197 protein-coding genes, 2 tRNA genes and 1 riboswitch (1 of these 200 only partly in view) are annotated in these 202155 nt (G+C 66.4%); of the genes, 67 read left to right on the forward strand and 132 right to left on the reverse strand.

Annotated features, from left to right (window positions below; translation table 11 throughout):
* The 4 genes from V3596_RS13410 to V3596_RS13425 all read left to right on the forward strand — a co-directional run.
* Nucleotides 1-711, forward strand: partial view of a PfkB family carbohydrate kinase gene (locus V3596_RS13410; protein WP_334278268.1) — the 3' portion only. Its footprint begins 273 nt before the window's first position; the window shows 711 of its 984 coding nt (coding positions 274-984); its start codon lies beyond the left edge, outside the window; it ends in the stop codon at nt 709-711.
* The gene (locus V3596_RS13415; RefSeq protein ID WP_334278269.1) at nt 708-2024 is read left to right on the forward strand and encodes an MFS transporter; all 1317 of its coding nucleotides are present in this window, start codon (nt 708-710) and stop codon (nt 2022-2024) included. The genes V3596_RS13410 and V3596_RS13415 overlap by 4 nt, the downstream gene beginning before the upstream one ends.
* Nucleotides 2021-3502, forward strand: a complete 1482-nt coding sequence (gtfA, locus tag V3596_RS13420; RefSeq protein ID WP_334278270.1) for a sucrose phosphorylase — start codon at nt 2021-2023, stop codon at nt 3500-3502. The genes V3596_RS13415 and gtfA overlap by 4 nt, the downstream gene beginning before the upstream one ends.
* A 77-nt stretch (nt 3503-3579) precedes the next feature.
* Nucleotides 3580-4572 carry an SAM domain-containing protein gene (locus tag V3596_RS13425; RefSeq protein WP_334278271.1) on the forward strand — a complete coding sequence of 331 codons (993 nt, stop codon included), beginning with the start codon at nt 3580-3582 and terminating at the stop codon, nt 4570-4572.
* 18 nt (nt 4573-4590) lie between these two features.
* Here V3596_RS13425 and V3596_RS13430 read toward each other — a convergent pair whose 3' ends face one another.
* Together V3596_RS13430 and V3596_RS13435 are read right to left on the reverse strand one after the other, a co-directional pair.
* Nucleotides 4591-5565 carry an AraC family transcriptional regulator gene (locus V3596_RS13430; RefSeq protein ID WP_334278272.1) on the reverse strand — a complete coding sequence of 325 codons (975 nt, stop codon included), beginning with the start codon at nt 5563-5565 and terminating at the stop codon, nt 4591-4593.
* A gap of 6 nt (nt 5566-5571) precedes the next feature.
* Nucleotides 5572-6102, reverse strand: a complete 531-nt coding sequence (locus tag V3596_RS13435) for an OsmC family protein (protein ID WP_334278273.1) — start codon at nt 6100-6102, stop codon at nt 5572-5574.
* A gap of 177 nt (nt 6103-6279) precedes the next feature.
* On the opposite strand from V3596_RS13435, the gene V3596_RS13440 reads away from it, so the two are divergent.
* Nucleotides 6280-7095: a class I SAM-dependent methyltransferase gene (locus V3596_RS13440; RefSeq protein ID WP_334278274.1), complete on the forward strand. Its 816-nt coding sequence runs from the start codon at nt 6280-6282 to the stop codon at nt 7093-7095.
* A gap of 8 nt (nt 7096-7103) precedes the next feature.
* On the forward strand, nt 7104-7949 hold the full coding sequence (locus V3596_RS13445; RefSeq protein WP_334278275.1) for a class I SAM-dependent methyltransferase: 846 nt from the start codon (nt 7104-7106) through the stop codon (nt 7947-7949).
* Here V3596_RS13445 and V3596_RS13450 read toward each other — a convergent pair.
* The 6 genes from V3596_RS13450 to V3596_RS13475 all read right to left on the reverse strand — a co-directional run bounded on the left by V3596_RS13450 (nt 7928) and on the right by V3596_RS13475 (nt 17901).
* Complete coding sequence (locus tag V3596_RS13450) at nt 7928-10885, reverse strand: adenosylcobalamin-dependent ribonucleoside-diphosphate reductase (RefSeq protein WP_334278276.1); 2958 nt, start codon at nt 10883-10885, stop codon at nt 7928-7930. The genes V3596_RS13445 and V3596_RS13450 overlap by 22 nt on opposite strands.
* Before the next feature lie 230 nt (nt 10886-11115).
* Nucleotides 11116-11967: an alpha/beta fold hydrolase gene (locus V3596_RS13455; protein WP_334278277.1), complete on the reverse strand. Its 852-nt coding sequence runs from the start codon at nt 11965-11967 to the stop codon at nt 11116-11118.
* Between the two features lie 9 nt (nt 11968-11976).
* Nucleotides 11977-14187 carry a TonB-dependent receptor gene (locus V3596_RS13460; protein ID WP_334278278.1) on the reverse strand — a complete coding sequence of 737 codons (2211 nt, stop codon included), beginning with the start codon at nt 14185-14187 and terminating at the stop codon, nt 11977-11979.
* A gap of 240 nt (nt 14188-14427) precedes the next feature.
* Nucleotides 14428-15213 carry a 3-hydroxybutyrate dehydrogenase gene (locus V3596_RS13465; protein WP_334278279.1) on the reverse strand — a complete coding sequence of 262 codons (786 nt, stop codon included), beginning with the start codon at nt 15211-15213 and terminating at the stop codon, nt 14428-14430.
* Nucleotide 15214: 1 nt separating this feature from the next.
* Nucleotides 15215-16738, reverse strand: a complete 1524-nt coding sequence (locus tag V3596_RS13470; protein ID WP_334278280.1) for an AMP-binding protein — start codon at nt 16736-16738, stop codon at nt 15215-15217.
* Nucleotides 16735-17901 carry an acetyl-CoA acetyltransferase gene (locus tag V3596_RS13475; protein WP_334278281.1) on the reverse strand — a complete coding sequence of 389 codons (1167 nt, stop codon included), beginning with the start codon at nt 17899-17901 and terminating at the stop codon, nt 16735-16737. The genes V3596_RS13470 and V3596_RS13475 overlap by 4 nt, the downstream gene beginning before the upstream one ends.
* 98 nt (nt 17902-17999) lie before the next feature.
* Between V3596_RS13475 and V3596_RS13480 the strand changes: the two genes are divergently transcribed.
* A complete protein-coding gene (locus tag V3596_RS13480) occupies nt 18000-18581 on the forward strand; it encodes a LuxR C-terminal-related transcriptional regulator (RefSeq protein ID WP_334278282.1) in 582 nt (193 codons plus the stop codon).
* Between the two features lie 49 nt (nt 18582-18630).
* Here the strand turns inward: V3596_RS13480 and V3596_RS13485 are convergent, their stop codons facing one another.
* The 3 genes from V3596_RS13485 to V3596_RS13495 form a co-directional block, all read right to left on the reverse strand.
* On the reverse strand, nt 18631-19845 hold the full coding sequence (locus tag V3596_RS13485; protein ID WP_334278283.1) for a sensor histidine kinase: 1215 nt from the start codon (nt 19843-19845) through the stop codon (nt 18631-18633).
* On the reverse strand, nt 19836-20546 hold the full coding sequence (locus tag V3596_RS13490) for a response regulator transcription factor (protein WP_334278284.1): 711 nt from the start codon (nt 20544-20546) through the stop codon (nt 19836-19838). Before V3596_RS13490 ends, V3596_RS13485 begins: the two co-directional genes overlap by 10 nt.
* Before the next feature lie 62 nt (nt 20547-20608).
* Nucleotides 20609-21481 (reverse strand): dioxygenase family protein, encoded by an 873-nt coding sequence (locus V3596_RS13495; RefSeq protein ID WP_334278285.1) that lies wholly within the window; start codon nt 21479-21481, stop codon nt 20609-20611.
* A 144-nt stretch (nt 21482-21625) separates the two neighbouring features.
* Here V3596_RS13495 and V3596_RS13500 point away from each other — a divergent pair, with 144 nt between their 5' ends.
* Nucleotides 21626-23044 (forward strand): hypothetical protein, encoded by a 1419-nt coding sequence (locus V3596_RS13500; protein WP_334278286.1) that lies wholly within the window; start codon nt 21626-21628, stop codon nt 23042-23044.
* Nucleotides 23045-23115: 71 nt separating this feature from the next.
* The gene (locus V3596_RS13505; protein ID WP_334278287.1) at nt 23116-25158 is read left to right on the forward strand and encodes an acetyl-CoA hydrolase/transferase C-terminal domain-containing protein; all 2043 of its coding nucleotides are present in this window, start codon (nt 23116-23118) and stop codon (nt 25156-25158) included.
* Here the strand turns inward: V3596_RS13505 and V3596_RS13510 are convergent.
* Together V3596_RS13510 and V3596_RS13515 are read right to left on the reverse strand one after the other, a co-directional pair.
* Nucleotides 25148-26086, reverse strand: coding sequence for a transglutaminase family protein (locus V3596_RS13510; RefSeq protein ID WP_334278288.1), 939 nt, complete (start codon nt 26084-26086; stop codon nt 25148-25150). The genes V3596_RS13505 and V3596_RS13510 overlap by 11 nt on opposite strands.
* The gene (locus tag V3596_RS13515) at nt 26086-28644 is read right to left on the reverse strand and encodes a circularly permuted type 2 ATP-grasp protein (protein ID WP_334278289.1); all 2559 of its coding nucleotides are present in this window, start codon (nt 28642-28644) and stop codon (nt 26086-26088) included. Before V3596_RS13515 ends, V3596_RS13510 begins: the two co-directional genes overlap by 1 nt.
* A 52-nt stretch (nt 28645-28696) precedes the next feature.
* Between V3596_RS13515 and V3596_RS13520 the strand changes: the two genes are divergently transcribed.
* Together V3596_RS13520 and V3596_RS13525 are read left to right on the forward strand one after the other, a co-directional pair.
* On the forward strand, nt 28697-29545 hold the full coding sequence (locus V3596_RS13520; RefSeq protein ID WP_334278290.1) for a hypothetical protein: 849 nt from the start codon (nt 28697-28699) through the stop codon (nt 29543-29545).
* Nucleotides 29546-29799: 254 nt separating this feature from the next.
* Nucleotides 29800-30147 carry a hypothetical protein gene (locus V3596_RS13525; RefSeq protein ID WP_334278291.1) on the forward strand — a complete coding sequence of 116 codons (348 nt, stop codon included), beginning with the start codon at nt 29800-29802 and terminating at the stop codon, nt 30145-30147.
* A 12-nt stretch (nt 30148-30159) separates the two neighbouring features.
* On the opposite strand, the gene chrA is transcribed toward V3596_RS13525, so the two are convergent.
* The 6 genes from chrA to V3596_RS13555 form a co-directional block, all read right to left on the reverse strand.
* On the reverse strand, nt 30160-31488 hold the full coding sequence (gene chrA, locus V3596_RS13530; RefSeq protein ID WP_334278292.1) for a chromate efflux transporter: 1329 nt from the start codon (nt 31486-31488) through the stop codon (nt 30160-30162).
* Between the two features lie 81 nt (nt 31489-31569).
* The gene (locus V3596_RS13535) at nt 31570-31794 is read right to left on the reverse strand and encodes a hypothetical protein (RefSeq protein WP_334278293.1); all 225 of its coding nucleotides are present in this window, start codon (nt 31792-31794) and stop codon (nt 31570-31572) included.
* A gap of 266 nt (nt 31795-32060) precedes the next feature.
* The gene (locus tag V3596_RS13540) at nt 32061-32294 is read right to left on the reverse strand and encodes a DUF2789 family protein (protein ID WP_334278294.1); all 234 of its coding nucleotides are present in this window, start codon (nt 32292-32294) and stop codon (nt 32061-32063) included.
* 29 nt (nt 32295-32323) lie between these two features.
* The gene (gene fumC / locus V3596_RS13545; protein WP_334278295.1) at nt 32324-33712 is read right to left on the reverse strand and encodes a class II fumarate hydratase; all 1389 of its coding nucleotides are present in this window, start codon (nt 33710-33712) and stop codon (nt 32324-32326) included.
* 42 nt (nt 33713-33754) lie between these two features.
* Complete coding sequence (locus tag V3596_RS13550) at nt 33755-34336, reverse strand: DUF1003 domain-containing protein (RefSeq protein WP_334278296.1); 582 nt, start codon at nt 34334-34336, stop codon at nt 33755-33757.
* Between the two features lie 9 nt (nt 34337-34345).
* The gene (locus V3596_RS13555; RefSeq protein WP_334278297.1) at nt 34346-34783 is read right to left on the reverse strand and encodes a hypothetical protein; all 438 of its coding nucleotides are present in this window, start codon (nt 34781-34783) and stop codon (nt 34346-34348) included.
* A gap of 385 nt (nt 34784-35168) precedes the next feature.
* Between V3596_RS13555 and V3596_RS13560 the strand changes: the two genes are divergently transcribed.
* From V3596_RS13560 to V3596_RS13570, 3 genes are all read left to right on the forward strand, one after another.
* The gene (locus V3596_RS13560; protein WP_334278298.1) at nt 35169-35378 is read left to right on the forward strand and encodes a hypothetical protein; all 210 of its coding nucleotides are present in this window, start codon (nt 35169-35171) and stop codon (nt 35376-35378) included.
* Complete coding sequence (locus V3596_RS13565; RefSeq protein ID WP_334278300.1) at nt 35375-35836, forward strand: PRC-barrel domain-containing protein; 462 nt, start codon at nt 35375-35377, stop codon at nt 35834-35836. Before V3596_RS13560 ends, V3596_RS13565 begins: the two co-directional genes overlap by 4 nt.
* A 151-nt stretch (nt 35837-35987) precedes the next feature.
* On the forward strand, nt 35988-37610 hold the full coding sequence (locus V3596_RS13570; RefSeq protein WP_334278301.1) for an amidase: 1623 nt from the start codon (nt 35988-35990) through the stop codon (nt 37608-37610).
* Nucleotides 37611-37675: 65 nt separating this feature from the next.
* Here the strand turns inward: V3596_RS13570 and V3596_RS13575 are convergent, their stop codons facing one another.
* Nucleotides 37676-37930, reverse strand: coding sequence for a helix-turn-helix transcriptional regulator (locus V3596_RS13575; protein ID WP_334278302.1), 255 nt, complete (start codon nt 37928-37930; stop codon nt 37676-37678).
* A gap of 29 nt (nt 37931-37959) precedes the next feature.
* Nucleotides 37960-38397 (reverse strand): helix-turn-helix domain-containing protein, encoded by a 438-nt coding sequence (locus tag V3596_RS13580; protein ID WP_334278303.1) that lies wholly within the window; start codon nt 38395-38397, stop codon nt 37960-37962.
* Nucleotides 38398-38479: 82 nt separating this feature from the next.
* On the opposite strand from V3596_RS13580, the gene V3596_RS13585 reads away from it, so the two are divergent.
* The 5 genes from V3596_RS13585 (at nt 38480) to V3596_RS13605 (ending at nt 41661) form a co-directional block, all read left to right on the forward strand.
* Nucleotides 38480-38974 carry a DUF2938 domain-containing protein gene (locus V3596_RS13585; protein WP_334278304.1) on the forward strand — a complete coding sequence of 165 codons (495 nt, stop codon included), beginning with the start codon at nt 38480-38482 and terminating at the stop codon, nt 38972-38974.
* A gap of 26 nt (nt 38975-39000) precedes the next feature.
* Nucleotides 39001-39594, forward strand: coding sequence for a flavodoxin family protein (locus tag V3596_RS13590; RefSeq protein WP_334278305.1), 594 nt, complete (start codon nt 39001-39003; stop codon nt 39592-39594).
* The gene (locus V3596_RS13595) at nt 39591-39818 is read left to right on the forward strand and encodes a DUF2798 domain-containing protein (protein ID WP_334278306.1); all 228 of its coding nucleotides are present in this window, start codon (nt 39591-39593) and stop codon (nt 39816-39818) included. Before V3596_RS13590 ends, V3596_RS13595 begins: the two co-directional genes overlap by 4 nt.
* 94 nt (nt 39819-39912) lie before the next feature.
* Nucleotides 39913-41145: a M28 family peptidase gene (locus tag V3596_RS13600; protein ID WP_334278307.1), complete on the forward strand. Its 1233-nt coding sequence runs from the start codon at nt 39913-39915 to the stop codon at nt 41143-41145.
* Nucleotides 41146-41148: 3 nt separating this feature from the next.
* Entirely contained in the window at nt 41149-41661 is a 513-nt protein-coding gene (locus V3596_RS13605) for a GAF domain-containing protein (RefSeq protein ID WP_416383983.1), read from the forward strand.
* Nucleotides 41662-41680: 19 nt separating this feature from the next.
* Here the strand turns inward: V3596_RS13605 and V3596_RS13610 are convergent, their stop codons facing one another.
* From V3596_RS13610 to V3596_RS13620, 3 genes are read right to left on the reverse strand one after another with little or no spacing between them, the layout of a single operon-like run.
* On the reverse strand, nt 41681-43132 hold the full coding sequence (locus V3596_RS13610) for a M81 family metallopeptidase (RefSeq protein ID WP_334278308.1): 1452 nt from the start codon (nt 43130-43132) through the stop codon (nt 41681-41683).
* Between the two features lie 12 nt (nt 43133-43144).
* A complete protein-coding gene (locus tag V3596_RS13615) occupies nt 43145-45079 on the reverse strand; it encodes a serine hydrolase domain-containing protein (RefSeq protein ID WP_334278309.1) in 1935 nt (644 codons plus the stop codon).
* A gap of 18 nt (nt 45080-45097) precedes the next feature.
* Nucleotides 45098-47365: a TonB-dependent receptor gene (locus tag V3596_RS13620; protein ID WP_334278310.1), complete on the reverse strand. Its 2268-nt coding sequence runs from the start codon at nt 47363-47365 to the stop codon at nt 45098-45100.
* 175 nt (nt 47366-47540) lie between these two features.
* On the opposite strand from V3596_RS13620, the gene V3596_RS13625 reads away from it, so the two are divergent.
* Entirely contained in the window at nt 47541-48266 is a 726-nt protein-coding gene (locus V3596_RS13625; protein ID WP_334278311.1) for a helix-turn-helix domain-containing protein, read from the forward strand.
* Here V3596_RS13625 and V3596_RS13630 read toward each other — a convergent pair whose 3' ends face one another.
* Nucleotides 48267-49571 (reverse strand): peptide MFS transporter, encoded by a 1305-nt coding sequence (locus V3596_RS13630; protein WP_334278312.1) that lies wholly within the window; start codon nt 49569-49571, stop codon nt 48267-48269.
* Nucleotides 49572-49647: 76 nt separating this feature from the next.
* Between V3596_RS13630 and V3596_RS13635 the strand changes: the two genes are divergently transcribed.
* Entirely contained in the window at nt 49648-50829 is a 1182-nt protein-coding gene (locus V3596_RS13635; protein WP_334278313.1) for an NAD(P)/FAD-dependent oxidoreductase, read from the forward strand.
* On the forward strand, nt 50810-51811 hold the full coding sequence (locus V3596_RS13640; RefSeq protein ID WP_334278314.1) for a dipeptide epimerase: 1002 nt from the start codon (nt 50810-50812) through the stop codon (nt 51809-51811). Before V3596_RS13635 ends, V3596_RS13640 begins: the two co-directional genes overlap by 20 nt.
* A gap of 28 nt (nt 51812-51839) precedes the next feature.
* Here the strand turns inward: V3596_RS13640 and V3596_RS13645 are convergent, their stop codons facing one another.
* The 7 genes from V3596_RS13645 to V3596_RS13675 form a co-directional block, all read right to left on the reverse strand.
* Complete coding sequence (locus V3596_RS13645) at nt 51840-53156, reverse strand: ABC transporter permease (protein WP_334278315.1); 1317 nt, start codon at nt 53154-53156, stop codon at nt 51840-51842.
* Between the two features lie 2 nt (nt 53157-53158).
* Nucleotides 53159-54328, reverse strand: a complete 1170-nt coding sequence (locus V3596_RS13650; RefSeq protein ID WP_334278316.1) for an ABC transporter permease — start codon at nt 54326-54328, stop codon at nt 53159-53161.
* 11 nt (nt 54329-54339) lie between these two features.
* Entirely contained in the window at nt 54340-55035 is a 696-nt protein-coding gene (locus V3596_RS13655) for an ABC transporter ATP-binding protein (protein WP_334278317.1), read from the reverse strand.
* A 2-nt stretch (nt 55036-55037) separates the two neighbouring features.
* Entirely contained in the window at nt 55038-56303 is a 1266-nt protein-coding gene (locus V3596_RS13660; protein WP_334278318.1) for an efflux RND transporter periplasmic adaptor subunit, read from the reverse strand.
* A gap of 192 nt (nt 56304-56495) precedes the next feature.
* The gene (locus tag V3596_RS13665; protein WP_334278319.1) at nt 56496-58103 is read right to left on the reverse strand and encodes a cryptochrome/photolyase family protein; all 1608 of its coding nucleotides are present in this window, start codon (nt 58101-58103) and stop codon (nt 56496-56498) included.
* The gene (locus tag V3596_RS13670; RefSeq protein ID WP_334278320.1) at nt 58096-58275 is read right to left on the reverse strand and encodes a DUF2256 domain-containing protein; all 180 of its coding nucleotides are present in this window, start codon (nt 58273-58275) and stop codon (nt 58096-58098) included. Before V3596_RS13670 ends, V3596_RS13665 begins: the two co-directional genes overlap by 8 nt.
* Before the next feature lie 9 nt (nt 58276-58284).
* A complete protein-coding gene (locus V3596_RS13675; protein ID WP_334278321.1) occupies nt 58285-58905 on the reverse strand; it encodes a lipocalin family protein in 621 nt (206 codons plus the stop codon).
* A 49-nt stretch (nt 58906-58954) separates the two neighbouring features.
* Here V3596_RS13675 and V3596_RS13680 point away from each other — a divergent pair, with 49 nt between their 5' ends.
* Nucleotides 58955-59509, forward strand: coding sequence for a DUF2878 domain-containing protein (locus V3596_RS13680; RefSeq protein WP_334278322.1), 555 nt, complete (start codon nt 58955-58957; stop codon nt 59507-59509).
* On the opposite strand, the gene V3596_RS13685 is transcribed toward V3596_RS13680, so the two are convergent.
* The 10 genes from V3596_RS13685 to V3596_RS13730 form a co-directional block, all read right to left on the reverse strand.
* Nucleotides 59506-60756 (reverse strand): sugar MFS transporter, encoded by a 1251-nt coding sequence (locus tag V3596_RS13685; protein WP_334278323.1) that lies wholly within the window; start codon nt 60754-60756, stop codon nt 59506-59508. The two genes, V3596_RS13680 and V3596_RS13685, sit on opposite strands and share 4 nt — an antisense overlap.
* A 38-nt stretch (nt 60757-60794) precedes the next feature.
* Nucleotides 60795-63215, reverse strand: coding sequence for a GH92 family glycosyl hydrolase (locus V3596_RS13690; protein WP_334278324.1), 2421 nt, complete (start codon nt 63213-63215; stop codon nt 60795-60797).
* Between the two features lie 18 nt (nt 63216-63233).
* A complete protein-coding gene (locus V3596_RS13695; protein WP_334278325.1) occupies nt 63234-64640 on the reverse strand; it encodes a glycoside hydrolase family 47 protein in 1407 nt (468 codons plus the stop codon).
* Nucleotides 64640-65569, reverse strand: a complete 930-nt coding sequence (locus tag V3596_RS13700) for a carbohydrate kinase family protein (protein WP_334278326.1) — start codon at nt 65567-65569, stop codon at nt 64640-64642. Before V3596_RS13700 ends, V3596_RS13695 begins: the two co-directional genes overlap by 1 nt.
* Nucleotides 65562-66788: an AGE family epimerase/isomerase gene (locus V3596_RS13705; RefSeq protein WP_334278327.1), complete on the reverse strand. Its 1227-nt coding sequence runs from the start codon at nt 66786-66788 to the stop codon at nt 65562-65564. Before V3596_RS13705 ends, V3596_RS13700 begins: the two co-directional genes overlap by 8 nt.
* 28 nt (nt 66789-66816) lie before the next feature.
* Nucleotides 66817-67806 (reverse strand): LacI family DNA-binding transcriptional regulator, encoded by a 990-nt coding sequence (locus tag V3596_RS13710; protein ID WP_334278328.1) that lies wholly within the window; start codon nt 67804-67806, stop codon nt 66817-66819.
* 303 nt (nt 67807-68109) lie between these two features.
* Complete coding sequence (locus V3596_RS13715; protein WP_334278329.1) at nt 68110-68889, reverse strand: LytR/AlgR family response regulator transcription factor; 780 nt, start codon at nt 68887-68889, stop codon at nt 68110-68112.
* Entirely contained in the window at nt 68886-69968 is a 1083-nt protein-coding gene (locus V3596_RS13720; RefSeq protein ID WP_334278462.1) for a sensor histidine kinase, read from the reverse strand. Before V3596_RS13720 ends, V3596_RS13715 begins: the two co-directional genes overlap by 4 nt.
* Before the next feature lie 57 nt (nt 69969-70025).
* Entirely contained in the window at nt 70026-70436 is a 411-nt protein-coding gene (locus V3596_RS13725) for a hypothetical protein (RefSeq protein WP_334278330.1), read from the reverse strand.
* A gap of 57 nt (nt 70437-70493) precedes the next feature.
* A complete protein-coding gene (locus V3596_RS13730; protein ID WP_334278331.1) occupies nt 70494-71528 on the reverse strand; it encodes a tetratricopeptide repeat protein in 1035 nt (344 codons plus the stop codon).
* A 305-nt stretch (nt 71529-71833) separates the two neighbouring features.
* Between V3596_RS13730 and V3596_RS13735 the strand changes: the two genes are divergently transcribed.
* Entirely contained in the window at nt 71834-72814 is a 981-nt protein-coding gene (locus V3596_RS13735; RefSeq protein ID WP_334278332.1) for an extracellular catalytic domain type 1 short-chain-length polyhydroxyalkanoate depolymerase, read from the forward strand.
* A gap of 51 nt (nt 72815-72865) precedes the next feature.
* Complete coding sequence (locus V3596_RS13740; protein ID WP_334278333.1) at nt 72866-73591, forward strand: hypothetical protein; 726 nt, start codon at nt 72866-72868, stop codon at nt 73589-73591.
* Between the two features lie 20 nt (nt 73592-73611).
* Here V3596_RS13740 and V3596_RS13745 read toward each other — a convergent pair whose 3' ends face one another.
* From V3596_RS13745 to V3596_RS13755, 3 genes are all read right to left on the reverse strand, one after another.
* Nucleotides 73612-76254, reverse strand: a complete 2643-nt coding sequence (locus V3596_RS13745; RefSeq protein ID WP_334278334.1) for a beta-mannosidase — start codon at nt 76252-76254, stop codon at nt 73612-73614.
* Nucleotides 76251-77777, reverse strand: a complete 1527-nt coding sequence (locus V3596_RS13750; RefSeq protein ID WP_334278335.1) for a tryptophan halogenase family protein — start codon at nt 77775-77777, stop codon at nt 76251-76253. The genes V3596_RS13745 and V3596_RS13750 overlap by 4 nt, the downstream gene beginning before the upstream one ends.
* Before the next feature lie 119 nt (nt 77778-77896).
* Complete coding sequence (locus V3596_RS13755) at nt 77897-81031, reverse strand: TonB-dependent receptor (RefSeq protein ID WP_334278336.1); 3135 nt, start codon at nt 81029-81031, stop codon at nt 77897-77899.
* Between the two features lie 349 nt (nt 81032-81380).
* Between V3596_RS13755 and V3596_RS13760 the strand changes: the two genes are divergently transcribed.
* Together V3596_RS13760 and V3596_RS13765 are read left to right on the forward strand one after the other, a co-directional pair.
* Complete coding sequence (locus V3596_RS13760) at nt 81381-82361, forward strand: ROK family protein (protein ID WP_334278463.1); 981 nt, start codon at nt 81381-81383, stop codon at nt 82359-82361.
* Nucleotides 82362-82369: 8 nt separating this feature from the next.
* Nucleotides 82370-83101 carry a copper homeostasis protein CutC gene (locus tag V3596_RS13765; RefSeq protein ID WP_334278337.1) on the forward strand — a complete coding sequence of 244 codons (732 nt, stop codon included), beginning with the start codon at nt 82370-82372 and terminating at the stop codon, nt 83099-83101.
* Here the strand turns inward: V3596_RS13765 and V3596_RS13770 are convergent.
* Both V3596_RS13770 and V3596_RS13775 read right to left on the reverse strand, forming a co-directional pair.
* The gene (locus V3596_RS13770) at nt 83063-85453 is read right to left on the reverse strand and encodes an EAL domain-containing protein (protein WP_334278338.1); all 2391 of its coding nucleotides are present in this window, start codon (nt 85451-85453) and stop codon (nt 83063-83065) included. The genes V3596_RS13765 and V3596_RS13770 overlap by 39 nt on opposite strands.
* A 126-nt stretch (nt 85454-85579) precedes the next feature.
* Nucleotides 85580-85957, reverse strand: a complete 378-nt coding sequence (locus tag V3596_RS13775) for a TraR/DksA family transcriptional regulator (RefSeq protein ID WP_334278339.1) — start codon at nt 85955-85957, stop codon at nt 85580-85582.
* A gap of 114 nt (nt 85958-86071) precedes the next feature.
* On the opposite strand from V3596_RS13775, the gene V3596_RS13780 reads away from it, so the two are divergent.
* Together V3596_RS13780 and V3596_RS13785 are read left to right on the forward strand one after the other, a co-directional pair.
* Nucleotides 86072-87037 (forward strand): CBASS cGAMP-activated phospholipase, encoded by a 966-nt coding sequence (locus V3596_RS13780; protein WP_334278340.1) that lies wholly within the window; start codon nt 86072-86074, stop codon nt 87035-87037.
* 101 nt (nt 87038-87138) lie between these two features.
* Nucleotides 87139-89799 (forward strand): bifunctional acetate--CoA ligase family protein/GNAT family N-acetyltransferase, encoded by a 2661-nt coding sequence (locus tag V3596_RS13785; RefSeq protein ID WP_334278341.1) that lies wholly within the window; start codon nt 87139-87141, stop codon nt 89797-89799.
* Nucleotides 89800-90334: 535 nt separating this feature from the next.
* Here V3596_RS13785 and V3596_RS13790 read toward each other — a convergent pair.
* Nucleotides 90335-90793, reverse strand: a complete 459-nt coding sequence (locus tag V3596_RS13790) for a universal stress protein (protein ID WP_334278342.1) — start codon at nt 90791-90793, stop codon at nt 90335-90337.
* Between the two features lie 268 nt (nt 90794-91061).
* Between V3596_RS13790 and V3596_RS13795 the strand changes: the two genes are divergently transcribed.
* Complete coding sequence (locus tag V3596_RS13795; RefSeq protein ID WP_334278343.1) at nt 91062-92183, forward strand: 6-phosphofructokinase; 1122 nt, start codon at nt 91062-91064, stop codon at nt 92181-92183.
* 92 nt (nt 92184-92275) lie between these two features.
* Here the strand turns inward: V3596_RS13795 and glmS are convergent, their stop codons facing one another.
* Nucleotides 92276-94147, reverse strand: coding sequence for a glutamine--fructose-6-phosphate transaminase (isomerizing) (gene glmS, locus V3596_RS13800; RefSeq protein WP_334278344.1), 1872 nt, complete (start codon nt 94145-94147; stop codon nt 92276-92278).
* 169 nt (nt 94148-94316) lie between these two features.
* Between glmS and V3596_RS13805 the strand changes: the two genes are divergently transcribed.
* On the forward strand, nt 94317-94790 hold the full coding sequence (locus V3596_RS13805; RefSeq protein WP_334278345.1) for an Lrp/AsnC family transcriptional regulator: 474 nt from the start codon (nt 94317-94319) through the stop codon (nt 94788-94790).
* Here V3596_RS13805 and V3596_RS13810 read toward each other — a convergent pair whose 3' ends face one another.
* From V3596_RS13810 to V3596_RS13840, 7 genes are read right to left on the reverse strand one after another with little or no spacing between them, the layout of a single operon-like run.
* A complete protein-coding gene (locus V3596_RS13810) occupies nt 94791-95972 on the reverse strand; it encodes a class I SAM-dependent rRNA methyltransferase (protein WP_334278346.1) in 1182 nt (393 codons plus the stop codon). It lies immediately after the preceding gene.
* A gap of 26 nt (nt 95973-95998) precedes the next feature.
* Nucleotides 95999-97525, reverse strand: coding sequence for a hypothetical protein (locus V3596_RS13815; protein WP_334278347.1), 1527 nt, complete (start codon nt 97523-97525; stop codon nt 95999-96001).
* A 41-nt stretch (nt 97526-97566) separates the two neighbouring features.
* A complete protein-coding gene (locus V3596_RS13820) occupies nt 97567-98514 on the reverse strand; it encodes a tyrosine recombinase XerC (RefSeq protein ID WP_395385301.1) in 948 nt (315 codons plus the stop codon).
* Nucleotides 98474-99196, reverse strand: coding sequence for a DUF484 family protein (locus tag V3596_RS13825; RefSeq protein WP_334278349.1), 723 nt, complete (start codon nt 99194-99196; stop codon nt 98474-98476). The genes V3596_RS13820 and V3596_RS13825 overlap by 41 nt, the downstream gene beginning before the upstream one ends.
* On the reverse strand, nt 99193-100053 hold the full coding sequence (dapF, locus tag V3596_RS13830) for a diaminopimelate epimerase (protein ID WP_334278350.1): 861 nt from the start codon (nt 100051-100053) through the stop codon (nt 99193-99195). Before dapF ends, V3596_RS13825 begins: the two co-directional genes overlap by 4 nt.
* A gap of 16 nt (nt 100054-100069) precedes the next feature.
* Nucleotides 100070-100957, reverse strand: a complete 888-nt coding sequence (locus tag V3596_RS13835; protein WP_334278351.1) for an LpxL/LpxP family acyltransferase — start codon at nt 100955-100957, stop codon at nt 100070-100072.
* Complete coding sequence (locus V3596_RS13840) at nt 100957-101856, reverse strand: lysophospholipid acyltransferase family protein (protein ID WP_334278352.1); 900 nt, start codon at nt 101854-101856, stop codon at nt 100957-100959. The genes V3596_RS13835 and V3596_RS13840 overlap by 1 nt, the downstream gene beginning before the upstream one ends.
* 164 nt (nt 101857-102020) lie before the next feature.
* Between V3596_RS13840 and metK the strand changes: the two genes are divergently transcribed.
* From metK to V3596_RS13855, 3 genes are all read left to right on the forward strand, one after another.
* Nucleotides 102021-103202: a methionine adenosyltransferase gene (metK, locus tag V3596_RS13845; protein ID WP_334278353.1), complete on the forward strand. Its 1182-nt coding sequence runs from the start codon at nt 102021-102023 to the stop codon at nt 103200-103202.
* 147 nt (nt 103203-103349) lie between these two features.
* Nucleotides 103350-103961, forward strand: a complete 612-nt coding sequence (locus tag V3596_RS13850; RefSeq protein WP_334278354.1) for a DUF2238 domain-containing protein — start codon at nt 103350-103352, stop codon at nt 103959-103961.
* Nucleotides 103958-105052, forward strand: a complete 1095-nt coding sequence (locus V3596_RS13855) for a DNA glycosylase AlkZ-like family protein (RefSeq protein ID WP_334278355.1) — start codon at nt 103958-103960, stop codon at nt 105050-105052. The genes V3596_RS13850 and V3596_RS13855 overlap by 4 nt, the downstream gene beginning before the upstream one ends.
* Here the strand turns inward: V3596_RS13855 and V3596_RS13860 are convergent.
* Entirely contained in the window at nt 105038-107077 is a 2040-nt protein-coding gene (locus V3596_RS13860; protein ID WP_334278356.1) for a hypothetical protein, read from the reverse strand. The two genes, V3596_RS13855 and V3596_RS13860, sit on opposite strands and share 15 nt — an antisense overlap.
* 171 nt (nt 107078-107248) lie before the next feature.
* Nucleotides 107249-107354: riboswitch (S-adenosyl-L-homocysteine riboswitch) on the forward strand.
* Between the two features lie 95 nt (nt 107355-107449).
* Here V3596_RS13860 and ahcY point away from each other — a divergent pair.
* The 4 genes from ahcY to V3596_RS13880 all read left to right on the forward strand — a co-directional run bounded on the left by ahcY (nt 107450) and on the right by V3596_RS13880 (nt 111247).
* Nucleotides 107450-108877 (forward strand): adenosylhomocysteinase, encoded by a 1428-nt coding sequence (ahcY, locus tag V3596_RS13865; protein WP_334278357.1) that lies wholly within the window; start codon nt 107450-107452, stop codon nt 108875-108877.
* Between the two features lie 19 nt (nt 108878-108896).
* Nucleotides 108897-109667, forward strand: a complete 771-nt coding sequence (locus V3596_RS13870; RefSeq protein ID WP_334278358.1) for a TlyA family RNA methyltransferase — start codon at nt 108897-108899, stop codon at nt 109665-109667.
* 5 nt (nt 109668-109672) lie between these two features.
* Nucleotides 109673-110515 (forward strand): methylenetetrahydrofolate reductase [NAD(P)H], encoded by an 843-nt coding sequence (metF, locus tag V3596_RS13875; RefSeq protein ID WP_334278359.1) that lies wholly within the window; start codon nt 109673-109675, stop codon nt 110513-110515.
* 129 nt (nt 110516-110644) lie between these two features.
* Nucleotides 110645-111247 carry an OmpW/AlkL family protein gene (locus V3596_RS13880; protein ID WP_334278360.1) on the forward strand — a complete coding sequence of 201 codons (603 nt, stop codon included), beginning with the start codon at nt 110645-110647 and terminating at the stop codon, nt 111245-111247.
* A 9-nt stretch (nt 111248-111256) separates the two neighbouring features.
* Here V3596_RS13880 and V3596_RS13885 read toward each other — a convergent pair whose 3' ends face one another.
* Genes V3596_RS13885 through V3596_RS13895 form a run of 3 tightly spaced genes read right to left on the reverse strand, consistent with a single transcriptional unit; the run spans nt 111257 to nt 114434 of the window.
* The gene (locus V3596_RS13885) at nt 111257-112522 is read right to left on the reverse strand and encodes a hypothetical protein (protein WP_334278361.1); all 1266 of its coding nucleotides are present in this window, start codon (nt 112520-112522) and stop codon (nt 111257-111259) included.
* On the reverse strand, nt 112519-113832 hold the full coding sequence (gene pepQ / locus V3596_RS13890; protein ID WP_334278363.1) for a Xaa-Pro dipeptidase: 1314 nt from the start codon (nt 113830-113832) through the stop codon (nt 112519-112521). Before pepQ ends, V3596_RS13885 begins: the two co-directional genes overlap by 4 nt.
* 32 nt (nt 113833-113864) lie before the next feature.
* Complete coding sequence (locus V3596_RS13895) at nt 113865-114434, reverse strand: 5-formyltetrahydrofolate cyclo-ligase (protein ID WP_334278365.1); 570 nt, start codon at nt 114432-114434, stop codon at nt 113865-113867.
* Between the two features lie 57 nt (nt 114435-114491).
* Here V3596_RS13895 and V3596_RS13900 point away from each other — a divergent pair, with 57 nt between their 5' ends.
* Together V3596_RS13900 and V3596_RS13905 are read left to right on the forward strand one after the other, a co-directional pair.
* On the forward strand, nt 114492-114860 hold the full coding sequence (locus V3596_RS13900; protein ID WP_334278366.1) for a TfoX/Sxy family protein: 369 nt from the start codon (nt 114492-114494) through the stop codon (nt 114858-114860).
* A complete protein-coding gene (locus V3596_RS13905) occupies nt 114857-115810 on the forward strand; it encodes a LysR substrate-binding domain-containing protein (protein WP_334278367.1) in 954 nt (317 codons plus the stop codon). Before V3596_RS13900 ends, V3596_RS13905 begins: the two co-directional genes overlap by 4 nt.
* Here V3596_RS13905 and V3596_RS13910 read toward each other — a convergent pair.
* The gene (locus tag V3596_RS13910; RefSeq protein WP_334278368.1) at nt 115800-116375 is read right to left on the reverse strand and encodes a 5-formyltetrahydrofolate cyclo-ligase; all 576 of its coding nucleotides are present in this window, start codon (nt 116373-116375) and stop codon (nt 115800-115802) included. The genes V3596_RS13905 and V3596_RS13910 overlap by 11 nt on opposite strands.
* Before the next feature lie 22 nt (nt 116376-116397).
* Between V3596_RS13910 and V3596_RS13915 the strand changes: the two genes are divergently transcribed.
* The 3 genes from V3596_RS13915 (at nt 116398) to V3596_RS13925 (ending at nt 120430) form a co-directional block, all read left to right on the forward strand.
* A complete protein-coding gene (locus V3596_RS13915; RefSeq protein WP_334278369.1) occupies nt 116398-118416 on the forward strand; it encodes a lytic transglycosylase domain-containing protein in 2019 nt (672 codons plus the stop codon).
* Nucleotides 118417-118520: 104 nt separating this feature from the next.
* Nucleotides 118521-119210, forward strand: coding sequence for a glutathione S-transferase family protein (locus tag V3596_RS13920; protein WP_334278370.1), 690 nt, complete (start codon nt 118521-118523; stop codon nt 119208-119210).
* The gene (locus V3596_RS13925; RefSeq protein WP_334278371.1) at nt 119210-120430 is read left to right on the forward strand and encodes a multifunctional CCA addition/repair protein; all 1221 of its coding nucleotides are present in this window, start codon (nt 119210-119212) and stop codon (nt 120428-120430) included. The genes V3596_RS13920 and V3596_RS13925 overlap by 1 nt, the downstream gene beginning before the upstream one ends.
* A 16-nt stretch (nt 120431-120446) precedes the next feature.
* Here the strand turns inward: V3596_RS13925 and V3596_RS13930 are convergent, their stop codons facing one another.
* From V3596_RS13930 to purE, 15 genes are all read right to left on the reverse strand, one after another.
* A complete protein-coding gene (locus V3596_RS13930; RefSeq protein WP_334278372.1) occupies nt 120447-121280 on the reverse strand; it encodes an HDOD domain-containing protein in 834 nt (277 codons plus the stop codon).
* A gap of 111 nt (nt 121281-121391) precedes the next feature.
* A complete protein-coding gene (locus V3596_RS13935) occupies nt 121392-122117 on the reverse strand; it encodes a Crp/Fnr family transcriptional regulator (protein ID WP_334278373.1) in 726 nt (241 codons plus the stop codon).
* A gap of 99 nt (nt 122118-122216) precedes the next feature.
* A complete protein-coding gene (locus V3596_RS13940; RefSeq protein WP_334278374.1) occupies nt 122217-123497 on the reverse strand; it encodes a glycerate kinase type-2 family protein in 1281 nt (426 codons plus the stop codon).
* Nucleotides 123497-124690: a urate hydroxylase PuuD gene (locus V3596_RS13945; protein WP_334278375.1), complete on the reverse strand. Its 1194-nt coding sequence runs from the start codon at nt 124688-124690 to the stop codon at nt 123497-123499. The genes V3596_RS13940 and V3596_RS13945 overlap by 1 nt, the downstream gene beginning before the upstream one ends.
* Before the next feature lie 521 nt (nt 124691-125211).
* Nucleotides 125212-126288 (reverse strand): class I SAM-dependent methyltransferase, encoded by a 1077-nt coding sequence (locus tag V3596_RS13950; RefSeq protein WP_334278376.1) that lies wholly within the window; start codon nt 126286-126288, stop codon nt 125212-125214.
* A complete protein-coding gene (locus tag V3596_RS13955; RefSeq protein WP_334278377.1) occupies nt 126285-128339 on the reverse strand; it encodes a putative bifunctional diguanylate cyclase/phosphodiesterase in 2055 nt (684 codons plus the stop codon). The genes V3596_RS13950 and V3596_RS13955 overlap by 4 nt, the downstream gene beginning before the upstream one ends.
* Entirely contained in the window at nt 128336-129145 is an 810-nt protein-coding gene (locus V3596_RS13960) for a uracil-DNA glycosylase (RefSeq protein WP_334278378.1), read from the reverse strand. The genes V3596_RS13955 and V3596_RS13960 overlap by 4 nt, the downstream gene beginning before the upstream one ends.
* On the reverse strand, nt 129142-129633 hold the full coding sequence (rimI, locus tag V3596_RS13965; RefSeq protein WP_334278379.1) for a ribosomal protein S18-alanine N-acetyltransferase: 492 nt from the start codon (nt 129631-129633) through the stop codon (nt 129142-129144). The genes V3596_RS13960 and rimI overlap by 4 nt, the downstream gene beginning before the upstream one ends.
* Nucleotides 129630-130352, reverse strand: coding sequence for a tRNA (adenosine(37)-N6)-threonylcarbamoyltransferase complex dimerization subunit type 1 TsaB (gene tsaB, locus V3596_RS13970; protein WP_334278380.1), 723 nt, complete (start codon nt 130350-130352; stop codon nt 129630-129632). Before tsaB ends, rimI begins: the two co-directional genes overlap by 4 nt.
* 69 nt (nt 130353-130421) lie before the next feature.
* Nucleotides 130422-131105 (reverse strand): OmpW/AlkL family protein, encoded by a 684-nt coding sequence (locus V3596_RS13975; RefSeq protein WP_334278381.1) that lies wholly within the window; start codon nt 131103-131105, stop codon nt 130422-130424.
* Between the two features lie 27 nt (nt 131106-131132).
* Nucleotides 131133-132500, reverse strand: coding sequence for an alpha/beta hydrolase family protein (locus V3596_RS13980; RefSeq protein ID WP_334278382.1), 1368 nt, complete (start codon nt 132498-132500; stop codon nt 131133-131135).
* Between the two features lie 181 nt (nt 132501-132681).
* Complete coding sequence (locus V3596_RS13985; RefSeq protein ID WP_334278383.1) at nt 132682-133632, reverse strand: SGNH/GDSL hydrolase family protein; 951 nt, start codon at nt 133630-133632, stop codon at nt 132682-132684.
* 45 nt (nt 133633-133677) lie between these two features.
* A complete protein-coding gene (locus V3596_RS13990) occupies nt 133678-134655 on the reverse strand; it encodes an L-threonylcarbamoyladenylate synthase (RefSeq protein WP_334278384.1) in 978 nt (325 codons plus the stop codon).
* Nucleotides 134656-134661: 6 nt separating this feature from the next.
* A complete protein-coding gene (locus V3596_RS13995; protein WP_334278385.1) occupies nt 134662-135828 on the reverse strand; it encodes a 5-(carboxyamino)imidazole ribonucleotide synthase in 1167 nt (388 codons plus the stop codon).
* A complete protein-coding gene (gene purE, locus V3596_RS14000) occupies nt 135828-136328 on the reverse strand; it encodes a 5-(carboxyamino)imidazole ribonucleotide mutase (RefSeq protein ID WP_334278464.1) in 501 nt (166 codons plus the stop codon). Before purE ends, V3596_RS13995 begins: the two co-directional genes overlap by 1 nt.
* Nucleotides 136329-136420: 92 nt before the next feature.
* On the opposite strand from purE, the gene V3596_RS14005 reads away from it, so the two are divergent.
* Nucleotides 136421-137359 (forward strand): tetratricopeptide repeat protein, encoded by a 939-nt coding sequence (locus V3596_RS14005; RefSeq protein ID WP_334278386.1) that lies wholly within the window; start codon nt 136421-136423, stop codon nt 137357-137359.
* A 14-nt stretch (nt 137360-137373) separates the two neighbouring features.
* Here V3596_RS14005 and V3596_RS14010 read toward each other — a convergent pair whose 3' ends face one another.
* From V3596_RS14010 to fba, 3 genes are all read right to left on the reverse strand, one after another.
* A complete protein-coding gene (locus tag V3596_RS14010; RefSeq protein WP_334278387.1) occupies nt 137374-138480 on the reverse strand; it encodes a hypothetical protein in 1107 nt (368 codons plus the stop codon).
* Nucleotides 138481-138508: 28 nt separating this feature from the next.
* Complete coding sequence (locus V3596_RS14015; protein ID WP_334278388.1) at nt 138509-139405, reverse strand: phosphoribosylaminoimidazolesuccinocarboxamide synthase; 897 nt, start codon at nt 139403-139405, stop codon at nt 138509-138511.
* Nucleotides 139406-139552: 147 nt separating this feature from the next.
* Nucleotides 139553-140617: a class II fructose-bisphosphate aldolase gene (fba, locus tag V3596_RS14020; protein WP_334278389.1), complete on the reverse strand. Its 1065-nt coding sequence runs from the start codon at nt 140615-140617 to the stop codon at nt 139553-139555.
* A gap of 181 nt (nt 140618-140798) precedes the next feature.
* On the opposite strand from fba, the gene V3596_RS14025 reads away from it, so the two are divergent.
* Nucleotides 140799-141821, forward strand: a complete 1023-nt coding sequence (locus V3596_RS14025) for an ATP-binding protein (protein WP_334278390.1) — start codon at nt 140799-140801, stop codon at nt 141819-141821.
* A gap of 10 nt (nt 141822-141831) precedes the next feature.
* Here the strand turns inward: V3596_RS14025 and V3596_RS14030 are convergent, their stop codons facing one another.
* The 11 genes from V3596_RS14030 to def form a co-directional block, all read right to left on the reverse strand.
* Nucleotides 141832-142587 carry a substrate-binding periplasmic protein gene (locus V3596_RS14030; RefSeq protein WP_334278391.1) on the reverse strand — a complete coding sequence of 252 codons (756 nt, stop codon included), beginning with the start codon at nt 142585-142587 and terminating at the stop codon, nt 141832-141834.
* 47 nt (nt 142588-142634) lie between these two features.
* Entirely contained in the window at nt 142635-144065 is a 1431-nt protein-coding gene (gene pyk, locus V3596_RS14035; protein WP_334278392.1) for a pyruvate kinase, read from the reverse strand.
* Nucleotides 144066-144159: 94 nt separating this feature from the next.
* On the reverse strand, nt 144160-146475 hold the full coding sequence (locus V3596_RS14040; protein WP_334278393.1) for an NADP-dependent malic enzyme: 2316 nt from the start codon (nt 146473-146475) through the stop codon (nt 144160-144162).
* Between the two features lie 164 nt (nt 146476-146639).
* The gene (locus V3596_RS14045; protein ID WP_334278394.1) at nt 146640-147833 is read right to left on the reverse strand and encodes a phosphoglycerate kinase; all 1194 of its coding nucleotides are present in this window, start codon (nt 147831-147833) and stop codon (nt 146640-146642) included.
* A gap of 72 nt (nt 147834-147905) precedes the next feature.
* Nucleotides 147906-148235, reverse strand: a complete 330-nt coding sequence (locus V3596_RS14050) for an AzlD domain-containing protein (RefSeq protein WP_334278395.1) — start codon at nt 148233-148235, stop codon at nt 147906-147908.
* Nucleotides 148232-148957 carry an AzlC family ABC transporter permease gene (locus tag V3596_RS14055; RefSeq protein ID WP_334278396.1) on the reverse strand — a complete coding sequence of 242 codons (726 nt, stop codon included), beginning with the start codon at nt 148955-148957 and terminating at the stop codon, nt 148232-148234. The genes V3596_RS14050 and V3596_RS14055 overlap by 4 nt, the downstream gene beginning before the upstream one ends.
* A 172-nt stretch (nt 148958-149129) precedes the next feature.
* Nucleotides 149130-149891 carry a head GIN domain-containing protein gene (locus V3596_RS14060; RefSeq protein WP_334278397.1) on the reverse strand — a complete coding sequence of 254 codons (762 nt, stop codon included), beginning with the start codon at nt 149889-149891 and terminating at the stop codon, nt 149130-149132.
* A 143-nt stretch (nt 149892-150034) separates the two neighbouring features.
* Nucleotides 150035-150427: a hypothetical protein gene (locus tag V3596_RS14065; RefSeq protein ID WP_334278398.1), complete on the reverse strand. Its 393-nt coding sequence runs from the start codon at nt 150425-150427 to the stop codon at nt 150035-150037.
* 40 nt (nt 150428-150467) lie between these two features.
* Nucleotides 150468-151316, reverse strand: coding sequence for a zinc metalloprotease HtpX (gene htpX, locus V3596_RS14070; protein WP_334278399.1), 849 nt, complete (start codon nt 151314-151316; stop codon nt 150468-150470).
* A gap of 60 nt (nt 151317-151376) precedes the next feature.
* Complete coding sequence (fmt, locus tag V3596_RS14075) at nt 151377-152330, reverse strand: methionyl-tRNA formyltransferase (protein WP_334278465.1); 954 nt, start codon at nt 152328-152330, stop codon at nt 151377-151379.
* An 85-nt stretch (nt 152331-152415) separates the two neighbouring features.
* Entirely contained in the window at nt 152416-152940 is a 525-nt protein-coding gene (gene def, locus V3596_RS14080; RefSeq protein ID WP_334278400.1) for a peptide deformylase, read from the reverse strand.
* Between the two features lie 202 nt (nt 152941-153142).
* Between def and V3596_RS14085 the strand changes: the two genes are divergently transcribed.
* The 3 genes from V3596_RS14085 to V3596_RS14095 all read left to right on the forward strand — a co-directional run bounded on the left by V3596_RS14085 (nt 153143) and on the right by V3596_RS14095 (nt 156025).
* A complete protein-coding gene (locus tag V3596_RS14085) occupies nt 153143-154315 on the forward strand; it encodes a LysM peptidoglycan-binding domain-containing protein (RefSeq protein ID WP_334278401.1) in 1173 nt (390 codons plus the stop codon).
* An 89-nt stretch (nt 154316-154404) separates the two neighbouring features.
* A complete protein-coding gene (dprA, locus tag V3596_RS14090) occupies nt 154405-155511 on the forward strand; it encodes a DNA-processing protein DprA (protein ID WP_334278402.1) in 1107 nt (368 codons plus the stop codon).
* Between the two features lie 61 nt (nt 155512-155572).
* A complete protein-coding gene (locus V3596_RS14095; RefSeq protein ID WP_334278403.1) occupies nt 155573-156025 on the forward strand; it encodes a Smg family protein in 453 nt (150 codons plus the stop codon).
* A gap of 67 nt (nt 156026-156092) precedes the next feature.
* Here the strand turns inward: V3596_RS14095 and V3596_RS14100 are convergent, their stop codons facing one another.
* The 4 genes from V3596_RS14100 to yajC form a co-directional block, all read right to left on the reverse strand.
* On the reverse strand, nt 156093-158471 hold the full coding sequence (locus tag V3596_RS14100; protein WP_334278404.1) for a DUF1631 family protein: 2379 nt from the start codon (nt 158469-158471) through the stop codon (nt 156093-156095).
* A 44-nt stretch (nt 158472-158515) separates the two neighbouring features.
* Nucleotides 158516-159550: a protein translocase subunit SecF gene (secF, locus tag V3596_RS14105; RefSeq protein ID WP_334278405.1), complete on the reverse strand. Its 1035-nt coding sequence runs from the start codon at nt 159548-159550 to the stop codon at nt 158516-158518.
* Between the two features lie 11 nt (nt 159551-159561).
* Complete coding sequence (secD, locus tag V3596_RS14110; RefSeq protein WP_334278406.1) at nt 159562-161415, reverse strand: protein translocase subunit SecD; 1854 nt, start codon at nt 161413-161415, stop codon at nt 159562-159564.
* 109 nt (nt 161416-161524) lie between these two features.
* A complete protein-coding gene (gene yajC / locus V3596_RS14115) occupies nt 161525-161842 on the reverse strand; it encodes a preprotein translocase subunit YajC (RefSeq protein WP_334278407.1) in 318 nt (105 codons plus the stop codon).
* 235 nt (nt 161843-162077) lie between these two features.
* On the opposite strand from yajC, the gene V3596_RS14120 reads away from it, so the two are divergent.
* Genes V3596_RS14120 through V3596_RS14165 form a run of 10 tightly spaced genes read left to right on the forward strand, consistent with a single transcriptional unit; the run spans nt 162078 to nt 169497 of the window.
* Complete coding sequence (locus V3596_RS14120) at nt 162078-162995, forward strand: dihydrodipicolinate synthase family protein (RefSeq protein ID WP_334278409.1); 918 nt, start codon at nt 162078-162080, stop codon at nt 162993-162995.
* A gap of 9 nt (nt 162996-163004) precedes the next feature.
* Complete coding sequence (locus tag V3596_RS14125; protein ID WP_334278410.1) at nt 163005-163661, forward strand: GntR family transcriptional regulator; 657 nt, start codon at nt 163005-163007, stop codon at nt 163659-163661.
* A 6-nt stretch (nt 163662-163667) separates the two neighbouring features.
* A complete protein-coding gene (locus tag V3596_RS14130) occupies nt 163668-164603 on the forward strand; it encodes a 4-hydroxyproline epimerase (RefSeq protein WP_334278411.1) in 936 nt (311 codons plus the stop codon).
* A 23-nt stretch (nt 164604-164626) separates the two neighbouring features.
* Nucleotides 164627-165718, forward strand: a complete 1092-nt coding sequence (locus V3596_RS14135; protein ID WP_334278466.1) for an NAD(P)/FAD-dependent oxidoreductase — start codon at nt 164627-164629, stop codon at nt 165716-165718.
* On the forward strand, nt 165715-165951 hold the full coding sequence (locus V3596_RS14140; RefSeq protein ID WP_334278412.1) for a (2Fe-2S)-binding protein: 237 nt from the start codon (nt 165715-165717) through the stop codon (nt 165949-165951). The genes V3596_RS14135 and V3596_RS14140 overlap by 4 nt, the downstream gene beginning before the upstream one ends.
* A complete protein-coding gene (locus V3596_RS14145; RefSeq protein ID WP_334278413.1) occupies nt 165948-167192 on the forward strand; it encodes an FAD/NAD(P)-binding oxidoreductase in 1245 nt (414 codons plus the stop codon). The genes V3596_RS14140 and V3596_RS14145 overlap by 4 nt, the downstream gene beginning before the upstream one ends.
* Nucleotides 167189-167830 carry a PAQR family membrane homeostasis protein TrhA gene (gene trhA / locus V3596_RS14150; protein ID WP_334278414.1) on the forward strand — a complete coding sequence of 214 codons (642 nt, stop codon included), beginning with the start codon at nt 167189-167191 and terminating at the stop codon, nt 167828-167830. Before V3596_RS14145 ends, trhA begins: the two co-directional genes overlap by 4 nt.
* A 10-nt stretch (nt 167831-167840) precedes the next feature.
* Entirely contained in the window at nt 167841-168527 is a 687-nt protein-coding gene (locus V3596_RS14155) for an alpha/beta hydrolase (RefSeq protein ID WP_334278415.1), read from the forward strand.
* Between the two features lie 10 nt (nt 168528-168537).
* Nucleotides 168538-168729: a hypothetical protein gene (locus V3596_RS14160; protein ID WP_334278416.1), complete on the forward strand. Its 192-nt coding sequence runs from the start codon at nt 168538-168540 to the stop codon at nt 168727-168729.
* An 18-nt stretch (nt 168730-168747) separates the two neighbouring features.
* On the forward strand, nt 168748-169497 hold the full coding sequence (locus V3596_RS14165; RefSeq protein ID WP_334278417.1) for a hypothetical protein: 750 nt from the start codon (nt 168748-168750) through the stop codon (nt 169495-169497).
* Between the two features lie 8 nt (nt 169498-169505).
* Here V3596_RS14165 and V3596_RS14170 read toward each other — a convergent pair whose 3' ends face one another.
* Genes V3596_RS14170 through V3596_RS14180 form a run of 3 tightly spaced genes read right to left on the reverse strand, consistent with a single transcriptional unit; the run spans nt 169506 to nt 173062 of the window.
* Nucleotides 169506-170231, reverse strand: a complete 726-nt coding sequence (locus V3596_RS14170) for an ABC transporter ATP-binding protein (protein ID WP_334278418.1) — start codon at nt 170229-170231, stop codon at nt 169506-169508.
* A 1-nt stretch (nt 170232) separates the two neighbouring features.
* Nucleotides 170233-172014 carry a branched-chain amino acid ABC transporter ATP-binding protein/permease gene (locus tag V3596_RS14175; protein WP_334278419.1) on the reverse strand — a complete coding sequence of 594 codons (1782 nt, stop codon included), beginning with the start codon at nt 172012-172014 and terminating at the stop codon, nt 170233-170235.
* 10 nt (nt 172015-172024) lie between these two features.
* Nucleotides 172025-173062, reverse strand: coding sequence for a branched-chain amino acid ABC transporter permease (locus tag V3596_RS14180; RefSeq protein ID WP_334278420.1), 1038 nt, complete (start codon nt 173060-173062; stop codon nt 172025-172027).
* Nucleotides 173063-173208: 146 nt separating this feature from the next.
* On the opposite strand from V3596_RS14180, the gene V3596_RS14185 reads away from it, so the two are divergent.
* Together V3596_RS14185 and V3596_RS14190 are read left to right on the forward strand one after the other, a co-directional pair.
* Nucleotides 173209-173967, forward strand: a complete 759-nt coding sequence (locus V3596_RS14185; RefSeq protein ID WP_334278421.1) for an enoyl-CoA hydratase/isomerase family protein — start codon at nt 173209-173211, stop codon at nt 173965-173967.
* Nucleotides 173968-174079: 112 nt separating this feature from the next.
* Complete coding sequence (locus V3596_RS14190) at nt 174080-174316, forward strand: hypothetical protein (protein WP_282824626.1); 237 nt, start codon at nt 174080-174082, stop codon at nt 174314-174316.
* Nucleotides 174317-174354: 38 nt separating this feature from the next.
* Here the strand turns inward: V3596_RS14190 and V3596_RS14195 are convergent, their stop codons facing one another.
* On the reverse strand, nt 174355-174915 hold the full coding sequence (locus tag V3596_RS14195) for a thymidine kinase (protein ID WP_334278422.1): 561 nt from the start codon (nt 174913-174915) through the stop codon (nt 174355-174357).
* Nucleotides 174916-175146: 231 nt separating this feature from the next.
* Between V3596_RS14195 and V3596_RS14200 the strand changes: the two genes are divergently transcribed.
* Nucleotides 175147-175392: a hypothetical protein gene (locus V3596_RS14200; RefSeq protein WP_334278424.1), complete on the forward strand. Its 246-nt coding sequence runs from the start codon at nt 175147-175149 to the stop codon at nt 175390-175392.
* 77 nt (nt 175393-175469) lie between these two features.
* On the opposite strand, the gene V3596_RS14205 is transcribed toward V3596_RS14200, so the two are convergent.
* Complete coding sequence (locus V3596_RS14205; RefSeq protein ID WP_334278425.1) at nt 175470-176516, reverse strand: ornithine cyclodeaminase; 1047 nt, start codon at nt 176514-176516, stop codon at nt 175470-175472.
* 140 nt (nt 176517-176656) lie between these two features.
* Here V3596_RS14205 and V3596_RS14210 point away from each other — a divergent pair, with 140 nt between their 5' ends.
* The 5 genes from V3596_RS14210 to V3596_RS14230 all read left to right on the forward strand — a co-directional run bounded on the left by V3596_RS14210 (nt 176657) and on the right by V3596_RS14230 (nt 183438).
* Complete coding sequence (locus V3596_RS14210; protein WP_334278426.1) at nt 176657-177088, forward strand: Lrp/AsnC family transcriptional regulator; 432 nt, start codon at nt 176657-176659, stop codon at nt 177086-177088.
* 102 nt (nt 177089-177190) lie between these two features.
* Nucleotides 177191-179224, forward strand: a complete 2034-nt coding sequence (locus V3596_RS14215) for a glycoside hydrolase family 97 protein (protein WP_334278427.1) — start codon at nt 177191-177193, stop codon at nt 179222-179224.
* Nucleotides 179221-181596: an amylo-alpha-1,6-glucosidase gene (locus tag V3596_RS14220; protein ID WP_334278428.1), complete on the forward strand. Its 2376-nt coding sequence runs from the start codon at nt 179221-179223 to the stop codon at nt 181594-181596. Before V3596_RS14215 ends, V3596_RS14220 begins: the two co-directional genes overlap by 4 nt.
* 220 nt (nt 181597-181816) lie before the next feature.
* The gene (locus V3596_RS14225; protein WP_334278429.1) at nt 181817-183100 is read left to right on the forward strand and encodes an HD-GYP domain-containing protein; all 1284 of its coding nucleotides are present in this window, start codon (nt 181817-181819) and stop codon (nt 183098-183100) included.
* A gap of 167 nt (nt 183101-183267) precedes the next feature.
* Complete coding sequence (locus V3596_RS14230; protein ID WP_334278430.1) at nt 183268-183438, forward strand: hypothetical protein; 171 nt, start codon at nt 183268-183270, stop codon at nt 183436-183438.
* Nucleotides 183439-183797: 359 nt separating this feature from the next.
* Here V3596_RS14230 and V3596_RS14235 read toward each other — a convergent pair.
* A tRNA-Met gene (locus V3596_RS14235) sits at nt 183798-183874 on the reverse strand.
* A gap of 316 nt (nt 183875-184190) precedes the next feature.
* On the opposite strand from V3596_RS14235, the gene V3596_RS14240 reads away from it, so the two are divergent.
* The gene (locus V3596_RS14240; protein WP_334278431.1) at nt 184191-184349 is read left to right on the forward strand and encodes a hypothetical protein; all 159 of its coding nucleotides are present in this window, start codon (nt 184191-184193) and stop codon (nt 184347-184349) included.
* 28 nt (nt 184350-184377) lie between these two features.
* Here the strand turns inward: V3596_RS14240 and V3596_RS14245 are convergent.
* The 32 genes from V3596_RS14245 to V3596_RS14400 form a co-directional block, all read right to left on the reverse strand.
* Nucleotides 184378-184454: transfer RNA gene (locus V3596_RS14245), tRNA-Met, on the reverse strand.
* A gap of 34 nt (nt 184455-184488) precedes the next feature.
* On the reverse strand, nt 184489-186297 hold the full coding sequence (gene dsbD, locus V3596_RS14250) for a protein-disulfide reductase DsbD (RefSeq protein ID WP_334278432.1): 1809 nt from the start codon (nt 186295-186297) through the stop codon (nt 184489-184491).
* Nucleotides 186298-186489: 192 nt separating this feature from the next.
* The gene (gene rplQ, locus V3596_RS14255) at nt 186490-186879 is read right to left on the reverse strand and encodes a 50S ribosomal protein L17 (protein ID WP_282824684.1); all 390 of its coding nucleotides are present in this window, start codon (nt 186877-186879) and stop codon (nt 186490-186492) included.
* A gap of 192 nt (nt 186880-187071) precedes the next feature.
* Nucleotides 187072-188061 (reverse strand): DNA-directed RNA polymerase subunit alpha, encoded by a 990-nt coding sequence (locus V3596_RS14260; RefSeq protein WP_334278433.1) that lies wholly within the window; start codon nt 188059-188061, stop codon nt 187072-187074.
* A gap of 133 nt (nt 188062-188194) precedes the next feature.
* Entirely contained in the window at nt 188195-188818 is a 624-nt protein-coding gene (gene rpsD, locus V3596_RS14265) for a 30S ribosomal protein S4 (RefSeq protein ID WP_282824688.1), read from the reverse strand.
* 218 nt (nt 188819-189036) lie between these two features.
* Complete coding sequence (gene rpsK, locus V3596_RS14270; protein WP_056194196.1) at nt 189037-189441, reverse strand: 30S ribosomal protein S11; 405 nt, start codon at nt 189439-189441, stop codon at nt 189037-189039.
* 29 nt (nt 189442-189470) lie between these two features.
* The gene (rpsM, locus tag V3596_RS14275) at nt 189471-189836 is read right to left on the reverse strand and encodes a 30S ribosomal protein S13 (protein ID WP_334278434.1); all 366 of its coding nucleotides are present in this window, start codon (nt 189834-189836) and stop codon (nt 189471-189473) included.
* Between the two features lie 34 nt (nt 189837-189870).
* Nucleotides 189871-189984, reverse strand: a complete 114-nt coding sequence (gene rpmJ, locus V3596_RS14280) for a 50S ribosomal protein L36 (protein ID WP_077036445.1) — start codon at nt 189982-189984, stop codon at nt 189871-189873.
* Nucleotides 189985-190154: 170 nt separating this feature from the next.
* The gene (secY, locus tag V3596_RS14285) at nt 190155-191468 is read right to left on the reverse strand and encodes a preprotein translocase subunit SecY (RefSeq protein WP_334278435.1); all 1314 of its coding nucleotides are present in this window, start codon (nt 191466-191468) and stop codon (nt 190155-190157) included.
* 20 nt (nt 191469-191488) lie between these two features.
* Nucleotides 191489-191923, reverse strand: a complete 435-nt coding sequence (gene rplO, locus V3596_RS14290) for a 50S ribosomal protein L15 (protein ID WP_334278436.1) — start codon at nt 191921-191923, stop codon at nt 191489-191491.
* A gap of 28 nt (nt 191924-191951) precedes the next feature.
* The gene (gene rpmD / locus V3596_RS14295; RefSeq protein WP_282824699.1) at nt 191952-192134 is read right to left on the reverse strand and encodes a 50S ribosomal protein L30; all 183 of its coding nucleotides are present in this window, start codon (nt 192132-192134) and stop codon (nt 191952-191954) included.
* Between the two features lie 25 nt (nt 192135-192159).
* Entirely contained in the window at nt 192160-192678 is a 519-nt protein-coding gene (gene rpsE / locus V3596_RS14300) for a 30S ribosomal protein S5 (protein ID WP_334278437.1), read from the reverse strand.
* An 18-nt stretch (nt 192679-192696) separates the two neighbouring features.
* A complete protein-coding gene (gene rplR, locus V3596_RS14305; RefSeq protein ID WP_334278438.1) occupies nt 192697-193062 on the reverse strand; it encodes a 50S ribosomal protein L18 in 366 nt (121 codons plus the stop codon).
* A gap of 11 nt (nt 193063-193073) precedes the next feature.
* Nucleotides 193074-193607, reverse strand: coding sequence for a 50S ribosomal protein L6 (gene rplF / locus V3596_RS14310; RefSeq protein ID WP_334278439.1), 534 nt, complete (start codon nt 193605-193607; stop codon nt 193074-193076).
* A gap of 18 nt (nt 193608-193625) precedes the next feature.
* On the reverse strand, nt 193626-194021 hold the full coding sequence (gene rpsH / locus V3596_RS14315) for a 30S ribosomal protein S8 (RefSeq protein WP_282824706.1): 396 nt from the start codon (nt 194019-194021) through the stop codon (nt 193626-193628).
* A 24-nt stretch (nt 194022-194045) separates the two neighbouring features.
* Entirely contained in the window at nt 194046-194351 is a 306-nt protein-coding gene (gene rpsN / locus V3596_RS14320) for a 30S ribosomal protein S14 (protein ID WP_282824708.1), read from the reverse strand.
* A gap of 8 nt (nt 194352-194359) precedes the next feature.
* Complete coding sequence (gene rplE / locus V3596_RS14325; RefSeq protein WP_334278441.1) at nt 194360-194899, reverse strand: 50S ribosomal protein L5; 540 nt, start codon at nt 194897-194899, stop codon at nt 194360-194362.
* Between the two features lie 10 nt (nt 194900-194909).
* Nucleotides 194910-195227 (reverse strand): 50S ribosomal protein L24, encoded by a 318-nt coding sequence (gene rplX / locus V3596_RS14330; protein WP_334278442.1) that lies wholly within the window; start codon nt 195225-195227, stop codon nt 194910-194912.
* Nucleotides 195228-195253: 26 nt separating this feature from the next.
* On the reverse strand, nt 195254-195622 hold the full coding sequence (gene rplN, locus V3596_RS14335; protein WP_088286487.1) for a 50S ribosomal protein L14: 369 nt from the start codon (nt 195620-195622) through the stop codon (nt 195254-195256).
* Nucleotides 195623-195867: 245 nt separating this feature from the next.
* Nucleotides 195868-196377 carry a peroxiredoxin gene (locus tag V3596_RS14340; RefSeq protein WP_334278443.1) on the reverse strand — a complete coding sequence of 170 codons (510 nt, stop codon included), beginning with the start codon at nt 196375-196377 and terminating at the stop codon, nt 195868-195870.
* Between the two features lie 133 nt (nt 196378-196510).
* On the reverse strand, nt 196511-196780 hold the full coding sequence (gene rpsQ / locus V3596_RS14345) for a 30S ribosomal protein S17 (RefSeq protein ID WP_334278444.1): 270 nt from the start codon (nt 196778-196780) through the stop codon (nt 196511-196513).
* On the reverse strand, nt 196780-196977 hold the full coding sequence (gene rpmC, locus V3596_RS14350) for a 50S ribosomal protein L29 (protein WP_334278445.1): 198 nt from the start codon (nt 196975-196977) through the stop codon (nt 196780-196782). The genes rpsQ and rpmC overlap by 1 nt, the downstream gene beginning before the upstream one ends.
* Before the next feature lie 14 nt (nt 196978-196991).
* Nucleotides 196992-197408, reverse strand: coding sequence for a 50S ribosomal protein L16 (gene rplP, locus V3596_RS14355; protein WP_334278446.1), 417 nt, complete (start codon nt 197406-197408; stop codon nt 196992-196994).
* 2 nt (nt 197409-197410) lie between these two features.
* A complete protein-coding gene (gene rpsC / locus V3596_RS14360; RefSeq protein ID WP_282824722.1) occupies nt 197411-198271 on the reverse strand; it encodes a 30S ribosomal protein S3 in 861 nt (286 codons plus the stop codon).
* Between the two features lie 14 nt (nt 198272-198285).
* The gene (gene rplV, locus V3596_RS14365; protein ID WP_334278447.1) at nt 198286-198615 is read right to left on the reverse strand and encodes a 50S ribosomal protein L22; all 330 of its coding nucleotides are present in this window, start codon (nt 198613-198615) and stop codon (nt 198286-198288) included.
* 11 nt (nt 198616-198626) lie between these two features.
* Nucleotides 198627-198905 carry a 30S ribosomal protein S19 gene (rpsS, locus tag V3596_RS14370; RefSeq protein WP_282824726.1) on the reverse strand — a complete coding sequence of 93 codons (279 nt, stop codon included), beginning with the start codon at nt 198903-198905 and terminating at the stop codon, nt 198627-198629.
* A 10-nt stretch (nt 198906-198915) separates the two neighbouring features.
* Nucleotides 198916-199740 (reverse strand): 50S ribosomal protein L2, encoded by an 825-nt coding sequence (gene rplB / locus V3596_RS14375; protein ID WP_282824728.1) that lies wholly within the window; start codon nt 199738-199740, stop codon nt 198916-198918.
* Entirely contained in the window at nt 199740-200054 is a 315-nt protein-coding gene (gene rplW / locus V3596_RS14380) for a 50S ribosomal protein L23 (RefSeq protein ID WP_334278448.1), read from the reverse strand. Before rplW ends, rplB begins: the two co-directional genes overlap by 1 nt.
* The gene (gene rplD / locus V3596_RS14385; protein ID WP_282824732.1) at nt 200051-200671 is read right to left on the reverse strand and encodes a 50S ribosomal protein L4; all 621 of its coding nucleotides are present in this window, start codon (nt 200669-200671) and stop codon (nt 200051-200053) included. The genes rplW and rplD overlap by 4 nt, the downstream gene beginning before the upstream one ends.
* Complete coding sequence (gene rplC, locus V3596_RS14390; protein WP_334278449.1) at nt 200671-201342, reverse strand: 50S ribosomal protein L3; 672 nt, start codon at nt 201340-201342, stop codon at nt 200671-200673. The genes rplD and rplC overlap by 1 nt, the downstream gene beginning before the upstream one ends.
* A 281-nt stretch (nt 201343-201623) precedes the next feature.
* The gene (gene rpsJ, locus V3596_RS14395) at nt 201624-201935 is read right to left on the reverse strand and encodes a 30S ribosomal protein S10 (protein WP_173121442.1); all 312 of its coding nucleotides are present in this window, start codon (nt 201933-201935) and stop codon (nt 201624-201626) included.
* A 97-nt stretch (nt 201936-202032) separates the two neighbouring features.
* Nucleotides 202033-202155: EF-Tu C-terminal domain-related protein (locus V3596_RS14400; protein ID WP_465165651.1), on the reverse strand; the 123-nt coding region annotated here is incomplete at its 5' end.

Genomic DNA, 202155 nt, shown 5'->3' on the forward strand with positions numbered 1-202155 from the left:
CCGCAAGGCCATCGCTTCGAAATCGCCCGCGTCGCCGCCTGGGACCACCTGGACCCGCACCCGGTGCTGGCGCTGGCCGAGGCAGAGCAGCCCGGCGTGGTCTATTTCGGCAGCCTGCAGTTGCGGCGCTTTGCCACACGGCTGCGGCTCGGCAACATGCTGAAGGCCCTGGACCAGGGCGGCCGGCTGTTCTTCCTCGACCTGAACCTGCGTGACGACAGCCGCGACCCCGAGATCGCAGAGGCCTGCCTGCATCAGGCCGACTGGCTCAAGGTCAACGACGAGGAGCTGGCCCAGCTGATGCAGTGGTTCCTGCCCGATGCCGACCCGACCGTGACCGAACCGCTGGCACTGCGGGACGCCGTGGGCGGCCTGATGCGCCGCTTCGATCTGCGCTTGCTCGTGCTGACCCGCGGTCCCTTGGGTCATGCGGCCTTTGCGGCCGATGGCAGCCTGGTCGCTGAAGGCCCCGCCAGTCCCGTGGCCCACCTGGTCGACACCGTCGGCGCCGGCGATGCCTTCAGTGCAATGCTGCTCGCGGCCACACTCGCAGGCCGGGCACTGCCCGAGGCCCTGCGGCTGGCGAGCGGCTTTGCCGCCGCCATGTGCGGCGAGCGCGGGCCGGCACCGGCCGACCCTGCCTTCTTCCACCCCTGGCGTGAAGCGCTGGGCCTCGCCCCGCTGCAACCCAGCCTCGCGGAGATCCGATGAGCGCCTCCACCGCCAAGCCCCGGCTCAGCCTGTGGCAGATCCTGAACATGAACGTCGGCTTCTTCGGCATCCAGTTCAGCTTCGGCCTGCAGCAGAGCAACATGAGCCCGATCTACCAGTACCTCGGCGCCGACGAGGCCAGCCTGCCGCTGCTATGGCTGGCCGGCCCGATGACCGGCCTGCTGGTGCAACCGCTGATCGGCGCGATGAGCGACCGCACGGTCTCGCGCTGGGGCCGGCGCACGCCCTACTTCCTGATCGGCGCCCTGCTGTGCAGCCTCGGCCTGCTGCTGATGCCGACCAGCCCGACGCTGTGGTTCGCGGCCGCCCTGCTGTGGATCCTGGACGCCGCCAACAACGTGACCATGGAACCCTACCGGGCCTATGTGTCAGACCGGCTCGACGAGAGCCAGCATGCCCAGGGCTTCCTGACCCAGAGCGCCTTCACCGGCCTGGCACAGACCCTGGCCTACCTGGCGCCCTCGCTGATGGTCTGGGCTGGCCTGAGCCGCGACGCCGTGGGCAGCAACCACATCCCGCAGACCACGCTGCTGGCCTTCCAGCTCGGCGCCCTGCTGTCCTTCGTCACCGTGTGGTGGTCGGTGCGCCGCGTGCCTGAGCTGCCGCTGAGCCCGTCCGAGCTCTCGGCACTGCGGGCCCGGCCGCGCGGCGCGCGTGCGACGCTGGCCGAGATCGTCGCCGCTTTCCGCGAGATGCCCGACGCGATGCGGCGCCTGTGGTGGATGAAGCTGTTCCAGTGGTACGCCATGATGTGCTACTGGATCTACATCGTGCCCTGCCTGGCCCGCACCATGTTCGGCACCGACGACCCGACCTCCGCCGGCTTCCGCGAGGCCGGCCTCCTGAACGGGCAGATCGGCGGCTTCTACAACTTCGTGGCCTTCCTGGCAGCGCTCAGCATGCTGCCCTTCACCCGGCGTTTCGGCGCGCAGCGGGTGCATGCGCTGTGCCTGCTGCTGGCCGGCGGCGCGCTGTGGTGGATTCCATCCATCCACGACCGCGCGCTGCTGTTCGTGCCGATGCTGGGCGTGGGCCTGGCCTGGGCCAGCATCATGGGCAACCCCTATGTGCTGCTGGCGGGTTGCATCCCTCCCGAGCGAGCCGGGGTCTACATGGGCATCTTCAACATGTTCATCGTGATTCCCATGCTGATCCAGATGCTGACCCTGCCACTGATCTACCAATCCTGGCTGGGCGGCGACCCGGCCCAGGTGATCCGCCTCGCCGGCACCCTGCTTCTGCTGGCTGCCGTGGCCGTCCTGAGGGTGCGCCTGCCGCACCAAGAGAAATGAAGAACCAAGTCCAACTGATCACCTACGTCGACCGACTGGCGGGCACGCTCGAGGGCCTGCGCGGCCTGCTCGCTCCGCAGGGCACGAGCCCGCTGGCCGGCGCTTTCGGCGGCGTGCACCTGCTGCCCTTCTTCTACCCGATCGATGGCGCGGACGCCGGCTTCGACCCGATCGACCACACCCAGGTCGACCCGCGCCTGGGCGGCTGGCCCGAGCTGCGCGCACTGACCGGCGAGCTGGACGTGATGGCCGACGTGATCGTCAACCACGTGTCGGCCGACTCCCCGCAGTTCCAGGACTTTGCCGAGAAGGGCGAGGCCTCGCGCTATGCCGGCCTGTTCCTCACGATGGAGGCGGTGTTCCCGAACGGCGCCACCGAGCAGCAGCTGCTGAAGATCTACCGCCCACGCCCGGGCCTGCCCTTCACCTGCGCCACGCTGAAGAACGGCGAGCGCAAGATCCTCTGGACCACATTCACGTCCAAGCAGCTGGACATCGACGTGCAGCATCCCGAGGGCCGCGCCTACCTGGACGGCATCCTCGAGCGCTTCGCCGAAAACGGCATCCGTATGATCCGTCTCGACGCGGCCGGCTACGCGATCAAGAAGGCGGGCGAGTCCTGCTTCATGATGCCGGAGAGCTTCGACTTCGTCGCCGATTTCACCCGCCGCGCACAGGCGCTGGGCATTGAGGTGCTGGTCGAGATCCATGCCTACTACCGGCGCCAGATCGAGATTGCCGCCCAGGTGGACTGGGTCTACGACTTCGCGCTGCCGCCGCTGGTGCTGCATGCCTTCGAGTTCGGCACGGCCGATCCGCTGCGGCACTGGATCAGGGTCCGCCCGAACAATGCGCTCACGGTGCTCGACACGCACGACGGCATCGGCATCATCGACATCGGCGCCGATGCGGCCGACCGCGAGGGCTCGCCCGGTCTCGTGCCGCCGGCCGAGCTGGATGCCCTGGTCGAACGCATCCATGCCAACAGCGGCGGCCAGAGCCGCCAGGCCACGGGCGCCGCCGCCTCCAACCTCGATCTCTACCAGGTCAACTGCACCTTCTTTGACGCGCTCGGCGGCGACGAACGGCGCTACCTGCTGGCGCGGGCGCTTCAGTTCTTCCTGCCCGGCGTGCCGCAGGTCTACTACGTGGGCCTGCTGGCCGGCCGCAACGACATGGCGCTGCTGCAGCGCACCGGCGTGGGCCGCGACATCAACCGCCAATACTTCGATGCAGGCCAGCTGGACGACGCCGTGCAAACACCGGTGGTGCAGCGACTGCTGGAATTGATTCGCTGGCGCAACGGGCATCCGGCCTTTGGCGGCCGCTTCGAGCTGCTGCCCGGCCAGGGCGCCACGCTGGCCTTGCGCTGGACCCACGCAGACCAGTGGGCCGAGCTGACGGTGGACATGGCCACGCTGGCCAATCAACGCCGCTGGACCGACACAAGCGGCCAGGTGCAGACCGACAGCTTCTGAGGGAGGCATGCGCCCTTTGGCGCAAATTTCCTGCGTTCACGGGTGAGCCCATTGACTCACTTCACAAGGAGCCACCCGTGAACCTGCCTCACACGCGCCGCCTGACCGCGGCCTTCGCCCTCCTGTTTGTCACCCTGAGCGCCAACGGCCAGGCTGATGAAGCCGGCAGCCTCGCCTACTCGCCGCCGGTGATCGGTGACCGCGATCTGGGAGCGGCCCGAGGAGTGGGCAGGGTGGCCATCGCGTCCTTCGTCGTGCAGTACGTGCTGGGCCAGACCTCCAATGGCGGCGGCGTGACGCTGAGCTTCGAGACGGCGTTGCAATCCGACCCTGGCCGGCTGCAGGCCATGACAGAAACCATGTATGCCAACTTCCAGGCCGCCTTGAGGGCCGCAGGCTTCGAGCTGGTGCCGCACGACACGCTGATGGCCACGCCCGAATACCGCACCATGCAGGAGAAATCCAGCGCCACGCCGCTGCTGATGGAAACCGCCTCGCCGGGTTCCAAGTCGGGCGCCTACAAAAGCCTCTTTCACACGCCCAAGGGCCTGATCCTCAATCTCAAGGGCGACGAGTACGACAACCTGAAGAGCAACTACACCGGCTTCAGCAGCGTCAGCGACGACACGCTGACCTTCACCGGCCGGCTCGGCCAGTACAGCACCAACTGGCCCTACTACGACAAGGCGCTGCAGAAGGCGCTGGGCGCGGCCAGCCTGCATGTGCGCGTGTTCGTGCCCATCGCCCATGTCTGGAACAGTTCCAGCCGCGCCGGCCCCTGGATGCACTACAGCTCGGGCGCCATGGCCGCCGTGCGCCTGGGCGAGCGCTTCACCCGCCTGGCCGTGGGCCACGACGGCGACATCGCCAAGCTCTACCTGACCGAAGACATGATGAGCCGGGGCATCACCGAGGCCAAGTTCCTGCGCGAAACCACCAACCTGTTCGGCAAGGTGACCGGCCGCGAGGTGGACTATCAGATCAACACCCAGGTCTACGAGCAGCTGATACCGGTGATGGCCGACCAGGCCTTGAAGGCCATGCTGGCGCGCCTGAAGGCTGGCGGCTGAGCCGGCCCGGGCCGTGCGTCAGGCTCTGCTGGCCGGCTCCCATGCCTGCCGACGGCGCCAGGCCGCCGGCGGCATGCCGTACTCGCGCCGGAAGGCCCGGCTGAAGGCGGTGTCGGTCTGGTAGCCGACCTCCTCGGCGATCTGCGCCAGCGGCGCATTGCTGCGCGCCAGCAGATTGGAGGCCAGCAGCATGCGCCACTGGGCCAGGTACTGCATCGGCGCCTGACCCACCAGCTGTGCGAAACGCTCCGCAAGCACGGAGCGTGAGGTGCCAGCGGTGCGCGCCAGCTCCTCCAGCGTCCAGCAACGGGCCGGTTCGGCATGCAGGGCGCGCAGCGCGGCGCCGACGATGCGGTCATTCACGCCGGCCAGCCAGCCGGTGTGCTGGCTGCTCTGTTCGAGCATGTAGATGCGCAGCACCTCGATGAACAGCACCTCGGCCAGTTTGGCCAGCAGCCCCTGGCCACCGGGCCGCGGCGAGCGTGCCTCCACCAGGGCATAGCGCACCGAACTCTCCAGCCAGAGGCCGGCATCCGAGCCGCGCACGCTGACCTTCAGCAATGGTGGCAGGCCGGCCAGCAGCATGCGGGCCAGCCGCGCGTCGCAGGCCAGGTAGCCGCACACCAGCTTGGTGGTCGCCCCGCCGCCGCCATAGTCCAGCAAGCGCGGCCGGCGCGCCAGCACCTCGTCCAGCCGCGCGCCCGCTGCCGGCGGCAGGCCCGGCGCCGAGCCCATGCGGTGCGCATCACCCTGCGGGAACACCACCACGTCGCCCGCCACCAGGCGCTGTGGCGCGGCATCGCCGATCTCGACCCAGCATTCGCCTTCGGTGATCATGTGGAAGATCACCACCCGCTCTGCCGTCGGTTCCAGGTGAGGCGCAGCCGAGTCGGCATGCGGCGCCTGATAGCACCACGGTGCGGTGAAGCGGCCGTGCAGGAAGATCGCCCCCACCAGGCGGACCACGCGCAGCGTCTGCGAAAGAGCGTCCATGCCCGCTCAGCTCGCCACGTCCACGTGCAGCGCCAGCGGCATGGGCTGCTCGACGGTGCAGCCCACCGGCGAGCAGCGGGCCGTCCATTCAACCAGGGTGCGCAGCCGTTCGGCAGGCACGCCGGGCGCACCGATGCGCACATGCAGGGCGATCTCCAGCGGCTGCGCCGGCACCGCGCTGCCGTCGGCCTCGGGAATGAGCAGCATGCCGCGCGTATCGGAGCGGCTGCTTGCGCGCGCCTCCAGCGTCTCCAGCCGGATGCCCTCGGCGGCGGCGGCCATCGCGATGCGGGTCACGGCGCAGGAGGCCAGACCCGCACGCATGAACCAGCCGGGCGTCGGTGCGCCGTCTTCGCCGCCGATCTCGGCGGGCATGTCGGTCAGCAGCTCATGGCCGGCGTCGTGCAGCACGCGGGTGCGCAGGCCGCCGTCCCAGCGCGCGGTGGCGGCCGCATCGTCATGAATGCCGGCCTGAGGCTTGCGACGCAAGGCGGCGCTGACTCTGTCGAGAGCTGTGGCTATCCGTTCCATGCTCATGGCGTGCTCCCTTCAGATGCGTGCGGCGATTCTGCAGCCGAGCCCGTCGGTGCGCCAGAGCCGCCGCCGACTGATCGCAATACGGACGCTCGGTCAGGAGCCGCCGACGATCAGGCAGGACGGCGGGTCGGCCGCGCAGCGACAGTGGCGCACCCATCCTCACCTCGGGAGAACCGCATGAACACCGCAGTCATCGACCTTGCCGCCGTCAAGACCCGCCAGCAAGCTGCCTGGGGCAGCGGCGACTACGCAATCATCGGCACCACGCTGCAGATCGTCGGCGAGATGCTGGCCGAGGCCGTGGACCTGCGCACCGACGAGCGCGTGCTCGACGTGGCGGCCGGCAACGGCAATGCGACGCTCGCGGCTGCACGGCGCGGCTGCCTCGTCACATCGACCGACTATGTCGGCACCCTGCTGGAGCGCGGCGCCGAGCGTGCGCGCGCCGAGCGCCTCGCCGTGACCTTCCAGACCGCCGATGCCGAGGCCCTGCCCTTTGCCGACGCCAGCTTCGATGCGGTGCTCTCGACCTTCGGCGTGATGTTCACCCCCGACCATGCCAAGTCCGCCAGCGAGATGACCCGCGTGGTCCGCCCGGGGGGCCGCATCGGCCTGGCCAACTGGACACCTGACAGCATGGTCGGCCGCCTGTTCAAGCTGCTGGGCCGCTACGTGCCGCCACCGGCCGGCGTGCAGCCGCCTGGGCTGTGGGGCACCGAGGCCCATCTGCGCGAGCTGTTCGGCGACAAGGCCGCAAAGCTGCAGATCACGCCCCGCGACTTCGTCTTCCGCTACCGCTCGGCGGCACACTTTGTCGAGGTGTTCCGCAACTGGTACGGACCGGTGCACAAGGCCTTCGCCGCCCAGACGCCCGAGAAGGCCGAGGCCCTGGCTGCCGAGATGGCCGAGCTGCTCGAAAACCTCAACCGCGGCGGCCCGGGGTCCCTGGTCGTGCCTTCGGAATACCTGGAAGTGGTCGTCACTCGGGCGTGAACGAGGCCATGGACGAGCGCCTGCAAGGCCGCATCCAGCGCTATGGCTGGGACCGGGCGGCGCCAGCCTATGCGCGCCATTGGCACGGCCCGCTGGCCGGCTTGCAGCAGCAGTTGATGGCGCTGGCCGCACCCATGCTCGGCGAGGCGGTGCTCGACGTGGCCTGCGGCCCGGGCCTCATGGCAACAACGGCCGCGCTGACCGTCGGGCTGGCCGGTCGGGTGCTCGGTGTCGATCTGTCCGAAACGATGGTGCAGTCCGCCCGGCGGCACGCCGAGGAGTCAGGTTGCAGCCAGGCTCGCTTTGCGCGCATGGATGCCCAGCAACTCGCCCTGCCCGATTCCAGTTTCGACCTGGCGTTGTGCTCACTGGGGCTGATGTATGTGCCCAACCCGCAGGCCGCCTTGCGCGAGCTGTATCGCGTGCTGCGCCCTGGCGGCCGGGCGGTGCTCGCCGTCTGGGGGGAACGCGCCAGCTGTGGCTGGGCGCCGCTGTTCGGCATCGTCGACGCCGAGGTGCAGAGCGAGGTCTGCCCGCTGTTCTTCGGCCTCGGCCAGGGCGATGCGCTGGCCCGCGAATGCGCGTCGGCCGGTCTGCTCGTCAGCCTGCAAAGGCGGCGCCGCGACTCACTGGACTATCGTGACGGCGATGCGGCTTGCGCTGCGGCATTTGCCGGTGGGCCCGTGGCACTGGCCTGGTCGCGCTTCGACACCACGGTGCGAGAGCGCGTCCAGGCCCGCTATCTGCAGGCCCTGGCGCCATGGCAAGACGCCCAAGGCGGCTACCAGGTGCCGGCGCAATACATGATCGTCGCAGCGCAAAAACCGCTGCCTCATCCGCACTGCCCCACGTAGCCACATGCGGTGCAGAAGTCACAGCCGTCCTTGTGGATCATGGTCGAGTTGCCGCACTCCGGGCAGGGCTTGCCGGCTTGTGGCCGCACGGTGGCGGCGGCCGCCTTGTCGCTGATGATCGGTGCCTGCAAGAGGCCCATCTCCACGAGGGGCAGGCCCTGCTCATCCAGCACGCCGAGCATGGCATAGCGGTGAATGATGAGCCGTGCCACATAGGCCACGGTGGAAGGCCAGACCTGCTGGCGGCGCTCCCCTGAAAGGTTGGGCACCGGCGCCATGAAGTGGCCCAGCGGCTCGCCAACGTTCAGGAGCTTGCGCAGCTTCATGCCAATCCAGGCCGGGTCCATCACGCGCATGTCCAGGCTCAGCAAACGCGCCATGCCGTCCAGCGCCTTCGGATAGTTGCCCGAGAAACCCATGGCGCAGGGCCGCGTGACCTGGCCGCCTTCGGGCGTGGGCAGGCTCACCTCTTTCAAGGTGAGCGTGAACTGCTCGCCGGTGGCGGGGTTGTCGACGTCGACCGCCCAGGCCAGGGTGCCGGAGGTGCCGGTGCGCGGCTCCTCGCGGCTGAACATGGCATCGATCACCGGCGTCGGGCCGCCCTCCTGCAGGGCGCCGAGTTGCTCGCAACGCCAGCGGATGACGGCCGCGGTGGCGGCAACCACGCCGGGGAACAAGCGCGGTTCGCCGCCCGGCGGCATCGGCATCTCGAACGCACGCTCCTCGGCCACGGTGGTCAAGGCATCGAGCTTGAGCTTGAGCCAGGCGGCGTCGTTGGTGCGCAGGTCCATCGACAAGGTCTTGGCCACGGCCGACAAGCCACGCGGCTGCTCGGCGCCGTTCACCCACACCTCGAACGGCAGGTTCTTGCCGAACAGGCCGGCGTCCGGCCCCTCGGCCGGCAGCTCGCCAACGAAGAGCGCGAAGTCGCCGTGCGGATGGCGAATCATGTAGCTCCAGGCCGGATTGCCACCGGGCAGCTCGGGCCGGCTGGGCCAGCGCAAAGAGGCCATCACCGCCTTGGGCAGGCGCTCGACGCGCAGGCGCTGGTTGCTGCCGTCCACATCGGTGACCGGGCGCAGCGGTTCAGGCACGGCCGTAGGCTCGACGCTCAGGATGGAACCCAGCACCGAGTTCGGCCGATAGGTGGCCAGGCCCTTCAGCCCGCTCTTCCAGGCTTGCGTGTAGAGGTCCTGGAAATCGGCATAGGGATAGTCGGCCGGCACATTGACCGTCTTCGATATCGACGTGTCGATGTAGGGCGCCACGGCAGCCACCATCGATGCGTGGTCGGCCGCGCTGAGCTCCAGCGCGGTGACGAAGGCCGGCGTCAGCGGCGTGTCGGCGCCATACAGATGGCGGAACAGGCGCCAGGCGTGGTCTTCCACCGCATATTCCTTGAAGCCGCCGTCGGGCATGCGCTTCTTGCGGGTGTAGAACCAGCTGAAGGCCGGCTCGATGCCATTGCTCGCGTTGTCGGCAAACGCCAGGCTGATGGTGCCGGTGGGCGCGATGGACAAGAGGTGAGAGTTGCGCAGACCTTGCGCGCGGATCTTGTCTTTCAGGCCCTGCGGCAGGCGCGAGGCAAAGCTGCCGCCGGACAGGTAGAGGTCGGCGTTGAAGAGCGGGAACGCGCCGCGCTCGGCGGCCAAGTCGGCGCTGGCCTCATAGGCCGCGTTGCGCATCACCTCGCTGATACGGCGCGCCATGTTGCGGGCAGCCTCGGTGTCGTAGCGCAGGTTCAGCATGACGAGCGCATCGCCCAGGCCGGTGAACCCGAGGCCCACGCGGCGCTTGTTGCGCGCCTCGTTCGCCTGCGCAGGCAGGGGCCAGGGCGTCACGTCGAGCACGTTGTCGAGCATCCGCGCTGCGAGCTTGCAGACCTCGGCGAAACCGGCCTCGTCGAACACTGCCTGGTCTTCGAACGCATGCTCGACAAAGCGGGTCAGGTCGATGGAGCCGAGGCAGCAGCAGCCATAGGGGGGCAGGGGTTGTTCAGCGCACGGGTTCGTCGCCGAGATCGACTCGCAGTAATGCAGGTTGTTGTCGGCATTGATGCGGTCCAGGAAGAGCACGCCGGGTTCGGCGTGGTCGTAGGTGGAGCGCATGACCTGGTCCCACAGGGCTCGCGCAGGCACGCGGCGGTAGACCCACAAACCATCCTTGCGCTGGTAGGCGCCGCCTTCACGCTGCGCGGGGCCCGGCTCGGCCTTGTGCACCAGCTCGACCTCGCCGCCGGCCTCGACGGCCTGCATGAACACATCGGTCACGCCGACCGAGATGTTGAAGTTCTTCAGGTCGCCCTGGTCCTTGGCGTGGATGAATTCCTCGATGTCAGGATGGTCGCAGCGCAGGACGCCCATCTGCGCGCCGCGCCGCGCGCCGGCGCTCTCCACCGTTTCGCAGCTGCGGTCGAACACCCGCATATAGCTGACCGGGCCGGAGGCACTGGAGCGCGTGGCGCCGACCCAGGCGCCCTTGGGACGGATGCGCGAGAAGTCGTAGCCGACACCGCCGCCGCGGCGCATCGTCTCGGCGGCTTCGGTCAGCGCGGTGTAGATGCCGGGATGGCCTTCTTCCAGCGAGGCGATGGAGTCGCCCACCGGCTGGACGAAGCAGTTGATCAGCGTGGCCGCGAGCTCGGTGCCGGCGGCCGACATGATGCGGCCCGCAGGCACGAAACCGCGCCGCTGCGCCTCGACAAACTTCGCCTCCCACTGCGCGCGCTGCTCGGGCGCTTCCGCCTGCGCCAGGGCTCGCGCCACGCGCAGGCGCAGCGTCTCGATGTCGAGCTCCTCGCCCTTGGCGTATTTCTCGATCAGCACCTCGGCGCTGATGTCCTGCGCAGGCAGGCTGGCGGCATCGGCGCGGGGCTTGGGAAGGGTGGCGATTTCAGAGGACGGGGTGGCGGAAGCGGGGAACTGCGGACTGCTCATGGGACGGAACTCCGGCTGCGATTGGCGGGATGGATTCAGGGCGGGTGCACAGCATCATGCACCCGCCGGAACGCTCCGCCACCGAAGAAACTCTGATCCTCCTCAAGGGCTGTGAGAAGACCCGCAGTGCAAGAGAAGGACTGCAAATGGAAGTGGCGGAAAGCTTTCCGGGGAAAGTTTTCCGCCACTGTACATCCATACAGTTGCCGATGGGCAATTCCGTGCTTGCTTCAGGGATTGTTTCGATCCAGGAAGTCCTGGATCGCCTGGCGGGCCAGCGCCTCGTCCAGCGTTGGCGCGTGGCCGCGGTCGGCAATCTCCAGGGCCTGCAGCGTGGGCAGGCGCTCACTCATGGCCTGCAGCGTGGCGGGTGCCAGGATGTCGGACAGCGCACCGCGGATCGCCAGCACCGGGTGCGCGCCCAGCAGCTGGAACAGCGGCCACAGATTGGGCGCGGCACTGCCGTTGGCCACGCCCTGCGAAATGGTGGGGTCGTAGTCCAGCAGGACCTGCTCGCCCTCCATGATGCAGGTGTTCATCACCATGGCCAGCCAGTCCGCCCGCTCGTAGTCGGGGAAGGCCTCGCGGTTGATCGCGGCAATGCGGTCGATGGCCTCGTTCAGGCTGCAAGGCTCATGCTGCTTGCCCACATAGCCGGCGATGCGCGCAATGCCGCGCGGGTCCAGCTCGGGGCCCACGTCGTTCAGCACGATGGCATGGACGCGCGCCGGCTGCATGGCCGCCAGCATCACTGCCATCAACCCGCCCAGCGAGGTGCCGACGATGCTGACACGCGGCAGTTGCAAGAGGTCCAGCAGGCCCAGCATGTCGACGCAGTAGCGGTCGGGCCGGTAGCGCGTCGGGTCGGCATCGCGCTGCGAGTGGCCCCGGCCGCGCAGGTCCGGGCAGACCACGCGGTAGCGCGTGCTCAGCACTTCGGCCAGCGCGGCGAAGTCCTTGCTGTTGCGCGTGAGCCCGGGCAGGCACAGCACGACCGGTGCGTCCGGTGCCGGCCCTGGGTAGTCACGCGCATACAGCCGCAGCCCGTCGTCGCTCGAGTAATAGCGATCGAGATAGGGCATGCGGCGCCCTTAGAACTTGTAGGTCGCCGACAGCGACAGCGCGCGCGGCGGGCCGTAGTAGCCGCTCAACACGCCCAGCGAGGGGATGTTGTAGCCGTCGGTGCGGTAGGCCTGGTTCGTCAGGTTGTTGCCTTGCAGCGAGAACGTCCAGTTGCGGTCACGCTCCCACACCAGGCCGGCATTGACCAGGGTGTAGGCGCGCTGGGCGATGGCTTCGCTCAGGTCCGTCGTCGGATAGACCTTGGTGCGGTAGCTCAGCCCCACGCGCGAGCGCAGCAGGCCGCCCCAGGGCGCGGCAGCCTTCGCTTCGATGTTGAAGGCGGCGCTGAACTTGGGCGTGTTGGTGAACCACTTCGTCGAGGCCACGTTGACGCCACGGTCCAGGTACTCCTTGTACGTGGCATCGGTGGTCGCGACATTGCCGCTGAAGGTCCAGACCTGGTCGGGCCGCCATGCGAACTCGAGCTCGAGGCCCTTCACGTCGGCCTTGCCGGCGTTGGTGAAGTCGCCGAAGAAGCCCTGCGTGCCGTTGGCCATCGTGTAGGACGTGAACACCGACAGCTGCACGTTCTTGTACTTGTTCATGAACGCGGCTGCATTCAGCTCGAAGCGGCCGCCGTCCAGGCTCATCTTGGAACCGAATTCCAGCGAATCGAGCGTTTCGTCTTCGAAGGGCTTGCTGGAAGCGGGCACTGCGGCCGTGTTGGCACGCACGTTGTAGCCGCCCGACTTGAAGCCGCGTGAGAGGCTGGCGTACAGGTTCGTGGAGTCGCTGAGCTTGTAGTCGACGCCGATCTTGGGCGCGGTGTTCGTGACCTTGCGGGTCTTGTCGAAGTCGGCGCTGGTGGCCGTCACGGTCGTGAAGCTGTCGTTGCTGTAGCTGCGGTTCAGCACGATGGCATGCTTCTCTTCCTGCGTGTAGCGCACACCGGCGCTGGCGCCCAGGCGCGGCGAGAGCTTCCAGCTCCAGTCGGCATAGACCGCTTCGCTCTTGGTGTAGACGCGGCCGTTGGTGTCGCCGAACAGCAGGTTGAAGAAGTTGTTGCGCACCTGGCCGCCGGCGTTGCCGTCGAAGGTGTAGAAGCCGATCACGCCGTTGCTGCCGTTGCCGTCGTAGCTGAACTGCAGTTCGTTGCTGCGCGACTTGTCGGAGTAGTTGGCCAGCACGTCGGCGGTCTTGGCCGTCGTGCCGTCGAAGTCGATGCCGGTGGCCGTGTCAGACTGGCGCTGCGCGGTGATGAACTTGGCCGCCCAGGCGTCGCTCAGGTTCCAGGTGGCGGTCACCGAATTGCCCTTGGAGGTGGTGCGGTTCTTGTTCGCCATCGCCGTGCTGATGTCGAAGTCGCTGACCTGCGGCGGGTTCGCATTGAGGCGACGGAAGCCGCGCATATTGGACTTGTCGCGGGTTTCGTCGGCGCTGACCTGCAGCGTGAACGGCAGGCTCTTCGGGAAGTAGCCGACCGAGACACGACCGGCCTGCGTGTCCTGGTTGGAGACGTCGCTGCCGTCCGCCAGGTTCTTGCCGTAGCCATTGCGCTTCAGGCTGGCCACGGCCACGCGGCCGCGCAGCTCGCCGCTGTCGCTGCTCAGGTTGGCCGAGCCCTTCACGTTCATCTGGCCATAGCTGCCGACGGTCATGCCGATGGAGCCGCCGTTCTTGTCCTCCAGCGGCTTGGAGACGTACTTGACGGCGCCGCCGATGGTGTTCTTGCCGTACAGCGTGCCTTGCGGGCCGCGCAGCACTTCGATGCGCTGCACGTCAAACACTTCCAGCAGCGCGCCCTGCGGACGCGCGATGAACACGTCGTCGAAATAGATGCCGACGCCCGGGTCCACGCCCCACAGCGGGTCGGCCTGGCCGACGCCGCGGATGAAGGTGGTCAAGGTGGTGTTGCTGCCGCGCGCGGCATAGACGCTCAGGTTGGGCACCTGGCCTTGCAGGTCGCCGAGGTTCTTGATGTCCTTGCTTTCCAGCGCGGTGGCCGACAGCGCGGTCACGGCCACGGGCACGTCCTTCAGCGTCTCCTCGCGGCGGCGGGCGGTCACGGTCACGGTGTCCAGCGTGGTGACCTCGGCCTTGGCCTTGTCGTCGGACGGCTTCTTGTCGGCAGCCGCCTGCTGCGCATGCGCTGCGCCGCTCAGGGCCAGGGCCGCGGCCAGGCCGAGTGGCGAAAGACGCCAGAGGGAGGAAGGGGAAATCGAGGACGGACGAATGCTCATGTTGTCTCCGTTGTTGATCTGAAAGCGACTGGCGTCTGAAGCGCCATGACAGTTCTCCCTGCGCAAAAGCTGTGCCCGGATGCGCCACCCTGGTGCAAACCACTAGAGGCCTTGCCGTCTGCCCAGGCAAGCAGCCACGCCGGGGGCTGGACCCGGCACTTTCGGTGTCTGCCAGGTCGGATTTCGGTGGATCTGCACTGCCTGGAATTCAGGCAATGCCTGGGATTCAGACAGCCTCTTTCACTGGGCTGTCCAGCCTCCATCCACGGGCAAGGCCACGCCGGTGATGCCGGCGGCCGCCTCGCTGCAGAGGAATACCGCCACGTCGCCGATGCGCGACGGGGGCAGCAGGGTCAGGTTTGGTTGCTTCTCGCGCAGCAGCTCGCGGATGCCGGCCTGGCGGTCGCCGCCGAGCTGCGCCGCGCGGGCATCGATCTGCGGCTGGATGATGGCGGTGTCGGTCCAGCCAGGGCAGATGCAATTGACCGTGACGCCCTCGGCCGCCGTCTCCAGGGCCACGCCCTTGGACAAGCCCACGAGTCCATGCTTGGCGGCCAGGTAGGCACTCTTGTTGACCGAGGCCACGAGGCCATGCACCGAGGCGATGTTGACGATGCGGCCCCAGCCCCGGGCGCGCATGCCGGGCACCGCAGCCTTCATCGCATGGAAGGCCGCGGAGAGGTTGATCGCAAGGATTGCGTCCCAGCGCTCGGCCGGGAATTCGGCAATGCCGCAGGTGTGCTGGATGCCAGCGTTGTTGACGAGGATGTCGGGCGGCGCCAAGGCCTCGGTGGCCGCGGCCACGAGGCCGGCAGCGGCTTGCGCATCGGCCAGATTGGCCGGCACGTAGGCGGCGCGCACGCCGTGGGCTTGGGCCAGCGCTGCGGCAATCTGCTGGCCGGCGGCCAGCGGCTCGATGCCGTGCAGCACCACGTCGGCGCCAGCGGCGGCCAGTTGCTCCGCGATGGCGCGGCCAATGCCCTGCGTCGCCCCGGTTACCAGGGCGGTCTTGCCTTTCAGGCTCATCTCATGTCTCCAGTGCTTGTGTGAGTCGTTCGCGCAAGGTGGTCTTCAGCACCTTGCCGTAATGGTTCTTGGGCAGCGCCGCGACGAACTCGTAGCGCTTGGGCCGCTTGAAGCGGGCGATGCGGGCCAGGCACAGCGCGTCGAGCGCGGCCGCATCCACGCCGCCCTCGGCCACGACGAAGGCGACCACGATCTCGCCCCATTCGCGGTCAGGCTGGCCGACCACGGCCACCTCGTGCACGCCGGGCACGGCCAGCAGCACTTCCTCGACCTCGCGGGGGTAGATGTTGGAGCCGCCGCTGATGATCAGGTCCTTGCTGCGGTCCTTCAAGGTCAGGTAGCCGGCCTCGTCCAAGGCGCCCATGTCGCCGGTCCAGAGCCAGCCGTCGCGCAGCGCCGCGGCGCTGGCCTCGGGCCGCTGCCAGTACCGCTGCATCACGGTCTCGCCGCGCACCAGCACCTCACCGACCTGCCCGGCCGGCAGGGGCCGGCCTTCTGCGTCGGCCACACGCACCTCGACCAGCAGCTGTGCCCGCCCCACCGAGGCGACGCGGGCAAGCCACTGCGGATGCGCGGCGTCGGCCAGGTCCTCGCGGGGCAGCGCAGTGATCGTCATCGGCGATTCGCCCTGGCCATAGATCTGCACGAAGCAGGGCCCCATCACGCGCAGCGCCCGCTGGATGTCTTCCAGGTACATCGGGCCGCCGCCATAGACGATGGTCTTGAAGCCAGTACCGCCACTGCCGCAGCGCTCGGCCTCGTCTACCAGGCGCCGCACCATCGTGGGCGCGGCGAACAGGCACAGCCGGCCCACGTCGCGCGCCAGCGCCAGCAGCTCGGCCGGCTCGAAGCCCTCCGACACCGGCACCACATGGCGGGCCGCCCGGGCCACGAAGGCGAAGTTGTAGAGGCCGGCGCCATGCGACATCGGTGCGGCATAGACGATGGCATCGTCACTGCAGACGCTGGGGTCCACGTCCGAGAAGTAGCAGGCGGTCATGGCCAGCAGCATGCGGTGGCTCTGCACCACGCCCTTGGGCTTGCCGGTCGTGCCCGAGGTGTAGAAGAGCCAGGCGAGGTCGTCGGGCTCGACCGGCTGCAGCGCCAGCGGCGCTTGCCGTAGCGCCTCCGCGTAGGCGGTGCTGGCGGGCACCAGCAGGTTCAGCGACGGCAACGCCGCCCGCACCTCTTCGCGGAACGTGCTGCTGATACAGGCCAGCCGCGCACCGCTGTCCTCGACGATGTAGGCCAGTTCCTGCGCATGCAGCTTGGCATTGACCGGCACCGCCGCCAGCCCGGCCCACCAGCAGGCGTAGAGCAGCTCCAGATAGGCCGGTTCGTTGCTCATGAACAGCACGACCCGGTCGCCCGGCGCCAGCCCGTGCAACTCGCGCAGCGCGCACGCCAGCCGCGCCACCCGGTCGGCCAGCTCGGCGTAGTTGTGCAGCACCTCGGCGCCGAGCAGCAGCGCGGGCCGCGCCGGTTGCAGCGCGGCCGCGCGTTCGAGCAGGGTGGCGAGGTTCACTTCAGACGCTCCAGCACGCTCACATAGCTGGCCACGGCCGAGCCGCCCATATTGAACACGCCAGCCAGTTGCGGATCGGGCAGCTGCATCTCGCCGGCCTCGCCGCACAGCTGCATCGCCGACAGCACGTGCATGGACACCCCGGTCGCTCCGATCGGATGCCCCTTGGCCTTGAGGCCGCCACTCACATTCACCGGCAACCGGCCGTCGCGCATGACCACGCCCTCTTCGAGCAGCCGGGCGCCCTGCCCTGCCGGCGCCAGGCCCATGGCCTCGTAGCTGAGCAGCTCGGCAATCGTGAAGCAGTCATGCACCTCGGCGAAGCTCAAGTCGTCGACCGCGCAGCGTGCGGCCGAGAGCGCCTGAGTCCAGGCGCGGCGCGGGCCCTCGAAGCTCACGGCGTCGCGGCGCGACATCGGCAGGAAATCGTTCACCTGCGCACGGCTGCGCAGGCGCACTGCGCGGCGGAAGTCGGCGGCCAGCGCCTCGTGGCAAAGCACGATGGCGGCCGCGCCATCGGACACCAGCGAGCAGTCGGTCTTGCGCAGCGGCGCAGCGATCAGCGGGTTCTTGTCGGAAACCGTGTTGCAGAACTCGAAGCCCAGGTCCTTGCGCATCTGCGCGAACGGGTTGCGCACGCCATTGGCATGGTTCTTGGCCGCGATGCGTGCCAGCGTCGCGCCGTGGTCGCCATGGCGCTCGAAGTAGGCCTGCGCCATCGTCGCGAAGATGCCCGGGAACGTGAGCCCGGCCGCCGCCTCCTCGCGCACATAGGAGGCATTGCCAAGGATGCGCGTGGCCTCCGCGCCGCTGACCGCCGTCATCTTCTCGGCACCCACCACGAGCGCGATGCGGGCGCGGCCGGCCTCGATGGCATCCGCTGCGGCGTAGAGCGCCGCGGCACCGGAGGCGCAGGCGTTCTCGACCCGCGTGGCCGGCGCCCAGCGCAGGCCTGGGTCGGCCTGCATCACCAGAGAGGAGGCGAAGATCTCGGGCACGAAGCCGCCGTTGAGCTGCCCGAGCCAGACGCCGTCGACCTTCTCGCCAGCCAGGCCGGCGTCGGCCAGCGCGCCCTGCGCCACCGTGCCGATCAGTGATTCCAGGTCCAGGGCGTCCAGACGCCCGAAGGGGCTGTGCGACCAGCCGACGATGCAAATTGCCATGGTGTCAAATCCGCGCTTCGCGCCCGATCGGCGCCGACGGATTTTGAGAAATCGCAGCGCCGCGCGAAACACGTACAACTACGTCAGGACCCTTACCGATGCCACGCCACCCGACCGAGCCGCCCGACGGCATGGACCTCGACACGCTGGCCCTGGCATTCGAGTTCGCGCCGGTAGGCCTGTGCGTCTCGCAGGACCGTCGCATCCGCCGTTGCAACCAGGCCTTCGGCGAGATGTTCGGCTACGCGAGCGACGAGCTGGCCGGCCAGTCGCTGGCCCTGCTCTATCCCTCGCCCGACGAATTCGAGCAGATCGGCGCCCAGGGCCTGGCCGTGATGCAGGACACCGGCCGCTACAGCGACGAGCGCATCATGAAGCACCGCAGCGGGCGGCTGTTCTGGGTCCATGCCTCCGGCCAATCGCTGCAGCGCGACACGCCGTTCGCCTGCGCCGTGTGGATGTTCGAGGACATCTCGGCCCGCCGCGCCGTGACCAACGACCTCACGGTGCGTGAGCGCGAGATCGTGCGGCAGCTGGCGGCCGGCGCCAGCAGCAAGCAGATCGCCCGCGTGCTGGGCATCAGCCCGCGGACTGTCGAGGGGCATCGGGCCCGCATCATCCGCAAGGTCGGCGCCAGCAGCGCGAGCGAGATGCTGGCGCGCCTGATGGGCCTGGTCTAGGAACGCCCGACCTTGTGCGGCCGGCCAGCGCGCGACGGATGCGGATCGATCAGGCCAGCACGATTTCGGCTCGCAGGCCCCCAGCTTCGCGGTTGCTGAGCGTGAGCGTGCCGCCCATGCGCTGCGTCAGGTCGCGCGCAATGTAGAGGCCCAGGCCCATGCCGCCGGTGTGGCGGTTGCGCGAAGCGTCGACACGATAGAAGGGCTCGAACACCGTCTCCAGCTGGGCCGGTGCAATGCCGGGGCCGCTGTCTTCGATGCTGATGCGCATGCCGCCGCGCTCGTCGCGCACCAGCCTCACATCGGCGCGGCCGCCATAGCGCAAGGCATTGCCGATCAGGTTGCCCAGCACGCGGCGCAAGGCTTGCGGCTGGATCTCGCGGACCAGGCTTTCGCCCTGAAAGGTGACGGCCTGGCCCTGCTCGGCCAGGTCATCGCACATCGATTGCAGAAACGCGGCCACGTCGCTGGCCTGCGGCGCCTCGGCCGCGCCGCTGTCGCCGCGGAACACCTCGAGCACCGTGTCCACCAGGGCATTGATCTCGCGGATGTCGGTCACCGAGCGCTGTAGGGGTTCGGCGGCCAAGTCCATGGTTTCGAGCCGCATGCGAAGCCGGGTCAAGGGCGTGCGCAGGTCATGCGAAATGGCCGACACCATCAGCGCGCGCTGGCTGAACTGGCGGCGCAGTTGCAGGGCCATGCTGTTGAAGACTCGCGCAGCCTCCCGCACCTCGCGGGTGCCGCGCTGCTCGTCCAGTTGCGGTGGCGCCCCACCGGCATCAGGGCCGCTGCGGATGCTGGCGGCCAGGGCGTCGGAGGCCTTCACCAGCTTCTTCACCGGCACGGCGAGCCAGCGCGAGCCCCACCAGGCGGCCAGCGCAATCACCAGGAGGCGCACGCCGTAGTCCAGCAAGAGCACCTCGGTGGGCAGGCCGGGGCTGCGGCGCGGCAGCGGGCCGGTGCCGCCCATGTCGGGCCGCAGATCGGCGCCCTCGTCAGGCGGGCCGGGTTCGTCCCGCATCGGCGCAGGCGCTGGTCGGTCACCGCCAGGAGAGCGCGCGTCGGGAACGCCCGGCGTGGGCGGCAGCGAGGGGAAGGTCGGCAAGGAGCCCGGTGCCATGCGGCGCTCGTCACGCTGGTCGCGCTGGTCGAGATGCACCAGGCGCACGGCCGCATAGGCCAGCAGATGGCTGCCCACCAGCGCCGCCCACATCAGGAGGAAGAGTCGCTTGGCCAGGGTGTCGGTGAACCAGCTCAGGCGCATGGGGAAACCCGCACGTCAAATAGATAGCCCTCGCCCCGCAGCGTGCGTATCAGGCGCGGCTCCTTCGGTGAATCGCCCAGCTTCTGGCGCAGGCGCGAAACCGCCAGGTCGATGCTGCGGTCATTGACCTCGACGCCCGGCGCCCGGCTCATCTCGATCAATTGCTCGCGGCTCAGCACCCGGCCGGGCCGCTCGACAAAGGCATTCAGCAAGCGGTACTCGGCGCTCGAGAGCGCCACCACCACGCCGGCCGGCGAGACCAGCTGGCGCAAGAGCCGGTCGAAGCGCCAGCCCTGGAACTGCAGGCTGCGCTCGGACTCGGCCAGGCGCTCGCCCTTGTTCAGGCGGCGCCGCACCGCGTTGATCCGCGCCACCAGTTCGCGCGGCTCGAAGGGCTTGGCCAGGTAGTCGTCCGCACCCATCTCCAGGCCCAGCACGCGGCTGATCGGGTCGCCCTGGGCGGTCAGCATGATCACCGAACTCTCCGGATGCTGCTGTTGCAGCCATTGGCACAGCGAAAGGCCGTTCTCGTCAGGCAGCATCAGGTCGAGCACGATCACGTCGAAGCTGGCACTGTTCATCTGGCGCCGCATCTCGCGGCCGTCGGCAGCCATGCTCACCTGCATGGCAAAGCCCTGCAGGTACTGCTGCAAGGAGCCGCGGATCTCGGCATCGTCATCCACCACCAGCACGCGGGTCATCCCGTTCTCCGAAGTGCCCGGCGGGCAATCCGGAAACGATAACCCAGGCGCCATGCTGCGGCTCACACCGAGATGCCCACCGTCAGCGTGGCCGCATAGCCGGCGGCGACCGAGCCGGTCAGCGTGGCGAGCTGGGTGCTGTAGCCGTCGCTGAACACGTTGTCGCTGGCAAAGCTGATGCGGGCAAGATTGCTGACGCTGGCGCTGTAGCCACTGGCACTGCTGTAGACGGTGGAGCAGACATCGGTCGGGAAGGCCACTTGCGAGGTCTTCAGCTTGTTCGAGAACGAGGTGGCCGCCGCACTGCTGCGGTAGACCTCGAAATGCATGTGCGGCATGCGGCCGTCGTAGCAACCGGGGAAAACGGTGGTGAAGGTGACCGTGCCGTCGCTGCCGGTGACCTGCACGCCACGCAGATAGTTCTCCGCCGTCACGCCGCTGGAGTACATGGAATAGCGGCCTTCGCGGTCGCAATGCCAGAGGTAGATCGCATAGCCAGCGAGGTCTGCGCAGGCGCTGCTCGTGTTCACCAGGCGCAGGGTGATCGTCAGCGGCACGCCGCCCGCCGTGCCGCTGGCGCCAGCGATGCTGGTGCGGATGTCGGAACGCAGGATGCCGCTGAGCATCAAGGCATTGGCCACGCCCCCGACCGAGCTGTTGGAGCCGTCGCCGGGGTAAGGGCCGGCGGTTTCTTCGGGAATGAGGCTGCAGCTGCCGGTCGGTGTGGTGGTCGTACCGCCAGTCGTTCCCGTGCCCGAGCCGCTGCTGGTCGTGGTGGTGCTGCCGCCGGCGGAGTCACCGCCGCCGCCACAGCCCAGCAGGCCCAGCACACCGGTGCCGGCCAGCCAACCCAGGGCACGGCGGCGCTGGTGCATGAGCTGGTCGAGGTCGTGGGCCAGGCCCAGGTCGTGATCTTGGTGAGGTGGCTGCTGCATCGCTTGCTCCTGTTCGAATGCCTGGCCGCCATTGCAACGCCCGCCCTTGTCCACCGTTTGCCCGATTTGTGTCGGCATTGACATCCGGCACACCCGCGATGCGTGACACTAGGGCCTGATCCGCTGTCAGCCCTCCTGAAACCCGTGCTCCTGTCGCTGCGACAAGTACCGCCCATCGTTGCCTGGCCCCAGGTCGCGCGCCCGCCGACCCGGCTGGAGCAATGCCTGCTGCTGGCCTTGCTGATGCATGGCCTGCTGGTGGCATGGCTGGGCTCGGCGCCCGGCTCGGCGCGGCCGGGTGAAGGCATGTGGGGTCGCATCAATGTGACGCTGCGAGGCGAGCCCGGCCCGCAGCGCGACGGCAGCGACAGCCCGGCTGCGCCGAGCAAGCAGCTTGCCGAGGCCGCAGCGGACAAGACACCGCGCATCGGCGGCAAGGTGCGCACCGAAGCGCCTGCCACCGATGCCGCGCCCGGGGCGGCCCGCATCGGCCAGACCAATCCAAACCGCGAAGAAGAGACGCTGAGCCGAATTGCAGATACCGCGCCCGGCGGCCAGCTGCAGCCCCTGCCCAGCGAGAAGCTCGGCGCCGCCAGTCTCAGCGTCAACAGCGCAGCGCCGCCCACCCTGCCGCCCACGCCGCAGCCGCAGCTGCGGGGCCAGGTCAGCGCGGTGTCGCAAAGCAGCTTGCAGAAGCTGCCGGCCCTGCCCTCCAGCGCCGAGGTCGCGGTGACCGCACCCAGCCTGAGCCCCAGCACCCGCGCAGTGGCGCCGCCGGAAGCCTCGACCCTGAAGGCCCTGCCCAGCAGCCTGCCTTCGGCCACCAGCGTCACCAGTGCGATTCCCGAACTGGCGGCCGCGCCCAAGCCAGTCTCCCGGCTCAGCGAGGCCGCCGCCAATCCGCTGATCGCCAAGCCATTGCCGGCCTTGCCCAACCGCGTGCAAACCGCAGACACCGTGCTGCCGGCCCTGCCCCAGGCGCCGACGCCGGTGGGCACGATCAGCGCGACAGCGGCCCCGCAAACGCCGAGCAAGCCGCTGCCCAGCATGCCTGCGGCGGTGCAGGCCAGCACCGCGCCGACGCTGGCGCCCTTGCCCGACACGCCCAAGGCTGGGCCCGAGCCGGCGCAGGCAACAGCCGCAAGCCAAGCGCCGGCAGCCCCGCCTACAAGCAGCACCTCACCAAGCAGCACCTCGCCAAGCGCCAACGAAGCACCGCAGCGCACCGTCACCAGCCCCGGCGCCAGCAACGCGCCGGCGGTGGGCGCGCCGGACGCCGGCAGCCGCGTCGGTGCCGACCTGGCCCTGCCCCCGGCGCCCGGTGCCAGCGCGCCCAGGCTGGACCTGAGCCTGCCGCGCACCGGCGGCCCCCTGGCCCGCCAGGGCGTGAAGGGCATGCTGGACGTGCTGCCGGTGCCGCCCGACAAGAAGACCAAGCTGGAGCAGGAGGTCGAGGCCGCCAAGCGCGCCGACTGCCGCCGTGCCTATGAACAGGCCGGCATCCTCGCCGTGGTGCCGCTGGTGCTTGACACCGCCCGTGGCAAGGGCTGCACCTGGAAATAGGCAGGCCCTTGTCCAGCATCAAGTGCCGCGAGCCGGCACGATCTGACACTGGTCGGCAGGAGACAACACCCATGAAGCTGAACCACCTCGAAGCCGCCGTTGACGCGGTGCTGGCCCACATTCCCGGCGACATCGTCATGGCGATTCCGCTGGGCCTGGGCAAGCCCAACACCTTCGTCAATGCGCTGTACCGGCGCATCGCCGCCGAACCGAGCCGCCGGCTGACGATCTTCACCGCCCTGTCCCTGCAAAGGCCGGTGGGCCAGAGCGAGCTGGAACAGCATTTCCTCGCGCCGCTGGCCGAGCGCGTGTTCGCCGACTACCCCGACCTGGACTATGTGAAAGCGCTGCGAGGCAGCGGCCTGCCGCCCAATATCCGGGTGCATGAGTTCTTCATGAAGACCGGCGACTACCTCGGCAACGACGCAGCGCAGCAGGGCTTCGTCTGCACCAACTACAGCTTCGTGGTGCGCGACATGATGGCGCAAGGCGTCAACCTGATTGCACAGGCGGTGGCCGAGCGCGACGGTACGCTCTCGCTGTCCTGCAACCCCGACCTGACGCTGGACCTGATCGAGCAGCTGCGCGCCGCCAACCGGCCCCTGCTGTGCATCGCGGCCATCAATCGCGAGCTGCCTTTCATGCCGGGCGAAGCCGTCGCCGGGCCTGCCACTTTCGATCTCGTGATCGACTGCCCGGCCAGCAGCCATGCCTTGTTTGCACCGCCCAACGCAGCCATCGGCTGGGCCGACCATGCGATCGGCCTGCATGCCTCCAGCCTGGTGGTGGATGGTGGCACCCTGCAGATCGGCATCGGCTCGCTGGGCGACGCCATCGCCAATGCCCTGATCGTGCGCGACCGCAGCGGCGAGGCCTACCAGCGCATGCTGGCCGCCCTCTGCCCCGACGGCCTGCAGGGCCGCGAACTCGGCAGCTTCACGCAGGGTCTTTACGGCTGCTCGGAGATGTTCGTCAACGGCTTCATGCGATTGATCGACGCCGGGCTCGTGCGACGCCGTGTCTTCATGGACCCGCTCCTGCAGGCGCTCTCCAACGAGGGACGTCTGGGCGAAAAGCCCGGCCCCGGCTTGCTGGCCCTGCTGCTCGAGCGCGGCCGCATCGCCTGGCCGCTGCGCCCGACAGACCTGCACTGGCTGCGCCGCTTCGGCATCGTCAAGCCCGATGCCCTGCCGCTCGACCTGGACGACAGCCAGGCGCTGGGTGATCACTGGCTGAACGCGCCCATCATGCATGGCGGCTTCTTCCTCGGCCCGCGCGACTTCTACCAGCGCCTGCGCGAGCTGCCGGAAGGGCTGCGCGAACAGATCTCGATGACGCGCATCTCCTTCATCAACGAGCTCTACGGCGACGGCATTGCCGACGAAGCCCTGAAGCGTGCCCAGCGCCGCCAGGCCCGGCTGATGAACACGACGATGAAGGTGACGCTGCTCGGCGCGGCCTCGTCCGACGGACTGGCCTCGGGCCAGATGGTCTCCGGCGTGGGCGGCCAGTACAACTTCGTGGCCATGGGCCATGCGCTCAAGGATGCACGCTCCTGCCTGATGCTGCGCGCCACGCATGACAACGCCCACGGCCTGACAAGCAGCATCGTCTGGGACTATGCCAACTGCACGATACCGCGGCACCTGCGCGACATCGTCATCACCGAATACGGCGTCGCCGACCTGCGCGGCCAGAACGATGAAGAAGTGGTGCGACGCCTCCTGAACGTGGCCGACTCGCGCTTCCAGGACCAGCTCATGGCCGAGGCCAAGGCCCATGGCAAGCTGTCGGCCGACTACCGCATTCCGGCGCCGTACCAGAACAACCGGCCCGAGATGCTGCGCGACACATTGAGGCCCTGGCGCAACGAGGGTCTGCTCGGCGACTTCCCCTTCGGCACCGACCTGGACGAGGACGAGCTCAAGATCGTGCGGGCACTCAAGAAGCTCAAGCACGCCAGCCATCATCCGGCCGAGTTGCTGCCAATGATCTTCCAGGGCCTCACCGGCGAGCGGCCGGTGCCGCCAGCCTATCTGGAGCGCCTCGGGCTGGACCAGGCCCACAGCTTCAAGGACCTGTTCCTGCGCCGGCTGTTCGCCGTCAATCTCTAGCGGCGTCCAGCGGCTCGACCGTCACCGAGGCCTGCGGCTGCGCCTGGCCGCCGCCGCGTATCACGCCGCGCAGCGGCGCCACGTCGGCATAGTCACGGCCCCACGCCAAGGTCACGTGATCGAGCGCTGCAGCGACATTGTTGGTCGGGTCCAGCGCCAGCCAGCCCTGCTGCGGACACCAGACCTGCACCCAGGCATGCGAGGCATCCGCTCCGATCAGGCGCGGCTGCCCTGGCGGCGGCAGCGTCAGCAGATAGCCACTCACATAGCGCGCCGCCAGGCCCAGTGAGCGGCAGGCCGCGATCATCAGGTGCGCGAAGTCCTGGCAGACGCCCTGCCCCAGCGCCAGCACCTGGTCGGCTCGGGTGCCGACATCGGTGCTCATCGGCAGATAACGGAATTCGCGGTGGATCTGGCTCATCAAGGCCTGCGCAGAAGCCGCCAGGGGCTGCCCCGGCAAGAAGGCGCGGCGGGCAAATGCAGCCAGCGCGGCATCGGGCTTGGCCAGCGGCGAGGCCAGCGCGAACTCGGCCGCCTCCAGCGGTGCGCCACCACTGCGGTAGCGCAAGGTCTCGGCCACCTGCTCCCACGGCGGGCTGCTCTCGGCCCACAGCTGCGGCAGCGGCGGCGCCAGCAGCCCGGCTTCGAAAAGGCTCGTGACCTGCAGCCGCTCATGCGGGCCATCATGGCCAAACAGCAGCCGGCCATTGCCCCAGGGGTCGCGGCTCATCGCCAGCGGCGGCGGTTCGTCCGTGGCCCACAGGGCGGGTCGCGGGCTGACCTGCAAATGCCAGCCGCGCACCGCCTGCCACGGCGTTTCGCGCGGCAGCAAGCAGGCCAGGTGATGCGCCAGCTCGACCGGCGCACCGTAGTGGTAAACCGTGTCGTGTCGCACCCGCAGCCAGCGGCGCTGATCGTTGCCGCCCATCATTGCCACACCCGGTGGTCCAGCGTGCCGACGTGCGCGAAGAAGCGCCGCGAGATGGCCAGCGACAGCGCACGTGCCTCGTTGCCGCAATCTCGCAGCAAGGCAGCCAGCATGGCGGGCTGACCCAGTTGCTCGAGCAGGAACTGGTCGGGCCGCGGCAAGGCGGCCACCGCGCCCTCGGCCCAGGCCTGCTCATGGCGGGCCAGCTTCAAGAGCCGCTCGCGCAAGGTGCGCGCCACCCAGGCCAGGGAGCGCGGGTTGTCGCCGTCGAGCACCAGCAACTGCAAGAGCGGCAGGAGCTCGCGCCGCGCCTGGAAGCGCGCCCGGTAGGTGATGGTTGAATCGAACAGGCCCAGCAGCAAGGCGAAGCCTTCGTCATGCTGGGTCAAGTCATGCTCGAGGCCCAAGGCCAGTGCGCCGGCGAGGAAGTCGAGCCGCTCGATCTGGCGGCCCACGCTGAGCAGGCGCCAGCCGTCGTCGCGCGTCATGCGGTCGGTCTGCGCGCCGGTGATCGCGGCCAGGTGGGTGGCTGCCCGGCCGAGCAGGCCCAGCACATCGGCCAGCGGCTCGGCACTGCCGCTGGCGAGCACAGCGGCCAGGTGCTCGCGGAAATGCTCGCCCACTTCATGGATCAATTGCCAATGCTCGCCCGAGAGCCTTTCGCGCAGGGCCTGGCCGCTGCTCGCCAGCGACTGCAGGTTCCAGGCCACGCTGTGCGCACCGCCCAGCTCGCCCAGCGCCTGAATCAGGCGCTGCTCGAAAGCGAGCGCATCGCCGTCCTGAACAAAATCCAGGGGCAGCAGACCTTGCTGGCGGCACAGCCGCGCCAGCATTCGCAAGAGGTCTGGCGATGCCGCGTTGCGCTGCACCGCGGCCAATGTCTCCAGGCTCAGGCGGGCCAGGCGCACGCTGTTCTCGGCCCGCTCGGCGTAGCGGCCCAGCCAGAACAGGTTCTCGGCCGCACGGCTGCTGACGCGGCGCTGCATCTGCGTCAGCTCCTCGGCCGTGAGCGGCCGCGGCAGCAGGCTGCTGCGGTCCACCGGGCCCTCGGTCTGCACCCAGACATCGGCGCTGGCGCTGCCTTCGCGGATCGACAGCCAGGCATCCGCGCCACCTTCGCCACGGCTCGCCACACGCGCCAGCCCGCCAGGCAGCATCTTCCAGCCTCCCAGGCCATCGGCCATCGCATAGACGCGCAGCACCGCCGGTCGAGGCTCCAGCGCGCCATCGCGCCAGACCGGCGTCTCCGAAGGCCGCAGCCGCGTCAGCAGGGTGTGGGCGGCCGGGTCGGCTTCGACACGGCGCTGCACCTCGGCAAGAGCGGCCGCGTCCAGGCCCGCCAGCACCTGTGGCTTGAAGCTTTGCGTGCAGTCGCTGGCCGGGAAGCTCGGCGCCAGCACGAACTCTCTCAACTGTTCGCGGCAACGCTGCCAGACCGATTGCTCGCCACACCACCAGGCAGTTGCGGCCGGGAGCTTCAATTCTTCGCCCAGCAGCGCCTGGCAGACGCCGGGCCAGAAGGCCGCGAGACCGGGGCTTTCCAGCCAGCCGGCGCCGGGCGCATTGGCCATCACCAGGCCGCCGACCCGCAGCGCCTGCAAGAGGCCGGGCACGCCGAGGATGGAGTCCCCACGCAGCTCCAGCGGATCGACATACTCGTCGTCGACCCGGCGCAGCAGCACATGGATGCGTTCCAGGCCATGCAGGGTCTTCAGGAAGAGCTGGTCGGAGCGCACCGTCAGGTCGCTCGCTTCCACCAGGCTCAGGCCCAGGTGGCGGGCCAGGAAGGCCTGCTCGAAATAGGTTTCGCTCAAGGGGCCGGGCGTCAGGAGCGCCACATGCGAGCGTTCGCCGGCCGGCGACAAGCGCATCAGCCCCTGGACGAACGATTGAAAGGCCGTGCCCAGGCGCTGGACCGACAGCTCGCGGAAGGCTTCCGGGAACTGCTGCGACACGATCAGCCGGTTCTCCAGCAGGTATCCCAGGCCCGAGGGCGCCTGGCAACGCTGGCCGACGACCCACCAGCCGCCGTCCGGCCCGCGCGCCAGGTCCACCGCCAGCAGGTGCAGGAACACGCCACCCGGCGGCCGGCAGCCATGCATGGGCCGAAGGTAGTGCGGATGGGCCAGCACCAGCGAGGCGGGCAACTGACCATGGCTCAGGAGACGCTGCTCGCCATAGACATCGCTCAGCACCCCGTTGAGCAGGCGCGCGCGCTGCAGCACGCCGGCTTCGATATGCCGCCAGTCTTCGCTGCCTATCAGAAGCGGCAAAAGCTCCAGCGGCCAGTCGCGCGCGGCATCCCCTTCCGGGCTGTGGATGTTGTGGCTGGCACCGTCCTCGTGGATGCGCCGCTGCACGCGCTCCGCGCGGTGCGGCAGGTCCGCCCATTGCGAGGCACCGCCGGCGGCGAAGAAGCGCTGCCAGGCCTCACTGAAAGCCGTGCCGGCACCGGCGTTGCCGGTCAGGACCTGGCGCAGCTCGTCGAAATGCCCGAGGTCGCCGCTGCGGGCGGCGGCTTGCAGGAGCGCGTTGAGAGCGTCGGGGTGCTGGATCACCCTCGCATGATGCCTGGGGCGGACACCAGCGTCGTTGCGAGAATGCCCCACCATGCATCTTGTCGCCCTCTTGTTCGCCTGCCTGCTGACAGGCGCATGCACCTTGATGGCGCAGCCCCTGGCCGATTTCCGGCGCTCGCCGCATTTCGATGAGCAAGTGCTGGAGCAAACCCTCGAAGGTGGCGTCCGCCTGCTCTACAACGCCCCGGCCCGCATGGACCCGTCACGGCCCACCCGCTTGATCGCCTACGCTCTGCCCAACGGCAACAGCATCGAGCAGACCCTGGGCGCCAGGCTGCAGCCGGGCATGGACTGGCACTACGACATCCAGCACATAGGCGCCCAGGCGCGCCGGCTGCGCGAGCTCAATGCCCGCGAGAACCTGGTGCTGGTGCTGATGGAAGCCGAAGGCCGCTCCTGGCCGGCCTGGCGGCGCGCGCATGCGGACGCCAATGCACGCATCGCACAGCTGATGGCCCGCCTGGCCGCGCCGCTGCCAGGCCGGGTGAGCATCGATCTGATGGCGCACAGCGGTGGCGGCGGCCTGATCTTCGGGCTGATGGAGCAGGGGCAGATACCCGCGTCCGTCGAGCGCATCGCCCTGATCGACGCCAACTACAACTTCGAGGCCGCGGCCGGCCATGGCCAGCGCCTGCTCGACTGGTTGAACGGCGATGCCGAGCGTCGGCTGATCGTGTTGGCCTACGATGATCGCAAGATCGCACTGGACGGGAAGCCCGTGGTTGGGCCCACCGGCGGCACCTGGCGCGCCTCGCACCGCATGCTGGAGTTCTTCTCGCCGCGACTCGCCATGCAGCGCGAGGAAGATGCCGACTGGCTGCGCCTGAACACCGCCGACCGCCGCCTCGCCTTCTTCCTGCACAAGAACCCCGAGAACTAGATCCTTCACACCCGCCTGGTCGGCGAGATGAACGGGCTGCTGCATGCGGCCTCGCTGGGCCGGCCGGAAGAAGGCAGCTGGGGGCGCTTGGGCGGACCGCGGGCCTTCGAGACCTGGGTGCAGCCCAACCCCTGACTTGCAATTGGATACATCCCCTCCCGCACAAGCCTATAGGCTCAGGCGCATCGTCATCACGCCAGCTTGTGGGAATCAGGGAGATGAAGGCGCTAGCGAGAATCTGGGCACCTGCAGCCATGGCTCTGGCCTTGGCGGGCTGCGCGAGCACGCCGACGACAGACCCGGCAACTTCGATACAGAAGGCGACGCCAACGTCGTCACAGCAACAGGTAGACGCGTCCCGCCAGGCCGAGTTCGACAAGAGCCTGGCCGCCTGGCGCGGCGCACCGGTACAGGAACTGCGCGCCAAGCTGGGCGCGCCGTCGGCCGTGCATGCGCAGCGAGACGGCTCCAGCATCTACGTCTACACCAAGTCAGCCAAGCTGGCCGGTGCCAACGGGCCGGTCGATTTCCAGTGCGTGGTTCGCTATCTGATCGATGGCCGCAGCCAGCGGGTCAGCGGCATGGAAGTCGAGGGCTGCTGAGGACTTCCTCGATCACAGCAGTTGTTGCAGCGCCAGGCCGGCCAGGCCTGAGCCCAGCACCACCTGGATCACGCCGCGCTTGAAGCGGAACAGCGCCAGCGCAGCGGCCAGCCCGATGGCTGCCGCGCCCCATTCAAAACGCCCGCCCAGGCCCTGCGGCCACAGCACGTGGTACGCAAAGAACAGCGCCAGGTTCAGGATGACGCCGACCACGGCTGCGGTGATGGCCGTCAAGGGCGCGGTGAACTGCAGCTTCCCGTGCGTGCTCTCGATGAAGGGGCCGCCCAGCAGGATGAAGTAGAAGGACGGCAGGAAGGTGAAGAAGGTGACCACGCTGGCCGCCACCGCGCCGGCCAGCAGCAAGGACTCGGGGCCGAACAAGGCCTTGCTCCAGCCGCCGACGAAACCGACAAAGGACACGACCATGATCAGCGGCCCCGGCGTGGTTTCGCCCAAGGCCAGGCCGTCGATCATCTGCGGCGCCGTGACCCAACCGAACTGCTCGACCGCGCCCTGGTAGACATAAGGCAGCACGGCATAGGCGCCGCCAAAGGTCAGCAAGGCGGCCTTGGTAAAGAACCAGGCCATCTGCGTCAGAACCGCATCCCAGCCGCAGGCCAGGGTCAGGACGCCGAACGCTGCGCCCCAGAGCCCCGCGAAGACGATCACCACCCGGCGAACGCGCGCCCAGCTGAAGCGCGCATGGGCCGGCGTGGGCGTGTCGTCGTCGATCACCGCCGGCCCGCAGCTGGCCTTGGCAGCGCCATGCCCGCCACCGCCGCGAAAGACCTCGGGCCTCCATCGGCCGCCGAAGAAGCCGAGCAGGCCCGCGAGCAGCACGATCAAGGGGAATGGCACGTGCCAGGTAAAGATGGCCACGAAGGAAGCCGCCGCCATCGCCCACAGCCAGGCGTTCTTCAAGGCCCGTGAGCCAATGCGCCATGCCGCATGCAGGACCAGGGCCGTCACCGCCGGCTTGAGCCCAAAGAAGATGCCAGCGATCACCGGCACCTGGCCCCAGGCCATGTAGACCCAGGACAGCGCGATCAGGATGAACAGCGAGGGCAGGACGAACAGCACGCCGGCCACGATGCCGCCCCAAGTGCGGTGCATCAGCCAGCCGATGTAGGTGGCCAGCTGCTGCGCCTCCGGGCCGGGCAGGACCATGCAGTAGTTCAGGGCATGGAGAAAGCGGTTCTCCGAGATCCAGCGGCGGCGCTCGACCAGTTCCTCGTGCATCACGGCGATCTGGCCGGCCGGCCCGCCAAAGCTGATGAAGCCGAGCTTGAGCCAGAAGCGAAGCGCTTGGGCGCGGCTGGGGCCGCTGGGTCGTCCATCCATGGCGCGGCTGGGAACGGAGGAAGGGGACCGCGAATATCTCATGCCCGAGGCAGACGGCTGCACGGACCCGGCCCGTGCGGCTCAGGCAGGCACAGGCACGGGCCTCCAGCACAGGCGCGCGCCAAGCTCGCTAAGGGCGAGCACGCCACCGATCTGGGTCAGCCAAGCCAGGGCCAGGTAGTCGGCCAGATAGCCCGTGGGCAGGCGCAATACCAGACCGTCCGCGAGGCAGCGGGCGGCTTCAGGCAATTCGCGGTACAGGCCTTGGCGGCGGGTCTCGCCAGCGCGCGCGAGGCGCGGAATCACTGGCCGGCCGCCTTGCCGGACCACAGCAGACTGCGACGGTGCACGACAGACGGCATCAACCCGGCCTGCAACTCAGCACCCGGCGGGGCTGGCACGGGCCGCAGCGGGCCTATGTCTCGGGCCATCGGCCATGCGGGTATGGCATCGCCGCTCAGCAGTCGGTCCTTGAATTTTTGAGGTTTGGTCATCAGGTGGCGGTGAAAGGCCCAGCATGTCATTGCACCGGAGTCACGTATGTGCGCTGGCATACGGCGGCCGCGCTCGACTCAGGCGCTCAGCGCCCGATTCAGTTCCTCGATTGCCCCCACCCACACCGCATCACGCGCCATGCCCTCGCGCAGGAACTGGGCCTGGTGCTCATCCCAGAACGCGGCATCGCACAGCAACTGGCCCGCCGGCAAAGGCCGGTGCTCGCGGATGAAGTGGTCCATTTCGGCCGGCGAATCGGGCAAACCCAGTTGCTGAAACAACTCGGCGCCGGTGTAGAACGATGCTTCCATGGGGATTCCTTTCAAGGCACTGCAGGCATTCACTGCGGTCGCAGCATCAGCCGCGCATCGACCCAGCGATCAAACTCGTCGGCACTGACGCCGCCCACGCTGAGCGCCGCCTCGCGCAGGCTGCTGCCGTTGGCATGCGCATGCTTGGCTATCAGTGCCGCGCGGTCGTAGCCGATGTGCGGGGTCAGCGCGGTCACCAGCATCAGCGAGCTCTCTAGCAAGGCCTGAACGCGCGCAGCGTCGACTTCTATGCCTTCGACACAATGCTCGCGGAAGCTGTTCATCGCGTCGCCCAGCAGGCGCAGGCTGTCCAGCAGGTTGGCGGCAATCAAGGGCTTGTAGACATTGAGCTCGAACTGGCCCTGACTGGCCGCAAGAGACACGGCCAGGTCATGGCCCATCACCTGGATACAGACCATGGTCAGCGCCTCGACCTGGGTCGGATTGACCTTGCCCGGCATGATGGAGCTGCCCGGCTCATTGGCCGGCAGGCGCAGCTCGCCCAAGCCCGCGCGCGGGCCACTGCCCATCAGGCGGATGTCGTTGGCGATCTTGGTCAGGGCGACGGCCAGGGTCTTGAGCCCGCCATGCAGGGCCACCAGAGGCTCGTGGCCGGCCATGGCCGCGAACAGATTGTCGGCCACCTTGAAGGGATGACCCAGGCGCTGGGCCAGCTTGTGCGCCGCGCGAGCCGCGAACTCGGGATGGGTGTTGAGCCCCGTGCCCACGGCCGTGCCGCCGATGGCCAGGGAATGCACGGCCGGCAGCGCGTGGCGCAGCGATTGCTCGGCAATGCTCAGCTGGGCCGCATAGCCTCCGAACTCCTGGCCCAGGGTCACCGGCGTGGCGTCCTGCAGGTGGGTGCGGCCCATCTTGATCGTGCCGGCAAAGGCTTGCGCCTTGGCCTGCAGCGCGGCGCGCAGATCGGCCAGCGCGGCCAGCAGCGGCGTGCTCGCCAGCACGGCGGCCACATGCATGGCCGTGGGGAAGATGTCGTTGGACGACTGGCCGAGGTTGACCTCGTCGTTGGGATGCACGCTGCGCTGCGAACCGAGGCCGCCGCCCAGGGCCTGCGAGGCCAGGCTGGCGATCACCTCGTTCACGTTCATGTGGCTTTGCGTGCCCGAGCCGGTCTGCCAGACCGAGAGCGGGAACTGAGCGTCGAACTCGCCGGCCGCCACGCGCGCCGCCACCGCCGCAATCACCTCGGCCTTGACCGGATCCAGGAGGCCCAGCTCGCCGTTGGTCTCGGCGGCGGCCCGCTTGATCTCGGCCAGCGCATGGATGAGGGCCAGCGGCATGGTCTGCTCGCCGATGGCAAAGAAGCGCCGGCTGCGCTCGGTCTGCGCGGCCCACAGGGCATTTCCGGAGACCTCGATGCGGCCGAAGCTGTCGGTTTCGATACGGGTGGCTGACATGGGGCTGGTTCGGTAGTCACGGTCGGGGCTAGTTTGAACCCGCTAGCGCCAGGCCGCCAGGCCAGGCACTCGGCCGGCCTGGCCCGTCGCCTGCAATCCGGCCAGCAGCTCCAGCTGCTCCTTCTGCATGGCCAGCAGCTCAAGCCATTGCTGCTCGCGCAACTGGTCGAGCTTGTCGTGCAGCAGCATGATCTCCAGCTCGGCCTTCAGATTGACTTCGTAGTCGTGCTCGGCGCTCTGCCGGTCCTTCTCGGACTGGCGGTTCTGCGACATCAGGATGATGGGCGCCTGCACCGCCGCCAGCATCGACAGGAAGAGGTTGAGCAGGATGTAGGGATAGGGGTCGAAGCTCTTGCCCTGTCGCGCCACCAGCCACGCATTCAACCCGACCCAGGCAAGCAGGGTCGCGGCAAACAGGCCCACAAAGGTCCAGGATCCGCCGAAGGAAGCCACTGCATCGGCAGCCCTTTGGCCTCTTGTCGGCGCCGGTTCCGGCTGGCCCAGGTTGCGGGCGATCTGCTTGCGCGTGGCGATGTGCCGTGCCACCTTCTGCGCCGCCTGCGGCAGGCTCTCATAGGGTGCGCCCATCAGCGCGGCAGCAATGTCGGTGGGCTTGCGGCTCATCGCGGCTCGCTAGCCGGGACCCGGGCCGGAGGCGGGCGCCTTGGGCGGCGCTGCTGCCGGCTCTCGTGTCACCAGCTCACGATAGATGCCACCGCTGTTCACGTCTCCTGTGGTGCTGCCCTGGCCGCGCATGCGGGCCTCGCAATCGCGGCGCTCATCCTTCGGCAGCGGCAGGCAGCGGCGCAGGGCATTGCGCAGGTAGGTCTCGGCCTTGGCCTGGCTGAGCCCGCCGTGCAGAGCCTCCTGATAGGCCGCATCGGCCTCGCGCAAGCAGGTCACCCGCGGCTGCGGGCTGTTGCCGCTGGTGCAGACGGCGCGCTCGCGCCTGTGCAGGGCTTGCATCTCTGCCAGGGTGTCGGCGGACGCTGGAATCGCCGCGGCAATGCAGAGCAGCAGCGGCAAGCAGCGCAGGGCTGTGCGTGCGCCTGGTTTGGTTTGGGACGACATGCGGACCTCCGGTCTGGCACCATGCGGTGATGGGCATGGCTGCTTTTAGAACGGTGGCAAGCGGCGGTCTGTTCGCCAGCGAACCGATAGCGGCTCCGTCGACGCCTATGGTGACCCCACTCGGTGCCGGCTCCAATGCGAGCCCCACAGCCACCCGCATGGGAGCTTGGGCCCCGGCGGTGCCGAGTCCACCGGAGACGGCCATGATCCATGTGCACGATCGAGATCCCGATGCTTCGCGCCCCCATGCCGACTTGCCGGCCCGCCGGGAGCACGCTGAGCCGGCGGACAAGCATGAGACGTCACCACCTGTGTTCGTCATCGCACCGACATGCACCGGCACCGACGCTAGCGTGAGCACCGACAGGTCCAACCAAGGAATCCCATGAAACTCATGCAAACGCTAGCCCTATTGTTCGGTGGCCTGAGCCTGCTCGGCTGCGAGCGCCCAGTCCCACCCGCACCGGTCGTAGTGATGGTGCCTGGCCCGGCCGGCTCCGCAGGCGCTGATGGCCAGAAGGGCGAGACCGGCAAGCCTGGTGACAACACGACCATCGTCGTGCTGCCGCCGCCCGCATCAGGCCCGACGCAGTGAACGCGCCCAACCACACCGAAACGGAAACCACCATGAACTACGAGGACCGCGACACCTTCGGCATCTACAAGATCAACAAGCTGCAAAGCCTCGGGCCCACAACCCACCATGGCCCGGGCCCCCATCTGATGGGCGCCAACACCCTGATCGGCAACGAGGTCTACAACAAGGATGCCGAGAACCTCGGGGACATCAAGGAGATCATGCTGGACATGCGCAACGGTCGCGTCAGCTATGCGGTACTGTCTTTTGGCGGCGTGCTAGGCCTGGGCGAGAAGCTCTTCGCCGTCCCCTGGTCAGCGCTGCGCCTGGACACGGTGCGCAAGTGCTTTGTACTTCATGTCAGCAAGGACAGGCTGCGGACCGCGCCGGGCTTCGACAAGAACAAGTGGCCCGACATGGCAGACCGTGAATGGGAGATGGGCATCCACGCCTACTACGGCACCAAGTTCGAGTAGGTGAGGCGGCAGCCCGGGCCGCGTGGTGATCCGGGCATCGCAGGCCGTCATGGGCCTGCGTGGAAATTTGCTTGCTCCCTCTCGGGCTCATGGTCGGTGCGTTTGTCTCGGACACAATCCACCGCTCCATGACAGGCCTGAGAGGCGTTTTGTGAGCACCCAACTGAACCGGAGAAGTTTTGCGGCGGCAGCCGCCACCCTCGGGGCCGGTCTGGCCTCTTCCACGGCTGCGGCTGCCACGGCGGCCAACGCACCGCCACTCGGCGTGCTGGACAAGCTGGACGTGGCTGCACTGCAAGCCGCCATGAGCGCCGGCCGACTGAGCGCGGTGGAGCTGACGCGGCACTGCCTCAAGCGCATCGAGGCCTTGAACCTGCGCGGCCCCCAGCTGCGTGCCGTGATCGAGCTGAACCCCGATGCCCTCGCCCAGGCCCGCGCGCTCGACGCACACAGGCGCCACAAGAAGTCCCCGCAAGTGCGCGGCCCCTTGCACGGCATCCCGGTGCTTCTCAAGGACAACATCGCCACCGCCGACAAGATGAGCACGACGGCCGGCTCGCTCGCCCTGGCCGGCCTTCACGCGCAGCGAGACGCGCACATCGTCGAGCGGCTGCGCGCGGCGGGCGCCGTCATTCTCGGCAAGACCAATCTCAGCGAATGGGCAAACATCCGCAGCAACCGCTCCAGCAGCGGCTGGAGCAGCCGCGGTGGCCAGACCCGCAACCCGCATGTGCTGAACCGCAGCCCCAGCGGCTCTAGCTCCGGCTCGGCAGTCGCGGCGGCAGCTCATCTCGCGCCTTTGACCGTGGGCACCGAGACCGATGGCTCGATCTGCTCGCCGGCCCAGGCCTGCGGCGTGGTCGGCTTCAAGCCGACGGTGGGCCTGGTGAGCCGCTCCGGCATCATCCCGATCTCTGCCAGCCAGGACACGGCCGGCCCCATCGTCCGCCATGTGCGCGACGCCGCCCTGCTCCTGCAAGCGATGGCGGGCACTGACCCGACCGACCCGGTCACGCTCACGCAGGCAGCCACGCTGCCCGACTTCACGGCCGGCCTGCAGCCCGATGCCTTGCAAGGCAAGCGCATCGGCGTCATCCGCGCCGCCGTGCCGAACCAGCCGGCCGTTGCGGCGCTGTTCGAGAAGGCGCTGGCGACGCTGCGCGAGCAAGGGGCCGTGCTGATCGACCCGATGGTGATTCCGAACTACGCCGAGGCCCGCCGCGGCGAGTTCACCGTGCTGATCCACGAACTCAAGGATGGCGTGGCCAAGTACCTGGCCGCCTACCAGAGCGACGCGCCGGTGAAGACGCTGGCCGACGTGATCGCCTGGAACAAGGCCCATGCGGAGCAGGCCATGCCCTTCTTCGCGCAGGAAACCCTGGAGGCCGCAGTAGCAACGCAGGGCATCGAGGCGCCAGGCTACGTGGAAGCACTGGCCAACTGCCGCCGGCTGTCTCGCGCGGAGGGCATCGATGCGATGTTTGCCGAACACAAGCTCGATGCCATCGTCGGCCCGACGGGCAACATTGCCTGGCCGATCGACCACCTGCTCGGCGACCGTTTCACCGGCGGCGGCTTCGGTTCGATGTTCGCAATTGCCGGCTATCCGCACCTCACCGTGCCCATGGGCATGGTGGGCGGACTGCCCGTCGGTATCTCGTTTGCTGCGCAAGCCTGGCAGGACGCCCGCGTACTCGCCCTGGGCCATGCCTTCGAGCAAGCCAGCCCGCATCTGCAGGCGCCGCGGTATCTGCAGGAAACCGGCTTGAACTGAAGGTCGAACGAGGACGCTGCGACCGGCTCGAACCCGCGCTGCCTCCTGCGATTCGAGGCGCAGACCTAGGCTTGCGATGGCGGAAGCTGCACGGCAACGCCGTACAGCGCCAGCAGGCCCATCACATGGCCGATCGCCACGCCCGGCTCGCCCGATTCGATGCGGCCTATGGTCTGCACATGAACGCCCAGGCGCGCGGCAGCGGCAGCCTGACCCTCGCCTGCCTTCAGGCGCGCCTGCCTGGCGGCCGCCCCCAGCTCGGTGATCAAGCGGAGGGCGTCGTCGCTGATTTCCACGGAAATTCTCTTGCCTTGTGCCATGGCGCGATTCTCGCCTCAGGTGCTGGGGGTCAGGTCTTGCGGCCGGCCGGCTTCAGGGCCCGGCCCTGGCGCTGGCGGTCCAGCGCGCCCGAGGCAGCGGCCTTCAAGAGGCCCTGGAAGGTCGGGCACTGCGCATGGCTGGGCGCCGGGCAGGCGGCTGCGTGGCGCAGGCCGCGGCTCATCGCCCGCAAGTGCCTGATCGTCAGGTCGATCTCATCGGCCTTGGCGGCGAGCAGTTGCCTGTCGATAGTGGGCTGCCCCTTGGGCGAGAGCATGGCGTGCACCTCGTCCAGCGAAAGCCCGGCCGCCTGGCCCAGGGCGATCAGCGCCAACTGGTCGAGCACGGAGGGTGCGAACTGGCGGCGCACGCCCTCCGGCCCCAGCGAGGAAATCAGCCCCCGCTTCTCGTAGTAGCGCAGCGTCGATGCGGGCACGCCCGCGCGCCGGGCGACTTCGGCGATGTCCATGCAGAAACCTCTTGACTTGAAGTTGACTTCAACTTGCATAGTGGCTTCACGACCTCTCCAAGTCAAGCAGCAAAGGCCCGCCATGACATCGCTCCACGACCTCGTTCGCATCGCCCTGATCGGCATCGGCGCCACCGCCGTGCTGGACCTCTGGCTCGTCATCCTCAAGCGATTCGGCGTGCCGACGCAGAGCTTTGCCTTCATCGGCCGCTGGGCCGGGCATCTCTTGCGAGGCCGCTTCGCCCATGCAGCGATAGCGCGCGCCGATCCGATTGCCGGCGAGCTGGCCTGGGGCTGGTTGCTGCACTACGCGGTGGGCATCGCCTTCGCTGTGCTGCTGATGCTGGTTCAGGGCGTGGCATGGATCGAAGCGCCGCGCCTGTTGCCAGCCGTGCTGGTCGGCGCCGGCACGGTCGTGATGCCGCTGCTGGTGATGCAGCCCGCCATGGGCGCCGGCGTTGCTTCGTCGAAGACCGCAACGCCGATCAGGAACTGCCTGCGCAGCCTGACCAACCACACGGTGTTCGGCTTCGGCCTCTATCTCGCCGCCCTCGTCCTCACGCGCATCGCGCAGTGAGCATTCATTCCAACTGGAGTTCACTCATGAAGACCCAAAAACTCGCCGTCATCTATCACAGTGCTCACGGTCACACCGAGCACATCGCCAGCCAAGTCGCCGAAGGTGCGCGCAGCGCATCGGGTGCCGAGGTGCACCTGATCAAGGCTGAAGAGCTCGCCGCCAGGCCTGACGATCTGCTCGCCTTCGACGGTTTCATCCTCGGATCGCCAACCTATCTCGGCGGCGTCTCCGCTCCGTTCAAGAGCTTCATGGACGCCACCGGAAAACTCTGGCGCATGCAGGCCCTGAAAGACAAGCTGGCCGCCGGCTTCACCGTGTCTTCGCTGCCCTCGGGTGACAAGCAATCGACTCTGACGTCGATGTTCGTGTTCGCCATGCAGCACGGCATGCTGTGGGTGGGCAACCCCATCCTGCCGGAGCAGCACCGCGGCGTGCCCTACGAGGAGGCAGCCAATCGGCTCGGCTCCTGGTCCGGGCTGATGGCACAGGCCGGCCATGCATCACCCGCCGATTCCTTTGTGCCAGGGGATGTGAAGACGGCACGCATGTTCGGCCGGCATTTCGCCCAGACGCTGGCGCGTGTGGGCAGCCCGGCCCTGGAAGGAGCATCGCAATGATCGACAAGAAATACAGCCCGCTCCTGTTCGGCCTCATCCTCTCGGGCCTGATGTCGATGCTGGTCTCCGGCCTCTCGACCTGGCGTGCTCTGGGGCTCTCGCACCAATTCGCCGGCCAATGGGCGTCGGCCTGGCTGATTGCCTGGCTCGTGGCTTTTCCGGCCGTGCTCGTGATGGCGCCGCTGGCACGCAAGCTGGTCGAGCGGCTGACGGCAGCACGCTAGCCGCACGGGCGGATGCCCGCATCGCCTATGCTGAACGGTGCCCGAAAACTACTCATGCGGATGTATTGCAATGACCCGTCAAGCGCTTCGCCCCTTGGTCCTAGTTTCCCTGGCCTTCAGCGCAGCGGCTGCTTCGGCTCAAGCGCCGACGGCTGAGGCGCCCGATCCGATCAGCGGCCTGGTCAAGCAGCTGGAGCTGGAGAAGTACAAGGCCACGATCAAGGGCCTGACTCAGTTCGGCGATCGCCGCCAGGGCACCGAACGCAACCGCAAGGCGCTGGACTGGATCGAGGCGCAATTGAAGTCCTACGGTTGCACGAACACCGAGCGACTGCAATTCCAGTTCACCGAACCGGCCAGGCGCACCCCGGCCGCACCGCGGCAGCCGCTGGCCGGTGGCCCCGCGGGCCCGGGCGGCAGCACCCTGTTTGGCAAGCGCGCGCCCACTGGCGTGAACAACGACCCGCTGGCCCAAACCGACGAACGGCTGCGCGCACTGAACGCGGAGCCAACGCCCGAGGGCACCTCGCTGCGCGAGAACGTCTATTGCACCAAGGTCGGTACGAGCCGGCCCGATGAGATGTATATCGTCGGCGCACACATGGATGGAATCGGCTGGGGCGAGGCAGCGAACGACAACGGCTCCGGCACCGCCCTGGTGATGGAGCTCGCCCGCATCTTCAGCCAGCCTGGCGTGGAGACCGAACGCTCGATCCGGTTCGTGCTCTGGAACAACGAAGAGACCGGACTGAACGGCGCCTATGCCTATGTCGCCCAGCGCAAGGAGCTGCAAGGCATCGAGTCGCCCAAGGGCTCGGGCAAGTACCCCGAACCCAAATGGCTGGGCATGATCCAGCACGACATGATGATGTTCGACCATGGCATGCCAGTGCCCAAGCTAGATGCGGCAGGCAAGCCGGTGCTCGATGCCAAGGGTCAGCCGGTCTACGTCGCGCCCAAGGAGCAGCGCGCCGAGGCCGACGTCAACATCGAGTACCAGTCCACGGCCAAGTTCGCCGAGGGTGCGGCCAGGCTGGCCTGGCACTTCCGCGCCGCCAACGACAGGTACGCGACGAACTATCCGGCAGCCGTGGGCTTTCACATGACCAACACCGACTCCACGCCCTTCATGGACCATGTGCCGGCAATCTCGCTGCGCGAGAACGAGCGCGGCCAGCAGATCGGTGCCGGCTGGAATCCGCACTGGCACCAGCCGACCGACCTGTACTCGTCCTATTCAGACAAGGACTTCCTGCTCGGGCTCAATGCCGCGCAGACGACGCTGGCCGCGATTGCCCAGTTGACCGGCGTGAAGGTGAGAAACTGAGGCATGAGCTTCGATCCGATTTCCTCGCTGGACATGTCTACCCCTGCCACCAAGCAGGAGGCCTACAAGCTGCTGCTTGCGCAGACCGAATCCCTCTTGCACGGCGAGCGCGACTGGCTGGCCAACCTGGCGCAGTTTGCTGCCCTGGTCTACGGCGCCGTGCCCGACCTGAACTGGGCAGGCTTCTACATGACCCGCGCAGACGCTGAAGAGCTGGTGCTGGGCCCCTTCCAGGGCAAGGTGGCCTGTGTGCGCATTGCCTTCAGTCGCGGAGTCTGCGGTGCCTGCGCGCGTAGCCAACAGGTGCAACTGGTCGAAGACGTGCATGCCTTCCCGGGCCATATCGCCTGCGATGCAGCATCACGCTCGGAGCTGGTGCTGCCCGTCGTCGTGGGCGGCAAGCTGCGCGCCGTGTTCGACCTCGACAGCCCGCTGCCGGCCCGCTTCACCAGCGATGACGCCCGTGGCTTCGAAGCTGCGCTGGCGGTGCTGGTCGAGGGGACGGACTGGCCTTGAGGAGCCGGCGCTGTGCCGTTCAGGCGGCGTCCAGCGGCCACAGCGGCCGTTGCAGGCGCCGGTACGGCAGCTCGCCGAGATTCACGCGCAGGCTGCCCGGCGTGTCGGCATAGAAGGTGGCGCTGCTCAGTGCATCGAAGCCGGCGCGGAAATGCTGGGTGGACTTGACCACCACCAGGCGCTTCGCCGTCAGATCGACACCCATCTCGGTGAAGCAGTCCGGCGAAAACACCTGCTGGCGAAGGCTGTTCAGCACCACGTCCACCCCGCCGATGCGCAGCGCCACTGCGACGCCCAGCGGGTCGCGCGAGCCGGGCACCAGGCCGGCCTGCGTCGCGTCATGGCGGCAGGCCAGCACTTGTACTTCGACGTCCAGCGGGTCGCCGGACATCGGACCAACCTTGCCCCCAACTCGCATCGACAGCCGCGCGCCCACACCCGCGGACATCGCGATGGCCACGGCCTGCGGGTCCCAGATCATGCCCAGCGCGACGTCTTGCACATCGCGCTCCAGCAGGGCGCGCAAGATGAAGGTCGAATCACAGGCGGCGCCTCCGCCTGGGTTGTCTGCGCTGTCGGCGAGCACCACGAGACCCGGCCCTGAACTCAAGGCCGCATCGAGGGCTGCGTCCATGGGCATGCGCGGGCTGCTGGCGCGTTCGCGCAAGGCGTAGAACTGCCGCGCCAGCTGGTCGACCAGCCCCTCGGCATGCACTTCGGCTTGCGAATAGGCCAGCAGGGCTGCGCCGGTGAACTCGGTGTCCGACCATGGGAAGCCGTGCAGCGCCGACACGGTGCAGATACCCTCCTGCTTCTCTGCCGCATGCAGCTCCTGCACGAACTCGCGCATCGGCGACACCGTGGTGCCGAAGATGCCCACCATGGGCACGCGCTGCCATTGCGCCCGCAAACGCAGCTCGCCGCGCGCCATGCGCCTCAAGAGCCCGTGCAACTCGACGCCGCGTTCCGCGTAGTCGATGTGCGGATATTCCTTGCAGGCGATCAGCACCGCGCCCGAGTCCACCATCGCCGGGCTCAGGTTGCAGTGCAGATCGAGCAGCGCGCCGACTGGCACATCAGGGCCGACCAGCGCGCGCACGGCCTGCAAGAGGTCGCCTTCGCAATCAGGGTAGCCCTCGGCGAGCATTGCGCCATGAAGCGCCAGCAGCACCGCATCTACGGGCATCGCCGCCTTCAGGTCGGACAGAAGATCAGCTCGCAGCGCTTCGTAGTCGTGGCGCGGCAAGGGGCCCGAAGGCTCGGCCTGCGCGAACAAGCCGGGCAGCAACAGGTCCCCCTGCTCCCGCGCGGCCTGCAAGGCGCCGCCGAACACCGGCTGCTCCACGAGTCGCTCCAGCGCCCGCTCTTCGCCGCACCGTACCAGCACGCCTTCGCGGAAGGACTGCAGGCTGGTGGGCAACGGCGAAAAGCTGTTGGTTTCGTGGACGAGGCCGGCGAGGAAGAGGCGCACTGTCGGTCTGGCTCAATACCATTGGTTGAAGCTGATCATGTGATGGCTCCATCCCATGATCACGAGGATCGCGAACGATAGCAGCCACAGCACTGAAAGCGCTCGCGCCCATTTGCTTGCCGATGAACCCGCCTGGAACACCGTGCGCACGTGCCAGGCCGACGCCAGCAAGCCACCCACAAATGCCAGGAGCGTCACGAGCTGAGACAGCGGCAGCAGCACGCTGGTGTCGTCCAGGTTTTCCAGGCAGACGACGGTCGCCGTCCACAGACCCAGCGCAACGAGCACCAGCACGCTGGCGACACGAACCGCGCTCACGCTGCGAGCCGGCTTGGCCACCCCGTGCTGACGACGCAAGGTCGCGACCAGCGGCCAGAGCAGCGCGGTTGCGGCGGTCACAGACATTGCGACGCACAGCAGCAGCAAGGCGAGCGGACTGGCCAGTGCCGGCACCGGCTCGAAGACGAAGGCGAAGGCATAGGGCTCCATCGCCCAGCGCGTGATCTTGCCGTTCTCCATCAGCGCCTGGATGCGGCGCTTGCCCTTCTCTTCTTCCCACAGCAAGGGCTTCACCTCGCGGAACACGCTGCGTGCGCCAGCGAGGTCGACCGCGATGCGGCCGTCAGCCAGGGCCTCGACCTTCAAGGGGCTCAGGAGTTGCAGGAGCGAGAGAAAGGTTGAATCCTCGCGGCGCGATGTGCGGTGCGCGCCTGCAATCAGCTGCGAATGCGCCTTGGCCGTGGCTTCATCCACCTGCGGCTTGGACACTGGGCGGGTGTCTGGCAGATAACGATCCGCAAAGCCCTCGAACACGCGATCACGCAGCCACTTGCCCATGCCACGCTCGCCACTGGCATTGAACGAGACATAGAGACCGATGCCCTTGTCGACGAACAGGGCCAGGTCGGTGTGGAACAGCACCGTGTCGCCGCCGTGGCCGAACGCGCGGTGGCCGTTGATGTCCTGCTGATAGAACCCCAGGCCGATGCCCGCCACGTCGGGCAGCGGGCGCGTCACTTGCGTGAACATCTGCTTGAGCGTCTCGGCCTTGAGCACCTGCGCGTCACCCAGCTTGCCCTGGTTGAGCATGGCCATCATGAAGCGGCCCATGTCTTCGCCAGGCGAAGAAAGGCTGCCGGCCGGCGGCATGCTGATCACTTCGAAGCCGGCACCCGCCTTGTCCTGGCTGAAGTAGCCGACCGACATCTGGCTCTTCAGCGCCGCCGGCAAGGGCTGGCGGAAGGTCGAGCTCTTCATGCCCAGCGGATGCAGGACCTTCTGCTCGATGTAGTCGTCAAAGCTCAGGCCACTGAGACGCTCGACGATGTAGCCGGCCAGCGCGGTGGCGTAGTTCGAATAGCCGGGCGTGCTGCCGGGCTCATAGACATAGGGCGGCACATAGCCCTTGAGCACGGCGCCAAGATCGGGCGCCTTGTCCGAGTAGGTCAGCAGGTCGCGCGCCGTCTCTTCCAGGCCGGTCGTGTGCGTCATCACATGGCGCAGGGTCAGCGCCTTGCCACTCTTGTGGGCCGGGATCTTGAAATCGAGGTATTTGTTCAGGTCGGCATCGAGGTCGAGCTTGCCCTGCTCCACCTGCTGCATCACCGCCACCCAGGTGAACAGCTTGGAAACCGAGCCGGGACGGAACAGCGTGCGCTGCGCATCAACCGGCACGCTCTTCTCCCAGTCGGCCCAGCCATAGCCTTTTTGCACCAGCACCTGGCCGTCCTTGACCAGGACGACCACGGCGCCGGGCACGCGAGCGGTGCGCAGGGCAGCGGGCATCAAGCCATCGAGCCAGGCTTCCGCGTCGACGGCACTGAGCGGCGTCCCGGCCGCTGCGCCGGGCGCAGCAGGCGCGGCGGGCGCGGTCTGCGCCAGCACGGGCTGCAGCAGGCCGGTGCACAGCGCCAGCACGCCAAGGGTTCTCTTGAAAATCGTAGTCATGAAGATCTTCGCGTTGCTTTAGAAACTGAAGCTCAGGTTCGCACCTACGGTGCGCGGCGTTGCCACGGTGGCATTCAGCGGCAGGCCGAAAGCGGTCAGCGCGGAATTGGCGCTCAGGATGGCACGCTTGTTCGTCAGGTTGCGCACAAAGGTCGAGAGCTGCCAGCCGCCGAGGTCCAGGCCCCATTGCGCATCCACCAGCGTGTAGGCCGGCTGGCTGAACTGCGGCAGCGAGGTGCCGGGCATGTCGTAACCGGCGTTGCGCTGGCCGACGTGGCGAACATTCAGGCCGGCATAGGACTCATGCCCCGCCAGTGGGAACGCATAGCGCAGGCCCAGCGTGTAGGCGAGCTTGGCAGTATTGGCCAGGCGCGTGCCCGGCGGGCCCAGGTCGGGCGCTTCCTTGCTGAGGGTCGGGTCGGTGTAGGCCAGACCGCCGTTCAGGTTCCAATGCTCGTCCACCTTGTAGCGAACCGAGAGCTCGGCGCCTCGCACATGCGCCTCGCCGGCGTTGACGACGATGGTGCTGATGCCCAGCGCCTTGGGCTGCTGCAGGCCGCTCCAGCGGATGTCGTAAAGCGCTGCTTCGACGTTCAGACGCTTGTCCAGCAGGTCGCCCTTGTAGCCAAGTTCGTAGCTCCACAGCGTGTCAGGCCCGAAGGAGCGCGGCGTGTTGGGAATCGGTTGCAAGCTGCCATCGAGCGCCGGCGGGTTCGGGCCGCCGGGGCGATAGCCACTGGCCGCGCGGAAGTAGACATTGCTCTGCTTGTCCAGCGCATAGCGCAGGGTGCCGAGATAGGTGGTCGAGCTGTCTTCGCTGGTACCGACAAAGTCCAGCGGTGGCGAACCTTCGATGCCGTAGACCTGCTGGTTGCGCGCCACGCGGGCGCCGAGAGTCAGCGACCAGGCCGAGTTGAAGTTCCAGGTCAGGTCGCCATAGAAGGCCTGCTCGCGGTACTGCGAAGGCTGGCCATTGCTCTGCAGGTCCATATTGCCGGCGCCGGCCAGCTTGGCCCAGAGCAGCTGGCCGACGCGGCCGACTTCCTTGTCGCGGTAGTAGCCCAGCAACCATTCCACCGTGCCCCGCGGCGAGGTCAGGCGCAGCTCCTGGGTCTGCTTGCGCAGGCTGATCGCGTTGTCGAGCACCACGTAGTCGAAGGCCGGGTTGTTGCCGAGCAAGGGGGTCGCGTCCTGCCCGGTACCGCTGTTGAAGCGCTGCGTCGAAGCGATCGCATTGAAGCGGGCCCAGCCGAAGTCGTACTCGAAATCGGCCGAGGTCAGGCGCGTCTTGGTGGTGTAGGGCTCAAGCGTGGCCAGTGTGCGCGTCAGGTCGCCGTACACCGGCTGGCCGCTCGTGATGTCGTAGTCGATGCCATTGAGGCTGTTGCGCTGAATCTCTTGCGAGGCGGCCGACAGGCGCAATTTCATCTTCGTCGTCGGCTCGATCAGCACCGACACCCGTGCGCCGCGCGTGTCGCCATCGTTCACATGCTCGCCCGCGGCCTTGCCCACCGCCTTGATATAGCCGCCTTCGTGGTCGTTGAAGGCAGCCACGCGGATGGCTGCCACATCCTGGCTCAAAGGGACATTGAGCACCATATTCTCGGTATGGCCGACGCCGCCGCCCTGCGTGCTGCGAACACCCAGGCCGACCTTGCCGGAGAAACGGCTGCTGTCTGGCTCATTGGTCACGTACTTGAGCAGACCACCCATCGCGCCAGCGCCGTAGAGCGTGCCTTGCGGTCCGCGCAGCAGCTCGATGTGATGCAGGTCCAGCAGCGACATTTCCAGCGCGGTGGAACCGCCAAACACGAAGGCGCTGCTGGAACCGAAGGCGACTTCGTCGACATAGACACCCACCGTGGCGATGTGCTGCTCGCCCACGCTGACACCGCGCATCGTGACCGTGCCGCGGCCCGGGCCCGCATCTGCCTTCACATCCACGCCGGGCAGGCTGCCGATGCTGTCGGTCAGCGAGACGGCGCCCATGCGCTCCAGGTTCTCGACCGACAGTGTTTCGACGCGCAACGGCACATCGCGCACCGGCTCACGGCGGCGGGTGGCGAAGACGGTCACGGTGTCAAGCTGCTCGCGCTTCTCGGCAGCAGCCTCCTTGGTCTTGTCCTGGCCTTCGGCCGCCTTGGCGGCCTGGGCCGGTTGCGCCTGGGCATGGGACACAGGTGCATTCAGCGTTGCCAGGCCGGCTGCCACCAGGATGGCCAGGCGGCTGAGGGCCGGTGCCGCAGGAGCGGTGCTCTTGCCGGCGCGATGAGTTGACGGGCGCATAGACTCTCCAATTCCGAAGTGGAGGAATGATCGCTGTATTTTTCTATTTTGGAAAGTTTTTTCCAAACAGGGCAATCCCTAAGCAAAATTGCCGCAATTGCTTTTCCTAGGGAATAGTCGGGAGCCAGGTCTTGCCACCGCCCCCTAAGATCGGCAGCCGAACCACAGGAACATCATGGCCAGCGCGAACACCCTCCCCGGCGATCACATCCGCAGCACACGCAAGCGCCTGGGCCTGACCCTGGCCGACGTGAGCGCGCGCACCGGGCTGGCTGTTTCCACCTTGTCCAAGCTGGAGAAAGGCAATGTTTCGCTGTCGTACGACAAGCTGATGCTCCTGAGCAAGGGCCTGGGCGTGGACATGGCCGAGCTGCTGATCGATGCGCCGAGCGCGCGGGCCACGCCACCGGGCGGCGGCGGGCGGCGAGTGGTGCAGCGGGCCGGTGAGGGCCAGGTCGTGCAGACTCGCAGCTACGGCCAGATCTACCTGGCCGCCGAGCTCCTGAACAAGCGCTTCACACCGATGATTGCCGAGCCGCGGGCCCGCACGATGGAGGAGTTCAAGGCCGAGTTCGGCGACTTCATCCGCCACCCCGGCGAAGAGTTCGCCTATGTGCTCGAGGGAGAAGTCGAGTTCCATTCCGAGCTCTATGCGCCGGTGCTGCTGAAAGCCGGCGACTCGCTCTATTTCGACAGCGAGATGGGCCACGCCTACCTGAAGGCCAGCGATGGCCCTTGCCGCCTGGTGGCCTCCTGCGCGCCGCGCCATGGTGCGGGTGAGACGGAGATCACCCAACCCTTCCGCGATGCCTCGCAGCGCCTGGTCGAGCTCCCGCCGGCTGCGAGCGCGCGCCGCGCGGCGCCGGCCGCCAAGACCACCAAGACGGCAAGGAAGCGCTGATCAAGCCGCCGGGCGCAGGAGCGGCCGCACCAGCCACAGGCCCAGCGCCGCCAGGCCCGCGATACCCGCCAGCAAGGCGAAGAAGCCCGGCGGGCCGAGCGGCTCCCACAGCCGCCCCACCACGCCCGACAGCAGGTTGCCGGCAAAGGCCGCTAGGAACCATGCCGCGATGACGGTCGCGCCCATGCCGCGCGGCGCCATGCGGGCAAACAGGCCCAGGCCCACCGGCAGGATGTAGAGCTCGGCCAGCGTGTAGAGCACGAAGAACAGGACCAGCCAGGCGCCCGGCACCTTCGCGCCTCCCAGCGCCACGCCAGCCAGCAGCAGGTAGGCAAGGCCAACGCCGGCCGCACCCAAGGCCATCTTGGTCAAGGGCGCAGGCTCGCGCCCGCGTTGCGCCGAGCGACGCCAGTAGCCGATCAGGAAGGGTGTGAACATGAAGACGCACAGCGGGTTCAGCGACTGCACCCAGGTCGCCGGCAGCTGGAATCCAAGCACTTGCAGATCAACGGACTGATCCGCCCAGATCGCCACCGTGTTGCCACTCTGCGCATAGGCGCTGCGAAACAGCATCACCGCCACGCCCACCAGCAGCAAGGGCACGAAGGCCGAGGCCGTCAGCGGCTGCGAACTCTTCACCGGATTGGCCGCCTGCTTCGTTGGCCGACCCGACGGCAGATGCTTCTGCCCCAGCACATAGACGGCCAGGCCCAGGCACATGCCGATGCCCGCAGCGCCGAAGCCATAGTGCCAGCCGTAGACCTCGCCCAGCGTGCCGCAGACCAGCGGCGCCAGCAGCCCACCCAGGTTCACGCCGACGTAGTAGACGTTGTAGGCACCGCCGCGACGCGGGTCGTCTTCGCCGTAGAGGTCGCCGATCTGGCTGGGCAGGTTGGGCAGGAAGAGTCCGTTGCCCAGGCAGATCAGGCCGAGGCCGGTATAGAACTGCGACTCCCAGGCCAGGGCGAAATGGCCCAGCGCCATCAGCGTGCCGCCGATCAGGATGGCGCGGCGCTTGCCCAGCCAGCGGTCGGCAATGAAGCCGCCCAGAATGGGCGTCAGGAACACGCCACCCGAATACAGCCCATAGATCAAGGAAGCATCGGCCTGCGTGAACTGCAGCTGCTTGGTCATGTAATAGATCAGCAGCGCGCTCATGCCGTAGAAGGAGAAGCGCTCCCAGGTCTCGGTCAGGAAGAGCACGGTCAGGCCGGGCGGCTGGCCGAACCAGTTGCGAGCGTTCGTCGCCGCCGAGGAGGCCGAAGGAGCTGGCGACACGACAGACGGTGGGGCTGAATGGCTCACGGGCGCTCCGAGCTTGTGGCAAGCATGGTTGTCGAATATTTTTCCTAATGGTACATTGTTTTCCAAATTGGAAAATATGAGAAAAGACACCAACCCCACCCTGCATGCGGAATGCATCGTCATCGGCGCAGGCATCGCCGGCGCTTCGCTCGCTGCATCACTGGCTGGCCAGCGCAAGGTCGTGCTGCTGGAAGCCGAATCGATGGCCGGCTATCACTCGACCGGCCGCTCGGCCGCTCTCTTTGCGCCGATCTACGGCAATGCGGTGATACGGGCGCTGACGCGCGCCAGCCGGCCTTTCTTTGACGTGCCGCCCGACGGCTTCGCCGCCGCGCCGCTCTTGCGGCCGCGCGAGACGCTGTTCCTGGTCGGCGCCGGGCAGGAGCCGCTGGCGACCGCCTTCCTTGAGGAAGCCGATGTCCGGGCCGGCACGCGCGAGCTGGGCATCGAAGAGACGCTGGCTCGCGTGCCCGTGCTCAGCCGCGAGCGCATCGCCGGCGCCCTGATGGACCCGGGGTCGGCCGATATCGAGGTCGATTTGCTGCACCAGGGTTTTCTGCGCCAGGCGCGCGCGCAGGGTGCCGAACTCCGGCTGGATGAGCAATTGGTCGGGCTCGAGCGCCAAGGCAATGGCGACTGGCTCGCTCACACCGCGGTGGGCAGCTACAGCGCGCCTATCGTCGTCAACGCGGCGGGTGCCTGGGCGGATTCGGTGGCGCAGATCGCCGGCATCGCGCCGCTTTCTTTGCAGCCCTTGCGGCGCACGGCCGCCTTGATCGATGCACCGGGCGGCGCGGATTGCCGCAACTGGCCGGCTGTCGTGACCATTGATGAGAGCCACTATTTCAAGCCCGACGCCGGCCTGCTCTTGATCTCGCCGGCGGATGAAACACCGAGCCCGCCCTGCGACGCGCAGCCCGAGGAATGGGACGTGGCGATGGCGGTGGACCGTTTCGAGACGCTGACCGGCCAGCCCGTGCGCCGCGTGCATCACCGCTGGGCGGGGCTGCGCGTCTTCAGCCCCGACCGCTCGCCCGTGGTTGGCTACGACGCTTGCTCGCCCGGCTTCTTCTGGTGCGCCGGCCATGGCGGCTATGGCATCCAGACCGCACCCGCGCTCGCCCGCCTGGCCGCTGCCGTGCTGCTCGGCCAGGCATTGCCTGCCGAGCTGCAAGCGCTGGGCATCAGCGCCGCTGCGCTCTCGCCGCAGCGCTTCATCCGATCCATTGCCCCTTTTCATGCCGAACACATCCATTGACCTGAGCTACCAGCTCCAGGCGCTGCCGCTGCGCGAGCCCTTTCAAATCTCCGGCTACACGTTCACGGAGATGCAAGCGCTGCATCTGCAGTTGAAGAACGGCCCACACAGCGGGCGCGGCGAAGCCTCCGGCGTCTACTACCTGCAAGACCGGCCGGCTGACATGCCGGTGCAGCTCGACGCGCTGCGCGAAGCCTTGCGTGAGGGCCTGAGTCGCGAGCAACTGCGGCTCGGCATGCCGGCCAGCGGCGCGCGCAACGCGCTCGACTGCGCGCTCTGGGACCTGGAAGCGAAACGTGCCCGCCGCCCGGTCTGGCAACTGGCCGGGCTGAGCAGCATCCGCCCCTTGCGCACCACGTTCACGCTCGGCGCGGCCGCGCCTGAAGCAATGGCAGCCGCGGCCCATCGCGACCTGTGCCGACAAGCCCTGGCGCTGAAGCTGAAGCTGACCGGCGAGACCGACCTCGACATCGAGCGTGTGCGCGCGGTGCACCGTGCGCGGCCCGACGTCTGGCTGGCCGTCGATGCCAACCAGGGCTACACGCCGGCCAGCATCGAGGCCTTGCTGCCGGTGCTGGTCGACTGCGAGGTGGAGCTGCTGGAACAGCCCTTTGCACGCGGCCAGGAGCAGGACATGCGACTCGTCGACTTCCCTGTGCCCACCGCGGCAGATGAAAGTTGTCTGCACCTGGCCGAACTCGAAACCATGGCCGGCCTGTTCGACGTCATCAACATCAAGCTCGACAAATGCGGCGGCCTGACCGAAGGCCTTCTGATGGCACGCCGCGCCCACCAGCTCGGCCTCAAGGTGATGGTCGGCAATATGGGCGGCACCAGCCTGGCGATGGCGCCGGCCTTTGTGCTGGGCCAGCTCTGCGACGTCGTGGACCTCGACGGCCCGACCATCCTCGCCGAGGACTGCAAGCCGGCCGTGCACTATGAAGCCGGCTGCATCTTCAGCCCGGCAGAGTTGTGGGGCTGAGCCTACGCAGCACGAAGCCGGCTTGGGCTCACAGTTCCCGCAAGGCCGCCGTCACCGGCAAGCTCGCCGCGCGCACCGCCGGGAACAGGCCGCCGATGAAGCCGATGGCCAAGGCCCACTTGATGCCTTCCCACAAGAGGCCGGGCGAGACGCTCAGGTTGAAGCTCAGCTTGCCGACCGAGCCGGCCGCCATCGTGGACGCTTCGAAGCCGTTGAACATCGCCCAGGCGATCACGCCCCCGATGACGCCACCGATCAGCGCCAGCAGCATGGTCTCCAGCATCACCGCCACCACAACCGGCAGGCCGCGGAAGCCGATGGCGCGCAAGGTGGCGATCTCGCGGGCACGTGCAGCCACGGCCGCAAACATCGTGTTCAGCGCACCGAACACGGCGCCAACGGCCATGATGGCGCCGACGGTGATCCCGATGATGCGCAGCATCTTGGTCATCTGCTCCGACTGCTTGGCGAAGAAGTCCAGCGTCGTGTTGGCATCGACCCTCAATTGCGGGTTGGCGGCCAGCGCATCCTTGAAGCCCTTGAAGGCATCCGCGCTCGTCAGCTTCACGGTGGCCGAGTTGCGGCCACTACCGCGCTGGTAGGCATCGTTCACCACATTGGCATCGGCCCAGAGTTCCGACTCCATTGCATCGCCGGAGGCGAACACGCCGACCACGGTCCAGGGCTGGTTGCCGAGCTTGATCGTGCTGCCCACCGTCAGTCCGGTGAACTGGCGCACGGCGCCCTTGCCGACCACCAGCTCGCGCAGGCCGGGCTGGAAGCGCTTGCCTTCGACGATCTTCAGGTGCGGCCGAACGATGAAGGCCTCGTCGCTGACACCGCGCACCTGGGCGCTGCCTTCGTCGCCGGTCTTGCTGCCCTTGACCGGCAGGTTGGCCGCCACCACCGTCTCGGCCGACATCAGCGGCTCGCCCTTCTCGCCACGCGCGATGCCGGCGGCCTGGCCGATCTGCACCAGGTCTTCGCGGCTCAGGTTCGAGGCCACCTCGGCCGCCGATGCGCCGCGCAGCACGATGGCGGTGTCCAGGCTGCCCGAGTTGCGCAAGGTCTGCGCATAGCCTTCGGCCATTGCCAGCAAGGCCACCACCACGCCCACCACGCCGGCAATGCCGACGACGATGACGGCCGAGGATCCCATGCGCTGGCTCAGGGTGCTGATGCCCACCGAGGCCACCGAACGCGCCTGCGCGCCACTACGCAAAAGGAACAGCCACATCAGCAGCAGCACCAGCAGGGCGAGAACACCTTGCCAAGGCAGCATCACCCAGCCGGCAAGCACGAGGCCCGTGAGCAGGACGAGGCCAAAGTTTTTGAGGAATTTCATGCTCATGCCCTCCCGGCCAATGCGTCGGTGATGTTGAGGCGCATCGCTCGCAAGGCCGGCAGCGCACCGACGATGAGACCGAAGACCAGCATCAAGCCCACACCGATGGCCCAGCTCGCTGCACCCGCAGCCGGCAGATTGAGCGTGCCGCCGCTGGCCGCGCCCACGGCGGGTCCGATCACACTGGCCAAGCCCAGGCCGACGATGCCGCCCAGCAGCAGCAGGAGCATCGACTCGGCCAGCACCATCGCGAGCACGCTTTCGCCCGAGAAGCCCAGCGTCTTCAGCACCGCGATCTCGTTCGTGCGTTCGCGCACCGCCTGCATCATCGTGTTGCCCGACAAGAGCAGGAGCGTGAAGAACACGGCCCCCATGATGGAGGTGACGATCAGGTTGATGTCGGCCAGCTGCTTCATCCAGGCGGCCGTGGCGGCCTGCTCGGTCAGCGTACGGGTTTCATGGTCGGAGTTGGCCGAGATTGCATCGATGGCCTTGGCCACGCGGTCGGCCTGGTTCACGTCCTTCACCCGGGTCACGTACCAGCCGGCCTGGCCGCGGTTGTAGGGCGTGGTTTCATCGAAATAGTCCCAGCGCAGGAGGAACATCTGGTCGTACCAGCCGCCGCTCTTCTTGTCCGACACATGGATCAGGCCGACGATCTTGAAGCTCCAGTTCAGGCTGCCCGACTTGTCCGGAAAGATCGTCGACTGCATCGGTATCGTGTCGCCCACCTTCCAGCCGAAGCGCTTGGCCAGGCCCTCGCCGACGATGGCGCCGGTCCTGGTTTCTGCGAAGGCCTTGCGATGCTCGGCCGACACTTCCATCTCTGGATAGATGTCTAGGTAATTGGGCGCCACCGCGAAGCTGAAGACCTGGTTGTGCGGGTCTTGGTAGGCGCCGCCAAACCAGTTGGCGTAGGTGGTGTCCTTGACGCCGTCCACCTGCGTGATGCGGTTGCTGAGCGACATCGGCAGCAGCTGGATGAAGCTGAGCTTGGAGCCGGTCTGCAGCCGCGTGGCGCCATTGGCACTCTGGCCCGCCTGGTCGAAGCCGACGCGCACCGCGTCCAGGAGGCCGAACAGGAGGAAAGCCGTGATGATGGAGACGAGCGTCAGGAAGGTCCGCAGCTTGCGCCGGAACAGGGCCGCCCAGATGAGGTGGAGGTATTTCATCGCGATCCCCTTCAGGCGGTGGCCGCGTCAGCCTCGGTCACGAGCGTGCCCTTGTCGAGGTGCAGCGTGTGGCTCGCCCGCGTGGCGGCCTTGGGGTCGTGCGTGACCATCACAATGGTCTTGCCGTGCTCGCGGTTGAGCACCTGCAGCAGGGTCAGCACGTCTTCGGCGGATTGGCGGTCCAGGTCACCGGTCGGCTCGTCGCAGACCAGCAGCGTCGGGTCGGAGACGATGGCCCGCGCAATCGACACGCGCTGCTGCTGGCCGCCCGAGAGCTCGGTCGGCTTGTGGCTGGCACGGTCGGCCAGGCCCACGAGCTGCAAGGCGATGGAAGCACGCTTCTTGCGCTCTGAGGCCGAGAGCTTGGTGAGCAGGAGCGGCAGCTCCACGTTCTTCTGCGCCGACAGCGTGGGCATCAGGTTGTAGAACTGGAACACGAAGCCGACCTTGGCGGCCCGCCACTTGGCGAGCTGGGCGCCGCTGAACTTGTCGATGCGCTCGCCGGCCACGGTGATCGAGCCGCCGCTGGGCGCATCGAGCCCACCCATCAAATTCAGCAAGGTGGTCTTGCCCGAGCCCGAGGGGCCCATCAGCGCGAGGAAGTCGCCCTGAGCCACGTCGAGGTTGACGCCGTGCAGCACCTCCACCTTCTGCTTGCCGCGGGTGTAGGTCTTGGAGAGGTCGCGGATCTCGATCAGAGTGCTCATCGTCAGTCCTTGTTCATCACGACGTTGGAACCATTCTTCAGCTCAGGCTGCGGCGTGGTGACCACCACCTCGCCCGCCTTCAAGCCTTCGGTGACCAGGCGGAACTTGCCGACATCGGCACCCAGCTTGACCGTGCGCTGCTGCGCCTTGCCATCGGCCACCACGAACACCGTGTTGGCGCCTTCGCGCTGCACCAGCGCCTCGGGCGGCAGCAGTACGCCGGGCACCGGCGCGGCTTGCGCCTTTGCCTTGTCCTTGGTAGCCAGGAAGCTGACGCGCACGCCCATGTCGGGCACCACGCGCTCGTCCTTCTGGTCGAGCGCCACGCGCACCTTGACGGTCGCCTTGCCGCGGTCTGCACTCGGGATCACGGTCACCACATGGGCCGGGATCTTCCAGTCCGGATAGGCATCGAGCACGGCGTCGCAAGGCATGCCGGCCTTGACCTGCGCGATGTAGGCCTCGTTCACGTCCACGCCCACTTCGAGCGAATCCATGTCCACGATGGTGCCCACGCCGGTGCGGGTGAAACCGCCGCCGGCCGACAGCGGCGAGATGATCTCGCCGACCTGGGCGGCGCGCGCGGTGACGATGCCGTCAAACGGTGCGCGCACGGTGGCGTAATCAAAAGCCACCTTCGCCTGCACCACCTGGGCTTGCGCGGCTTCGGCCTGGCGCTGCGCGGCATCAAGCTGGGCGGCATGGGCCTTCACGGCCGTGGCCGTCTGCTCCTGGCTCTGGCGGGTCGTCATGCCTTGGGCCAGCAGTTCAGCCTGGCGGCGCGCGTCGGCTTCTGCCTGCGCCAGCTGCGCTCGCTGTTGAGCAACACCCGCCAGCGCGCTGCGTGCTTGCGCCTCGGCGGCCGCCAGCGACGCCTTCAGGCCGCTGTCGTCCAGGCGGGCCAGGACTTGCCCCTTCCTGACGCGAAAGCCTTCGTCGATCAGCACCTCGGTGAGCGTGCCGGTGATCTGGGCCGAGACGGTGGCGGAGCGCCGTGCCGTCACATAGCCCGTGGCCTGGAGCACGACGTCGGCCGAGGGGCCCTGGCCATTGGCGCGGACACTGAGGGTCTGCACCGCCACGGGCTTGTTGCCCGCCAGATACCACCAGGCTGCGGCGCCGAGCGACGCCAGCAGCACCAGCCCGACGACCAGGCCCCAGACCCATTTGGGCGGGCCGCCGTCGTGATCTTCCCGTTGCGCACCGTCGATGCGCAGTTCCTTGAGCAGTCCGGTGTCGATGTTCGGCTCCTTGCTGGTGAGGTTCACATGGCTTGATCGACCCGGCCTGGCGCTCCAACACGGGCATTGCCCATCGGCCAGCGGGGACCAAAAGCTGGCGGATCGTAGCAGGGCCTCCAGGCCCAGCAAGGCTCCGCCAGCGCTGTCTTCAAGGCCAGAAAACCAGGCCCGTCATCCCCTCGACGAACGGGAGGGGTCCATTTCGACAAGGCGGTACTTTCAGTCGAACAGCCCGGCCGTGTCGGGGCGCTCGCCCGCCGCCCCCGCGAGGTCATGGGCCTGGCGGTTGCGCGCGCGCAGCGCCTCGGCCTGGGCTTGCACGGCCGCCACGTCGGCCGGCGACATGCGGTCCAGGTGGCGGACCTGGGCGCCCAGCCGCGGATGGCGCCGAAAGCGCTCGCGGTGGTGCTGCAGGAAGTCCCAGTAGAGCGTGGTGAATGGGCAAGCCGCCGGCCCCGTGCGCTGACCTGGCGCATGGCGGCATTGCGCGCAAAAGCGACCGCTGCTCATGCGCTCGATGTATCGGCCGCTGGCCACATAGGGCTTGCTCGTGATGCCGCCGCCGTCGGCGAACTGACTCATGCACAGCGTATTGGGCAGCTCGACCCATTCGACTGCATCCACGTAGACGGCCAGGTACCAGGCATGCATCTGAGCCGGCTCCACGCCCAGCAGCAAGCCGAACAGACCGGTCACCATCAGGCGCTGGATGTGGTGGGCATAGCCGGTCCGCAGTGTTTGCCCGAGCGCATCGGCGAGGCAGGGCAGATCGGTCTTTCCGGTCCAGTAGAAGGCTGGCAGCGGCTCGTGCGCGGCCAGGGCGTTGGCCGCTGCCAGGCCCGGCATGCGCGTCCAGTAGACCCCGCGCACGAACTCCCGCCAGCCCAGCACCTGGCGGATGAAGCCCTCGGCGCTTGCCAGCGGCACGCCACCTGCGCGCCAACGGGCTTCGGCAGCGGCCACCACCTCCCTGGGTTGCAGCAGCCTCAAGTTCATCGCCGCCGAGAGCTGCGAATGCCACAGCACCGGCTCGTCCGGCCACAAGGCATCCTGCCAGCGACCAAAGTCGGGCAGCCGATGCTGCATGAAGCTGTCGAGCAGGATCAGCGCCTGTGCCCGCGTCACCGGCCAGGTGAAGCTGCCCAGTTCTCCGGGATGCTCCGGGAACTCGCGCGCCACCAGGGCGAGCACCTCCCGAGTCACTGCATCAGGCTCGAAATGCACAGGTGCCGGTACCGGGCCAGGACCGTGGGGACCAAAGGCCTCGCGGTTCTCGGCGTCCAGGTTCCAGCGACCACCGACCGGCACGGCTCCGTCCATCAGCACGCCGTGGCTCTGGCGCTGCTCGCGGTAGAAATGCTCCATGCGCAGTGTCTTGCGCCCCCGCGCATGCTGGGCAAACTCGCGCACCGTGCAGAAGAAGTGGCGGTCTTCCCGCACCTCCAGCGGCAGGCCGAGCCGAGCCGCCTCGGCGCGCAGCGCGTCCAGCACGCGCCAGTCGCCGGGTGCGGTCATGACCAGGCACTCCGGCCGCAGCCGCTGCACGGCCCGGCGCAGTTCGGCGGCCAGGCTGCCGGCGTTGCCGGGCTCGTCCAGCTTCACGTAGTGCAGCGGCCGCCCGAGTTCGCGCAGTGTCGTGGCGAAATGGCGCATGGCGGCCAGGAACAGCGCGATCCGAATGCGGCTGGACCACACATGGGTGGACTCCTCTCGCACCTCGGCCATCCACACGGCGTCGCGGCACGGATCGAAGTCGTCGAAGGCAGACGCTGTCGCGTCGAGCTGGTCCCCCAGCACGAGCACCAGACGGCGCAGCCGCTCAGCCATCGGCGGCAGGCGCTTGAGCGCTACGCCGGCCGCGGCGACAGGCGTCCGAGCAATAGCGCACCTGCTCCCAGTTGCGCGCCCAGGCCTTGCGCCAGCTCATGGGCAGGCCGCAATGCTGGCAGGGTTTGCTGGGCAACGACTGCTTGTTGCCACGGTGTTGAGCGGTCTTCATCCCAACAGCTCACTGCGAGCCGGCCGCCTCCAGCGGCTGCGGATGCGCCACACGCTTGAACTGCTGCGCCGGAAATCCCAGGGCCGCCGCCCGTTCGAGCAAGGCCTGCACGCGTGCCTCGGGCAGGTCGGGCTGGCGCGCGAGGATCCACGCGTACTTGCGCCCCGGCTCTCCGACCAGCACCTCGCTGTAGGCCTCGTCCAGCGCGAGCACCCAGTAGTCGCCATAGAAGGGCCAGAAGAAGCTCACGCGCAGCTTGGCGTTGCCGCTGCCCGGCACGATCTTGGCGCGCCCACGGGCCTCGTCGATGCGGCCGTCGGCCTTGCGGCAGCGGTTGAGCACCTGGATGGCATCGCCGTCCACGGTGTAGCGGGCCTGGGTGTCCGAGACGCACTGGCGCTCGAATCGGTTGGGCAGCAGGGCAATCTCGTACCAGGTACCGGTGTAGCGGCCCAGGTCGACGGCGGGCACCGTGTCCAGCGGCGCGCCGCTCCCGGCCTGGAGCAGTGGTGCGGCGAATGCCAGGGCGAAGGCGGCCAGCGCCTGCCGGCCGAAGTCGCGAAGGCGGCGCGGGGCCGGGGACGGGGTCGGGGCCGGGGAGGAATGGCCGGAAGAGCTGGGCTTGTGCATGGTCTTCCTACGGCATTCACAATGCGACGGATCACTCCATCGACAAACCATGCCCCTGCGTCTTCGCCCGGCCTTGCGCCTTGCCCTCGTGTTCATCGCCTTCCAGGCAGCCTGGTTCGCCTGCATCCTGGGCGTTGCCAACGGCCAGCCCTGGCTGGGCGTGGCGGCCGTCATGCTGGTGGTGGGTGTGCAGCTGGGCACCGGCGGCGCGGTGCGGCAGGACGCCCTGCTGGTCGCGCTGGCCATCCTGATGGGCCTGCTGTGGGACACGGCGATGCTGCGCCTGGGTGTCGTGGAGTACGCCGCCGCCGGGCCGATCGATGGCCTGGCGCCGGCCTGGATTCTGGCGCTCTGGGCCCTGCTGGGCGTGAACCTGCGCGAGGCCCTGCATTGGCTGCACGGCCGCTGGTGGCTGGCCGCCGCGGTGGGGGCGGTGTCGGGCGCCCTGTCCTACCTGGGCGCGATACGGCTGGGTGCAGGCCGGCTGCCCGACGTGGGCCTGGCGCTGGGTGTGCTCGCCCTGGGTTGGGCGGTCATGACGCCGCTCTTGACCGAGTCGGCCCGCTGGGCCGCCGGGCGCCTCAAGGCAGCGCCGGGCGCCTAGCGAGCCGCGTACAGATTCGCGTACTTGAATCCGAAATAGAGGATGAACGCGTAGCAGGCGGCCGGCAGCAGGAAGGACAGCTGCACGCCCAGTGAGTCGGCCAGCGCCCCCTGCGCGAAAGGCACCAGCGCGCCACCGACGATGGCCATGCACAGGATGCCCGAGCCCTGGCCGGTGTGCCGGCCCAGACCGTGGAGCGCCATGCTGAAAATGGTCGGGAACATGATGGAGTTGCACAGGCCCACGGCCAGGATGGCCCACATCGCCACCGTGCCCGTGCCGAAACAGGCTGCCAGCACCAGCGCGATCGCCACGAGCGAATTGAAGGCCAGCGTCTTGCCGGGGCTCACCGCCCGCATCACGACAAAGCCGATGAAGCGGCCCACCATGGCACCACCCCAATAGACGCTGACGTAGCCGGCTGCATCGGCGTGCGACAGACCGGCGATGTGCGACTCGCCGAGGAAGTTGACCAGGAAGCTGCCGATGCTGACCTCGGCGCCCACGTACAGAAAGATGCCGATGGCGCCCAGCAGCAGGTGGCGATGTGCAAGGGCCGAGCCTTCAGCCTTGGCAGCCATAGCCGCCGACTCGCTGCCAGCGATTTGCGGCAGCTTGGCGGCCAGGAACAAGACCGCCAGCAGTGCCAGTGCGCCGGCCAGCGCCAGGTAGGGGCCACGCACGGTGGCCGCATCAGCTGCGGTCATGGTCGAGAGGATCAGCATGCCGCCCACGGCCGGGCCTATGGTGGTGCCCAGCGAGTTGAAAGCCTGGGTCAGCGTCAGCCGGCTCGAGGCCGTGCGCGCCGGGCCCAGCACCGTCACGTAGGGGTTGGCGGCGACCTGCAACACGGTGATGCCCGAGGCCAGCACGAAGAAGGCCAGCAGGAACAGTCCATAGCCGCCCATCGACGCCGGATAGAACAGCGCGCAGCCCAGGGCCGCGATGAGCAGCCCCGCCACGGCGCCCTTCTGGTAGCCGATGCGGCGTATCAAGGCACCCGCCGGCAGCGAGACGATGAAGTAGGCACCGAAGAAGCAGAACTGCACCAGCATCGCCTGCACATAGGTCAGCGTGTAGATCGCCTTCAGATGCGGTATCAGGACGTCGTTCAGCGAGGTGATCAGGCCCCACATGAAGAACAGGATCGTGACGATGACGAGGGCGCTGCTGCTGTTGCCGGCGTGCGCTCCGCCTGCCGCGTCCTGCTCTGCGGCAGGCGCGGTCTTGATTGCCATATGGGCCATGCTGTCTCCGGGGATCTCTTGGTTTGTTGGCTTGTTCTTCAGCGCGCGATGCCGGCCGGTGGCTGTGGCAGCTCACGGGCGCGTGTGCCCCAGCCTTGCGTGTCCGGCTGGGCGCCGAGCTTGAACGTCAGCGTGCCGGCCGACTGCAACTGCTCCCAGTCCAGCCACACCCGCTGCAGCGCACGGCCACCAAAGCTGGCCGACTGCACGAAGCGGCGCTCGCCCGGCTTGGCTTCAGGCGCCTCGATGCGCAGCGTGCGGCCCTTGCCGAGGTCAATCTCGGCGCGGGCAAAGCGCGGCGAGTGCAGCAGGAATCGGCCACTGCCCGGCATGTCCGGGTACAGGCCCAGCGCGCTGAACAGGTACCAGGCCGACATCGTGCCCAGGTCGTCGTTGCCGGTCACGCCGTTGGGCGCATTGCCGAACAGGGTTTCGGCCGCGCGCAGCACGGTGGTGGTCTTCCAGGGCTGGCCGATCAGCGTGTAGACCCAGGGCGCATGCAGGTCGGGCTCGTTGTTCGGGTTGTAGCGGAACTGGCTGTAGTAGCTGTAGGGCCCGACGACCCAGGACTTGCGCACGGCGGACGCCGGGTCGGCCAGCAGCGCGTCATGGTCGAAGAACTGGTCCAGCCGCCGCGCCGCCTGGGCCTGGCCGCCCATGGCCGCGACGAGACCCGGCACATCCTGTCGCACCAGCCACTGGTACTGCCAGGCCGTGCCCTCGTGGAAGCCACGCTCGGAGCGCGGGTCGTAGCTGCCGTCCACGTCCTTGAACCAGCTGCCATCCCCCAAGCGCGGGCGCGGGAAGCCGCGCTGATCGGCGGCCTTGTCCACCACGGTCTCGTCCCACAGGCGGCGCCAGTTCAAGGCGCGCTCGCCCAGCACCTGCGCGTCCCTGGTCTTGCCCAGCGCCTGGGCCATCAATGCCAGCGCGCCATCGGACAGCGAATACTCCAGCGTGGCCGAGGCCCCATGGTGCGGATCGACGTCCATGCCCTTGGCCGGGAACGACCGGTCGTACTGAACGAATCCCTGGCTCAGATAGCTCGCGTTGCCCGACCGGCCACCGGCGCGCAGGCGATGCGCGGGCACAGCGAATGCGTTCTCGCGCAGGGCCGCGTAGGCCTCGTGCTCGCGGCCCTTGAGCGCACCGAAGCGCCATAGGTCGACGAGAAAGGGCGTGACCGGGTCGCCCGTCATGATGTTGGTCTCGAAGTTGGCATAGCCCCAGCGCGGCAGCCAGCCGCTCTGCTCGCGGATCTTCAAGACCGAGTTGGCGATGTCGCGCGAGCGCTCAGGGCGCAGCAGGGCCAGCAACTGGTTCTGCGTGCGGTAGGTGTCCCACAGCGAGAAGAACTCGTAATAGGTCCAGCCCTTGGCCTGGTGGACCCGGTCGTCATAGCCGCGATAGCGGCCGTCCGCGTCGTTGCCGGTCAGCGGCTGCAGCAGTGCGTGATAGAGCGCCGTGTAGAAGACCGTGCGGTCGTCGGTACTGCCGCCTTCGATGCGCACACTGCCCAGCTCGCGCTGCCAGACGGCCTGCGCTTGCGCACGCATCGCATCGAAGCTCAGCGCCTGCTTGCCCACCATACCCTCGGCCTGCAGGTTGATGCGGGCACCTTCGGCGTCCACATGCGAAATCGCGCTGACGGCCGTCACCGCCGCACCGTTCTTCAGATCGAACGTCAGCCACACACCATGCGGCCGCGCCTCGCCCTGCTGGCTGGGGCCTTTCGCGCCGGGCCAGCCGCCACGGTCGTCCCAGATGCCGTGGGCCGTGAAGGGCTGGTCAAAGACCATGCGGAACCAGGTCGTGTACTGCGCGCCGCCACAGAAGCTCTTGGTGGTGATGCGGCCTTCGACGCTGCGCTCATCCAGCACGCGCACTTCACTGCCGACCACCGAATGGCGCTCATTCGCCTGGCCAAGATTCAGCAGCAGATGGCCGCTGGCCGTGCCGGCGGCGAAGGTGTAGCGCTCGGCCGCGGCGCGCGTCAGCGCCGTGGCCTCGGCGGTGATGCCGCCATAGCTCGTCAGATGCACCTTGTAGTAGCCGGCCTGGCCGACCTCGCCTTCATGCTTGTATTCGGCGGCGTAGCGCTTGTGGTCGAAGCTGGCGGCCTTGCCCGTGTCGAACTCACCACCGGGCCCGATGCGGCCGGTGACCGGCAGCACCGAGAGCTGGCCGCCCTGCTCCCAGCAGCCGGCGCCGGACAGATAGGAATGGCCGAAGCCGCGGATGCGCGTGTCGTTGTAGCGCCAGCCGGCATAGTGCTCGCCGGTGGGGCTGACCTGGATCATGCCGAACGGCGCCGAGGCACCGGGAAAGGTGTTGCCGTCGTCCTGCGTGCCGATGAAGGTGTTGACCGGCATCGTGTCGGCGGCGAAGCCCGTCTGGGCCTGCAGCGCGATGGCCACGAGCAGGCTGACCCAGCGCAGGCGGCGGTTGATTGCGTTCATCTCGGAGCTCTCCGTCGTTCAGCGCTTGGGCGCCGGCAGGCGCATCGGATGGGCTTCGGTGTTGAAGGTCACCGCATCGAAGTCCAGCGTGCTCTTGGGCGCAAACAGCAGGTAGAAATACTTGAAGGTCTCGGCGAAGACGAAGCTTTCCATCGAGTCTTCCCTGACCTTGCTGCGCACGTCCTTCAGCGCCGCAAAGCCCGCTTCGGTGCGTGTGTGGCGAACGAAGTCCTCGAAGAACTCGCGGCCCATGGCGCGGTAGCGGGCGTCGCCGGTGTAGTGGTGCAGGTAGTAGGCCGACTCGATGATCTCGGGCCGCAGCGCGTACTCGGGCGACAGCAGCTTCATGGTCTTGTAGTCCATGGCTTCCGGCTCGACGCCATGCAGGCGCCACATGGCGAGGCCCGACTCCTGCAGCTTGCGCGCCCGCGGCAGGTCGCCGCCCAGCGCCAGCAGGGCCGGCATGAAGGCATCGAGTGCGCCGTACTGCGACTTCAGGCGCTTGCCGGTGTTCATGTCGGCGTGTCCATACCAGAAGCCGCTCTTCACCTCCTCGCCCAACACCTTGTTGACGCCGGCAATGCTGTGGTCCCACATGGCCTTGCAGTCCTTGTCGCCGAACAGGCGCCAGCATTTGTAGAGGTACTCGTAGTAGGAGTCGATGCCGCCGCCGATGTGGGCATCGGTGCGCTCCCATTTGCCGGTCTCGACATTGATGGCCGAGCCCACCAGGCCCTGCGGCGAGGCACGGCGGTAGGTTTGCACCAGCGCGCGCTTGGCCTTGTCGAAGTAGACGCTGTTGCCTGTCAGCTGGCTCAGCAGACCGAACTCGAGCACGAGCGTGCCGGTCTCGGCCGGGTTGCTGACCTTGCCGCTGACCTTGCCGGTGCGCAGGTTCACATGCGTGTAGGGCAGGCCTGTGGGCGACTCGAAGACCGGCAGCAATCGCTGGCCCAGGTCTTCGGCCTTGGCCAGCAGGCGAGCGTCGCCCGTGAGCTGGTAGGCCGAGAGCAGGCCGCCGAGCAGGCGGATCGTGATCTCGAAGTTCTGCACCGGCATGTCGTGGTCGAAGGACAGCTGGCTGGCGATCAGCTCGCGCGCCTCGTCGGCCTCCTCCTTCAGGCCCATCAGGATCAAGGTGTCCAGCGCATCCACCGGCGTCATCAGGAGCGACTTGGCATACCAGTCATGCGGCTTCTTGCTCAGGGGCTTCAGGGCGTCGTGGCCCCAGGCGTATTGCTTGTAGCCCTGCCAGGCATGGCGGGTTGCTTCCTTGACGCGCTGGGCCAGCACGGCGGACTCGGCCTCGGTGACCGGCTTGAGCGCCGGGGCGGCGGCCTGCGGCAGGGCGGGCAGCAGCGCGACAAGCGCGACGCACAGGCCTTTGATGAGCCTGCGGGTCGGGGCGAACGAAATCTGATTCATCACGGGGAAACCTTTCCTTCTTGCAGCATCGCGAACAGTCGGTTCATGGCTTGCGGATCTGGTGGTGCGGCGCCTGATTGCAGGCAGGCGGCCGAGCCTGCAGCCAGCGCGGCGTGCAGATGGGCCTGCAACGGGCGGTCGGGGTGGCGGCTGAGGCTGTGGAGCAGGCCGGCCGCGCTGGCGTCGCCGGCGCCGACGGTGTCCACCACCTCGACCTGGGGCGCTCTGGCATCGGCTGACTCCTCGCCGCGGAACAGGCTCGCGCCCTGCCCGCCGCGAGTCAGCAGGCACAGCGCCAGCGGATTCAGGGCACGCAGGCGGCGCAAGGCCTCATCCACTTCGACACCGGGGAAGAGCCCGCGCAAATCGTCGTCCGACACCTTGATCAGGTCAGCCAGCGCGGCCATGCGATGCAGCGTCGGCGTGTAGCTCGCGTCCATCAGCTTGCGGTAATTGGGGTCGTAGCTGATGGCCACACCCTGCGCCTTCAGCGCCTCGGCCAGAGCGACCAGCTTCGAGGCCAAAGGCTCGCGCGCCAGACTGATGCCGCCAAAGTGCGCCCAGCGCAGTGATTGCGACCAGCCTTCGGGCAAGGCCTTGGCGTCAAAGTGCAGGTCGGCGCTGTCGTCGCCGATGAAGAAGTAGTGCGGCGGCTCGCCCTGCTCGACGATGGCCAGCAGTGGCGAGCGGTCCACGCGCTGCAGCAGGCGCGTGTCCAGACCGACGGCCTGGCTCGCGGCCCACAAGTCGTCGCCGAAGCGGTCGCTGCTGATCGCACCGGCGAACGCTGTGGGCTCACCCAGAGACGCCAGCGCACGCGCCACGTTCCAGACCGAACCGCCGACACGGGCCACCCAGTGCTCCTGGCCCTGGTGGATCATGTCGGTCAGCGCCTCGCCGGCGCAAAGCATCAGCGGCGCGTCATCCATGGCTGGCTCCTGCGAGTGCGGCCACGATGTCGTAGCAGGCGCCCATGGTGTGATAGTCGACCTTGCCGGCCGGGCTCTTCTCGTCGCTGTACTTGCGGTTCTCCTGGTCCAGGATGCGGTACCAGGCGCCGTGCTGGTGATCGACGAAGTGCGTCCAGCTGTATTCCCAAAGACGCTGGTACCAGTGCCAGTAGCTCGCGTCACCGGTGCGCTCGGCCAGCATGGCGGCGGCGGCGGCGCTCTCGGCCTGCACCCAGAAGTACTTGTCTGCATCGCAGACCGTCAGGTCCGGCGCAACCGAGTAGCAAAGCCCGCCATGGGCCGCGTCCCAGCCCTTCTCGACCGCCGTCTTGAACAGGCGCTCGGCCGTGGGCAAGGCCCAGCTCAGGTCAAGGCCCAGTGCAGCGCCACGTGCCTCCAGCAGCAGGAGCAGCTTGGCCCATTCGGTGAAGTGGCCGGGCTGGTAGCCCCAGGGGCGGAAGAGATTGGCCGGATCTTGGATGTTGAACTGCCAGTCGGGCTGCCACTGGGTGTCGTAGTGCTCCCAGATCAGGCCGCCACAGCGCTCGGCCTGGCGTTGCGTGATGTTGAACGCCAGGGTGTGAGCGCGCTCCAGGTAGCGCCGCTCGCCGGTGGCCTGGTGCGCCGCCAGCATCGCCTCGCAGGCATGCATGTTGGCGTTCTGGCCTCGGTAGCTCGAGCGCACGCGCCAGTCCTGGCTGGCTTCATCGGCATAGAGGCCGGCCTCGGCATCCCAGAAGTGCCGCTCCATCATCTCGAAGGCCTCGGCCACCCAGGGTCGGGCTTCGTCAAGACCTGCCATCACCGCGTGCGAATAGGCGAGCAGCACGAATGCCTGGCCGTAGGCATGCTGCGTGCCATCGCTGATCTCGCGCTGGCCGGCGTCGCATTTCAGGAGCCAGGAGTAGCCGCCATGCCTTGTGTCGCGATGCGCCTCGCGCAGGAAGCGCAGCGCATGCCTGAGCCCCTCCAGGTAGGCCGGATCGCCAAAGTGGCGGTAGGCCATCGCATAGGTGAACACGAAGCGCGTGCTGCTGACCAGGTGGCGATGCTGCGCGTCGTAGACGCTGCCATCGTCCTTGAAGAAGTGGTACATGCCACCACTCGCGTCGATGCAGCGCGGGTGATAGAAGCTCATGCTGTGCCGCGCGTGGTCGAGCAGCACCGCCCGAGAGCGGAAATCGGGGAAGTCGGACATGGTCAAGGTGTGGTGGTTGGTGTGCGAGCTATTCGTCGCAACTGCTTTCGCGCACGATCATTTCGACCGGCAGGGTCATCTCGGCGGGCGGTTCGTCAGGCTTGTGGTTCAGGAGCAGCTGGATGCCGGCAGCACCCAGCCCTTCCTTGTCCACGCGCACCGTGCTCAGCGGCGGCACAGCCACCGCCGCGCTGCTGATGTCGTCGAAGCCGACGATCATGATGTCGTAGGGAATCTTCAGGCCTTCGCTCAGGCAGGTCTTCATGGCCACCAGCGCCGTGCTGTCGTTGTAGCAAAACACGGCGTCGGGACGCTTGGACAGGCGCAGCAGGCTGCGCATCGCCTCGACCACGCCCTCGTCCCCCTCACCCATGGTCGGCACGATGACCTCGAGGTCGGGGTCGGCATGCACCTTGGCCTCGAACAGCGCGCGGCGAAAACCGCGGTTGCGCTGCTGGATGCTGTAGTGGGCCAGCGAGCCCGACAGCATCGCGATGCGGCGCCGGCCGCTGCGCAAGAGATGGCGCGTGGCGAGGAAGCCGCCGAGGAGGTTGTCCGGGTTGATCGAGCTGAAACCGCGGCGCTGCATGTCCACAAGCACCATGGGCTTGCCGGTCAGCATCAAGGCGCCCAGCACCTCGGGCTCGAAGAAGCCGGCGCACAGGATGGCATCGGGCTGGTGCACGCGCACCTGGTCCAGCACCGGCTCTGCAGGGCCGACCACGATGAAGGACAGCGCGATGCCCTCGCGCCGGCAGGCCTCTTCGGCGCCATGCAGCACCGGCGAGAAGAAGGGGCTGGAGGCCAGCGTGTTGTGCTGGCTGTGCAGCAGGAAGGCAATGCGGCGGATGCGGGTCTTCTTCAGTTGCGAGAAGTCGTAGCCCAGGCGCTGCGCGGCCTCGCGCACCTTGTTGCGCGTCAGCTCGGTCATGCCGGCCTGGTTCTTGAGCGCGCGCGACACCGTGCCTATCGACAGGCCGGTGGCCTCCGCGATGTCGCGGATGGTGACCTGGCTCACGGCCGCGCCTCTGGGTGGCGTGGCCGCTCATGCGGCGGGCCAGGCGGCGGAATCATCAGCATCAGGAGTCTCCGGTATTCGGTTTAATAAACGCTTCTGGGAGCGCTTCCGGGCATGCGGCGGACTGGAATCACCGCCTTTGTTCATGGGTGATGTTTGTATCCGCCGCCTCCTGAGGCGTCAATCAAAGTCGCCGGATCGGCGCTCTTTTAGCGCGTTTTACTAAACACGAGTTGAGCCGGTACAGCCCGGGGCAGTGGTGCCGGGCATGGCAGCGACGGCGTGGCCCTGCGGGGTGCGCGCCTACATTTCCTTGAACAGGGGCAGGTAGCTGCGGCTCACGGGCAGGCGTTCGGTGCGGCCCTTCAGTTCGATCTCGCCCGTCTCGTTCTCGCTGCGGGTGATGCGGCGTATCGAGCGCAGATTGACCACCACCGAGCGGTGCACCTGGCTGAAGTGTGCGGGGTCCAGCTGCGCCAGCAGGTCCTTGAGCGGCGTGCGTATCAAGGCCTCGGCCGCATGCCCCTCATCGCGATAGGCCACCAGCGTGTACTTGGTGTCGCTCTTCAGATAGTCGATGTCGTCAACCGGGATCATGCGCAGGGAGCCAGCTACCGTGGCGCGTACCCAGCGCAGCGGCTCGGGCTGGTCCAGCTTGAGCCGGCTGGCCAGCTGCGCCAGCAGCGCCTCGCTGTGCACGGCCGGCTGGGCCTGCTGCAGGCGCGCCTTCAGGCGCTCCACCGTCTCGGCCAGGCGCACTGCCGTGACCGGCTTGACCAGGTAGTCGAGCACGCCGTGCGCGAAGGCCTCGAGCGCGTACTGGTCGAAAGCGGTGACGAACACCAGGTGGGCGCGCTTGCCGATAAGCCGCGCCACCTCCACACCGCTCAGGCCCGGCATGTGCACGTCCAGAAAGCAGATGGCCGGCTGATGCTGCTCGAACAGCTCGATCGCCTGGCGGCCATTGCGCGCCTGGGCGACGATCTGCAGTTCCGGCCAGGCGGCGGCCAGGCGCGCTTCGAGAATCTCCCTCAGCAGTGGCTCGTCGTCGGCAATCAGGGCGGTCGGGGCGGCAGTGTTCATGGCTGAGCTTGGGTGAATGCTATCGCCGCCTCCACGCCATGCGGCGCCACCTCGCTCAGCTCCAACGTGGCCGCGCCAGCATAGGCCCAGTGCAGGCGTTCGCGCAGCGCGGCCAGGCCGGTGCCGAGTCCGCCGCCACTGGCCTGCAGGCCGATGCCGGTGTCGACGACGCGCAACCGGCAGCGCCCGCCGTCCAGCACCTCGGCATGCACGTCGATGCGGCCGCCCTCTTCGCTCGGGTCGATGCCATGCTGCACGGCGTTCTCCACCAGGGTCAGCAGGGTCATCGGCGGGCAAGGCAGCTGAGCCACGCCGGGGCCGATGTGCAGCGCAAAGGCCAGCCTGTCGGGCATGCGCATCTGCATCAGCTCCAGGTAGGCGCGCACCAGCTCGAGCTCCTGGCCCAGCGTATTGGCCGAGCCATCCAGGCGCGGCACGGCGGCGCGCAAATAGTCGGTCAGGCTTTGCAGCAGTTGGGGGGCGCGCGGCGAGCCGGCCTCCACCAGCGCCTGCACATTGGCCAGGGTGTTGAACAGGAAATGCGGCTGAGCCTGCGCGGTCAGCAGGCGCATACGCGCATCGAGCGCCTGGCGGGCCAGCTCGCTGCGTTCCAGCTCGAAGTCGATCGCTTGCTTTTCCACTCTTGCCTCACGTTGGCGCAGCAGGGCCGTCAGGGCCACCCAGGGCGCCACCAGCATGCCGAAGAAGACCAGGTTGGTGAAGCCCGTCAGGCGCTTGGGCGACTCCCAGAACATGGGTGCACCCGGTGCCGTACTCAGCATGTAGATCACGAACAGGGTAATGGGCACGGCCAAGCCGACCGCCGCCACCTGCAGCGCCCAGCGTGCCAGCCATCTGGGCAGGCGGCGCGGCCATTGCTCGAACAAGCCGAAGACCAGCAGCAGCACCAGGCCGGTCGTGAACACGCGCAACACCACGCTCATCAAGCCGGACGCCCAGTTGAAACTGAACAGCAGCGTCAGGAGCGCACAGATGAGGCCGACGACGCGAACGCGTCGCCAGGCGAGCCAGGTCCGCCATCCGCGCGCGTGGCTTGTCTGGGGAATGAGAGGAGACATCACGGCAGGTTACTCGATGGCAGCGCTGAGTTCGCCAGCTTCCCATGCCAGCGGCGCTCAGCGCCAGCGCTGGCCAGGCTTGCGGAAATAGTGGTGCGCGATATAGCGCCATGGCAGCACCAGCGGCGTCAGCACCACCCCCATCGCGCAGGCAAAGGCGGTCTCTTCCACGGCCGGGGTCATCGCCCCGCCCCGCCACAGCGGGTAGGCGATGGCAATCAACCAGACCGACTTCCAGATCAGCTCGAAGATCAGCAGCGGCAACATCTGCAGCGGGTAGCGCAGCCCCCACAGGCACAGGATCGCCAGCCCGCTCACCAGCGAGGCCGTTTCGCCCTTGCGCTGTGCCCAGAGGTCGGTGTGTTGCAGCATCACGGGGCCGAACGAGAGGGTCAGGCCCACCGTGATCAGCAGATAGAACGCGCGCAGCAGGTGCAGGCGCCAGAGAGGGACGTCGTTGTCATTCATGGGAGGGGTCAGTGGCTTGAAGTCGATCAGGGCTGCGGCGAGGTGAGGTGGGCGCCATCAGCCGAGCTTGGCCAGGCGCTTTCGGACCTCGTCCACATTGGCCGGATTGGCGCGCTTGTTGGCGATGAAGCGCTCGTAGGCGGCCAAGGCCTGCGCCTTGTCGCCCTTGGCCAGGTAGGCGTCACCCAGGCGATGGTCGACGGGCAAGGCCTCGGCGCCGCTCAGCGTCCTGGCCCGCTCCAACAGGCGAATGCCTTCGTCGAGTTGGCCCTGGGCGACGTGGACACGACCCAGGCCGTAGTGGCCGGCGGCCTGACTCGGCTGATCGCGCTGCAGGCCCTCATAAAGACTCCGGGCCTTGGCCAGGTCCTTGCCGTCCTTCAGAAAGATCAGCGCCAGCTGCATGGTGGCGTTGCGCGCCTCGTCCCGCATGGCCGAGTCCGTACCCGGCTTGAGCGCCAGCAACTCGGTTTCCATCTCGCGCCAATTCTTGGCCTCGGCGGCGATATGGACGCGGATGAGGCGCGCGGTTTCAGGCTGGCTGCTGCGCACGGCGGCCTCCAGCTCGCGGGCCTTGGAAACGCTGCCGCCCATCATGCCGGGCACCGTCAGGTAGAGCTTGGCCAGCTCCACCCGTGCCACAAAGCTGGCCGGATCCAGGGCCAGGGTGCGGACCCAGGACGCCTTCAGGCTGTCCAGCAGGCCCATGGCCTTGAACATGCCAAGGTCGAGCATATGCATGCTGAGATTCTGGGCGGTCGCCAGATGGCAGACCGCCACCGTCGGGTGCTGTTCGGTGCAAAGCCTGGCCTGCTGCGCGCCAGCCTCGAGCCGCTTTGCATCGCGGGGATCGCTGAAGGTCAGCGCCAGGGACAAAGCCGCGCTGGCTTCGGCATCGCCGGCGTTGGCCTTCAGGCGGGCCCGGGCCTGCTGCTCCAGTTCGGCGTACTTGCCGGCATCCTGCAGCGACTCCAGCTGGGCGTCCTTGAAGATGGCGGCCTGGGCGCTGCCCAGAGCACCCAGCGAGGCCAGCAGGGCAATGGCCACTGTGATCGAGCGGGGGCTGCGTGTGGGGAAGGATTGCGTGTTCATGGGTGGTTTGGGCTGAAGGCAGGCCGTTGGAGACACGGCCTGCCGTTGAAAATTCGAAGGGACGGCGTCATTGTTTTCATCCCATCGCCCCTGGATGCCCGCGCTCAGACGAGTGACGGGCTGCGGCTACTCAGTCACGCCCGGTCGGGACGAACGGCCCGGCCCGGCGAGAAGCGCATGCCAGCGCCATTGGTCGCCGCCGAGCGTCACTCGTCATGGCAGCGCCGTCGCCGATCAGGCACGGCTGGGCCAAGGCCCGGTTGCCAAGGCACAGTAGGCGTGCTCACTCCATCGACCGCTTCGTCATGAACAACTTCCTGCGCTACTTGCTGCTTGGCTTTCTGGGCCTGCTCGCCCTGCTGGCTGTGCTGGCCGGCTTGTTCGGCTACTTCGTCTATACGCCCGATCCGGCGCAGCCGCAGCTGTCTGGCACCCTGGCCAAGGGATCGATCGACATGGCCGGCGTGACGCGGCGCTACCGCACCTATGTGCCCAAGGACCTGCCCAAGGGCGCGCCCCTGGTCGTGGTCATGCATGGCTCGGGCGAGGACGCACAGCGCATCCGCGCCGGCACCGGCTATGGCTTTGACCGGTTGGCCGACCAGCATGGCTTCGCGGTCGTCTACCCGAAGTCCTTTGGCTTCAGCTGGAACGACTGCAGCGTGATAGGCGACGTCAAGGTGAACGGTGTCAGTGCCGACGACGCCAGCTTCGTGGCCGCCATGGTCGACAAGTTGGTCGGCGAGCTCGGCATTGACTCGGCGCGGGTGTTCGCGACCGGCGTTTCATCTGGCGGCTCGATGGCGATCCGCCTGGCGCTGGAACACCCGACCCGCTACCGGGCGGTGGCCGCAGTTGCCGCCAATCTGCCGACGCCGCAGAACTTCCAATGCCAGCCGGCGGCGAATGGCACGTCGGTGATGATCATGAACGGCACGCGTGATCCGCTGGTGCCCTATGAAGGTGGCGAGATCAATCTGCTGGGGCTGTTCTACGAGGGCGGCCCGGTCATGTCCTCGCGCGCATCGGCCCAGTATTTCGCCGATTGGAACCACCTGGGTGGCGCGCCCCAGGTCAGCCACGTCGATATGGACGAGGGTGTCAGGGTCGAGCGAGCCCGCTGGCACAAGCAGGGCAAGAACGAGGTGGAACTGGTGAGCATTCACGGCGGCGGCCACGGCCTGCCGCAAGCCTACGCGCAGCGCCCCCGCCTGCTGGGACCTTCACCGATGCAGCCCGACGGGCCCGCAATGATCTGGGACTTCTTTGCACGCCAGCAACGCTGAAGCACCCGGCACCCCGCCCCATCTGAAATCAAGCCCTCGATATTCCAAGTCATGCCCATTCTTCAAGTCAACCCCGACAGTCCTGCCCTGGTTCACGCCGCCGCCGCGGCCGTGCTCTACCTGCATATTGGCTCCGGCAGCGTCGGCCTGCTCTCCGGTGCGGCCTCCATGGTGTTCCGCAAGGGCTCGCGCCTGCACCGCCTGAGCGGCAAGGTCTTCGTCATTGCCATGTTGCTCATGTCCGCCATCGGTGCTGCCGTGGCGCCCTTCCTCCCCACGCCCGAACGCGCCTCGGTGGTGGCGGGGGGGCTGACCTTCTACCTGGTCCTGAGCGCCTGGGCGGTGCTCAAGCGCAAGCCCGGTCAGATCGGGGCCTTCGACTACGGGCTGCTGCTGACTTCAACGGGCATCGTGGCAGCCGGCGCCTACTTCATGCGGCTGGCCGCACAAAGCCCGAACGGCCAGCTCGACGGGCAGCCGGCGGCAGCTTTCGTGCTGTTCATGATCGTAGGCAGCCTGGCGGCGGTGGGCGACCTGCGCCTGATCCTGCGGCGCGGCGTCAGCGGTGCCACCCGCCTGGCGCGCCATTTGTGGCGCATGTGCGTTGCGCTCTTCATTGCGGCCAACTCGCTGTTCCTGGGCCAGCAACAAGTCTTTCCGAAGTCCTTGCAAGGCTCGGCCTGGCTGTTCGTGCCGGCAATTGCGATCCTGGCGACGCTGCTGTTCTGGCTGTGCCATGTGGGCTATGGCGCCTACAGGCGCAGGCGTGCTGCCTGAATGCCAGGGAAGCTGGCTGCTCAGTCGGCCAGGGAACGCAGGCTCAGTGATTTGCGCAGCGCTTCAAGGCCGGACTGGGAAGACAGGCGCAGGCTGATGCGCTCGCCAGGCAGCAGGGTCAGGGCGTTGTCGGAGACCTCGGCGTCAAGGTCTCCGAAATCGACCCACAAGGCACGGACCAGCCTCGTCGCCTTCAGCAGAAGCTTGAAGCCTTGGCCATCGCGGCTCAGCTCGGCCTGCAGGCGAGCATCACGCCAGCTCATGTCCTTCGCCGCCCTGAAGTAGACGACGCCGCGCGACGCCGGCTCGCCCTCCACCTGTAGGTCGAACACCGCGACGGTGGATGCCGGATCGGCAACGCCCGCCAACTCGGCATCGGTGTAGTGAGCCAGCTTCGTTGCTGAAAGCGGCGCCAACTCCACCGGCCGGCGTTCGTCGCGCAGCGTCTTGCCATCGAGCGTCATCAAGCGCAGCCGCAGCTCGCCGCGCCGCGCTTGCGTGCGGTCGTTGAGCAGGCTGACCGAGGTCTTGCCTTCGGCGTCGCGCAGCGCAGCCACAGCGACCGGCGCATAGAAGCGGCGCGCATGGAACTGCAAAGCCTTCCAGCGGCCGAACCAGTCGATGCCGGACCAGGAGGCGCCCGGCCACACGTCGTTCAATTGCCAGTACAGCGAGCCCATGGTGAACGGCCGGCTGGCGCGGTGGTGCAAGGCGGCGAGCTGGATGCCCTCGGCCTGCATGACCTGGCTCAGATAGGCGAAGTCAGCAAAATCCCTGGGCTCACCGAACTCATCCTTCACGTACTTCTTCAGGCGCTCGTTGCCCTTGCCGGCCATGAACTTCTGGTGCGCCACGATCACCGGCGTGGCCAGGCCCTGCTCGCTGCGCTTGGCGAAGGCGTCGATCGTGCGCTGCACCGGCCAAGCCTGCAGGCCGTACTCGGACATGAAACGCGGCGTGATCTCCAGGTACTTGGTCACCGGATGCGCCGGGTTTCCCCAGACCTCCCAGTAATGCATGTCGCCGCTGGCCGGCGTGTTGGCCACGTCGCCCCCGTCGTCGCTGGGCGAGCTGGCCCAGTAGGCGATGCCGCCGCCTTCCTGCGCGACGAGTTGGCGCAGCTCGGTGCCGAAGAGCTGCACATAGCCCTGCCAGACCTTGTCAGCGAAAACAGGATCGGCCTCCTTCAAGGCCTTGCCCTGGCCCCAGTATTTCCAGGCGACTTCTTGCTCGTTGTTGCCGCACCAGAGCACCAGGCTCGGGTGATTGCGCAGGCGGCGCACCTGCTGGCGCGCTTCCTCGATCACATTGGCGCGGAAGGCATCGTCATAGGCCGGCTGCATGCCGCCGCCGAACATGAAGTCCTGCCAGACGAGCAGGCCCAGCTCATCCGCCAGGTCGAAGAACTCCTCGCTCTCGTAATAGCCACCGCCCCAGCTGCGCAGCATGTTCATGTTCGCGTCGCGCGCCGACTGCAGCACGCGGCGCAATTGCGCCTTGGTCACCCGCGGCTGGAACATGTCGAAGGGAATGCTGTTCGCGCCCTTGGCGAACACCGGAATGCCGTTGACGACGAAATGAAAGCTGCGGCCCTTGCCATCCGGCTCGCGGCGCAGCTCGACGCTGCGAAGGCCGGTACGCGCAGTCGTCTTGGCGACGACGTTCTTGCCGTCGCTGACTTCCAGCTCGTAGCGGTACAGCGGTTGCGCGCCGTAGCCGTTCGGAAACCAGCGCTGCGGGCGGTCGATGTGAATCGGCAGTTCGATACGCTGTTCGCCGGCGCTCATGGCCACGCGACGCTCGGCCGCAAGAGAACGCCTGCCGCCCGGTTCGGTCTGCCACAGGCGCAAGTCGAACTGGCCATCGCGCTCAACCTCGGCCGACAGGATCGCAACGACGTCGGCCCGAGCCGCTTGCACATGGTCCTGTCGAAGCTGCAGGTCAGCGATACGCACGGCATTCCAGCTCTGCAGGACGATCGGCTTCCAGAGCCCGGCCGTGACATAGCGCGGCCCCCAGTCCCAGCCGTAGTGATAGCCGGGCTTGCGCGCGAAGTTGCCGGTCATTGCATCGGCCGGCTCGTCACCATGGGGCGATGGATAGTTGCCCGCAAGCTTGTGCGGCATCGCCTGCACCTGCGGCAGCAAGCTGACGATGGGCGAGCGCAGGACGATGCGCAGCGCGTTGCCCTTGGCGCGCAGTCTGGCCTGCACCGGCACGCGCCAGCTGCGGAAGGCGTTGTCGGCTGTCAGCACTTTCTCGCCATTGAGGTAGACCTCGGCGAACGTGTCCAGCCCTTCGAACACCAGGTCGCTGCGCGCACTCGTCAGTGCGGTGCTCGGTGCGTCGAAGCGCGTCTGGTATTCCCAATCGGCCAGGCCTATCCACTGCAGCGCGGCTTCGGGTGCGCCGACATAGGGGTCGGGAATCAAGCCGTGCGCCAGCAGGTCGGTGTGCACCGTGCCGGGCACTTTCGCCGCACGTGCGATCGCTGCTTCCGCATGTTTGGCGACTTGCGCGTTGCCGGGCAAGAGGCGAAAGGTCCAGCCCATGTCGATGCTGAAACTGGCCGACTCCCTTGCCAACACTGGCAGGGCAGCGGCGAACAAGGCCAGGCCGCACACGGCTTGCTTGAGGGACGGCCACAGCGAATCTCTGCTCATGGGGCGGGCACTTTCCAATAGCGGTCTATCCATTGCTGGTGCGTCGGCATGGCCGCGACGGCGCTCGCCAGCGCCGCACGCATGCCGTCGACATAGCTGGCCAGTTTGTCCTCGGGCATGTCATCCACGACAGGGTGGTAACTCTGAGGCAGGATGCGCTGGCCGAGCATCACCTGAACCCAGCTCGGCAAGGCGAAGAAATCTTCACCGTTGCGGAAGTAGCGGCCATCGCAGCGGAACAGGTCCATCGCCTCCTGCAGGCTGTCCGGGATGGACATCGTGCGGCAGTAGTTCCAGAAAGGCGTGTCGTCGCGTTCGGTGGCGTGGTAATGCAGGATCAGGAAGTCGCGGGTGCGCTCGTACTCGAAGGCCGACTCGCGGTTGAAGCGCTCGCTCAGCAGAGGGTTGAAGTCGCGGTCCGGGAACAGGCTCAAGAGCCGGCTGATGCCCGACTGCGCCAGGTAGATGCTGGTGGACTCCAGCGGCTCCAGGAAGCCGCTGGCCAGGCCCAGGGCCACGACATTCTTGTTCCAGAACTTCCTGCGCATGCCGGTGGTGAAGCGCAAGGGGCGCGGCTCGGCCAAGGCCTTGCCATCAAGCTTGGCGAGCAGGGTGGCGGCTGCCTCGTCGTCGCTGATGTACTGGCTCGAATAAACATAGCCGTTGCCCACGCGGTGCTGCAACGGAATGCGCCACTGCCAGCCGGCCGCGCGTGCGGTGGCACGGGTGTAGGGCGTGATCGGGGCGACGCCTTCGCTGGGCACCGCCATCGCGCGGTCGCAGGGCAGCCAATGCGTCCAGTCCACGTAGCCGGTCTTCAGCGTCTGCTCGATCAGCAGGCCGCGAAAGCCCGAGCAATCAATGAACAAATCGCCTTCGACCACTCCGCCGCCTTCCAGCTTCACCGATTCGACGAAGCCGCTTTCAGCCTGCTGGTTCACGCTGACGATCTTGCCTTCGATGCGCTGCACGCCGCGGCCCTCGGACAGCTCGCACAGGAAGCGCGCATAAAGGCTGGCATCGAAGTGATAGGCGTAGGCGATGTCGGCCATCGGCGAGCTGGCCGGGGCATTGGGGTCACCGGGGATGAACCTGCCCTGCGGCGCCATCACCGTCTGCAGCGAGTAGTCGCCGATGGGCGAGGCCCGGCCCGAGAGGAACTGCTTCAGCCAGAACTGATGGAAGGGCAAGGGCCCGAGCGAACGTCCGATGACACCGAAGCCATGGATATAGCTGTCGCCGATGCGGCTCCAGTCATTGAATTGAATGCCGAGCTTGATCGTGCCCTGCGTACGCTTGACGAATTCGGCTTCGTCGATGCCCAGCATCTGCCCGTTGAAGAGGCGGATGTGCGGCACGCTCGCTTCGCCGACGCCGACGATGCCGATCTCTTCGGACTCGACCAGGCGCACCGAAGCCTGCTTGCCGAGATAGGTGGCCAGCGCAGCCGCCGCCATCCAGCCGGCGCTGCCGCCGCCGACGACGACCACGCGTCGAATTCGCTTGCTGCCCGTGTCGTCCATCGCTCGCCTCGGTCTCTGCAAAAGAAAAGATCGGCAGTCGCATTGGTTGATGCTGATGACTGCCGATGTGAAGCCCCCTCACGCCGTCAGACGCGAGGGGGATCGAGGAAAAGAATCCATCAGAACTTGTAGGTCAGCCCCACATAGGCAATGCGACCGGCGTAAGCGTTCGAATAGAAGCGGTCCTTGGTGTCGTTGCCCAGGTGTGCCCGCGTCTCCTGCTTCGTCAGGTTCAGCACCGAGGCGCTCAGGCTCAGTTCCTTGCTGATGTTGTAGGCCGCGTTCAGGTCGATCTGGTCGTAGGGCTCTTCATAGACATTCAAGCCATTGACCAGGCCACCCACCACCACACCGCGGCGGTTGTAGGAGGCGCGCACCAGGTACTGATCGTTGCCGTAGAACACCGTCACATTGGCCTGGTTCTTGGCGCTGCCGACCAGCGGCGACTTGCCGACCTCGGTGCCATCCGCCAGCTTGATGGCCGCCTGGTTGGTCTTGTTGTAGGTGTAGTTGAACTGGAAGCCGAGACCGGAATCCAGCGTGTGCTGCGCATACAGCTCGACGCCTTGCGAGACGCCGTCCCGGCCGCCAGCGCTGGTCGCATAGTTCTGCACCGTCACGGTATTGCCGCCGACGTTCATCGCCATGTCGCGCACCACCGGCACCGAGAAGTTGCTGACGTTCTTGCGGAACAGGCCGGCGCCGAGCACCGAGCCGCGATGGAAGTACCACTCCAGGCCCAGGTCGTACTGCGTGGCCTTGTAGGGCTCGAGGCTCTTGTTGCTGCCTTCTCCAAACCAGCCCACCTTGTCGGCGCCACCGATCAGGCGACGATCGTTCACGTACTCCTGGCTGAAGTACTTCAGCCCACCGGGCGAGGCAATGTCGCCATAGCTCGGCCGCGCAATCACCTTGGAGGCGGCGGCGCGCAGCAGCAGGGCCTTCGTCAGGTCATAGGCCAGGTTGAAGCTGGGCAGCAGGTCGTTATAAGTGCGGTCCAGCGAGCTGACCACGAACGACGAGGTGTGGCCGGTGGCCGGATTGGAATTGCTGTCCGGCAGCCGGGTGAAGCCGCTGACGCAACCCGAGCCGGCGGGTGCACCGACTGCAGGCAGGCCGCCCGCACGACAGGGGGCGGGGTTGCCATCCGCGCCGTCGAAGAAGTAGTCGTTGTAGTAGTCGACCTGGTCGGTCGAATCGGCATGCTGCCTGGTGCGCACCATGCGCAGGCCGACGTTGCCGCGCAGCCGCTCGGTGCGGATATTGGCCTGCAGATAGGCCGCCATGATCTTCTCGTCAACGTGGTAGACGAAGTTGTCTTCCTGGCGGGTCTGCATCGCCCCGTAGGTCTGGTTCAGGTAGGCAACATAGGCCGGATAGTTGATCGCCGGGAAGGCGCTGGCCTTGATGCCACCGGCCAGGTCACCCAGCGAGTCGGTGTAGAGGAAGGACGACTGGAACTTGTTGGCCGTGGGGTCGCAGCCGCTCTGGTAGCGCTTGTCGTAGTTGGCCGGGTCGGCGCCCTGGCAGACCCAGTAGTTGTTGCCCGTGCTGCGCCGCGTGCCGCCGTCGCGCAGCTTCATGCCGAACTGCAGGGAGTCCAGCCATTCGCCGTCCTGGTGCCAGGTGAAGTCGGCCTGCGCATAGTTCTGATGCGTGCCGTTCTTGGTCCACGAGGAGGATGTGGAACCGAGGTCGATCTCGCCAATGCCCTTCTGCAGGTTGGCCATCAGCTCGGGCGAGAAGCTCATCGTCGGCGTGCCGCTCAGGCTCCAGGCGCTCAGCGTATTGCCCAGGGTCCAGCTGCCGTTGCTGTTCTGCAGGCGCGGCTTGATGGGCATGGTGAACTGCATCTCCGGGCCGCCCTTGGCCCAGGTGCGGCCCGCCTTGAAGGTGGCGTCCAGCGATTCACCATGCCAATCGGCTTCGAAGTCGGCGGTCTGCGACAGCGAACGCTCGCGGTTGTAGCTGCCGGTGATCTGCGGCGTCGGGACGGTGCAGTCATCCGGCCCCCAGCCACCCGGTGCCTTGCCGCCGGCAGCAGCCGCGGATTCGCTGCAGTAGTAGGTCTTGCCCGGATGCACGCTGTAGTTCGCGCCGGTCACGATGGTGCCGCTGCGATCAAAGGTGAGGCTGTCGAGCAGGCGGCCCGTCGCCCAGTTTCCATCGCCGTCGTAACGAGCCAGGTTCCATTCCGGCACCTTCAGGATGTTGGTCTGCGAGTTCTGCGACAGATTGAAGCGGAAGTAGTTGGCCGTCAGCGTCAAGTTGTCCAGCGGCTTGAACTGCAGCGTGGCCTGCGCGCCCTTGCGCTCGCGCTCCTCGTTCTTGACGCTCAGATTGACCGAAGTCGGCATCATGAAGTTGGTGTAGTACTTGCCGTTCTGGTCGTAGAAGCCCGACTGGCCCCACCAGTAGCTGCTCATGCCGGACGGCTTGCCGTTCACATCGGTGGCCGGATTCGCCTTGTAGTTGTCGCCGTACCACTGCCAGCTCTCGGTGCTCGCGCCCATGGTGCGCGTCGTGCGCTTCTGCTGGGTGTAGCCGAGCAGCACGCCGAGGCGCTTGTCCTGGTCATGCCAGGAGTACTGGCCGGAGAACTGGCCATCGGCCTTCTTGGTGGTATCGGCCCAGGTGCCTTCCGCGTTGACGAAGCCGGTGTTGGACTTCACGTCCAGCGGGCGGCGCGTGCGCAGGATCACCGTGCCGCCCACGCCACCTTCATCGATGCGTGCTTCGGGCGTCTTGAACAGCTCGGCGCTGGACAGCATGTTCGACGGCATCAGCATGTAGTTGAAGGAACGCGTCGGGCTGCCGTTGGACTCGGCGGTGGCGATGTAGTTGCCGTTCAACTGCGTCAGCGTCAGTTCTGACGACAGGCCGCGAACGCTCACGTTCTTGCCCTCGCCGCCGCTGCGGTCGACGATCACGCCGGGCACGCGCTGCAGCGCATCGGCCACGTTCTTGTCGGGGAACTTGCCCACGTCCTCGGCCGTCACCACTTCAACGATGGCATTGGCATTGCGCTTCTGGTCGAGGCTCTTCTCGATCGAGGAGCGGTAGCCGGTGACGACCACCGTGTCCAGCTGCTTGGCCTCGGCCTTCGCATCATCCTTCCTGTCCGACGGCTTCTCGGCGGAAGCGGTTTGCGCCTGAGCACCACCGAAGGCCAGCAGCGCGATGCCCACCGCGGCAGCGATGGGCGTGGCGGGCCAGCGGCGCTGCCGTGCAGCGAGAGGGGTTCCGAAAGTCATATCTTGTCTCCTGGTCTTGCCCTTGGACGGGCTTTCATTGCGTCGGTTCGGCAGCCGGGGGCTGCTCGAATTCCCGGGCGCGCGGGGCGCATTTCGGGAAGAACCATCGGTATTTACTAAACGACTAAAACGCGGGCCGACTGCGGCCGCAGACAGCGCATTTCACCCAGGGCAATTTGTACAAAGGAAGCAATCCAGGTTCAACTAACTTTCAAAATTGGCGCGCAGTTTAGTTTTGTTTAGTAAACCAAAGTGCAGACGACTCGCGACACTCGTCTCGCGTGCGCCGCGAGGCCCTAGACTGCGCCTTTCACCCGGCAACGAGCCCCAAAGTTCCACTCCAATGACGATGCCTGAGCCCGCCACCTTTCGCTCCTTAGATGGCAGCGCCGCGCTCGCTGCGGCCTCGCGCCACCTGCTTGTTGCAGACATCGGCGGCTCACACATCCGCCTGGCTCGGCAGGCCAGCGATGGCGCATTCGAGTTGCTCATCGATGTGCCCACACCCGCGAACGACTGGGGGCAGTTCTGCGCGGCAATCGGTGAGGCCACAAGCCTCTTCGCAACAGGCTCATCAGCCTTGTCGATCTCCATCGCGGGTGTCGTGGATCCAGGCACCGGTGAAGTCGCCGCCGCGAACATTCCGTGCATCAATGGCCGGTCACTGGCTCGGGATCTCACTGCATTGCTTGGCATGCCCGTTGTGGTGACCAACGACGCCGATTGCGCGGCCCTGGCCGAGGCTCGCATCGGCGCCGGCATCGGCCATGGCGTCGTTTTTTGCGCGATCCTGGGTACGGGCGTCGGTGGTGGCTTGATCGTCAACGGCCGGCTCGTCCGCGGCGCGGGTGGTCTCACCGGCGAATGGGGTCACGGGCCCATCGTCAACGAAGCGGTGGTCGACGCTGGCGATGGCCGAAGCCTGCGCGTTCCGCGCTTCAAGTGCGGCTGCGGCATGACCGGCTGCCTGGATACGGTAGGCGGCGCGCGCGGCCTGGAACGCCTGCATGAGTTCCTGCATGGGAGCATGCAGAGCAGCCTGCAGATCCTGGACGCTTGGATCGCAGGCGAACCGTCGGCGGCAGCCACGGTGCGCGCCTGGATCGAACTGGTCTCGGGCCCGCTGGCCCTGGTCGTCAACGTCACCGGCGCGAGCGTGGTGCCGGTGTGCGGTGGATTGAGCCGCTGCACACCGCTCGTCACGGCGCTCGATCTGGCGGTGCGCCAGCAGATCCTGCGGCGCACCGAAGCCGCCCTGCTCATTCCCAGCCCGCTGAACGACCAGGCCGGGCTCATCGGCGCCGCGTTCGCTTTCGCCGACCTCTCATGAGCAAGGCCATGAGCGTCCTGGAAGTCTGCGTTGATGACGTCGCCGGTCTGAACGCCGCGGCTGAAGGTGGTGCCGATCGCATCGAGCTGTGCGCCAGCCTGGACCTCGGTGGCGTCACGGCGTCAGCCGGCTTGATGGCGGAGGCCAGCAAGTTGGCCATCCCCGTAATAGCGTTGATCCGCTCGCGCGTCGGTGGCTTCACGTATGACGCCGCTGAAGAGCGCGTGATGCTGCGCGATATCGAGAGGGCTGGCGAGCTGGGGCTGGCCGGCGTTGCCATCGGCGCGCTGACGCGCGACGGTCGGCTCGACCTGGCGCTGCTGCAAGGTCTGGTCAAGCGCGCGCAAGGCATGCAGCTGACGCTGCACCGTGCCTTCGACCTCGTGCGCGATCAATCGCAGGCATTGGAGGACGCCATCGCGCTGGGCTTCCATCGCATCCTCACATCCGGCGGTGCATTGACGGCGCCCGAGGGCGCCGCCCAGATCGCATCGCTGGTCCGGCAGGGGCGTGGGCGCATCGGCATCCTGGCAGGCAGCGGCATCACTGCCGCGAATGCGGCCGAGTTGCTCAGCGCGACGGGCGTGCAGGAGCTGCACGCCTCGTGCAGAGGCCCGGGCGCTGAGCCGGATCCCGAGTTGCAGGCCTTCGGCTTTGCGGGTTCATCCCAGCGCATAACTTCCGCCTCGATGGTGCGCGAACTAAAGGCGCGCGTCCTGCGTGACATTCGGCCCATCTAGCCCGGCCACCGGTCGAGAAGGTGGGGCCTCCTGTCCGTGGGTTGGCGCCGCTGCGGCTGCTTGCAGCAAGCCCTGGAACTCACCGGCAGGCATGGGAATCCCCAGCAGGAATCCCTGAATATCGTCACAGCCCAGTTCGCGCAAGCATTCCAGCTGCACAGCCGTCTCGACGCCCTCGGCCACCACCCGAAGTCCCAGGGCGTGCGCCATCGAGATCACCGCCTTGACGATGGCATTGGCATTTACGTCGTCGGGCATGTTGCGGATGAAGGAGCGATCAATCTTCAGCGCATCGATAGGCAGGTGCCTGAGCATGCCCAAGGAAGAGTAGCCAACGCCGAAATCATCAATCGCGATCCGCACGCCCAGGCTGCGCAGGCGGTTCAGTATTTCGGCGCTCGGCTCGACGGTCTGCAACACGCTTTCAGTCAACTCCAGCTCGACACAGGCAGCGATGTCCTGCAGCGAATATTGCTCTAGCGCACCGCCGACCGAAGCGACCAGGTGGTCATACATGACCTGACGGCCGGAAACATTGATGGCCATCCGGATCGGTTCCAATCCTGCATCGACCCATGCGCGCAATTGAGCACAGGCGCGTTGCAGCACCCAGGCGCCCAAGGCGTTGATCAACGACGTCTGTTCCGCGACCGGTACAAATCGATCCGGCATCAGCAGCCCCAGCTTCGGGTGCTGCCACCTGAGCAGAGCCTCCACGCCAGTGACGCTCATGGTCGACAGGTCGAACTGTGGCTGGTAGTGCAGCGTCAGTTCGTTGCGCTCCAGTGCTGCCCGCAGGTCCATCTCCATGGCCAGTTGCTCGCGCACGCTGTCGGTGATCTCTGCGGTGTAGAACTCGAACGTGTTTCGCCCCTGCTCCTTGGCCCGGTACATGGCTGCATCGGCAGCCCGGCTCAGTTCATCGACGCCTTCGGCGTCCTCGGGATACAGGGCAATGCCGAGACTGGCCGACACAACCAGCTCCCGGCCCTCGAGCAGGATCGGAAGGGCCAGTGAGGAAATGATTTTCTGGGCCAGGGTGGCCACATCGTCCACGCGAGCAACGTCCTCGATCACCACCGTGAACTCGTCACCGCCCAGCCTGCACACCACATCCTCGGCGCGCACGACCTTCTTGAGCCTGTGACCGACTTCCTTCAGCAATTCATCTCCGGCGGCATGCCCCATCGAATCGTTGACCAGTTTGAAGCGATCCAGATCGATGAAGATCAGTGCCATCCTGGTCCGATGCCGCTTCGCACGCTCTATCGACTGCTGCAGGCTGCTGACGAACAACAGCCGGTTCGGCAGCCCTGTCAGCGGGTCGTGGTTGGCCAGGTGGCGAAGCCGCTCCTCGGCCTGCTTGAGTCGGGTGATGTCAGTCAGTATGGATACGTAACCCGACACGGCTCCCGCAGCATCCCTGACGACGCTGATGCTCTCCCACACCGGAAACAGCTCGCCGCCCTTGCGTCGGTTCCAGAGCTCTCCCTGCCACTGTCCCGTGGCGGTCAGGCTTGACCAGAGCCGCCCGTAGAAGCGTGCGTCCTGGCGGCCTGATTGCTGGAAGGAAGGATTGCGGCCAAGCACCTCGTCAGCCGTGTAGCCCGTCATGCTGGTGAAGGCATTGTTAACGTTGACGATACGCGCCTCTGAATCGGTCACGATGATGGCCTCCATGGTGCTGTCGAAAACAGCAGCGGCCTGGCTGAGCTGGGCTTCGACGCGGCGTCGGTCACTGATGTCCTGCACAAAGGCCTGCCATTGGCCGTCTGCCAGGATCTTTGCACTGACCTCGACGGGCAGGTAGCTGCCGTCGTTCCTCCTCAGGTTCCAGTCGGCCACATGGGTCTCGCCATGGAGCATCCGCCGCTTTGCCTCCTCAAGCCTGGGCAGATCGGTCGAAGGGATGAAGTCTGCGATGGCCTTCCCGACGATGTCCTCGCGCCGTGCACCCAGCAACCGGCAAGCGGCCCGATTGACATCGACATAGCGGCCATCAAGATCCGCCACGAAGATGCCATGCCCCGCTTGGTCGAACAGATCCCGCAGCCTTTGCTCGCTGCGTCGCATGCGCTCGTGCGAGAACGTGAACACAACGCCCATCGCGAGGAACACCAGCACGGGAACCACCGGCGCCCCGGCATCCTTGAAGAAGCGCAGCTCCGGCGGAATGAACAGGTACCAGACGAGCAGCGCGGACAGCGCCGTCGCATGCAGTCCCGCCACCCGGCCGCCGAACCATGAGCTGACGAAGACGGCCGGGTAGAACAGAAACCAAACATAAGGCCGGATCACCGACCAGAGGCTCCACTGCAAGAGCACGGCGAGCAAAGGTGGCGCAACGCTCATGCCCAAAGTTCTTGCCGGCCGTGACAACAGCCGCCGATGGAGCGCCTGCAAGGCCCTGCGCGTACTGCTCATCCACACTCCTCGGCTGAAGTCATCGCGCTCTCCCAGCTGCATTGCACTGATGGGCTATTCAGACCTTCTGCTCCAGCGGCTCTCGTGCAGACCTTGGCAGGCCGCGCAGCGCGACGCCGCGGGCAACAGCTGCAGACGGGCGAGGCCGACAGGTTCGCCGCAATCGATGCAGTCGCCGTAGCTGCCGTCGTCAACGCGTCGCAAGGCCGCCTCGATGGCCGCCATGGCACCCAGCTCGCGATGCACCTGCGCCTCGTCAAGCTCGTCATGCTGCAGCCGGTCAGCCAGGTCCTTGGTGTCGCCCGCTTCTGGCTCGTCCTGCGCCGCGCCTCGTGCGCGTTGTGCTGCCAGCAGCTCCGCCTGCAACGCCGACAAGCGCGACTCAAGACTCTGGCGCAAGCTGGCCAACTGGGAATTGGTGGAGGTATCCATGGGGCTTCCTGTTCGTTCGTTTGGAACCAGAACGATTCACGGTAGCAAGCCCACCACTGCCGCTGCTTGAGCTGCATCAAGCTGTGTCTCGTTGCTCCGAGTCAAGCTCTCACCATGGCATATCCACCGATCAAGAATCCCGGCCCCGTGCGCGCGCTGGCACTGTCCGGTGGCGGCTTCCTGGGCCTATACACCGCGGTCGTGCTCGCCGGCCTGGAGGAGCGCATAGGCGAGCCGCTCGGCAGGCGCTTCGACCTGCTGGCGGGCACCTCCATCGGTGGGCTGCTGGCGCTGGCCCTGGCCTACGAGGTGCCGATGGCGCGCCTGGTGACCCTGTTCATGGAGCAGGGTCCGGCCGTGTTCTCCTCGCGTGAACTGCCCCAAGGCGCCCTGAGCCGGCTCGTCGACCTGAGTCGCTCGGTCATGGGGCCGAAGTACAGCGGCAAGGCACTGCGGGACGCCCTGCGCAACGAGCTTGGTGAGCAGCGCCTGGAGGATGCCAGGCACCGGGTGATCGTGCCTGCGGTCGACGTGCGAGATTGCCAGACCAAGGTCTTCAAGACGCCGCACGCAGCGGCATCGCTGGGCGATGGAGCGAGCAGTGCCGTCGATGTGGCGATGGCCGCCTGCGCTGCGCCGGCCTACTTCCCCTCGGTGCGCATCGGACGCCGGATCTATGCCGATGGAGGGCTGTTCGCCGTGGCACCCGACCAGCTCGCCCTGCACGAGCTGGAGCATTTCATCGGCGTGCCAGGCGAGCATGTGCTGATGCTTTCCATCGGCACCGCCGTGGCGCACTACCGTCCCTCAGGCGGTGTGCGCGAAGACGCCGGTGCTGTGGGCTGGTTGTCCGACGGCCGGCTGGTGTTGACCATGCTCTCGGCCCAGCAGCAGCATGTGCAGGCCATGCTGGAGGACCGCCTGGGCTCGCGCTACCTGCGCCTTGACGCAGACTGGCCCGCTTCAGCAGGCCTGGGCATCGACGTGGCCACGCCAGCTGCCATCGACCTGCTCGGCGCCCTGGCGCAGAAGACACTGAACAACACTGACACAGCCTTGCTGCAGGAGTTCATCGGCTGAGCCCCAAGTCCAGCCGACCGCAAGGAACCAGGACAAGGACATGCAGTCAGCGGGCTGTGACGGCTCCTGGCGGCACCCGACGATGAAAGAGTTCAAGCTTCATGAGCATCCGCAATCTGGACAAGCTGCTGAATCCCGCCTCCGTGGCCGTGGCCGGTGCCTCCGACCGGCCCGGCAGCGTGGGCACCACCGTCTGGCAGCAGTTGCTGGGCGCTGGCTTTGCGGGGCCGGTGTATGCCATCAACCGCCATCATGAGCAGTTGAACGGCCAGCCCGTCTATGCCCGAGCCGAGGACTTGCCATCGGCCCCGGACCTGGCGGTGATCTGCACGCCGCCCGACAGCGTGGCAGGGCTGATCACCGAGTTCGGTCGGCGGGGCACCCGCGCCGCCATCGTGATGACAGCCGGGCTGACGAGCGCCCAGCGCAGCGCCATGCTGGAGGCGGCGCGCCCCTGGCTGCTGCGCGTGCTCGGCCCCAACTGCCTGGGCCTGATGTCTCCACATCTGCGCCTCAACGCCAGTTTTGCCCACACCGATGCGCTGGCGGGCGAGATCGCCTTCATCTCGCAGTCGGGCGCACTTGTCACGGCCATGCTGGACTGGGCCAAGTCGCGCGAAATCGGCTTCTCGCACCTGGTGTCGCTGGGCGAGCATGCCGACGTTGACTTCGGCGATCTGCTCGACCATCTGGCCAGCGACGCGGGCACTCGCGCCATCCTGCTCTACATCGAATCGATCGAGGCACCGCGCAAGTTCATATCGGCGGCGCGGGCTGCGGCGCGCAACAAGCCGGTGATCGTCGTCAAGGCCGGTCGCGCCGGCCATGGCGTGCAGGCGGCGGCCTCGCACACGCGGGCCATGGCGGCATCCGACGTGGTCTTCGATGCGGCGATCCGGCGCGCTGGCATGCTGCGCGTTGACCGGCTCCAGGAGCTCTTCACGGCAGCGGCCACGCTGGCCCACCTGCGCGACAGCGCCGGCAGCGTGCTGACGATCATGACCAATGGCGGCGGGGCTGGCGTGCTGGCTGCAGATGCAGCGGCGCTGGCCAAGGTGCCCATGCATGGGCTCGACGATGCGATGCTGGCACGACTCGATGCGAAGCTGCCAGCCACCTGGTCGCGGGCCAACCCGATCGACATCATCGGCGACGCGCCGATACAGCGTTACGTCGACACGCTGCAAGCCCTGATCGATGACCCAGACAGCGGCACCATCCTGTTCATGCATGCGCCCACCGCCATCGTGCGCAGCGAAGACATTGCGACGGCATGCGCGCCGCTGGCCGGCGCAGCGCGGCACCGCATGATGGCCTGCTGGCTTGGTGGCGACTCGGTGATCCGGGCCCGCGAGACCTTCAACGCGGCCGGTCTGGCCGACTACGAAACGCCCGAGGAGGCCGTGCAGGCCTGTGCGATGCTGGCCAGCTATCGCCACAACCAGGCTCTGCTGGAGCAGGTGCCCAGCGCCAGCGAAGGACCGCCGCCCCGGCTTGCCGATGCCCGCCGCGTGATCGACCGCGCGCTGGCCGAGGGCCGCGAGATGCTCGACGAGACCGAAGCCAAGGCCGTGTTGCAGGCCTATGGCGTGCCAGTGGTCGAGACCCGCGCCGTGGGCCTGGAGGCCGCTGAAGTGCTGGCTGCAGCCGCCGCCATCGGCTATCCGCTGGCGCTCAAGCTGCGTTCGCCCGACATCGTCCACAAGAGCGACTGCGGTGCGGTGGCGCTGGATCTGGCTGACGAGGCCTCCTTGCTGCGCGCTCGCCTGGCGATGCTGGCGCAGGTGAGCGGCGCCATGCCCGCGGCGCGCCTGACGGGCTTCTCGGTCCAGTCCATGGCCAGCCGGCCGCATGCCAGCGAGCTGATCATCGGCGCCAGCGTGGACCCGATGTTCGGCCCCATCGTCCTGTTCGGTGAAGGCGGCACGGCGGTGGAGGTCCTGGCCGACCGGGCCATCGGCCTCCCACCTTTGAATCGGGTACTGGCCGGCGACATGGTGGCCCGCACCCGCGTGGCGCGAAGGCTGGCCGGCTATCGCGACCATGCGCCCGCCCGGCTCGATGCCATCAGCGATGTACTGATCGCCGTGGGGCAGATGGCGGCCGACCTGCCCGAGCTGGCCGAACTTGACATCAACCCGCTGTGGGCCGACGAAGAGGGCGTGCTGGCCCTGGATGCACGCATCCGCCTCGACGCGCGCGGCCCGGCAGGCATGGCGCACTTCGCCATCCTCCCCTATCCGGCCAAGCTGGCCGAGACCGTCGACTGGAGAGGTGAGGCCCTGCTGCTGCGCCCGATCAGGCCGGAGGACGGACCGGCGCACAAGGCCTTTGTGTGCAAGCTCGAGGTCGAGGACCTGCGGCTGCGCTTCTTCAGCTCGCGCCGCGAGCTGCCGGCGAGCCAGCAGGCGCGTCTGGTGCAGATCGACTATGCGCGCGAGATGGCGTTCATCGCCATGCGCAGCGAAGTCGATGGCTCATCGACGGTGCTGGGTGTCGTGCGCGCCGTGACCGACCCAGACAACGAGGCTGCCGAGTTCGCCATCATCGTGCGCTCCGATCTCAAGGGCCTGGGCCTGGGCCGCATCCTGATGGACAAGCTGCTGCGCTTTCTGGCGGCCCAGGGCACGCGGAAGCTGGAATGCGATGTGCTGCGCGAGAACGAGCCCATGCTGCGCCTGGCACGCCACCTTGGCATGGAGCAGGTGGCCTCGTTGTCAGGCGGTGGCGCATTGCATTTCCGTAAGCTGCTGCATCCCTAGACCGTGGACATTCGAACCATGTCGCCACAGCCACATCCGGCCGATGACGCATCCAGAAGATCGTGAAGAACGCGCACCGCATCAAGCCCTCGGAGCTGTCCTGTTGAAAGCGCTGGACCGCAAGCTGCTGCGTGACTTGCGCCTGTGTGGAGCCAGGCGCTGACGATTGCGCTGGTGGTGGTCAGCGGCATCGGCGGCTTTGTCACCAGCCTGTCTGCGGTCGATTCACTGGCGCAGGCCCGCGACGACTTCTATGCGCAGGGGCGCATTGCCGATGTGTTCGCCAGTCTCAAGCGCGCGCCCGATGCAGTGGCCGCGCAGCTGCGCGAGCTTCCCGGCGTGGCCGATGTGCAGACGACCACCGTGTTCGTGGCCGACGCCGGGCGCGCACGGCTCACCCGCGTGGTGCTGGCAGCCCGCAACGGCAGTTCGGCCTGGTTGCGCGAAGGTGTGAAAGCGGGCGCGCGGGTGATCATGTACCCGGGCGCAGCGGTCGTCGACGGCGCGCGGATACGCGAGCGCAGGGTCTGCGCGTCTAGGCGGCGTCCGGTGCCGGCACACGCACCATCAGCACGGGCACTGAACTGCCGCGCAACACCAGTTCGGCGTCACTGCCCATCAACAGGCGGCTCATGCCTCGCCGTCCGTGCGTGCCCAGCACGATCAGGTCGCATTGCTCCTTGGTGGCTTCATCAACGATCACGTTTGCAGCGCGCTCGCCGATGCCTTCGCGCAGCTGGGAAGAGACCTGCACGCCCTGCCTCTTGCATTGCTCGGCCGCCTTGCTGAGCAAGGCCAATCCTTGCTGACGAAGCACGTCCATCGATTGCAGGAAGGCCGCAGCGCTGGCATGTTCGGCATACATGGGATAGGCATCGATCACATGCAGCAGGCGCAGACCGGCGTCCAGCGGAATCGCCAGGCTGATCGCTTCCTGCAAGCCACGTTCGGCGGTAGCGCTGCCGTCCAGCGGCACGAGAATCAGCTTGTACATGGAGCCTCCTGCGAGCTGCTGCCCGTGCTTGACGCTCCCATGCTGGGCGCAGCACGGCGTGCGCAGCTTGCGCTGCGTCAAGCAAGAAGCATCCGGTTCACCGCGGGCCGAAGCAGGAGGCCACTCGCCTGCGTGGCGCTTGGCATGAAGCGTCGCGACGGCGTCAATGAAAGGCAACTCCTTGGCGGGCACTGCATCTTTCTGGGCTGTTGAATGCGCTTGGTGGAGTAGCATTCAGCGGCGCAACCTCCCAGCCGCAGTTCGACGAATGCCCGCCAAAAGCCCCTCCCCCATTCGCCGGATCGCTATCACCACAGGAGGTGGCGACGCGCCGGGCTTGAATTCGGTCATCTACGCCGTGACGCGCGCTGCCGAGCATCAAGGCTGGGACTGCCTGGGCATCCGTGACGGCTATGACGGGTTGCTGCGCCCCGAGCGCTTTCCAGGTGGCGGCTGCATGCCGCTCACGGCGGAACGCGTGGAAGGCATCGCCGGCCTGGGCGGCACCCTGCTGGGATCCACCAACAAGGGCGATCCGTTTGCCTTTCCGACACCTCAGGCCGATGGCGGCATGCTGCTTTGCGACCGTTCCCAGGACGTGCTTGACGCCCTCGCCCATGAAGGTGTGGATGCCCTTGTCGCAGTGGGCGGCGATGGATCGCTGGCCATTGCCCACCGCTTCGCCCAACGCGGCCTCAAGGTCGTGGGCTTGCCCAAGACCATAGACAACGACCTGGCCCACACGGCCACGACCTTCGGTTTCGACACGGCCGTCGATTTCGCGACGGACTGCATCGACCGCTTGCACACGACGGCCGCCAGCCACCATCGCATTCTCGTTGTCGAAGTGATGGGGCGTTACGCGGGCTGGATCGCCCTGCATGCCGGCCTCGCCGGAGGCGCTCACGTCATTCTGCTGCCCGAGCTGCCCTTCAATCTTGACATCGTGGCCGACCTGATCCGGCGGCGCGACGCGCGAGGCATGGCTTACTCCATCGTCGTCGTCGCAGAAGGCGCGCGCCAGTTGGGCGGCAAACGGATGGTGGTCGCACCGGCCGGGGCCGGCCATGCCGAGAGACTCGGCGGCGTGGGCGAGCAGGTCACCACCGAGCTCGCTCAACTGACCGGCAAGGATTCGCGCTGTGTCGTGCTTGGGCATCTCCTGCGCGGAGGCAGTCCGACCGCGTTCGATCGTGTGGCTGCGCTGCGTTTTGGCACCGCTGCCGTGCGGAGCCTGGCAGCAGGACAGAGCGACATCATGGTGGCACTTGATGGCAATGAGGTCCGTGCCGTGCCGCTGGCCGAAGTGGCCGGCCGCATGAAAGTGGTCCCCGTGGATGGGGACACCGTCGCCACGGCCCGCGCACTGGGCATCTGCCTCGGAGCTTGACGGAAGCTCCAGGTGAATGCAAAGACAGCAAGCTCAAGCCTGAAGTCGAGGTCTTTGTCCGTACGGTGAAAGACCCAATCTGAAAAGACGCGTCACTCGACGGTAACGCTCTTGGCGAGGTTTCTGGGCTTGTCCACATCCGTCCCCCGCGCGCAAGCCGTGTGATACGCCAGCAACTGCAGCGGGATCACGTGCAGGATGGGGCTCAGGGCGCCGTAGTGCTCGGGCATGCGGATCACATGGACGCCGGCATCGCTCTCAATACGCGTGTCGCCGTCGGCGAACACATAGAGCTCGCCGCCGCGTGCGCGAACTTCCTGCATGTTGCTCTTGAGCTTTTCAAGCAGCGCGTCGTTCGGAGCCACCGTCACCACGGGCATCTCGGCCGTGACCAGGGCCAGCGGGCCGTGCTTGAGCTCGCCGGCCGGGTAGGCCTCGGCGTGGATGTAGCTGATCTCCTTGAGCTTCAGCGCGCCTTCCAGGGCGATCGGGTAGTGCAGGCCGCGGCCGAGGAAGAGTGCATTTTCCTTGCGCGCAAAGTCTTCGCTCCAGGCAATGACTTGCGGCTCCAGCGCCAGCACAGCCTGCACGGCCACCGGCAGGTGGCGCAGGGCCTTCAGGTGCTCGGCTTCCTGCTCTTCGCTCAGATGGCCACGGGTCTGCGCCAGCGCCAGCGTCAATACGAACAGGCCCACGAGCTGGGTGGTGAAGGCCTTGGTCGACGCCACGCCGATCTCGGCGCCGGCACGGGTGATGAAGCTGAACTGGGTCTCGCGCACCATGGCGCTGGTCGACACGTTGCAGACCGTCAGCGTGTGCTGCATGCCCAGTGAGCGCGCATGCTTCAAGGCGGCCAGCGTGTCGGCAGTCTCGCCGCTCTGGCTGATGGTAACGACCAAGGTGCGCGGGTTTGGCACGCTGTCGCGGTAGCGGTATTCGCTGGCGATCTCGACGCTGGTCGGGATCTTGGCGATGCTCTCCAGCCAGTACTTGGCCGTGGAACCCGAGTAGTAGCTGGTGCCGCAGGCCAGGATCAGGACCGAGTCGATCTCCTTGAAGGCGCCGTAAGCGCCGTCACCAAAGATCTCGGGGCTGATGCTGGTGATCGCGTCCAGCGTGTTGGCAATTGCCACGGGCTGCTCGAAGATTTCCTTCTGCATGTAGTGGCGATAGGGGCCCAGCTCGGCCGCGCCGCTGTGGGCGTGCACGGTCTTGACCTCGCGCTGCACGGTCTCGAAGCGGCCACTGCCGGCATCGAGATGGCTGATCCAGTAGCGGCCCAGCTGCAGGTCGACCACATCGCCCTCTTCCAGGTAGACGATCTGGTCGGTCACACCGGCCAGGGCCATCGCGTCAGACGCCAGGAAGTGCTCGCCCTGCGCCGGGTCGGTGCCCACACCCAGCACCAGTGGCGAGCCTTCGCGCGCGCCGATCACGCGGTGCGGTTCGTCGCGGCTGAACACGGCGATGGCGTAGGCACCCTTCAGGCGGGTGATGGCTTGCTGCACGGCTTCAAGCAGGTCACCGTGATAGAGATGGTCGACCAGATGCGCGATCACTTCCGTGTCGGTCTGGCTGTGGAATTCATAGCCACGGGCACGCAGCTCGGCGCGCAGCTCGTCGTGGTTCTCGATGATGCCGTTGTGGACCAGCGCAATGCGGCCCGCCGTGGCGGCGCTGGCGTTGGGGCCGTGCGAGAAATGCGGATGGGCGTTGTGCACCGCCGGCACGCCGTGCGTGGCCCAGCGCGTGTGGGCGATGCCGGTGCCGGAGGCGATGCCGTCTTCAGCGGTCTGCCCATGCAGCTCGGCCACGCGGGAAGTGGAGCGCGCGCGCTTCAGTTCGCCGCCCTGGTGCACCGCCACGCCGCAGGAGTCGTAGCCGCGGTATTCAAGGCGCTTCAGGCCTTCGATCAGGATGGGAACGATGTTGCGCTGACTGACGGCGCCGACGATGCCACACATGGTTGGTCTCCCGGAGGGATGGCTGCAATGGCCGGGATACTAGGCAGTCCGACGTGGTATTTGCCGTCAAAATTCAACGACATTTGCAATAATCGTCCGTCGTGAAATATTCACGGCGAATAATTTCACAAATCAAATGCAAACGAACGATTCAATCATTCGCAAGCCAATGGAGTTGGATGCAACCGACTGGCGGCTGCTGGATCTGTTGCAGGAAGACGCCGCCCTGTCCAACCAGGCGCTGGCCGAGAAGGCCCATGTGTCGCCGGCCACCTGCCTGCGGCGGGTCAAGCGCCTGGTGGATGCCGGCATCATCGAGCGGCGCGTGGCCCTGCTCTCGCCAGACAAGCTGGGCGCCGGGCTCTCGGCCATCGTCGAGATCACGCTGGACCGGCAAGGCGCGGAGCACCTGGCCGACTTCGAGTCCAAGGTGATAGCCGACCCTGCCGTGCAGCAATGCTGGCGCGTCTCGCCAGGCCCGGACTTCGTGCTGGTGCTGCAGGTGGCCGACATGCCGGCCTATCACGCACTGGTGCAGCGCCTGTTCACGCAGCAGGCGAACGTTCGCAATGTGAAGAGCTTCTTCGCGGTGCAGCGGAGCAAGTTCGAGCCGAGGCTGAACCTGACGCGCCCCAGCGCCTGATCAACGTTTCAGGATCAGCAAGCCCTTCAAATACTCACCCTCAGGGAAGCAGATCGTCTGCGGATGGTCGGGCGTGGCGCCCACGCGGTCGAGGATGAAGCCGTCGGCCGGCGCGTCCAGGCCTGCACCGGCCACGATCTTGTGGAACAGGTCAGGCGGGATGCCGCCGGAGCAGGAAAAGGTGAACAGGATGCCGCCCGGCTGCAGCAGCTTCAGGGCCAGGCGGTTGATGTCCTTGTAGGCGCGCGCCGCACGCTCGGCGTGCGCGGCGGTGGGCGCGAACTTGGGCGGGTCCAGCACGATGGCGTCATAGCGCTCGCCGTTCTGCAAGGCCTGGCGCAGCGTGGCGTTCACATCGGCATCGAGCGCCTTGTGGTGCGCCGGGTCAAAACCGTTCAGCGCCACATGGGCCGTGGCACGCGCCAGCGAAGGCCCGGAGGAATCGACGCTCGTCACATCTGTGGCGCCGCCCGCTAGCGCGGCGACCGAGAAGCCGCCGGTGTAGCTGAAGCAGTTGAGCACGCGCTGACAGCCGTACTGGCGCACGGTGTCGGCGAACTTCTTGCGGTTGTCGCGCTGGTCCAGGTAGTAGCCGGTCTTGTGGCCCTCGGCCACGTCCAGGGTCAGCTGCCACTGGTGCTCCTGGATCGTGCGCTCGGTCGGGCCCTCGCCGCGCAACCAGGCGCGCACTTCGGGCAGGCCCTCGAGCGCGCGCACATTCGCGTCGCTGCGTTCGAAGATCTTCGTGAGGCCGGTGGCGGCCAGCAGCGCATCGGCAATCTGGGCCTTCCAGCGCTCGGTGCCGGCCGACGAGAACTGCACGCTCAAGACATCGTCGTAACGGTCCACCACAAGTCCCGGCAGGCCATCGGCCTCGCCGTGGACCAGGCGCATTGCGTTCGAGGCGATGGGTAGGCGCGCGCGGACTGCAACCGCTGCAGCGATGCGCCGCTGGAAAAAGGCGGCATCGATGCGCTCCGATTCATCGAAGCTCCAGACCCGCGCCCGTATCAGCGACTGCGGGCTGTAAGCCGCCCAGCCAAGAAACTGGCCGTCGGACGACTCGACCCGCACGGTCTCGCCGCTGTCGCCACCGCCCTTGGCGATGGAGCCCTCGAAGACCCAGGGATGGCGGCGTTGCAGCGAGCGCTCCTTGCCGGCGCGCAGACGAATGGTTTTCATGGGCGGCATTGTCGCCGCCGCCGGCCTCAGCGGCTCACCGCACCGAAGGCATAGCCCAGCGAGAGGTCGAAGGTGCTGGTCGACTGGGTGTCGCCGCGCAGGCTGCGCCATTGGCCGACCGCCATGCGCAAGCGGGTGCGCTTTTGTTCGCCGAAGCGCCATTGCGCCCAGAGCTCGCTCTGCGCCGCCGCGCCGCCCGAGACGGCAACACTGCCGCCACCCGCAGCGCCCAGCAACAGACCGCCGCCGAAATTGAGCCGGCCCTTCATCACCGGGCTGGTCTGCAGGCCGGCGCCGATCAAGCCAACTGAATAGCCGCCCACCGAGCCCCAAGCCGCGCTGCCGGCACGCACCGTGGCATAGGCATGCTCACTCAGTTCCTGCGTCAACAGCATCTGCAGGTGACCGATGTCTTCTTGCCGGCCATCGCGCATGCGCAGGCCCGGCTGGTGCTGATAGCTGAAGAACAACGCCTGCGAACGCACGGTGCCACTCGTGGGCGTGAAAACCTCGTCGCGGCGGGCCGTGCTGTCCAGCGGCAGGCCGATGGCCACCCGCGTGTACGTGCTCTTGAAGCTGCCGCTCGGCGCGCCCATCAGGCCGGCCTCCAGATGGAGCGACGGGCCCCAGGGGCTGATCCAGCGCAGCGTCGGGCCGGTCTTGACGATCCAGCCATTGCCGGTGTCCAGGTTGCCACCGCCACCCAGGCCGATACCGGCATGCCAGCCGGCGCGCAGCTTCGGCGCGCTCAAGGCCCAGTCCTGCCCCGCCGAGAACAGGAGCTCCATATAGCCGTCGTTGCCCCCGGTGCTGGCGCCGGCGCCTTCGACGCCCCACCAGCTGCCCTCGGTGATGTACTGCCGCAAGGAGGCGCCAGCCTTGCCGATGGCCGCGCGCGTGGGCAGTCCGTCGCGGCCGATGCTGCTGTGCCGCGGGCGATAGCTGCCCACCGTCGGCAAGACTTCGTCGATGCCCAGGCCCGTGCGGCGATACGGCGCCGCGCGACGGCCTTCGTCGGTGGGCGAGAAGCTGAAAAAGCCGTCGGTCACACCGACGACCAGGCTGAGTGAACTGCCGCGCACATTGCCGCTGGGGAAGCGCGTATGCGCCAGCGCCAGACCCGTGTACCAGCTGCCGAATTCGACCCGGTAAGACAACTCGGGGCGCAGCATCAGCCCCCCGCCGAAGCGCACCTGTTCGGAGCCGACACCGCCGCCGGCACCTGCAAACAGGCTGGCCGCGACATGGCCGTGCTGGCCGACCCGCCAGCGGCGCTGGCCGGTCATGCCCATCGTGAACAGGCCACCCATCTTGCCCCGCGCCGCGCCGTAGACGCTGGGGCCGACGCCCCAGTCCTCATTCATCGCCACGAGATAGCTGAAGCCGGCCAGCGCCATGCGGTCACCGGTGGGCAGCTTCACGGGCGTCCAGCTGGCTTCGAAGGCGGCCGGCTGGGCCCGCAGCGCGCCGGGCGTCGGTGGTATCGGGTCATTGGCACAGGCATTGGCAACAAGGCCCAGCGCCAGGCCCGGCAGGAGGCAGTATCGGAACATAGCCGCGCACCATACCAGGGTGCGGCGGCGCATTCGGTCGCTCACTTCTTCTTGGCCCGCGGATGAGCCGCGTCATACACCTTGGCCAGGTGCTGGAAATCGAGCTTCGTATAGACCTGGGTCGTCGCGATGTTCGCGTGGCCCAGCAGTTCCTGCACCGCACGCAAATCACCACTGGACTGCAGAAGATGCGAGGCGAATGAGTGCCGCAGCATGTGCGGATGGACGTGCGACGGCATGCCCGCCGCCAGCGCGCGGGCCTTCAGGCGCAGGCGCACCTGGCCGGCCTGGAAGCGCGAGCCGCGGGGCCCGACCAGCAAGGCGGGTTCATCGGGCTTGGCGATCTGCTGGCGCAGCGGCAGCCAGTGGTCCAGCGCCTCCAGGGCCGCACGGCCCAGCGGCACCGAGCGCCGCTTGCTGCCCTTGCCCAGCACCTGCAGTTCGGCGTTGCCAAGCTCCACCCAGCCAGCGGCGGCCGCGCTGCCATGGACGTCCAGGCCCACCAGCTCGGCCACGCGCAGGCCGCAGCCGTAGAGCAGCTCGACGATCAGGCGGTCCCGCGCTTCGTTGATCGGGTCCGCTGCCTCGCTCTTGAACTCGGCCAGCTGCACCGAGTCGTCCACCGACAAGGCCTTGGGCAGCGGCTTGCCGGCCTTGGGCGCTCGCAGCCCGTCGATCGGGTTGAAGGCCACGCGCTGCTCCGTACCGAGCCAGCGGTAGAGGCCGCGCCAGGCGGAGAGCATCAGGGCCAGGCTGCGCGGCGCCAGGCCACCGCGGTGCAGCTCGGCCACCCAGCGGCGCGCCTGCTGGGCGGTCAGGCTCAGCAGCTCGACCTTGTCGCGCACAGCCAGCGCGTTGAGGCGCTGCAGCGCCTCGCTGTAGATCGTCAGCGTGCGGCCGGCCAGCCGGCGCTGCACCTGGCAATAGGCCAGGTAGGCCGGCAGGAACTCAGGCTGTGGGTGCAGCAGAGCTTTCGCCGGCATCGGCATCCTGCAGCAGGCGCGCCAGGCCGGCGCTGGCGATCTCGCCGATGCGGGCCAGGAATTCGGTGCCCATCTCGGCCGTGTAGCGGGTGGCGTCGGGCGAACCCAGCACCAGCAGGCCGAAGCTGCGGCCCTGGATCGTCAAGGGAATCAGCGCCAGCGACAGCGCACCGGAGCCCTCGCCCAGCCAGCGTGCCGCTTCGAAACCGGAGTTGATGCCGCAATAGGGGTGGCTGAGGCTTTCGGCAAAGCTGCGCACATCGGCGCTCACGGTCTGCGCGAAGTCAGCCTCGCTGAATTCAGGAGACGTGCCCCACAGGCGCAGGCCGGCCAGCGGAATCAGGAATTGGTGGCGCAACTCGTCGAGCAGTACGGTGGGCAGCTTGGCCGCGTCACTGGTCAGCATCAGGGCACGGGTCCAGCGGTGCAGCCGGTCGGCAATGGCCACGTTCTCCTGGCCGTTGCGGATCATCTCGATCAGCTTCTGCTCCAGGCCCTTGATCTTCTCGCGCAGCATTTCGGCCTGGCGCTCCTGCAGCGACACGGCACGGGCACTGTGCGGATGGCTCAGTTGCACCGAAGCCAGCAGCTCGGCATGGCGCTCGAAGAAGGCCGGGTTGTTGGCCAGGTAGTTGGCAATGTCCTGCTCGGTGATGCCGTCGGTACCTTGGTTTTGATTGCTGCTCACAGCGTGATCTCTCCTTCAAACACTTGCACAGCGGGGCCGGTCATGAACACGGCCGCATCAAGGCCGGCACTGGCGCCGGCCCATTCAATCGTCAGCACACCCCCGTGGGTCTGCACATCCACTCGCGCGTCCAGCAGGCCCAGGCGGATGCCCGCAACCACCGCCGCGCAAGCGCCGGTGCCACAGGCCAGCGTCTCGCCGGCGCCGCGTTCGAACACGCGCAGTTTCACATGGCTGCGGTCGATCACCTGCAGGAAGCCGGCATTGACGCGACGGGGAAAACGCGGATGGTTCTCGATCAGCGGGCCCTGGCTCAGCACCGGCGCGGTGGCCACGTCCTCGACCACTTGCACCGCATGCGGATTGCCCATCGAGACGACGGCCACCTCGACACCCAGGTCCACCAGGGGCCAGAGCTCGAAGCCATTGACCTCGCGCGGCTGCAGGGCCTTGGCATCGAAGGGCACGCGCCCGGTCTCGAAGATCGGTGCCCCCATGTCCACCGTGACCCGGCCGTCGTCACGCAGATGCAGCTCCAGCTGGGCCGCCATGGTGCGCACGCGGATGCTGCGCTTGGTCGTCAGGCCATGGTCGACCACATAGCGGACGAAGCAGCGCGAGCCATTGCCGCAGTGCTCCACCTCTTCTCCAGTGCCGCCGTTGAAGATGCGATACGCGAAGTCGTCGGCCGGCTCGCGGCCCGGCTCGATGACCAGGATCTGGTCGCAGCCCACACCGAAGCGGCGGTCGCCCAGGCGGCGCATCTGCTCGGGGGTCAGCGCGAAGGGCTCCTTCGTGGCGTCGATGACCACGAAGTCATTGCCCGCGCCATGCATCTTGGTGAAGCGCAAATTCATCAGCCGATTATCAGCCTCAATAGAGCGAGGGCTCGCCAGGCGGCCGGGTCTTGAAACGCTTGTGCACCCAGAGGTATTGCGCCGGGTTGGCGCGGATGCGCTGCTCCAGCCAGGCATGGAAGGTGTGGGCGTCGGCCAGGGCATCGCCGCTGGGGTAGTTGGGAATCGGGTCGCAGGCCTCGATCCTGATGCCCTCGCCGCCCGGCAGCATCGTGATCACCAGCGGCTGGACGATCATCTTCTGGCTGTCGGCCATGCGGGCCGGCGCCAGCAAGGTGCAGGCAGGCACGCCAAAGAACGGCACGAAGGCGGAGTCCTTCTGGCCAAAATCCATATCTGGCGCATTGACGAAGCCATAGCCCTGCTTGATGAAGCGAAGCACCGGGCGGATGCCGTCATGCCGGTCCACCAGCGCGTTCTTGCCGAAGCGGCCGCGGCCGGTCAGCATCTGCTTGTCGAAGACCGGGTTGCTCTGCGCCTGGTAGACGTCCACCGCCGGCGTCTGCTGCCTGAGCATCAAGGCCGGCCCCGACCATTCGAGGCCGATGAAATGCGGCAGCAACCACATCACCGGCTGCTCGCTGCGGTCGGCCAGTCCGAAGTCGCCCTCGATGTGCATCAGCTTCTTCAGCCGCTCCGCCGAGGCGTACCAGAGCAGGCCTCGCTCCAGGAAACCGCGGCCCATCAGGGCGAAGTGCTCGCGGGCCAGGGCCTCGCGCGCCGCTGCATCAAGCTCGGGGAAGCACAGCTCCAGGTTGCGCAGGGCAATGCGCTTGCGCGACTTGGCCAGGCGCCAGAGCAAGGCGCCCAGGCCCCGGCCCAGCGCCGTCAGCATCGGCAGCGGCAGGAAATGCAGCAGCCACAGCAGCCCCAGCAACAGCCGCGCGAACAAGCGGCCCAGCATCAGGCCCCACCCCCCGGATAACTCCCCGGCTTGCCCTCAGGCTTGGCCACGCCGATGTCCAGCCCGCGCGGCTGCTTGTAGCGGTGGTAGCCCCAAAGGTACTGGCCGGGCGCTTGCAGAATGAGGTCTTCCATGGCCTTGTTGATCAAGAGGGCTGCGGATTCTGGCGTGGATTCGGCCGGAATCGCCGGGGCGGGTCGCACCCGCGCCACATAGCCGCGTGCGCCAGGCAGGCGCTCGCCCCAGATCACCAGCAGGGCCGCGCCGGTCTGCTGCACCAGGCGGCCGGCCAGGGTCATGGTGTAGGCCTCGCGGCCGAAGAAGGGCACCCAGGTGCCCAGGCCCTCCGGCGGTACCTGGTCGGGCAGGAGGCCGACGATCTGGCCCTGGCGCAAGGCACGGATCATCTGCCGCACACCGGCCAGATTGGCCGGTGCCGTGGCCAGGCCGGGGCGCCCCCGCGAGGCATCGACCACATCGCGCATCCAGGGCTTGCGGGCCGGGCGGTAGAGCACGGTGATCGGATGCGTGTCGCCCCAGCGCTCAGCAATCGCCTGCGCCGTGACCTCGAAACAGCCCATGTGCGGTGTCAGGATCAGGAGGCCCTTGCCCTGGGCCAGGGCCTGGTCGATCAGCTCCGCGCCGTCCCAGCGCAGCATGCCGCCCAGCGGCTGCGTAGGCGGCCGCAACCACAGCCAGGCGGTCTCGGCAATCATGCGGCCGGCCGAGGCGATGGCCGGCCGGCCCTGCGCCGGTGCCAGGCCCGCCTGGGCCACATTGGCAGCGAAGCGACGCCGGTAAGTGGGTGACAGAAGCCAGGTCAACCAGCCCGCCACGGCGCCCAGCGCGTGCAAAAGCCGCAGTGGCAAGCGGGAGAGCAAACGCATCAGGAGGAACATGTTTCTATAATTCGCACATCGCCGAGTTAAAAGGACAACTTGCGGGGCGACGCGGGTTCAACCCCGCCGGGCTGTTTCCACAGCTCAACAAATGCCGCTAAAGCGTTCGCCGCACCGCTCCACCAGCACGGCAACGCCGATGGACTATCTACTGGAGTGTAAAAGTGGCGAACGAATTTCTCTTTACTTCTGAATCCGTCTCGGAAGGTCACCCCGACAAGGTGGCCGACCAGATCTCCGACGCGATTCTCGACGCAATCTTTGAACAAGACCCCCGTTCGCGCGTAGCCGCCGAAACCCTGTGCAACACCGGTCTCGTGGTGCTGGCCGGTGAGATCACCACCAACGCCCATGTGGACTACATCCAGGTGGCGCGCGACACGATCAAGCGCATCGGCTACGACAACACCGAATACGGCATCGACTACAAGGGCTGCGCGGTCCTGGTGGCCTACGACAAGCAGTCCAACGACATCGCCCAGGGCGTGGACCATGCCTCCGACGACCACCTGAACATCGGCGCCGGCGACCAGGGCCTGATGTTCGGCTATGCCTGCGACGAGACGCCCGAGCTGATGCCCGCGCCGATCTATTACGCCCACCGCCTGGTGGAGCGCCAGGCCCAGCTGCGCAAGGACGGCCGCCTGCCCTTCCTGCGCCCGGACGCCAAGAGCCAGGTGACGATGCGCTATGTGGACGGCAAGCCGCACAGCATCGATACCGTGGTGCTCTCCACCCAGCACGCGCCCGAGTACTCGCTCGGCGACCGCATGACGGACGAGTTCTACGAAGCCATCCGTGAAGAGCTGATCAAGCCGGTGCTGCCCAAGGAATGGGTCAACGCCGACACCAAGTACCTGATCAACCCGACCGGCCGCTTCGTCGTGGGTGGCCCGCAGGGTGACTGCGGCCTCACGGGGCGCAAGATCATCGTCGACACCTACGGCGGCGCCTGCCCGCACGGCGGTGGCGCGTTCAGCGGCAAGGACCCGTCCAAAGTGGACCGTTCGGCCGCCTACGCCGCCCGCTACGTGGCCAAGAACATCGTTGCCGCCGGCCTGGCCCGCCAGTGCCAGATCCAGGTGGCCTACGCCATCGGCGTGGCCCGCCCGATGAACGTGACGGTCTACACCGAAGGCACCGGCGTGATCCCCGACGACCAGATCGCCAAGCTGGTCAACGAGCATTTCGACCTGCGTCCCAAGGGCATCATCCAGATGCTGGACCTGCTGCGCCCGATCTATTCGAAGACAGCGGCCTATGGCCACTTCGGTCGGGAAGAGCCGGAATTTACTTGGGAAAGAACCGACAAGGCGGCCGCGCTGCGCGCAGCGGCCGGGCTGTAAAGCCCGGCAACCGCCTTGCGGTTCGGCCATCTTGGGGCGGCGCTCATATCGCTTGCGATGTGAGCGCAGACCACAAGGCCGCAGCGATCGCCAACCCTAAGGGCCACTCCGGTGGCCCTTTCTCATTTCCTCTGCACAATCCGGCGCATGCCCAGCATCCGCCCCTTGCAGATCACCGCCGCAGCAAGCCTCGCGCTGCTGGCCTTCAGCTACTTCGGCGCCTATGACCGCGCCACCTGGTGGATGGAGGTCGCGCCGGTGATCATCGTCTGGCCGCTGCTGCTGGCCACGCACGAGCGATTCCCTGTCACCAGGCTGCTGCTGGCCCTGGTCTTCATCCATGCCGCCATCCTGATGCTGGGCGGCCATTACAGCTATGCGCGGGTGCCGCTGGGCTTCTGGATGCAGGACCTGCTGGGCCTGGCGCGCAACCCGTATGACGGCATCGGCCATCTGGCCCAGGGCTTCATCCCGGCGATAGCCGCGCGTGAGCTGCTCCTGCGCAAGACACCGCTGAAGGCCGGCGCCTGGACCTTCACGCTCGCTACCGCCGTGTGCCTGGCCATCAGCGCCATCTACGAGCTGATCGAATGGGGCGCCGCAGTGGCCATCGGTCAGGGCGCGGACGAATTCCTCGGCACGCAAGGCGACCCCTGGGACACCCAGAAGGACATGGCGCTGGCCTGGCTGGGCGCGATGCTCGCGCAATGGCTGCTGGCACGCTGGCACGACCGCCAGCTGAAGGGGCTGCAGGCATGAAGGCACCGACGCTTGACGAGCTGCGCCGCTACGCCATAGCCCGCACACTGTTCAAGCCGACCACCCTGCCCGCAGCGATCAGGAAGCTCGGCTTCGTGCAGGCCGACCCGATGCGAGCACCGGCCCGGGCGCAAGACCTGATCCTGCGGCTGCGCGTGAACGACTACAAGGCCGGCGACCTCGAACAGCGCTACACGCGGCTGCAGATCGAGGAAGACTGCTTCGTCAACTACGGCTTCGTGCCGCGCGACTGGCTGCCCCTGATGCACCCGCGCATCGAGCGCAAGCCCTGGGATGCGGAGCGCAGCAGGCATGCGCAGCAGCTGCTGGACTTCGTGCGGCAGAACGGCCCCACACATCCGAAACAGCTGCTGGAGGCATTTGCGCACCATGGCCGCATGCCGGGCTATTGGGGCGGTGAGCTCAACGTCAGCACGCAATTGCTCGACGGCCTGCATTACCGGGGGCATCTGAGGGTGAAGCGCAGAGACAGCGGCACGCGCGTCTACGAAGCGATCACGCATTCACCCGCGGACGACAGCCCGCAAGCGCGCCAGGCCCGTGCCGAGGCCTTGATGGACAAGGTGGTCGCGCTGTATGCGCCGCTGCCAGCAGCCAGCCTGGGCTACCTGACCACGCTGCTGCGCTATGGCGCGCCGCACCTGCAGGCGCAGACGCGCGCCGTCTGTAAATCTGCAAAGGATCGCTACGCGCATGCGCAGATCGACGGCGAAACCTGGTACTGGCCGATGGATGAGAAACCGCGCTCGGCGAAGTACCGCGCGCCCGAAGGCGTGACCCTGCTCGCGCCGTTCGACCCGGTGGTCTGGGACCGCCGCCGCTTCGAGCGGCTGTGGGGCTGGGAGTACCGCTTCGAGGCCTACACGCCGGCCGAGAAGCGGACCATGGGCCACTACGCGCTGCCGCTCCTCTGGGGCGAACAGATCATCGGCTGGGCCAATCTGCGCGTCGAGCGGGGCCGCCTTGAGTCTGAGTTCGGCTTCGTCGACAAGCGCCCTGCAGGCGCGGCATTCAAGGCCGCGCTGCAGGAAGAGCTGGACGCCGTGGCCCGCTTCCTAGCGCTTGCCTAGCCAGCGCTCGACGCGCTGGTGAGCCTGCTCGCGCTCGTGTGCGCGGCGGGCCTGCCGCGCCTGGCGGCCGGCTTCTTCGTACGCTTCGCGCAGGTCAGCCATCTGCGGCTTCAACTTCACGACCGAACCCTGCAGCGGCGCGCCCAGCACCAGGTTGGCACGCCAGCTTTCGCCCTCGCGCATCTGCAGCGGCGCCGGCAGCTTGTCGAAGTCGCTGGCAGGCATCCAGGGCACGATCTTGCCGGCGGCCAGCTTCAGGCGGGCCCGCAGGCGCGGGTCGCCGATGCGGCCCCGCTGGCCCCAGCGCACATCGCTGGTGACGAGCGCGTCGTTCACCCGCGGCACGAAAGCCGTGTCGCGCAAGACGTCCAGGCGCAGGCTCATCAGCGACTCCTCCACCGTCATTGCCAGGTCCTCGAAGCGCGAGCTGTAGGCGTACATGTCGGTCGCCAGGTCGGCTGCGAACATCGCGCCGATCTGCGTGCCGGTGTAGGCCTTCTGAGCTGCCGTGGCCGTGACACCCTGGAACTTGACCTGGCCCAGCGCCTGCAGCTCGCTGCTGGTCAGCGGGTAGGCCTGCTTCATCAGGTCAGACACCAGCAACTGCTGGTTGTAGCGCTCGCCAATGAAGGTGTTCAGCGTGGTGCCGGACAAGAGCTTCAGGCTGGCGTAAGTCTCGGCCGGCAGGAAGTCATTGGCATGCGAGAGCTCGTGATACAGAAGCGGGCCGAGATCGGTCAGCACATCGTCCAGGCTGCGCGTGGTGCGCTTGGCTGGGTCGTAGTAGATGCCGTAGCTGTCGTTGGCCTTGGCATAGCGCCAGACATCCTGGAAGGACAGGCCATTGCTGAAAGCACCGCGATAGTCGGGTGCTTCATCGATGGTGTCGCGTTCCTCGGGCGTGATCCAGACGTTGTCGGCATCAAGGTAGATCGCGCCGGTCACCGGTTGGTAGAACGAGGGCCGCACATGCGAGCCGATGACAATGGCCGTGGTGCTCATCAGCATGCGGCGGAAGTCGCCACGCGCGTCATGCGTCTGCAGGAAGCGCTCGAAGTTGGCGCCTTGCCAGTCATGCGACACGACCACACGGTCCATCACCTGCGCGATGGTCGGCAGCGCGCCATTGCTTTCGTGCCCCAGCAGGGGCAGGCGGCCGACGGTGCAGGCGTTGCTGGCCGTCAGCGCCGGGTCATAGACGCAAGCGACCAGCTGCGAGGCGTAGGCGCCCGCCGCTCGGTAGGCATGGACGCGCGACACATGATCGCCCGCCCACACGTGGGTGTTGCTGGCGGAAGCCGGCGCCTGGTCGAGCTTCTCGACCAGGACGAACACCTCCTGGCTGTCGCTGCCGCTGGCGGTCTGGACGGTGGCGCGGAAGCGCAGCAGCGTGTCCTGCGTGACCGTGGGCGCCACGAACTGGCGGGCCAGGGTCTGGGTGTCGACCTCCTGCAGCGCGACGGTCGGGCCTTCAAGCTGCGCCCATGTGACGCTCTGGATCGTCTCGCCAGCGCCGGCCCAGGCGCGCATCGACGCATTGCCACCCATGCGCACGGCCTGGTGGTTGCGCACCAGGGCCTTGGCGGCGGTGGTCGGCGCGGTGATGTTCAGGGACAGGTCGCGCGTCTGCGTGGCGCCTGCGGGATCGGTGTAGCTGACGCGGAAGCCATAGCTGCCGGCTGCCGTCGGCTCGAAATGGATCAACTGGGTCTGGGCGCTCAGCAGCGTGACCGTCGGGCCGCTGGTCTGGGTCCATTGCAGGTTCTTGATCGGGCCGCTGCAGCCCAGGATGCCCGCGGCGGCCTGTTTGCCCACCAGCGCACCATCGGCCTGGATCGAGGCCACCGAGCTGCTGCCGGTACAGGCATTCGTGATCGGCGTGGGCGCTGGCGTGGGCGTCGAACCACCACCACCACCGCCACCGCCTCCCCCGCCACCACCGCCACATGCGGCCAAGACCATGGCAGCGCTCAGCGCCGTCCAGCGAGCCAGCGCGTGCCAGCCCTCATGCTTGATTGTCGTCATCTGCTCCCCGCTTTGCGGGCTCCCTGGTACTGTGAATGGGCCGGGCGCTGCCCCGCAAGCGGCGCGCTCGTGCTCCAAGGGCGCGAATTTTCACACGTGGACTTTCTGTTTTCGGCCCACTGAACATGCTGGCCTACCCGCATCCGGCATCGACTGGCGCTAGAATTGCGGCCGTCCGAGGAGCGTTGCAACCTTTCACCCCCACCCGGGGCACACAAGGCCAGGCTCGGATGACGAAGTTGCCCGGCAGCTTCAATTGCAACCGCGCTCACCCGCCATGTCTCGCGTGGGTGACCGTTCGTCTCAAGACCGTTTGTCTCAAGACAAGTCCCCATCAGGCATCAGCGGCTTCATGACCGAAGGAGCTATGCAATGACGACCACGACGCTGTCCGCCGACCAATACCTGATCAAGGATCTGAGCCTTGCCGCCTGGGGCCGCAAGGAACTGAAAATCGCCGAGAGCGAGATGCCCGCCCTGATGGCGATCCGCTCGGAATACGCCGCTGCGCAGCCGCTGAAGGGCGCTCGCATTACCGGCTCGCTGCACATGACGATCCAGACCGCCGTGCTGGTCGAAACCCTGCAAGCCCTGGGTGCCGAAGTGCGCTGGGCCTCCTGCAACATCTTCTCCACGCAAGATCACGCTGCCGCCGCGCTCGTCGCCGCAGGCACGCCGGTGTTCGCCTACAAGGGCGAGACGCTGGAAGACTACTGGGACTACACGCACCGCATCTTCGACTTCGGCCCCAAGGGAACTGCCGGCGAAGGCCCGAACATGATCCTGGACGACGGCGGCGATGCCACGCTGCTGATGCATCTGGGCCAGCGCGCCGAGAAGGACCTCTCCGTGCTGGCCAATCCGGGCAGCGAAGAAGAGCGCATCCTGTTCGCGGCGATCCGCGCCAAGGTCGCGCAGGACCCGACCTGGTACACCCGCAAGAGCGCCGAGATCATCGGCGTGACCGAGGAAACGACCACCGGCGTGCACCGCCTGAAGGAAATGTCGGACAAGGGCACGCTCTTGTTCCGCGCCATCAACGTCAACGACTCGGTCACCAAGAGCAAGTTCGACAACCTCTACGGCTGCCGCGAGTCGCTGGTGGACGGCATCAAGCGCGCCACCGACGTGATGATCGCGGGCAAGATCGCCGTGATCGCCGGCTATGGCGACGTGGGCAAGGGCTCGGCCCAGGCCATGCGCGCGCTGTCGGCGCAAGTGTGGGTCACCGAGATCGACCCGATCTGCGCGCTGCAGGCCGCGATGGAAGGCTACCGCGTCGTGACGATGGAATACGCCGCCGACAAGGCCGACATCTTCGTGACCACCACCGGCAACAAGGGCGTGATCCGCCATGAGCACATGGCCGCGATGAAGCACAACGCCATCGTCTGCAACATCGGCCACTTCGACAACGAGATCGACATCGCCTCGATCGAGAAGTACGAGTGGGAAGAGATCAAGCCGCAGGTCGATCACGTCATCTTCCCCGATGGCAAGCGCATCATCCTGCTGGCCAAGGGCCGCCTGGTGAACCTGGGCTGCGGCACGGGCCACCCGAGCTACGTGATGTCGTCCTCGTTCGCCAACCAGACCATCGCCCAGATCGAGCTGTTCGCACACAAGGACGCCTATGCCGTGGGCAAGGTCTATGTGCTGCCCAAGCACCTGGACGAGCATGTGGCCCGCCTGCAGCTCAAGACGCTGAACGCCCAGCTGAGCGAGCTGACCGACGAGCAGGCCGCCTACATCGGCGTTCCCAAGGTCGGCCCCTACAAGCCGGACACCTACCGCTACTGATCGAAAGAAAGAGCCAGCGATGCGCGCCGACCAAGCGCTGCTCGGCCTCGGCATCGCGCCCACCCGGTCTGCCGCCCAGCGGCTGATCGCGGCGGGTGCTGTCGAATGGCGCTCCGGCGCCAGCTGGGTGGCGATCAAGAAAGCCGGGGCCGAAGTGCCCGAGGGCGCGGAACTGCGCGTCAACGACGACGCGGAGCTGCGCTATGTCTCGCGCGGCGGCCTGAAGCTGGAAGGCGCGCTGGCAGCGGCGGGGCTGTCGGTGCAGGGGCTCACCGTGATGGACGTGGGCCAGAGCACCGGCGGCTTCACCGATTGCCTCTTGAAGCACGGCGCGGCGCGCGTGGTCGGCATCGACGTCGGTCACAGCCAGGTGCATGAGTCGCTGCTGGCGGATGAACGTGTCGTCGCGCTGGAAAACCTGCACGTGCGCGAGCTGGTCGGCTCAAGCTTCGCCGAGCATGCGCCCAAGGGCGGCTTCGAGCTGATCGTCGGCGACCTGAGTTTCATCTCGATGCTGGGCGTGCTGCCGCACCTGAAGCCCTGGCTGGCACCCAAGGGCCAGGTCTTGCTGCTGATCAAGCCGCAGTTCGAGCTCGGAAAGAAGGCGCTCAACAAGGGCGGCCTGGTCAAGAGCCCGGCGCAATACCCGCTGCTGCAAGCGCAGGCCTGCGAGGCCGCGGCGGCGCAAGGCTGGCAGGTGCTGGGCTGGTTCGACAGCGCCATCACCGGCGGTGACGGCAACAAGGAATTCTTCCTGTGGGCAGCCGCAGGAAATGAGAACAAGGATTGAAGAGCATGACGACGACGCCGGTAAGTTTCGAGTTCTTCCCACCCAACACGCCGGTGGGCGCCGAGAAACTGAAGACCGTGGTGCAGGACCTGAGTGTCTTGAACCCCCAGTACTTCAGCGTCACCTATGGCGCCGGCGGCTCCACACGCGACAAGACCCTGGCCACAGTGATGGACATTGCGGCCGCGGGCTTCGAGGCCGCGCCGCACCTGTCGTGCGTGGGTTCCACGCGCGAGAACATCGCCGAGATCCTCGCCACCTACCGCGCGCAGAACATCCGCCGCGTCGTGGCCTTGCGCGGCGACCTGCCCAGCGGCACGGCCACGGCCGGCGAATTCCGCTACGCCGCCGAGCTGGTGCGCTTCATCCGCGAAACCCAAGGCCCGGACTGGAAGATCGAGGTTGCGGCCTACCCCGAATACCACCCGCAGCAGCGCTATGCGGCCAAGGACCTGCAGCACTTTGCAGACAAGATGGGCGCCGGCGCCAGCGCCGCCATCACGCAGTTCTTCTTCAACCCGGACGCCTACTTCAACTTCGTCGATGAAGTGCGCAGGCTCGGCGTTGACCAGCCCATCGTGCCGGGCATCATGCCCTTCCACAACTACGCGCGCATCGCCCAGTTCGCGCAGCGCGACGGCATCGACATCCCGCGCTGGGTGGCCCTGAAGATGGAAGGCTTCATGGACGACAGCGCCTCGATCCGCGCCTTCGGCCTTGACGTGATGACGCGCGTCTGCGAGCGCCTGATCGCCGGCGGCGTGCCGGGCATCCACTTCTATACGCTCAATCAGTCGGGCTTGACGCTGGAGTTGTGCAAGCGCCTCAATCTCGCGCCGAACTCTTGATCTGACACAAGTGGGGCCCGACCCCGGCTTCGGGTTTCCGGCCGGTTTGCGCCACCTCAAGGGTTTACCCGCCCAACCTCGATTCAATGGCTTCCATCGGGAATGTTCCCGCAGACAAGGAGCCCTTGAATGACCAAGAAGATCTTCGCCCTGGCCGTCCTGGCCGCTGCAAGCACCGTCGCCGCAGCCGCGGAAGGCCCGTTGCTGGTGCGCGTTCGTGCCGTCCACCTCGACTCGGCGAACAAGGACACGACCGGCCTCGGCTTGACGGTCAACAACAAGACGATCCCCGAGATCGACTTTAGCTATTTCGTCACGCCCAATATCGCGGCGGAACTGATCCTGACCGTGCCGCAGAAGCACACGCTGTCGGCCGGTGGCGCCGAGATCGGCTCGCTCAAGCACCTGCCGCCGACACTCTCGCTGCAGTACCACTTCGCGCCTGAAGCGACGTTCCGCCCCTATGTCGGCCTCGGCGTGAACTACACCAACTTCAGCGGCGTGCAGTTCGCTCCCGCCGTGGTCACGGCGCTGGGTCCCAATATCAAGCGCAGCAGCTGGGGCCTCTCGGCACAGATCGGCGCCGATATCGAGATCAGCAAGGGCACCTACCTGAACATCGACGTGAAGAAGGTCAAGATCGACACCGATGTCAGCTCCAAGGGCACCAAGGTCGGCACGTTCAAGGTCGACCCGATGCTCGTGGGCGTGGGTCTGGGCTGGCGCTTCTAAGCCCAGCGCCTAGCGGTAGCGCTGGGTCGGCGAGAGCTGGCGCAGCGCGTACTTGATCAGCTGGTCCTGCCCGTCGTAGAGCGTGACCAGCTCGACCACCTCGAGCCCGGGCTTGCCCAGGGCCGCCCCGGCCGCCACGTCCGAGGCCGCCTTTGCGGCGGACGCTGCGGCGGCCTTGTAGGCCGGCAGCTTCGCCAGCAGCGCCATCAGTTGCGCGGGCGAAAGCTTGCTGAGGTCCTGCGCAGGAAGCTGCGCCAGCACCTCGGGCGGCAAGTCCGGTGGCAGCAGGGTTTTCACGCGCAGGTGCCGCAGCAGGCGACGCCCGCTGTCGAACTTCCTCTCGTCGGCCTTGCCCAGGCGTTCGCGCAGCTGCTCAGGCCGCGTCGTGCCGGCCTGAAGCTCACGTGCAGCCTGCGCCAGCGGATGATCCGAGGCCAGCAGGGCCGCGTCCACCGGCTGCTGGGGATCGTCGGCAAACTCCATCACCACCCGGGTCTCGTCCGACCAGCGCTTGTCGCCCATGGGCAGGCGGAACATGCGCTCGCGCAGCAGAAAGCCCCAGTCGTACTGCGCGCCCGAGCCCTCGGTCAGGCCCTGCAGCATGGCATTGCTCAGGGCCATCCGGCGCTCGCCATCGACCAGGGTGACGGCAAAGAGGGCACGATCGGCAAAGCTGCTGCCGCTGGACCAGGTGTTGTCGCAGCTGTCAGGCTGCGACGTCAGGGCCCGCACCATGCGGCCCAGGAAGCCGACCTTGTCGCCGCGCGCCACGCCGCTCTCGAAACCCACCTTGCACTGCAGGCGCAGGTCACCCAGCCGCCGCTCATTGGGCGGCAGGCCCGGCGTGCGGATGTCGGCCCGCCAGGTCACGCGACCGTCCAGCAGCTTGCTCTTCAGCTCGGTGGCATCGGGATAGCGGTTCCAGGCCGGGTCGATCGTGAAGTTGTCTTCGGCATCCAGCGGCACCGGCACACGGCCCTGGCGCGTGACCAGGGCGAGGTTGATTCTCTGCTGATGCTCGGCCTGGGTGCGCGCATAGACCTTGAACTTCAGCTCGGCCAGCGGTGCCAGCGCATGCAGCTTCTCGAACAGCTCGCGCGCTTCGTAAAGCGTGGCCAGGGTCTTGAGCTCGCGCTGGGCGGTCGATTCGCCCTGCACCTCGACCTTGGCGAGCTGGGCATCTGGCTTGGGCTCGATGGAAGGCTCCGTCTGCGCAAGGCCGGGCAGCGGCAACGCAAGGCAGAGCAGCAGCAGGATCGGCTGACAAGTGTTCATCGCAGCGCCGCGAACGCATCCCGGGTCATGTTCTCCGGCGCGCCTTCGGCACGGCAGGCGACGTCGTCCTCGATGCGCACACCGCCATAGGGAAGCAAGCGGTCCACCTTGGCCCAGTCCACCGCCGCTGCATTCTTCGAAGCGCGCAACTGCTTCAACAGCGTCGGGATGAAATACAGGCCCGGCTCGATGGTCACCACCATGCCGGCCTCGAGCTTGCGCGTCAGGCGCAGGTAGCGATGACCTTCGGGCTTGGGCGAGACAGCGCCGGTGTCATCCGCCATGAAGCCGCCGATGTCGTGCACCTGCAGGCCCAGCAAATGGCCGATGCCATGCGGCATGAAGATGCTGGAGACGCCTTCGGCCACGATGGCCTCGGCGCTCATCTTCACGACGCCTTGCTCCGACAGGATCGCAGCCAGCCGGCGATGCGTGCTCAGGTGGATGTCGCGGTAATCGGTGCCGGCGCGGACCTCGTCCACGAGAGCCAGCTGAGACGATTCCATCGCCGCCAGCAGGGCCTCGAATTCCTCATGGCCGCCGCGGCTCCAGGTGCGCGTGATGTCGCTGGCATAGCCGTTGACCTGCGCACCGGCATCGATCAGGAAGCTGCGCGACTGGCTTGGCGCCATGGCGTCTTGATACTGGTAATGCAAGACCGCGCAATGCTCGTTCAGGCCGACGATATTGGTGTACGGCAGATCGCGGTCGGTGTGGCCGGTGGCAGCCAGATAGGCGCGATGGATCTCAAGCTCGGAGGCGCCGGCCATGAAGGCATCACGAGCGGCCAGGTGTCCCTTGGCCGCGCAACGCGAGGCGGCGCGCATCTGTTCCAGCTCGTACTCGCTCTTGAAGGCGCGCGGGTACTGCAGGAGGTGCAGCAGTTGTTCGGGGTTGTTGGGCGTGACACCCGCCAGCGCCGCATCGGCCTCGCCAATGATGGCCAGCCTGCCATGGCCTTGCAGATGCGCGGCGGCCTCGGCTGCGTCGCTGATGATGGCGATCTCGAAATGCCCGACCCAGTAGCCGCTCGGCGGGCTTGGGGGCACATGCCAGTAGTCGTCCGGCTGGTAGTACACCAGCAGAGGCTTGCGGCCCGGGCGGATCAGCAGCCAGCTGTTGGGATGCTGCGTCAGCGGCAGCCAATGCTTGAAATGCGGATTGGGCTGGAACAAATAGGGACGGTCATCCAGGAAGGCGAACTTCTCGATGCCGGAGGCGATGGCCAGCGCGTCAAAGCCGCTGCGGCTCAGGGCGTTCTCGGTGCGCTGCTGCAGCTGGGCAATGTGTTGGGCGTAGAGCGTATTCATGCCGGCATTGTGGCGCAGACACCGGGCCCGGCTCAGCCGTTCACATCCCAGACCACGCCCTCCTCGGTCAGCATCGCGTCCAGCGGCACATCGTGCGGCTCGGCTTTGAGCAGCGGCTGGAAACCATGCGCATAGCCGATGCCGGCCGTGGCCGGGCGCGGCTGCAGCGCGGCCAGCGTGCGGTCCATGAAGCCGCCGCCATAGCCCAAGCGCAGGCCGCAGGGCCCGTAGCCCAGGCAGGGCACGATCACCAGCTGAGGCTCGAAGACCTCGGTGTCCTTGGGCTTCGGGATGTCGTAGGCGTCTTCTTCCATCGGGCAGCCCGGGTACCAGACATGGAATCGCAGGGTGCCATGCTCGCGGTCCACCACCGGCAGGCCGATGCGGCGCTCGGGGTGGGCCTCGCTCCAGCGATAGAGCGCCGGCAGCGGGTCGAACTCGCCCTTGATCGGCCAGTAGGCGCCGATGGTCATCTCGCGCCTGCGCACCAGCCAGACGCGCAGCACGCTTTGCAGCTCCTCAGCGAGCTCAAGCCGGTGAGGCAGGTCCAGCCGATCCTGAATCAGCTTGCGGCGCAGGGCGGCACGGTCATTCAAATCCACGGCGACAACCTCCATCCATAGGCGGACCTGGGCATTGTGGCCGACTACGATAGCGCCATGGCCGCCCTGAATGAATTCGTCGCCCATTGCGTGGAACTTCTGCAGCCCCTGGGCAGCGTGCGCTGGCGGCGCATGTTCGGCGGCTACGGCATCTACCTGGACGACTTCTTCATTGCCATCGTCGCCGACGAGCAGCTCTACCTGAAGACCGACGACATCAACCGCGCGCAGTTCGTGGCGGCGGGCTGCGAGCCTTTCGTCTTTCAGCAGAAAGATGGCGCGACGATGGAGATCAAGTACTACCGGCCGCCCGAAGAGGCGCTGGAGTCACCGGCCCTGATGCAGCCCTGGGCTCGGCTGGCGCTGGATGCAGCCTTGCGTGCGGCGCAGGCCAAGACAACCCCGGCCAGGCGCAGCAAGGCATGAGCAGAACGCCGGCCCGACAGCGCCCACTGGCCATCGGTCCGCTGCGCGCGTTCGAAGCCGTGGCGCGGCTTTCCAGCTTTCGGGCCGCGGCTGATGAATTGAACCTGAGCCCCTCGGCCGTCAGCCGCCAGGTGCAGGCCCTGGAAGACGAAATCGGCACCGCCTTGCTGTTGCGTGGCAGCCGCCACGTGGAGCTGACGACCGATGGCGCTGAACTGCTCCGCGCCACCAAGGCCGCAGTGAAGAAGCTGGACGACACCGTGCGCCAGATCCGCGAGACCCAGGGTCGCCGGGTGGTCACCGTCTCGACCTTTGCCTCCTTCGCCTCGCTGTGGCTGCTGCCGCGGCTGCAAGACTTCCAGCGCCAGCATCCAGACATCGACATCCGCGTCTCGGCGCAGGATGCGATGGTCGATCTGGACGAAGGCGAGCTCGATCTCGCGCTGCGCCATCAGCGCAAGTCCGCGCCAACACCGGGTGCCGAGTGGCTGTTCGACGAGATGCTGAGCCCCGTGGCCAGCCCTGCCCTGCTCGCCCAGGGTCCGGCCCTGCGACGCGTGGCCGATCTCGCGCGGCACACGCTGGTAGAAGACGACGACGAGCGCCGCTACGACGGCTCCTTGAGCTGGCGCTCATGGCTCGCGGCGCAGGGGCAGCCGCACCTGCAGCCGCGCCGATGGCTGTATCTGAGCTATGCGCACCAGCAGGTGCAGACCGCGCTCGCCGGCCAGGCTCTGGCCTTGGGGCGATTGGCGATGTGCCAGCAGGCGCTGCTGCGCGGCGAACTGGTCGAGCCCTTCGGTGCCAGCGCGCGGGCCGAAAGCCCCTATGCCTACTGGCTCCTGCTGTCAGCCCAGGGCCGCGAACGGCCGGAGGTCTTGCAGTTTGCAGCCTGGATCCGCGAGCAGGCACAGGTCTGCCGAGGCGACATGGACAGCCTCAGGGGCTGATCACTTCGGTCTCGGTCAAGACCAGGGTCAGGGCCTGGTCATGCGGCTCGATCGCAAAATGCGTGCGCCCCAGGTTCCAGGCCAGGCCGACGCTGATCACGCCTGGATGCTCGGCCAGCCAGCGGTCGTAATAGCCGCCGCCATAGCCCAGCCGGTAGCCCTCGGCCGTGAAGCCCACGCAGGGCACCAGCACCACATCGGGCTGCACCAGCGCACCGGCGCTGCTGCCGATGCCGCATTCGTCGTTCACCGTGGGCACCTGGCCATCCCAGCGACGGTATTCCATGCGGCGGGGGCTCTTGTAGGCGAAGGGCAGGGCCAGGGGGCAATCCAGCAGTTCTGAATGAGGAAGCAGCGCGTCGGCTGCGTTAAATTCACCTTCAAGAGGCCAATAAAGCCCCAGGCATTGCGGTTCCAATTGCTCCAGCACCGCGTGCAGGGAGCGGCTCAGCGCCAGCGCCGCAGCATGAGCGGCCGGCGTGGCCAGCCATTCTTTGCGGCGCGCCAGCAACTCTTGCCGCAATTCGGCCCGCGAATGCGCTGCGGAAGGCTTGGGCTGTGGCACTGTGGCATCCATATTGAGCAAGATGAAAGCGTTGTTGTTGATGATCTCGAAGAGCCGCAGCCGGGCCCTGGCCTGGGCAGTATATGGAGCAGCCCTGCTGGCTGCGCCTGCCCTGGCTGCGCCCAATCCGGAACCGCTGAACCAGGCCAGGCAGGCGCTGGACAAGCGCGACCGCAAGCAGCTGAGCCAGTTGAGCGTCGAAGCCGAGCGCAGCCAGTACCTGCTGGCACCCTGGATCGCCTATTGGGACCTGGGCCTGCGCCTGGCCGAAGTCAGCCAAGCGGAGGTCGAAGCCTTTTACACGCGCTGGCGCGGCAGCTATGTGGAAGACCGGCTGCGCAACGACTGGCTTCTGGAGCTCGGCCGGCGCCGCGACTGGAAGAATTTTGTCCAGGACTTTCCGCGCTTCAGGATGAATGACGACCGCGAGGTCACCTGCTATGGGGTCCTGACCGAGTACCAGGCGGGCCGCGACGTGAAGGCCACGGCCCGTGCCACCTGGCTGGCCCAGAAGGACGGCGACGACGGCTGCAATCTGCTGGCCACCACGCTGTTTGAGGCCAGGAAGCTGAGCCAGGCCGACGTCTGGCTCAAGCTGAGGCTCTCCATCGAGGCCAACAAGCCGCGCGCCGTGAAGCAGGCCGGCACCCTGCTTGGCAAGCCGACACTGGCCGCGCTGGCAAGCTTGCAGGACAGCGCCGGCAAGTTCCTGAGTCGGCGCGTCGCCAGTGCCGTGCGCGGCCAGCAGGAGCTGGACACGCTGGCGCTGATCCGCGTCGCCGGCAGCGACCCGGGCCAGGCCGCTGAGCTGATGACCAGCAAATGGGAAAGGCGCCTGCCCAACGAGCTGGCCGCCTGGGTCTGGGGCCAGATCGGCCGCCAATCGGCCCTGCGCCTGCAGCCTGAGGCCATGCGCTACTACCAGCGCGCGCTCACGCTCCAAGGCGATAGCAGCATCGAATGGAGCGAAGACACCCTCGCCTGGGCCGCCCGTGCAGCGCTGCGCGTGGCGCATACCGGCCGCGATGCCGAGCTGCTGCAGGCGATCGACCGCCTCGGCCCGAACGAGCAGCGCAGCGACGCCTGGCAGTACTGGCGCGCCCATGCGCAGCTCAACAGCGCCCCGGTAGGCGCGCCGGGCGATGCGCAGCGCGCACAGGCACGGGCCGTCCTGCAGTCGCTGGCGTCGCCCCTGAATTTCTACGGAAAGCTGGCCGCCGATGAACTCGGCCTGATCCTGCGCCTGCCACCAGCGCCGATGCCGCTTACCGCCAGCGAGAAGGAACAAGCCGCCGCCCACCCGGGCCTGCGCCGCGCCTTGGCCCTGCTCGAGCTGGGCCTGCGCAGCGAGGGCGTGCGCGAATGGAACTACAGCCTGCGCGGCATGGGCGACCGGGAGCTGCTCGCAGCCGCCCAGCTCGCTTGCGACCAGCAGGTCTGGGACCGCTGCATCAACGCCAGCGAACGCACCAAGGTCGAGGTCGACATGGCGCAGCGCTTCCCCACGCCCTTGCGCCAGCAGGTGCTGGCCACGGCCGGCGAAGTGGGCGTGGATGCGGCGGCCGTCTACGGCCTGATCCGCCAGGAATCGCGCTTCGTGCACGACGCCCGCTCCAGCGTTGGCGCCTCAGGCCTGATGCAGGTGATGCCGGCGACCGCCAAATGGCTGGCCAGGAAGAACGGCCTCGAGTTCAAGGCCGGCGACCTGAACGACCGCGACCGCAACCTGCTGCTGGGCACGCACTACCTGAAGATGGTGCTCGACAACTTCGACGGCTCCCTGCCCCTTGCTGCCGCGGCCTACAACGCCGGCCCTTCGCGCTCGCGCCGCTGGCGTGACGGCCCGACGCTGGATGCAGCGATCTGGGCGGAGAGCATCCCCTTCAACGAGACGCGCGACTATGTGAAGAAGGTGCTGTCCAACACCACCATCTACGCGCAGATCCTGGGCCGCGACAAGCCCCTGCTCCGCGATCACCTGGGCCGCACCATAGGCCCGCGCGAAGCCAGTTCGGCGGGCTTGAGCAGCCAGCTGCGCTGAACCCGGTCAACGATGCGGCGCCGGCAACGCTGGCTTGCCGAAAGCTCAGCGTTGCCCGCGCGCGGCCGGTCTAGCATGCAGGCCAACATCAAAGGAGCTTCGCCATGCGTCTGATCATCGGAAACAAGAACTACTCGTCCTGGTCCATGAGGCCCTGGGTGCTGCTCAAGGAACTGGGCATCCCGTTCGAAGAGCACAAGGTGCTGTTCGACTTCGCACCCGGCTCGCCCTTCTATACCGCGCTGCAAGGCGTGGGCCCGGCCGGCCGGGTGCCGGTGGTCGTCGAGGCCGATGGCTTCTCGGTCTGGGATTCGCTGGCCATCATCGAGTACATCGCCGAGCAGCATCCCGACAAGGCGGTCTGGCCGCGCGATGCCCGCCAACGCGCCAAGGCCCGCGCGCTGTGCGCCGAGATGCACGCCGGCTTCGGCAAGCTGCGCGGCCTGTGCCCGATGAATATCGAAGCCGATCTGAAGGCCCTGGGTCCGAAGTTCCTGGCCGAGGAACCCGGTCTCGTGGCCGATCTGGCCCGCATCGATGCGATCTGGAGCGAGCAGCTCGCGGCCCACGGCGGGCCCTTCCTGTTCGGCGAGTTCGGCGCGGCGGATGCCTATTTCGCGCCGGTGGTGATGCGTGTGACGCGCTACGGGCTGCCGCTGTCTGCAGCCGCGCACGCCTATGCGCAGCGCGTGGAGCAGACCGGCGCAGTCAAGGCCTGGGTGGCGGATGCGCTGCAAGAGCATGTCTGGGTGGCCGAGGACGAGCCCTACCGGACTGCCCCGACAATGGGCTGATGCAGCTCTATCAAGTCGGTGGCGTGGTGCGGGACCGCCTGCTCGGGCGTCCCATCTCGGATGTGGATTGGGTCGTCGTCGGCGCCCGGCCGGATGAAATGCTGGCCCAAGGCTATCTGCCGGTGGGCAAGGACTTCCCGGTCTTCCTGCACCCTGAGACGCACGAGGAATATGCGCTGGCCCGCACCGAGCGCAAGACCGGCCCCGGCTATCACGGCTTCGACTTCCATGCGGCGCCCGAGGTGACGCTGGAGCAGGACCTGGCACGCCGCGACCTGACGATCAATGCCATGGCGCAGGCCAGCGACGGCCAGCTGATCGACCCCTACGGCGGCCAGCGCGATCTTGACGCGCGCATGTTCCGTCATGTGTCTGAAGCCTTTGCCGAAGACCCGGTGCGCATCCTGCGGCTGGCGCGCTTCGGCGCCCGCTTTCCTGACTTTGCTGTCGCGCCCGAAACGCAGGCGCTGATGCAGCAGATGGTGGCCGCCGGCGAGGTGGACGCCCTGGTGGCCGAGCGCGTCTGGCAGGAGCTGGCGCGCGGGCTGATGGAGGCCAGGCCCTCGCGGATGTTCGAGCTGCTTCGCTCATGCGGCGCCCTCGCACGCCTGCTGCCCGAGCTGGATGCGCTGTTCGGCGTGCCGCAGCCGGCCGAGCACCATCCCGAGATTGACTGCGGCCTCCATGCGCTGATGGTGCTGGACCAATGCGCCAGGGTCGATGCGCCGCTGACCGTGCGCTATGCCTGCCTCTGCCACGACCTCGGCAAGGGCCTGACGCCAGAGGACCTGCTGCCGCGGCACATCGCCCATGAGGGCCGCAGCGCGCGGCTGGCCCGGCAGGTCAGCGAGCGCTGGCGCGTGCCACGCGATTGCGCCGAGCTGGCCGAGCTGGTGGCGCGCGAGCACACGCATGTGCATCAGAGCGAGGGCTTCTCGCCCTCGGCGCGGCTGCGCCTGATCGAGCGCTGCGATGGCTTGCGCCGGCCGGAGCGCTTCGAGCAGATGCTGCAGGCCTGCGAGTGCGACGCACGCGGCCGCCTGGGCCTGGAAGAGCGCGACTATCCGCAGCGCGCGCTATTGCAGCGCGACCTCGGCACGCTGCAGGGGCTGGACCTGGCGGCCGTCTCGGCCGACGCGCTCGCACGCAATCTCAAGGGCGTCGACATCGGGCGCGCCATACAGGCGGCACGGCTGGCGGCCCTGGAAGCTCTGGCCTGAGCGCTGGGCTGAGGGATCAGCCCAGCATCGAATCCACGTCGCTCGCCACGTCGCCGGCCGCTGCGATCTTGGCCTCGAGGTAATCCAGGTCCAGATGCAGATGCTCGACCAGCTCGGGCACGGCCGTCTGCAGCGCATCGGAAGGCTTGATCTTCTGCTCGGCCGCGTCGGCCAGCACCTCGGCCAGGTGCAGCACGGCCGCCATCAGCGAGAACGGGCGCAGCTCCAGCGGGTTGTTGGCCAGCCGGAAGGACTCGGTCAGCGGCGCCGGGAAATGCCAGTGGCTGGCCAGCGAGGCGGTCACGTCGGCATGAGTGCAATCGAAGCGGTGCTGCTCCAGCGAATAGCGGCTGCCCGGCTCATCGGCATGCGCCTCCACATCGGCCACCAGCTCGGGCTCGGTCATCGCCATCAGAAGCTGGCCGGTGCGCAGCATCAGGCCGGCGAGGTAGGCGGTGTCGGCGTCCAGGCGCACGACGTTGGAGAGGATGCGGGCATAGGCCGCCGTGCTGACGCTGTGGCGCCAGAAGCGCGTACGGTCCAGGCCCTTGACCACCGGGAAGGCGCCGGCCAGGCAGGCGCCCAGGGCCAGGTTGCGCAGCGTGTCCATGCCGAGGGCGGCCGCCGCGTCCTGCAGGCTGGCGATCTGGTGCGAGGGGCTGTAGCGGGCCGAGTTCGCCAGACGCAGCACCTTGGCGGCCAGCGTCGAATCCTTGCCCACCAGCTCGGCGATGGCCGCCAGGCTGATGTTGTCGTCGTCGAAGCTCTTCAGCAGCCGGCTGGCCACTTCAGGCATGGCTGGCAGGGCGGCGTTCTTGTGGAAGAATTTTTCTGCGGCTTGGGCACTCATGCGCGGGCTCCGGACAGGAAAGAAAATGAAAGTGATGAGCCAGTCTAGGGAGACATGGCGCCGCTGTCCAAGAGGATCTGCCCCACGGGCGAGGGACTATTGCTCAGAAGTTCAAACTGCCGCCGCCTCGCGTTGCAAGGCGGGCAGGTCCAGCAGCTGCACGCGGTAGCCTTGCACCTCGATCAGGCCCTTGCGCTTCAACTCGCGCATCATGCGCGACAGCGTTTCGGGCGCGATGGCCAGCTGCGCGGCAATGTCGCGCTTGCGCTCGTTCAGCTGCAGGAGCGTCGAGCCGTTGGCGGCACTCTGCTTGTGATGCTGCAGTAGCCAGGCGGCGAGACGCTTCTCGGCGCCCTTGTGCATCAGCTCTTGGGTGGCGGCCGTGAGGCGATGCACCTGCTGGGCCAGCGCCCGCATCAGCGAATGCTGCAGAACCGGCTCGCGATGCAGGAGCGGACGCAGCGTCGCAATCGGGAAGTAGAGCACCGTGGCTCGCTCCAGCACCCGGGCGTCCTGGGCGTAGTTGGCGCCCAGCCAGGCGCTGCTGAGGTCCAGCCATTGCGGCGCACGCACGCTGCGTTCCAGCTGGAAGGCCTCACCGGCCTGCATGCCCAGGCCGACCACGCCTTCGATCACCGCGACCAACTCGGTGGCGGCCAGCTCACGCGACAGCACCGTTTCACCCACGTCAAGGCGACGCCGGGCACCGAGGCTCTCGAACTCCTGCAAGGCTTCGCTTGCGGCGCCCGCCTCACCGAGCAGCAAGGGGCCGACCTTCGCGTCCGACGGGCCAGGACGCGGGTGATGGGAACCGTTGACTTTGATCTGGGAGTCCATGGCGCAAAAGGGCGATCTGACGATGCGTCCACTGTCGGCCATAGCGCCGCCGCGATCCTTGTTCTTTGTCAAAGCTTGTTCATCGGACCCGGAGCGGCCTCAGAGAATCAGCAGTGCGCGGAAGTCGTTGACGTTGGTGAAAGTCGGCCCGGTCACCAGCAGGTCCCCGAGGACCTCGAAGAAGTCGTAGGCGCAGTTGGCCTGCAGGAGCTCGCGCGGCTTCAGGCCGAGGGCTTGCGCGCGTGCCAGGCTGTCGGGTGACAGCAGCGCTCCGGCGTTGTCCTGCTTGCCGTCGATGCCATCGGTGTCAGCGGCCAGCGCATGGACGCCCGCCTCGCCGGCCAGCCCCAGGGCGCAGCCGAGCAGGAACTCGCCAGCCCGGCCACCGCGGCCCTGTGGGTTGCGCACAGTCACTGTCGTTTCGCCGCCGGAGAGCAGCACGCAGGGCCGGGCAAAGGGCTGGCCCAGGCGAGCCACGGAGCGGGCCAGGGCCGCATGCATCGCGCCGATATCGCGCGACTCGCCTTCAATCTCATCGCTCAGCACATGAGCCTGCAAACCCAGCGAGCGAGCCGCTTCGGCTGCTGCGTCAAGACTCTGGCGCGGCGTGGCGAGCATGCGCAGCGCGTGGCCGGCGAAGCGAGGGTCGCCCGGCTTGGGCGTTTCGAAAGCACCGCTCTCAAGGCCGCGGCGAGCGACGTCTGGCAGTGTGATGCCGTAGCGGGCGCAGATGGCCAGGGCATCGCCGCAGCTGCTGGGGTCGGGCACCGTCGGGCCGCTGGCGATGACGGCCGCGTCGTCGCCGGGCACATCGCTGATCATCAGCGTCAGCACCTGGGCTGGCGCACAGGCAGCAGCCAGGCGCCCGCCCTTGATGCGCGAAAGATGCTTGCGCACGCAGTTCATCTGCGTGATGTCGGCACCGCTGTCGAGCAGGGCGCGGTTGAGCTGCTGCTTGTCGGCCAAGCTCAGGCCCTCGGCCGGCAGGCTCAGCAGCGCCGAGCCGCCGCCGGAAATCAGGCAGATCACCAGATCGTCCGGCGTCAGGCCTTGCGTCAGCGCCTGCATGCGCTCGGCCGCTTGCAGGCCAGCCGCATCGGGTACGGGATGCGCGGCCTCGACCAGCTCGATACGGCGCGGCAGATAGTCCGGCGGCCGGTGGCCGTAGCGGGTGATGACGAGGCCGCTCAAGGGCGCATCGGTCGGCCAGGCAGCTTCCAGCGCCTGCGCCATCGAGCCACCGGCCTTGCCGGCGCCCAGCACCAGCGTTCGGCCTTTTGGTGGCGGCGGCAGGTGGGCGGCCAGCACACGCGCAGGCAGGGCACGCGCCACGGCCACCTCGTAGAGATGGCGCAGGAGGGCGCGCGGGTCGGTCAGCATCAGCGTGCTTGTTGTTGCTGCTGCAGCGACTCGAACCAGCGGCCCAGCAATGCGCGCTCGGCCTCGGTGATGCCGGTGGCGTTGTTCAAGGGCATGGTTTTCTGCAGCACAACCTGCTGATAGATCGCGGCCGCCTGCGTCTGTATCGCCTCGGCGCTGTCCAGCCTCATGCCCTTCTGCGCCGCGATGCCGGTGTGGCAGGCGATGCAGCGGGAGTCGATCAAGGCCTTCACTTCGGCCAGTGTCGGCGCGGGTGCGGCGGCCTGCTTCTGTGGCGCCATCCAGACGATCAAGCCGGCCAGCAGCACGAGCGCGCCGCCCACCAGGCCCCAGCTGTTGACACCCTTGTGTCGCTTGACGAAGAAGGTGCGGATGAGAACGCCTGCGGCCATCAGGACGCTCAGCACGAGCCAGTTCTGCGCATGGCTGTAGAGCATGCCGTAGTGGTTGCTGAGCATGGCGATCAGCACAGGCAGGCCGAAGTAGGTGTTGTGCACGCTGCGCTGCTTGCCGCGCTGGCCGTGCACCGGGTCCACCGGCCGGCCGGCACGCATGTCGGCAATCACCTGCTTCTGACCCGGGATGATCCAGAACAGCACGTTGGCGCTCATCATCGTGGCGATCATGGCGCCGACGATCAGGAAGGCCGCGCGGCCGGCAAACAGCTGGCAGGCGGCCCAGGCGGCGATGACGACGAACACTGCAACAAGACCCAGCACGAGGCCGTCGTTGCCGATGCTCCCATCTTTGCGACGCCCAAATTGGCGGCAGATCTGGTCATAGGCGACCCAGCCTGCGGCGAGGAAGCCGAGGGCTGACGCGATGGCCGCAGGAGGCGCCCAGTCATGCACCCGCTTGTCGATCAGGAAGCTGCTGGCATTGAAGAGATAGAGCACGACGAACAGCGCGAAGCCGCTCATCCAGGTCCAGTAGCTTTCCCAGTAGAACCAGTGCAGGTGCTGCGGTAGATTGGGCGGCGCCACCATGTACTTCTGCGGGTTGTAGAAACCGCCGCCATGGACGGCCCACAGCTCGCCATCCACGCCCTTGCCCTTGAGCTCCGGCGATTCTGGCTTGACGAGGTGGTTGTCGAGCCAGACGAAGTAGAACGAAGCGCCTATCCAGGCGATCACGGTGATCAGGTGGAGCCAGCGCAGCAGCAGATTGGCCCAGTCGAACAGATAGCTTTCCATGCGGAAAAGAGATGTGCTGGAGCCGGCTCACCACAGGCGGGCGCTGTGAACCGTGACAGGTCGCGCTACGGGTTCTGATTGATGAACCAGCCCGGCGCCGCTGCGACGCAGTACGCGGCCGAGTTTACGGGAAGCACCGCCTCCAGCACGATGCCGGCAGGCGGCACGTTGCGGACTCTTGCCTTCTTCCTCGAAGGTACGTCGAAGATCAGGCCGCCAGCGGGCACCCCTCCGCTCCTGTCCCCCGTCACCGGCCTGCGGCCGGCGCCTCCTCCTTTACCTCGCTGCGGGGCACCCACTGCCGTCCTGCTCCGCACCACCGTGGCCTGCGCCGGGTGGCAGGCGCAGGTTCGGCCGAGGGCGTCGGGTGAGGGTTTGGGCGAGGTAAAGGAGGAGGATCGGGCGAAGCCCGGTCCGGGGGACAGGAGCACAAGCCCTCACCCGATGGCCTCGGCAGCGCGAAAGAAGGAAACAGCGTGTGGCTGCTATGTGCCGCATGCGGCCTTCCCGCCAGCTCCAAGCTACAGCGTATGGCAGCGATCGCCTCTGGTGAAGCCCAGGGCATCGAACTCAGCCTCGCCCGCCACAAAGCCGATCACCTTGAACAGCTCGCCCATCTCATGTTCGGTGATCAGCTTGTGGGCCATTGCACGCTCGGCAAGCGGTGCATCGCCCATCAACTCGACCAGCCCGCAGTTGATCAGGAAGTTGGCCTGGCTCGTGTAGCCCAGCACCGTCAAACCGGCGTCCTGGCCGGCCATGGCGACGCCAGTGAAGTTGACATGGGCGGTGATGTCCTTCTCGCCCACCAGGACCAGCGGATCAGGATCGGCCTTGTGCTCGTGATGGCACATCAGCGTGCCACCGATGCGTTGCGGGTGGTAGTACTCGGCTTCGGGGAAGCCGTAGTCGAGCAGGAACACGGCGCCGCGCTCGAGCGTCGCCGCGATGGTGCGGATGAAACCTTCGGCCTGCTCGTGAGTCTCGGTGATCGTTCCGGGCACGAAGGGCGCGTCGAACGGTGGCTTCGCGTCGGTGGGTCGATCTGACCAGCCAAAGCCGGCATCACTCGCCACCACGCCGCGCTCCAGCCACCGGCTGCCGTCGTAGTGCAGCAATTGCACCGGCATCGCATCAAGCACCTCGTTGCCGACGATCACGCCCTCCATGACGTCGGGCAGGCGATCCAGCCATTCGATCTTGTGCGCCCAGGGCGCCAGCCGCTCGGCCTGGCGCTGCCGCAGGCTGCCGGAGAGATCGACGATGCGATAGTGCGCCAGCTTGTCGCCGAGCGCTCTCAGCAACTGCTCGGCCAGCGCGCCGCTGCCGGCGCCAAACTCCCAGACGGTGTCCGTACCCGTGGCGTCCAAGGCCTGTGCCACTTGATGCGCGAGCGCCCTGCCGAACAGCGGCGAAAGCTCGGGCGCCGTGACGAAGTCGGAGCCGCTTTCCGGCATCAGGCCGAACTTGCGGCGCTGGTTGGTGTAATAACCAAGATCTGGCGCATACAGTGCCAGTGCCATGAATCGGTCGAAACCTATCCAGCCCTCCGCTGCGGCAATCTCGCGGCGTATCAGCGACTCCAGCGCCTGGCTCATGCCTGCCTCGGGCTCCAGGTGCGGGCCCAGGCTTCGAACTCGGCCGCCGGCATCGGGTCGGCAATCAGCTCGCCTTGCAGCTCGTCGCAGCCCCAGTCAGCCAGCAGCCGCCATTGCTCGCGCGTGCGCAAGCCTTCTGCGCTGACCTTGAGCCCCAGGCCGCGGGCCATTTCGGTGATGGCGCGCGTGATGGCCATGGCACCGGCATCGTCGGGCAGCTTGGCAACAAAGCCCTGGTCGATCTTGAGTTTGTCCAGGGGCAGCTGGGTCAGGTGGGCCAGCGAGGTGTGGCCGGTGCCGAAATCATCGACCGAGATCGTCAGCCCCTGCGCGCGCAGTTCGGCCAGTGTGGCCGGTGCGTGGTCGATGTCGTCGATCAGCATGCGCTCGGTCAGCTCGAGCTCCAGCCAGTCACCGCGCGCGCCGGACTCGCCCAGCACGCCGGCCACGGTGCAGGCAAAGCTGTCCAGGCGGAACTGCATGCTGGAGAGATTCACGGCGATGCGCAGCGGCGGCAGGCCGGCGTCATGCCAGCGGCGCGCCTGCCGCGCGGCCTCGGCCAGCACCCAGTCCGACAGCGGCAACATCAGGCGATGGCGCTCGGCCACCGCGATGAAGGCCTCGGGCGTGAGCAGGCCGCGCTGCGGATGGCGCCAGCGCAGCAGCGCCTCGGCGCCAACGAGCTTGCCGCTCGCGGCATCGATCTGCGGTTGATAGAAAAGCAGGAACTCGCCTTCATCCAGGCCCGTGCCCAGCTCACTTTCGATCACCAGATCGGCATAGGCGCTCTCTGCCAGCGATGGCACGAAGAACTCGTAGGTCGCGCGTCCCCGGGATTTCGCCTGGTACATGGCCGTGTCGGCATGCTGGATCAGCTCCTGCGCCGTCTCGCCGTGCTCGGGGAACATGGCCACGCCAATCGAGGGTGTGACCGAGAGCTCGCGCCCGTCCGCATTGACCGGCACCTCGACCACGTCGAGCAGCGCGCGCAGCACGACCAGCACATCGTCGCGGTGGTGGATGTCTTCCAGCAGCACCACGAACTCGTCGCCGCCAAAGCGACCCACCAGGTCGCTGGCGCGCAGGCAGCCGGTGATGCGGCGCGATACGGTGGTCAGGACCTGGTCGCCTTCCAGATGACCCAGTGAATCGTTGACGCGCTTGAAGTTGTCGAGGTCGATGAAGAGCAGCGCCAGCTGGCGGCCCTGCTGGCCCGCTTTCTCCAGCGCCGGCTGCAGCTTTTCCATGAAGGCGCTGCGGTTGAGCAGCTGCGTGAGCGAATCGTGATGCGCCAGGTGCTGGATGCGCGCCTGCGCAGCGATGCGGTCACGGATGTCGCGCACGATGGTCATGCGCAGCTTCTCGCCTTCCATCTCCATGGTGCGGACGATGAACTCCACCGGGATGCGCGTGCCATCCTTGTGCACCACGGCGGTCTCGTAGCGCAGCTCGCGCGAGGCGCCCATCACCTGCTGCACCTTGGCCAGTTCGTCCTCGGCCACGAAGGACAAGGCACGCCGGCCGATCATCTCTTCCAGCGAGTAGCCCACCAGCGTGCACAGCGGCGGGTTCACATCGGTCACCACGCCATCGCGGTGGAAGAGGATGCCTTCCACCGTCGCATGCATGAACTTGTCGAGGCGCTGCTGCGAGTCGCGGGCCCGCTGCTCGGCGCGGCGATGCTTGGAGATGTCGTTGATCAGCACGCAGCTGGCAATCAGCTCGCCCGCCGCATCGAAATGCGGTATCAGGTTGACTTCGATCCAGCGGCCGTCTTCCAGCTGGCGCTCGTAATTGGCTGGCTGCTGCTCCAGCTTGACCCGGTCCACAGCCCACTGGATCTGCGCTGCCGCACCCGGGCCGATGACCTCCGCAAAGCTGCGCCCAAGAATGCTCTGCTCGTCGAGACCGAACATCTGCGCATAGCGGCGATTGGCAAACAGGCAGGCGTCGGTCCTGGCGTCATACAGCGCGATCAAGGCCGGCACCGCGTCGGCGATCAGGCGCAGCCGGGCGTTGGCGATGTCCTGTTGCTCGCGGGCTTCGCTCATCGCGCCGCCTGCGCTTGCAAGGTGCTCATCGCCAGGCACAGGTCTTCCCAGGCCCGGGCCTTGTCCGAGAGATTGCGCAGCAGATAGGCCGGGTGGTAGCTGACGATCACCGGTATGCCCTGGTAGCTGTGCACCTTGCCGCGCAGCCTGCCGATGGCTTCGTTGCTGCCCAGCAGCGACTGCACGGCGAAGCGACCCAGGGCCAGGATGATGCGAGGCTTGATCAGCTGCAGCTGACGTTCCAGATAGGGCTGGCAGGCCGCCAGCTCTTCGGGCTCGGGATTGCGGTTGCGCGGCGGCCGGCACTTCAAGGTGTTGGCGATGAAGACCTGCTTCTCGGGCGGCGCTTCGCTGCGAGTCAGGCCGATCGCGCGCAGCATGCTGTCCAGCAACTGGCCGGCAGTGCCAACGAAGGGCTCGCCCTGCTGGTCTTCCTGCTCGCCCGGCGCCTCGCCGACGATCATCCAGTGCGCCTGCTCGTTGCCAACGCCGAACACCGTCTGCTTGCGGCTTGCGCACAGGCCGCAGGCGCGACAGCCGGCCACGCTTTCCTGCAGTTGCTGCCAGTCCAGGCCCGCGATTTCAGGGCGCGACGAGGGCGCCGCGGCACGCTGAGGCAAGGCCGGCGCGAGCGCCTGCATGACTGGCACGGCAGGCCGGGCCGCTTCCCGCGCGACGGCAGGCGCTGGCGCGGCTGCTGGAGCCGCTGCCACCGCTTCAGGCTCGGCAGGCGCAGCGGCTGGCATCGACCAGAGCTTGTAGCCCATCGCCTCCAACATCGCCTGCTGACGCGCATCCCAGTTCATGTGCCGGCCTCTGCCAGATTGAGACTCATCAGGATCGCATCTTCTCGCTTGCCCGGCCCCGCCGGATAGTAGGCGCGGCGCAGGCCGACCTCGGAAAATCCATAGCGCTGGTAGACCTGCCGCGCGCGTTCATTGCTCTGCCGCACCTCCAGCCAGACCTGTGTACGGCCCAGCGCCCGGCTGCGGGCACAGAGCTCGTCCAGCATCAGGCGCGCCAGGCCCTGACCTTGGCGGGCCGGCTGCACGGTGATGTTGAGCAGGTGCATTTCATCGACGCCTTGCAGCGCCAGGAAGTAGCCCAGCAAGCGCGATTGCTGGCCGCGGCCTTCCCACAGCGCCCAGGCCTCATAGCCGGCCGCCAGCGAATCGACGAAGTTGCCATGCGTCCAGGGAAAGCTGTAGGCCTGCTGCTCGATCAGCAGCACTGCGTCAAGATCGACCAGGCGCAAGGGCAGGATGGCGAACAGGCTTTGCGGCTGGGCGCTCATGGGTGGGCCCCTTGCGCCGCAGCGGCAATGGCCGCGCGCTCCGCCGTGGTCTGCGCCACCTTGTCTCGCACATAGAGCGGCATGGCATCAGCCGCATCGAGCTTTTCGCCGGCCAGCCAGGCCTGCTCGGCCAGGCTGGCGAGTGCAGCGGCACGCGAGCGCGTCGCGGGCCAGGCCGGCACATCGCCCAGCGCCAATTGCGCTGCAAAAGGCTGCAAGGCCGAGCCACAGACGGCGCTCGGCGCGTGATCTTTCCAATGGGCCTTCAAGGCCTCGGGACTGTAGAGCGCGGGCGCATCCAGCGTCTGCCAGCCGCCATCTGCCCATTGATAGCTGCCGGCATAGATCTCGTTCATGCGGGCATCCATCAGAACCCAGAGAGGCGCAGCAAGCGGAGCGCCTTGCTGGCGAGCATCTTCTGCAACCAGCATCAGGCTGTCGATGGCCAGCACCGGCTTGTTCCAGCCCAAGGCCAGGCCCTGCGCCACCGCGCAAGCGGTGCGCAAACCGGTGAACGCCCCCGGGCCGCGGCCGAAGGCAATCGCGTCAATCTGTTCGCCGCGCAGGCCGGCCCGGCTCAGGAGCGCCTGCACCTGCGGCAGGATCTCGGCCGAGGCCTTGGCACCGCCCTCGCCTTCAAAAAAAAAGCGCTCCGGCGGAGCGCTGAGCGCCAGGGTCAGTGCTTCCGTCGAGCTGTCGAGGGCCAGCAATGAAATCATGGCGCAAGTGTAGCCCCCGGCCCGGCGCCCGAGGCGCCGAGGACGGGGGGTTGCCGAGGCACAAGTCTGCTAGAACGAGTAGCCCAGCGACATCGAATAGGCGATCGGCCGGAAGTCGATCGTCGTCGTGCGGGTCACGTCGCCCGTGCGGGTGCTGGTGACCGCCTTCATGTCGCTCTTCACCTTGGCCGTCGCCACCGTGCCGACCAGGGCCCAGTTCTTGTCGATCTGGAAGTTCAGGCCCACATGCGCGGCCAGGCCCCAGGAGTCGGACACGTTGATCTTGGTCGAACCACCGCTGGCAGCATCGCCCGAGGCGGTGCTGTGGGCGCTGCTGAACTTGGTGTAGTTCACACCCAGCCCCACGAGAGGGGTGAGGCGCGGAATGATTTCGCCGAAGCGGTAGTTGACGAAGACCGTCGGCGGCAGCTGCTTGACCGAGGAGATCTGGCCAAAGGGCTCCAGGAAGCCACGGCCATAGACCTTGTGGCGCGGCGGAATGCCCAACGCCACCTCGACCGACCACTGCGGCGTGAAGTGATAGGCATAGCCGAAGCCGGTGGTGCTGGCATCACCGACGTCCAGCAGGCCGCCTGGCGCCGGCACCGCCGGACCACCTTCCAGCGCCGGCGCCTTGGCGTGCACGTCGAGGTAGACACCGCCGATGTAGACGCTGTGGGCCTGCGCCGCAGCCAGGCCGGCCGCCAGGACAAGGCCCAGGCCAAGGGCGAGTTTGAGAACAGATTTCTTCATGGTGTTGTACTCCGCTTGTCGCTCGCCTTACTGACCGGAGGCCAGCACCGTTTGGAAGAAGCCGCGCATCAGCGCCGTGCAGAACGGCGGCACCAGGCTGCCGTGGTACTGCGCTTGCGCATTGGCACCGGCCGCGGCCTTGGCCTGCTGGAAGCCACCGTACATGGTCTGGCCGACGATGCCCGCCGGCAGCGTGGACAGCGTCTCCAGGTCATAGGTAGCTGCCACCAGAGGCGCGGCACGCGTCTTCAGGTCCATGGACATCAGCGTGGTGTTGACGTCATAGAACACCGTCGGATCAAGCTTGCCGCCGCACATGGCCACCGGTCGTTTGGGCGTGAAGCCCAGCAGGGTGTTGGTCTGCAGCGCCTTGCGGTAGTTGGAGCTCTGATAGCCGGCGCGGAAGCTGTCGTTCAACAGGCCACCGGTACCGAACAGCTTGGTGAAGGTCGGGTCGGCCGGCAGCTTGCCGCCGGCGATCAGGTCGGCGATGGGCGTGTCGGTCGGGAACAGCGTCTCGATGCTCGCGGCATACGGTGCCTGATAGGCCTCGGCCGTGCTCGCGTACATGTTCCCGTAGGACTTCTGATAGCTCGTCAGCAGCAGCGGCACGAACAGCGTGGCACCGGCGTTGACCGGGCCTGCTCCAGTCACGACGTCACCGAAGCCGACCATGTTGTAGGGGCCGGACATCGAACCCGAGGCCGTGACGGTGAACTCGGACGAGTAGTCTCGCTCGATGATCTTGTGCGTCGCCATCGACACATGGCCGCCCTGCGAATAGCCGCTGATGAACAGCTTGCTGGAGGGCTTGGTGCTGCTGTCGGCCATCAGGTTGGCCTTGGCGGCACGCAGGCCGTCAACCATGTCGATCGCCTGCGCCTCGGCATTCAGGTAGGGGTGGTAGGACAGCGAGGACTTGTCGTAGCCCAGGTAGTTGGGCGCCACGACGATGAAGCCCTGGGCTGCATACATGGCCATCAGCAGCGAGGCCTCGCCGTTCTTCTGCACGTCGGCCATGTTGTAGCTCTTGGTCGTCGTCGTGCCGTGGGCGTAGAGCAGCACCGGGCGTTCGCCGGTGCAGGCCGCGGCCGTGCCCTTGGGCACCAGCACGCCGGCCGAAGCGGTGGCCGGCAGGCCCATCGGATCGCGCGTCATGTAGAGCACGTAGCGGATTTCGACATCGCAGACCGCCTTGCCGGTCAGCGCCTGGGCGCCAGAGGCCGCCGTGCCGGCATCGACCTGGGCGGCCGTGGCCGCACCGGCCACCAGGGCCGTGATGATGGTCGCGCGCGCGGGCGGCGGATCATCGGTCTTGTTGTTTGCGCCGCCGCCGCAGCCTGCCAGCGCGGCGCTGGCCAGGACCGCCAGGGCCAGATGTTTCTTGGTGCTCATGCAAACCTCGCAGTGAGTTGTCTCTCTTGTTGATCGGAATGTTGAAAATAGAACGACCGTTCGTTTTTCACAAAAAGACTATAAGTGCGCCACTCCGCGCACCCGGAAAGTAAAAACCCCGACCTTGTCGCCAAGGTCGGGGTTTCGTTGCGCTTTATGCGACAGCGATCAGGCAGCAGCGTCAGAACGGGTTGTTGACAGCCCGCGAGAGTGCTTCCTGGCCGATCACGTTCTGGCCAGCGGGGCCGAGCCAGTAGTCGTTGGCCCACAGCCAGCCGTCGGCACTGGCCTCGGCCAGCAAGGTCTTGGTGGTGCAATCGGTGATGGCCACCGTCGTCAGGCAGGCGGGGTCGGTCCCGTTGCTCAAGTTGAAGTAAGCCGGGTAGCGCGCTGCATTGAGGATGCGCTCGTCCGCCAGCACCAGGCCGATCTTGCGGCCATCGTTGCGGATGTTGAGACGGAAGTTGGTGTTGAACTCGGTCGTCAGCTCGCTCAGGAACTTGGCCCGGTCGGTGTCCTGCTTGGTCAGCTTTTCCTTCAGCGCATAAGGCGTGACACCCATGTCCGGCACGGTCGGCACGACCACCCGGCCGCCGGCATCGGCAACACGGTTCACCTGGGCGGCCCACAGCTTGCCCAGGTCGCGGGCACTGTTGATCAAGGATTCGCGGCTGACGGCCGGGAATTGTTTGTACAACTCCAGGATGTCATTCGACCCGGCCATCATCGCCACCAGATCGTGGGCATTGAAGGTGCCGGTCGAGAAGAACACGTCCAGCTGGCTGCGCACGTCAGCTACCGTGGCGCCGGCCTTGGCAAACATCTGGCCCTGCGGCGCAGCAATGTTTTCCGGGTTGCACTGCGGGAACACCAGGCCGAAGTAGCTGGAAAGCGATTGCACCCAGACCGGGTTGCCCTGGCAGACCAATTGCCCGTTGGTATCGACGGCATTGATCGTGTACTTCTTGCCCTGGGGTGTGATGGCCAGGTTTTCGTCGCCGAAAGCCATGATGCGCTTGGGTGCGAATCTCTCGATGGGCTCGGAACCGCCGCCGCATCCAACCAGGATGGCCGCCGCCACCCCCAGCATTGCCAGACCGAAGCGTCGGGCGCCATGCTTGAACCTGTTCATCAACTCTCCATCCATTGCTTGTAGACCGACTCGCTGCACGCGGGTTCAGCCTTTGAAGGCTGCCGCCGCGCGCGACAACCGATCCCTGACGCCGTCCCATGCGCGATCAGGCGGCGGTTCCTCAATCCATATCTCGCTGGCACCAGAGGCGTCCAGCTCGCGCAGCACCGCAAAAAGCTGCTGCGCCGCCGCCAAGGCGTCGTCGGGCATGCGCTGCATCAGCGCGCCCGCGCCCAGCGCGACGGTGCGTGAATATACCGCCAGCGTCGGTGACCAATGTTTCGCCACCTGTTCTGCCAGGTCATCGCCGGTAAACAGGCGCACCCGGGCCCGTGGCGCGTAATGGGCGGCCAGCGTGCCGGAAGCCCGCGGGGCCTCACCGTCCGGCAGGCGCAGAGGCTCACCGGCCGCGGCCTCGATCTGGGCCGGCGTCAGCACGCCGGGGCGCAGGAGCACCGGATGACCCCGGCTGCAATCCACGATGCTGGACTCGATGCCCACGTCGCAGTCGCCACCATCGAGCACCAGCAGGCCGGGCTCGAATTCTTCGATCACATGGCGGGCGCGCGTCGGGCTGATGCGGCCGAAGCGGTTGGCGCTGGGCGCGGCCACGCCGTGGACGCCCAGCGGACGGGCCGCTTCCAGCAGGGCCCGGGCCACCGGATGGGCCGGGCAGCGCAGGCCGATGGTGCCCTGCCCACCAGCCGCCGCAGCAGCCACGCCTTCGCGGCGCGGCACGATCAGCGTCAAGGGGCCGGGCCAGAAGGCAGCGATCAGGCGCCGGGCCACCGGTGGCAGCTCGGCGGCGAAATGCAGGGCGTCCTCGGCGTCCAGCACATGGACGATCAGCGGATGGTCGGCCGGGCGGCCCTTGGCGGCAAAGATCTTGGCCACGGCCGCGTCGACATCGGCACGTGCAGCCAGGCCGTAGACCGTCTCGGTTGGCAGGCCCACGAGCTCACCCGCCGCCAGCGCCTCGGCGGCGCGGCGCAGCTCGGCCGGGTCCTGTCCGTTCAAGAGCATCGGTGTCTACCAGTCGGTCGGCAGGCCCAGCAGCACGGCCGCCTGGCGAGCGGCAGCGGCAGCGAGCTCGGGCGTAGCCGCCGTCACGTTCAGATGGCCCATCTTGCGGCCGGGGCGCGCGCTGGTCTTGCCGTAGAGATGCAGATGCGTGCCCGGAATGGCAAGGACTTGGGCCCAGGCCGGGCTCCGTTCTTCGCCATCGGCATCGAACCAAAGGTCACCGAGCAAGTTCAGCATAACGACCGGCGAATGCAGACGTGGCGTATTCAGCGGCAGACAGGCGAGTGCGCGAACTTGCGCCTCGAACTGCGTGATGTCGCAGGCATCCAGCGTGTAGTGGCCGGAATTGTGCGGGCGCGGCGCCATCTCGTTGACCAGCAGGCGGCCGTCGGTCAGCAAGAAAAACTCGACGCAGAGCACGCCGACATAGCCCAGCTCGGTGGCGATGCGCGCAGCCGAGGCACGCGCCTTGGCTTGCACATCAGCCGGCACGCTGGGCGCCGGCACCTCGGTGACGGCCAGGATGCCGTCGCGATGCAGGTTCTGCTGCACCGGGAACTCGACCACCTGGCCATCGGCGCCGCGCGCCACGATCACCGACAGCTCGAGCTGCAAGGGCAGCAGTTGCTCCAGCACGCAGGGCACGCCCTTCATGGCGGCAAACGCGGCGGCCAGCTCGGCGCGGTCGCGCACGCGGGCCTGGCCCTTGCCGTCATAGCCCATGCGGGCGGTCTTGAGAATGCCGGGCAGGAGCGACGCATCGACAGCGGCCAGATCGGCCTCGCTGCGGATCACGGCATAGGGTGCGCATTCGACGCCGCTGGCCTTGAAATGCGCCTTCTCGTCGGCGCGGTCCTGGCACTTGGCCACGGCACTGCCGGCCGGCGCCACGGTGCGCGTGGCGGCGAGTTGGGCCAGCGCCTGTGCCGGCACATTCTCGAATTCGGTGGTGATCGCGTCGCAGGCCTCGGCCAACTGGGCCAGGCCCTGCGGGTCGAGGTAGTCGGCACGGATCTGCTGATGGGCGACTGCGCCCGCCGGGCTTTCGGCATCGGGGTCCAGCACCACCGTGCGATAGCCCAGGCTTTGCGCCGCCTGCACGAACATGCGGCCGAGCTGGCCGCCACCCATCACACCCAGCGTGGCAACGCCCGGCAGCAAGACCTTGGACATCAGACGAGGTCCTTGCTCATGCCGTTGGCGTGCTCGGTCTGACGGACCCGGTAGGCTGCCAGCTTGGCACGCAGGCCTTCGTCATGCGCCGCCAGCATGGCCACGGCAAACAGGGCCGCATTGCCTGCGCCTGCTGTGCCGATGGCAAAGGTGGCGACCGGGATGCCCTTGGGCATCTGGACGATGGAATGCAGCGAATCAACGCCCTGCAAATGGCGGCTGGCCACCGGTACGCCCAGGACCGGCACCGGTGTCTTGGCGGCCAGCATGCCCGGCAGATGGGCGGCACCGCCCGCGCCGGCAATGATGGCGCGCAGGCCGCGGCCTTCAGCGGCTTCTGCGTAGCGGAACATCTCGTCCGGCATGCGGTGCGCGGAGACGACCTTCGCCTCGAAGGCGATACCGAACTCGGAGAGAATGTCGGCGGCGTGCTTCATGGTCTCCCAGTCGCTGCTGGAGCCCATCACCACGCCAACCAAGGGGGAGGCGCTTTGCTGCATAGGCTGCACGGCTCGCTCATTGGGCTGGAAAGCCTTGAATTGTAGGCGGCCGCTGCCACCTGCCCCTTCAGACCCCATCCGACGCTGACGCCATGACCGACATCACCCTGCAAAATTTTGAAGCCGAGCTGCTGGCTGCCTCGATGCAGCAGCCCGTGCTGCTGGACATCTGGGCACCCTGGTGCGGCCCCTGCAAGGCGCTCGGCCCGATCCTGGAAAAGCTGGAAGCCGCCTACGCTGGCCGCTTCAAGCTCGCCAAGCTCAACAGCGATGAGCAGCAGGAGATTGCCAGCCAGCTGAGCCAGGCCTTCGGCGTGCGCTCGATCCCCTTCTGCGTGATGTTTGTCGGCGGCCAGCCGGTGGACGGCTTTGTCGGCGCCATTCCCGAAGGCCAGATCCGCGAATTCCTGGACAAGCATGTGCCGCCCGCGCTGGAAGGCGAAACAGCCCTGCCCGATGAGCAGGCCGTTGCGCCTGCCGAGGACGAAGGCAATGCGCTGGACCGCCTGATGGCTGCCGTCGAAGCCAACCCGGCGGACGAGACCGCCCGCTTCGACCTGGTGCGCGCGCTGCTGGAAGTCGACCAGGTGGGCGCCGCCCGAGATGTCTTCACGCCCGTCGCAGCCAAGGCCGCCGACACCATCACGCCGCACGCACGTTTCGCGGCCCTGGCCCATTGGCTGGCCGCCGCCGAAAGCCGGGCCGACGCCACGGCCGCCCAGGCTGCCATCGCCAGCAACAAGCGCGACTTCGACGCCCGCTTTGCACTGGCCCAGTCGCACTTTGCCGCGCGGCGCTTCACCGAGGCCATGGACGAGCTGCTGGAAATCATCATGCGCGACAAGGCCTGGAACGGCGAATTGGCGCGCAAGACCTATGTGGCCATCCTGGAGCTCCTGACGAAGCCGACCCCGAAGGCTCAGACCACCGAGGCCAAGGGCACGCTTGAGATTGCCGGCAAGGCCAATGTGCCGCCGGCCGACCCGCTGATCGACCAGTACCGGCGCAAGCTCAGCATGGCGCTGTTCTGATCAGCGCGAACTGATCAGGCCGGCTTGACCAGGCCGGCTGCTTCCAGCGCCTCGGCCCATTGCTTCTTCTGGGCCGCAAACTCGGCCCATTCCCGTTCCGCCGCCTCGCGGTGCCAGGCCGCCTTGCCCACTTCGTCCAGGGCCTCATAGACCTGGGCCAGGCGGCTGTGGGTGGCAGCGCGGTCGTCCACCTCGCAGCCCGGGTCGAGCTCCACCTCAGCTTCGTGCGCCTGGCGCAGGGCATGCTCGCGCTGGCCGCAGTTGAGCCGGCACCAGGCCAGGTCGGCCAGCAGGCTGCTGCCCAGGCGCGCCAGGCCATGCGACATGGCCACCGGCAGATGCTGCTCGAACAACTCGCGGGCCTTGTCGAACTCGCCTTGCAGCACCAGGGTCTGCGCCCGCAGGATGGGGGTGAGCGACTCCATCGCCGAGCCGCCAAAGGCTGCATCGAAATTCTTCACCGAGTCGGCGCCCAGCAGGAGCTCGGGCTTGCGGCCGGAGGCGTCTGCCAACGCCGCGTGGCGGGCCTGCGCTGTCTGCATCTCGGCCATGTTGTAGATCAGGGCCGACAGGGTGGCATCGTCGCCATCCAGCGTCGCGTGACGCCGCGCCGCCGCATACCAGGCTTGGGCCAGGTCGGCGCGGCCAGAGTAGTGGTGGGCCAGCGCCAGCACCATGGACAGGCGCGAGCGCGCCGCATGATGGCCCACGCCTACCACCTTCAGGCCCTCTTGCGCATGGCCGATCAGGGCCGGCAGGTCATGCCGGGCATAGGCCAGATGGGCCAGCCAGGCCAGGCTCAAGGCCTCGACTTCGGCCAGCTTGGCCGTGCGGGCGATGGCCAGGGCGCGCTGCGTCTTCTCGCGCGCCGCGCTGCTGAAGTCGGTGAAATAGCTCATCAGGCCTTCGGCCAGATGCAGCCAGGCGCCGATGGAGGAATGCGGATGCTGGAAGGCGAGCTGATGCAGCGTTGTCAGCTGGTCGCGCGCCTCGCTCAACTGGCCGTGGCGAACCAGCGCGATGGCGCGCTGCGCCATCAGGCAGGCGCCCTGTACCGGGTTCAGGGCCGCAGCGATCTGCTGGTCCAGCGACTTGATCAGTCTCGATTGGGTCTGTTGCATGAGCCCTCCCGTCGGCTCCGCCCGGACTTCAGCGTGTCAGTCGTTCAAGTGCTTCGCGGTACTTGGCCGCGGTCTTGGCGATCACTTCTTGCGGCAGCGCCGGCGCCGGGGCCACCTTGCCCCAGGGCTGGCCGTTCACTTCAGCCTGCTCGAGCCAGTCGCGCAGGAACTGCTTGTCAAAACTGGGCGGATTGCTGCCCACGGCATAGCTCTCAGCCGGCCAGTAGCGCGAGGAGTCGGGCGTCAGCACCTCGTCCATCAGGGTCAGGGTGCCATCGGCATCCAGGCCGAACTCGAACTTGGTGTCGGCAATGATGATGCCCTTGGAGCGCGCGATGTCGGCCGCGCGCTGGTAGAGCTGGATCGAAACGTCGCGCACCTTCTCGGCCAACTCGGGGCCGATGATCTCGACGCAGCGGTCGAAGTCGATGTTCTCGTCGTGATCACCCATCTCGGCCTTGGTGGCCGGTGTGAAGATGGGCTGCGGCAGCTTGGAGGCGTTCTGCAGGCCGGCTGGCAGCTCGACGCCACAAACGCGGCCGTTGCTCTTGTATTCGGCCCAGCCGCTGCCAGCCAGGTAGCCGCGCACCACCGCTTCGATCGGCAGGGGCTTCAGGCGCTTGACCAGCATCGCCCGGCCCTGGACCTGCGACTTCTCGGCCTCGCTGACCACGGAGAGCGGATCGTCACCGGTCAGGTGATTCGGCACGATGCCTTCGAGCTTGTCGAACCAGAACAGCGCCATCTCGGTCAGCAAGGCGCCCTTGCCGGGAATGGGCTCGCCCATGATCACGTCGTAGGCCGAGATGCGGTCGCTGGCGATCATCAGGATGCGGTCGCTGCCCACCGCATAGTTTTCGCGCACCTTGCCGCGGGCGATCAGGGGAAGCGAGGTCAGCGACGATTCAAGCAGGGCAGCGGTCATGAGGGGCATCCAGGACGAAGCCGGCATTTTAGTCGGGCGAGCAACGGACAAAAAAAGGCCCGCCAGCGAACTGCCGCTGGCGGGCCAATGCGTTCCTAACCTTTGATGACGGTAGACGCTTGTGGAGTGATGGTTGCAGGGCCCGGCTTACTGCACGACCTGGGCCAGTTCGCCGCGCGCATAGGCGGCGGCAATGTCGACGAGGCTGCGCGCCTGGATCTTGCCGGCCTGGCCTTCGCAGCCGAATTCCATGTAGCGCTGCTTGCAGACCAGCTTGGCCGCTTCGCGCGCGGGCTTCAGCCATTCGCGGGCATCGAATTTGTCGGGGTTCTCGAACAGGAACTTGCGCACGGCGCCGGTCATCGCCAGGCGGATGTCGGTGTCGATGTTGATCTTGCGCACGCCATGCTTGATGGCTTCCTGGATCTCTTCGACCGGCACGCCGAAGGTTTCCTTCATCTTGCCGCCGTACTGGTTGATGATGGCCAGCAGCTCCTGCGGCACGCTGGACGAGCCATGCATCACCAGGTGGGTGTTGGGGATGCGCTTGTGGATTTCCTTGACGCGGCTGATGGCCAGGATGTCGCCGGTGGGCTTGCGCGAGAACTTGTAGGCGCCATGGCTGGTGCCGATGGCAATGGCCAGCGCATCCAGCTGCGTGGCCTTGACGAAGGTGGCCGCCTCTTCCGGGTCGGTCAGCATCTGGCTGTGGTCCAGCTTGCCGACGGCGCCGATGCCGTCTTCCTCGCCGGCATCACCGGTTTCGAGGTTGCCCAGGCAGCCGAGCTCGCCCTCGACCGTCACGCCCACCTTGTGCGACATCTCCACCACGCGGCGGGTCACGTCGACGTTGTATTCAAAGGAGGCCGGCGTCTTGCCGTCGTCCATCAGCGAGCCGTCCATCATCACCGAGCCAAAGCCCAGGTTGATGGCGCCTTCGCAGACCTTGGGGCTGGTGCCGTGGTCCTGGTGCATCACCAGCGGGATGTGCGGATAGGCTTCGACGGCGGCCTGGATCAGGTGCTTGATGAAGCTCTCGCCAGCGTATTTGCGGGCGCCGGCCGAGGCCTGCAGGATCACCGGTGCGCCGACCTCGTCGGCAGCGGCCATCACGGCCTGGACCTGCTCGAGGTTGTTCACATTGAAGGCTGGAATGCCGTAGCCATGTTCGGCCGCGTGGTCCAGCAGCTGTCGCATCGAGACAAGTGCCATGATGAAAAGTCCCCAGATGGTTTGAAATTCCTGCAGGCGCAGCTTCGCATGTAACCACGCCGTAACTCGTCGCATTCTAGCTGGGCGACCTTCGCCCGAAGTCGGCCCCCACCCCCGCATCCGGACGCCCAGCAAGTTCGCCTTGCGCAAGACCCGGCCCCCCGGGTAGGCTCTCGCACTCATGACCGTGCGCCTCTCGATAGACCAGATGACCCTGTGGATCACCGCCGCCGCGCGTGAGCATTCACTGGACCTGGCTGACCATGTCGTCGAGAAGACCGGTGCCAGCCGCCGCTCGGCGCTCTCGGCCCTGCGCCGCCTGGGCGAGGCCAACTGGCTGACCCGCACGGGCTCGCGCAGCCGGCCGGTCTACGGCCCCGGTACGCTGCGCCAGGTGGCCCGCAGCTACACGCTCCACGGCCTGCAGGAAGACCTGCCCTGGCAGCGCGACTTCGCGCCCAATTTCGAATTCCCGCGCCATGTCACACGGATGATCCAGCATGCCTTCACCGAGCTGGTGAACAATGCGGCCGACCACAGCGGCGGCAGCAGCGTGACCGTGTCGCTGCGCCAGACGCCAACGCACGCGCAATTGCTGGTCTCGGACGATGGCTGCGGCGTGTTCGACAAGATCTGCACCACCTTCGACCTCGCCGACGCCCAGCATGCAATGCTGGAGCTGTCCAAGGGCCGCCTGACCAGCCAGCCCGAGCAGCACACTGGCCGCGGCCTGTTCTTCAGCTCGCAATTGGCCGATGTGTTCGACATCCACGCCAATGGCACCGCCTTCCAGCGCCGCGCCTGGGAAAGCTCGGGCTGGACCAAGGGCCGGCCGCTGCCGCGCCAGGGCAGCTCGATCTACATGGCGATATCGCTCGACACCACGCGCACACTGGACCAGGTGATGGAGGCCTGGAGCATGGCCGGCGACGGCATCGAGTTCGACCAGACCAAGGTCAGCCTGAAGCTCCTGGCTGGCGAAGGTCAGGCGCTCGATTCACGCGCACAAGCCCGGCGCGTGGCGGCGCGGCTGCCCACCTTCCGGCGCGTCGAAGTCGCGTTTGACGGCGTGCAGGATGTCGGCCACGGCTTCGTGGATGAATTGTTCCGCGTCTTCGCCCGAGCGCACCCCGAAGTCGAGCTGGTCGCCACCGGCGCCAATGCCCGCATCAAGGCACTGATCGAAAGCGCGCGCCGCGGCTGAAGGCGGCCGCTCAGAGATCGCTGTCGATCAAGGCGCGGATCGCCGCCCGCTTCACTTGCAAGGCCTTGTTGATGCGCGGCAGCACGTCCGCGAGGGCTTGCCCGTGGCCCACAGCAAAATGCACCGCCTCCAGCGCCAGCGGCGTAGGCTGCACGGCCAGCGTTGCCGAGAGGCCGGTGAGCTCGCGGGCCCGCCGCTCCAGCAGCCAGGGGTCGGGGCTGCGGTGCGAGCCCAGCGCCATGTCGCAGCGGCCAGCCATCAACATGCGCAGCCGCGCGCCGAGGTCACCGTCCACATACTCGACCTTGAACAGCTTGCCCTTCACCGCATCGAAGCTGCCGCCGTAGCTGATGCCGCGCGAGATGCAGACCGTGCGCTCGCGCAGGTCATCAAGGCTGTGGAAGTCCAGCGCCTGGTCGCGCCGCACCAGCATCCAGACATGGTTGTCGAACACCGGCGCACTGAAGGCGAACTGCTCCTCGCGCGGCTTGGTGCGCGCCATGCCGAACGCCAGCGCCTGGCCCCGCTCGGCCAGCACCAGCACCCGCGCCCAGGGGGCCTGCAGGATCTGCCATTCAATGCCTGCCGCCTCGCCGATCAACTGCAGCAAGGGCACAACGAAGGGGCGCGAACTGTTTTCGCCAATGGCCACCGGCACGCGCAGAGGCTCAGCAGCGCAGGCAGTCGGCGGCGGGAGCAGGCCCAGAGCCAGGGGGCCAAGGCCAAGCAGCCAACGACGACGTTGGAGGCTCTCGGGTCCTGACATGCCGGCGTCCATCGGGCTCATCCGGCCCCAGGATAACGCCGCCCGCTTCAGCCGACTCGGCAGACCTTCAGCATATTGGTGCCGCCGGGGTAGCCCATCGGTTCGCCGCAGGTGATGGCATACGTGTCGCCGGGCATCAGCACGCCGCGGTCCACGAGTATCTTCTCGGCCGCTGCGAGGGCGGCGTCGCGGTCGTCGAACTTGGGCATCACCAGCGGCTGCACATTGCGGTACAGCGTCATCTTGCGCTGGCTGACCACGCTGGTGGTCAGCGCAAAGATCGGCACCTGGATGCGGTGACGGCTCATCCAAAGCGCCGTCGAGCCCGACTCGGTCAGCGCCACGATGGCCTTGCAGCCCAGGTGATAGGCGGTGAACAGCGCGCCCATGGCGATGGACTGGTCGATGCGACCGAACTGGCGGCCAGCGAAGTCGGTGTCCAGGCTGACGAACTCGGCCCGCTCGGCTTCCAGGGCAATCGCGGCCATCTGTTCGATGGTCTCGACCGGGAACTTGCCGGCCGCGGTTTCGGCGCTGAGCATCACGGCATCGGTGCCGTCCAGCACGGCGTTGGCCACGTCCGAGACTTCGGCGCGGGTGGGCACCGGGTTCACGATCATCGACTCCATCATCTGGGTCGCGGTGATCGCCACCTTGTCCAGCTCGCGGGCCATCTTGATCATGCGCTTCTGCAGTGCCGGCACGGCCGCGTTGCCGACTTCAACCGCCAGATCGCCACGCGCCACCATGATCCCGTCGCTGGCCTTCAAGATGGCCTCCAGGTGCGGAATGGCTTCGTAGCGCTCGATCTTGGCGATCATGGCCGGCTTGTGGCGATAGGGCTCGCCGGCCACATTGGCCAGCTGGCGCGCCATCTCCATGTCGGTCGCGTTCTTGGGGAAGCTCACCGCAAGGTATTCGCACTGGAAGGACATCGCGGTCTTGATGTCTTCCATGTCCTTGCCTGTCAGGGCCGGAGCGGTCAGGCCACCGCCCTGCTTGTTGATGCCCTTGTTGTTGCTCAGCTCGCCACCGACCTTGACGATGGTGTGCACCGCCGCGCCGCGCACGGCCTCGACCGTCAGCACCAGCAGGCCGTCGTTCAGGAGCAGCGTGTCGCCCGGCTTCACGTCGCGCGGCAGCTCCTTGTAGTCCAGGCCCACGGCCTGCTCGTTGCCGAGCTCGGTACGGTCGGCATCCAGGATGAAGGGCGTGCCATTGACCAGCTCGATCTTGCCGTTCTCGAACTTGCCGACGCGGATCTTGGGGCCTTGCAGGTCCGCCATGATGGCCACCGACTTGCCGGCCGCTTCAGCCGCCTCACGCACCATGCGGGCGCGATCGATATGGTCCTGTGCCTTGCCATGCGAGAAGTTCAAGCGCACCACATCGACGCCGGCGCGGATCATGCGCTCCAGGATCTCGGGTGAGTTGGATGCCGGGCCCAGGGTGGCGACGATCTTGGTGGCACGGGTCATGGGGCTTGTCTCGCTGAAATTTAGTTACAGACGGCTGATTATGGGCCGCTGCGGGCCCATGATCGGTTCCATCGAGTTACCAAATCAAGCCCAATCAAGCTGTCGCTTTCCCTGCTCGCACATCGGCAACCGCCAGGGCCGTCATGTTGACGATGCGGCGCACCGTGGCCGAAGGCGTCAGGATATGCACCGGCGCTGCTGCGCCCAAGAGGATCGGGCCGACGGTCACGCCGTTGCCGGCGCTGATCTTCAGGACATTGAAGAGGATGTTGGCCGAATCCAGGGTCGGCAGCACCAGCAGGTTGGCCGAGCCCTTCAGCGTGCTGTCGGGCAGGAAGGTCTCTCGCACGCTTTCCGAGAGCGCCGCGTCCCCATGCATCTCGCCATCGCTTTCGATTTCCGGATGGGCCGCCGCGAACAGCTCATGCGCCCGGCGCATCTTCACGGCCGAGGGCCGCTTGCTGGAACCGAACATCGAGTGCGAGACAAAGGCCAGCTTCGGCGGCAGGCCGAAGCGCTGCACCTCCTCGGCCGCCATCGCGGCGATCTCGGCGAGTTGTTCGGCGTCGGGGCAGTCGTTGACGAAGGTGTCGGCGAGGAACAGCGTTTGCGACTCCAGCATCACCGCGTTCATCGTGGCGAAGCAATGCGCATCCTTGCGCAGGCCGATCAGGTCGTTGACATGCTCCAGATGCGAGTCGAAGCGTCCGACCATGCCGCAGATCATGGCGTCGGCATCGCCGAGCTTGATCGCCAGCGCGCCGATGGTGGTGTTGGAGCGGCGCACCGCAGCCTTGGCCATCTCGGGCGTGAAGCCGCGGCGGCCCATGGCCTGGTGATAGGCCTCCCAGTATTGGCGGAAGCGGCTGTCGTTCTCGGGGTCGATCACCGCCACGTCCTCGCCCAGCTTCAGGCGCAGGCCGGCGCGCTGGATGCGCATCGCTATCACCTCGGGCCGGCCGATCAGCGTGGGCTTGCACAGGCCTTCGTCCAGCGCGACTTGCACCGCACGCAGCACGCGCTCGTCTTCGCCTTCCGAATAGATCACCCGCGCCGGGTGGGCCTTGGCAGCCGCGAACACCGGGCGCATGAACATGCCGGTCTGATAGACGAAACGCTCCAGCGACTGGCGATAGGCCTCCAGGTCGGCAATCGGGCGCAGCGCGACGCCGGACTCGGCGGCCGCCTTGGCAACGGCCGGCGCAATGCGCAGGATCAGACGGGCGTCGAAGGGCTTGGGAATCAGGTAGTCCGGGCCGAAGGCAAGCTCTTGCCCGGCATATGCGGCCGCCACTTCGTCGCTCGTCTCCGCCTTGGCCAGCGCCGCGATCTCGCGCACGCAGGCCAGCTTCATCTCTTCAGTGATCTTGCTGGCGCCGCAGTCCAGTGCGCCGCGGAAGATATAGGGGAAGCAAAGGACGTTGTTGACCTGGTTCGGATAGTCCGAGCGGCCGGTGGCGATGATGCAGTCCGGCCGCACGGCCTTGGCCAGCTCAGGCCGGATCTCCGGCTCCGGGTTGGCCAGCGCAAGGATGATGGGCTGCGGTCCCATGGTCTTGACCATCTCGGCGGTCAACACACCAGCGGCCGAGCAGCCGAGGAACACATCAGCGCCGCTGATCACGTCGGCCAGCGTCTTGGCATCGGTCTTCTGGCAATAGCGCTGCTTGCTCTCATCGAGCTTGCCGTTTTGAAAGTCCTCGCGTCCCTCGCGGATCACGCCCTTGGAGTCGCAGACGAAGACGTTATCGCGCCGCACTCCGAGGCCCACCATCACGTCAAGGCAGGCAATCGCCGCCGCGCCCGCACCCGAGGCGACGAGCTTGACCTTGGCGATTTCCTTGCCCACCAGCTCCAGGCCGTTCAGCAAGGCCGCGCTGGAGATGATGGCCGTGCCATGCTGATCGTCGTGGAAGACCGGGATGTTCATCCGCTCCTTCAGCTTCTTCTCGATGTAGAAGCATTCAGGCGCCTTGATGTCCTCGAGGTTCACACCGCCGAGCGTGGGCTCCATGGCCGCGATGATGTCCACCAGCTTGTCCGGGTCGCGCTCGGCCAGTTCGATGTCGAACACATCGATGCCGGCGAACTTCTTGAACAGGCAGCCCTTGCCTTCCATCACCGGCTTGGCGGCCAGCGGGCCGATATCACCCAGGCCCAGCACGGCCGTGCCATTGGTGATCACGCCAACGAGGTTGCCACGCGAGGTGTAGTCGGCCGCGAGGGTCGGGTCTTTCTCGATGTCCAGGCAGGGATAGGCCACGCCCGGCGAATAGGCCAGCGACAGGTCGCGCTGGTTGGAGAGCGCCTTGGTCGGCGTGACCGCGATCTTGCCGCGCGTGGGACTGCGGTGATATTCGAGTGCAGCTTCACGCAGGGCGGCTTCGGCCGGCGACAAGGGCTGGGTCATGGGGCGGTCTCCTGCTGGACTTCTTTTCGAGGGTCGGACAGGTTAGCGCCGAACCTCCAACTGTCCAATGCCGGCCCCTTTGGCCCTCATGCAAGAAACGCAACAAGCCTTCATCAAAAGAAAAGGGACCCTTGCCGGGCCCCTTCAGCTGCGAGCGGGTTCGCTCAGCCCGCCGCGCGCTTGGCCAAGATCTCGAAGGCCGGCAGGGTCTTGCCCTCCAGCACTTCGAGGAAGGCACCGCCGCCGGTGGAGATGTAGCCGACCTCTTTTTCAATGCCGTACTTGGCAATGGCCGCCAGCGTATCGCCACCGCCGGCAATGCTGAATGCAGACGATGCCGCAATCGCGCGGGCGATGGTTTCGGTGCCGCCGGCAAAGGCGTCGAACTCGAACACGCCGACCGGGCCGTTCCAGACGATGGTGCCGGCGGCTTTCAATTGCTCGGCCAGCAGTGCGGCAGTCTTGGGTCCGATGTCCAGGATCAGGTCGTCTTCGGCAACCTCATGGGCTGCCTTGACCGTCGCTTCGGCATCGGCCGCAAAGCGCTTGGCACAGACCACGTCCACCGGGATCGGCACCGCGGCGCCGCGCGCCTTCATGCTGTCGATCACGGCCTTGGCCTCGCCCACCAAATCAGGCTCGGCCAGCGACTTGCCGATGGACAGGCCGGCCGCCAGCATGAAGGTGTTGGCAATGCCGCCGCCGACGATCAGGCCATCAACCTTGTCGGACAGCGCCTTCAGGATGGTCAGCTTGGTCGATACCTTGGAACCGGCCACGATGGCGACCAGCGGGCGCTTCGGTTGCGCCAGGGCCTTGGTGATGGCGTCGATCTCGGCGGCCAGCAGCGGGCCGGCGCAGGCCACCTTCGCAAACTGGGCGATGCCGTAGGTCGTGCCTTCGGCGCGGTGGGCGGTACCGAAGGCGTCGTTGACGTAGATGTCGCAGAGCGCGGCCATCTTCTTCGCCAGCTCTTCGCTGTTCTTCTTCTCGCCCTTGTTGACGCGGCAGTTCTCCAGCATCACGAGCGAGCCCGGTGCGACCTCCACGCCATCAACCCAATTGGCCACGACCGGGATCTCGCGGCCCATCAGCTCACCCATGCGCTTGGCAATCGGCGCCAGCGAGTCTTCCGGCTTGAACTCGCCCTCGGTCGGGCGGCCCAGGTGCGAGGTCACCATCACGGCCGCCCCTGCTTTCAAGGCTTGCTCGATACAGGGAATGGAGGCGCGGATGCGCGTGTCTTCGGTGATCTTGCCGTCGTCGTCTTGCGGGACGTTCAGGTCGGCACGGATGAAGACGCGCTGGCCAGCAACTTTGCCGGCAGCGACCAGGTCGGAGAAACGCAGGACGTTCATGGAAAGGTCTCGGAGGTCAGAAAGTTGGGGCGAAGCTTACCAAGTCGGCCGTCCGTACCAGGTTTCTTGCGATTACCAGCCAAGCCCGATTCGCAATGTGAGCATGACGGCGGTGCCGCAAATGATGGTGCCGAGGATGCCGCGCTTCCAGAAGAAGTAGGCGGTGCCGGCCAGGGTTGCGTAGATGCGCGCGTCCTGCCAGGTCGAGATCAACTGGCCCTGGGTCAGGACGATCTCAGGCACGATGACCGCCGCCAGCGCAGCCAGCGGCGCATAGCGCAGGCCGTTCTTGGCCCAGTCGGGCATCGGTATCTCGTTCTTGGGAAGCATGAAGAAGCTGCGCGTGATCAGGGTGATCACCGCCATGCCAAGAATGCCCAGCACTGCCCACCAGAAGCTCATGCCTTGCTCCTCACCGGCGGCACCCAGCGTTCCATCAGCAGCCCCACGGCCACCGCCGCCGCAATCGCCACCAGGATGTTGAGCCGCAGTGGCAAGGCGTAGGCAGCCACGGCAGCGCAGCCGGCCACCGCAGCCGAGACCCAGGAGTTGCGGTCCGACAGCAGCGAGTACGCCAGGCCCAGCAGCGCCAGCACGCCTGCGAAGCCCAGGCCCCATTGCGTGGGCACCTGGTCGGCCAGCAAGATGCCGATCAGCGCCGGCACCTGCCAGGAGCTCCAGTTCACCACCACGCCGCCCCAGTAGTAGGGCAGTTGCTCCGGCCCAGGCTGGCCGTCCGGGAAGCGCTTCAGGAAAGCGACGTAGTTGAGGTCGGCAGCAAAGTACCCGATGGCCATGCGCAGCCAGCGCGACTCATGGCTGAAATACTGGCGCCACTGCGCACTGAAGATCAGGAAACGCAGGTTCACGCAAAAGGACGTCGCCCACAGCACCCACAGCGGCGCGCCGCTGGCGAGCAGCGGCAAGGAGGCCAGCTGCGAACTGCCGGCAAACACGGTGAGGCTCATCAGGAGCGCCAAGGGCAGGGAGAGCCCGCTCTTGATCATCGCCACGCCCGTGACCAGACCCCAGGCCGAGATGCCCAGCGTGATGCCAGCCATGTCGCGCGCACCCTCGGCAAAGGCCGGGTGGCGCCACAGCGGCGCAGAAAGAGAAAAGCCCATTCGAATACTTTCGGATGGGCTTTCTGTAAGAGCCCATACGGCTGATTGTCGTATGGGCTTTCGTCCGATGCTGCCGTACGGGATCTCTTGCCAAGCGGCGCCCGAGGATCCGGCTTTGCCGGGCCTCCGGGCGCGCCCCCTTGAGGGGGCCGGCGAAGCCGGTACGGGGTGGTCAGTTCAGCTTGCGCACCTTGCCGCTGCCGGCCACGGAGCTGCTGATCTCGGGCGAGCCGAGGTAGCCGACGTCGCCGCTGCCAGCAATCTTGACTTCGAGCTTCTTGACGGCATTGACGCGGGCATCGCCGCTGCCACTGATGGAGATCTTGACCTCTTCGGCCACCGTGTCGGTCGCCTTGACGTCACCCGAGCCGGCGATCGAGACATTCAGCTGGCCGGTGCGCCCCTTGGCGCTGATGTCGCCGCTGCCCGCCACGCGCAGGCCCAGCTTCTCGCTGGTCAGCTCGCTGAACTGGATGTCGCCCGAGCCGGCAATGCTGGCTTCGACCGCGCCGGTCTTCATCGCATCGACCTTGACCAGTCCCGAGCCGGCCACCGAGATGGCGCGCAGCTGCGCCATGCTGATGCTCACTTCGGGCGTGGTGCTGGTCGAGAAGCTGACGCCCTTCTTGGGGCCGATCTCCAGCGTGCGGCCCTTGCCGCTCTCGACGACACGGGTTTCCAGATACGGCAGGAGGTTCTTGTCGGCCTTGATCTCGAGCTTGTGCGAGTCGGCCTGGCGGATGTAGATCTTGAAGCCACCGACGGCGGCAATGCCGTCGAAGGCGCCGACATCGCGGCTCTCGCTGGTGACTTCGCCGGAGCCCTTGATGGTTTCCTTGCTGCCCCAGCTCCAGTCGAAGGCGTGTGCTGCGCTGGAAGCGGTGAAGGCGGCGCCGGCCAGGGCAGCAATGGCAAACAGATGACGACGGTTCATGATGCGGGACTCCGGTTGTGTTGGGGTGAGCGCATCATCTCGAAGCGACCCGGGCACCGCGAGCCGCAATCGACCAAGTGCTGGAGCCGGAGGACGAAGTGCGGGAAGCCAGGCGCCGCGCAACGGCTCGCGTCCGCGTTCGCCTACTTGGACTTGCTCGCGTCCTTGCCTGCTTCCTTGGCCGCCGGCTTGCTGCTGGCCGGCTTCTCTTCCGCCGCATGGCTCTCGGCCGGCTCCGGCGGCGGCAGGGCCTTGCCGTCGGGGCCGCGCGGCACGACGGGCGCCACACCCTCGAGCTTGTTCTCGCGCATGTACTCGTCCATTTCCTTCCAGCCGGTGAAGACTGCGGCCTTCAGGGCTTTCGGATTGAGCAGGTAGCAGTCCTCGATGGCGCGCGAGGCATGGCGGCAGGCGCTGCCCACGGCCTTGCCTTCCGCCTCCTTGGCGGCGGCAATCTTGGCCGGATCTTCAATGCCCAGTTGCTCGCAGGCAGCCAGGCTGGCGAGCAGGGGCAGGGTCAGCAGCAGTCGCTTCATCCCGGAACTATCGGCGAAATTGGAGCCGGCTTTAGTGGGATCAACGGCCACGTGCCATCGCCATCAGGCGTTCGATGCGTTCCTCCGTCGACGGATGCGTGCTGAACAGGCCCGCCAGGCCGCGACCCGAGAGCGGATTCATGATCATCATCTGCGCCGTTTCCGGGTGGGCTTCGGCGGGCGCCAGCGGTATGCCCTGGGCATAGCGGTGGATCTTGTCCAGGGCCGAGGCCAGCGATGCCGGGTCGCCGGAGATCTCGGCGCCGACGCGGTCCGCCTCGAACTCGCGGGCACGGCTGATGGCCATCTGGATCACGCTGGCGGCGATGGGCGCCAGGATGGCAACCAGGATGCCCACCAGCGGGTTGGCCGGGCGGCCTTCGCTGTCGCGGCCGCCGAACAGCACGGCAAAGTTGGCCAGCATCGAGATCGCGCCGGCCATGGTGGCGCTGACGGTGCTGATCAGGATGTCACGGTGCTTCACATGCGCTAGCTCATGGGCCATCACGCCACGCAGCTCGCGGGCGGACAGCACGCGCAGGATGCCCGTGGTGGCGGCCACGGCCGCATGCTCAGGGTTGCGGCCGGTGGCAAAGGCGTTGGGCGCGTCTTCGTCGATCAGGTAGACGCGCGGCATCGGCAGCTCGGCCTTTTGCGCCAGCTCACGCACCATGGCGTAGAACTGCGGCGCCGAGGTTTCATCCACCTCGCGGGCGTTGTACATCTTCAGCACCATGGTGTCGGAGAACCAGTAGCTGAAGAAATTCATGCCCAGTGCGACGACGAGCGCCAGCATCATGCCGGCGCGACCGCCGATCATGGCGCCGATGGCCATGAACAAGGCAGTGATCGCGGCCATCAGGATGGCGGTCTTCATCAGATTGAACATTGTTGAACGCTCCGAAAACAAGGGATCAGGCTGGGCTAGATGATGGCCCTCGGCCGGAATTCAAGCCAGATCGAACTGTTCGCCGGCGCTGATGGGCCGGGCCTGCAGCAGGGCCGCTGCCGGCAAGCGCTTGCCGCCGGCGCGCTGCAGCTGGGTCAGCCTCAGCGCCTGGTTGCCGCAAGCGACCACGGGGCCTTGCGAGTCCACAGACAACACGCTGCCGGGCGTGCCGCTGGCATCCACCAGCTCGGCGCCCCAGACCTTCAAGGTCTCGCCGGCCAATTGCGCCTGGCCGCCGGGGAAGGGATCGAAGGCACGCAGGCGGCGCTCGATCTGGGCGGCGTCCTGCCGCCAGTCGATCTGGCTCTCGGCCTTCTCGATCTTGTGCGCATAGCAGACACCCTCATCCGGCTGCTTGACCGGATGAAAGCCGCCGCAGGCCGCCAGTTCGAGCGCCTCGACAATCAGCCGCCCGCCGAGCACGGCGAGCCGGTCGTGCAGGCTGGCCGTGGTGTCGGCCGCTGCAATGCCCAGCTTCTCGACCAGCAGCATGTCGCCAGTGTCCAGGCCCGCGTCCATCTGCATGATGGTGATGCCGGTCTCGGTGTCGCCCGCCTCGATGGCGCGATGGATGGGCGCTGCGCCTCGCCAGCGCGGCAAAAGGGATGCGTGGATATTGAGGCAGCCGCGCCTCGGCATATCAAGCACCCATTGGGGAAGGATCAGGCCGTAAGCTGCAACCACCAAGACATCGAGCCTGGCGTCCAGCAGCGCTTGCCGGCCCATCTCGGCCTCTTCAGGAAACTTGCCATCCAGCCGCAGACTGCGCGGCTGGGCCACGGGGATGCCATGCTGAACGGCCAGCTGCTTCACTGCCGAGGCCTGCAGCTTCATGCCGCGGCCGGCCGGGCGGTCCGGCTGGGTCAGCACCAGGGGCACCTCGAAGCCCGCCTGCAGCAGCGCTTCCAGCGCCTGCGCCGCGAACTCGGGCGTGCCGGCGAAGCCGACCCTCAAGCCTGAATTCATTGGAGCACCCTTCGGCCTGCGGCCTGCCGCCCACAGCGGGAGCGAGCTTGCTTGGGGCGGCCCGGCGCGGCGCTCATCGACGCACGCGCTCCGGCTGCTCTTCGCGCGCCTTCTTGACCAGCTTGGTCTTGATGCGGTCGCGCTTCATCGGGCTCAGGTACTCGACGAAGACCTTGCCCATCAGGTGATCCATTTCATGCTGGACGCAGACGGCCAGCAGGCCCTCGGCCTCGAATTCCCAGACCTGGCCCTCCCGGTTCAGCGAGCGCACCTTTACCTTGGAATGCCGCTTGACCTTGTCGTAGATGGTGGGCACCGAGAGGCAGCCCTCCTCACCATCAACCCAGTCTTCGCTGAACGAAACCAGCTCCGGGTTGATCAGCACACGCGGCTCGTTGCGCTCGTTGGAGGTATCGATCACGACCACCCGCTCATGCACGTCGACCTGGGTTGCGGCCAGGCCCACGCCCTCGGCCGAGTACATGGTCTCGAGCATGTCATCAACCAGGGTGCGGATGCGCTCATCAACTTCTGCCACCGGTTTGGCAACAGTATGGAGGCGGGGATCCGGGTATTTCAGGATATTCAGCAGGGCCATGGAGGAGGAGGGTTGTGGACGGCACACAACGCCTGTTTGCAAGTGTTTGCAAGGGCGCCAATGCCCTTGCCTCATTCATTGCGACCGCCATTCATTGAAGGCAGAATCGCCGCAGTCCGGCGGGATTTTCGCCGATATAAGAACAAGCCGCAGCGATACCGCTGCAATACCCGGCAATCAGCCCGTCTGGAGAGAGTTTTCGATGCACTCTTGCGTGAAACCGTTGACGCTCAGCCTGCTGGCCACCTCGCTTGCGCTGGCCGCCCTGCCAGCCAGCGCACAGGGCCAGTACCCAGTCACCGACACGCAGCGCCGCACGGCCGAGACGGTCGCGCAGTCCGGCGTGCCCCTGTCCGAGCTGGCGCCTGATGCGCCCGACTCGCACACCGTCAAGGCCGGCGACACACTGTGGGACATCTCCAAGCTCTTCCTGAAGAGCCCCTGGCGCTGGCCCGAGCTCTGGGGCATGAACCGCGAGCAGATCGCCAACCCGCACCTGATCTACCCGGGCCAGGTGCTGGTGCTGGTCAAGAAAGACGGCCGTGCGCAGCTGCTGATGGGCCAGCCGCGCGGCGCCAATGCCGACATGCAGGGCCTGCCTTCGGGCAAGCTCTCGCCGCAGGTGCGGGCCAGCAAGTTCGAGGACAACGCCATCCTCGCGATTCCGCAGCACCTGATCGAGCCCTTCCTCAATGAGGCCGTGGTGCTGGACACCGATTCGCTGGACAAGGCACCCCGGGTCGTCGCCGCCCAGGAAGGCCGTGTTCTCCTGACCAAGGGCGACCTGGCCTATGCCCGGGGCGACATGAAGCAGGCTCGCGACTGGCGCTTGTTCCGCCAGGTCAAACCCCTGCGCGACCCGACTACCAAGGAAGTGCTGGGCTATGAGGCGCCCTACCTCGGGACGGCCGAGATGACCCGGTTGGCCGAGGAGCGCAAGAACGCCGACGGCAAGAGCGAGCCCACGGTATCGACGCTGACCATCAAGTCCGTGCGCCAGGAAATCGGCGCCGGCGACCGGCTCGCACCGGTGCTGCAACGCGAGTTCATCCGCTATGTGCCGCATCCGCCGGCCGTTGCCATGAATGGCCAGATCATCTCGGTCTATGGCGACGCCCTGACCGGCGGTCAAAACCAGATCGTCTCCCTGAACCGGGGCCGCCGCGACGGCATGGAACGCGGCCATGTGCTGGCCCTGTGGCAAGACGGCCGCACCATCACCGACAGCACGGGCGAGAAGCGCGAGCAGATCAAGCTGCCGGACGAGCGGCATGGCGTGCTCTTCGTCTTCCAGGTCTACGAGCGGGTGAGCTACGCGCTGATCGTCTCGGTCAAGCAGCCGGTGCAAGGCGGCGACCGCTTCACCAAGCCCTGAGCGCCTTGAGCTGATGCCTGCGCGCTCCTGGTCTTCTCCGCCCCCCGGAGGGGCGTCGCAGTACCGACGGGCAACCGGGCGGTACTGAGATGGAGCGCGTCGAGCTGGCAGCCTGGCTGCGCCTGCTCGAAACGCCGGGCCTGGGCCTGGCCCGCGCGCGCCAGCTGCTTGCGGCCTTCGGCTCCGCTGAAGCGCTTGTCGGCGCCAGCCCGGCCGCCTGGCGGGAAGTGCTGGGCGCCAAGGCCGCGGAGGTGCTGAGCCAGCCGCCTGATTCGCTGCCCGACCAGATCGATCGCACCATCGACTGGCTGGCCGCCGATCCGCGCCATCAACTGCTGACCCTGGGCGACCCGGACTACCCGGAAGCGCTCCTGCAGACCGCCGACCCGCCTCTGCTGCTCTACATGAGTGGCCGGCGCGAGCTCCTGAACACCGAAGGCCTGGCCATCGTGGGCAGCCGCACGCCCACGCCCCAGGGCCGAGACAACGCGGCCAGCTTTGCGCGCGAGGTGAGCCGGGCCGGCTACTGCGTGGTGTCGGGCCTCGCGCTGGGCATCGACGGTGCCGCGCATGAAGCAGCCCTTTCCGGCCCGGGCTCGACACTGGCCGTACTCGGCACCGGCCTGGACCAGCTCTACCCCAGCCGGCACCAGGCCCTGGGCCGGCGTATCGAAGACGAGGGCTTGCTGGTGAGCGAGTACTCGCTGGGCACGCCGCCGCTGTCACCCAACTTCCCCCGGCGCAACCGGATCATCGCGGGCCTGAGTCGCGGCTGCCTGGTGGTGGAAGCTGCCCTGCGCTCGGGCTCGCTGATCACGGCCCGCCTGGCATCGGAAGCCGGGCGCGAGGTCTTCGCCATTCCCGGCTCCATCCATTCGCCGCTCGCACGCGGCTGCCACGAGCTGATACGACAAGGCGCGACCCTGGTGGAAAGCCCGGCCGAGCTGCTGGAAGCGCTGCGGCCCATTGTTGGCAAATCAAAGACCTTGCCCCTGGTTGCCGAAGATCCTGAACCGGGCGGCGAGCCTGGCCTCGTGCTGCAGGCACTGGGCCACGACCCAGTCACGCTGGATGCGCTGATCGCCCGCGGCGGCTGGCCCGCTGCCCAGTTGAACGCCCTGCTGCTGGAGCTCGAGCTGGAGGGTCTGGTGGCCCGGCTGCCGGGTCAGCTGTTCCAGCGCCGTCGGCGCGGCTGAAGCGGGTCTTTGCTGGCCTTTTTGCCAGAGATGGCTTGGGGGCCTGCGTTATCATCCCGCCATGTTTGACGTCCTGGTCTACCTGTACGAAACCTACTGGCGCCCTGACGCCTGCCCGGACCACGCACAACTGACGCGCAAGCTGTCCGCGGTTGGCTTCGAGACCGACGAAATCCAGGAAGCGCTGTCCTGGCTAGACGGCTTGTCGGGCGTCGCTGAGTCGCACCACGGCCAGCAAGGCGAGTTGAGCCTGCGGGTCTATTCGGTCGACGAGCTGGACCACCTGGGCGAGCCCTCGGTCGGCTTCATCAGTTTCCTTGAGTCGGCCGGCGTGCTGCCGCCGCCGATGCGCGAGATGGTGATAGACCGCGCCATGGCCATTCCCGGCGCACCCATGGACCTGGAAGACCTGAAGATCATCGTCCTGATGGTGTTCTGGAGCCTGGGCGAAGAGCCCGATGCGCTGATCCTGGACGAACTCTTCGTCGCGCCGGAAGACCGGCTGATCCATTGAGCACAAGACGCTTGCGCAAACAACAAGGCCGCTTTTCAGCGGCCTTTGTCATTGTTGCATTGCGGGCTTAGTTCAGGAGACGGCTCGGGTCGACGTCGAGCTTGGCCAGCGCATTGCGAGTGGCCTTGACGGTGAGCGCTTCATCCTGCGCCGGCAACAACAAGCCCGCCTGCAGGAAAGCCGCCAGCCGCGCCTGCTGGAACAGCACGCCGCGGCCATTGGGCGAGACGAACAGCACCATATTGCGGCGATTGCCGCGCCAGGCGAGCTGCACCGCCTCGTTGCGGCCGCGGTAGTCCAGCATGTACCAGCCGCCGACCTGCAGCTCCTTGGCCCAGGCCAGCATGGCCGGCGTCGGCGCCGAGCCGCCTTCGGCCACCACTTCCAGGCCTTCGGTTTCGTGGCCGGAGAGGTCGCGCATCAGCGTGTCGTTGATCTCCACACCCTCCGCCTCGGGCAGCATCGCTTCCAGCGTCTCGAGCTGGTCCATCAGGTCGTCCAGGCGCTCGCGCGGAATTGCCGCGGCCTTGGCCGTGAAGGCGGCGGCCAGCGAGTTGTTGAGCGAGCGGATGTGGTCATCCTGCTTCTCGGCCTGAAGGCCTGCGTGGCCCATGCCGTCGCGCAGCGTCTTGAGGAGCGGCGGCAGGCGACGGATCACCTCGGCCCGTTCCTCACGGGAGACCTTGGCGCTGGCGGACCAGATCAGGTCGGCCGCGGCGCGCTTCATTTGGCGGGTGACCTCGGCCTGCGCGCCCGAACGCACGGCGGTCACCGCCAGCACGTCGGCCCAGACCTGGAACAGGAACTGGCGCACGCCGTCCTGCACCGGCACCTCGTTGAGCATCTTGCGCAGCTCGATGGTGTACTGGATCGCCATCGTCTCGCGCTGTTCGACCTGCTGGGCCAGCGAGACGCCCTTGGCCGAGGCCTGGTTCTCTTTCTCGAAATACTGCTCGAGGAATTTCTCGAACTCGGTCAGCACGGTCTGGAAGACGCGCCGGCCGGTGTCTGGATAGGCCTCGACCACCTGCACGATGCGCTTGATCTCGCGCTCCAGGCTTTCGCTGCCCGAGGCACCGGAGAAACCCATCACGCAGGCGCCCATGCGGTCGATCAGGCGGCGGGCCGGATGATCGGCTTCGGCGAAGAATTCGGGCTCGCCGACCGCGACGCGCAGCACCGGCATCTGCAGCCGGGCGAACCAGACCCGCACGGCGGCCGGGATGCGCTCTTCGGTCAGGATGCTCTGGAACATCATGGCCACGATCTCGATCGTGGCGCGCTCGGCCGGCGAATCGGCGGCCTGCTTGAGGACCTGCTTGAAGGCCTGGTTGCGGACCTTGAGCTCGTCCAGCACCTGCGGCGCTGGCGCCTCGGCCGGTGGCAGGCCACCCGCCACTGTCTTGCCGCCGCGCTTGGGCGGTTCGGGGCGACGCACCAGGGCGTCCTGTGCCCGGTTGATTGCTGCGTTCAGGCGGGCCGAGGGTGGGGCATGCTGCACCGCGGTGCCCCCGTCTCCGCCGCCCATCACGGTCGCGGCAAAGGCGGGCACCTGCCGGCCGACGATACGCTGCAATTGCGCAAGCACCTCGGCGGCCTGGGCGCTGTAGGGGCTCAGCGCGGCCTGGTCGGTGGCGACCGGGCGGGCCATGTAGCGGGTCTGCTCACCCGCGGAGCTGCCGGTATCCAGGTTGGTCGGGCTGCCGGTGCTGGTCACCACGCCACTGCTGCTGTTGCCCGTGTTGCCGACCACCACCACGCCGCTGGCCAGTGCAGCCAGCAGGGCGCCCTGGCGGGCCTCGGGTGAGCGGCGGATGAAGGGTCGCAGGTCGACCTCGGGCATCACCTGGCGCTCGACCAGCCAGTGATTGACCTCGTGATAGGCCTCGCTGACCAGGTGCGCGAACTCCTCGTGCAGCACCGCCTGGAACAGCGACCATTCGCTCGGGCCGAGGCCGCTGCTGTGCCAGGTGTCCAGCACCATCGCGGCCAAGGCCGGCGCGCGCAGCAGGTCGTGCGGCGGGAGTTCATCGCTCTGATCGAGCACGTTGAAGCGCGTGCGCAGATCGGTGAACTCCCAGGAGGCCCGGTCCATGATGGCCAGGGCCAGGCGCGAGCTGGTGATCTCGCGCTCGATGATCTTGTCTTCAACCAGGGTCAGTCGCCCCGGCGACGTGATGGCAGTATGCACATCGCCAGCACCCGGCAGCGCGGCCTGGCGCAGGGCCTGTATCAGGGTGGCCTGCCAGAGCGGGCCCAGCTTGATCCAGGCGCCAACGCCCTCTTTGCGTGCCTGGGCCACGTTGTACTCTGCGGCCATCAGCAGCAGCTGGCGCGCGGCCTCGCTGAGCGAGTGCACCAGCGCCGGCACACCACGCAGCACGGCCTCCAGATAGACCCGCCGCGCGTGCGCTGCCAGTGCCGTGCTGCGGGCGGTGTCTGTCATGGCGTGAGTAAGGGCTGCTGCTCGAAGTTGCTACTGACCTGACTCTATACCACCGCTCCAGCGTTCGGATCGTCGGGATCTTCCTTGTTGCCACTGGTGGTCTTGATCAGATCCTCGCGCTTGACGCCCAGCCACATCGCGATGGCAGCGGCAACGAACACCGATGAATAGATGCCGAACAAGATGCCGATGGTCAGCGCGACGGCAAAATAGTGCAGGGTCTGGCCACCGAACAGCAGCATCGAAAGCACCATCAATTGGGTACTGCCGTGGGTGATGATCGTGCGGCTCATCGTGCTGGTGATCGCGTGATCGATCACCTCGTGAGTGTTCAGCTTGCGGTACTTGCGGAAGGCTTCGCGCACCCGGTCGAAAATCACCACCGATTCGTTCACCGAGTAGCCCAGCACCGCCAGCACCGCCGCCAGCACCGAGAGCGAGAACTCCCACTGGAAGAAGGCGAAAAAGCCCAGGATGATGACCACGTCGTGCAGGTTGGCGATGATGCCGGCCACTGCGAACTTCCACTCGAAGCGGAAGGCCAGGTAGATCATGATGCCGATGACGGTGAAGGCCAGGGCCTTGGCCGCATCCTGCGTCAGCTCGTCACCGACCGCCGGGCCAACCACTTCGCTGCGCGAGAGCTTGATCGGCTCAGCCGTGCCGGCCATGCAGACCTGCTTGCTGATGGGCTCGCCCTTGTCGCTGATCGTGTCGCGTTGCGAGATCGTGCCGGACTCGGCCTTGCACAGCTCGGTGAACACCTTGCCCACCAGCTCGGTCTGCTTGACGTCGCCGCGGATCGGCAGCTTGACCATCACGTCGCGCGAGGTGCCGAAGTTCTGCACCACGACTTCGCCCAGACCCATGGCCTCGACGGTCTGGCGGGTCTTCTCGACGTTGGCGCTCTGCGCGTACTCGACCTCGACCACCGTACCGCCGGTGAACTCGATCGAGACATGCAGGCCGCGCGTGGCCAGGAAGAACACCGCCAGCGCGAAGGTGAGGAAGGAGATCGCGTTGAAGATCAACGCGTGCTTCATGAACGGGATGTCCCGTTTGATGCGGAAAAGTTCCATGACTTGTTTCCTCAGGCTTCCGGCGTGGCGGCGGGGACGTTGCCGTCAGGGCGCCAGACGGTGCCGATCGAGACCGACTTGAGCTTCTTCTGGCGGCCGTACCAGAGGTTCACCAGGCCGCGCGAGAACACGACGGAGGAGAACATCGAGGTCAGGATGCCCAGGCAGTGGACGACGGCGAAGCCCTTGACCGGGCCGGAGCCGAAGGCCAGCAGGGCCACACCGGCGATCAGCGTGGTGACGTTGGAGTCCAGGATGGTGGCGAAGGCCCGCTCATAGCCGGCAAAGATGGCCACCTGCGGCGAGGCGCCCGCTCGCAATTCCTCTCGCACCCGCTCGTTGATCAGCACGTTCGAGTCAATGGCCATGCCCAGCACCAGGGCAATGGCGGCCATGCCCGGCAGGCTCAAGGTGGCCTGCAGCATCGACAGCATCGCCACCAGCAGCAGCAGGTTGAAAGCCAGCGCCAGCGAAGAGAACACGCCGAACAGCATGTAGTAGATGCACATGAAGGCGGCCACCGCCACAAAGCCCCACAGCACCGAGTTGAAGCCCTTGGCAATGTTCTCGGCACCCAGCGTCGGGCCGATGGTGCGCTCCTCGATGATGTCCATCGGCGCGGCCAGCGAGCCGGCGCGTGTCAGCAGCGCCAGGTCGGCGGTCTGCTCGGCGGTGAAGTTGCCGGTGATCTGGAAATCGGAACCCAGCTCGCTGTTGATGTTGGCGACCGAGACAGCTTCGCCCTTGCCCTTCTCGTACAGGACGATGGCCATGGGCTTGTTGATGTTGTCGCGACTCATCGCCTTCATCGCACGCCCGCCGGCATCGTCCAGCCGGATGCCCACGGAGGGGCGCTGGTTCTGGTCGAACTGGGCGTTGGCGGTCTGCACTCGGTCGCCGGTCACGTAGACCTCACGCTTGAGGCCCACCGGCTTGGTCGTGCCGTCGCGCAGCCGCTCCATCACGACTTCGGGCGCGCCTTCCACGTCGGTCACCAGGCGGAACTGCAGCGTGGCCGTGCGGCCGATGATGTCCTTGGCCTTTGCCGTGTCTTGAACACCAGGCAATTGCACCACGATGCGGTCGGCACCCTGCTGCTGGATCACGGGCTCGGCAACGCCCAGCTCATTGACCCGGTTGTGCAGCGTGGTGATGTTCTGCTTCAGCGCATTGTCCTGGGCCGCCGTGGCGGCGGCTGGCGTCAGCGCGCCGACCAGTTGCAGGTCTTCACCGGCCTCGCGGGGCGTCCACTGCACCTCGGTCATCTTGTCGCGCAGCAAGCCCTGGGCCTGCTCGCGCAGCGCGGCTTCACGGAAATTGATCACCACCAGATTGCCGTCACGGTTGATGCCGGCATGACGGATGCTCTTGTCGCGCAGCATGCTGCGCACGTCACCGGTCAGCGCATCGGCCTTCTTGGTCAGCACCGACTTCATGTCGACCTGCATCAGGAAGTGAACGCCGCCACGCAGGTCCAGGCCCAGATACATCGGGAAGGCGTGCAGGCTGGACAGCCAGGCCGGCGAACGCGAAACCAGGTTCAGCGCGACGATGTAGCTCGGGTTGCTGGCGTCAGGGTTGAGCGCCTTGCTCAGCACATCCTTGGCCTTGATCTGGGTGTCGGTGTCGGAGAAGCGCGCGCGCACCGAGGCGCCCTCGAAATGCACGAAGTCCGGCTTCAGGCCGGCTTCCGCCAGCGCCTTCTCGACCCGGCTGCTGACTTCCGACGTGACTTTGACAGTGACCTTGCCACTGGACACCTGCACGGCAGGCGCCTCGCCGAAGAAATTCGGCAAGGTATAGATGGAGCCGATCAGCAGCGCGACGATGAGCATCGCGTACTTCCACAGCGGATAACGATTCATGGTGACGTCCTCTCAAGGGACTGAAACAGGGCCCGGTGTCATGGCAGGCAGGGGCCGGGCCGGTCAGGGCCCGCCCGAACCGGCCGGGCGGTGGCGCCAAGACTGCGGCTTACTTGACCGTGCCCTTGGGCAGCACCTGCACGACGGCCGAACGCTGCACTTGCAGCTCGACGCCGCTGGCGACTTCCAGGGTCAGAATGGATTCGTTGATCTTGCTGATCTTGCCCAGCAGGCCGCCGGAGGTGACGACCTCGTCGCCCTTGGCGATCGCCTCGATCATGGCCTTGTGTTCCTTCTGGCGCTTCATTTGCGGCCGGATCATCACGAAGTACAGCACCACGAACATGGCACCCATCAGGATGAACTGCGAATAGCCCGGATCTGCAGGAGCTGTAGCCGCTTGAGCGAAGGCGTTGGAGATAAACACGTCGATTTCCTTTGTACGGTGCCCGGTGCGCATCATTCGGGCAGGCCAAGACCTGCCATGCGCGGGCAGAAGAACGGCGGATTGTAAGCGTCCGACCGGTGCACCCCACCCCGGCACAAGCACCGAGGCACAAGCGCAGGGGTCGCGGCACTTGCCAGCGCGCCAGATGTGGTTGACAAGCGGCAAATGCAACAATATCCTTTAAATATATTTGCAGAATACTTGGAGCCAAATGATGAACACTCCCCTGCCCCGCTGGACCGGCGTCTACCCGGCCGTCACCACCAAATTCCATGCCGACGAGTCGCTGGACATCGCCGAGATGGAGCGCCACTTTGATTTCCAGATCCGGGCCGGCGTGCACGGCCTGGTCACCTGCGGCTCGCTCGGCGAGGCCAGCACGTTGACGCTGGAGGAAAAGCTGGAGGTCGCCGCCACCGCGCTGCGCGTCTCCGAGGGCCGCGTGCCGGTGCTGGCCAATGTTTCGGAGCTGTCCACCCGCGAGGCACTGCGCTATGTGGAAGGCGCCGCCAAGATCGGCGTGAATGGCCTGATGCTGATGCCGGCGCTGCTCTACGGCGCCGACGCGGCCGAAGCCAAGGCCAATGTGCGCACGATTGCCGAGGCTGCCCAGTTGCCGGTGATGGTCTACAACAACCCGGTCTCCTACAAGGTGGACCTGAAGCCGGAAGACTTCGCCGAACTGGCCGACTGCCAATGGCTGGTCGCGATCAAGGAGTCCAGCGACAACATCCGCCGCATCACCGACCTGCGCAATGCCCTGGGCACGCGCTACCAGCTCTTCATCGGCGTGGACGACCTGGCCTTCGAAGGCCTGGCCCTCGGTTGCGACGGCCTGCTGGCCGGCCTGTGCGACGCCTTCCCGGCCGAGACCGTGGCGATTTACGACCTGATGCAGGCCAAGCGCTACGACGAAGCCCTGAAGCTCTACCAGTGGTTCATGCCGCTGCTGCACCTCGACGTGCATGCCAAGCTGGTGCAGAACATCAAGCTGGCCGAAGCCATGGCCGGCGTGGGCAACGAGCATGTGCGCCGCCCGCGCCTGCCGCTCAGCGGCGTCGAGCGCGAGCGGGTCACGGCCATCATCCAGAAGGCGCTGGACACCCGCCCAGAGCTGCCAGCCCTGCGATGATCCGCACCCATGACAGTTGACGCTCCCGAAGCAGACAAGCGCCGCGTGGCCGACCAGGCCTATGACGCCATCGAGGCCATGATTGCCACGCTGGTGCTGAGGCCGGGTGCGCCCATCGTCGAAGCCGAGCTGATTGAACGCACCGGCCTGGGCCGCACGCCCACGCGAGAGGCGCTGATGCGATTGGTGGCCAATGGCCTGATTGTCCAGCTGCCGCGGCGCGGCCTGCTGGTGAGCGACATCGCGCTGGCCGAGCATCTGGACCTGCTGGAAGCGCGCCGCGTGCTGGAGCGATTGATTGCCTCGACATCGGCTCGACGAGCAACGCCGCCGCAGAGGCAGGCCTTGCTCGAAGCAGCGGACGCGATGATGGCCACCGTGGCCGCCGACGATCTTGCCGCCTATATGCAGGCCGACCAGGGGCTGGACCGCATCAACCATGCTGCCTGCCGCAATCCATTTGCGGTCGCCGCGGTCGTGCCCATGGTGATCCAGTGCCGGCGCTTCTGGTACGCCTACCAGCACCAGGGCGATATCGGCGAGGGCGCGCGCGGCCATCTGGCGCTGGCGCAGGCGATTGCGGCCGGCCAGCCCGAAGCTGCCGCGCAGGCGGCCGACGCCTTGATCGACTACCTGCGCCGCTTCGCGCAGCAGGTGATTGAGTAAACAGCCATGACGACAAGATTCATCGATTCGCACACGGGGGGAGAGCCCACGCGACTGGTCATCGAGGGCGGTCCGGATCTTGGGCGAGGCACGATGGGCGAGCGCCTGGCCCGCTTTCGTGGCGAGCATGACCACTGGCGGCGCGCCCTGGTCAACGAGCCGCGCGGCTCGGAGGTGATCGTCGGCGCCTTGCTGACCGAGCCGGCCGAGCCCGGCAGCACGGCCGGCGTGATCTTCTTCAACAACGTCGGCTACCTGGGCATGTGCGGTCACGGCAGCATCGGCCTGATCGCCACGCTGGCGCACCTGGGCCGCATCCGGCCGGGACAGCACCGCATCGATACGCCGGTCGGCACCATCACGGCCACACTGCATGAAGACGGCAGCGTCAGCATTGCCAATGTGCCGGCCTACCGGTATGCGAGCGATGTCGCAGTGGAGGTGCAAGGCCGCCGCGTGCATGGCGACATCGCCTACGGCGGCAACTGGTTCTTCCTCTGCGCCGACCATGGCATGACGCTGGAACTTGCGAACGTCGAGGCACTGACCGAATTCAGCTGGGCCTTGCGCGAGCAATTGCAGGCCCGCGGCATCACGGGTGCCGATGGTGCAGAGATCGATCACATCGAACTGACCGGCCCCGCCCTTGACGCGGCCAACAGTGGCCGCAACTTCGTGCTCTGCCCGGGCAAGGCCTACGACCGCTCGCCCTGCGGCACCGGCACCAGCGCCAAGCTGGCCTGCTTGGCGGCCGATGGCAAGCTGCAGCCTGCCGAGCTGTGGCGGCAGGAAAGCGTGATTGGCTCCGTGTTCGAGGCGAGCTGGCAGGCGGGTGTTGCCAAGGGCCAGGTCTTGCCCCTGATTCGCGGCCGCGCCCACGTGCAGCTGGACGCCACGCTGCTGTTCGACCCGAACGATCCCTTTGCCTGGGGCATCGTCTGAAAAGAACTGCCGACGTCCTGATCATCGGCGGCGGCATTCTCGGCGCCGCTTGTGCGCGGGAGTACCTGCGCCAGGGTCTGAGCGTCGCCGTCATCGAGCGCGGAGCCGTGGGTGCAGGCGCCACGGCTGCATCGATGGGCCACCTCCTGCGCGTCGATGCCGAAGGCGCTGCCGATCAGCACGAATACCAGCTGAGCCATCGCTCGATGCAGCTCTGGCAGGCCTGGCTCGATGAATCGCGCGACCATGTGGAAGCGGCCGAGCATCAGCGCTGCGGCACGCTGTGGATTGCTGCCGATGAAGAAGAGATGGCAGCCGCCGCGCGCAAGCAGGCCTGGTTGAGGGCGCAAGGCCATGCTGCCGAGCTGCTCGATGCGCAGCAGCTTGCACGCACCGAGCCCTTGCTGCGGAGCGGACTCGCCGGCGCCTTGCGCGTGCCGGACGACTCGCGCGTCTACCCGCCGCGCATCGCCGCGCGCTGGCTTGACGGCGCTCACCTGATCCACGGCGAAGTCACGCATATCGATTCGCTAGGCTTGCAGCTCGCCGATGGCCGGCGACTCTGGGGCGCGCTCACCGTGCTTTGTGGCGGACTGAGCAGCCAGCTCTTCCTGCCAGCCGGAAGTCTGGTGCCGAAGAAGGGGCAGCTGGCCATCACGCAGCGCCAGCCGCATGCGGTCCGGCATCAGCTGGTCGAGCTCGGCTACCTGAAGAATGCGCATCGCACCGACATCGATACCGTTTCCTTCAATGTGCAGCCGCGCCCCGGCGGGCAACTGCTGATTGGTTCTTCGCGGCAGCTGCATCGCGATGATGCCGGGCTGGACATGAGGATGCTGAGTCGCATGCTGGCCCACGCGACCGCCTTCATCCCGTCACTGAAAGACATGAGCCTGCTGCGCTGCTGGAGCGGCATCCGCCCGGCCAGCGCCGATGGCCAGCCGCTGATTGGCGCGCATCCGACCCTGCCTCGCGTCTGGACCGCCTGCGGCCACGAAGGCCTGGGCATCACTACCAGCCTGGCCAGTGCCGAGCTGCTCGCACAACTCAGCCTCGGCCAGGCGCCCCTGCTCGACCCGGCCCCCTACAGGCCCCAGCGCTTCATCAAACCATGAAGATCACGATCAACGGCCAGGTCCATGAGCTCGACGCCGGGCTCAGCGTTGCCGCTGCCCTGGCTCGCGTCGGTGTCGTCGCATTTCGTCATTCGCTGAACGGCGATGCGCGCGCGCCACTGTGCGGCATGGGCGTCTGCCAGGAATGCCGCGTGCGGATCGATGGTCGGGGCGAGCGCCTGGCCTGCATGACGCTGGTCAGCGAAGGCATGACGGTGGAGACCGGGCTATGAAGCGGCTGCAAGCCGATGTGCTGGTGGTCGGCGCCGGCCCCGCCGGCATGGCTGCCGTGCGCGCCTTGCTCAAGGCCGGCCGGCAAGTGATCTGGATCGACAAGCAGGACAGGCCCGGCGGGCAGATCTGGCGGGGCGGGCCGCCGCCGGCCTGGCAGCACATGCCCGATCTTCCCGGCCTCACGCTGCTCGCCTCGCATGTGGTGATAGCCGCTGACGGACCGAGCGCGCTTGTGCTGCACGACACGGCGCAAGACCTGGCCCTGCGTGTCGAAGCGCCGCAATTGCTGCTCGCGACCGGCGCACGTGAGCGCATGCTGCCATTCCCGGGCTGGACCCTGCCCGGCGTCATTGGCGCCGGCGGCCTGCAAGCGCTGGTGAAGGGCGGTTGGCCGGTCGCGCGCAAGCGCGTGGTGCTCGCCGGTTCAGGCCCCTTGCTGCTCGCAGCCGCCGATACGTTGAAGGCCAGTGGCGGCCAGGTCCTGGCCGTTATTGAGCAAGCGCACCCGGTAGCGTTGGCCGGCTTTGCCGCGCGACTGCCCCTGAGCAAAGTGGCGCAGGCGCTGAACCTGCGCTGGCGGCTGCGCGGCACGCCCTACCTGCACGGCGCCTGGGTGCAGAAGGCATATGGCGAAGCAAGGCTTGAAGGCGTGAGCCTGAGCAATGGCCAGCAGCTCGCATGCGAGGCTCTGGGTATCGGCTTCGGCCTCCTGCCCAATACCGAACTGGCCGCGCTGCTGGGATGCGCGCTGCGCGATGGCGCCATCTCGGTCGATGTGCAAATGCAGACCTCCGTCAAAGGCATCTTTGCTGCCGGCGAATGCACGGGCATCGGTGGCGTAGAAAAATCAATGCTGGAAGGCGCGCGAGCAGCCCAGGCGATGCTTGGCCGCACCGCATCTCGCACCCGCCAGCATGCACAGGCGCTCGCCTTCGGCCGGGCGCTGCAAAGCAGCTTCGACTTGCGGCCGGAGCTCCTGAAGCTGGCCGACGCCCGCACCCTTGTCTGCCGATGCGAAGACGTCAACCTGGGCGAACTCAAGGGCTGCAGCAGCTGGCGCGATGCCAAGCTGCAAACCCGCTGCGGCATGGGCGCCTGCCAGGGCCGGGTCTGCGGCGGCATCGCCAACGAGCTTTTCGGCTGGCGCGATGCGCCGGGCCTGCCGCGGGCGCCCTTGCAGCCGGTGCCCATCCATGTCTTGCTGCAGCTCGATGAAGGATGTGGACAATCGGCGCCATGACAGCCGATCGTCCCCAAACCCTGGGCGAGGAAATCGCCAACTCGATCAGCCATGGCCTGGGCTTCGCGCTGGCCGTGGCAGCCCTGCCCATCCTGGTCTATTTCGCCGCACAGCAGGGCACGGCCGTGAACGTGGTGGCGGCCAGCGTGTTCGCCGGCACCATGATCCTGCTCTACCTGATCTCGGCGCTGTATCACGCCGTGCCGCCGGGCACGGCCAAGAAATGGCTGAACCGGCTGGACCATGCGGCCATCTATGTCTTCATCGCCGGCAGCTACACACCCTTCGCGCTGGGCGTGCTCAGCGGCGGCTGGGGCTGGACGCTGTTCGGCCTGACCTGGGCCATCGCCGCCGTGGGTGTGGCGGCCAAGCTGTTCAACCGCCTTCGCCATCCGCTGTGGTCCACCGGCCTTTATGTGGCCATGGGCTGGGTGGTGCTGATCGCCCTGAAGCCGCTGCTGGAGCGCATGCCCGCAGACGGCCTCTTCTGGCTGGTGGCCGGCGGCGTGGCCTATACGCTGGGTGCGGTCGTGTTCCTGCTCGACAACCGGGTGCGCTATGCGCATGCGGTGTGGCACCTCTTCGTGCTGGCTGGCAGCGTCTGCCACTTCTTCGCGGCCCTCTGGTACGCCATCTAAGCCTTTCGCAATGAACATCGATCTCATCGAACTGGAATCAGCACCGAACCCCAACGCCTGCATCATCGTCCTGCACGGTCTGGGCGCCGATGGCAACGACTTCGTGCCGATCTGCGAGGAGCTGGACCTTGACGAGATCGGTGGCGTTCGTTTCGTCTTCCCGAGCGCGCCCGAGATGCCGGTGACGCTGAACGGCGGCTACCGCATGCGCGCCTGGTACGACATCTATGGCCCGCATCCACAGCCGCGCGAAGACGAGCAGGGCCTGCGCCGCTCGCAAGCGATTGTCAGTGCGCTGATCCAGCGCGAGGTGGACCGCGGCATACCGGCGGAGCGCATCGTCCTGATGGGCTTTTCGCAAGGCTGCGCCATGACCCTGATGGCCGGCCTGCGCCACCCGCAGCGCCTGGCAGGGCTGGTCTGCCTGTCCGGCTATCTGCCGCTGGCTTCAACAACCGCCGCAGAGCGCAGCGCACCCAATGCCGGCACGCCGATCTTCATGGCCCACGGTGGCGCGGACGGTGTCGTGGTGATCGGCCGCGCCCAGGCCTCGCGCGAGCAGCTGGAAACGCTCGGCTACCAGGTCGATTGGCATGACTATCCGATCGAGCATTCGGTTTGTCTGGAAGAGGTCCAGGACCTGAGCGCCTGGCTGCAGCAGCTGCTTGGGCCACAGGCACAGGCGCCTGTGGCATAGTCAGCCCACGATGAAAGCGCTGAAGAGCCCCCTCGCCAAGCAGTTGCTCGCCGACCCGCGCGCCGCCGCAGAGTTGCGCGGCTATCTGGCGCGCAAGTCCACTGGGGCTGAATCCGGCCCGGCCGTGGTCATCGAAATCCGCAACGGGCAGGACCAGCAGGTCCGCGTCGTACAGCCCATCGTCGTTCCCAAAGCCGCCTGATTCCGCGCCCGCACCGCGATGAACATCGCCCTGCCCGCGCTGGTCGTCTTTGCGCTGCTGTTGCCCGGTTTCATCGCGCGCTCGCGCATCAAGCGGGCTGAGCGCAGTTCGCTCGACTATTCGCCGTTTGGCCAGATCGTCACCGAAGCGGTGCTCTGGGCTGGCGGCCTGCACCTGCTGTGGCTGGCACTTGCCGCCCTGTTCTTCGGTCGCCATGTGCAGCCAACGCTGCTGCTCGGGCTCATGGTCAGCGACGCCGCCGCGCAAGCCCGCTCGATCAGCAATCTCGCCAGCGAGCTGTCCTGGATCGCCGCCTACTTCGGCAGCCTCTTTGCCTTTGCCTACGGGGCCCCGGCACTGATTCGCGCCGCCATCATCCGCTGGCGGCTGGACCGCGCGGGTGCGCCCTTGAGCCCCTTGCTGCGCTTCCACGCAGCGCCCTGGTACTACCTGCTCACCGGCGCTGATTTCCCGCCGGGCGAGGAACCGGACTGCATCGTCGTCAGCGCCATCGTCAACATCAGCGGCAGGCCCTGGATCTATATGGGCATCCTGGACGACTTCTTCCTCGACCCCGAGGGTCGCCTGGACCGCATGGTGCTGGAGAAAGTGATGCGCCGCCCGTTGGACGCAGACAAGCAGCCCAGCACGCAAGCCGACGAAGAGCTCGCGCGCTTCTATGTGGTGGACGGCGACTACTTCGTGCTGCGCTATGCCGAGACGGTGACGCTGAACGTCGAATACATCAAGCTGCGCCCGGCAGCCTGATTCGGCGCTCAATCCTTCTTCTTGCCCAGATAGGTTTCGACGACGCGTGCGTCGCCGGCCAGTTGGCTGGCCGGGCCTTCGAGGCCGATCTCGCCGGTTTCCAGCACATAGCCATAGTCGGCCACTTCCAGCGCGGCGCGGGCGTTCTGCTCGATCAGCAGGATGCTGACACCGGCATCGCGCAGGGCGGAGACGATGCGGAAGATCTCCTTCACGATCAGCGGCGCCAGACCGAGGCTGGGTTCATCCAGCATCAGCAGCTTGGGCTTGCTCATGAGCGCGCGCCCCACGGCCAGCATCTGGCGCTCGCCGCCCGAGAGCGTGCCTGCCATCTGCTTGCGACGTTCGAGCAGGCGCGGGAACAGCGCATAGACACGGTCCAGCTCGCCTCGCCAGGCGCGTTCGCCCATGCGCATCGGCCGCCAGCCGCCGAGCACGAGGTTGTCTTCTACCGTCATCGTGGTGAACAGCTCGCGCTTCTCCGGCACCAGGGCCAGGCCGCGCATCACGCGGGCTTCGAGGCCGAGATTGGAGATGTCTTCACCTTCGAACAAGACCTGACCCTTGTGCGGCAGCACGCCCATCAGCGCGTTCAAGGTGGTGGACTTGCCGGCGCCGTTCGGGCCGATCACGGTGACGACCGAGCCCTTGGCCAGCTTGAGATTGAGGCCGGAGAGCACTTCAGCGCGGCCGTAGCCGGCGTGCAGGTCAATCACTTGCAGCAAATCACGCATTTCAATGCTCCGTGCCAAGGTAGGCGGCCCTGACTTCCGGGCTGGCCTGCACTTCGGCGGGCGTGCCTTCGATCAGCTTGGTGCCGAACTCCATCACGACAATGCGGTCGGTCAGACCCATCACGAAGTCCATGTCGTGCTCGACCAGCAGGATCGACAGGCCTTCCTGCTTCAGCTGGCGCAGGACATCGCCCAGCGCCTGCTTCTCCTTGTGGCGCAGGCCGGCAGCGGGCTCGTCCAGCAGCAGCAAGGCGGGGTCGGTGCACAGTGCTCGCGCGATTTCCATCAGGCGCTGCGGGCCCAGGGCCAGGTTGCCAGCGAGTTCATGCATCTGCTCGGCCATGCCGATGCGACGCAGCTGCGTCTCTGCCTCCTTGAACAGGCGCTGCTCTTCCTGGCGATCAAGCCTGAGCATCGCACGCATCGAGCCACTGCTGCCGCGCAGATAGCCGCCCAGCGCCACGTTCTCGAGCACGGTCATGTCGGCAATCATCTTCACGTGCTGGAAGGTGCGCGACATGCCGCGCCGCGCGATCAGGCGGGAAGCGAGGCCGCTCACCGGCTGACCGCGGAAGCTCACCTGGCCGCTGGTGGAAGACAGCACGCCGCTGACGAGATTGAAGGTCGTGGACTTGCCCGCGCCATTGGGCCCGATCAGGCCGACGATCTGGCCGGCGCGGATCTGGAAGCTCACGTCGTTCACCGCGACCAGGCCGCCGAACTGCTTGCGCAGGCGGTCGACGTCGAGCAGCAGTTCACCCGGGGCCGGCTTGTCTCGCAAGGGCAGCGGCGCGGCGCCCTCCCAGTCGCGAGGCCGTGGCACAGCGGGCCACCAGCGGCGCAGGGCGGTCTCGATGAATGGCCACAGGCCCTTGGGCGCGTACTTCAGCATCAGCACCAGCACCACGCCCAGCACGATGATTTCGTAGTTGCCGCTGCTACCCAGCAAGGCCGGCAAGAGCTCCTTCAGCTGGTCTTCGATCAGCTTGACCACGCCGGCACCGACAAAGGCGCCCCACACCGTGCCCACGCCGCCCACGACGGCCATGAACAGATACTCGATGCCCATCTTCAAGGCGAAGGGGCTGGGGTTCACCGAGCGCTGAAACTGCGCGTACAGCCAGCCCGAAGTGGCGGCCAGTACAGCAGCCAGAACGAAGATCACGACCTTGTAGCGAAAGGTCGAAACGCCCATGGCCTCGGCCATCGTCGTGGCACCGTTGAGCGCGCGGATCGCGCGACCGGGGCGCGAGTCGAGCAGGTTCTTCACGCCCCAGGCGGCAAGCAGCGCAATCACCCAGATCAGGCCGTAAAGCGCGCGGCCGCCGCTCAAGTCCATGCCCAGGAGGCTCAGGCTCGGCAGGCCTTGCAGGCCGTCGTACTTGCCGAGGAACTCCATGTTGCCCATCGTGTAGTTCAGGCTCAGCGCCCAGGCGATGGTGGCGAGCGGCAGGTAGTGGCCCGACATGCGCAGCGTGAGCCAGGCCAGGATCAGAGCCACCACGATGGTGATGGCGATGCCGGCAACGAGCCCGACCCAGGGCGAGAGGCCCCAGCGCGTGCTGAGCACGGCCGTGGTGTAGGCGCCAAGGCCGACGAAGGCCGCCTGGCCAAAAGACGTGAGGCCGCCAACGCCGGTCAGCAAGACCAGGCCCAGGGACACCAGCGCGAACATGCCGATGTAGTTCAGCTGGGTGATCCAGAACTCGGGCACCGGCAGGAGGGGCAAAACGGCCAGCAGGAGCAGGCCTGCAGCAGGAAGAATCTTTCGCAACATCTGCATCGCTCGCTCTTCAATGCTCTTCGGAATGCGGGTCGCGCAAGGAGCGCCACAGCAGCACCGGCAGGATGGCGGTGAACACGATCACTTCCTTGAAGGCGCTGGCCCAGAAGGAGCTGAACGATTCGAGCAGGCCCACCAGCAAGGCGCCCAGCGCCGCGCCGGGGTAGCTGGACAAGCCCGCAAACACCGCCGCGACAAAGCCCTTCAAGCCGATGACGAAGCCGCTGTCATAGAAGATCGTCGTGGTCGGGCTGATCAGGAGGCCCGAGAGAGCGCCGATGAAAGCCGCCATCGTGAACGAGAGCCGCCCGGCCGCGCCGCTGGAAATTCCCATCAGACGTGCGCCCAGGCGATTGACTGCCGTGGCGCGCAAGGCCTTGCCGTAGAGGCTGCGCTCGAAGAACAGCCACAGCAGCACGATCAGCGCTGCGGACGCGCCAATGATGATCAGGGTCTGGCCCGACAAGAGCAGCGGGCCGGCATTGAAGTTCGCATCCCAGAAGCTCGGGTTGCGGCTGCCCTCGGCACCGAAGAACACCAGGCCGAAGCCGGTCAACGCGAAGTGCACGCCCACCGAAACGATCAGCAGCACCAGCACCGAAGCATCGGCCAGTTCTTCATAGGCCAGGCGATAGACCAGCGGGCCCATGGCGGTGACCAGCGCGAGCGTGATCACCGCCTGGCCAAGGAGGGGGAGTTGGCGCGGCCCGGCCCAGATGGCAAGCGCCGCTATCAGCACCGGTGCCGCCGCGCTGCGCAGGAGCTTCACCAGCAAGGCCGGCAAGGGCTGGCGTGAGCGCAGGCCACCAACACCATCCAGCACAGCCACCAACGCCGCCATGGCGAGCAGGAACCAGGCAGTGCCCGGCGTCTTGCCCATCTGGAAACCAGCCATGGTCAAGGCCCCATAGGCCACGAATTCGCCCTGCGGTATGAAAATCACCCGGGTCACGGCGAACACCAGCACCGTGGCCAGGGCCAGCAGCGCATAAATCGCCCCATTGGTGACGCCATCCAGCATCAGGATGCTTGCGATCGAGAAATCCATCAAAGCTCCGTCGGTCGGCCGTTTCGGCCTGTTTGCGACTCTACGCAAAATCCAAGGGATGACCCCTAGGTTCGGGCCCAATTGACAAAAGTCGTCCGACCGGTAGGTCGAAAATACCGCGCCGCAACAAGCCCTAGACTGCGACCATGCCTGACAAGACCCCTTCGCTGATCCTGGAAGGCCCGCTGGCCCGCATCGAACTGCGCCGCCCGCAGCAAGCCAATCGCCTGGAGTTGCAGGACCTGGATGTGTTCGCCAGCCACCTGACGCAAATCGAGGCCGACCCGGCGATCCGGGTGCTCCTGATCACTGGCCGAGGCAAGCATTTCTGCAGCGGCTTCAACATTGGCAGCGTGCCGGGTGTCGATGCAGGCGCCTTGTTCGAGCGTCTGGCCGATCAGCTGGAAGCCTGCCGCGCCGTCACGATCGCCGCGATCAACGGCGGCGTCTATGGCGGCGCGACCGACCTGGCGCTGGCCTGCGATTTCCGCCTGGGCGTGCACAGTTGCGAGATGTTCGTGCCGGCCAGCAAGCTGGGCTTGCACTTCTACCGGGGCGGGCTGGAGCGCTATGTGACCCGGCTGGGAATCAACACTGCCAAGCGTGTCTTGCTGGCCTGCGAGACGCTGGATGCGCAGCAAATGCTCGAATGCCAGTTCCTGGACCGCCTGCTGCCCGATGTGGCGACGCTGCTCGAAGCAGCCGATTTGCTGGCCCGGCAGCTCGGTGAATTGGCACCATTGGCGCTGCTCGGCATGAAGCAGCACCTGAACGCGATTGCGCGCGGAAAGCTCGATATAGCTGGGCTGCAGGCCGATATCGCCAAGGCCAACGCCTCTGCCGACCTGGCCGAAGGCGTGCGCGCCTGGCAGGCCAAACGCCTACCTCGTTTCGGCGGTTCTTGAGCCCTCCCCCATTCGGGTGAAAGCCCCGACTAGGGGCGACGCCCGCACATGGTGGAAAATACGGGTCTGGCGCTTTGCGCCGAAACCCCACAACACTAGACCCAGGACCAGCGTGGCCAAGGACAGTACCAAGACGACCATCGAAGCAGATGGTCTGCGCTATCGCTCGAAAGCACCCGGTTCGCCCTTCGCGGCAACCTCCTCGTTCGGCGCCGCGACCATGTCGTGTTTCCTGTGCGGCAAGCACCGCCCTCGCGCCATGCTCAAGTCCAAGAAGCTGCTCGGCAAGTCGCAGCCGGTGTGCTCGCCGTCGTGCAAAGAGCTCGACGCCCAACTCAGCGCAAAGTAATCCATCAAGCAGCCCTAGCCTCCCGGCCGGGGCAGTTTTCAGCTCTGCCTGAAGCAGCGCCCGCACACCGACCGGTAGCGGGCATTGCCGCCGATCTCGACCTGCGCGCCCTGCGTGACCTTGCGGTTGCCGGCGTCCACGCGCATGTTCATCGTGGCCTTGCGGCCGCAGTCGCAGATCGTCTTCATTTCGTCCATCTCATCGGCCAGCGCCAGCAGCGTGGCCGAGCCTTCAAACAGTTCCCCCTGGAAGTCGGTGCGCAGGCCGTAGCAGATCGCCGGCGTGTTGCCGATATGGGCCAGCTGATGCAGCGCCCAGACCTGGGCCTTGGTCAGGAACTGCGCCTCGTCGATCAGGAAGCAGGCAATGCCAGGCTGCGCCGCATTCAAGGCCAGGAAGTCGGTGTCCTTGTCGAACACCTCGGCCTCCCGCTTCGGGCCCAATCGTGAAGTGATGAAGCCCACGCCATAGCGGTCATCCACACCGGAGGTGAACAGGCGTACCTGGTGGCCGCGCTCTTCGTAGTTGTGGGCCACCTGCAGAAGTGCAGTCGACTTGCCCGCATTCATGGCGGCATAGCGGAAAAACAGTTTGGCCATCGGGACGGTGCGCTGGAACAATAAGGGGAGATGAAGGCGAGCCGCGATTGTGCCGTCAGCGTTGGATCCATCGCCGGGCGCATGTCGCACAAGCACCCCGGACAAACCCGCGACATCGGGCAAGCGAGCAGACAAATGTCACAGCTCGCGACCTACTATCGAATGGATGACGAGGGAACGCGTCTGGCCCGATGCCCACAAGGCACGGATCCTTGGAAGCCGAGCACAACAATGAGCAAAGACACCTACACCAGCGTGAGCAACGACGGGCTGCGTTACGAGTCCAAACTTGGCGGCTCGCCGTTCCTGGGCAGTGGCCATACCCGCTCCTGCTTCAAGTGCGGCAAGCACCGCCCGCCCAGCTCCTTGCAAAGCAAGCGCATCCTGGGTCGTACCGAAGTGGTGTGCAAGCCCAGTTGCGCCAAGCCCAAGCAGGAGAGCGAAGCGCCAGTGGCCGAGGCAGCTGTCGAAGCCTGAAGCCCGCAATTGAATAAGCCGCGACCAGATCGCGGCTTTTTTGCATGCGCCGTCTGGCGCGCCGATGCGCGCGCCGCTCAGGCCACGCGACGCAGTTGGGTTCGCCCGCCGCGGGTCAGCCGGAACAGGTCCTTCGGATCGTCTTCGGCCGGCGGCACCAGGGCCACGTCCTCACCGATTTTGCGGGCCAGCGCCAGCTTGTGCACATAGCTCAGAGCCGAGAAGTCTTCCAGCGCGAAGCCCACTGAATCGAACACCGTCACCTGCTGGGCGCTTTCGCGGCCGGCAGCGGCACCCGTCAACACCTGCCACAGTTCGGTGACCGGATGATCGGCCGGCAGCTGCTGGATGTCGCCTTCGATTCGGGTCTGCGGCTCGAACTCGACAAAGATCTTGCCGGCGCGCAGCACATCGGCATGCAGCTCGGTCTTGCCAGGGCAATCACCGCCGACACCGTTGATGTGCATGCCTGGCTCGATCATCTCGGGAGTGATGATGGTGGCCAGGGCCTTGTCGGCCGTCACCGTGGTGACGATGTCGGCGCCGCGCACGGCTTCGGCCGTAGATTCACAGCGGATCAGGCGCAGGCCCGGGAAGGCTGACAGATTGCGCATCAGCTTGTCGGTGGCACGTGGGTCCACGTCGAACAGCCGGATTTCCTCGATGCCCAGCTGGCTGTGGAAGGCCAGGGCCTGGAACTCGCTTTGCGCGCCATTGCCGATCAAGGCCATCACGCGGGAGTCGGGCCGGGCCAGCGCCTTGGCGGCCATGGCCGAGGTGGCGGCGGTGCGCAGCGCGGTCGTGAGCGTCAGCTCGCAGAGCAGCTCCGGGTAGCCGGTAGCCACGTCAGCCAGTACGCCGAAGGCCATCACCGTGTACATGCCGCGCGCCGTATTGCTCGGGTGGCCGTTGACATACTTGAATGCATAGCGGCGGCTGTCGGCCACCGGCATCAGTTCGATCACCCCGACGTCTGAGTGGCTGGCCACGCGTGGGGCCTTGTCAAATTCGCCCCAGCGGGCAAAGTCACTGCGAAGGGTGTCGGCCAGTTCGGCCATGAAGGTGGTGACGCCAACATCCTGAACCAGGCGGGACAGGGCGGGCACATCGATGAAACGGGTCATAGCGGAGTCTCCTTTGATGGGTGCCTCGCCGCTGCGTGCACCTCAAACTCGATTCTGAAGAGGCTCTCGGCCAACAAATAGCCAGAAACTTGTCAAATCGGCCAGCTAAACTGCTCACATTGCCACTCTTGGTTAGCACTATGACTGGTCTGGATGATGTGGACCGCGAGTTGATCGGCCTCTTGCGGGACGACGCGCGCATGCCAGTCTCCGCCCTGGCCAAGAAGCTGAAGGTGGCGCGCGGCACGGTGCAGAACCGCATGGCCCGGCTGGAGCGCGAGGGCGTGATCGTGGGCTACTCGGTGCGACTCAAGCCGCAAGCCGAGGGTCAGCGCATCCGCGCGCTCACCACCGTGGCCGTGGAAGGCAATCAGGCCAGCGAGGTGCTGCGTGCGTTGCGCGGCCATCCCAATGTGTTCGCTCTGCACACCACCAACGGCCGCTGGGACCTCGTGGCCGAACTGCGTGCCGACACGCTGGAAGACTTCGACCGCGTGCTGTCCAGCATCCGCCTGGTCGAGGGCATTGCACAGACCGAGACCAGCCTGCTCCTGTCAACACACAAGCTCTGACCCTGGCGCCGTAACCCGCTTGTTGCCCGCTCGCGGGTTAAACCGCATCGGCGCTCGTTAAGGCGATGTTAATAATTCGTCGCAAACGACAGGAGACGCCGCATGCTGAAGTCTGCACTGGCCTTGTGCCTTTCCCTGCTGCTGGGCAGCGCCTGGGCAGCACCCGCCGCCGGGCTGAGCTCGCCCGACGGCCGCCTGCGCATCCAGCTCGACATCGACGGTGAAGGCCATGCCCGCTATTCGGTGCTGCGCAATGGCCAAGCGGTGATCAGCCCCTCGCGCCTGGGCTTTCTGCTGACCGACGCGCCCAAGCTGGACCGCCACTTCACCCTTACCGCCCGCAGCGAGCGCAGCTTTGATGAGCGCTGGGAGCAGCCCTGGGGCGAGCAGCGCTACATCCGCAACCACTACAAGGAGCTGCGCCTCACGCTGACCGAGGACGCAAGCCAGAAGCGCAGCATCGACCTGATCCTGCGCGCCTATGACGACGGCGTGGCGCTGCGCTACCAGTTCCCCGACCAGTCGATGCTGCAGAACGTCAACATCGGCGAAGAGCTGACCGAGTTCAACATTGCCTCGCCCGCCACCGCTTGGTGGAACACCGCCTTTGAATGGAACCGCGAGGAATACCTGTTCAAGCGCACGCCGGTCCAGGAGGTGGGGCTGGCCCAGACGCCGATGACGATGCGCACCGACAAAGGCCTGCACATCAGCATCCACGAGGCCGCGCTGGTGGACTATGCCGGCATGAACCTCGCCCGCGTGGAAGACCGCCGCTTCAAGGCCATGCTTACGCCGGGCAGCGGTGGCCTGCCCAAGGTGCAGCGCCGTGCGCCCTTCGCCACGCCCTGGCGCATGATCCTGATCACCGAGACGGCCGCGCAGCTGGCCGAGTCGCGCATGATCCTGAACCTCAACGAGCCCAACGCCATCGGCGATGTTTCCTGGTTCAAGCCTATGAAGTACGTGGGCATCTGGTGGGAGATGCACCAGGACATCGCCACCTGGGGAAGCGGCGACAAGCACGGCGCCACCACGGCCAATGCACTCAAGCACATCGACTTCGCCGCCAAGAATGGCTTCGGCGGCGTGCTGATCGAGGGCTGGAACCAGGGCTGGGATGGCGACTGGGTGGCCAATGGCGACAAGTTCAGCTTCACCAGGCCCTATCCTGACTTCGATCTGGAGCGCATCACCTCCTATGCCAAGTCCAAGGGCGTGCAACTGATCGGCCATCACGAAACCAGCGCCAATGCGGCCAACTATGAAAGCCAGCTGGGCGCTGCGCTGGACCTCTACTCGCGCCTCGGCGTGGGCTCGGTCAAGACCGGCTATGTCAGCGATGCCGCACAGGCGCGCGTGCCTGGCGCCGACGGCGTGGTGCGCTACGGCTGGCATGAAGGGCAGGACATGGCGCGCCACCACTTGAAGGTGGTGCAGGAAGCGGCCAAGCGCCACATCGCGATCAATCCGCATGAGCCGGTCAAGGACACCGGCCTGCGCCGCACCTATCCGAACTGGATCTCACGCGAAGGCTCGCGCGGCCAGGAATTCAATGCCTGGGGCAATCCGGGCAATCCGCCGGAACATGAGGCCAATCTCGTGTTCACACGCCTGCTCGCCGGGCCAATGGATTTCACGCCCGGCATCTTTGGCATGAAGACGCGGCAACCCACCGGCGTGGCCACGACCTGGGCCAAGCAGCTGGCGCTCTATGTGGTGATCTACAGCCCGATCCAGATGGCGGCCGACCTGCTGACAAACTACGAAGCCAATCCCAAGCCCTTCCAGTTCATCAAGGACGTGCCGACGGACTGGAGCGAAACCAGGGTGCTCAATGGCGAAGTGGGCGACTTCGTCACCATCGCCCGCAAGGACCGCAACAGCGAAGACTGGTTCCTCGGTGCTGTCACCGATGAGCACGCGCGCAGCTTGAACATCAAACTCGACTTCTTGACAGCAGGCCAGCGCTACCGCGCCCACATCTACCGCGATGGCGCCAAGGCCAACTACACAACTGCACGCGAAGACATCGTGATCGAGCAGCGTGAAGTGAAGGCCGGCGCCAGCCTGCAGCTGCGCCTGGCGCCGGGCGGCGGCCAGGCGATCCGCTTCGAGAAGCTGGCGGCGCGATGAAGCAATTGCTGCTCACTGTTGCTCTGCTGAGCTGCTTCGGTGCACACGCGGGCGACAAGAGGCCGGGCGTCGATGCCTTGTTCCAGCAGATGGGCCTGACGGTCCAGGCCCGGCAGCAGCGTCATTTCGTTGTCGGCGACCGGGTCGATGGCTACTTCGATGGCCGCACCGCCAGCTATGGCCAAGGCGAGGGCTATCTGATCGGGCAGCAAGTGCTATTCAAGGATCACGCGAGCTTTGTCGACGGCAAGCTGCTGGACCGCGCCGGCAAACAGGCGCGCGAAACGGTGCAGCCCTATGGCCGCGAACTGCAGGTCGGCACGAGTCGGGAACGCTTCGTCCTGCATGCGGGCAGCCGGCGCTTGTCGATCCAAGTGAGCACTGCGAAGGCCGCGCGCTTGGCAGTCCAGCCCATGTGGTCTGGCGCGCTTGCCAAGCCCCGCTGGGATGGCGAGCAACTGCTGGTGAGCCTGCCCGGCGGCTCGCTGTTCGCGGCAATCAGTGCCGACCAGCCTTTTGAAATCACAGGCACCGGCTCGCCACAGCTGCAAGCGCGCAGCAAGACCCGCCGCTTCACGCTTCACATCGCCTTCGGGAGCGACGCCGGCAGTGCCCTGGCCCAAGCCCGCGCGATGGCCGGCTCGGACGCCGTGATCGCGCAAAGCCGTGCCGACCTGCATGAGCGCCTGACCCGCAGCTGGCTCAAGACGTCAGATGCCGCCTACGACCGTGCCCTGCTCTGGGCCAAGGCCTCGGCACTCGGCTTCCTCGTCGATGAGTACGGCCGCGGCCTCTGGGCCGGCTTGCCCTGGTTCCGCGAGAACTGGGGCCGCGACACCTTCATCGCCCTGCCCGGCACGCTGCTGGTGACCGGCCATTTCAAGGAAGCACGCGAGGTGCTCGACAACTTCGCCCGCTACCAGAACCTGCAGGCACCCAAGGACTCCGGCAGCGACGATCCGGTCAGCGGTGCGCGCGCCAGCGACTACGGCCGCATCCCCAACCGCGTGCGTGGCGAAGAGAAGATCTACAACACCGTGGACGGCACGCCCTGGATGCTGCGCGAAGGCCTGGAGTACGTGCGCTACAGCGGCGACAGCGGTTTTGCCGAGCGCATGCTCAAGCTGGCCGGCCCCTACATCGAAGGCGCCCTGAAGCATTCGGTCGACGCCGACGGCTTGCTGCATCACGACGATGCCGACACCTGGATGGACGCCCGCATCGAAGGCCGCCAGCCCTGGTCGGCGCGCGGGTCAAGGGCGGTCGAGATCCAGGCCCTGTGGTTCACGGCGCTAGAAGCCGCCGCAGAACTAGCGAAACACGCGGGGAGGAACGAGCAGGCCGCCGTCTGGCAAGCCCATGCGGAACGCGCACGGCAAAGCTTTGTCCGGCTGTTCTGGGATGGCCAGCAGATGGCTGACCGCCTGCGTGCAGACGGCAGCCGCGACATGAAAGTACGGCCGAACCAATTGATGCTGATCTCTGTGCCGATAGACCCATTCAAGCCCTTGGTCGCGCCCGAAGTCGAGGCGAAAGTGTTGGGCAACACGGTCGCCAAGCTGCTCTTCCCATACGGCATCGCCTCGCTGGACCCGGCCAGCGAGTATTTCCATCCTCACCATGTGAATGATGCTTACCACCACAAGGACGCGGCCTATCACAACGGCACGATCTGGGGCTGGAACGCCGGCTTCACGGTCACGGCATTGAGCAAGTTCGGCCAGCAAGACCTGGCCTGGCAGCTGACCCGGAACCTCGGCGAGCAGATCCTTGGCCGCAACCTGGACGGCACGCTGGGCACGATGAGCGAGTTGCTCGATGCACTGCCCGGGCCAAACGGCCGGCCGGTCCCTTCAGGCACCTTCGCGCAGTCCTGGAGCGTGGCCGAGTTCGCGCGCAATGCCTATCAGGACTATCTGGGCTTCCGCCCTGACCTCTTGCGCGGCGAGCTGCGCTTCACGCCAGCGCTGCCCACGGCATGGAAGCACTTCGATGCGCGCCTGCCTTTTGGCGAGGGTGCCTCACTGCAAGTGCAGGGTCGCCGCCAGGAAGGCAAGACCTGGCACTGGATGCTCAGGCTGCAAGGCACGAGCCAGCCGCAGCGGATCACCTTCGAGGCGTTGGATGCGGCGCAGGCCCGTCAACGCAGCGAGTTCACGCTACAGCCCGGCCAGGCTGCGCAATTGCTGATCAGCGCAGATCAAATCAGGCTGAACGGCAAGGTCTTGCCACTACAGGCCGTGATGCCCTCGCAGCAGGTCTTGCTGAAGAACCTGGGCTTTGCGATGCCGCCAGCGGCCAACACCAGGTTCCCGATGACGCAAGGCAAGGGCCTGCTCCAGGACCTGATCCAACGCGGCGAGTTCCGTTGAAGCCTCAGAGGACCATGCCGCCCGAAGGTTCGATGCGCAGGGCATGGACCCAGCGGCCGACGCCGACACGATCACGACTACATGAGATCGAATCTCCTGCGAACGTGACAATGCTGGCGATCGAACCGACATCGCAGAACGCTTGATCAACCAGCGCAGGCGGGTTCGCCAGTGGCTACGATAGGACCTCCTTTGTTGTTGACGCCCTGCAGGTCTCTCAATGTCCACACCGGCAAACCCTTCCAAAGATCGCCAGGTCGCACCCTCGCAGCTTTGCGTCGGCATGTTTGTGCACCTGGATCTGCCGTGGACTGATCATCCGTTCACTTTCTCGAGCTTCAAGATCAAGAGCCTCGAGCAAGTCGCGACAATCCAGACTCTGGGACTGAGCCGGGTGCGCTTTTCGCCTGAGCGGAGCGACACAGAACCGCTGGAGCTGCCAGCGGTCGAAACCGCGCTCGCAGAGTCACCGCCACCGCGCGAACAGGACCCCGTGTATCAAAACAAGCGCGAGCGCCTTGAGCGAATCGCCGCTCACCACACCAAGGCCGCTGCGTGCGAGCGAGCCATGATGTCAAACGCGCGGGCGCTCAAGTCGATCAACCAGAACATGTTTGCACGCCCCGAGGCGGCGCACCAGGAAGCCCTGCAATTGGTGGATGGCATCGCCAACTCGATGCTGGTCGACGCCGATATGGCGATCGAGCTGATGGCGGACAAGATCGGCGGCGAGGACGCCTACTTCCATGCACTCAACGTCACCATCATGGCGATGATGCTGGCCAAGGAAATGAAGGCCCCGGCCGCAGCCGTTCGCCTGATCGGCCTGGGCGCTTTGCTCCATGACATCGGGAAGGTCGATATCCCTGACCGAATCCTGCGCAAGGGAGCACCCTGGACGCTGGCCGAGTTCGGCGTGGTGCAACTTCATTGCGCGAAGGGCGTGGCCATCGCCCAGAAGATGGGCGTTTCACAGGAAGCACTGCGGATCATTGAGCAGCACCATGAACATGTCGACGGCAGCGGCTATCCAATGAAGCTGGTCGGCGCGCAACTCAATCTGCTGTCGAAAATCGTGGCGTTGGCCAACACCTACGACAACCTGTGCAACCCTGTCGACCTGCAGCGGGCGCTCACACCCCATGAGGCGCTGTCGACGATGTACGGGCAAAGGCGTGGCCAGTTCGATGCGGCGGCGATGACCACCTTTGTGCGCTGCGTAGGCATCTATCCGCCAGGCACCATCGTTGCACTCAGCAATGGCACGCTCGGCATGGTCGTGACCGTCAACAGCAGCCGGCCGCTGAAGCCAACAGTGCTGGTCTACGACCCAGCAGTGCCCAAGGAGGTGGCCATGGTCGTTGATCTTGAACAGGAGCCCGACGTCACGGTGACCAAGACGTTGCGGCCTCAGCAGTTGCCGCAACCCGTGTACGACTACCTGTCCCCGCGAAAGAGGATGACCTACTACTTCCACACCGACGCTGGCAAATCCATGCCATGACGATTTAGCGATGAGCAATTGGCACTGGGCGCCTCAGTCATTGCTCTTCAGCAGGTCCACAACTGGCCCGGGAATGCTTCCACGGCGTACCGTGCGAACCAGAACCTGAGCAGCCGCGCTACCGCGCCGAGTTCCGCAAGATCACACGAGACCAACTGTGTTTCGCAATGGTGTTCCCCGGCCTGCCGCTCGCGCTTGGCAAGGACTACGTCGCCAGCCCCGAGTTGCTACTGCAAATGCTGAAGGAGAACCGCAGGGAAGGCATTGCGGGTGAGGTCTTCTTTCATAGCGAAGGCCTGACCAAGCGCGACGAGGTGTTGCAACGGCTTTATCGTTGATCACCGGCTTGAACGTCTCGCTGCGGCACGACGTGCGCAACACACTTGACTCCAAGCTTGGCAACGTAAGGTGCGCGATCACGGACCCACTGCGCCCCGGCGCCGTCATACTCGACCCGAACAAGGTGGAGACATGGGTCGCATGGATCTTGACCACGGGGCACGCGCACGGCACGGGTTGGGCTGATGAGGGCACGAGACCCAATGGTCGGGTTCTCGCTCTGCGCATATCGAGGGGTACAAGCAAGGCACGCTTTGTGGCACAGAACGGGCACAGAACTGGCACAAAAGCAAAAACGCCAACCTCCCGGTTGGCGCTTCATTTTTTCGTAAGCCGTTCATTCACTTACGAAGATTCTTGGTTGCGGGGGCCGGATTTGAACCGACGACCTTTGGGTTATGAGCCCAACGAGCTACCAGACTGCTCCACCCCGCGACTGATCAGAAAGAAATCTGAAACAAAAAGCCGCTCAAGCGAGGAGCGGCTTTTCAGGATTCGCTTCAAGCACCGATCACTCGGTGTTCGACAGGGCGAATGATAGCACGCCAATCACGCCTGCCCTGCGTCCACCGAAGGACGCCGCCAGCGCGCCCCTGAGCCGGGACGCCTCAGAACAGCCGCAGCAGCGCCAATGTCAGTCCGGCGAGGAACCTCGTCTCACCCAAGGCTGGCAGCCAGCCGCTGCTATTGATGAGCACCAGCAGACCGAACCCGACCCCAAAAGCCAGCAGCAACGGTAGACGAGGCCCCTATGACTCGCCCGCCAGGAACGCGCCAGACGCCGAGCGGCGTTTCAGTGATTCAGCTGCATCGTGCCGATGCCGATGCCGATGCCGATGCCGATACCGGCGATGGTCGCAACGTCGTGCCGACCTGCGAGGCCCAGACCGGAAATAGAAAAACCCGCTGAACGCATGCGTTCAGCGGGTCTCGATATTTGGTTGCGGGGGCCGGATTTGAACCGACGACCTTTGGGTTATGAGCCCAACGAGCTACCAGACTGCTCCACCCCGCGACTGAAGCTAGCAGTATAGCGCACTTTTTCTGACTTACAGGCCCGCGGCAGTGAGTGAGCTCAGGAAACGCTGCGCGTCCTGGTATCCAATCACTCGCACGCCGGTCAGCTCCTCGCCCCGGGCGTCAAAGAAGATCGTTCCGGGTGGGCCGAAAAGCTTGAAACGCTTGAGCAGTTCCTTGTCATCGGAATTGTTGGCGGTGACATCCGCTTTCAAGAGCAAGGCGCCTGCGAGGCGTTGCTGTACCAGCGGGTCTGAGAAGGTATAGCGCTCCATCTCTTTGCAGGACACGCACCAGTCGGCGTAGAAGTCCAGCATCACCGGGCGACCGGCGCTGGCCACAGCCGCGTCCAGCTCGGCCACGCTACGCACCAGCTGGAAGTTAGGTCCAGGGGTAGCAGGTGCACCGGCATTGGCGCGAGCCATCGCAAGGCCGGCGAGCGGCTTCAGCGGATCGGTGCCACCAGCGGCGGCACCCAACAATTGCAGAAGGCCGTAGACCAGCGCAACGACGGCCGCCGTCTTGCGCAGCCATGTGCGCGGACGTCCGGCGGCGTGGCCATGTTCAAACAGGCCCAGCATCGCGGCAGAGGCGATCAGCAGCGCGCCCCAAAGCGCCTGGGCAACGGCGGCCGGCAGCACGGGCTGCATCGTCCAAAGCGCGACGCCAAGCAGCAGCATGCCGAAGAAATGCTTGACGTCATCCATCCAGGCGCCAGCACGCGGCAGCAGGGCACCCGCCGAGGCGCCGAGCAGCAGCAGCGGAACGCTCATGCCGCAGGCGAGCGCAAACAGCGCGCCACCGCCCAGCAGCACATCTCGCGTTTGGCTCAGATAGACGAGAGCACCAGCCAGCGGCGCGGCGACACAAGGGCTGACGATCAGTGCCGACACGCCACCCATCACGAACACGCCCGCCAGATGGCCGGCCGGCAGCTTTTGTGAAGCGCTGGACAAGCCCCCCGTCATCGAGCTCGGCAGTTGCAGTTCGTAGACGCCAAACATCGACAGCGAGAAACCCACCAGCGCGACAGCAAACAGACCGAGCACCCAGGGCTTTTGCAATGCGGCCGCCAAACCCTCGCCTGCCAGGCCGGCGGCAACGCCCAGGGCCGTGTAGACCAGCGCCATGCCCAGTGAATAGCTGAGCGCCAGCATGAAACTGCGGCCACGGGAGGCGCTCGCGCCGTCGCCAACAATGATCGACGACAGGATGGGCAGCATCGGCAACACGCAGGGTGTGAGCGACAGCAGCAGGCCGGCGACGAAGAACACCCCAATGACTGTCCAGAACTGGCCCGACTGCAGTGCAGCGTCGAGACGGCCGGATTCGGTGCTGGTGCCTTGATCGGCAGAGGCAATCACCGCCGGCGCTTGCGTCGCTGCGACTGCTGGCGCCGCAGCGCTGCCGGCAGGCAAGCTCAGGTCCACCGTCGTCGTTTGCGGCGGGTAGCAAAGGCCCTTGTCAGCGCAGCCTTGGCCGGTCACGGTCAGCTTGAAAGGCCCGGATGCCTGCGTCACCGGCACGCGTACCTGCAGGAGGTCGCGATAGATCTCAACCGTCTTGTTGAAGGTCTCGTCGAACTTGGTCTTGCCAGCGGGCATTGCCGGCGCGCCGAGCGTTGCACCTTGAGCTTCGACCTTGAACTGCTCGCGGTACATGTAGTAGCCGGGTGCGATCTCGAAGCGGACTTCGACCGCAGTTGCATCAGCGGCCTTGACGCTCAGCTTGAAGGCTTGTTCGGGCTCGAGAAAGTCGTCTGCGCTGGCCAGAACGGGCAGCAGCACGACAAGGGCGAGAAGCAACTGCCGGAACAGGCGCTGCAGCAGGGAGAAGGACATGGTGAGCATCAGGAGCTGGGTGAAGCAAGCGTATCGATCTTCGAAGCCAAGCAGCTTAGCGTCAATCTAAGGCGCCTGCCGCAGCCGGGCTTCACGGGCGCACTTGTGAAACCTACGGACGAAAAAAAGCCAGCACGAGGCTGGCTTCTCTCTTTGAACTCACAGCGGACCGAAGCCCACCAGGTTCTGCATTTACTCGACGGCTTCGCCGGCGGTTTCACCTTCGGCGCGGTCGACCAGCTCAACAAAGGCCATCGGTGCATTGTCGCCAACGCGGAAGCCCATCTTGAGGATGCGGGTGTAGCCGCCCGGACGAGCCTTGAAACGCGGGCCCAGTTCGTTGAACAGCTTGGTGACGATGTCGCGGTCACGCAGGCGGTCGAAAGCCAGGCGGCGGTTCGCCAGCGTGGGTTCCTTGGCCAGGGTGATCAGGGGCTCGACAACGCGACGCAGTTCCTTGGCCTTGGGGACCGTGGTCTTGATGGCTTCGTGCTGCAGCAGCGAGTTGCACATATTGCGCAGCATCGCCTTGCGGTGTTCGGAGGTACGGTTCAGCTTACGGAGGCCGTTACGGTGACGCATGGTGCTTTCCTTTCTAAATTAGTCCCAGCAGCCGTATCAGGTACTGCCCGGGGGCACCGGGTGGCAAACAAAGCCACCCTCTTTCAAAAAACTCTGTCTTCCCCAGCAGCACCCGTGGAACCGGCTTTGCCGGGCCACTGTGTGCGCCCCCTTGAGGGGGAGGCGCGTCAAGCGCCTCGGGGGTGGTTCAAATTACCGCTTGTCGAGACCTTGCGGAGGCCAGTTCTCGAGACGCGCACCCAAGGTCAGGCCGCGCGAAGCCAGCACTTCCTTGATTTCGTTGAGCGACTTGCGACCCAGGTTCGGGGTCTTCAGCAGCTCGGTCTCGGTGCGCTGGATCAGGTCACCGATGTAATAGATGTTCTCGGCCTTCAGGCAGTTGGCCGAACGCACGGTCAGTTCCAGCTCGTCCACAGGACGCAGCAGGATCGGATCGAAGCTGCTCGAACGCTGAGCCGGCTGATCGAAAGCATCGACCAGATCGGTACCTTGCAGTTGTGCGAACACAGCAAGCTGTTCAACCAGGATCTTGGCCGAAGCACGGATCGCTTCCTCAGGCGAGATGGCGCCGTTGGTTTCGATTTCCATGACCAGCTTGTCCAGGTCGGTACGCTGCTCGACGCGGGCGTTCTCGACGGCGTAGCTGACGCGGCGGACCGGCGAGAACGAAGCGTCCAGGACGATGCGGCCAATGCTCTTGGTCGGCTCGTCGCCATAACGGCGCATCGTGCCGGGCACGTAGCCGCGGCCCTTCTCGACCTTGATCTGCATGTCCAGCTTGCCGCCTTGCGACAGGTGGGCGATGACGTGCTCGGGATTGATGATCTCGACGTCGTGCGGAGTCTGGATGTCGGCTGCCGTGACCGGGCCGTCGCCTTCCTTGCGCAGGACCAGGGTCACTTCTTCACGGTTGTGCAGACGGAAAACCACGCCCTTGAGGTTCAGCATGATGTGAACCACGTCTTCTTGCACACCGTCGATGGCCGAGTACTCGTGCAGGACGCCAGCGATCGTCACTTCCGTCGGCGCATAACCCACCATCGAGGACAGCAGCACCCGGCGCAGGGCATTGCCCAGGGTGTGGCCATAGCCGCGTTCAAACGGCTCGAGCGTGACCTTGGCGCGGTGGCCACCCAGAGGCTCGACATTGATGGATTTGGGCTTGAGCAGATTTGTTTGCATGAGGTCTTTCTTTCAATACCCTCGGTTCGTTACACCGATAAGGCTGAGGGACCAACCGTCCGCAGCGGTAGCCGACGCGGACGATGAAAAGCCGGCCGTGCCCTCCAGGGCACCGCCGGCCAGTACGGGTTGCTTAACGCGAGTACAACTCAACGATCAGCGACTCGTTGATCTCGGCGCCGAACTCGTCGCGGTCAGGCGTCTTCTTGAAGATGCCTTCCAGCTTCGTGCCGTCGACCTGAACCCAGGCCGGCAGACCGATGGAGTCGGCCAACTTGAACGCGTCGATGATGCGCAGCTGCTTCTTGGCCTTTTCACGCACGGCAACGGTGTCACCAGCCTTGACCAGGTAGGACGCGATGTTCACGACTTCACCGTTCACGGTGATGCCCTTGTGCGAAACCAGCTGACGGGCTTCTGCGCGGGTCGAGCCGAAGCCCATGCGATAAACGACGTTGTCCAGGCGCGATTCCAGCAGCGTCAGCAGGTTGACGCCGGTCGAACCCTTGCGGCGCTCGGCTTCAGCGAAGTAGCGGCGGAACTGGCGCTCCAGCACGCCATACATGCGCTTGACCTTCTGCTTTTCACGCAGTTGCAGACCGAAGTCAGAGGTGCGCTGACCCGAAGTGCGGCCGTGCTGGCCAGGCTTGGAGTCGAACTTGGCCTTGTCCGCGATGGAGCGACGGGCGCTCTTCAGGAACAGGTCGGTGCCTTCGCGGCGGGAAAGTTTGGCCTTGGGGCCGAGGTAGCGTGCCACTTTGAGTGTCCTTGTTCAATCTGACGCAAGACCCCGTCGGGTGCCTGCGCGAGTCTGGCCAGTGTTTTTATCGGCTCAGACGGTGGGCTTATCGAAGCCAGGGTATCCATGGAAGATGACCGCAGACTTCAGCAAAACGGCCGGCGCGGCACTTTCGTGCCCGCCGGCGCGGGAAAACGCGCGATTATGCCATCAAGCGCATCAGGGGCCAAATGGCCTTAGATGCGACGACGCTTCTGCGGACGGCAGCCGTTGTGCGGCACCGGCGTCACGTCAGAGATCGAGTTGATGCGGATGCCCAGTGCGGCCAGAGCACGCACCGACGATTCGCGACCCGGGCCTGGGCCCTTGATCTTGACGTCCAGGTTCTTGATGCCCTGCTCCTGAGCAGCGCGACCTGCGACTTCAGCAGCCACCTGGGCAGCGAAAGGCGTCGACTTGCGCGAGCCCTTGAAGCCCTGACCACCCGACGAAGCCCACGACAGGGCGCCGCCTTGACGGTCGGTGATGGTGATGATGGTGTTGTTGAACGACGCGTGAACGTGCGCAATACCGTCTGCAACGTTCTTGCGGACCTTCTTGCGGACGCGCTGGGCAGCCGAGTTATTGGGTGCTTTTGCCATGATGTCTTTCTTTCAATGCTGCCGCAGGATCACTTCTTGCCCGTGGCGGCCGACTTGCGCGGGCCTTTACGGGTACGAGCGTTCGTGCGGGTGCGCTGACCGCGCATCGGCAGGCCACGGCGGTGACGGAAACCGCGGTAGCAGCCGAGGTCCATCAGGCGCTTGATGTTGATCGACATCTCACGGCGCAGATCGCCTTCGATGGTCATGCGGCCCACTTCTTCACGGATCTTTTCCAGATCGGCGTCAGTGAGGTCCTTGACCTTCTTGTCGAACGGGATACCGCAAGAGTTGCAGATCTTCTGTGCGGTCGTACGGCCAATGCCGTAGATCGAGGTCAGACCGATCTCAGTGTGCTTTTGCGGCGGAATGTTGATACCAGCAATACGTGCCATGTGCGTCCTCTAATTCGCTCGTGTCGTGCAGCAATCAGCCTTGGCGCTGTTTGTGGCGGGGATCTGTACAGATCACACGCACCACACCCTTGCGACGGATGACTTTGCAATTGCGGCACATTGCCTTGACGGATGCCGAAACTTTCATGGTCTGCTCCTTGACCTACTCAATATCGCTCTAAAGCGCGTCCGGGGACAAATATTCACTCACTTCGCCCGGAACACGATGCGAGCACGACTCAATCGTACGGTGCCAGTTCCAAGGCCACCTTTGCGGGCGACTTGTCGAAGAACGACACCTTTCAATTTCAACCTGACTCAACCAGCCTTGAAGTTGGCCTTCTTCAGCAGCGATTCATACTGCTGACTCATCACGTAAGACTGAACTTGCGACCAGAAGTCCATCGTGACAACCACGATGATCAACAGCGAGGTTCCACCGAAGTAGAACGGCACGTTGTACTTGAGATTCAAGAACTCCGGCAACAAGCACACTGCCGTGATGTAGATGGCACCAGCCATCGTCAAGCGCGACAAGATCTTGTCAATATGCTTCGCAGTCTGCTCACCCGGGCGGATGCCTGGGATGAACGCGCCACTCTTCTTCAGGTTGTCTGCTGTCTCACGGCTGTTGAATACCAGCGCCGTGTAGAAGAAGCAGAAGAACACAATCGCAGCAGCGTAGAACAGCACGTAGATCGGCTGTCCAGGGCGCAGCATGTCGGCGATGTCCTTCAGCCAACGAAGGCTGTCACCCGTCGCGAACCAGCTCACCACCGTGGTCGGCAGCAGGATGATCGACGACGCGAAGATCGGCGGGATCACGCCCGACATGTTCAGCTTCAGTGGCAGGTGCGAGCTTTGACCGCCGTACACCTTGTTGCCCACCTGGCGCTTGGCGTAGTTCACCAAGATCTTGCGCTGACCGCGCTCGACGAACACCACCAGATAGGTCACGGCGACGACGATGGCACAGACGAACAGGAAGGACACAGCGCCCATCGAGCCCGTACGAACCAACTCGGCCAGACCACCAATCGCACCCGGCAGACCTGCAGCGATACCGCTGAAGATCAGGATCGAGATCCCGTTGCCCAGACCACGTTCGGTAATCTGCTCACCCAGCCACATCAGAAACATCGTGCCGGCTACCAGGCTGGAAACCGCGGTCAGACGGAAACCGAAGCCCGGGCTGATCACCAGGCCAGCCGAACTTTCAAGCGCCAGCGCAATGCTCAGCGATTGGAAGATGGCCAGGCCCAAGGTGGCGTAGCGCGTGTACTGCGTAGTCTTGCGACGGCCTGCTTCGCCTTCCTTCTTCAGCGCTTCCAGGCTCGGCACCACATAACCCATCAACTGGATGACGATGGAGGCCGAGATGTAGGGCGTGATGCCCAGCGCGAAGACGGTAAAGCGCGACAGCGCACCGCCCGAGAACATATTGAACAGGCTCAGGATGCCACCTTCCTGACCCTTGAAGAACTGCTGCAGCTGAACCGGGTCGATACCGGGCACGGGGATATGCGCCCCGATGCGGTACACAACCAGAGCCAGCAGCAGGAACACAAGGCGGCGACGCAGGTCGCCGAACTTGCCGCTCTTGGCCAGTTGGTTTGCGTTGGTGGTAGCCACTGTGCCTAGTTCCTAGCGCTTCAGACGACGACCGAGCCGCCAGCGGCTTCGATGGCAGCCTTGGCACCTGCCGTAGCAAGCACGCCCTTGAGCGTGACCTTGCGGCTGATGGAACCCGACAGGATGACCTTGACGTTCTTGGTCAGTTCGGGAACCAGGCCCACGGCCTTCAGCGTCAGCAGGTCGATTTCTTCGCCGGCCAGCGCTTGCAGATCACTCAGGTTGATCTCAGCGTTGAACGGACGAGCCAGCGACTTGAAGCCACGCTTGGGCAAGCGACGCTGCAGGGGCATCTGGCCGCCTTCGAAGCCCACCTTGTGGTAGCCACCGGCGCGCGACTTTTGACCCTTGTGACCACGGCCGGCAGTCTTGCCGAGACCGGAGCCAATGCCACGGCCCACGCGACGCTTGGCGTGCTTGGCACCAGCGGCAGGCTTGATGGTATTGAGTTGCATCTTCTAATCCTCTGTTCTGTTCAGGCGCTTACAGCACTTGAACGAGGTAGGCGATCTTGTTGATCATGCCGCGCACTGCCGGCGTGTCTTCCAACACGCTGGTGCTGTTCAGCTTGCGCAGGCCCAGGCCAGCCACGGTGGCACGGTGCGATGCACGGGTGCCGATGGGGCTGCGGACGAGCTTGACCGTCACGGTTTTCTTGTCAGACATGTTGAGTCTCTCCAGAACTGGTGAATCAGCCGACGATGTCTTCGACCGACTTACCGCGCTTGGCGGCGACTTCCGATGCCGTGGTGGAGCGCTTCAGCGCGTCCAGCGTGGCGCGGACCATGTTGTACGGGTTGGTCGAACCGTGGCTCTTGGTCACGATGTCGGTCACGCCCATCACTTCGAAGACGGCGCGCATCGGGCCGCCGGCGATCACGCCGGTACCGTTTGCAGCCGGGATCATCATGACGCGGGCGGCGCCATGCTGGCCGGTCACGTTGTGGTGGATCGTGCCGTTGCGCAGGTTCACCTTGACCATGTTGCGACGGGCCGATTCCATGGCCTTCTGCACGGCGACCGGAACTTCCTTCGCCTTGCCCTTGCCCATGCCGATGCGGCCGTCGCCGTCACCGACCACCGTCAGTGCTGCGAACGACAGCGTACGGCCGCCCTTCACCACCTTGGTGACGCGGTTGACCGCGATCATCTTTTCCTTCAGGCCGTCGTCGTTGCCTTCAGCCTGCGCGCGGGGTTGAAACTTTGCCATTTCTAAATCCTTTGTGCGTCAGAACTGCAGGCCAGCTTCGCGGGCTGCGTCGGCCAGAGCCTTGATACGGCCGTGGTAGGCGAAACCTGCACGGTCGAAGGCAACCTTCTCGATGCCAGCAGCCTTCGCCTTCTCGGCGATACGCTTGCCGATCAGCACAGCGGCGGCAACATTGCCACCCTTGCCGTCGGCGCCCAGGGCAGTGCGAACTTCCTTCTCGGCGGTCGACGCGCTCGCCAGCACACGGGCGCCGTCGTCGGAAATGACGCTGGCGTAGATGTGCAGGTTCGAGCGGAACACCGTCAGGCGTGCAACTTGCTGAATGGCAATGCGGACGCGGGTTTGGCGCGAACGACGGATGCGCTGTTCTTTCTTGGTCATCATGTCGCTGCTCCTTACTTCTTCTTGGTCTCTTTGAGAGAGACCTTCTCGTCGGAATAGCGGATGCCCTTGCCCTTGTAGGGCTCCGGCGGCCGGAAGGCGCGCACTTCTGCGGCGATCTGGCCCACCACTTGGCGGTCCGCACCCTTGATCAGGATTTCGGTCTGCGTAGCGCACTCAACCTTGATGCCAGCCGGCATGTCCTTCACCACAGGGTGAGAGAAACCGATTTGCAGGTTCAGCTTCTGACCTTGGGCTTGGGCACGGAAGCCCACGCCGACCAGGTTCAGCTTGCGCTCGAAGCCCTTGCTCACGCCGGTGACCATATTGGCCACCAGTGCGCGCACCGTGCCACTCATGGCATCGGCTTCAGCCGTTTCGTTGTTCGGGGTGAACGTCAGCTTGCCGCCTTCGTTCTTCACGGTCACCAGGGCATTGACCGGACGGGTCAGCGTGCCCAGGGTGCCCTTGACGCTGATCTGGTCAGCGTTGATGGTCACGTCCACACCTTGCGGGACGGCCACCGGCATTTTTCCAACGCGGGACATTGTCGTCTCTCCTTGCGCTTAAGCGACGTAGCAGAGCACTTCGCCGCCGATACCGGCTTGACGTGCTTTGCGGTCGGTCATCACACCTTGCGGCGTGGTGACGATCGCCACACCCAGGCCATTCATGACCTGAGGGATGTCGTGGCGGCCCTTGTAGATGCGCAGGCCGGGACGGCTCACGCGTTCGATACGCTCGATCACCGGGCGACCGGCGTAATACTTCAACGCAATTTCCAGCTCGGGACGAGCTGCGTCACCGCGCAGTGCGAAGCCGTCGATGTAACCCTCATCCTTGAGGACCTTGGCGATCGCAACCTTCAACTTGGACGAAGGCATCACGACACTGGTCTTCTCAACGCTTTGTGCGTTGCGAATGCGAGTCAGCATATCGGCGATAGGATCACTCATGCTCATATGAAAATCTCCTAAACCTGCCGATTACCAGCTGGCCTTGACGACACCGGGGATGTCGCCCTTGAAGGCCAGCTCACGAATCTTGTTACGGGCCAAACCGAACTTGCGGAACGTACCGCGCGGACGACCGGTCAACTCGCAGCGATTGCGCAGGCGAGTCGGGTAGGCGTTGCGGGGCAGCTTCTGCAGCTCCAGGCGGGCGGCGTAGCGCTCTTCTTCCGACTTCTTGAAGTCGTTGATGATGGCCTTCAGTTCCGCATACTTCTTGGCGTACTTGGCGACCAACTGTTCGCGCTTCAGTTCACGTTGCTTGATAGAGAGTTTTGCCATCGGGCACCTCAGTTCTTGAACGGAAACTTGAACGCAGCCAGCAGAGCCTTGGCTTCGTCATCCGTCTTGGCCGACGTCGTGATGCTGATATTCAGACCACGCAGAGCATCCACCTTGTCGTATTCGATTTCGGGGAAGATGATCTGTTCTTTGACGCCGATGTTGTAGTTGCCGCGGCCGTCAAACGAACGACCCGAGATACCGCGGAAGTCACGAACGCGCGGCAGCGCGATGGTGACAAAACGGTCCAGGAATTCGTACATCTGAACGCCACGCAGCGTGACCATGCAGCCGATCGGCACGTTGTCACGAATCTTGAAGCCGGCGATAGCCTTCTTCGACTTCGTGACCACAGGCTTCTGGCCGGCAATCTTGGTCAGGTCGCTGACCGCATGGTCCATGACCTTCTTGTCCGCAACAGCCTCGCTCACGCCCATGTTGAGCGTGATCTTGGTGATGCGCGGCACTTCCATGATCGACTTGTAGCCAAACTTCTCAACGAGGCCTGGCACAACTTTTTCGCGGTAAATCGCTTGCAAACGAGCCATGTCGGACCTCTTAAGCCTTGATCTCTTCGCCGGTCGACTTGAAAACGCGCACCTTCTTGCCATCGGCGAGGAGCTTGATGCCCACGCGATCGGCCTTGCCGGATGCAGCGTTAAAAATCGCCACGTTGGATTGATGGATCGGCATCGTCTTGTCGACCACGCCGCCGGTGGTGCCCTTCATGGGGTTGGGCTTGACGTGCTTCTTGACGACATTGATGCCATCCACCACGAGGTGTGCATCATCGACACGCTGCGACACAGTGCCGCGCTTGCCCTTGTCGCGGCCGGTCAACACGATGACCTCGTCGCCTTTACGAATCTTGTTCATGGCAATACCTTTGACTTGACGAGGCCTTAAAGGACCTCAGGCGCCAGCGACACGATCTTCATGAAGCGCTCGGTACGCAGTTCACGCGTCACGGGGCCAAAGATGCGGGTGCCGATCGGCTCGAGCTTGGCGTTCAGCAGGACGGCAGCATTGCCATCGAACTTGACCAGCGAACCGTCTTGGCGACGCACGCCCTTGGCGGTACGAACGACCACAGCGCTGTAGACCTCGCCCTTCTTGACGCGACCACGCGGAGCAGCTTCTTTGATGCTGACCTTGATGATGTCGCCAATGCCGGCATAACGACGCTTGGAACCGCCAAGCACCTTGATGCACATGACGGACTTGGCGCCAGTGTTATCCGCGACGTCGAGTCGCGATTGCATTTGAATCATGTCTATCCCCAACTTTTCCCACGTCAGCCGCACGGCGACTTCAGTGGTCAGTCTTGGGCCCGTGGACCGATTGCAGCCTGCTGGCTGCGCCCGGCGGTTATGGGCGGATCCGAGGCCAAGACGCATTGCTAAATGCGCCTGACGTTCGGCGAAGCTTTGCATTATGCGCGATTACCCGAACCACTGTCAAGCGCTTCGGGCGCGCAATCCTGAAATCTCTCTCGAGGGCCTTCAGGTGGCCGTGTTCAGGCGGCCTTGGCCTGGGCCAGCATCGTGGCAGCGTCGCTGACCTCGAACTTGCCTGGACCTTCCACATTCAGCGTCTTGACCACGCCATCGACCAGCAGCATGGAGTAGCGCTGCGAGCGCAAACCCAGCCCCTTGGCCGTCAGGTCCAGCGTCAGGCCGGTTGCCTTGGCAAAGTCGGCACTGCCGTCGGCCATCATGCGAACCTTGCCCCCGGTCTTCTGGTCGCGGCCCCAGGCGCCCATGACGAAGGCGTCATTGACCGAGATGCACCAGATTTCATCAACGCCGGCTGCGCGCAGCGCGTCGTAGTTCTGCACATAGCCAGGCACATGCTGGGCCGAGCAGGTCGGGGTGAAGGCACCCGGCAGGGCGAAAACGGCGATCTTCTTACCCGCGGTCGCCTTCTCGATGTCGAAGCTGTTCGGGCCGATCGAGCAGCCTTCGCCTTCGACTTCGATGAATTCCTGCAGCGTGCCTGCGGGCACGCGGTCACCAATCTTCAGCATGGGAGGTCTCCTTCCTGTACTTCGGTCAATGGGAATCAATGAATGAGAAAGGCCGGAGCGCTGCGTGACAGCGACCCGGCCTCCAGATCAGCGCAGGGCACGCGGCCCCGCGGCAATCACGTCTTCAGCGCGATCAGACCAGCTGAGCCTTCTCGACCAGGCGGGTCACGACCCAGCTCTTGGTCTTGGACAGCGGACGGCCTTCGGCGATCTCGACGACATCACCCATCTTGTACTCGCCCTTTTCATCATGGGCGTGGTACTTGCGCGAGTGAGCGACGATCTTGCCGTACAGCTCATGCTTGGAACGACGCTCGACCAGAACCGTGATGGTCTTGTCGCGCTTGTCGCTGACCACACGACCCACCAGGGTGCGCGTGTTCTTTTCTTGAGCTTGCGTCATCACACGGCTCCCTTCTTCTTCTGGGCCAGGACAGTCTTGACGCGAGCGATGTCGCGACGAGTCTTGCCCAGCACCGAGTGGTTCGTGAGCTGTTGAGTTGCCTTTTGCATGCGCAGGCCGAAATGGGCCTTGAGCAGGTCGGTCACTTCCTTTTCGAGGGCAGCGACGTCCTTGCCACGCAGTTCAGATGCTTTCATGGTGTTCTCTCCAATCAGGTACCGACCTGGCGAGCCACGAAGGTGCAACGCAGGGGCAGCTTTGCAGCAGCCAGCGTGAACGCTTCGCGAGCCAGGACTTCCGGCACACCGTTGACTTCGTAGAGCACCTTGCCAGGCTGAATTTCAGCGACGTAGTACTCAGGATTGCCCTTACCGTTACCCATACGGACTTCGGCAGGCTTCTGCGAGATCGGCTTGTCCGGGAAGATGCGGATGAAGATACGACCACCGCGCTTGATGTGGCGCGAGATCGCACGACGTGCAGCTTCGATCTGACGGGCCGTCAGACGGCCACGTTCAGTTGCCTTCAGGCCGAAATCGCCGAAAGACACGGCAGCGCCGCGGGTAGCAACACCAGTGTTACGACCCTTTTGCTCTTTGCGGTATTTGCGACGAGCTGGTTGCAGCATTGTTATTCTCCTTTGGCCTCGCCAGCAGCCGGAGCGGCGGGCTTGCGCACCACACGCTTGGCTGCGGGCTTGGCATCGCCGGCAGCGGCTTCAGCAGCCGGTGCAGCACCATCACGCGGACCACGATCGCCACCCGGACGGCCACGGCCGGTCGGGGCACCCGGACGGGTGTTGCGACGCGGACGACGGTCATCTTCAGCGCCAGCCGGCGTGTTGATCACCGGAGCATCGCCATTGGCCAGACGGTCGCCACGATAGACCCAGACCTTGACGCCGATGACGCCGTAGGTGGTCTTGGCTTCCGAGGTGCCGTAGTCGATGTCAGCACGCAGGGTGTGCAGGGGCACACGGCCTTCGCGATACCACTCGGTACGAGCGATTTCGATGCCGTTCAGACGACCGGCAGACATGATCTTGATGCCTTGGGCGCCCAGACGCATCGCGTTCTGCATCGCACGCTTCATCGCGCGGCGGAACATGATGCGCTTTTCCAACTGCTGGGTGATCGAGTCGGCGATCAGCTGAGCATCGATTTCAGGCTTGCGCACTTCTTCGATGTTCACTGCCACCGGCACGCCCAGACGCTTGGTCAGTTCGGCCTTCAGGCTTTCAATGTCTTCGCCCTTCTTGCCGATCACCACGCCCGGACGAGCCGAGTAAATGGTGATGCGGGCGTTCTTGGCGGGGCGCTCGATCAGGATGCGCGAGACGGCGGCATTCTTCAGCTTGGCCTTGAGGTACTCACGGACGCGCAGATCTTCGGCCAGCATCGTGGCGAAGTTCTGGTTGTTCGCGTACCAGCGCGACGCCCAGTTACGGGTGACGGGCAGGCGGAAGCCGGTTGGGTGGATTTTCTGTCCCATAGTCTTCCTTAGCCTCAGTTACCGACCGAGACGAAAATGTGGCACGTGGGCTTGCTGATGCGATTGCCGCGGCCCTTGGCACGGGCAGAGAAGCGCTTCAGCGTGGCACCTTGCTCCACATAGATCGAGGTGACCTTGAGCTCATCGATGTCAGCGCCGTCGTTGTGCTCGGCGTTGGCGATGGCGCTTTCCAGCGCCTTCTTGATGATCAGGGCCGCCTTCTTCTGGGTGAATTCCAGGATGTTCAGCGCTTGGTCCACCTTCTTGCCGCGGATCATGTCCGCCACGAGGCGGCCCTTGTCACACGAGAGGCGAACACCGCGAACGATTGCTTTGGTTTCCATCGTTGGCATCCTTACTTCTTCCCGGCCTTCTTGTCGGCCGGATGGCCTTTGAAGGTGCGGGTCAGTGCGAATTCACCCAGCTTGTGGCCGACCATCTGGTCCGACACATAAACCGGCACGTGCTGCTTGCCGTTGTGCACAGCGATCGTCAGACCGATGAACTCGGGCAGGATCGTCGAGCGACGCGACCAGGTCTTGATGGGCTTCTTGTCCTTGTTGGCAACCGCCTTGTCGACCTTGGCCAACAGGTGGCCGTCAACGAACGGGCCCTTCTTCAGTGAACGAGTCATGGCCTACCCTTTACTTCTTGCGACGCGAAACGATGAACGTCTGCGTGCGCTTGTTGTTACGAGTGCGGTAGCCCTTCGTGAGGGTGTTCCACGGCGACACAGGCGCCTGGCCTTCACCGGTACGACCTTCACCACCACCGTGCGGGTGATCCACCGGGTTCATTGCCACACCGCGAACGGTCGGGCGGATACCCTTCCAGCGGATCGCGCCGGCCTTGCCGTACTGGCGCAGGCTGTGCTCTTCGTTGGAGACCTCGCCAATCGTGGCGCGGCAGTCGATGTGGATGCGACGGACTTCACCCGAACGCAGGCGGACCTGAGCGTAGGTGCCTTCACGGGCCATCAGCACAGCAGACGTACCAGCCGAGCGAATGATCTGCGCGCCCTTGCCAGGCAGCAGTTCAATGCAATGGATGGTCGAACCCACCGGGATGTTGCGGATCGGCAGCGTGTTGCCGGCCTTGATCGGGGCTTCAGCGCCGCTCAAGATCGTCGCACCGACTTCCAGACCACGCGGGGCGATCACATAGCGACGCTCACCGTCGGCATAGCACACCAGAGCGATGTGAGCCGTGCGGTTCGGGTCGTATTCAATCGTCTCAACCTTGGCCGGAATACCGTCCTTGTTGCGCTTGAAGTCGACCACGCGGTAGTGGTGCTTGTGACCACCGCCCTTGTGGCGAATCGTGATGTGACCGTTGTTGTTACGGCCAGAATTCTGGATTTGCGGCTCAAGCAAAGCTGCGTGGGGCGCACCCTTGTGCAGATGCTTGTGCACCACCTTCACGACGGCGCGGCGGCCGGGCGAGGTTGGCTTGACTTTAACGACGGCCATTACGCAGCCTCCCCGGAGAAGTTGAGCTCTTGGCCCGCCTTCAACGACACATACGCCTTCTTGACGTGGTCGCGACGGCCAGCACGGCCACCAAAGCGCTTCGTCTTGCCCTTCACATTCACCACGTTCACAGCCTCAACCTCGACCTTGAACATCAGTTCAACAGCGGCCTTGATTTCGGGCTTGGTGGCGTCGCGCAGGACCTTGAACAGCACCTGGTTGTTCTTTTCGGCGATTGCCGTGGCCTTCTCGGAAACGATGGGGGCCAGCAGCACCGAGGCCAGACGGCCTTCAGAATATTTCACAGCGCTCATGCCAGCATCTCCTTGAGTTGCTCCATCGCGGCCTTGGTCACCAGCACCTTCTTGTAGTGAACCAGGGACAGCGGATCGGCGTAACGCGGCTCGCAAACCAGCACATTGGCCAGGTTGCGCGAAGCCAGCGCCAGGTTGTCGTCCACTTCGTCAGCGATCAGCATCACCGAGTCCAGGCCCATGGCCTTGAACTTGGCTGCCAGCAGCTTGGTCTTGGGGGCTTCGAGTGCAATCGAATCCACCACGGCCAGGCGGCCTTCGCGAGCCAGCTGCGAGAGGATGGCGGCCATACCGGCGCGGTACATCTTCTTGTTCAACTTGTGCGTGAAGTTTTCGTCGGGCATGTTCGGGAAAATCCGACCACCCCCACGCCACAGCGGCGAGGACGTCATACCAGCACGCGCACGACCCGTACCCTTTTGGCGGAACGGCTTCTTCGTCGAGTGATGGACTTGTTCACGGTCCTTCTGGGCACGCGTACCTTGGCGGGCGTTAGCCTGGAAGGCCACGACCACCTGGTGCACCAGGGCTTCGTTGTAATCGCGAGCAAACACGGTGTCAGGAGCGTCCACCTTGGAGGTGGCCTGACCTTGCTCGTTCAGGAGCTCGAGCTGCATCAGTTGGCTCCCTTCTTGACCTTGACCTTGACGGCAGGACGAACGACCACATGGCCATTCTTCGAGCCAGGCACAGCACCGCGGACCAGCAGCAGTTGACGAGCTTCGTCAACGCGCACGATGTCCAGGTTCTGCGTCGTCACGGTTTCGTCGCCCATGTGACCCGTCATCTTCTTGCCGGGGAACACGCGACCAGGATCCTGCGCCATCGAGATGGAGCCAGGAACGTTGTGCGAACGGCTGTTACCGTGCGAAGCGCGCTGCGAGCTGAAGTTGTGACGCTTGATGGTGCCGGCAAAGCCCTTACCAATCGAAGTGCCCTGCACGTCAACGACCTGGCCCACTGCGAACAAGGACACAGGCACTTGAGCGCCCGGCTTGTACTCGGCAGCCACATCAGCAGCGACGCGGAATTCCTTCAGGATTTCGCCGGCTTCAACACCCGCCTTGGCGAGGTGGCCAGCTTCCGGCTTGGTGACGCGCGATGCTTTGCGCGTACCGAACGCCACTTGAATGGCGCTGTAGCCGTCAGTCTCTTCGGTCTTGACCTGGGTCACGCGGTTGTTGGACACATCCAGCACCGTCACAGGAACGGCGTCGCCGTCGTCCGTGAAGATGCGCATCATGCCCACCTTGCGGCCCAGCAATCCGAGACGATTGCTAAGACTCATGGTTTTTCTCCAGCCCTCTTGCGAGAGCCTGTTTAAACAAACCCGACATCGATTGGCCGGGCTGCCAGATTGCACCGCACATCAAGGCTTGCGCCCCTCAAAGCGATGCGACAAAACCGCGCAGGCCAAGAGCCCACGCGGGAAAGCTGGCGAGTATAGCGTGAACCCTAGGGTTCCCGCAAGCCGCTGCGCCGCATCCGGCAAAAGAAAGGGCAATCTTGCGATTGCCCTTTTTCGCCGGCGAGGCGCCTTGCGGCACCCGCCAGATTTGACTGCAGTGATTACTGCAGCTTGATTTCGACGTCCACGCCAGCCGGCAGGTCGAGCTTCATCAGCGCGTCAACCGTCTTGTCGGTGGGATCAACGATGTCCATCAGGCGCTGGTGCGTACGGATTTCGAACTGGTCGCGCGAGGTCTTGTTGACGTGCGGCGAACGCAGGATGTCGAAACGCTGCATGCGCGTCGGCAGGGGCACCGGGCCCTTGACGATGGCGCCGGTGCGCTTGGCGGTTTCCACGATTTCCAGAGCCGACTGGTCGATCAGCTTGTAGTCGAAGGCCTTCAGGCGGATGCGGATCTTTTGCTTTTGCATGACTATTCCTTAAAGAACGTGCGGCTCAACTTGCTGTCTTGCCGCGAGTTTTGTGAGGCCGGGGCTGCCAAGGCAGCCCTGACCAGTCACGCAAAAATTAGGCAATGATCGTAGCGACCACGCCCGAACCGACGGTACGGCCACCTTCGCGGATAGCGAAGCGCAGACCGGTTTCCATGGCGATCGGAGCGATCAGCTTCACGGTGATGCTGACGTTGTC

The organism is Roseateles microcysteis (genome assembly GCF_036880965.1).
In the GTDB taxonomy this organism is placed as follows: domain Bacteria; phylum Pseudomonadota; class Gammaproteobacteria; order Burkholderiales; family Burkholderiaceae_C; genus JAUASW01.

Bases quoted from the DNA above. Each gene is read 5' to 3' on its own strand.
- V3596_RS13415 (WP_334278269.1), top strand. From the start codon at position 708: ATGAGCGCCTCCACCGCCAAGCCCCGGCTCAGCCTGTGGCAGATCCTG.
- gtfA (WP_334278270.1), top strand. From the start codon at position 2,021: ATGAAGAACCAAGTCCAACTGATCACCTACGTCGACCGACTGGCGGGC.
- V3596_RS13430 (WP_334278272.1), bottom strand. From the start codon at position 5,565: ATGGACGCTCTTTCGCAGACGCTGCGCGTGGTCCGCCTGGTGGGGGCG.
- V3596_RS13435 (WP_334278273.1), bottom strand. From the start codon at position 6,102: ATGAGCATGGAACGGATAGCCACAGCTCTCGACAGAGTCAGCGCCGCC.
- V3596_RS13440 (WP_334278274.1), top strand. From the start codon at position 6,280: ATGAACACCGCAGTCATCGACCTTGCCGCCGTCAAGACCCGCCAGCAA.
- V3596_RS13445 (WP_334278275.1), top strand. From the start codon at position 7,104: ATGGACGAGCGCCTGCAAGGCCGCATCCAGCGCTATGGCTGGGACCGG.
- V3596_RS13450 (WP_334278276.1), bottom strand. From the start codon at position 10,885: ATGAGCAGTCCGCAGTTCCCCGCTTCCGCCACCCCGTCCTCTGAAATC.
- V3596_RS13455 (WP_334278277.1), bottom strand. From the start codon at position 11,967: ATGCCCTATCTCGATCGCTATTACTCGAGCGACGACGGGCTGCGGCTG.
- V3596_RS13460 (WP_334278278.1), bottom strand. From the start codon at position 14,187: ATGAGCATTCGTCCGTCCTCGATTTCCCCTTCCTCCCTCTGGCGTCTT.
- V3596_RS13465 (WP_334278279.1), bottom strand. From the start codon at position 15,213: ATGAGCCTGAAAGGCAAGACCGCCCTGGTAACCGGGGCGACGCAGGGC.
- V3596_RS13475 (WP_334278281.1), bottom strand. From the start codon at position 17,901: ATGGCAATTTGCATCGTCGGCTGGTCGCACAGCCCCTTCGGGCGTCTG.
- V3596_RS13480 (WP_334278282.1), top strand. From the start codon at position 18,000: ATGCCACGCCACCCGACCGAGCCGCCCGACGGCATGGACCTCGACACG.
- V3596_RS13485 (WP_334278283.1), bottom strand. From the start codon at position 19,845: ATGCGCCTGAGCTGGTTCACCGACACCCTGGCCAAGCGACTCTTCCTC.
- V3596_RS13490 (WP_334278284.1), bottom strand. From the start codon at position 20,546: ATGACCCGCGTGCTGGTGGTGGATGACGATGCCGAGATCCGCGGCTCC.
- V3596_RS13495 (WP_334278285.1), bottom strand. From the start codon at position 21,481: ATGCAGCAGCCACCTCACCAAGATCACGACCTGGGCCTGGCCCACGAC.
- V3596_RS13505 (WP_334278287.1), top strand. From the start codon at position 23,116: ATGAAGCTGAACCACCTCGAAGCCGCCGTTGACGCGGTGCTGGCCCAC.
- V3596_RS13510 (WP_334278288.1), bottom strand. From the start codon at position 26,086: ATGGGCGGCAACGATCAGCGCCGCTGGCTGCGGGTGCGACACGACACG.
- V3596_RS13520 (WP_334278290.1), top strand. From the start codon at position 28,697: ATGCATCTTGTCGCCCTCTTGTTCGCCTGCCTGCTGACAGGCGCATGC.
- V3596_RS13525 (WP_334278291.1), top strand. From the start codon at position 29,800: ATGGCTCTGGCCTTGGCGGGCTGCGCGAGCACGCCGACGACAGACCCG.
- chrA (WP_334278292.1), bottom strand. From the start codon at position 31,488: ATGGATGGACGACCCAGCGGCCCCAGCCGCGCCCAAGCGCTTCGCTTC.
- V3596_RS13540 (WP_334278294.1), bottom strand. From the start codon at position 32,294: ATGGAAGCATCGTTCTACACCGGCGCCGAGTTGTTTCAGCAACTGGGT.
- fumC (WP_334278295.1), bottom strand. From the start codon at position 33,712: ATGTCAGCCACCCGTATCGAAACCGACAGCTTCGGCCGCATCGAGGTC.
- V3596_RS13550 (WP_334278296.1), bottom strand. From the start codon at position 34,336: ATGAGCCGCAAGCCCACCGACATTGCTGCCGCGCTGATGGGCGCACCC.
- V3596_RS13555 (WP_334278297.1), bottom strand. From the start codon at position 34,783: ATGTCGTCCCAAACCAAACCAGGCGCACGCACAGCCCTGCGCTGCTTG.
- V3596_RS13560 (WP_334278298.1), top strand. From the start codon at position 35,169: ATGAAACTCATGCAAACGCTAGCCCTATTGTTCGGTGGCCTGAGCCTG.
- V3596_RS13575 (WP_334278302.1), bottom strand. From the start codon at position 37,930: ATGGCACAAGGCAAGAGAATTTCCGTGGAAATCAGCGACGACGCCCTC.
- V3596_RS13580 (WP_334278303.1), bottom strand. From the start codon at position 38,397: ATGGACATCGCCGAAGTCGCCCGGCGCGCGGGCGTGCCCGCATCGACG.
- V3596_RS13585 (WP_334278304.1), top strand. From the start codon at position 38,480: ATGACATCGCTCCACGACCTCGTTCGCATCGCCCTGATCGGCATCGGC.
- V3596_RS13590 (WP_334278305.1), top strand. From the start codon at position 39,001: ATGAAGACCCAAAAACTCGCCGTCATCTATCACAGTGCTCACGGTCAC.
- V3596_RS13595 (WP_334278306.1), top strand. From the start codon at position 39,591: ATGATCGACAAGAAATACAGCCCGCTCCTGTTCGGCCTCATCCTCTCG.
- V3596_RS13605 (WP_416383983.1), top strand. From the start codon at position 41,149: ATGAGCTTCGATCCGATTTCCTCGCTGGACATGTCTACCCCTGCCACC.
- V3596_RS13615 (WP_334278309.1), bottom strand. From the start codon at position 45,079: ATGACTACGATTTTCAAGAGAACCCTTGGCGTGCTGGCGCTGTGCACC.
- V3596_RS13620 (WP_334278310.1), bottom strand. From the start codon at position 47,365: ATGCGCCCGTCAACTCATCGCGCCGGCAAGAGCACCGCTCCTGCGGCA.
- V3596_RS13625 (WP_334278311.1), top strand. From the start codon at position 47,541: ATGGCCAGCGCGAACACCCTCCCCGGCGATCACATCCGCAGCACACGC.
- V3596_RS13635 (WP_334278313.1), top strand. From the start codon at position 49,648: ATGAGAAAAGACACCAACCCCACCCTGCATGCGGAATGCATCGTCATC.
- V3596_RS13640 (WP_334278314.1), top strand. From the start codon at position 50,810: ATGCCGAACACATCCATTGACCTGAGCTACCAGCTCCAGGCGCTGCCG.
- V3596_RS13645 (WP_334278315.1), bottom strand. From the start codon at position 53,156: ATGAAATTCCTCAAAAACTTTGGCCTCGTCCTGCTCACGGGCCTCGTG.
- V3596_RS13650 (WP_334278316.1), bottom strand. From the start codon at position 54,328: ATGAAATACCTCCACCTCATCTGGGCGGCCCTGTTCCGGCGCAAGCTG.
- V3596_RS13655 (WP_334278317.1), bottom strand. From the start codon at position 55,035: ATGAGCACTCTGATCGAGATCCGCGACCTCTCCAAGACCTACACCCGC.
- V3596_RS13665 (WP_334278319.1), bottom strand. From the start codon at position 58,103: ATGGCTGAGCGGCTGCGCCGTCTGGTGCTCGTGCTGGGGGACCAGCTC.
- V3596_RS13670 (WP_334278320.1), bottom strand. From the start codon at position 58,275: ATGAAGACCGCTCAACACCGTGGCAACAAGCAGTCGTTGCCCAGCAAA.
- V3596_RS13675 (WP_334278321.1), bottom strand. From the start codon at position 58,905: ATGCACAAGCCCAGCTCTTCCGGCCATTCCTCCCCGGCCCCGACCCCG.
- V3596_RS13680 (WP_334278322.1), top strand. From the start codon at position 58,955: ATGCCCCTGCGTCTTCGCCCGGCCTTGCGCCTTGCCCTCGTGTTCATC.
- V3596_RS13685 (WP_334278323.1), bottom strand. From the start codon at position 60,756: ATGGCCCATATGGCAATCAAGACCGCGCCTGCCGCAGAGCAGGACGCG.
- V3596_RS13690 (WP_334278324.1), bottom strand. From the start codon at position 63,215: ATGAACGCAATCAACCGCCGCCTGCGCTGGGTCAGCCTGCTCGTGGCC.
- V3596_RS13695 (WP_334278325.1), bottom strand. From the start codon at position 64,640: ATGAATCAGATTTCGTTCGCCCCGACCCGCAGGCTCATCAAAGGCCTG.
- V3596_RS13700 (WP_334278326.1), bottom strand. From the start codon at position 65,569: ATGGATGACGCGCCGCTGATGCTTTGCGCCGGCGAGGCGCTGACCGAC.
- V3596_RS13705 (WP_334278327.1), bottom strand. From the start codon at position 66,788: ATGTCCGACTTCCCCGATTTCCGCTCTCGGGCGGTGCTGCTCGACCAC.
- V3596_RS13715 (WP_334278329.1), bottom strand. From the start codon at position 68,889: ATGAACACTGCCGCCCCGACCGCCCTGATTGCCGACGACGAGCCACTG.
- V3596_RS13720 (WP_334278462.1), bottom strand. From the start codon at position 69,968: ATGTCTCCTCTCATTCCCCAGACAAGCCACGCGCGCGGATGGCGGACC.
- V3596_RS13725 (WP_334278330.1), bottom strand. From the start codon at position 70,436: ATGAATGACAACGACGTCCCTCTCTGGCGCCTGCACCTGCTGCGCGCG.
- V3596_RS13730 (WP_334278331.1), bottom strand. From the start codon at position 71,528: ATGAACACGCAATCCTTCCCCACACGCAGCCCCCGCTCGATCACAGTG.
- V3596_RS13735 (WP_334278332.1), top strand. From the start codon at position 71,834: ATGAACAACTTCCTGCGCTACTTGCTGCTTGGCTTTCTGGGCCTGCTC.
- V3596_RS13740 (WP_334278333.1), top strand. From the start codon at position 72,866: ATGCCCATTCTTCAAGTCAACCCCGACAGTCCTGCCCTGGTTCACGCC.
- V3596_RS13745 (WP_334278334.1), bottom strand. From the start codon at position 76,254: ATGAGCAGAGATTCGCTGTGGCCGTCCCTCAAGCAAGCCGTGTGCGGC.
- V3596_RS13750 (WP_334278335.1), bottom strand. From the start codon at position 77,777: ATGGACGACACGGGCAGCAAGCGAATTCGACGCGTGGTCGTCGTCGGC.
- V3596_RS13755 (WP_334278336.1), bottom strand. From the start codon at position 81,031: ATGACTTTCGGAACCCCTCTCGCTGCACGGCAGCGCCGCTGGCCCGCC.
- V3596_RS13760 (WP_334278463.1), top strand. From the start codon at position 81,381: ATGCCTGAGCCCGCCACCTTTCGCTCCTTAGATGGCAGCGCCGCGCTC.
- V3596_RS13765 (WP_334278337.1), top strand. From the start codon at position 82,370: ATGAGCGTCCTGGAAGTCTGCGTTGATGACGTCGCCGGTCTGAACGCC.
- V3596_RS13770 (WP_334278338.1), bottom strand. From the start codon at position 85,453: ATGAGCGTTGCGCCACCTTTGCTCGCCGTGCTCTTGCAGTGGAGCCTC.
- V3596_RS13775 (WP_334278339.1), bottom strand. From the start codon at position 85,957: ATGGATACCTCCACCAATTCCCAGTTGGCCAGCTTGCGCCAGAGTCTT.
- V3596_RS13780 (WP_334278340.1), top strand. From the start codon at position 86,072: ATGGCATATCCACCGATCAAGAATCCCGGCCCCGTGCGCGCGCTGGCA.
- V3596_RS13785 (WP_334278341.1), top strand. From the start codon at position 87,139: ATGAGCATCCGCAATCTGGACAAGCTGCTGAATCCCGCCTCCGTGGCC.
- V3596_RS13790 (WP_334278342.1), bottom strand. From the start codon at position 90,793: ATGTACAAGCTGATTCTCGTGCCGCTGGACGGCAGCGCTACCGCCGAA.
- V3596_RS13795 (WP_334278343.1), top strand. From the start codon at position 91,062: ATGCCCGCCAAAAGCCCCTCCCCCATTCGCCGGATCGCTATCACCACA.
- glmS (WP_334278344.1), bottom strand. From the start codon at position 94,147: ATGTGTGGCATCGTCGGCGCCGTCAGTCAGCGCAACATCGTTCCCATC.
- V3596_RS13805 (WP_334278345.1), top strand. From the start codon at position 94,317: ATGGAGTTGGATGCAACCGACTGGCGGCTGCTGGATCTGTTGCAGGAA.
- V3596_RS13810 (WP_334278346.1), bottom strand. From the start codon at position 95,972: ATGAAAACCATTCGTCTGCGCGCCGGCAAGGAGCGCTCGCTGCAACGC.
- V3596_RS13815 (WP_334278347.1), bottom strand. From the start codon at position 97,525: ATGTTCCGATACTGCCTCCTGCCGGGCCTGGCGCTGGGCCTTGTTGCC.
- V3596_RS13820 (WP_395385301.1), bottom strand. From the start codon at position 98,514: ATGCCGATGCCGGCGAAAGCTCTGCTGCACCCACAGCCTGAGTTCCTG.
- dapF (WP_334278350.1), bottom strand. From the start codon at position 100,053: ATGAATTTGCGCTTCACCAAGATGCATGGCGCGGGCAATGACTTCGTG.
- V3596_RS13835 (WP_334278351.1), bottom strand. From the start codon at position 100,957: ATGCTGGGCCGCTTGTTCGCGCGGCTGTTGCTGGGGCTGCTGTGGCTG.
- V3596_RS13840 (WP_334278352.1), bottom strand. From the start codon at position 101,856: ATGTTCCTCCTGATGCGTTTGCTCTCCCGCTTGCCACTGCGGCTTTTG.
- V3596_RS13850 (WP_334278354.1), top strand. From the start codon at position 103,350: ATGCCCAGCATCCGCCCCTTGCAGATCACCGCCGCAGCAAGCCTCGCG.
- V3596_RS13855 (WP_334278355.1), top strand. From the start codon at position 103,958: ATGAAGGCACCGACGCTTGACGAGCTGCGCCGCTACGCCATAGCCCGC.
- V3596_RS13860 (WP_334278356.1), bottom strand. From the start codon at position 107,077: ATGACGACAATCAAGCATGAGGGCTGGCACGCGCTGGCTCGCTGGACG.
- ahcY (WP_334278357.1), top strand. From the start codon at position 107,450: ATGACGACCACGACGCTGTCCGCCGACCAATACCTGATCAAGGATCTG.
- V3596_RS13870 (WP_334278358.1), top strand. From the start codon at position 108,897: ATGCGCGCCGACCAAGCGCTGCTCGGCCTCGGCATCGCGCCCACCCGG.
- metF (WP_334278359.1), top strand. From the start codon at position 109,673: ATGACGACGACGCCGGTAAGTTTCGAGTTCTTCCCACCCAACACGCCG.
- V3596_RS13880 (WP_334278360.1), top strand. From the start codon at position 110,645: ATGACCAAGAAGATCTTCGCCCTGGCCGTCCTGGCCGCTGCAAGCACC.
- V3596_RS13885 (WP_334278361.1), bottom strand. From the start codon at position 112,522: ATGAACACTTGTCAGCCGATCCTGCTGCTGCTCTGCCTTGCGTTGCCG.
- pepQ (WP_334278363.1), bottom strand. From the start codon at position 113,832: ATGAATACGCTCTACGCCCAACACATTGCCCAGCTGCAGCAGCGCACC.
- V3596_RS13900 (WP_334278366.1), top strand. From the start codon at position 114,492: ATGGCCGCCCTGAATGAATTCGTCGCCCATTGCGTGGAACTTCTGCAG.
- V3596_RS13905 (WP_334278367.1), top strand. From the start codon at position 114,857: ATGAGCAGAACGCCGGCCCGACAGCGCCCACTGGCCATCGGTCCGCTG.
- V3596_RS13915 (WP_334278369.1), top strand. From the start codon at position 116,398: ATGAAAGCGTTGTTGTTGATGATCTCGAAGAGCCGCAGCCGGGCCCTG.
- V3596_RS13920 (WP_334278370.1), top strand. From the start codon at position 118,521: ATGCGTCTGATCATCGGAAACAAGAACTACTCGTCCTGGTCCATGAGG.
- V3596_RS13925 (WP_334278371.1), top strand. From the start codon at position 119,210: ATGCAGCTCTATCAAGTCGGTGGCGTGGTGCGGGACCGCCTGCTCGGG.
- V3596_RS13930 (WP_334278372.1), bottom strand. From the start codon at position 121,280: ATGAGTGCCCAAGCCGCAGAAAAATTCTTCCACAAGAACGCCGCCCTG.
- V3596_RS13935 (WP_334278373.1), bottom strand. From the start codon at position 122,117: ATGGACTCCCAGATCAAAGTCAACGGTTCCCATCACCCGCGTCCTGGC.
- V3596_RS13940 (WP_334278374.1), bottom strand. From the start codon at position 123,497: ATGCTGACCGACCCGCGCGCCCTCCTGCGCCATCTCTACGAGGTGGCC.
- V3596_RS13945 (WP_334278375.1), bottom strand. From the start codon at position 124,690: ATGGAAAGCTATCTGTTCGACTGGGCCAATCTGCTGCTGCGCTGGCTC.
- V3596_RS13950 (WP_334278376.1), bottom strand. From the start codon at position 126,288: ATGAGCCAGGCGCTGGAGTCGCTGATACGCCGCGAGATTGCCGCAGCG.
- V3596_RS13955 (WP_334278377.1), bottom strand. From the start codon at position 128,339: ATGAGCGAAGCCCGCGAGCAACAGGACATCGCCAACGCCCGGCTGCGC.
- V3596_RS13960 (WP_334278378.1), bottom strand. From the start codon at position 129,145: ATGAACTGGGATGCGCGTCAGCAGGCGATGTTGGAGGCGATGGGCTAC.
- rimI (WP_334278379.1), bottom strand. From the start codon at position 129,633: ATGAGCGCCCAGCCGCAAAGCCTGTTCGCCATCCTGCCCTTGCGCCTG.
- tsaB (WP_334278380.1), bottom strand. From the start codon at position 130,352: ATGATTTCATTGCTGGCCCTCGACAGCTCGACGGAAGCACTGACCCTG.
- V3596_RS13975 (WP_334278381.1), bottom strand. From the start codon at position 131,105: ATGAAGAAATCTGTTCTCAAACTCGCCCTTGGCCTGGGCCTTGTCCTG.
- V3596_RS13980 (WP_334278382.1), bottom strand. From the start codon at position 132,500: ATGAGCACCAAGAAACATCTGGCCCTGGCGGTCCTGGCCAGCGCCGCG.
- V3596_RS13985 (WP_334278383.1), bottom strand. From the start codon at position 133,632: ATGAACAGGTTCAAGCATGGCGCCCGACGCTTCGGTCTGGCAATGCTG.
- V3596_RS13990 (WP_334278384.1), bottom strand. From the start codon at position 134,655: ATGCTCTTGAACGGACAGGACCCGGCCGAGCTGCGCCGCGCCGCCGAG.
- V3596_RS13995 (WP_334278385.1), bottom strand. From the start codon at position 135,828: ATGTCCAAGGTCTTGCTGCCGGGCGTTGCCACGCTGGGTGTGATGGGT.
- purE (WP_334278464.1), bottom strand. From the start codon at position 136,328: ATGCAGCAAAGCGCCTCCCCCTTGGTTGGCGTGGTGATGGGCTCCAGC.
- V3596_RS14005 (WP_334278386.1), top strand. From the start codon at position 136,421: ATGACCGACATCACCCTGCAAAATTTTGAAGCCGAGCTGCTGGCTGCC.
- V3596_RS14010 (WP_334278387.1), bottom strand. From the start codon at position 138,480: ATGCAACAGACCCAATCGAGACTGATCAAGTCGCTGGACCAGCAGATC.
- V3596_RS14015 (WP_334278388.1), bottom strand. From the start codon at position 139,405: ATGACCGCTGCCCTGCTTGAATCGTCGCTGACCTCGCTTCCCCTGATC.
- fba (WP_334278389.1), bottom strand. From the start codon at position 140,617: ATGGCACTTGTCTCGATGCGACAGCTGCTGGACCACGCGGCCGAACAT.
- V3596_RS14025 (WP_334278390.1), top strand. From the start codon at position 140,799: ATGACCGTGCGCCTCTCGATAGACCAGATGACCCTGTGGATCACCGCC.
- V3596_RS14030 (WP_334278391.1), bottom strand. From the start codon at position 142,587: ATGTCAGGACCCGAGAGCCTCCAACGTCGTCGTTGGCTGCTTGGCCTT.
- pyk (WP_334278392.1), bottom strand. From the start codon at position 144,065: ATGACCCGTGCCACCAAGATCGTCGCCACCCTGGGCCCGGCATCCAAC.
- V3596_RS14040 (WP_334278393.1), bottom strand. From the start codon at position 146,475: ATGACCCAGCCCTTGTCGCCGGCCGAAGCCGCCCTGCGTGAAGCTGCA.
- V3596_RS14045 (WP_334278394.1), bottom strand. From the start codon at position 147,833: ATGAACGTCCTGCGTTTCTCCGACCTGGTCGCTGCCGGCAAAGTTGCT.
- V3596_RS14050 (WP_334278395.1), bottom strand. From the start codon at position 148,235: ATGAGCTTCTGGTGGGCAGTGCTGGGCATTCTTGGCATGGCGGTGATC.
- V3596_RS14055 (WP_334278396.1), bottom strand. From the start codon at position 148,957: ATGGGCTTTTCTCTTTCTGCGCCGCTGTGGCGCCACCCGGCCTTTGCC.
- V3596_RS14060 (WP_334278397.1), bottom strand. From the start codon at position 149,891: ATGAACCGTCGTCATCTGTTTGCCATTGCTGCCCTGGCCGGCGCCGCC.
- V3596_RS14065 (WP_334278398.1), bottom strand. From the start codon at position 150,427: ATGAAGCGACTGCTGCTGACCCTGCCCCTGCTCGCCAGCCTGGCTGCC.
- htpX (WP_334278399.1), bottom strand. From the start codon at position 151,316: ATGTTCAATCTGATGAAGACCGCCATCCTGATGGCCGCGATCACTGCC.
- def (WP_334278400.1), bottom strand. From the start codon at position 152,940: ATGGCCCTGCTGAATATCCTGAAATACCCGGATCCCCGCCTCCATACT.
- V3596_RS14085 (WP_334278401.1), top strand. From the start codon at position 153,143: ATGCACTCTTGCGTGAAACCGTTGACGCTCAGCCTGCTGGCCACCTCG.
- dprA (WP_334278402.1), top strand. From the start codon at position 154,405: ATGGAGCGCGTCGAGCTGGCAGCCTGGCTGCGCCTGCTCGAAACGCCG.
- V3596_RS14095 (WP_334278403.1), top strand. From the start codon at position 155,573: ATGTTTGACGTCCTGGTCTACCTGTACGAAACCTACTGGCGCCCTGAC.
- V3596_RS14100 (WP_334278404.1), bottom strand. From the start codon at position 158,471: ATGACAGACACCGCCCGCAGCACGGCACTGGCAGCGCACGCGCGGCGG.
- secF (WP_334278405.1), bottom strand. From the start codon at position 159,550: ATGGAACTTTTCCGCATCAAACGGGACATCCCGTTCATGAAGCACGCG.
- secD (WP_334278406.1), bottom strand. From the start codon at position 161,415: ATGAATCGTTATCCGCTGTGGAAGTACGCGATGCTCATCGTCGCGCTG.
- V3596_RS14120 (WP_334278409.1), top strand. From the start codon at position 162,078: ATGAACACTCCCCTGCCCCGCTGGACCGGCGTCTACCCGGCCGTCACC.
- V3596_RS14125 (WP_334278410.1), top strand. From the start codon at position 163,005: ATGACAGTTGACGCTCCCGAAGCAGACAAGCGCCGCGTGGCCGACCAG.
- V3596_RS14130 (WP_334278411.1), top strand. From the start codon at position 163,668: ATGACGACAAGATTCATCGATTCGCACACGGGGGGAGAGCCCACGCGA.
- V3596_RS14140 (WP_334278412.1), top strand. From the start codon at position 165,715: ATGAAGATCACGATCAACGGCCAGGTCCATGAGCTCGACGCCGGGCTC.
- V3596_RS14145 (WP_334278413.1), top strand. From the start codon at position 165,948: ATGAAGCGGCTGCAAGCCGATGTGCTGGTGGTCGGCGCCGGCCCCGCC.
- trhA (WP_334278414.1), top strand. From the start codon at position 167,189: ATGACAGCCGATCGTCCCCAAACCCTGGGCGAGGAAATCGCCAACTCG.
- V3596_RS14155 (WP_334278415.1), top strand. From the start codon at position 167,841: ATGAACATCGATCTCATCGAACTGGAATCAGCACCGAACCCCAACGCC.
- V3596_RS14160 (WP_334278416.1), top strand. From the start codon at position 168,538: ATGAAAGCGCTGAAGAGCCCCCTCGCCAAGCAGTTGCTCGCCGACCCG.
- V3596_RS14165 (WP_334278417.1), top strand. From the start codon at position 168,748: ATGAACATCGCCCTGCCCGCGCTGGTCGTCTTTGCGCTGCTGTTGCCC.
- V3596_RS14170 (WP_334278418.1), bottom strand. From the start codon at position 170,231: ATGCGTGATTTGCTGCAAGTGATTGACCTGCACGCCGGCTACGGCCGC.
- V3596_RS14175 (WP_334278419.1), bottom strand. From the start codon at position 172,014: ATGCAGATGTTGCGAAAGATTCTTCCTGCTGCAGGCCTGCTCCTGCTG.
- V3596_RS14180 (WP_334278420.1), bottom strand. From the start codon at position 173,062: ATGGATTTCTCGATCGCAAGCATCCTGATGCTGGATGGCGTCACCAAT.
- V3596_RS14185 (WP_334278421.1), top strand. From the start codon at position 173,209: ATGCCTGACAAGACCCCTTCGCTGATCCTGGAAGGCCCGCTGGCCCGC.
- V3596_RS14195 (WP_334278422.1), bottom strand. From the start codon at position 174,915: ATGGCCAAACTGTTTTTCCGCTATGCCGCCATGAATGCGGGCAAGTCG.
- V3596_RS14200 (WP_334278424.1), top strand. From the start codon at position 175,147: ATGAGCAAAGACACCTACACCAGCGTGAGCAACGACGGGCTGCGTTAC.
- V3596_RS14205 (WP_334278425.1), bottom strand. From the start codon at position 176,516: ATGACCCGTTTCATCGATGTGCCCGCCCTGTCCCGCCTGGTTCAGGAT.
- V3596_RS14210 (WP_334278426.1), top strand. From the start codon at position 176,657: ATGACTGGTCTGGATGATGTGGACCGCGAGTTGATCGGCCTCTTGCGG.
- V3596_RS14215 (WP_334278427.1), top strand. From the start codon at position 177,191: ATGCTGAAGTCTGCACTGGCCTTGTGCCTTTCCCTGCTGCTGGGCAGC.
- V3596_RS14220 (WP_334278428.1), top strand. From the start codon at position 179,221: ATGAAGCAATTGCTGCTCACTGTTGCTCTGCTGAGCTGCTTCGGTGCA.
- V3596_RS14225 (WP_334278429.1), top strand. From the start codon at position 181,817: ATGTCCACACCGGCAAACCCTTCCAAAGATCGCCAGGTCGCACCCTCG.
- V3596_RS14230 (WP_334278430.1), top strand. From the start codon at position 183,268: ATGGTGTTCCCCGGCCTGCCGCTCGCGCTTGGCAAGGACTACGTCGCC.
- V3596_RS14240 (WP_334278431.1), top strand. From the start codon at position 184,191: ATGACTCGCCCGCCAGGAACGCGCCAGACGCCGAGCGGCGTTTCAGTG.
- dsbD (WP_334278432.1), bottom strand. From the start codon at position 186,297: ATGTCCTTCTCCCTGCTGCAGCGCCTGTTCCGGCAGTTGCTTCTCGCC.
- rplQ (WP_282824684.1), bottom strand. From the start codon at position 186,879: ATGCGTCACCGTAACGGCCTCCGTAAGCTGAACCGTACCTCCGAACAC.
- V3596_RS14260 (WP_334278433.1), bottom strand. From the start codon at position 188,061: ATGCAAACAAATCTGCTCAAGCCCAAATCCATCAATGTCGAGCCTCTG.
- rpsK (WP_056194196.1), bottom strand. From the start codon at position 189,441: ATGGCAAAAGCACCCAATAACTCGGCTGCCCAGCGCGTCCGCAAGAAG.
- rpsM (WP_334278434.1), bottom strand. From the start codon at position 189,836: ATGGCACGTATTGCTGGTATCAACATTCCGCCGCAAAAGCACACTGAG.
- rpmJ (WP_077036445.1), bottom strand. From the start codon at position 189,984: ATGAAAGTTTCGGCATCCGTCAAGGCAATGTGCCGCAATTGCAAAGTC.
- rplO (WP_334278436.1), bottom strand. From the start codon at position 191,923: ATGCAACTCAATACCATCAAGCCTGCCGCTGGTGCCAAGCACGCCAAG.
- rpmD (WP_282824699.1), bottom strand. From the start codon at position 192,134: ATGTCTGACAAGAAAACCGTGACGGTCAAGCTCGTCCGCAGCCCCATC.
- rpsE (WP_334278437.1), bottom strand. From the start codon at position 192,678: ATGGCAAAGTTTCAACCCCGCGCGCAGGCTGAAGGCAACGACGACGGC.
- rplR (WP_334278438.1), bottom strand. From the start codon at position 193,062: ATGATGACCAAGAAAGAACAGCGCATCCGTCGTTCGCGCCAAACCCGC.
- rplF (WP_334278439.1), bottom strand. From the start codon at position 193,607: ATGTCCCGCGTTGGAAAAATGCCGGTGGCCGTCCCGCAAGGTGTGGAC.
- rpsH (WP_282824706.1), bottom strand. From the start codon at position 194,021: ATGAGCATGAGTGATCCTATCGCCGATATGCTGACTCGCATTCGCAAC.
- rpsN (WP_282824708.1), bottom strand. From the start codon at position 194,351: ATGGCAAAACTCTCTATCAAGCAACGTGAACTGAAGCGCGAACAGTTG.
- rplE (WP_334278441.1), bottom strand. From the start codon at position 194,899: ATGGCTCGTTTGCAAGCGATTTACCGCGAAAAAGTTGTGCCAGGCCTC.
- rplX (WP_334278442.1), bottom strand. From the start codon at position 195,227: ATGAACAAGATTCGTAAAGGCGACGAGGTCATCGTGTTGACCGGCCGC.
- rplN (WP_088286487.1), bottom strand. From the start codon at position 195,622: ATGATTCAAATGCAATCGCGACTCGACGTCGCGGATAACACTGGCGCC.
- V3596_RS14340 (WP_334278443.1), bottom strand. From the start codon at position 196,377: ATGCTGAAGATTGGTGACCGCGTGCCCGCAGGCACGCTGCAGGAATTC.
- rpsQ (WP_334278444.1), bottom strand. From the start codon at position 196,780: ATGACGCAAGCTCAAGAAAAGAACACGCGCACCCTGGTGGGTCGTGTG.
- rpmC (WP_334278445.1), bottom strand. From the start codon at position 196,977: ATGAAAGCATCTGAACTGCGTGGCAAGGACGTCGCTGCCCTCGAAAAG.
- rplP (WP_334278446.1), bottom strand. From the start codon at position 197,408: ATGCTGCAACCAGCTCGTCGCAAATACCGCAAAGAGCAAAAGGGTCGT.
- rpsC (WP_282824722.1), bottom strand. From the start codon at position 198,271: ATGGGACAGAAAATCCACCCAACCGGCTTCCGCCTGCCCGTCACCCGT.
- rplV (WP_334278447.1), bottom strand. From the start codon at position 198,615: ATGGAAACCAAAGCAATCGTTCGCGGTGTTCGCCTCTCGTGTGACAAG.
- rpsS (WP_282824726.1), bottom strand. From the start codon at position 198,905: ATGACTCGTTCACTGAAGAAGGGCCCGTTCGTTGACGGCCACCTGTTG.
- rplB (WP_282824728.1), bottom strand. From the start codon at position 199,740: ATGGCCGTCGTTAAAGTCAAGCCAACCTCGCCCGGCCGCCGCGCCGTC.
- rplW (WP_334278448.1), bottom strand. From the start codon at position 200,054: ATGAGCGCTGTGAAATATTCTGAAGGCCGTCTGGCCTCGGTGCTGCTG.
- rplD (WP_282824732.1), bottom strand. From the start codon at position 200,671: ATGCAGCTCGAGCTCCTGAACGAGCAAGGTCAGGCCACCTCCAAGGTG.
- rplC (WP_334278449.1), bottom strand. From the start codon at position 201,342: ATGAGTCTTAGCAATCGTCTCGGATTGCTGGGCCGCAAGGTGGGCATG.
- rpsJ (WP_173121442.1), bottom strand. From the start codon at position 201,935: ATGCAAAAGCAAAAGATCCGCATCCGCCTGAAGGCCTTCGACTACAAG.